This window comes from Pseudobacter ginsenosidimutans, assembly GCF_007970185.1.
GTDB classification, from domain to species: domain Bacteria; phylum Bacteroidota; class Bacteroidia; order Chitinophagales; family Chitinophagaceae; genus Pseudobacter; species Pseudobacter ginsenosidimutans.
Genome location: NZ_CP042431.1, coordinates 4,210,020 through 4,440,705 on the forward strand (window position 1 = coordinate 4,210,020; position 230,686 = coordinate 4,440,705).

Annotated in this window: 165 protein-coding genes and 1 tRNA gene (2 of these 166 only partly in view); 98 read left to right on the forward strand and 68 right to left on the reverse strand. The window is 46.7% G+C overall.

The window, feature by feature from the left end:
- The 14 genes from FSB84_RS16765 to FSB84_RS16830 all read right to left on the reverse strand — a co-directional run.
- A protein-coding gene (locus FSB84_RS16765) for a RagB/SusD family nutrient uptake outer membrane protein (RefSeq protein WP_158643964.1) crosses the window boundary here: on the reverse strand, nucleotides 1–1,163 show its 5' portion. It extends 259 nt beyond the left edge of the window; 1,163 of the gene's 1,422 nt are visible here — the first part of the coding sequence; the start codon lies at nucleotides 1,161–1,163; the stop codon falls past the left edge of the window.
- Nucleotides 1,164–1,191: 28 nt separating this feature from the next.
- Nucleotides 1,192–4,485, reverse strand: a complete 3,294-nt coding sequence (locus FSB84_RS16770) for a SusC/RagA family TonB-linked outer membrane protein (RefSeq protein WP_158643965.1) — start codon at nucleotides 4,483–4,485, stop codon at nucleotides 1,192–1,194.
- A 311-nt stretch (nucleotides 4,486–4,796) separates the two neighbouring features.
- Nucleotides 4,797–5,942, reverse strand: a complete 1,146-nt coding sequence (locus FSB84_RS16775; protein WP_130539082.1) for a FecR family protein — start codon at nucleotides 5,940–5,942, stop codon at nucleotides 4,797–4,799.
- A gap of 62 nt (nucleotides 5,943–6,004) precedes the next feature.
- Complete coding sequence (locus FSB84_RS16780; protein WP_130539083.1) at nucleotides 6,005–6,586, reverse strand: RNA polymerase sigma factor; 582 nt, start codon at nucleotides 6,584–6,586, stop codon at nucleotides 6,005–6,007.
- A 208-nt stretch (nucleotides 6,587–6,794) separates the two neighbouring features.
- Nucleotides 6,795–7,925, reverse strand: a complete 1,131-nt coding sequence (locus FSB84_RS16785) for a prolyl oligopeptidase family serine peptidase (protein ID WP_130539084.1) — start codon at nucleotides 7,923–7,925, stop codon at nucleotides 6,795–6,797.
- A 10-nt stretch (nucleotides 7,926–7,935) separates the two neighbouring features.
- Nucleotides 7,936–8,535: a D-alanyl-D-alanine carboxypeptidase gene (locus tag FSB84_RS16790; RefSeq protein WP_147122233.1), complete on the reverse strand. Its 600-nt coding sequence runs from the start codon at nucleotides 8,533–8,535 to the stop codon at nucleotides 7,936–7,938.
- Nucleotides 8,469–9,230, reverse strand: coding sequence for a D-alanyl-D-alanine carboxypeptidase (locus FSB84_RS16795; protein WP_147122235.1), 762 nt, complete (start codon nucleotides 9,228–9,230; stop codon nucleotides 8,469–8,471). The genes FSB84_RS16790 and FSB84_RS16795 overlap by 67 nt, the downstream gene beginning before the upstream one ends.
- Before the next feature lie 13 nt (nucleotides 9,231–9,243).
- Nucleotides 9,244–11,325, reverse strand: a complete 2,082-nt coding sequence (locus FSB84_RS16800) for a S9 family peptidase (RefSeq protein WP_130539086.1) — start codon at nucleotides 11,323–11,325, stop codon at nucleotides 9,244–9,246.
- 84 nt (nucleotides 11,326–11,409) lie between these two features.
- Nucleotides 11,410–12,375 (reverse strand): aminotransferase class I/II-fold pyridoxal phosphate-dependent enzyme, encoded by a 966-nt coding sequence (locus FSB84_RS16805; RefSeq protein ID WP_225979799.1) that lies wholly within the window; start codon nucleotides 12,373–12,375, stop codon nucleotides 11,410–11,412.
- 2 nt (nucleotides 12,376–12,377) lie between these two features.
- Nucleotides 12,378–12,851 (reverse strand): hypothetical protein, encoded by a 474-nt coding sequence (locus FSB84_RS16810; RefSeq protein WP_130539088.1) that lies wholly within the window; start codon nucleotides 12,849–12,851, stop codon nucleotides 12,378–12,380.
- A gap of 21 nt (nucleotides 12,852–12,872) precedes the next feature.
- Nucleotides 12,873–14,306, reverse strand: a complete 1,434-nt coding sequence (locus FSB84_RS16815) for a RagB/SusD family nutrient uptake outer membrane protein (protein WP_130539089.1) — start codon at nucleotides 14,304–14,306, stop codon at nucleotides 12,873–12,875.
- A gap of 3 nt (nucleotides 14,307–14,309) precedes the next feature.
- On the reverse strand, nucleotides 14,310–17,831 hold the full coding sequence (locus tag FSB84_RS16820; protein WP_130539090.1) for a SusC/RagA family TonB-linked outer membrane protein: 3,522 nt from the start codon (nucleotides 17,829–17,831) through the stop codon (nucleotides 14,310–14,312).
- Nucleotides 17,832–17,987: 156 nt separating this feature from the next.
- A complete protein-coding gene (locus tag FSB84_RS16825) occupies nucleotides 17,988–19,238 on the reverse strand; it encodes a FecR family protein (RefSeq protein WP_147122237.1) in 1,251 nt (416 codons plus the stop codon).
- Nucleotides 19,239–19,243: 5 nt separating this feature from the next.
- Nucleotides 19,244–19,837: an RNA polymerase sigma factor gene (locus tag FSB84_RS16830; RefSeq protein WP_158643966.1), complete on the reverse strand. Its 594-nt coding sequence runs from the start codon at nucleotides 19,835–19,837 to the stop codon at nucleotides 19,244–19,246.
- Between the two features lie 224 nt (nucleotides 19,838–20,061).
- On the opposite strand from FSB84_RS16830, the gene FSB84_RS16835 reads away from it, so the two are divergent.
- From FSB84_RS16835 to FSB84_RS16860, 6 genes are all read left to right on the forward strand, one after another.
- A complete protein-coding gene (locus FSB84_RS16835) occupies nucleotides 20,062–21,660 on the forward strand; it encodes an FAD-dependent oxidoreductase (protein ID WP_130539093.1) in 1,599 nt (532 codons plus the stop codon).
- Nucleotides 21,661–21,849: 189 nt separating this feature from the next.
- Nucleotides 21,850–25,836, forward strand: a complete 3,987-nt coding sequence (locus FSB84_RS16840; protein WP_158643967.1) for a hybrid sensor histidine kinase/response regulator transcription factor — start codon at nucleotides 21,850–21,852, stop codon at nucleotides 25,834–25,836.
- A 108-nt stretch (nucleotides 25,837–25,944) separates the two neighbouring features.
- Nucleotides 25,945–26,469: a hypothetical protein gene (locus FSB84_RS16845; RefSeq protein ID WP_130539095.1), complete on the forward strand. Its 525-nt coding sequence runs from the start codon at nucleotides 25,945–25,947 to the stop codon at nucleotides 26,467–26,469.
- 8 nt (nucleotides 26,470–26,477) lie between these two features.
- On the forward strand, nucleotides 26,478–27,458 hold the full coding sequence (locus FSB84_RS16850) for a c-type cytochrome (RefSeq protein WP_130539096.1): 981 nt from the start codon (nucleotides 26,478–26,480) through the stop codon (nucleotides 27,456–27,458).
- 205 nt (nucleotides 27,459–27,663) lie between these two features.
- Nucleotides 27,664–28,257: a hypothetical protein gene (locus FSB84_RS16855; RefSeq protein WP_147122239.1), complete on the forward strand. Its 594-nt coding sequence runs from the start codon at nucleotides 27,664–27,666 to the stop codon at nucleotides 28,255–28,257.
- Nucleotides 28,258–28,328: 71 nt separating this feature from the next.
- Nucleotides 28,329–29,108: a hypothetical protein gene (locus FSB84_RS16860; RefSeq protein WP_147122241.1), complete on the forward strand. Its 780-nt coding sequence runs from the start codon at nucleotides 28,329–28,331 to the stop codon at nucleotides 29,106–29,108.
- Nucleotides 29,109–29,125: 17 nt separating this feature from the next.
- Here FSB84_RS16860 and FSB84_RS16865 read toward each other — a convergent pair whose 3' ends face one another.
- Entirely contained in the window at nucleotides 29,126–29,440 is a 315-nt protein-coding gene (locus tag FSB84_RS16865; RefSeq protein ID WP_130539098.1) for an RNA recognition motif domain-containing protein, read from the reverse strand.
- A gap of 208 nt (nucleotides 29,441–29,648) precedes the next feature.
- On the reverse strand, nucleotides 29,649–29,843 hold the full coding sequence (locus FSB84_RS16870) for a hypothetical protein (protein WP_225979800.1): 195 nt from the start codon (nucleotides 29,841–29,843) through the stop codon (nucleotides 29,649–29,651).
- Nucleotides 29,844–30,285: 442 nt separating this feature from the next.
- Between FSB84_RS16870 and FSB84_RS16875 the strand changes: the two genes are divergently transcribed.
- The 6 genes from FSB84_RS16875 to FSB84_RS16900 are packed head-to-tail and all read left to right on the forward strand — an operon-like array spanning nucleotide 30,286 to nucleotide 35,434.
- Entirely contained in the window at nucleotides 30,286–31,779 is a 1,494-nt protein-coding gene (locus FSB84_RS16875; protein ID WP_130539100.1) for a hypothetical protein, read from the forward strand.
- A 5-nt stretch (nucleotides 31,780–31,784) separates the two neighbouring features.
- Entirely contained in the window at nucleotides 31,785–32,102 is a 318-nt protein-coding gene (locus FSB84_RS16880; RefSeq protein ID WP_130539101.1) for a hypothetical protein, read from the forward strand.
- Nucleotides 32,103–32,113: 11 nt separating this feature from the next.
- Nucleotides 32,114–33,043, forward strand: a complete 930-nt coding sequence (locus tag FSB84_RS16885) for a hypothetical protein (RefSeq protein ID WP_130539102.1) — start codon at nucleotides 32,114–32,116, stop codon at nucleotides 33,041–33,043.
- 22 nt (nucleotides 33,044–33,065) lie between these two features.
- Nucleotides 33,066–33,590, forward strand: coding sequence for a hypothetical protein (locus FSB84_RS16890; protein ID WP_130539103.1), 525 nt, complete (start codon nucleotides 33,066–33,068; stop codon nucleotides 33,588–33,590).
- A gap of 12 nt (nucleotides 33,591–33,602) precedes the next feature.
- The gene (locus tag FSB84_RS16895; RefSeq protein ID WP_130539104.1) at nucleotides 33,603–34,874 is read left to right on the forward strand and encodes a hypothetical protein; all 1,272 of its coding nucleotides are present in this window, start codon (nucleotides 33,603–33,605) and stop codon (nucleotides 34,872–34,874) included.
- Nucleotides 34,871–35,434, forward strand: a complete 564-nt coding sequence (locus FSB84_RS16900) for a hypothetical protein (protein ID WP_130539105.1) — start codon at nucleotides 34,871–34,873, stop codon at nucleotides 35,432–35,434. Before FSB84_RS16895 ends, FSB84_RS16900 begins: the two co-directional genes overlap by 4 nt.
- 68 nt (nucleotides 35,435–35,502) lie before the next feature.
- On the opposite strand, the gene FSB84_RS16905 is transcribed toward FSB84_RS16900, so the two are convergent.
- The 4 genes from FSB84_RS16905 to FSB84_RS16920 form a co-directional block, all read right to left on the reverse strand.
- Nucleotides 35,503–36,978 (reverse strand): efflux transporter outer membrane subunit, encoded by a 1,476-nt coding sequence (locus tag FSB84_RS16905; protein ID WP_130539106.1) that lies wholly within the window; start codon nucleotides 36,976–36,978, stop codon nucleotides 35,503–35,505.
- Between the two features lie 11 nt (nucleotides 36,979–36,989).
- Nucleotides 36,990–40,121, reverse strand: a complete 3,132-nt coding sequence (locus tag FSB84_RS16910; protein WP_130539107.1) for an efflux RND transporter permease subunit — start codon at nucleotides 40,119–40,121, stop codon at nucleotides 36,990–36,992.
- A 24-nt stretch (nucleotides 40,122–40,145) separates the two neighbouring features.
- Nucleotides 40,146–41,264 (reverse strand): efflux RND transporter periplasmic adaptor subunit, encoded by a 1,119-nt coding sequence (locus tag FSB84_RS16915; protein ID WP_130539108.1) that lies wholly within the window; start codon nucleotides 41,262–41,264, stop codon nucleotides 40,146–40,148.
- 130 nt (nucleotides 41,265–41,394) lie between these two features.
- Nucleotides 41,395–41,763, reverse strand: a complete 369-nt coding sequence (locus FSB84_RS16920) for a hypothetical protein (protein WP_130539109.1) — start codon at nucleotides 41,761–41,763, stop codon at nucleotides 41,395–41,397.
- 176 nt (nucleotides 41,764–41,939) lie between these two features.
- Here FSB84_RS16920 and FSB84_RS16925 point away from each other — a divergent pair, with 176 nt between their 5' ends.
- The 3 genes from FSB84_RS16925 to FSB84_RS16935 are packed head-to-tail and all read left to right on the forward strand — an operon-like array spanning nucleotide 41,940 to nucleotide 44,338.
- Nucleotides 41,940–42,917 carry a TlpA disulfide reductase family protein gene (locus FSB84_RS16925; protein WP_130539110.1) on the forward strand — a complete coding sequence of 326 codons (978 nt, stop codon included), beginning with the start codon at nucleotides 41,940–41,942 and terminating at the stop codon, nucleotides 42,915–42,917.
- 11 nt (nucleotides 42,918–42,928) lie between these two features.
- Nucleotides 42,929–43,906 (forward strand): TlpA disulfide reductase family protein, encoded by a 978-nt coding sequence (locus FSB84_RS16930; RefSeq protein WP_130539111.1) that lies wholly within the window; start codon nucleotides 42,929–42,931, stop codon nucleotides 43,904–43,906.
- 27 nt (nucleotides 43,907–43,933) lie between these two features.
- Nucleotides 43,934–44,338 carry a hypothetical protein gene (locus FSB84_RS16935; RefSeq protein ID WP_130539112.1) on the forward strand — a complete coding sequence of 135 codons (405 nt, stop codon included), beginning with the start codon at nucleotides 43,934–43,936 and terminating at the stop codon, nucleotides 44,336–44,338.
- 32 nt (nucleotides 44,339–44,370) lie between these two features.
- Here FSB84_RS16935 and rocD read toward each other — a convergent pair whose 3' ends face one another.
- The 5 genes from rocD to FSB84_RS16960 all read right to left on the reverse strand — a co-directional run bounded on the left by rocD (nucleotide 44,371) and on the right by FSB84_RS16960 (nucleotide 49,138).
- Nucleotides 44,371–45,606 carry an ornithine--oxo-acid transaminase gene (gene rocD, locus FSB84_RS16940; RefSeq protein WP_130539113.1) on the reverse strand — a complete coding sequence of 412 codons (1,236 nt, stop codon included), beginning with the start codon at nucleotides 45,604–45,606 and terminating at the stop codon, nucleotides 44,371–44,373.
- A 247-nt stretch (nucleotides 45,607–45,853) separates the two neighbouring features.
- Complete coding sequence (gene ispE / locus FSB84_RS16945) at nucleotides 45,854–46,663, reverse strand: 4-(cytidine 5'-diphospho)-2-C-methyl-D-erythritol kinase (RefSeq protein ID WP_130539114.1); 810 nt, start codon at nucleotides 46,661–46,663, stop codon at nucleotides 45,854–45,856.
- 15 nt (nucleotides 46,664–46,678) lie between these two features.
- The gene (locus FSB84_RS16950) at nucleotides 46,679–47,290 is read right to left on the reverse strand and encodes a bifunctional nuclease family protein (protein ID WP_130539115.1); all 612 of its coding nucleotides are present in this window, start codon (nucleotides 47,288–47,290) and stop codon (nucleotides 46,679–46,681) included.
- A gap of 93 nt (nucleotides 47,291–47,383) precedes the next feature.
- On the reverse strand, nucleotides 47,384–48,349 hold the full coding sequence (locus FSB84_RS16955) for an electron transfer flavoprotein subunit alpha/FixB family protein (RefSeq protein ID WP_130539116.1): 966 nt from the start codon (nucleotides 48,347–48,349) through the stop codon (nucleotides 47,384–47,386).
- A 45-nt stretch (nucleotides 48,350–48,394) separates the two neighbouring features.
- Nucleotides 48,395–49,138, reverse strand: a complete 744-nt coding sequence (locus FSB84_RS16960; RefSeq protein ID WP_130539117.1) for an electron transfer flavoprotein subunit beta/FixA family protein — start codon at nucleotides 49,136–49,138, stop codon at nucleotides 48,395–48,397.
- A gap of 127 nt (nucleotides 49,139–49,265) precedes the next feature.
- Between FSB84_RS16960 and FSB84_RS16965 the strand changes: the two genes are divergently transcribed.
- A complete protein-coding gene (locus tag FSB84_RS16965; protein WP_130539118.1) occupies nucleotides 49,266–49,580 on the forward strand; it encodes a hypothetical protein in 315 nt (104 codons plus the stop codon).
- Between the two features lie 200 nt (nucleotides 49,581–49,780).
- Nucleotides 49,781–51,112, forward strand: coding sequence for a tRNA lysidine(34) synthetase TilS (tilS, locus tag FSB84_RS16970; protein WP_130539119.1), 1,332 nt, complete (start codon nucleotides 49,781–49,783; stop codon nucleotides 51,110–51,112).
- Here tilS and FSB84_RS16975 read toward each other — a convergent pair.
- The gene (locus FSB84_RS16975) at nucleotides 51,098–51,739 is read right to left on the reverse strand and encodes a rhomboid family intramembrane serine protease (protein WP_130539120.1); all 642 of its coding nucleotides are present in this window, start codon (nucleotides 51,737–51,739) and stop codon (nucleotides 51,098–51,100) included. The genes tilS and FSB84_RS16975 overlap by 15 nt on opposite strands.
- Before the next feature lie 84 nt (nucleotides 51,740–51,823).
- Nucleotides 51,824–52,297, reverse strand: a complete 474-nt coding sequence (locus FSB84_RS16980) for a 23S rRNA (pseudouridine(1915)-N(3))-methyltransferase RlmH (protein ID WP_130539121.1) — start codon at nucleotides 52,295–52,297, stop codon at nucleotides 51,824–51,826.
- 24 nt (nucleotides 52,298–52,321) lie between these two features.
- On the opposite strand from FSB84_RS16980, the gene FSB84_RS16985 reads away from it, so the two are divergent.
- From FSB84_RS16985 to FSB84_RS17210, 46 genes are all read left to right on the forward strand, one after another.
- On the forward strand, nucleotides 52,322–52,558 hold the full coding sequence (locus FSB84_RS16985) for a hypothetical protein (RefSeq protein WP_130539122.1): 237 nt from the start codon (nucleotides 52,322–52,324) through the stop codon (nucleotides 52,556–52,558).
- Nucleotides 52,559–52,587: 29 nt separating this feature from the next.
- Nucleotides 52,588–52,661, forward strand: a tRNA-Arg gene (locus FSB84_RS16990).
- Nucleotides 52,662–52,888: 227 nt separating this feature from the next.
- Nucleotides 52,889–53,485 (forward strand): RNA polymerase sigma factor, encoded by a 597-nt coding sequence (locus FSB84_RS16995; RefSeq protein ID WP_130539123.1) that lies wholly within the window; start codon nucleotides 52,889–52,891, stop codon nucleotides 53,483–53,485.
- Nucleotides 53,486–53,537: 52 nt separating this feature from the next.
- On the forward strand, nucleotides 53,538–54,716 hold the full coding sequence (locus FSB84_RS17000) for a FecR family protein (protein ID WP_158643968.1): 1,179 nt from the start codon (nucleotides 53,538–53,540) through the stop codon (nucleotides 54,714–54,716).
- Nucleotides 54,717–55,028: 312 nt separating this feature from the next.
- Complete coding sequence (locus FSB84_RS17005) at nucleotides 55,029–58,679, forward strand: SusC/RagA family TonB-linked outer membrane protein (protein WP_158643969.1); 3,651 nt, start codon at nucleotides 55,029–55,031, stop codon at nucleotides 58,677–58,679.
- Between the two features lie 46 nt (nucleotides 58,680–58,725).
- A complete protein-coding gene (locus FSB84_RS17010) occupies nucleotides 58,726–60,207 on the forward strand; it encodes a RagB/SusD family nutrient uptake outer membrane protein (RefSeq protein WP_225980103.1) in 1,482 nt (493 codons plus the stop codon).
- Between the two features lie 6 nt (nucleotides 60,208–60,213).
- Complete coding sequence (locus FSB84_RS17015) at nucleotides 60,214–61,203, forward strand: hypothetical protein (RefSeq protein WP_130539127.1); 990 nt, start codon at nucleotides 60,214–60,216, stop codon at nucleotides 61,201–61,203.
- Nucleotides 61,204–61,261: 58 nt separating this feature from the next.
- A complete protein-coding gene (locus tag FSB84_RS17020) occupies nucleotides 61,262–62,182 on the forward strand; it encodes an ABC transporter ATP-binding protein (RefSeq protein WP_130539128.1) in 921 nt (306 codons plus the stop codon).
- An 11-nt stretch (nucleotides 62,183–62,193) separates the two neighbouring features.
- Nucleotides 62,194–64,497, forward strand: coding sequence for a Gldg family protein (locus FSB84_RS17025; RefSeq protein WP_130539129.1), 2,304 nt, complete (start codon nucleotides 62,194–62,196; stop codon nucleotides 64,495–64,497).
- A gap of 21 nt (nucleotides 64,498–64,518) precedes the next feature.
- On the forward strand, nucleotides 64,519–67,017 hold the full coding sequence (locus FSB84_RS17030; protein WP_130539130.1) for a Gldg family protein: 2,499 nt from the start codon (nucleotides 64,519–64,521) through the stop codon (nucleotides 67,015–67,017).
- Between the two features lie 28 nt (nucleotides 67,018–67,045).
- Entirely contained in the window at nucleotides 67,046–68,338 is a 1,293-nt protein-coding gene (locus FSB84_RS17035; protein WP_130539131.1) for a MutS-related protein, read from the forward strand.
- A 27-nt stretch (nucleotides 68,339–68,365) separates the two neighbouring features.
- On the forward strand, nucleotides 68,366–69,694 hold the full coding sequence (locus FSB84_RS17040; RefSeq protein ID WP_130539132.1) for a MutS-related protein: 1,329 nt from the start codon (nucleotides 68,366–68,368) through the stop codon (nucleotides 69,692–69,694).
- Between the two features lie 54 nt (nucleotides 69,695–69,748).
- The gene (locus tag FSB84_RS17045; protein ID WP_130539133.1) at nucleotides 69,749–70,345 is read left to right on the forward strand and encodes an RNA polymerase sigma factor; all 597 of its coding nucleotides are present in this window, start codon (nucleotides 69,749–69,751) and stop codon (nucleotides 70,343–70,345) included.
- A 58-nt stretch (nucleotides 70,346–70,403) separates the two neighbouring features.
- On the forward strand, nucleotides 70,404–71,633 hold the full coding sequence (locus FSB84_RS17050) for a FecR family protein (RefSeq protein ID WP_130539134.1): 1,230 nt from the start codon (nucleotides 70,404–70,406) through the stop codon (nucleotides 71,631–71,633).
- 215 nt (nucleotides 71,634–71,848) lie between these two features.
- Nucleotides 71,849–75,214, forward strand: coding sequence for a SusC/RagA family TonB-linked outer membrane protein (locus FSB84_RS17055; protein ID WP_130539135.1), 3,366 nt, complete (start codon nucleotides 71,849–71,851; stop codon nucleotides 75,212–75,214).
- A 10-nt stretch (nucleotides 75,215–75,224) separates the two neighbouring features.
- A complete protein-coding gene (locus FSB84_RS17060; RefSeq protein ID WP_158643971.1) occupies nucleotides 75,225–76,721 on the forward strand; it encodes a RagB/SusD family nutrient uptake outer membrane protein in 1,497 nt (498 codons plus the stop codon).
- Between the two features lie 21 nt (nucleotides 76,722–76,742).
- On the forward strand, nucleotides 76,743–77,531 hold the full coding sequence (locus FSB84_RS17065) for a DUF4397 domain-containing protein (RefSeq protein WP_130539137.1): 789 nt from the start codon (nucleotides 76,743–76,745) through the stop codon (nucleotides 77,529–77,531).
- Nucleotides 77,532–77,563: 32 nt separating this feature from the next.
- Nucleotides 77,564–78,490, forward strand: a complete 927-nt coding sequence (locus FSB84_RS17070; RefSeq protein ID WP_207234174.1) for an ABC transporter ATP-binding protein — start codon at nucleotides 77,564–77,566, stop codon at nucleotides 78,488–78,490.
- Between the two features lie 72 nt (nucleotides 78,491–78,562).
- Complete coding sequence (locus FSB84_RS17075) at nucleotides 78,563–80,887, forward strand: ABC transporter permease subunit (protein WP_130539138.1); 2,325 nt, start codon at nucleotides 78,563–78,565, stop codon at nucleotides 80,885–80,887.
- A 10-nt stretch (nucleotides 80,888–80,897) separates the two neighbouring features.
- On the forward strand, nucleotides 80,898–82,217 hold the full coding sequence (locus FSB84_RS17080; RefSeq protein ID WP_130539139.1) for a MutS-related protein: 1,320 nt from the start codon (nucleotides 80,898–80,900) through the stop codon (nucleotides 82,215–82,217).
- Nucleotides 82,217–83,533, forward strand: a complete 1,317-nt coding sequence (locus FSB84_RS17085) for a MutS-related protein (RefSeq protein WP_130539140.1) — start codon at nucleotides 82,217–82,219, stop codon at nucleotides 83,531–83,533. Before FSB84_RS17080 ends, FSB84_RS17085 begins: the two co-directional genes overlap by 1 nt.
- A gap of 285 nt (nucleotides 83,534–83,818) precedes the next feature.
- Entirely contained in the window at nucleotides 83,819–84,415 is a 597-nt protein-coding gene (locus tag FSB84_RS17090) for an RNA polymerase sigma factor (RefSeq protein ID WP_130539141.1), read from the forward strand.
- A 74-nt stretch (nucleotides 84,416–84,489) separates the two neighbouring features.
- Nucleotides 84,490–85,707: a FecR family protein gene (locus FSB84_RS17095; protein ID WP_130539142.1), complete on the forward strand. Its 1,218-nt coding sequence runs from the start codon at nucleotides 84,490–84,492 to the stop codon at nucleotides 85,705–85,707.
- 408 nt (nucleotides 85,708–86,115) lie between these two features.
- Complete coding sequence (locus FSB84_RS17100; protein ID WP_158643972.1) at nucleotides 86,116–89,568, forward strand: SusC/RagA family TonB-linked outer membrane protein; 3,453 nt, start codon at nucleotides 86,116–86,118, stop codon at nucleotides 89,566–89,568.
- 17 nt (nucleotides 89,569–89,585) lie between these two features.
- Nucleotides 89,586–90,998, forward strand: coding sequence for a RagB/SusD family nutrient uptake outer membrane protein (locus FSB84_RS17105; protein ID WP_130539144.1), 1,413 nt, complete (start codon nucleotides 89,586–89,588; stop codon nucleotides 90,996–90,998).
- A 30-nt stretch (nucleotides 90,999–91,028) separates the two neighbouring features.
- Entirely contained in the window at nucleotides 91,029–92,588 is a 1,560-nt protein-coding gene (locus tag FSB84_RS17110) for a TlpA family protein disulfide reductase (RefSeq protein ID WP_130539145.1), read from the forward strand.
- A 125-nt stretch (nucleotides 92,589–92,713) separates the two neighbouring features.
- On the forward strand, nucleotides 92,714–93,268 hold the full coding sequence (locus tag FSB84_RS17115; RefSeq protein ID WP_158643973.1) for an RNA polymerase sigma factor: 555 nt from the start codon (nucleotides 92,714–92,716) through the stop codon (nucleotides 93,266–93,268).
- A gap of 73 nt (nucleotides 93,269–93,341) precedes the next feature.
- Nucleotides 93,342–94,451, forward strand: a complete 1,110-nt coding sequence (locus FSB84_RS17120) for a FecR family protein (protein WP_165434878.1) — start codon at nucleotides 93,342–93,344, stop codon at nucleotides 94,449–94,451.
- A gap of 121 nt (nucleotides 94,452–94,572) precedes the next feature.
- Nucleotides 94,573–97,998, forward strand: a complete 3,426-nt coding sequence (locus tag FSB84_RS17125; RefSeq protein ID WP_130539148.1) for a SusC/RagA family TonB-linked outer membrane protein — start codon at nucleotides 94,573–94,575, stop codon at nucleotides 97,996–97,998.
- 11 nt (nucleotides 97,999–98,009) lie between these two features.
- The gene (locus tag FSB84_RS17130) at nucleotides 98,010–99,377 is read left to right on the forward strand and encodes a RagB/SusD family nutrient uptake outer membrane protein (protein WP_130539149.1); all 1,368 of its coding nucleotides are present in this window, start codon (nucleotides 98,010–98,012) and stop codon (nucleotides 99,375–99,377) included.
- A 2-nt stretch (nucleotides 99,378–99,379) separates the two neighbouring features.
- On the forward strand, nucleotides 99,380–100,606 hold the full coding sequence (locus tag FSB84_RS17135; RefSeq protein ID WP_130539150.1) for a TlpA family protein disulfide reductase: 1,227 nt from the start codon (nucleotides 99,380–99,382) through the stop codon (nucleotides 100,604–100,606).
- A gap of 118 nt (nucleotides 100,607–100,724) precedes the next feature.
- Entirely contained in the window at nucleotides 100,725–101,342 is a 618-nt protein-coding gene (locus FSB84_RS17140) for an RNA polymerase sigma factor (RefSeq protein ID WP_130539151.1), read from the forward strand.
- Nucleotides 101,343–101,405: 63 nt separating this feature from the next.
- Entirely contained in the window at nucleotides 101,406–102,587 is a 1,182-nt protein-coding gene (locus FSB84_RS17145) for a FecR family protein (protein WP_130539152.1), read from the forward strand.
- Nucleotides 102,588–102,736: 149 nt separating this feature from the next.
- The gene (locus tag FSB84_RS17150; protein ID WP_130539153.1) at nucleotides 102,737–106,132 is read left to right on the forward strand and encodes a SusC/RagA family TonB-linked outer membrane protein; all 3,396 of its coding nucleotides are present in this window, start codon (nucleotides 102,737–102,739) and stop codon (nucleotides 106,130–106,132) included.
- 10 nt (nucleotides 106,133–106,142) lie between these two features.
- Nucleotides 106,143–107,615, forward strand: coding sequence for a RagB/SusD family nutrient uptake outer membrane protein (locus FSB84_RS17155; protein ID WP_130539154.1), 1,473 nt, complete (start codon nucleotides 106,143–106,145; stop codon nucleotides 107,613–107,615).
- A 41-nt stretch (nucleotides 107,616–107,656) separates the two neighbouring features.
- A complete protein-coding gene (locus FSB84_RS17160) occupies nucleotides 107,657–108,430 on the forward strand; it encodes a hypothetical protein (RefSeq protein ID WP_130539155.1) in 774 nt (257 codons plus the stop codon).
- Nucleotides 108,431–108,486: 56 nt separating this feature from the next.
- Entirely contained in the window at nucleotides 108,487–109,413 is a 927-nt protein-coding gene (locus FSB84_RS17165) for an ABC transporter ATP-binding protein (protein WP_130539156.1), read from the forward strand.
- 11 nt (nucleotides 109,414–109,424) lie between these two features.
- Nucleotides 109,425–111,743, forward strand: a complete 2,319-nt coding sequence (locus FSB84_RS17170) for an ABC transporter permease subunit (protein WP_130539157.1) — start codon at nucleotides 109,425–109,427, stop codon at nucleotides 111,741–111,743.
- 6 nt (nucleotides 111,744–111,749) lie between these two features.
- Nucleotides 111,750–113,048, forward strand: coding sequence for a MutS-related protein (locus tag FSB84_RS17175; protein WP_130539158.1), 1,299 nt, complete (start codon nucleotides 111,750–111,752; stop codon nucleotides 113,046–113,048).
- Between the two features lie 20 nt (nucleotides 113,049–113,068).
- On the forward strand, nucleotides 113,069–114,385 hold the full coding sequence (locus FSB84_RS17180; protein ID WP_130539159.1) for a MutS-related protein: 1,317 nt from the start codon (nucleotides 113,069–113,071) through the stop codon (nucleotides 114,383–114,385).
- A 325-nt stretch (nucleotides 114,386–114,710) separates the two neighbouring features.
- The gene (locus FSB84_RS17185) at nucleotides 114,711–117,368 is read left to right on the forward strand and encodes a T9SS type A sorting domain-containing protein (RefSeq protein ID WP_130539160.1); all 2,658 of its coding nucleotides are present in this window, start codon (nucleotides 114,711–114,713) and stop codon (nucleotides 117,366–117,368) included.
- Nucleotides 117,369–117,594: 226 nt separating this feature from the next.
- The gene (locus FSB84_RS17190; protein ID WP_130539161.1) at nucleotides 117,595–128,916 is read left to right on the forward strand and encodes a right-handed parallel beta-helix repeat-containing protein; all 11,322 of its coding nucleotides are present in this window, start codon (nucleotides 117,595–117,597) and stop codon (nucleotides 128,914–128,916) included.
- 57 nt (nucleotides 128,917–128,973) lie between these two features.
- Nucleotides 128,974–130,110, forward strand: coding sequence for a T9SS type A sorting domain-containing protein (locus FSB84_RS17195; RefSeq protein ID WP_130539162.1), 1,137 nt, complete (start codon nucleotides 128,974–128,976; stop codon nucleotides 130,108–130,110).
- A 464-nt stretch (nucleotides 130,111–130,574) separates the two neighbouring features.
- Nucleotides 130,575–133,700, forward strand: coding sequence for a SusC/RagA family TonB-linked outer membrane protein (locus FSB84_RS17200; protein ID WP_130539163.1), 3,126 nt, complete (start codon nucleotides 130,575–130,577; stop codon nucleotides 133,698–133,700).
- Nucleotides 133,701–133,723: 23 nt separating this feature from the next.
- Nucleotides 133,724–135,439 carry a RagB/SusD family nutrient uptake outer membrane protein gene (locus FSB84_RS17205; RefSeq protein ID WP_158643974.1) on the forward strand — a complete coding sequence of 572 codons (1,716 nt, stop codon included), beginning with the start codon at nucleotides 133,724–133,726 and terminating at the stop codon, nucleotides 135,437–135,439.
- 28 nt (nucleotides 135,440–135,467) lie between these two features.
- The gene (locus FSB84_RS17210) at nucleotides 135,468–136,268 is read left to right on the forward strand and encodes a glycoside hydrolase family 16 protein (protein ID WP_242626694.1); all 801 of its coding nucleotides are present in this window, start codon (nucleotides 135,468–135,470) and stop codon (nucleotides 136,266–136,268) included.
- Nucleotides 136,269–136,327: 59 nt separating this feature from the next.
- On the opposite strand, the gene FSB84_RS17215 is transcribed toward FSB84_RS17210, so the two are convergent.
- From FSB84_RS17215 to FSB84_RS17285, 16 genes are all read right to left on the reverse strand, one after another.
- Entirely contained in the window at nucleotides 136,328–136,888 is a 561-nt protein-coding gene (locus FSB84_RS17215; protein WP_130539165.1) for a YdeI/OmpD-associated family protein, read from the reverse strand.
- Nucleotides 136,889–136,908: 20 nt separating this feature from the next.
- Nucleotides 136,909–137,364, reverse strand: coding sequence for a DUF1569 domain-containing protein (locus tag FSB84_RS17220; RefSeq protein WP_130539166.1), 456 nt, complete (start codon nucleotides 137,362–137,364; stop codon nucleotides 136,909–136,911).
- 119 nt (nucleotides 137,365–137,483) lie between these two features.
- Complete coding sequence (locus FSB84_RS17225) at nucleotides 137,484–138,344, reverse strand: hypothetical protein (protein WP_130539167.1); 861 nt, start codon at nucleotides 138,342–138,344, stop codon at nucleotides 137,484–137,486.
- Between the two features lie 36 nt (nucleotides 138,345–138,380).
- Entirely contained in the window at nucleotides 138,381–139,778 is a 1,398-nt protein-coding gene (locus tag FSB84_RS17230) for a MutS-related protein (RefSeq protein WP_225979802.1), read from the reverse strand.
- Nucleotides 139,735–140,364 carry a MutS-related protein gene (locus FSB84_RS31095; RefSeq protein WP_225979803.1) on the reverse strand — a complete coding sequence of 210 codons (630 nt, stop codon included), beginning with the start codon at nucleotides 140,362–140,364 and terminating at the stop codon, nucleotides 139,735–139,737. The genes FSB84_RS17230 and FSB84_RS31095 overlap by 44 nt, the downstream gene beginning before the upstream one ends.
- Nucleotides 140,337–141,029, reverse strand: a complete 693-nt coding sequence (locus tag FSB84_RS31100) for a MutS family DNA mismatch repair protein (protein ID WP_225979804.1) — start codon at nucleotides 141,027–141,029, stop codon at nucleotides 140,337–140,339. The genes FSB84_RS31095 and FSB84_RS31100 overlap by 28 nt, the downstream gene beginning before the upstream one ends.
- 18 nt (nucleotides 141,030–141,047) lie before the next feature.
- A complete protein-coding gene (locus tag FSB84_RS17240) occupies nucleotides 141,048–143,384 on the reverse strand; it encodes an ABC transporter permease subunit (protein ID WP_130539169.1) in 2,337 nt (778 codons plus the stop codon).
- Between the two features lie 29 nt (nucleotides 143,385–143,413).
- Nucleotides 143,414–145,762 carry a Gldg family protein gene (locus tag FSB84_RS17245; protein WP_130539170.1) on the reverse strand — a complete coding sequence of 783 codons (2,349 nt, stop codon included), beginning with the start codon at nucleotides 145,760–145,762 and terminating at the stop codon, nucleotides 143,414–143,416.
- Between the two features lie 103 nt (nucleotides 145,763–145,865).
- A complete protein-coding gene (locus FSB84_RS17250) occupies nucleotides 145,866–146,786 on the reverse strand; it encodes an ABC transporter ATP-binding protein (protein WP_130539171.1) in 921 nt (306 codons plus the stop codon).
- On the reverse strand, nucleotides 146,716–147,423 hold the full coding sequence (locus FSB84_RS17255) for an RNA polymerase sigma factor (RefSeq protein WP_130539172.1): 708 nt from the start codon (nucleotides 147,421–147,423) through the stop codon (nucleotides 146,716–146,718). Before FSB84_RS17255 ends, FSB84_RS17250 begins: the two co-directional genes overlap by 71 nt.
- A gap of 17 nt (nucleotides 147,424–147,440) precedes the next feature.
- Complete coding sequence (locus FSB84_RS17260) at nucleotides 147,441–148,232, reverse strand: DUF4397 domain-containing protein (protein WP_130539173.1); 792 nt, start codon at nucleotides 148,230–148,232, stop codon at nucleotides 147,441–147,443.
- Between the two features lie 10 nt (nucleotides 148,233–148,242).
- Nucleotides 148,243–149,730 (reverse strand): RagB/SusD family nutrient uptake outer membrane protein, encoded by a 1,488-nt coding sequence (locus tag FSB84_RS17265; RefSeq protein WP_130539174.1) that lies wholly within the window; start codon nucleotides 149,728–149,730, stop codon nucleotides 148,243–148,245.
- A 4-nt stretch (nucleotides 149,731–149,734) separates the two neighbouring features.
- Nucleotides 149,735–152,107 (reverse strand): SusC/RagA family TonB-linked outer membrane protein, encoded by a 2,373-nt coding sequence (locus FSB84_RS17270; protein ID WP_158643976.1) that lies wholly within the window; start codon nucleotides 152,105–152,107, stop codon nucleotides 149,735–149,737.
- Nucleotides 152,104–152,988 carry an STN domain-containing protein gene (locus FSB84_RS17275; protein WP_317132513.1) on the reverse strand — a complete coding sequence of 295 codons (885 nt, stop codon included), beginning with the start codon at nucleotides 152,986–152,988 and terminating at the stop codon, nucleotides 152,104–152,106. The genes FSB84_RS17270 and FSB84_RS17275 overlap by 4 nt, the downstream gene beginning before the upstream one ends.
- Before the next feature lie 181 nt (nucleotides 152,989–153,169).
- Nucleotides 153,170–154,408: a FecR domain-containing protein gene (locus tag FSB84_RS17280; protein ID WP_130539176.1), complete on the reverse strand. Its 1,239-nt coding sequence runs from the start codon at nucleotides 154,406–154,408 to the stop codon at nucleotides 153,170–153,172.
- Between the two features lie 101 nt (nucleotides 154,409–154,509).
- On the reverse strand, nucleotides 154,510–155,115 hold the full coding sequence (locus FSB84_RS17285; RefSeq protein ID WP_130539177.1) for an RNA polymerase sigma factor: 606 nt from the start codon (nucleotides 155,113–155,115) through the stop codon (nucleotides 154,510–154,512).
- A gap of 168 nt (nucleotides 155,116–155,283) precedes the next feature.
- Between FSB84_RS17285 and FSB84_RS17290 the strand changes: the two genes are divergently transcribed.
- The 3 genes from FSB84_RS17290 to FSB84_RS17300 are packed head-to-tail and all read left to right on the forward strand — an operon-like array spanning nucleotide 155,284 to nucleotide 157,231.
- Nucleotides 155,284–155,805: a hypothetical protein gene (locus tag FSB84_RS17290; RefSeq protein ID WP_130539178.1), complete on the forward strand. Its 522-nt coding sequence runs from the start codon at nucleotides 155,284–155,286 to the stop codon at nucleotides 155,803–155,805.
- Between the two features lie 4 nt (nucleotides 155,806–155,809).
- Nucleotides 155,810–156,697, forward strand: coding sequence for a SprT-like domain-containing protein (locus tag FSB84_RS17295; RefSeq protein WP_130539179.1), 888 nt, complete (start codon nucleotides 155,810–155,812; stop codon nucleotides 156,695–156,697).
- A 12-nt stretch (nucleotides 156,698–156,709) separates the two neighbouring features.
- A complete protein-coding gene (locus FSB84_RS17300) occupies nucleotides 156,710–157,231 on the forward strand; it encodes a hypothetical protein (protein ID WP_130539180.1) in 522 nt (173 codons plus the stop codon).
- A 92-nt stretch (nucleotides 157,232–157,323) separates the two neighbouring features.
- On the opposite strand, the gene rluF is transcribed toward FSB84_RS17300, so the two are convergent.
- From rluF to FSB84_RS17315, 3 genes are all read right to left on the reverse strand, one after another.
- Nucleotides 157,324–158,370, reverse strand: coding sequence for a 23S rRNA pseudouridine(2604) synthase RluF (gene rluF / locus FSB84_RS17305; RefSeq protein WP_147122247.1), 1,047 nt, complete (start codon nucleotides 158,368–158,370; stop codon nucleotides 157,324–157,326).
- Nucleotides 158,371–158,400: 30 nt separating this feature from the next.
- Complete coding sequence (locus FSB84_RS17310) at nucleotides 158,401–159,744, reverse strand: DEAD/DEAH box helicase (protein ID WP_225979805.1); 1,344 nt, start codon at nucleotides 159,742–159,744, stop codon at nucleotides 158,401–158,403.
- 484 nt (nucleotides 159,745–160,228) lie between these two features.
- Complete coding sequence (locus FSB84_RS17315; protein WP_130539182.1) at nucleotides 160,229–160,801, reverse strand: hypothetical protein; 573 nt, start codon at nucleotides 160,799–160,801, stop codon at nucleotides 160,229–160,231.
- 221 nt (nucleotides 160,802–161,022) lie between these two features.
- On the opposite strand from FSB84_RS17315, the gene FSB84_RS17320 reads away from it, so the two are divergent.
- From FSB84_RS17320 to FSB84_RS17335, 4 genes are all read left to right on the forward strand, one after another.
- Nucleotides 161,023–161,457, forward strand: coding sequence for a DUF2147 domain-containing protein (locus tag FSB84_RS17320; RefSeq protein WP_130539183.1), 435 nt, complete (start codon nucleotides 161,023–161,025; stop codon nucleotides 161,455–161,457).
- 8 nt (nucleotides 161,458–161,465) lie between these two features.
- Complete coding sequence (locus FSB84_RS17325) at nucleotides 161,466–162,269, forward strand: AraC family transcriptional regulator (protein ID WP_130539184.1); 804 nt, start codon at nucleotides 161,466–161,468, stop codon at nucleotides 162,267–162,269.
- A 59-nt stretch (nucleotides 162,270–162,328) separates the two neighbouring features.
- Nucleotides 162,329–163,207: an NAD(P)H-binding protein gene (locus FSB84_RS17330; protein ID WP_130539185.1), complete on the forward strand. Its 879-nt coding sequence runs from the start codon at nucleotides 162,329–162,331 to the stop codon at nucleotides 163,205–163,207.
- Nucleotides 163,208–163,379: 172 nt separating this feature from the next.
- Complete coding sequence (locus FSB84_RS17335) at nucleotides 163,380–163,682, forward strand: hypothetical protein (protein ID WP_130539186.1); 303 nt, start codon at nucleotides 163,380–163,382, stop codon at nucleotides 163,680–163,682.
- A 17-nt stretch (nucleotides 163,683–163,699) separates the two neighbouring features.
- On the opposite strand, the gene FSB84_RS17340 is transcribed toward FSB84_RS17335, so the two are convergent.
- From FSB84_RS17340 to FSB84_RS17350, 3 genes are all read right to left on the reverse strand, one after another.
- On the reverse strand, nucleotides 163,700–166,927 hold the full coding sequence (locus FSB84_RS17340) for a TonB-dependent receptor plug domain-containing protein (RefSeq protein ID WP_130539187.1): 3,228 nt from the start codon (nucleotides 166,925–166,927) through the stop codon (nucleotides 163,700–163,702).
- 273 nt (nucleotides 166,928–167,200) lie between these two features.
- Entirely contained in the window at nucleotides 167,201–168,340 is a 1,140-nt protein-coding gene (locus tag FSB84_RS17345) for a FecR family protein (RefSeq protein ID WP_158643977.1), read from the reverse strand.
- The gene (locus tag FSB84_RS17350; protein WP_130539189.1) at nucleotides 168,324–169,037 is read right to left on the reverse strand and encodes an RNA polymerase sigma factor; all 714 of its coding nucleotides are present in this window, start codon (nucleotides 169,035–169,037) and stop codon (nucleotides 168,324–168,326) included. Before FSB84_RS17350 ends, FSB84_RS17345 begins: the two co-directional genes overlap by 17 nt.
- A 410-nt stretch (nucleotides 169,038–169,447) precedes the next feature.
- On the opposite strand from FSB84_RS17350, the gene xth reads away from it, so the two are divergent.
- Entirely contained in the window at nucleotides 169,448–170,233 is a 786-nt protein-coding gene (xth, locus tag FSB84_RS17355; RefSeq protein WP_130539190.1) for an exodeoxyribonuclease III, read from the forward strand.
- On the opposite strand, the gene FSB84_RS17360 is transcribed toward xth, so the two are convergent.
- Nucleotides 170,211–170,678: an SRPBCC domain-containing protein gene (locus tag FSB84_RS17360; protein WP_130539191.1), complete on the reverse strand. Its 468-nt coding sequence runs from the start codon at nucleotides 170,676–170,678 to the stop codon at nucleotides 170,211–170,213. The genes xth and FSB84_RS17360 overlap by 23 nt on opposite strands.
- A 101-nt stretch (nucleotides 170,679–170,779) precedes the next feature.
- Between FSB84_RS17360 and FSB84_RS17365 the strand changes: the two genes are divergently transcribed.
- Nucleotides 170,780–171,628 (forward strand): NAD(P)-dependent oxidoreductase, encoded by an 849-nt coding sequence (locus FSB84_RS17365; RefSeq protein WP_130539192.1) that lies wholly within the window; start codon nucleotides 170,780–170,782, stop codon nucleotides 171,626–171,628.
- Nucleotides 171,629–171,689: 61 nt separating this feature from the next.
- On the opposite strand, the gene FSB84_RS17370 is transcribed toward FSB84_RS17365, so the two are convergent.
- Both FSB84_RS17370 and FSB84_RS17375 read right to left on the reverse strand, forming a co-directional pair.
- A complete protein-coding gene (locus FSB84_RS17370) occupies nucleotides 171,690–172,205 on the reverse strand; it encodes a DsbA family protein (protein ID WP_130539193.1) in 516 nt (171 codons plus the stop codon).
- A gap of 5 nt (nucleotides 172,206–172,210) precedes the next feature.
- Nucleotides 172,211–172,681 (reverse strand): redoxin domain-containing protein, encoded by a 471-nt coding sequence (locus FSB84_RS17375; protein WP_130539194.1) that lies wholly within the window; start codon nucleotides 172,679–172,681, stop codon nucleotides 172,211–172,213.
- 234 nt (nucleotides 172,682–172,915) lie between these two features.
- On the opposite strand from FSB84_RS17375, the gene FSB84_RS17380 reads away from it, so the two are divergent.
- Nucleotides 172,916–173,647, forward strand: coding sequence for a hypothetical protein (locus FSB84_RS17380; RefSeq protein WP_130539195.1), 732 nt, complete (start codon nucleotides 172,916–172,918; stop codon nucleotides 173,645–173,647).
- A gap of 59 nt (nucleotides 173,648–173,706) precedes the next feature.
- Here FSB84_RS17380 and FSB84_RS17385 read toward each other — a convergent pair whose 3' ends face one another.
- Nucleotides 173,707–174,336, reverse strand: coding sequence for a DUF4142 domain-containing protein (locus FSB84_RS17385; RefSeq protein WP_130539196.1), 630 nt, complete (start codon nucleotides 174,334–174,336; stop codon nucleotides 173,707–173,709).
- A 476-nt stretch (nucleotides 174,337–174,812) separates the two neighbouring features.
- On the opposite strand from FSB84_RS17385, the gene FSB84_RS17390 reads away from it, so the two are divergent.
- Together FSB84_RS17390 and FSB84_RS17395 are read left to right on the forward strand one after the other, a co-directional pair.
- Nucleotides 174,813–175,508: a BclA C-terminal domain-containing protein gene (locus tag FSB84_RS17390; protein WP_130539197.1), complete on the forward strand. Its 696-nt coding sequence runs from the start codon at nucleotides 174,813–174,815 to the stop codon at nucleotides 175,506–175,508.
- 41 nt (nucleotides 175,509–175,549) lie between these two features.
- Nucleotides 175,550–176,512 (forward strand): T9SS type A sorting domain-containing protein, encoded by a 963-nt coding sequence (locus FSB84_RS17395; RefSeq protein ID WP_158643978.1) that lies wholly within the window; start codon nucleotides 175,550–175,552, stop codon nucleotides 176,510–176,512.
- A gap of 83 nt (nucleotides 176,513–176,595) precedes the next feature.
- Here the strand turns inward: FSB84_RS17395 and FSB84_RS17400 are convergent, their stop codons facing one another.
- The 3 genes from FSB84_RS17400 to FSB84_RS17410 all read right to left on the reverse strand — a co-directional run bounded on the left by FSB84_RS17400 (nucleotide 176,596) and on the right by FSB84_RS17410 (nucleotide 181,701).
- On the reverse strand, nucleotides 176,596–179,808 hold the full coding sequence (locus FSB84_RS17400) for a choice-of-anchor tandem repeat GloVer-containing protein (RefSeq protein WP_130539199.1): 3,213 nt from the start codon (nucleotides 179,806–179,808) through the stop codon (nucleotides 176,596–176,598).
- An 88-nt stretch (nucleotides 179,809–179,896) separates the two neighbouring features.
- A complete protein-coding gene (locus FSB84_RS17405; RefSeq protein ID WP_130539200.1) occupies nucleotides 179,897–180,655 on the reverse strand; it encodes a LytR/AlgR family response regulator transcription factor in 759 nt (252 codons plus the stop codon).
- Between the two features lie 5 nt (nucleotides 180,656–180,660).
- Nucleotides 180,661–181,701 (reverse strand): LacI family DNA-binding transcriptional regulator, encoded by a 1,041-nt coding sequence (locus FSB84_RS17410; protein ID WP_130539201.1) that lies wholly within the window; start codon nucleotides 181,699–181,701, stop codon nucleotides 180,661–180,663.
- Between the two features lie 265 nt (nucleotides 181,702–181,966).
- On the opposite strand from FSB84_RS17410, the gene FSB84_RS17415 reads away from it, so the two are divergent.
- From FSB84_RS17415 to FSB84_RS17455, 9 genes are all read left to right on the forward strand, one after another.
- A complete protein-coding gene (locus tag FSB84_RS17415; protein WP_130539202.1) occupies nucleotides 181,967–185,161 on the forward strand; it encodes a SusC/RagA family TonB-linked outer membrane protein in 3,195 nt (1,064 codons plus the stop codon).
- A 22-nt stretch (nucleotides 185,162–185,183) separates the two neighbouring features.
- Entirely contained in the window at nucleotides 185,184–187,001 is a 1,818-nt protein-coding gene (locus FSB84_RS17420) for a RagB/SusD family nutrient uptake outer membrane protein (protein WP_130539203.1), read from the forward strand.
- Between the two features lie 22 nt (nucleotides 187,002–187,023).
- The gene (locus FSB84_RS17425) at nucleotides 187,024–188,391 is read left to right on the forward strand and encodes a pectate lyase family protein (RefSeq protein WP_207234175.1); all 1,368 of its coding nucleotides are present in this window, start codon (nucleotides 187,024–187,026) and stop codon (nucleotides 188,389–188,391) included.
- Between the two features lie 5 nt (nucleotides 188,392–188,396).
- Complete coding sequence (locus FSB84_RS17430) at nucleotides 188,397–189,146, forward strand: rhamnogalacturonan acetylesterase (RefSeq protein ID WP_225979806.1); 750 nt, start codon at nucleotides 188,397–188,399, stop codon at nucleotides 189,144–189,146.
- Nucleotide 189,147: 1 nt separating this feature from the next.
- Nucleotides 189,148–190,110 carry a pectinesterase family protein gene (locus FSB84_RS17435; protein WP_130539204.1) on the forward strand — a complete coding sequence of 321 codons (963 nt, stop codon included), beginning with the start codon at nucleotides 189,148–189,150 and terminating at the stop codon, nucleotides 190,108–190,110.
- Nucleotides 190,095–191,765: a glycoside hydrolase family 43 protein gene (locus tag FSB84_RS17440; RefSeq protein WP_165434879.1), complete on the forward strand. Its 1,671-nt coding sequence runs from the start codon at nucleotides 190,095–190,097 to the stop codon at nucleotides 191,763–191,765. The genes FSB84_RS17435 and FSB84_RS17440 overlap by 16 nt, the downstream gene beginning before the upstream one ends.
- A 7-nt stretch (nucleotides 191,766–191,772) precedes the next feature.
- Nucleotides 191,773–194,346: a glycoside hydrolase family 88 protein gene (locus FSB84_RS31105; protein ID WP_225979807.1), complete on the forward strand. Its 2,574-nt coding sequence runs from the start codon at nucleotides 191,773–191,775 to the stop codon at nucleotides 194,344–194,346.
- Between the two features lie 65 nt (nucleotides 194,347–194,411).
- Entirely contained in the window at nucleotides 194,412–195,251 is an 840-nt protein-coding gene (locus FSB84_RS17450; protein ID WP_158643979.1) for a mannitol dehydrogenase family protein, read from the forward strand.
- A gap of 11 nt (nucleotides 195,252–195,262) precedes the next feature.
- Nucleotides 195,263–196,912, forward strand: a complete 1,650-nt coding sequence (locus FSB84_RS17455; protein WP_130539206.1) for a UxaA family hydrolase — start codon at nucleotides 195,263–195,265, stop codon at nucleotides 196,910–196,912.
- A gap of 68 nt (nucleotides 196,913–196,980) precedes the next feature.
- On the opposite strand, the gene FSB84_RS17460 is transcribed toward FSB84_RS17455, so the two are convergent.
- Together FSB84_RS17460 and FSB84_RS30670 are read right to left on the reverse strand one after the other, a co-directional pair.
- Nucleotides 196,981–197,688, reverse strand: a complete 708-nt coding sequence (locus FSB84_RS17460) for a hypothetical protein (RefSeq protein WP_147122249.1) — start codon at nucleotides 197,686–197,688, stop codon at nucleotides 196,981–196,983.
- On the reverse strand, nucleotides 197,685–197,840 hold the full coding sequence (locus tag FSB84_RS30670) for a hypothetical protein (protein WP_158643980.1): 156 nt from the start codon (nucleotides 197,838–197,840) through the stop codon (nucleotides 197,685–197,687). The genes FSB84_RS17460 and FSB84_RS30670 overlap by 4 nt, the downstream gene beginning before the upstream one ends.
- A 230-nt stretch (nucleotides 197,841–198,070) precedes the next feature.
- Between FSB84_RS30670 and FSB84_RS17465 the strand changes: the two genes are divergently transcribed.
- A complete protein-coding gene (locus FSB84_RS17465) occupies nucleotides 198,071–198,394 on the forward strand; it encodes a DUF6686 family protein (RefSeq protein WP_130539208.1) in 324 nt (107 codons plus the stop codon).
- Between the two features lie 81 nt (nucleotides 198,395–198,475).
- Complete coding sequence (locus tag FSB84_RS17470) at nucleotides 198,476–199,513, forward strand: DUF2891 domain-containing protein (RefSeq protein ID WP_207234176.1); 1,038 nt, start codon at nucleotides 198,476–198,478, stop codon at nucleotides 199,511–199,513.
- Nucleotides 199,514–199,597: 84 nt separating this feature from the next.
- On the opposite strand, the gene FSB84_RS17475 is transcribed toward FSB84_RS17470, so the two are convergent.
- The 5 genes from FSB84_RS17475 to FSB84_RS17495 all read right to left on the reverse strand — a co-directional run bounded on the left by FSB84_RS17475 (nucleotide 199,598) and on the right by FSB84_RS17495 (nucleotide 207,665).
- Nucleotides 199,598–200,209, reverse strand: coding sequence for a hypothetical protein (locus FSB84_RS17475; RefSeq protein WP_130539210.1), 612 nt, complete (start codon nucleotides 200,207–200,209; stop codon nucleotides 199,598–199,600).
- A 152-nt stretch (nucleotides 200,210–200,361) separates the two neighbouring features.
- Entirely contained in the window at nucleotides 200,362–201,789 is a 1,428-nt protein-coding gene (locus FSB84_RS17480; protein WP_130539211.1) for a SusD/RagB family nutrient-binding outer membrane lipoprotein, read from the reverse strand.
- An 11-nt stretch (nucleotides 201,790–201,800) separates the two neighbouring features.
- Nucleotides 201,801–205,052: a SusC/RagA family TonB-linked outer membrane protein gene (locus tag FSB84_RS17485; RefSeq protein WP_130539212.1), complete on the reverse strand. Its 3,252-nt coding sequence runs from the start codon at nucleotides 205,050–205,052 to the stop codon at nucleotides 201,801–201,803.
- Between the two features lie 412 nt (nucleotides 205,053–205,464).
- The gene (locus tag FSB84_RS17490; RefSeq protein WP_130539213.1) at nucleotides 205,465–205,872 is read right to left on the reverse strand and encodes a Dabb family protein; all 408 of its coding nucleotides are present in this window, start codon (nucleotides 205,870–205,872) and stop codon (nucleotides 205,465–205,467) included.
- Between the two features lie 77 nt (nucleotides 205,873–205,949).
- The gene (locus tag FSB84_RS17495; protein WP_130539214.1) at nucleotides 205,950–207,665 is read right to left on the reverse strand and encodes a DEAD/DEAH box helicase; all 1,716 of its coding nucleotides are present in this window, start codon (nucleotides 207,663–207,665) and stop codon (nucleotides 205,950–205,952) included.
- Nucleotides 207,666–207,939: 274 nt separating this feature from the next.
- Between FSB84_RS17495 and aspT the strand changes: the two genes are divergently transcribed.
- Nucleotides 207,940–209,637, forward strand: coding sequence for an aspartate-alanine antiporter (gene aspT / locus FSB84_RS17500; RefSeq protein WP_130539215.1), 1,698 nt, complete (start codon nucleotides 207,940–207,942; stop codon nucleotides 209,635–209,637).
- A gap of 67 nt (nucleotides 209,638–209,704) precedes the next feature.
- On the opposite strand, the gene FSB84_RS31110 is transcribed toward aspT, so the two are convergent.
- Together FSB84_RS31110 and FSB84_RS31115 are read right to left on the reverse strand one after the other, a co-directional pair.
- Nucleotides 209,705–211,210: a TonB-dependent siderophore receptor gene (locus FSB84_RS31110; protein WP_317132514.1), complete on the reverse strand. Its 1,506-nt coding sequence runs from the start codon at nucleotides 211,208–211,210 to the stop codon at nucleotides 209,705–209,707.
- 20 nt (nucleotides 211,211–211,230) lie between these two features.
- The gene (locus tag FSB84_RS31115) at nucleotides 211,231–212,157 is read right to left on the reverse strand and encodes a carboxypeptidase-like regulatory domain-containing protein (protein WP_225979808.1); all 927 of its coding nucleotides are present in this window, start codon (nucleotides 212,155–212,157) and stop codon (nucleotides 211,231–211,233) included.
- A 238-nt stretch (nucleotides 212,158–212,395) separates the two neighbouring features.
- Here FSB84_RS31115 and FSB84_RS17510 point away from each other — a divergent pair, with 238 nt between their 5' ends.
- From FSB84_RS17510 to FSB84_RS17530, 5 genes are all read left to right on the forward strand, one after another.
- Complete coding sequence (locus FSB84_RS17510) at nucleotides 212,396–212,998, forward strand: RNA polymerase sigma factor (RefSeq protein WP_130539217.1); 603 nt, start codon at nucleotides 212,396–212,398, stop codon at nucleotides 212,996–212,998.
- A gap of 18 nt (nucleotides 212,999–213,016) precedes the next feature.
- Nucleotides 213,017–214,180, forward strand: a complete 1,164-nt coding sequence (locus FSB84_RS17515; protein WP_130539218.1) for a FecR domain-containing protein — start codon at nucleotides 213,017–213,019, stop codon at nucleotides 214,178–214,180.
- A gap of 122 nt (nucleotides 214,181–214,302) precedes the next feature.
- Nucleotides 214,303–217,827, forward strand: a complete 3,525-nt coding sequence (locus FSB84_RS17520) for a SusC/RagA family TonB-linked outer membrane protein (protein WP_158643981.1) — start codon at nucleotides 214,303–214,305, stop codon at nucleotides 217,825–217,827.
- A 16-nt stretch (nucleotides 217,828–217,843) separates the two neighbouring features.
- On the forward strand, nucleotides 217,844–219,223 hold the full coding sequence (locus FSB84_RS17525) for a RagB/SusD family nutrient uptake outer membrane protein (RefSeq protein WP_130539220.1): 1,380 nt from the start codon (nucleotides 217,844–217,846) through the stop codon (nucleotides 219,221–219,223).
- Between the two features lie 6 nt (nucleotides 219,224–219,229).
- On the forward strand, nucleotides 219,230–220,726 hold the full coding sequence (locus tag FSB84_RS17530) for a TlpA family protein disulfide reductase (RefSeq protein ID WP_130539221.1): 1,497 nt from the start codon (nucleotides 219,230–219,232) through the stop codon (nucleotides 220,724–220,726).
- A gap of 67 nt (nucleotides 220,727–220,793) precedes the next feature.
- Here the strand turns inward: FSB84_RS17530 and FSB84_RS17535 are convergent, their stop codons facing one another.
- A complete protein-coding gene (locus FSB84_RS17535; RefSeq protein WP_130539222.1) occupies nucleotides 220,794–221,630 on the reverse strand; it encodes a baeRF3 domain-containing protein in 837 nt (278 codons plus the stop codon).
- An 81-nt stretch (nucleotides 221,631–221,711) separates the two neighbouring features.
- Here FSB84_RS17535 and FSB84_RS17540 point away from each other — a divergent pair, with 81 nt between their 5' ends.
- Entirely contained in the window at nucleotides 221,712–222,734 is a 1,023-nt protein-coding gene (locus FSB84_RS17540; protein ID WP_130539223.1) for a LacI family DNA-binding transcriptional regulator, read from the forward strand.
- 6 nt (nucleotides 222,735–222,740) lie between these two features.
- Entirely contained in the window at nucleotides 222,741–223,805 is a 1,065-nt protein-coding gene (locus FSB84_RS17545; RefSeq protein ID WP_130539224.1) for an aldose epimerase family protein, read from the forward strand.
- Nucleotides 223,806–223,851: 46 nt separating this feature from the next.
- On the opposite strand, the gene FSB84_RS17550 is transcribed toward FSB84_RS17545, so the two are convergent.
- Nucleotides 223,852–224,754 (reverse strand): LysR family transcriptional regulator, encoded by a 903-nt coding sequence (locus FSB84_RS17550; protein ID WP_130539225.1) that lies wholly within the window; start codon nucleotides 224,752–224,754, stop codon nucleotides 223,852–223,854.
- 68 nt (nucleotides 224,755–224,822) lie between these two features.
- On the opposite strand from FSB84_RS17550, the gene FSB84_RS17555 reads away from it, so the two are divergent.
- Nucleotides 224,823–225,728 carry a DUF1338 domain-containing protein gene (locus FSB84_RS17555; protein ID WP_130539226.1) on the forward strand — a complete coding sequence of 302 codons (906 nt, stop codon included), beginning with the start codon at nucleotides 224,823–224,825 and terminating at the stop codon, nucleotides 225,726–225,728.
- A gap of 156 nt (nucleotides 225,729–225,884) precedes the next feature.
- On the opposite strand, the gene FSB84_RS17560 is transcribed toward FSB84_RS17555, so the two are convergent.
- A complete protein-coding gene (locus FSB84_RS17560; protein ID WP_130539227.1) occupies nucleotides 225,885–226,736 on the reverse strand; it encodes an MBL fold metallo-hydrolase in 852 nt (283 codons plus the stop codon).
- 117 nt (nucleotides 226,737–226,853) lie between these two features.
- Here FSB84_RS17560 and FSB84_RS17565 point away from each other — a divergent pair, with 117 nt between their 5' ends.
- The 3 genes from FSB84_RS17565 to FSB84_RS17575 all read left to right on the forward strand — a co-directional run.
- Nucleotides 226,854–229,616 (forward strand): outer membrane beta-barrel protein, encoded by a 2,763-nt coding sequence (locus FSB84_RS17565; protein ID WP_130539228.1) that lies wholly within the window; start codon nucleotides 226,854–226,856, stop codon nucleotides 229,614–229,616.
- 15 nt (nucleotides 229,617–229,631) lie between these two features.
- Complete coding sequence (locus FSB84_RS17570; RefSeq protein ID WP_130539229.1) at nucleotides 229,632–230,405, forward strand: GLPGLI family protein; 774 nt, start codon at nucleotides 229,632–229,634, stop codon at nucleotides 230,403–230,405.
- Nucleotides 230,406–230,502: 97 nt separating this feature from the next.
- Nucleotides 230,503–230,686: the 5' end (the start) of an SDR family NAD(P)-dependent oxidoreductase gene (locus FSB84_RS17575; RefSeq protein WP_192909875.1), read on the forward strand. Its footprint extends 566 nt past the window's final position; the window shows 184 of its 750 coding nt (coding positions 1–184); its start codon is at nucleotides 230,503–230,505; the stop codon falls past the right edge of the window.

Here is a 230,686-nt window from a genome sequence, read left to right on the forward strand (position 1 = left end):
CTCTGCACGATGGTGGTGAGGTCCTGCTGTGCAAGGGTAGTTTTGGCCGGATCTGATTTGCCCAGTTCTGCCCTTGCTTCCGCTCTGATCAGGTAAGCGTCCGACAGGCGAAGCACTTTGATATGATCGTCATTGGTGGATGCTCCTCTCGGATATTTTTTTACAAAGTAGGCGGGATTCTCGAAGGTGGCATTGCGAACCCCCACGATGATCAGTGAACGGCGCACATCGGTGCCGGTGTATTGATCATAGAGGTCTTGCGTGGCAAGGCCTTCACCATACCTGGATTGCTCATAGATATATCCGAGGGAGTTGGTGCCGGCATTATCCGTTGGGAGATTCACCACTTCGAACAAAGATTCGGAACTGTAATCGGTGGCCCAGCTGGCTACATAACTGGCGCGGGGCAGGAGGGTGAAGGGACCATTGATCGCTTCGGTGGCATATTGCTCTGCCAGTTCCCAGTTGCCCATGTAGAGATAGGCTTTGGCAAGCAATGTTTGCGCAGCGGCAGGCACCATATAACCATTCTTCTTCGACACATTCATCAGTGTAAGGGCTTTCTTCAGGTCTTCAGTGATACGCTCGTACACTTCTTTTACGGTTGCCCTTGCAGGTGAGATGATGCCTGTTTGCGGTTCGGTAACGATGGGAACACCCATGTGCGATGCATCGCTGGTGAAATTATAGGGTTGCGCCCAGAAGCGCACCAGGTCAAAATAGGCGAGGGCCCTTACAGCGTACAGTTCACCAATCACCTGCTGGATGGGAGCAGTGGGATCGAGTTTTTCTCCTTCTGCGATGGCGAGATTGGCATTGCCGATCACGCGGTACATGGAGTTCCAGCAGGCAGTGGTATAGCCGTCGGTACTGACGATGGCAAAATTGTCGTGGTCCAGGAACCGGCCTCCGTTGGAGCGGCTGATGAACACGTTATCGCCCAGCAGATCGGGTACGAGTGTGAAAGTTCTCGAGTAATAGTTATTGTCCTTGAAATGCAGGTAGGCACCATTGGCTGCTGTAGTAAGCGTGGCGAGGTCCTTGATGGTCCCTGTGAGTGGTAATGATTGCGGGTTCTTCAGCTCAAGGAACTCTTTGTTGCATGCCGTGGTACAACAGGCTGCTACCATGAGTGCGGTTATATATAAGCGTGATATTTTCATCTTGAATGATTTAAACATGCTGCAATGATCAGAAAGTAAGGTTGAGTCCGGCGAGGAATTGCCTTGCGATTGGCAGGTTCTGGTTGAGGATACCACCGATATAGGTTTCAGGGTCATGTCTCAGTCTGTCGTCTTTCACCATGGTCAGCAGGTTATTACCTCTCAGGTATACCTGCAGTTTCTGGAAAACAGTATTCTTTACCGGTACGTCGTAGGTAATGGATACATCACGCAGACGGATATACGAACCGTCGTACATGAACCTGGAAGAATTCTGCCCGGAAAGACCTGTCTGGGTTCCGCGGTATACCATTTTGGGGGAACTGGCTTTGTCGCCTGGTTTCTGCCAGCGGTTATCGTAATCCACTCTTGCTATTACGCCGTAATCGGTAATGCCTGAAGAAGCATCGTTGGAAGTGAATGCTCCCCAGCTGTCATACAATTTGTTGCCATAGTTGAAATAGAACATGAAGGAGAGGCTGAAGTTGCGGTATTCGAATGTGTTTGTTAAACCTCCGAAGAAATGCGGCGTGGCGCTGCCCTGGTTGAAAGCTTTTGCTTCGGTGAATTTGGTAGTGGTAGCTTTTTTAGTGCCATCCACCCACCACAATCCTTCGCCGGTCTGTACATCCACACCAGCCCATCCGGGCAAATAGTATTCGTAATAATCGCCACCGATCTCGCGGTTGAAGACACCGCTGATGATCTGGTTGGAGCCGCTCAGGGTCAGCATCTTGTTCTTGTTGGTGGAGATATTGAAACTGGTTTTCCAGCTGAGTCCATTCTTGTTGGCGGCGCGGATATTCTCGGAGCTCAATGAAACTTCGATGCCGGAGTTTTCAAAGGAGCCGACATTCCGGTTCTGGGTGGCGGCGGTGCCGGCGGCATTGGTAGCGGAAATGGGGGCGTCCATCAGCAGGTCGGATGTAACGCGGCGATAGTAATCGAAAGAGCCGGTGAGCCTGTTGTCCAGGATGCCGAACTCGAATCCGATATCGAATGGATTGTTCTTTTCCCAGGTCAGGTTGGCATTCTCGATCTGCGAGATCGAGTAGGCGGGACTGTTATTATACGAACCGGAGGTTGTATACACGCCCAGTACGCCGTAGAGGTCTGATGCCTGGTTGCCGCTGGTGCCGTAGCTGGCGCGGAGCTTCAGCATATCGATGAAACCAAGATCGCGGATGATATCTTCCTGATCGAGGTTCCAGGCAAGACCGATAGAACCGAATTTCGCGTAGCGGACATTCCTGCCGAAGCGGGAAGAACCATCGATCCGTCCGGTCAGGTTCAGGTAATATTTTCTCTGGTAATTGATACTGGTATTGAGGAAATAAGAAACCAGCGAAGAAGCTGCCTGGCTGCTCCATGCCACAAATGGCGTGGCGGCGCTGGCGAGCGTATACAGGTCGGACTGTGCAAAGCCGTCTGCCTGTGTACTGATGTATTTGCTGGTGAACTTCTGCGCTTCCTGACCCAGGGTGGCGTTGAGGCTGAAATCACCAAGTTGTTTACTGTAGCGGAGAAGGTTGGTGATATTCCAGCTGATCAGGAGGCTGGTATATTCAGCGGCCCTTCCTTTTACACTGGCCGCATCCACCCAGAGAGGGCTCCAGAACCGGTAGTCATCGGTAAAGCTCATATCGATAGCCATCTTGCTTTCTGCAGAGAGGCCCGGCAATATTTTGAACTCTGCACCGATATCACCGAGAAAAGCATAGATGCGGGTATCGTACCTGTTTTCTTTACGCACGATCTCGGGGTTGTAGGTGATGGCGGTATAGGAGCCGTCTGTATTGTAAGGTGCAACCCAGGGTACCAGCCTGTTGAGTGAGCGGATGGGATTGGCTCCCAGACCGGCATTGCCGATGGTACTCAGTTTCTGAAAGTTTGGCGCCATACCAACGTTGATGGACAGCCGGTTACTGGCTTTATGCTTCAAACGGAGACGCACATTCGCTCTTTCAAATCCCTGGTCGCGCACCGTGGCGTCCTGCTTGTAATAACCAGCAGAGGTAAAGAAGGTGGTTTTATCGTTGCCGCCTGAGGCTGAGATATCATATTGACTGAATTTGCCCCGGCGGAGGATCACATCGGCCCAATCTGTATTGATATTAGGTTTCAAGCCCTGATCAACCAGGTATTGGTAAGCTGCCTGGTTGGTAGTGATGCCGGCGAGTGTGGTATTGTTATTGAGAACGCCTTCGATCAGCAGCTCGGTCATTTCGCGGGTGTTGAGAGGTTTGTTCCTGTCTGACATCGCGATCTGGCTAAAGCCTGTTTGCACACCCAGCTGCACTTTCGTTTTTCCTGCTGCACCGCTCTTGGTAGTGATCAGGATCACACCATTGGCGCCGCGGGAACCATAAATAGAAGTGGCGGAAGCATCTTTCAATACAGTAATGGACTCGATATCATTCGGATTGATACCAGCCAGCGTGTTGGAAGAGAAAGCGAGTACGGTGGTAGGCCCATCAACAAATGGAACACCGTCTACCACATAGAGCGGAGAGCTGGAGGCGCTGTAGGAACCGATACCACGGATCCGTACGTTGCCACTGGCGCCCGGTTGCCCGGTACCGGTAGTGGATTGAAGACCGGCCACATTGCCCTGGAGGCTTTCCTGGAATGAGGCCCTGGGCTTTCCTTCCAGGTCTTTCCCAGAAACTACGGAAGCGGAGCCTGTGTATGAAGCTCTCGACTGTTTTCCGTAGGCCACTACAATCTCCACTTCTTTGAGATCGGAAACTTTTTCGTTGAGGCGGTAATGATGTGCTGCATTGATATTGGCGGCCGTGAGAGCAATCTCGCGGGTTTCATATCCCACGAAACTGATCACCAGTACATCACCCGGCTCTGCATTGATGGTGAATTTACCTTCAGCATCAGTGGTGGTGCTGGGCGAACCTTTCTTCAGGGCAACGGTGGCGCCGGCCAGCGGCTTATCGTCGGGGCCGGTAACAGTGCCTGTGATCTTGTTGAAGGCATCACTGCCTGTGATCAGCAGCCTGTCTTTCAAAGGTATCACCGGTTTGTCTGCCAAAACAATAGTGGAATTTTTGATCACATAGTTCAGTGGCTGATTACGGAAAATCACATCCAGCACTGATTTCAGTGGGGTGTTGGCCACCTGGAGATTTACCGGCAGGGCGCGTTCCAGTTGATCATCCGTATACGTGAACGTAAAATTGGTTTGCCTTTCTATTTCCCGGAAAGCGGCTTTGAGGGGAGCCGATTTGAGATTCAGGGAAACGTTTTGCGAAAGACCATTAGCAGAAACCTGCATGAGAGCGGTAAGCCAGAAGAGCACAGCTAGTTTCATAATCCGCAACATTTTAAGCACTGACGGGCTTTGAACAGGAAAGCAGCCCCATAATAGGTTCTTATCTGCCGCGGCTGGCCGCGCAGAAAGACAGGTTAATTCCATAACTTTGTTTTGGTTGGGTTAACAAAAGAGCGTCTTACAGCAGATTACTTTTTTGGGTAAACTCAATCGTCAACCGGAAGTGCCGCAAACACGACCGGTTTTTTTATTGGTGAACCCTGTTGTTATCAGGTATACATAGCAAAAAGTTTTACAGACTTAAGCAATTAGTTGTTTGGTGTTCTGTTCTTGTGCCGTTTCGTTGCGTGCTATTTGGTAATGGTCACTTTTTTGCCTTCTATGATGAACTTCACTTTTCCTGTGAGCTCAAACACTTCCAGGAGTTCTTTGATGGGAACGTCCCTTGATATTTTCGAATTGAATTTATTTTCTGGTTTGGCCAGCATGATGATATCTGCATCGTACCAGCGCGAAATATGCCGCATGATCTTTTCTATGTCCTGTCCCTTGAAGTAGAAATATCCATTCTTCCATGCCAGCTCGGCTTCCATATCCACCTGCTCTGCAATTTTGATATTCCCGGCTCTGTCCACTTCCGACTGTTGTCCTTCTTTCAAGATCACTTTCTGATTTCCTGCCGCTACACTTACGCTGCCGCTGATCAGGGTGGTTCTGATGCCTTCTTCATCCTTGTAGGCATTCACGTTGAAACTGGTGCCGAGCACCTGTATCGTGGAATTGCCTGTTGTTACGATGAATGGCTGTTTACTGTTTTTCACTATTTCAAAATAGGCTTCACCATTGATCTCCACATTCCTTTCCTTGCCATCGAATGCGGTTGGGAAGCGGATCGAGCTCATGGCGTTCAGCCATACGCGCGAACTGTCCGGCAATGTGATCTGGTACTGACCTCCACGCGGTGTGGCGATGGTATTGAAACCTGCTGCCTTCCCTTTGGCGCTTTCATAGGCTAGTTGTCCATTCGCTGTTTTGCGGATCCTGGTGAGCCCCTGTTCAGCGAGATAACCATTGGACGCACTGTCAAGGATAATGGTACTTCCATCTGCGAGTGTCAGCATCGCTTTGTTGCCGCCCGGTTGAATGATCACTGGCTGCTGAACGGTTTCGGTTCCTGATTCGGCTTGTCTGCTGGTAAAGAACCATGCTCCTGCGCCGGCCACCAGGATCACTGCCGCCACCCAGCCCCATCTTCTCAAAAAATGGACACGGTGTACGGGAGCAGCTTTGGGAAATAATTTTCTCCTGATCTGTGCATCGATATTGTCAGGCATCTCTTCCGATGGCTCATAACCCTGCCAGGCCTCCGCAATGATGGCTTCTAGGTCTTCATTATCTGTGCCGGACCTTAACAGTCTGAACAATTCTTTTTCTTCTTCTGGTGCAATCGTGCTGTTGAAATATTTTCTTAACAGATCGCCTGTTTGCTGATGCATAGGATTGTATTATACAAATAGACAAGTGGTAGAAATAAAAGTATGACAAGCCCCCAAAAAAATTATTGCTGCAAAGCCATTTGCCAGCAAATGATCACCAGACCGGAGCCGAGCCCGCTTCTGATAAAGGTCATGGAGCGTGAAAGATGTGTTTTGACGGTGCTAAGGCTGATGTTCAGTTGCCGGGCGATCTCTTCCTGTTTCAGTCCTTCTTCCTTGCTGAGGCGATAAACCACCCGCTGCTGTTCCGGCAGCTGATCCACCAGATGCCTCAGCTTCCGGCGAAGTTCATTGTACAGCACGGGATCGCTCTCTTCACTGTTGCCTGCCTCTTTGGAAAGCTGGTTCACAATCTCATCTTCAAATGCGATCCGCTTCAGCAGGTTGATGCTGCGATTGTATACCATGCTGTGGAAATAGTGGGAGAAGGATTGAACATGGGAGAACCTGGCGCGGTCTTCCCAGATCTTGAGGAATACGTCCTGAACAATGTCGGCAGTCATTTCGGGCGATTTGGTCAATCGCAGAATAAAACCATAGAGCTTATGACGGTACTGGTTGTACAGTGTTTCAAAGGCGCCTGCGTCACCTTGCTGAATACGTTCCAGCAAGTCTTTCTCATTATATGGTATAATTTCTGCCAACTACTCGTAATTCCTGTTGTTATGGGGTTATGAATGGAAATTATATCCTGCAGTTTCGGTAGGATGAGGCCTATGGGTATCCAAACAAATGTATCGAATATTATAAAATAGCAAACTTTTCAGTTGGAAATGTGAAGAGGCGACCCAGGGGCCGCCTCTTATGCTGTAGTGTTGATGATATTTTTATTTATACGATGTGTTCACTTTTCTATTTCTTCTCTTCCGGTTTTACTGCAACAGGGAAATAGCTTGCCCTGATCAGCGCATCCAGATCTTTGAAAGGAGCAGCCGGTTTGAGAATGGGTTGCAGGAACTGGTAGATCTTCAGTCGGATCTCCTTGCTGGCGTAATTATCGATCCTGTCAAAATGATGGCCACCGGGGAAGCTGTCGTAGATCTTGTATTCGAATTTCTTGTTCTCGGCCTTGAGTGATTTGATCAGGTGCTCCACTTCCAGGATATTCACATCCTCATCGTTGGTATTGGCATGGATGAGCAGTGGTGTTTTGAGTTTCTCTGCATTCCAGGCCGGTGAACGTTTCCGGTACTCGGCAATATTCTGGTACACTTCCTTACCGAGATGATAATCGGCAGAGAATAGTTTACGGTACTCTTCATTCATATATCCCATCCGCGCTACCAGGTCGCTCACAGGCACGCCTGCATAACCGACTGCATAGCTTTCAGGGAAGCGGAAAAGATTGAGAAGCGTGAGCATCCCGCCATGGCTCCATCCGATAATGCCTACACGGCTCTTGTCGATAAAATCATAGTTCTGCACCATGTAGTCCCGGCTTGCTTTTGTATCGTCCACTTCGCGTCCGCCATAATCGATCTGGCGCTGGAATGTTTTGCCGTAACCTGTACTGCCACGGTATTCGGGAGCAGTCACTACATAGCCTTGTGCTATCAGCTCCTTCACGATATGCGCATTGCCACTGCCGAAATTGCCATGAACACCCCCATGTGGCAAAACGATCAGCGGATATTTCTTTTTGTGATCGATATTCTTCGGGATGAACACGTAGGCCTGGATGGTGACGGGGTTCTTCACACCCTTGCCGGTAGGATTCTTTACTACAGTGGGGGGAAGACTGCTGATCCTTACTTTGTCTACATACGCTATCTCTTCCATCTTTTTATACCAGTTGAGATCATCCACTGCTTTGGCGAGCTGCTCATTATCGAATTGCAGATTTTCAATTTCTGTTTTCAATTCTTTTACTTTGGATTCCAGTGAAGCGGAACTGCCGGATTCCTGTGCCTGCAATGCAGCTGGAAACAAAAGGGGGCTGGCCAGAACAGTTGCCAGCACAATTCCGGGAATGCTTTTTTTCATTATACAACAATTAATAGTGATCAATGATTTTGGACAGTGTGTTTTTGACGGCGCTCTTAACTGCACCCGCAGGAGCCTGGTGATTGTTCACTAGAAAAGAGAAGGTGAGCATTCTTCCTTTTTTCGTGATCAGGTAACCACTGAGTGTTGCCTGGCCGTTGAGGGTGCCGGTCTTGGCAAAAATATTTTCCGGATAATCTGAATAATAGTCTTTGAGCGTTCCGCCTTCTCCACCATTTACGAGAATGCTGGACACTCGTTTCCATCCGAATTCCTTTTTCATCTTATTGAGCAGCGCTACAAATGCATGTGGCGATATGAGATTGTTCCTGCTCAGTCCGCTGCCATCCACCCAACGGGGATGATCGGGAAGATCTTTGTGGTCCTTTTTCATCAGGGAATCGATGGTGGTCCTGTCTGCCAGTTTCCCGGTGATCTCACGGCCTGCCATCAGCAATAATTGCTCGGCAAAGAAATTATCACTGTGCAGCATCATGAATTGTAAAACAGAATCGGTATGCTGTGTGTAGAATGGTTTGAAATCTATACCAGGCGCCGATTTCCGGATAGCAGGACTGCTGATGCCCAGTTTCGATAAAGTATCTGCCAACAGTTTGTATACGAATTCAGGTCTTCTTTCTGCGTGAACGGGCGCATAAGATTATTCAGCGTGGAGCTGCTGGCGGTGAAACCATTTCCATCTTCCTCCCTTCTTACATTCACCCCCTTACCGTTGAGTTCATTCACGGTAAGATAAGTTTGGAAATAAGCCGGTATGGCGCGTAAACCACCAGCATCTTTAGTGAAGCGAACCACGTTGCCGTAGATGGGCATGGCGGATCTTTCGGGCATATAGAATTCCTGGAAATTGTTCCAGGCCCAACCGAATCCACGGGGTGTGAACTGTGTTGATGGAATAACCAGAACAACTGGTTTGCGGTTTGTTTTCAGCAGGTCCCATACTTTTTGTGTTTCGAATGCGGGGTGCAGGAAACTGGGATCGCCATTGGGTTGCAGGAAAATGGTGTCTCGGCTTTCATGAATGAACCAGCCCGGAAGGCTGTCCGGCAGGTATTTCATCGAAGCGTAACTGGTAAACAGTTTCATATTGCTGGCCGGGATGAATTGTTTGTCTGCATTTTGCTGCACGATCATTTTGCCGGATGCTTCATCATATATGCAGATGCCGGTGAAGGCATTGGCGAGGGCTGTGTCTCGTTCCGGATGTATGGTATTGCCGATACGTTGTTGCGTACTGCAGGCTGATACCCATATAACGGAGATGATCAGGGGTAAATACTTCATGTAACAGGGCTGTTTATTTTTTCATCAACTGTTGTTGCAGGAACCGGATGGAAGCGGTCTTCACTTTCACCAGGTTGGAGAAGAGCAGCCAGTGATGGGTATCGTCCGGGATCACCAGGTATTCGGTGGGAACGCCTTTGGTCTTAAGCCTGTTCACGAGGTCGAGGCTCTGGGAGAAGGCTACGTTCTGATCATCATCGGCGTGGATGATGAGTGCAGGGGAGCGCCAGCCATTCACCCATTTGGAGGGCGAGGATTCCCAGGCGATGCGTGCGGCTTCATTGAAGTCGGGCGCATACTCTTCTTCGTTTAGTTTCTTTTTCCTGTTGTGTACTCCGTGGATGTCTACACCGGCTTTGAAAATATCGGAATTGCGACCCAGCGCCATAGCGGTGAGATAGCCTCCATAGGAGCCGCCGTAGATACCGATGGCTTTCGGATCAACGCCTGGTTGTTTGGCCAGCCATTTGCCTGCTGCCAGTACATCGATGTATTCGGAAGCTCCATTCATGCCGGCATTGTCGGGATGCTGGAACTCGTACCCATAGCCTGTTCCCATGCGATAGTTCACGGAGAGCACTACGAAACCGAGACTGGCCAGGTACTGGTTGGTCTGGTAATCGTAGAAATAATAATCCATATTATGCCAGCCCAGATACATCTGCCTGCGGGGACCGCCATGTACATAGATGATGGCGGGTGATTTGGACGATGCATTTTGCGGTGCGAACATTTGCGCATATACGGTTATACCATCGGGTGATTTGAAACTTACCTGTTTGGGGGTGATCAGTTTATTGTAATCGAAATTCCCCAGTAATTCTTTGCCCTGCAGTGCTGGTTTCGCATTGGGCTCCAGTTTCAGGACGGTGGGCAGGAGCGGGCGTTGTGCTGTATTGCTGAAATATGCGATCGATTGATCGTTGGAAGTGAAGCTGGGAGAGGTTTCTATGCCATCGCCGCTGGTGGCCCAGCGGATCTCGCCTCCGCTTACAGGAACGATGCCGATATGCCTGCGGTCGTTATCACCTGGCGTATTGCCCGTATTGGCGCAGAAGGCGATTTTGCTTCCGTCGCTGCTGTAACTGATATCTTCCACCACATATTTCCCTTTGGTGAGTTGCTGAACGGATTTCGTTTGTGGGTGTATGGTATACAGGTGCGGCCATCCATCCTGGTAAGAAAGGAAAACGATACGGTCCTGCACAGGCCAGTTGAGATTGAAAGCTCCCTGCCATGAGGGAACAGAACCTCTTAATGTGGCAGGTGTTTTCCAGATCTCTTTCGCGTTCTCATCATCGAGCCCTGTTACCATTACAGACCAGGTGCTGTGTTTCTTTTTCAGCAATGAATCCAGTGCGCCGCCGCTGGCAGGCTGACGGATGAATGCGAGCTGTTTTCCATCAGGGCTCCATCTGGCATAATCATCTCGTGAGAAAGAAGGGGAGATCCATTGTATGCGTGATTGCCCTTCGTTATAAACACCAATGAATGAGTAAGCGCCGCGGCGTGTGGTAAAAGCAAGCGCTTTCCCATCGGGGTTCCATTGCATGCCTCTAACGGAGCCGGATACCTGAAATAATGGTTTGGCTGCCTGGCTGCCGTCTGCTGGTACGATCCAGGGCTGACTCTTATTGATGAATACGATCTTTTTTGAACCGGGATGGAACTGGGGAAAATCGCCGTCGCCCAGGTTCTTCAGTTCTCCGCTGCCCAGGTTCACGCTGTATAGCTGGATCTTTTGCGGACTGATATAACTGGCTGCATTGGTGGGGCGTGCTGCGGAATTGGCGCCATGATCGCCGCCACGAACAAATACGGCCCATTCGCCATCAGGACTGATGCTCACGCTGGTGAGCTCCAGGCCATCATCTTCATTGAACTGTGTGAGTTGCCGTGCAGGCTGATCAGGGCCGTCAATCATGAAGAGATTACGTTTGCCCTGCTGGTTGGCAGTGAACAACAGTGTGGATTGCTTTGAAGCGGCTGTGAGGCCGGAGAGATAAGGTGTGGCCATGAGATCGCTCAATGCATAGGATTGTGCAAAGAGTGAATGGCCAAAACAGAAAAACAGGACTGGGAGAAAATATCGCATAGCGTTAGGATTGTGCTTGATGAATAGCCAGCAGGAGTGTATCGAGATCCTGTTGGGTGTGCAGGCTGCTGATCACTACTCTGTTCAACTCAGGATCTGTGGGCAGCGGATAATGGAAAGATGATATGACGATCTTTTTTCCAAAAGCTTTTCAAAAAGCCCGGCTTCCGGAAAATAATACACCGGAAAGCCGGGGATATACTGACAAACTGCTTTACAACGTTGTTGGAAGTACTGCATATTCAGCAGCAGTTTCACTCTTTGTTCCTGGCAAATGGGCGCGGCCAGTAACAAAGCCTGCATAGCCGCAGGGGAAGGAGGTGATGCACCAAGATAAATGGGAGACTGCTTCAAACGAGCGATGGTAGCTGCATCTGACAATACCACGCCAGCATCTGTACCCAGCCCTTTTGCCAGGGATGCCACCACGGTGATGCTGAAACCAGGATGATCGGGTATCCATTGCTGTTCGGTCAATACTCCGATGCCATGGGAGTCGTCCAGCAGGAAATGGATCTTTTTTTCCGGTAATATGTTTTTGAATTCACTGAAATCATAGAGCTCAGGCAAAAGATTGTTGAGCGTATTGCTGATCACGAGGAATTTGTTCTGTTCACTTTTATTGATTTCCGACACTGTTTGGATTGCCCAATCTTTGAAGCTTCCTCCAATACCCGGGTTTTCATGCAGCCACAATGCAGGATGTGTAGCGGGTGCGTACAAGGTAGTTGCAGTACCTGCCAGATCTTTCACCGCCATCTGTGCTGCCAGGTAACCACTGGAAGTGACCAATGCTGATTCGCTTCCGAACCGGTTGGCCAGCGCCGTTTCCACTTCCGGATATACAGCGAATTGTACATTGTTGTTGCGGGATGTTCCGTTGTTGAGGCCATACTGTTGCATACCCTGCATAAAGAACTCCAGCATGCGCGGATGCTGTTGCAGACCGAGATAGGCAGTTCCGCCGAAGAAGAGCCAACGCTGGCCGCCGGCCTGTATTTCACGGCCGGCGGCAGTATGTAGTTGGCTGAAGTTGATGTTTTTTTCCATGGTTAAGGTGCAAAGGAGATTCCGATGGTTTTGTACAGATCGGCTGTCTTCACTTTATCGGTTCCTGTCAACTCCAACACCAGCAGCGGTGTGCCGGTGAGTGTGTTCAGGGCTTCCACTTCCACATAACCGAAACTGCTTCCCTTGCTCACTGTAAATGTAGTGCCATTTGGCAAACGGTAATCGGTTCCTTCCACAGCAGTGGTTTCGCCGCTTACCACGCGGAATGATAGTGCCACATCTTCAGTGGGTTGTGCGCCGAAGAAATTCACCCTGTATTTCACCACACCGCTTGACGGCTTTTGTTTGGTGGGCAGGATGGGATAGTTCTTGCCGGCGGCTTTGCTTACAGACACGGCATTTTCAAATTCGATGGTGGACGCAGTGTATTGATAGCGCTCATCATAGTTCTTGAAACAGGAGCTGAGTGATAGTATCATCACCAGCATTGTAATGATATGAGTGATCTTTTTCATGTAATTATTTTTGTCTGGTGATCATTTGTACCCTTCATTCTGTTCGAGGTTGCTGTTGGCATTCACTTCACGGATAGGGATGCGGGGGAGCATGCGATAATCTGTGAAAAGGATATCGCCTGTTTCCTTGATGATATCCATGCCATTCCTTTTCAGGTCGAAGAAGCGGTGTCCTTCAAAAGCCAGTTCCAGTCTTCGTTGCAGCAGGATCTCATCCAGCAGGGCCTGGCCGCTGAGGCTCACTGTGGTGAGGCCGGCACGTTGACGGATGGTATTGAGATCAGTCAGCGCTTGTGCTTCACCGGCAGGCGTACCGGTTTTGTAAGCAGCTTCTGCGCGGTTGAGATACACTTCGGATACCCTGATCACCGGTATATTGTCCAGGTTGACCACTTTATTCTTAGAGATATACTTGGTGCATTCCAGTTTGGCTGTGTTGGCGCCCAGCCCAAACATGTACAGCCCCTTACGAACATCGCTGGCTGGCATCAGATCGTAGAAGGATTGTTTTGCCACTATTACACCGTGAATGCTGGCTGTAACATCGGTAAGGAAGGCGCGGGTGGTGAACATGCCCCTGAGGGAATTGTCGCTCCCCAGGTTTTCGCTCACATTGAATTTTATTTCAAAGATGGATTCAGGATTTACTTCGGCTCTCCATCCTGTCATGTAATTGGCATTGGTCATGAACTTACTGCCACTGAGGGTAAGTGATTCCGTGGCTTTGTCCACCGCTTTCTGATAATCACCGTTGTACAGTGCAACGCGCGTGTAGAGCGCTACCACAGCGGCTTTGGTGGCTTTGTGAATGCTGCTCTGTGCATTGTTGCGGTTGAAACAGGCATAGGAGCTGTCGAGGTCATCATAGATCCTTTTGTATACATCGGGGATACTTGCGCGCGCTTCGAAACTGATCTCATCGATATCATTCACTCCACTGGTAACGATGGGCACGCCGCCTTTATTGGCAGGAGCGTAGATGGCCGTGGGATCGTATGCCTGTGTACGCGCGAGATCATGATAGAAAAGTGCACGGAGGAAATACACCTGTGCAGCGATTCCATCCCTGTACAGCTGACTGGCAGGCAGTGTTTTCAATGCATCCAGCACCAGGTTGGATTGGTTGATGGCATAGTAGCAGGATTGCCAGTTGGTGAAATGAGAGCCCGGAGCATTGCTGCATTCATTGGCCATTTGAGAGGAATTGCCGGAATGATACACGTTATCGGCGAGTGCTTCAGCAATGGCGTAATAGTTGCGGCCATACTGGTTGGAGCTTTGCAATCGCGCGTAAATGCCGGTGGTAGCGGCATTCACCCCCTGCTCTGTATTGAGGGCGATACCGGAATCGATCGATTGTTTGGGATTCAGCTCCAGCATTTTCTTGCAGGAGAACAATGTGCTTCCGATGAAGCAGGCCGCCAGGATCTTATATAATGATGTTGTGGAAACCATGTGTTAGAATTTTGCGGTGATACCAAATTGAAATGACCTGGTTTGCGGGATCAGACCTGTATACGTGGTGTAATTCTCTCCATCGAGGAAGAATTCAGGATCATAGCCACTCCATTTGGTCCAGGTATGAACGTTCAGGCATTGGGCAAATACTGAGATCTCCTGCATACCCAGTTTTTCTACCGGCTTACGGGGAAGCCTGTACGAAAAATTGATGGTCTTCAAACGGATATAGCTTGCATCTTCGAGCCAGCGCGTGGAGGCCAGGTCGCCACGGGCGGAATTCACTTCTGCTGCATTGTTGATGGTGCGGGGTACGGAAGTGATCTGTCCGGGTGTGGTCCAGCGGTTATCATAGTACCAGAGGATCCCGTTGATATTCATATCGCCTTTGCGTGCCATATTGCGGCTCTGGTTATTGTACAGCTCTCTTCCGAAATCATACTGGAAGAAGATGCCGAGTTCAAATCCTTTGTAGCTGAAAGTATTGTTCCATCCGCCATAGTAATCGGAGAGCTGGTTGCCTCTTCCAAATGGCGTATAGGCATTGGCGGTAGTAGCCGGAGGATTGTAGGAGAGATTGCCTGCATTGTCGTAGAACAGGGGCCTTCCGGTAGCTGAGTTCACGCCTGCATACTGCGGATAGAAATTGGTCTTGAGTGAATAGCCCACACGAACACTGGGATCGCCAGGCAGCTCCTGGAGCGTGTCGTAGAGTTTGGTCACTTTGTTATTCAGGAAAGAGATATTGAAATTGGATACCCAGTTGAAATCGGCAGACTTCACCAGGTGTACCCCGATCTCCAGTTCCAGTCCTTTGTTCACCACTTCACCTACGTTGTTGTAGATCTCTTCATAGCCTGCGATCCAGGGAACGGGTTGACTGAGGAGCAGGTCCTTGCTGGTGCGTTTGTACACTTCCACTGAACCGAAGATCCTGCGTTGGAGGAAAGAGAAATCGAGACCAAGGTTGATGGTTGCGTTGCGCTCCCAGCGCAGGTTGGCATTGCCGAGTGAGTTGGGTTGGATACCTGGCTCATTGTTGTAGGTGATGCCGCCACCGAAGAGGGAACGGGAAACGAAATTGCCGATCTGGTCGTTACCGGTTTCGCCATAACCTGTGCGCAGTTTCAACTGATCGATCCAGTTATATTTATTCAGGAAATCTTCCTGTGCCATATCCCAGCCGATTGAAATGGCGGGGAACCATCCGAACATATTGTTGGCGCCAAAGCGGCTGCTGCCATCGTAACGGATGATGGCGCTGGCCATATAGCGTTGCGATCCGAACCAGTTGGCCTGGAAGAAGGTACCCATGCGTTTAACACCCGTCCAGCTTCCGGACGCACCAGTGATCAGGGCTGCGGATTGCATCTGCCTGAATTCGAAATTTGGGAAGCCTTCACCAGTTACAGAATTGCTTTCACTTTCGAAGGAACGGTATTCACCGCCGATGATCAGGTTCACATCATGTTTATCATTAAATGTTCGCTGGTAGTTGAGCGTATGTGTATTGGCGAAAGATTTTGGTGTCTGCTGGTAAGTATTGAGTACGCCTCTTTTCACATAACCTTCTTGTGTGCGGGGATCAACATAGCGTCTTCCCTGGATATTCCGGTAATCGAGGCCCACTGTGGTTTTGTAGGTTAGGCCTTTGATGATCTTGTATTGCAGCTGCAGGTTGGCCAGCAGACCGGCAGTCTTGTCTTCCTGGTCGTTCAGCAGGGAAGTATGCACAGGGTTCTGTGTGAAGATTCCCGGGAAGCCATTGTAATCATAGTTCAGTGTGCCATCTTCTTTGTAGATGGGAATGAAGGGGAGCATCATCGGGCCGGCGTATGCAGGGGATGAGAAGAGTGTGCTGGAGCCTGCACCACCTGAAGGGCCATTCTGTTTGATGCTGGTAAGATTGATATTACCGCTGAAGCTAAGTTTATTGCTGATCTGGCTGTTGAGGAAAAGATTCACGGTACCGCGTTTGAATCTGGATGCCACGATACTTCCCGTTGTGTTCTCGTAAGAACCTGAAATACGGTAAGTGGTTTTACCGCTGCCGCCGGCTGCTGAGAAATCCGCTTTGTTGGATTTGCCGGTCTGGTAAACAGCGCGGTGCCAGTCGTAGGTAGGTAGTGCAGCCATTTCCTCATCGGTCATGGTGGTGGGCAGTTTGGATTGCGTGAGCACCTGTGTTTTGGCCCATGCATAATCGCGTGTGGGGTTCGCATTCATCATGGCTTCGATGCGACCACCGAGATATTGTTGCGTGTTCATGAGCGGCATCAGGTTGATGGGCTTCACAAAACCCGTTTGCAGCGTGAGGTTGAACCTGGTGGCGCCGGCTGTTCCTTTCTTGGTAGTGATCAGCACAACACCATTGCCGGCCTGTGCACCATATACGGAAGCAGCGGCAGCATCTTTCAGTACTTCGATGCTCTCGATATCTTTCGGATTGATCACTGCCAGCGGATTGGTGCTGACGGTGGTGGTGGAATTATCTGAGTTGATGGGAATACCATCAACTATGTAAAGCGGATTGGTGCCTGCCGTGATGGACCCCTGTCCGCGGATCTCAACTTTGATTGCTCCGCCTGGAACACCGCTCTGGCTTTGGATCTGCACGCCCGGCATCCTGCCCTGGATAGCGGCATCGAGTGTTTGCACGGGCATCTTCTCAATATCTTTTGAACGCACGCGTGATATGGAACCTGTAACAGCGCGGCGTTGTTGTGTGGCGTAGCCGGTCACCACCACTTCATTCAGGTCAAGCACCTGCGCATTCAGTGTGATGTTGAGCGTTAGTTGATTACCAGCGCCAATGGATAGTTGACGCGCCTGTTTCTTATCGGTAGTTTGTGCCGTATGTCCATTATTCGTTTTTTTGATCGTGATCTCCATCGATTCATAACCCACGATGGAAACCTGCAAGACCGCATCTTCCGGAATATTATTCATGGTGAAAGAACCATTGGGCGCCGTGGTGGTTCCGGTGGAACTGCCCTTGATGGTGATGCTCACATCGGCCAGGGGATCGCCGGCTGCATTGCGGATGGTACCCGAAATGTCCACGGGAGGAAGAACAGGATCAGGCACAGGTTTGGGGATGATGATCTTTTCAGACAATACGATTGTTTTGTCGCTGATCATGAACAGGAGTGGTTGGTCTTTCAGCACCATGTCCATGAATTTGTCCAGTGGCATGGATAATGCTGAAACCGTTACCGGGTGTGTGTTTGCCAGGAGTCCCTGGTTGTAGAACACAACATATCCGGTCTGTTCTTCGATGCTGGCAAAGATCTTCTTCATGGGAAGGTCCTTGCCTTTGAGGGTGATGGTCTGCGAGGAGGTGCTGGCAGACACGCTCAAACAGGCAGCCAGAATGAATAATGTGGTCAATCTCATAATTCGCAGCAGTTGCGCTGTAAGCCCGTAGGACATTGCCTGTGGTTGCACACGGGAAATACCCGGCGTGGCTGATGTTGCCAGTCCCGGAATGAAGGCCGGGGCCGGCGCAGCAGTTTTTTGCATAAATTGCAGTGTTTGGTGAAAGAATAGGTTCGACTCTATTTTGTTTTACTGAACAACCGCCGGGAGTGGTGCAAACACTTCCGGCTTTGTTTTTATATCCACAGGAAAGGCGATTGATCAATAGTAAGGAAAAGGCTTTTGTATTATTTCAAGCCACTAAGGTTGAATGATGAGCTTCCGGTTGTCTAGTTTTACCTTTACTTTCGACATCTCCAGCGCTTTCAGCATATTTTCGAACTGCATGTTCCTGCTCATCTTTCCGCCGAATTTTATATTGGGTACGATGTTTTTTTCATAGAGCACTTCTACATCATACCAGCGGCTGAGCTGTCGCATCACTTCATCCAGCCCGGCGCCTTCGAAATCGAACACTCCGTTCTTCCAGGCCATCACTTTGGGAATATCTGCATTGTTCACGCGGATCTTTTCCGTTCCCATTTCCGCTTGTTGGCCCGGTTCCAGCACGATAGATTTGAAATTGCCGGAAGCCACGCGCACGCTGCCTTCCAGGAGTGTGGCGCGGATGGCTGATTCATCTTCGTAAGTATTCAGATTGAAACTGGTTCCCAGCACTTCCACGCTGTTGCCATTACGCATACTCACGATGAATGGACTACTGGCCTGATTCGCCACTTCGAAATATACTTCGCCACTGATTTCCACTTTTCTTGTTTTTCCCTGGAAGCGGGTGGGGTAGCGGATACTGCTGGCGGCATTCAGCCATACACGGGTGCCGTCTGAAAGGGTAAGATGAAATTGTCTTCCTCTTGGCGTAGACATCCGGTTCCAGGCAATTGCTTTCGCTTCTTTCCCATCATACACGAGCGCTCCATTCTGCAATACCACTTTTGCTCCCTGCTGATCTGCGATAAGACCATTGCCGGCACTGTCGAGCGAAACCTGTGAGTTATCGTCCAGTGTAAGGATAGCGCCATTCATGCCCGGCCGGATAGAGGCGGGTGGAATAACTTCCATGGCTATGGTTGATGAAGGCGCTTTGTCTGCGGGACGGAACCAGAACCAGGCGGCTGTTGAAATGCAAGCCAGAAGGGCTGCGGCAGCCGCTGTTCTGATAAAAAGGCGGCGATATTTAGTATTGTTCTTTACCGGAGGATTTGAAGCAATGCGGTCAGTGGCCAGTATCTGTTCAGACATCGCTTCCCAATCGGGCTGCCCCGATGCCTGCCCTGGCATGGAAAGCTGCTGCATCATGGATCCCAGGGTACTGCGAACCAGATCCGCAGATGTTTCATCGTTGAACAGGGTTTGCAACTCCTGGTCTTCGGCAGCAGTCAATTGTTGTTTCCTGAATTGTTGCAGCAGGTATTTGATCCTTTCCTGGTCCATGAAAATAGGATTGTGGAATATAGGATGCGCGAAAAATGGAATGGTACTTCCATTTTTCAAAAAAATTATTGGAGTAGCACCGATGCGCCGATGATAACAGGAATAGGATAACCCGATTGTTCCAGATGAAGGCGGATCTGTTTCAGGGCCTTGGTGAGATTATTCTTGACAGTCTGAGGGGAAAGCTCCAGTTTCTCCGCGATCTCTTTCACAGACAATTGTTGTTCGCGGCTGAGACAAAAGATCTGCCTTTGTGTTTGCGGCAATTGTGTTACTGCTTCACCGATCAGCCCCTGAACTTCCTGCAAACTTAAATGTGCGATGGGATGTTCGTCTGATTCGTTCTGTTCCGGTAATTGCTGCAGGTAATTTCTTGCGAGGATCTTTTTGCGCAGGATCATATAACATTCATTGGCTGCGATGCGGAAGATATAGGCGCGGGGATGTTCCACTTCGCGAAGCTTGTCGCGCTTCAGCCAGATATTCAGGAAAGTCTGCTGGATCATTTCCTCTGCCTGGGAGGATGATCCCAGCAGTTCTGACACAAAGGGGTACAGCAATTTACTGTACGCTAAAAAAAGGAGCGTAAAAGCTTGTTCTTCTCCGGATGCGATCCTTTGTAACAGCTCTTTGTCGTTATGGGGCAGGGCTTCGGTCAAATGCCGTTCAGTTTGGACAGAGTACTGGTTGCAAACTATCGAAAAAAGTTCAGAAATCGGGCAACATCACAGGAGAATTGAATTGGGTAGTTTCTGCAACAGCCGCAAGATAATACCGGCGGCTTTCCGATACAGATGTCAGGAGCAGGTAATATGTTACCGGATGGTATGCACTTTGTGCGCGTACAACTGATCTCCTGATTTCAAACAATAACAAGATTATCATGAGTAGGAATATATCTCCTGACGGTACCAGTGGTAATTTCAGTTCGGGCGAAAATTTGTCTTACTGGCTCGATACAGTGCCGCCGCTCGAAACAAGTACATTGAGTCAGGACATGGAAACGGATGTGCTGGTGATTGGCGGTGGTATTGCGGGCATCACTACGGCTTATCTGCTCGCCAAAGCCGGGCGCATCGTTATGCTGGTGGAAGATGGGCTGATCGGATCCGGCGAAACAGGACGTACCACTGCTCATCTTACCTGTGCATTGGATGATCATTATCAGCATATCGAAAAGGCATTCGGTGAAGAAGGCAGCAAGCTGGCAGCACAAAGCCACCAGTCTGCTATTGATCGCATCGAAGAAATTGTAAGGGCCGAGCATATCGCCTGCAATTTCGAAAGACTGAATGGTTATCTTTTTCTATTTCCCGGAGAGAAAAAACAATACCTGGTTGATGAACTGGAAGCCGTGAAGCGTTCAGGCATCATGGCGCAATGGCTGGATGAAATACCGGGCATGCCTGCCGCGGCCGGGCCTTGTATCGCTTATCCCATGCAGGCGCAATTTCATATCATGCGTTACCTTCACGAACTGGCGCATGTGGTATTGAACCTCGGCGGGAAGATCTTCACCAAAACAAGAGCATCCGAAATTGATAAGAACGGAGCAAAATGCAATGAATTCACTGTAAGGGCACAGCATATTGTAGTGGCCACCAACTCGCCGGTGAATGATCTTGTGACGATGCATACCAAACAATTCCCATACAGAACATATGTGGTGGCTGCGAAGATCCCCAAAGGCTCACTTCCGCATTCACTCTGGTGGGATACGGGCGATCAGGATTCCAAATGGATCACGGCGCCTTACCATTATGTACGTACGCAATCATTCAGCAATGAACATGATCTGCTGATCGTAGGTGGGGAAGATCATAAAACAGGACGTGCCGATGAAGAAAATATTCCTGAAGAAAGCCGGTACCAGGCTTTGGTCAACTGGATGAAAGTGTATTTCCCGCAGGCGGGGGAAGTAGTATACAATTGGTCAGGACAGGTGATGGAACCTATCGATTACATGGGATTCATAGGCCGTAATCCTGGCAATGAAAATATTTACATCATCACCGGCGATTCCGGCAATGGTATCACGAATGGTACGCTGGGTGGTATGATCATTTCCGATCTGATACAGGGCACCGAAAATCCCTGGGCAGGGCTCTATTCCCCCAAGCGCAAGCCCCTGAAGGAATTCGGGACTTATCTTTCCGAAGTGATGAACATGGCCGCGCAGTATGGAGATTATTTCACCGATGCGGATATCAAAAGTTTGGATGAACTGGAACCCGGCAATGGCGCCATATTAGGAAAGGGCATGAAAAGACTGGCCGTGTATAAAAATGAAAATGGGCAGGTACAGGCTTGTAGCGCCGTTTGTCCGCATCTTGGTTGTGTGGTGCAATGGAATGCAGATGAGAAGTCTTTCGATTGCCCCTGTCATGGTTCAAGATTTACGAAAGAAGGAGAGGTGATCAATGGCCCGGCCATAAGCCCGTTGAAGAAGGTGGAGATCAATGCTGGTCATAACTATCAATAATGTGTACGTGTAAAGTGAAGGGGGCTTGCAGAAATGCAGGCCCTCTTTTTTTGTTGAATGGAGTATATGCGATAGACAAATGTCAAATCAAAAGTTTTGACAGGATTATTCTTACATTCTGTTTTCTTTACTACATTCGACGGAAGCCAATATTTTTATTGTTCACTAATCTTTCTAAACTCCCGGAATTTGAGGACTAATGCTGTTTGTCTGCCTGCTTTTATTATAAGAGCAAGTTTGTTCCTGATCCCCTGTTTGCTTGTTATTTCCCAGATCAGTTCAGGGCAGCAGCGCCTCTTCACCAATCAGCAGCATTTTGGCGTGGAAGATGGACTTCCTCAAAGTTATATTTCAGGCATTATCCAGGATGCGGATGGTTTTATCTGGCTAAGCACGATGGATGGATTAAGCCGCTATGACGGCAGAAAGTTCAGGACATTCCGTTATGACCCGCAAGACAGCACAAGCCTGGCTGCCAATACGCTCAATGGCCTGGGCAAGCTGGTCAATAATGTCGTTACCCTCTATTACGGTCCTGGAAAGGATGATGAGTTTGACCTTAGAACGTTCAGGGCTACCCGAAACAATATTCGCAGCCGCCTGGCTGAAATACCCGGCATCCGGTGGCAATCATACCGGTTTGGATTCAATACCAATAATTGGTTTTTCACAGTCAACAATCACAAGGGGATTGGCTGGGTGAATGGAATTACAGGTAAAGCCCACTATGCAAATACATCCAATGGAAAACTGTACAATGATACGATCTGCGCCATTACTGAATCTCCGGAAGGCAGGATATATGTGATCAGTGAATCTGGCGTGCAGGTAAGTGATATCAGCCAGAATAAATTCGAATGGTTTGGTTTTAGAACGAATGTAAAGCCACCATCTCCAACAGTTGATATGGGAATGCTTTTTGGAGAGAAATTTTCCATTGCAACCTTTCCAGGCAACAAAGTGGCCACACTGGAAAAAAATGTATTGAACGTACTCGATATAAACAAAAGAAGCAGCAACATAATACTGTTGCCTCCTCCCAAAACCAATTCGATAAGGGGTGAGAATGGTTTGCAGGTAGACTCCCGGGGCCGCATCTATTTTGAGTATTATGGACGAATATACAGGCTAACGGATAAGGGTACACTAGAACTGCTCTGGGAGCTTAGCGGCGCGCCGAGCCGTATCAGTGCATTTTATATTGACAGATCGGATGTATTATGGGTTAGCCTGAACGCACAGGGCCTTTTGAAAATTGACCTAAAGGCAGCTCATTTTGAATCATACAAGAATAATGGAAATTTTATAGAAGCCGTAGTGGCCATGCTGGGTAATACCAAAGCTCAATTGCCGGAAGAATGGAAAATCCCGGATGCTGCTTATTATTTCCGGCAGGCATATGATGATAATGGAATATTGTATTCCTGTAATAACTGGTATGAACGGACCGGCGTTTTTCGGTTTACAAAACAGGGATTTCAGCGTCTTTCGCATTTTCCTGACCTGAAAATATTTACCGCGGTGGTTGCTATGCCCGGAAATGAGATCCGGGCATTTGATCAGGTGGAGGCAGTATGGTATGCCTGGAGCAATCATTCTACTGTTCCACAAAAACTGGAGTCCGATCTTGAAAATTTCAGGAATGTAGAACTGGCAGATGCACGGTACATAGGCGGTTATATCTGGATGACCACTACCACGCATGGTTTGTTTCAGTCTGACGGAAAAAAGCTGATAGCAAAATATGCGGGACAACTGGGAAAAAATACAGTCCCGAATGCATTAACTGAAATTTGTGCTGATCCTGCCGACAAAAATAAATTCTGGGTTGGCTCCCGGGGTGGAGGCCTTATGATGTGGGATGCGCAAAAAGGATTACAGCGTATTTACACAGAAAAAGATGGTCTTCCCAATAATACTATCTATTGTATCCTTCCTGATAAGACCGGTAAGATCTGGTGCAGTACCAACAAAGGCATATTCAGACTTGATCCCAAAACCAGTCATGTTGTAGCTTTTGAGAAAACCGATGGATTGCAGGGAAATGAATTCAACAGGGCGCATAAATTTGTTTTGCCCGATGGAAGGCTGATGTTTGGTGGACTGGACGGATACACGATCATCGATCCTGCAAATTTTGAGATCACCAGCCAAACCGGCCTGGTACCCGTACTCCTGACTGACCTGCAAATCAACAATGAACCGCAGGGTATCAACTTGCCCGGGAGTATTGTTAAGCAATCAATCAGTACCTTATCGTCCATTGATCTGCCATATGATAAGAACTATCTGCGTTTCGAGTTTGCAGCGCTGGTGTACAACCAACCGCAAAAGATCAGGTACCGTTATCAGTTGGAAGGTGCCGATAAGAACTGGATTGAAACGGGATATTCCAATGTAGCCAGTTACTCTGCACTGCCGCCGGGTAATTACAACCTGCTGTTGAATGCAACAGACAACAATGGCTTATGGAGCAAAGCAGTTACTTCAATAAAAATAAACATCGAGCCACCTTTTTGGCGAACCTGGTGGGCCTGGTTGTTATACATTCTGGTAACGCTGGCTTTGATCAGATGGTATTTTGTATTTAGAGAAAGAAGATTGCAGGTAGAGCAAAACCTGGTATTTGAAAAAAGAGAGGCCCTGCGTTTAAGAGAGATCGATGAACTGAAAGACCGCTTCTTCAGTAATATCACACATGAGTTCAGAACGCCACTAACGCTGATCATTACACCGCTTGAAAAATTGACACAGGACCATTCTCTGCCGGCTCCGGTTATCAGCACACTTAAAACGGCTCAAAGAAATTCAAAACAATTATTAAGGCTGGTAAACGAATTCCTCGATTTTGCCAAACTCAACCACGGACAGCTCAAATTAAGAACAGCAGCGGGTGAGTTGAATGTTTTTACTGCCAGTTGCGTGAACGCTTTCGATATGGCTGCGAAGGAAAAAAATATTACGCTCAGTTTTACCTCAGCCAATATAACCGGCCTCTACCTTTTTGACGAAGAGAAATGGGGAAAAATTGTATCCAACCTCTTGAGCAATGCACTGAAGTTTACGCCTGCAAATGGAGCCATTTCTGTAATACTGTCCACTACTGCGGAGGAACAGGTGCAGCTGGAAGTATGCGATAATGGTCCGGGTATACCTGCGGAACTGCAGTCGAAAATATTCACCAGGTTTTTCCAGGCTGACGATTCTGCACTGCGTAAGTACGGCGGTACAGGCATCGGTTTGTCGCTGGTAAAGGAACTGACCACATTGATGGAAGGGAGCATTGAACTGGATAGTAAGCCCGGTGAGTATACGCGTTTTGTAGTGAAAGTCCCAATGAAAAAAGTGGAATATTCTCAAACAATACCAATTGTCCGGGGCAAAGAATTGCCAAAACAAAAGGAACAAACCACAATGGAAGATGCTCCATTGTTACTGGTGGTAGAGGATAATGATGAATTACGTTCTTTCCTGGTTGAAACTCTTCGCAATCATTACCGGATACTGGAGGCTTCAGATGGCCTTAAAGGCTGGGATATCATTTTACAGGAACTGCCTGATCTGGTGATCAGTGATGTGATGATGCCCGGACAGGATGGATTTGATCTTTGTAAAATTTGTAAGTCGGATAACCGTACATCGCATATCGGTTTTATCTTACTCACTTCTAAATCCGCGCATGATGCCAGGCTGCAGGGGTTGGGCTCGGGGGCTGATGATTATATTACAAAACCCTTCAGCCTGACGGAGCTGGAACTTCGCACAGCTAACCTGGTGCAGTTGCAGCAAAAACAGCGGGAACGATGGCAGTCGCAATTCTCAGATCTCGCTCCTGCGGACCCCTTGCCGGTAGTTAGCGATCCTTTCCTGGAACAACTCTATAAAGAAATGGACGCCAAACTGGATGATCCCGAACTTGGTATCGACTATTTGTGTAAAGTGATGGCCATGAGCAGGAGCACCCTCAATCGTAAACTAAGGGCCTTACTCGATATTTCCACCAATGATCTGATCCGCCAATACAGATTGCAGAAAGCCACTGACCTGATAGCAGCAGGTTCGGATATAGCTTCTGCTGCTTACAAAACCGGCTTCAGCAGTCCTTCCTATTTCAGCCTTTGCTTCAGGGAAAAATACGGGTTGCCGCCATCAGACTGGATCTCAAAGCAAAAATGACCCAATACTAAAAGTGAATGCCCCGATTCTTATACAGCTCCGGCAGGGTATAAGGGTAATTTTATGGCCGTAAAACAATTTTATTGCTAACTCCTAAACAGCAACAAAATGAAACTGCGCATAAAACTGATCATCTCCTCCTTATTCCTTTTTATTGGTGTTTCCAACCTGTCTCAGGCACAAAGAATCAATGCCAATAACCTTGAACAACCTTCCGACGCCACTGCCAGAGAATTGATAACTGTAAATGGCAGCGACAATAACCGTACTGAAAACACAGCTGTAAAGGCTCTCTTCTCAACATTGTTTCCCAATGCAACATCGCCGCAGTGGAGTCAGAATGCTTCAAACAGTTTTGTATCATTTCTGAATAATGGCCGCAGGGCCAGCGCCTGCTTTTCCGCAAAAGGAAAACTGAATTATGCCATTACAACCTGTGAACTGGATCAGTTACCCAAAGAATTGCGAAAGATGATCAATAAGAGGTATAAAACATATAGTCTTTTCAACGCCACTCAGATAATGGCCTATGGAGAAACTGCCTGGCAGGCAATTCTGGAAAACGAGACCGGATTTATCACCCTTAAGTATACTCCCGACGGGATAGAAGAAATACAGCAAGTAAAAAAATAATACGACAGATGAGAAAGATCCTTAAAGTAATGGCGGTTTTACTGGTGGTAGTGATCACCGGCCTCGCACTGGTTGCCTTTTATGTAAAGAAAGCTTTGCCTGATGTAGGGGATGCTCCGGATATTCAGGTGGAAAGAACTAAAGACAGGATAGAGAAAGGTAAATACCTGGCTAATCATGTGGTGGCTTGTATGGATTGCCATAGCCAGCGCGACTGGACCGTATATGGTGCACCGATCAAAGAAGGAACATTCGGGGCCGGTGGAGAGAGATTTGGGAAAGAAATGCAGTTCCCTGGTACCTTGTATTCTCCCAATATAACTCCGTATGCACTTAACAGTTGGACCGACGGAGAGATCTTCAGGGCAATCACTACCGGACAAAGCAAACACGGAAAAGCCCTGTTCCCCTTGATGGGATACCTGAATTATGGAAAAATGGACAAGGAAGATGTTTACAGCATCATTGCCTACCTGCGAACAATTCCGGCTATCACCAATGATGTGCCGGAAAGAGAACTGGATTTCCCTGTAAATTTCATTGTAAATACCATTCCTGCTAAAGCATCATTAACGCCGAGGCCGGCAAAGACCGATGAAGTGGCTTACGGCAAATATCTCGCAACCATCGCCAATTGTGCAGATTGCCATAGCCAGTTTGATAACAAGGGCAATATGATCGAAGGGACTGAATTCGGAGGTGGACGAACATTCAATTTCCCGGGAGGTTTGATTGTAACAACACCCAATATTACTGCCGATGCTGAAACCGGCATCGGGAACTGGACCAGTGATCTCTTCGTACAAAAATTCAAACTTTACTCTGATTCTACCTATCAGCAGCAAAAGCTGGGGGAAAATGATTTCAATACGCCAATGCCCTGGTTCATGTATACGGGGATGGATAGCACAGATCTCACTGCTATTTTCAAATATTTAGGATCGGTTAAAAAGATAAAGAATAAAGTAACAAGGTTTGTAAAGCAGTAACCGTTGCCGTTAGGTTTGTGAAGTAAGTAATGGGTGAATACATCCGGAGTCCGCTCTCAGCGCGGGCTTTTCTGTTTGTAGACCTGCTGTTTTCCCCTTTCCATAGGGACCTTCCATACAAAAAATCCCCTTTTTAAGGTATTGGGACAGGCTTTGAAATAAGTCAATATTACACCGGTAAATAACCCGTAATAAATTGAAAAAAATGAAAGTGCTAAAATCACTCTTTATATTATTTCTGTTTCTTGTTTGCAGCAACAGCAACCAGGCGCAGGGACTGAAAAAAGTAACGGAAAAGACCACACGAGCCGCAAATGATGCAGTGGATAAAGCTACCGGTAAGGCAATGGACAATAACGATAGCAAACCCGTTACAGCAAGAAAAGCAGAAAAAAGAACTGCAGACAAACTGGAAGCTTCCTTGGTGGATGGGGGGCTTCTTCCCCAATATGGAGAACCCTGTGTTTCATCAGAGGAGCTTCAAAACAGGCCAGGCAGGTATTTTACAGCCGATCAATATCCATGGCCGGCGTCGAGGGCAGAGTATTTTAAAAAACTGACAACCGCTGCGGAAAAAAACACAGCCAAACAAACACTGGCACAAATAGAAAAACTGGAACAGGAAAGTCGCTCCAACCAGGCGCCCACCGGAGGCAGCTGGGAATCCACTTATTCTTCTGAAGGCTATCAATATCTGGATGAAAAAGATTGGCCGACTATCGGCTGCAGATCGGGTTTTACAATTACATCTGCGTCAAAAAGAAAGTGGAGCGCAATGGAGAGTACAGCACGGTGTTAAGGGTGTTCGTTAACAGCCTTCGGCTTAATACGCTGTCTAAATTCCTGAGTAATATTTCTTATAGAGGAAACATGTCAGACAGTAAATACTCCTGTAAAGACTGGAAAAACTACAAGGCGGGTGTGGTATCGCCCAAAATAAGTTTGTTTAATTATTTGGAGTGCAACGATGCGATCCTGATCAATACCATCAATTCGGGCAAAGGATATTGGCAGGATGTACCGGAAAATAAGATCAGGAAAAATACATACGATAATGTGTACCGGTATTGGTTTATCAAAAAATCCGATATCCCTGTTCTATTGCCTGTAAGCCGGAAAGAATACCTGGAGAGTCTGTTGGAATTCTACGAAAGAGAAGAACTGTATTTGCCGAAGAGCACCAATTATGAAGAGAAGTCGAATGAGGGAAGACAAAAGTATTTTGGTGATCTGCCTGCTGTGCTGGCCAATAAGAAAGCGTTGGTAAATGATGTACTTAGAAACAAATCCAGTGAATGGCTTTCTGAGCAGGCAGTGGTGAACTTCCAGGAAGATAGCTATCAGAACCAGAAGCAAAAATTGCCGGAGTATAGCTCTGATTTCACTTTCCGTACATTTTATGATAGCAGTGAAAAAGGCGCAAGAGCATTATATCAATACAATCCCGCTTATTTTGCTGCAACGAAGCAAAATATGGCTGATCCTGAATTAATAACAATTGCATTCCGGTATGTTCCGATGCCTGCGCATTTAAAGTTGATTGACAATTTCACAAACAACTTTGATGCAGATGGGTGGAAGAGGATATTAATGCCGGTAGGGGAAGGCCAGGGTACTAAAAAACAAAAAAGCCCCGGAAGGGGCTTTTAAAATCGATCTCAATGAATTTAGTATCTATTCTGATTATAACTATTTCCATTATTGAATTTGTCCCGGTCATTACCACGGGAAGATCTGCCTTCCTTTGGCTTGGCAATTGATACACTAATCGTTCTGTTTTCAACAGAAGCTCCATCGAGCTCTGCAATCGCTTTTTTAGAAGCGGCTTCATCAGTCATTTCAACAAATCCAAAACCTCTTGACCTGCCAGTTTCTCTGTCTGTTATAACCCTGGCTGATGTTACTTCTCCATAAGGAGTAAAAAAATCTTTCAGGTCTTCATCCTGCACGTCGAAGCTTAGATTTGAAACAAAAATGTTCATTTGTAAAATTAAATTGATTAAAAATTTCGAGGAAGGCAAGAAGTAAGAAACTAACTATAATGCGGGAAAATAGGCAATGTAATTAATGGATACTAATGCGAGGCTCAAATTAACTTATGAAAGGTAACTCTTTATTATCAGTATTGCAAATAAATAAAAAACTGCCTTCCTGGTTATATTACCTGGAAGGCAGCAACGTTCAGTTTATTCATTTGATCAGGTCACTAACCTGGATGGCTTCCAGGTAATGGCTAATTGCATTGGTGTCAGGCAATACCCGGTATTCTTCAATACTTTGGTTGGCCTTGTTACAATAAGCCTCTACATAATAACAATCCAGCTGAAAGAGGAAAACAATACTGTCAGGATAATTTCTCTGGGCTAAAACGACTGCATTACTCATTACGATGGATTTTTTATCCGCCTCATTTAACAGAATAAATTCAGAAAGCTTCATAACGTTAAATTTTAAAAGTTAACTAACAAGGCTTGCTTAAACTTGAATAAAACTGAACACCTGAAAAATCCTGGAATCGGGAATACTGATCCCGTATCTATAATAAATAAAACATAATACGTCAATTGTAAGGAGGCTGATTTGACGTCTGAAAACCGAGGCGAATCAAATATAGGTAATTCGATAGAGAATTACTGATCCATTCTTATATGGAGGCTTTTAATCCCCATTTCAAAAACCGTCAAAACACGGTATTACAGCTCATATCGATATCATATCTTCAATTTCAGCAACGCTTCCCGGTCCACTATATCCCTTTACTTCCTTCCCGATGGAATCTTCAACAACTCTGAATCCTGACAATCGATTCACGAACCAAAACGACCTTATGCGCCGGTTAGTAATTATTTTTTTCGCGATACTGCCACTGCTCTCCTATGCCCAGGAGAAGGAAAAACCCCAGGAGTTACCGCTTACCCGCTCCGAATTGAACCGAGCTCTCAATGCTGTTTTCAATAAGCTGGTGGCAGGAAATCCAAGCCCGGGTGAAATAGCCAATTATGCTACACTCGATCCCGTCAATGCAAGCTTCAATATAAAAGGCAGTTTCCCAATCAGGAAAAAAGAAAAACAAGGATTGAATCAGACAGATGTTGACTTTGTGGCAAGCAGGGGAGGTGCACGAATCTCTTATCTGAGCTTCTCGGTTTCGGGTGCGCTCCTGGATAAGAAATATGGCGCTTTGTTTTCTGATTCAAAACTCAATGCAGGGATCTCTGTGGCTGCCCAGTATAATTTCGGACGAAAGTTTAGCTCCTTCAGCTACTTCGAGGCAGAAATAGAAGAGATCGCCCAGAAACGTAATGCCCTGAGAAGAAAATACACCAACGATCTTGCCGCCATCCTTGATAAAACGAACTATGAAGCGTTTCAGAGAAAGTTGTACTTGTTGGACCTGCAACAGCTTTCTACGAGGGATAAACTGTCCAAGAAGAACCAGCAGCATGATCTTGTGCAAAAAACGGTTGATTCATTGGGTGATGCCATTTCCACCCGTACCGGTCTGGCAGATACCCTGCGATTACTGGAAAAGGAGGTGAATGATCTTGTTATGGAAGTAAGAACAAACCAGCAGACCATCGATTCAATCGCCAGGCTAACTCCCGCCGTGATCAGTGGTCAGGCTGGACTGCGGCGAAGTGATCTGAGAAAGAAATATATGAGTGATTATGATTCCGTTCTTTCCGGAATTACTTTTCAGAAATTCTCCACCACCTGGTACACTATTGCAGCTGAATACGGCCGTAAATCTTACAACAGCTATGACAGTACATTGCCATTTGCTGTACAAATCCAGGAGGGACACAAGGATGATGCATATAAGACCGGCTTTGCCATCAATCACCTGATCCAAAACAAACTGAGGAACCGCACCTGGTTTTTCAATGGCGGCGCTTCATGGATATACGCAAGCAATCTTGGCCGTTTAACTGCTACCACCCTCGAGCAGCGAAAACAGTACACAAACGATGGAAAGGATACTGCCAGAAGTATCAGTACAAAGTACTCCGTATATACAGAGCCTGTTGAGAGCTTCGGAGGATTGAATCTTTCAGCACATGGTTATTATATTTTCGGGAAAACGCCATCAGGCGTCCATGTATTCCCATCCTTTGATCTTCAGAAATCCAAAAAAGTATTCGATTGCACTTTTGGATATATTATCGCATTCAAGAATACAGTGAAAGACCAGCCTGTAGTAAATACCGAACTCTATATCCGGTTTAACGATATAGGAAATGATGCCGGTAAGGACAGTAAATTCTATAACCGGAATGAAATAGGTCTTTCATTCACTTTACCCTTTAACATCTTAAATTAATTCAGATGTCAACTTCACAAAAAAAACCTGCTAAGAAAAAGCCGCTTACTCAACTTCAAAAAGTGAAAAAAGCACTGAATGCCGCAGCCAAAATTCTTAACAGTAAGATACTTCAGCCTGATTTATCCAGCTCCAATAGCTTAAAGGAATTTAAGAGTGAAGCTGCAGCCGCAGCTTTTAAGATCGTGCTTTACCAGGTTTGGTGCGAAAGTGAAAGAAAAGTGGTTACTTCTCCTTCTGCTGACAAAAATGAACAACAAAGATTAAGCGATAAACATGACCAGAGACATGGGCATACCAGTAAAGTACTGAGCACTACTTAACACCAGTTTTTATGCGACAATCGATTTTGTTATCATGCTTCTTCATCTTTTTGCAATCAGCGGTGAATGCTCAGGCCGGACCATGCTCTTTCACCTGCAAGCGGCTGACTTTGGCAGCGTATAAGCCGGGTATGGTGTTCTATTTTCCTGCTGATAAAGCCCCGAGCCTGAATGCAGTATTTGGTCCGAGATTCATCGGTGCTTCCTCCTATAATGATCTGGCTGGTAAGAAATATGTAATAAGGGACATGGATAACTTCAGAGACCTTTTGTACTATGATCGAATGCCGCCGGATAATGGCAAACCTTCAAACGACAGGATTCAAAACAGGTACAGCTTTACTATGATGAATGTGGTGGACAAAAATGATACATTCTCCTATGAGATTTCAGTTGACCCTGCTGCTTTTCTTCCCTCCGCCCCATACCCGTCATTGAACAATGATGCCTTCATTGCCGGCGCCATAGCATATGATGAATTTGAGGCGTCAAAGAAATGGTTATTGCAGCTTCCTGATTTGTATTCCCTCTTTGCCATTGGAGGAAAAAAATATGAAAAAGTAAAAATAAAGAATGTGATTCCCGGACATCCGGAGAATCCAATAGGAATTGTTTACAGCTCTGCGTCCGCTACGGACACTGTATATGTCAACCTTTGCGGTACCAATGTTGCCGGTGCTTATATAGAAGCCTTCCATTTCAACAAGTACTTTACCTGCGAAAATAAACAGGGCAAAATCCCCATTGAAAAATGGGAGTTGATCCGGGCCGGGAAACCAGATCTGGACATGAATGCCGAAGAGGCCTTGCTCACATTGGGCAAGCCCAAAAAAGTAGAGGAAACAACCATGAGAGACGCAGTCAAAACAGTGTATACTTTCGATAGGTATGTGCTTGCTTTTGAAAACGGTAAGATGGTCAGGGTTGAATCCACCAAATAAGATCAGTCATTATTCTTTTTTTATGATGGTATTGCTTCAGCTTCCATTATTCAGCAATGAAGATTCTGTAAGGAATGCTTTCGGTATCATAACCGAAAAGCATGCACCGGCTGCTGTTGTGAAATTTAGTAATGACTGGATACTGTTTCCGAGCCGGGTCATCTTTCTCGCTTACAAGGATAACCGTGGCACATTCAATGAACTGAGTTTGTCCAATGGGTATAGATTACTTCGGTTAGATGATCGGGAAATCGGACCATTACCAGCCAAATCAAACAGTTCATTTGCAAACCCGGGACTGGAAAGCCTGATGAAGGGTTCTGGAACCTACTTTGCAGTGTTTACCTCCCGGTTGAATGAAATACAGGGTATGGTAAATGTGGTCAGCAGAAGGGGCATTATCAACAGAGTGCTTCCCGGCTCAAATATGATCTGTGTATGTACAGGTGTCAACAAACATCTGCGCGATGTGGAAGATGGAACTGATCTGACAGGAAAAGCCTGCACAGTTTGTGGATTCCCTTATGTATGTACAGTTAGTCTTTAAATCATTTTTCAAATGTTTTCGAATATCGGCTCATTACTGGATCGTTTGCAGGGATTGCTCAGTAAGGCATTTCTCCTCTGCGGGCTTGTGCCGTTCATTCTTCTGTTTTTCATCAACTGGGGGATGGTATATTATTTATTCCCTGAAAAATATAATGAATGGCATGGCATCCTGATGCCATCCGATGATTCTCCTCTTGACTTTTGGATTAAACTGGTGCTGGTGATCTTTGTTGGCAGTTTGATCATCTGGAATGTCAATCCCTGGTTAAGGCAATTCTGGGAAGGAAAGTTTCTGCCTGAATGGCTGGAACGGATATTTTGCAGAGAACTTTCCAAAAAATTTCTTGAATTGCAAAATGAGCGGAGTAAACAGGAGTTGGAGCTTAATGCATACAGGGGCTTCAGTAAAAAATTTGAGGAGGAACTTGCTGAGGCACGTAAATCCGGGAGCGCTCAACCTGCTTCTGGTATCACTTCTGAACTGGTTGAAGCATACAAAAAGATCAAGGATGAAAATAGATCGTTCAGCACTATCGCATATGATGAGGTGAAAACGGTATTCGATTTGCTGGTGACGGAATTGAAACAAAACGCTGCGGATAAGAATACCGGGCTGGATAAAATACATGTTGGTTTCATAAACATAGTAAGGGAGATTGTTTCACGCAGTGAATCAAACTATGATAAATTGTTAACTGAAATAAGACAGCGGTTTGCCGGAAGTATGGGGAGGATAAGACCTACAACGATGGCTAATTTCGCGGAAGCGCATCGTGATTATGGCCTTAACAGGTATGGTATCGATATAGAAAGATTCTGGTTGCATTTGTTGAGGGTAATCCGTGAGGATGAACATTTTTATCCGATGCTGGAAGAAGCGAAAAATCAACTCGACTTCAGTATTGCCATCACATCTGTATTTTCCATTACAACTCTGGTCTGGATCTTTGTTAGTTTTTTTGGAGGCGACAGTGCCATCATCTTTGCTATGATCAGCATATTGGGGCCTCTCATAATTATTATTTCTTACCAGATCTCAGTGCAGAGTTACAGGGGATTTTCTGCAGTAGTGCAGGCTGCTATCGATCTTAACCGATTTAAATTGTTTGCAGCATTTCATCTTAAGGAACCGGAAAACTCAACTGAGGAATTTAAGCTTTGGCAGGAATTGTCCAAACTCAAACCTTCACTTGATTTTAATGAGAAAGATACTGTTGATGAGGAACCTCCTCCCAGGCAAGGGGGCTGGGATCGTTTTAAAAAATGGATTGGTCTAAAATGAAAACACTAATCATCATAATATGGCTTGTAATTGTTGCCCTGGGTATTGTATTTGGGTTTGACTATAGTGAACTCCCAAAAACAACCACTACCTGGACGGCGGCAAAGCAGCTTGAGCAATACCACCAGATCAATGAAGAGGATCTGCTGGATACAGTGATTGAACCCCATCTTATTCCTTATGAACGGAATCTCCTTACCGGCAGGCACCTGATCAAACGAAAGAATGCGGGTGATCCCGTTACGCCTGCTGATGTTTCAGCGTTACCGGTTGCTGACAATTGCCGGAAAGATTCGATGACAGTTTATTTTCCACTTTCCGCAAATGAAACATACTATCTGAAAGCGATCCGCGATGGCTCATGGATCAAGGTTTGTGGCAACATTCAATCAGACAAGACAAAAGTTCCCATCTGTACCAACTCATTGTATGTGCTGGCTGTGCATCAAAAAGTGGATACTACAGTCACTGCCTTCCTGATGCTGAGAGTTGCTGCTATTGATGGGGCTGCTCTCAGTCAGGTGGTACATTTGGAAGACAGGACGCTCTTCATGTACTGATAATCGAAAAGTCCCGGTTACCTGTGCAACCGGGACTGAAGAAGATAGGCTCTTATTAATTCTCAGGATCATGTATTTGTCCATCCTCCACCCAACGAAGCATACAGTTTGATCAGGGAAGTAAAAATCTCATTTTTCTGAATTACACTTTGCAATTCTGCTTCCAGCATATTCTTCTGTGCTGTGATCACTTCCAGGTAATTCGCATATCCTGTTAAATACAGTTCCCTGGCGGTTTGCACAGCCTCCTTCAATTCCTGCACTTCCTGCGATTTCATATTGAAAGCATTCTGCGCCTGCTGCACCGCGCTGATATTGGTGCTTACTTCATTGAAGGCTTCCACCAGTTTCTGCTGATACGTGAACACCATTTCCTTATTGGCGGCATTGGCCATGATGAAATCGGTTTGGATCTGCCTGCGATTCAAGAGGGGAGCAGTAAGTGAGCCTGCCGCACTCCAGGCCACTGATCCGCCATTGAACAACAGGGATGGCGTGAATGCATTCAGCGCGATATAAGGATTGATCACCAGCGATGGAAAGAATGCTGCCCTGGCCGCTTTCACATTGAGTGCTGCGGATTGCAGCTGGAATTCCGACTGCATGATGTCTGGCCTGTTCAGCAAAAGATCAGCAGGAACGCCTGCCTGCAATGCAGGAATGCCGGAGGGCAATACAGATGCCCTTGGGATATTCCTGGTGTAGATGCCTGCCACGGAATTCAGCTGATTCTGTGTTTGCACTCTTTGTTGGAGCAATTGTTGCTCGATGGCGCGGGTATTGAGCAGCTGTGCTTCAAATTGCTGAACAGCCAGCTCTGTTGCGCGGCCCCCGGCCTTCTGCGCTTTCACTATCTCTACGGCCTCTTCCTGTAACGTAATATTCCTGCGGACGATACTGATCTCATTGTCCAGGCTTATCAGTTCAAAATAGCCCTGCGCCATTACGGATACTATACCGGTCACCAGTACGCGCCGTGCTTGTTCCTGCGCCAGCAGGTCGGATTGTGCGGCTTTGCGGAGTGAGCTCAGTTTGCCCCAGAGATCGATCTCCCAGCTGCTTTGCAGGCCGATGAAATAGTCGGTGGTTGGGCTCACCGGGATCTTTTGATCTTTATCGATATTGGGAGAAAGATTGGTGTCGAAATTGCCAACGCCATTGAGGGTATAATCGCCGTAACGATCTGCACTGGCAGCGATGCGTGCATCCACGGAAGGAAGCAATGCCCTGCGCCTGTTTGCGAGCTGCGCATGCGCCACCGTGATACGCTGGTAGGCGATATTGAGATCTGCATTGTTGCGCAAAGCAGAGTCGATGAGTGCGATCAGTAGCTGATCAGGGAACAGTTCCCTGAAAACCAGGCGGCCTGTGTCCTGTTGGCTGGCGATGCCGGAAAACTGCTCTGGTAGTTGTTTCACTACCGGAACCGGATCCGGCTGCGCCACCTTGCACCCGCTCTGCAAAAGAGCGAGCGAAACCACCGTGCCCATACACAAATATGAAAGTGCACGGTGGGATACGATATGATTGGATGATCTTGTCATTAGATTTTTTTTTATGCAGCTGCTATAGTTTTCTTTTTCTTTTTTCTTTTTGATCGCTGGAAAAGCACAAACAATCCCGGCACCAGGAAGATGCCGGCAATCGTGCCCACCAGCATACCACCTGCGGACGCGATACCGATGGAGTGGTTACCCATCGCACCAGCGCCCTTTGCGATACAAAGCGGTATCAGGCCTGCAATGAATGCGAAGCTGGTCATCAGGATCGGGCGAAGCCTGCTTACGGCGCCTTCGCGCGCGGCTTCCAGAACGCTCATGCCATGTTTTCTTTTCTGTATGGCTACTTCCACAATGAGGATCGCATTCTTGCCCAGCAATCCGATCAGCATGATCAGCGCCACCTGCGCGTAGATATTGTTCTCCAGTCCTGTTATCAGCAGGAAGAAAAAGGCTCCTGCAATACCGGCCGGCAGGCTCAATATAACGGCGAGGGGTAACAGAAAACTTTCATATTGGGCTGCCAGCACCAGGTATACGAAAAGCAAACAGATCAGGAAGATCCAGATGGCTTCATTACCTGAAAGGATCTGTTCTCTTGTCATACCGCTCCATTCGAAACTGTAGCCTTTCGGCAGCAGGGTGTCTGCCACCTGCTGAATGCTGGTGATGGCTTCGCCGCTGGTAAAGCCTGGAGCGGCATCGCCATTGATCATGGCAGCCGTGTACATGTTGAAGCGGGAAATCTGTTCAGGTCCGTACACTTTTTCCATCCTGATGAAATTGGAATAGGGTACCATTTCCCCTTTGTTGTTTTTTACATAGAGACTGAGCACATCTTCCGGGTTGGCGCGGTACTGCGGCAGTGCCTGCAACATCACTTTGTACATCTGATCGAAGCGGATGAAGTTGGTGGCATAGTAACTGCCGAGCAGGGTTTGCAGGGTGCTCATCGCATTGTCTATGGTAACCCCTTGCTTGGCGGCCATTTCCTGGTCCACATGAATGAGGAACTGCGGGAAATTGGGATCGAAGCTGGTAGTGGCATTCCCGATCACGGGATGGTCTGTGAGTGCATTGAGGAATTTTTCGCTCACCGCGGCCATCTGGGCCAGGTCTGTATTTCGGTTCTTGTTCAGTAAGCGAAGCTCGAAGCCTCCTGCATTACCAAAGCCGGGAACAGTAGGTGGCTCAAAGTATTCGATGCTGGCATCGGAGATATGTGCTGTTTTGTCCCTGAAGCGTGCAATGAGCTCTGGGATACTTTCTTTTCGTTTGTCCCATTCCGATAGATTGATCATGGCCATGCCGTAGGACGCGCCGGAGATATCGCTCATCAGGCTGTAGCCAGCCAGGGTACTGATATTCTCGATGGTCTTCTCGGGCTGCAATGCGCGCTGAACGGCATGTAAAACCTCTTCCGTCCGTTCAACGGTGGAACCGGGAGGTGTGGTCACATTTACATATACCATGCACTGGTCTTCAGCCGGAATGAAACCCGAGGGCAGGAGTTTGGCACTGCCCCAGATAGCCACGAAGAAAACAGCCAGCATCGCGAGTGTGATGGCGCGACGGCCTGCAATGCGGTTGACTGTTCTGCCGAATTTCCTTTCAGCGCCATCGTAGCCTTTATTGAATACTGCATAGAATCGCTGCAGCAGGTTTTTCTTTTTGGAGGGCGATGGATGTTTGAGCAAAAGTGCACAGAGTGCAGGCGTAAGCGTTAGAGCGTTCACACCTGAGATCACGATGGCGATGGCGAGCGTGAGTGAGAACTGACGATAGAAAACGCCTACAGGCCCGGAAAGGAATGCCACCGGCACAAATACGGCGGACATCACCAGTGTGATGGCCACTACGGCGCTTCCGATCTCTTTCATGGCGGCCAGCGTGGCGTCCATGGCTCCGAGATGTTGTTCACTCATCTTCACATGCACGGCTTCCACCACCACAATGGCATTGTCCACTACAATACCGATGGCCAGCACCAAAGCAAATAATGTAAGGATATTGATAGAGAAACCAAACATCTGCATGAAGGCCAGTGTACCGATCAATGCCACCGGCACTGCCAATGCCGGGATCAGCGTACTCCTGAAATCCTGCAGGAAGACGAACACCACGATAAACACAAGTATGAAAGCTTCCAGTAAAGTGGTCAATACTTTACTGATACTGGCATCCAGGAAGCGGCTTACATCGTAGGCATAGTTGTACACCATGCCAGGCGGGAAGCTGGTCTCTTTCAGCTCTTCCATTTTTGATTTGATCTCTGCGATAACGTCGCGGGCATTGGAGCCCGGACGCTGCTTGATCATGATACTGGCAGATGGACTGCCATCTGTGAAGCTCACCATATCGTAGCTCACGGTACCGAATTCCACATCTGCAATATCGCGCAGCCGGAGGATGGAGCCATCATCATCGGCACGAAGGATCACATCTTTGTATTGCTCAGGCGTATTGAATTTTCCGGTGTATTTGAGTACGTATTGTTTTGCCTGTTTGTCTTTTCCCGAGTTCTCACCGGTAACACCCGGCGCTGCTTCGATGTTCTGGTTGCGCAATGCGGCGATGATCTCTTCGGTGGATATATTGTAGGCGAGGAGCTTGTCCGGCTTCAGCCATACGCGCATGGAATAATCTCGCGCACCCATGATGTCCACGAAACCCACGCCATTGATACGTTTCAGCTCCTGCAGGATATTGATGTCTGTGAAATTGTAAATGAATTCTTCGTCCACATTCCTGTCTTCACTCATGATATTGAGATAGAGCAGCATGGAGTTCACTTCTTTTTCCGTGGTCACACCCGCCTTGATCACTTCTTCGGGAAGTTCGTCCAGTACAGTGGTTACGCGGTTCTGCACGTTCACAGCAGCCTGGTCGGGGTCTGTGCCTACTTCGAAGAAGACCTGTATGAGGGTAACGCCGTTGTTGCTGCTGACGCTGTTCATATAGGTCATGCCGGGCACGCCGTTGATGGCGCGTTCCAGCGGAATGGCAACGGCTTTCGTACACACATCGGCGTTGGCGCCATTATAATTGGCGGTCACCACCACGGAGGGAGGAACGATATCGGGATACTGGGTCACGGGCAAAGTGAACAATGCGAGCACACCCAGGAGAACAAAGACCAAAGAGATGACCAGCGATAACACTGGTCGCCTGATAAATTTTTCTAACATGCGCCGGATAATTTGTTTTAGCGATTAATGAACGGTCAGCAGGCTGTCTGCTGAAATGAAACGGGGAGCTACTTTCACTCCTTCACGGATGTTCTGGATGCCTTCGTAGATGATGCGGTCTCCCGGTTCCAGACCTTCTTTCACCAGAACGAAATCATCGATCCGTGTATCCGGCGTGAACTGTTTCATTTTTACTGTATTGTTGTTTTCCAGAACGAATACATAGTTCTTGTCCTGTATTTCAAATACGCTTCTCTGTGGGATCATGATGGCGCGTGGCACCATACTCGTGAGCAGCACTTTGCCGCTGGCTCCATGCTTGAGCAGTTTGTCGGGGTTCCGGAATTGTGCGCGGAAGGCAATGGAGCCTGTCTGCTTTTCTATTTCTCCATCCATCGTTTCTATTTTTCCTGTTTGCGGGAACATGGTTCCGTCTGCCAGTTGCAGTTGCACCGGCTTACCCATGCGGTTGCGCGCTGCACCTGCTTTCACGTAATGCAGGTATTCGCTTTCGGATACATTGAAGTAAGCGTGCATGAGATGAACATCGGATACGGTGGTGAGCAGGGTGCCTTCACTCATAAGACTGCCGATCTTGTGTGGAATGCGGTCTATCACGCCGCTGAAGGGTGCGCGGATATTGGCGTAGGAGAGGTGAAGGGCGGCTTTCTCCCTTCCTGCTTCAGCTTCCTGCACTTTGGCACGGGCTGCAGCAAGACGGGCATTTGCCAGTTCAAGCTCTGACTGGGAAAGGATCTTTTTATCTACCAGTCTTTTTACCCGGTCGGTTTCTACTTCAGCGCTTTTCAGATCTGCTTCGGCGCTGGTGAGTGCTGCATTGGCTTCGGCCAGCTGCAATTTGAATTCGGCATCGTTCAACCGGAAAAGTAATTGTCCCTTCTGAACAAATTGTCCTTCATCCACGGCGACCCCTTCCAGGAAGCCACTCACTTTGGCGCGCAGTTCCACATTCTGAGACGCGGCGATGCTGCTTACATAGCTCTTGTGCAGCATCGTGTCCCGTGATTGCAGCTCAAAGACGGGTACTTCCACCAGGCGTTTTTCTTTTTCTGTACTTCCTTTTGCTGTACATCCGGCCAGATAGAGCACGGACAGAAATCCGAATAAATGAATCGACTTCATAAAATAATAATTGGGCGCTTATTGGAGGCCGTTGGTGGCCTTCAATAATTCCTTAGGCATTAATGTATATAATGATGAGAAGCCTGTCAGGTAATGGCAGGCGAAGAATATTGAGCTGTGCTAAATTGGATCAGAATGGCGTTAGCCGGAACAGGAAAAGGTAGTAGAAGGGTAATGTATGCGCCTGTTGCTGGAACACGTAGCTATTGCTGACGTGAATGTCTTTGACGGAAGCGTCTTCAGCGCGGGAAACGGAACTGATGATGAAATAAGTAGGAGAGGCGGTGAACCTGGAACGGTAGCGTCCGGGACGCTGGGCATTGATCTCGGTCAGAACAAGATCTGTTTCTTCAAAATAATCCTGTGCATCCTGCTCTTCTTCCAGCAATGCCAACACATGCTTGCCGGGAGCCGGATAGCGCCGGGTATTGCCTTCAGTGGTGAGTACGATCCCAAACACCAAAGTGCAAAACAATAATATGAATGATCTGAAGCTCACAGGTTCGTGCTAAAGTGCCACAAAAATAATCGAAGGATTATAAAACAAGATTAAGATCGGATTAAAGGCGGATAAGAAAGGTTTTAATTAACAGTTCCCAAAGCTACTGGCAATGGTGAAAAAATAAATGTAACAGCTGTATTCACTCGATTGGCAGGGCAGTATGTCTTGTTGATATGAAAAGAATTTCCTTTTTCCTTTTTTTTCTCCTGCCCCTGCTGGGGAATGCACAAACAAAGTTTGTGATCGATGGCAGTCTGGATGCGCCGGACAATACCATGCTGCATCTGATCTATCACGGACCGGAGAACTGGCAGGTGGATTCAGTTAAACTCCTGCACGGGAAATTCCATTTTTCCGGCGAGTACACAGAGCCTGTAAAAGCGAACCTCACCATGCGTATGGGAAACGATGATTACCGCTCTGTTTCTTTTTACCTGGAAAATGTTCCGTTGAAGATAAGTGCGGGAAAGGATCTCAGGGCGGCAACGGTAAAAGGCGGAACTGTCAACCGGGAATGGGCTGCATGGGAAAAAATGAATGGCGTGGATAATGATAATCCTGACAGCGTGCTGATCGCTTCATATGTTTCAAAATATCCTGCTTCTGTGGTGAGCCTGGATCTCGTTATAGAAAAAGTGAATACAGAAAAGTACTATTCTCTTTTTGAACAATTGGCTCCTGAGTTGAAAACCCTTCCCAGGGCGCAGGAATATGACCGGTTCGTAAATGGTCATCGTGCTTTGAAAGTTGGACAAATGGCTCCCGATTTTACCGTGGTAGATCCGGATGGCAAGTCCTGGACGCTCTCCGATTACAGGGGTAAATATGTATACCTCGATTTCTGGGCCAGTTGGTGCAAACCCTGTCGTGCTGCACATCCCTGGTTATCCAAAATAAACGAACGTTTCAAGGATAAGGGATTTGTGCTGCTTGGCATTTCCCTGGATTATAAGAAGGAAGCCTGGCTGAAAGCCATTGCGGAAGATCATGTTCAGTGGAAGCAGGGGAGTGAGTTGAAAGGATTCAATGGTGAAATTGCGAAGCTGTACCAGATCGGTATCCTGCCTAATGGTATCCTGATTGATCCCGATGGAAGGATAATGGAAAAAGGGAATATTGAAAAAACATTGGAAGAACGCCTCGGCAACTGATAACATAAAGTATGAAAATTAACATCCTGCTGCTTTCACTTTTCCTGCCACTGCTGGCTGCGGCACAGAAAAAATTTACGATCGAAGGCAGTATTGGGCTGCCCGACAGTACTACCATTTCCCTGATCACACAGGGTGATAAACCGGTGTTGATTCAAAAAACGAAAGTGAAGAATGGTAGATTTTATCTCTCCGGCAACTACCAGGAAGTGATAATGGCTAATCTCCTGGTATTTTTCGAGGGAGGGATGATGACGAGGACTATCTATCTTGAGGATGGAGTGATACATGTTAAAGCCGGTAAGAAACTGTCGGAGGCCATCGTTACGGCAGGGCCTTTGAACAAGGAATGGGATGCATGGCAGCAGCAGCACGGACAGGATTTGAAAAAGATGAATATCGCAGAAGTGACCAGTTATGTTCAACAACACCCTGCTTCTCCAGTGAGTCTGGACTTGCTAATATATTATTGGGGAAGTCGCCATTCATTGTATCCGTTACTTAAGGATCTTGATGTTTCTATCCGGCAACTGGAGCGTGCAAAAAAATACAGCCAGTATGTTGAAAGCGAACTGGCGCTAAGCCCCGGGGGCATGGCTCCTGATTTCACCGTGCAGGATCCCGGTGGTAATAGCTGGAAACTGTCTGATTTTCGCGGAAAGTATGTACTGATTGATTTTTGGGCCAGCTGGTGTAAGCCCTGCCGGGCTGCCATACCCGAATTAACGAAAGTCTATAATAAATACAGGGATAAAGGTTTTACTATCCTGGGTGTATCGATCGACAAAAAAGCAAGCGACTGGATCAATGCAGTAGAAACTGATAAAGTACCCTGGAAGCAGGGCAGTGACCTGCAGGGCGAGCAGGGTGAAGTAGCCAGGTTATACAGGGTTTCCTACGTGCCCCTTCTCTACCTGTTGGATCCCGAGGGGAGAATTATCGGAGGAAACGATTTTGAAAAAGTATTGGCCGACCGTCTCGGTAACTGATCAATAAAATCAATTATTTTTGCCGCCATGAAATACTCGCAATGGATCGGCATTCTGGCAGCTATCACACTGGTGATCGCCTGCTTTATTCCCTGGACCTATCACCCTGATGTACAAAAGAACTTCACCGGTTTCTTTTCCGAGAACAATCTTTACGGAAGGCCGGGAAAATTCTTTGTGACCTTTGCCATCATTGCATCCATCTTCTTTTTGATCCCACGTGTTTGGGCCAAGCGCTGGAACCTGCTTTTTACGGCCATCATAGTGGCATTTGCCATCAGGTGTTTCCTGGTGTATACAGGTTGTTATCATGGCATTTGTCCTGAGAAAAAAGCTGGTATCTGGCTGGTGGCCATTTCTTCAATCGTGATGCTGTTGATGGCTGTGTTCCCTGACACCAAATTGCCTGAGCAAAAAAAGAACGGCCAGTAGCCGTTCAGTAATTTGTTTGTTATTCCATTTAATTAGTCAAGCACTTTAAGGCTTTTGCCGATCAGCTGCACGCACTCTTCGATCTCATCCGCAGTGATCACTAACGGTGGGGCCAACCTGATCTTGTCGCCATGCGTCGGTTTGGCCAGTATGCCATTCTCTTTCATCGCCAGGCAAAGGTCCCAGGCTGCGTCGGCATTTTTATGACTGATCACGATAGCGTTCAGCAATCCTTTGCCGCGGATCAGTTTGATATGGGGAGACTGCAGATCGCGTAATTTCTGACGAAGCAGTTCGCCCATTTTTTCTGCATTCTCCGACATCTTTTCATTTTTCAGGACAGTCAGCGCCGCAATGGCCACTTTACAGGCCAGCGGATTGCCTCCGTATGTGGAACCATGTTCTCCCGGTTTGATGGTGAGCATGATCTCGTCGTCAGCCAGCACGCCTGATACGGGCATGATGCCACCACTCAATGCTTTTCCGAGGATCAGGATATCGGGCCTTACATTTTCATGATCGCAGGCCAGCATTTTCCCTGTTCTGCCAAGGCCTGTCTGGATCTCATCAGCAATGAACAGTACATTGGCGTCTGCGCAGAATTGTTTTGCTTTGGCGAGATAACCTTCATCGGGTACTACCACACCTGCTTCGCCCTGGATTGGTTCTACCAGGAAACCGGCAACGTTTTTATCTTTCAATGCTTCGCTCAGCGCATCCAGGTTATTGAATGGAATGCTCACGAATCCCTGCATGAACGGACCGAAGCCTTTTCTTGCAGAAGGGTCGGAACTGAAGGAGATCACAGTGCTGGTACGGCCGTGGAAATTGTTGGAACAAACAATGATCACTGCCTTGTTCTCTTCGATCCCCTTCACTTCATATCCCCAGCGGCGGCAGAGCTTGATGGCCGTTTCCACCGCTTCCACGCCGGTATTCATTGGCAGTACTTTATTGTATCCGAAATACTCTGTAATGAATTGCGCATACTCACCCAGGAGGGAGCTGTGAAAGGCGCGGCTGGTGAGTGTGAGTTTCTGTGCCTGCTCTATCACGGCAGCAACGATATCGGGATGGCAATGTCCCTGGTTGACGGCAGAGTAACCGCTTAGAAAATCAAAATAGCGTTTACCATCTACGTCCCATACATGCACACCTTGTCCGCGTTCCAATACTACGGGAAGGGGATGGTAATTATGCGCGCCGAATTTGTCTTCCAAACTCAGGTAATGCTGCTCTCTGGCAGAGGATGAAACTGTTGCTTGCATACAAATCGATTTTACGGGCGTATCCTTTGAAAAGAATACTGATAGAAAAGATGAATTGATCAGACAGGGGAGATCGCCCGGTGCGAAGTGGCACCGGTACACCAGCAACTAACCTCGATGGTTGAGGAAATCGAGATTGAAATGAAGGAATGCTGATATGTGAGCTTTAGTTCTGATATGAACTGATTTGCTCAAAGGTACAAAAAAATGCGGGAAGGGGGAAATCAGCGGTTGAGAAGGGGGCTTGCTAAGGCAGGAGGAATACCCTGTATGCTGATGGCCACTCGATCTCCGGCAATTGATTCTTCGGGAAGATGCCATAGAAAGCAGAACCGCTGCCAGACATGGAAGCATATATTGCACCTGCTTCATAGAGCCTGTCTTTGATCTCTTGTAATGCAGGATGATGGCGGGTTACAGGCATTTCGAAATCATTGATCAGCTGATCTTTCCAGGTTTGCACCGGATGTTGCACGATAGTTTCCAGCGCTGTGCTATTACCGGTAGGACTGATCTGTGAAAAGGCCCAGGCGGTATTTACATGAACTCCCGGATGTATCAGGAGGAATGAATAATTGCTAAGGTCAAATGTAAGAGGTGTAAGTATTTCTCCACGACCAGTAGCCAGACAGGGCTGGTTATGAATGAAAAACGGACAGTCGCTGCCGAGTTGCAGCGCGTATTGAAGTAACTGTTCTTTGCTGAGTTGCAGGTTGAATTTGCTGTTGAGCAGGCTGAGCATGAAAGCGCCATCGGCGGAGCCGCCTCCCAGTCCTGCACCCATGGGGATATTCTTATGGAGGCAGATGGTTACGGGAGAGAGGTCAGGGAAATCTGTTTTCAGCAGTTCCCATGCTTTTACACAGAGATTTTTTTCCGGGGGACCGCCAACGGGAATGCCGGTTACGGAAAGTTGAAGAGCAGGAGCTTTCACGATCTCGAGCACGTCTTTCACGGGCAATGGATAGAACACCGTTGCCAGATCGTGGTATCCATCATTCCTTTTGCCAAGGATATGGAGGCCGAGGTTGATCTTACAATTGGGAAAACTGATCATTTCCTGTATCGGATATTATCTGCCTTTTTTCCGGCTGTTGATCTCATCACGGATGGCGATGGCCCGGATATAATCTTCCTGTTCCAGTACTTCGTTCAGGAGGGTGTGCAGCTCATCGATGCTCATGGCTTTGAGATCATCATGACCACTGCTGCTGCTACCGGAACTGGCTTCGGCGGCTACGGCTTCTCTTGGTGTCTTCTTCTTGCCGGAAGGATCTTCCATGAGGATGCCTGCGCTTTCCAGGATGTTCTCGTAGGTGTAGATGGGGCAACCGAAGCGAACGGCCAGGGCCAGTGCATCGGAGGTGCGGGAATCGATTTCCACAGTATCGTGTTCGCTCACACAAATAAGTTTGGAGTAGAAGATACCTTCCTGCAGGTCGCAGATAACGATCTCCTGCAGATCAATAGTGAAAGCATTCATGAAATTCTTCATGAGATCATGCGTGAGCGGACGGCTTGGATGCATTTTTTCCAGCGCCACAGCAATGGCCTGGGCCTCAAAGCCCCCGATCACAATGGGTAAACGGCGGAGGCCATTCACCTCACCCAGCACTACTGCGTAAGAATGCGTCTGGGTTATACTATGTGATAGTGCAACTATTTCCAACTCTATTTTCTTCATACGGAGACACGAAACTAAGGCTTTTTGTCCAAAAAAATAAGCGGTTGCATAACAACCGCTTAACTTGATTATGATATTGTTGCGGAAATGGTTTTAGGCCATTCCTTTCACCTTTTTGGCGGCTTCAATGATCTTGGGCATCACTTCAAAAGCGTCGCCTACGATACCGTAATCGGCGGCTTTGAAGAAGGGCGCTTCGGGATCTTTATTGATCACCACAATCACTTTGCTGCGGTTCACACCTGCCAGGTGCTGGATGGCTCCGGAGATGCCTACGGCAATGTAAAGGTTGGGTGCAATGGCAAGGCCAGTCTGTCCAACATGCTCATGATGCGGACGCCAGTGTGCATCAGCCACGGGGCGGCTGCAGGCAGTGGCTGCTCCCAGCACATGGGCCAGGTCTGTGATGAAGCCCCAGTTCTCGGGCCCTTTCAGACCGCGGCCACCACTCACTACGATCTCAGCTTCGCTGAGCGGGATCTCGCCGGTTACTTTATTCACGGCAGTTACTTTTACTTTGGGCGCTTCCACGTTCACATTGAGGGCGGCTACTTCAGCACTGCCTTCAGCGGTTTCCACTTTGTATGAGTTGGGATTGAGTGCAATGATCTTTACTGGTGTAGTGATGGCGATATTGGCAAATGCCTTGCCGGAGAACACGTTCTTCTTCACTACAAATCCATTGCTGGTATCGGGCAGGGCTACTGCGCCGGAAACCAGTCCTGCCTTGAGTTGTGCGCTGAGGCGCGGTGCGATGGCCTTTCCATCCACATTATTACTGAAGATCACCACGTCCGCACCGGTGGCTTTCACACCCTCGGCGATGGCATGAGTGAATATTTGTGCATCAAAATGGTCCAGTGCCGGATTGTTCACATGGTGGATCTTCTTAACGCCATATTTTCCCAGCGCTGCGAGATCTTCCGTAACGGAGCCCAGCACAATGCCTTCGGCTGTGGTTCCCAGTTGGGCTGCCACCTTAGCGCCATAGCTCATGGCTTCCAGGGAAGCTTTCTTGATATGGCCTTCGGCCTGGTCTATGAAGATTAAAACTGACATATCGTTGTGTTGAATTGAAGTAAAAGAATGATGTTGCTGAAAGGCTTAGATCACTTTGGCTTCTTCGTGAAGCAGTCTTACCAGTTCCTCCGGATTGTCTGCAGGGACCAGTTTCACACCTGCTTTGGCAGGAGGAAGCTCAAAGCTCACGATGGAAGTAAGTGCATCTACAGCAGCAGGCTCTACCACTTTGAGAGGCTTGGTGCGCGCACCCATGATGCCTTTCATATTGGGAATTCGTTGTTCTGCCATCCCTTTCTGGCAACTAACTACTACGGGTAACTGCACTTCGCAAATTTCTTCTCCGCCTTCAATTTCGCGGGTAATGGTAGCCGTTGTGCCATTCAGTTCGAATTTGGTAGCGAGGGATACATAGGGAAGCCCCAGGAGTTCGGCTACCATACCGCCGATGGATGAACCATTGTAGTCGATGGTTTCACGGCCGGTGAACACGAGATCATAGCCGCCGGATTTTGCCACTTCGGCAATCTGGCTGGCGATATAGAAACTGTCATGGCTGTCTGCATTCACACGGATCGCTTCATCTCCGCCCAGCGCAAGCGCTTTACGGATGATAGGTTCAGCATCAGCGCCTCCCACATTCACGAGGTGCAGCACAGTGGAGGGGTCTTTTTCTTTCAGTTCGATAGCACGAACCAGTGCATACCACTCATCGTATGGATTGATGATCCATTGAACGCCATCCTGTGCAAATTTCGTATTGTTATCAGTGAAGGCTATTTTTGCCGTTGTGTCCGGCGTTTTGCTGATACATACTAAGATCTTCATTAGCGAAGTATTTAAGATTGTATTAAGTTTACCAGAGATGGTTGTTTATGCAACCAATGCTAGGACAAATATAAGTGGCGCAAAGATAGTTTTGAAAGGATTAGTAAAAATTAATTGTGGGAAAAAGATGGAAAGGATCGATAAACTGAGGCAGATGCTGGCTTCCAGCCCGGAAGACAGCTTTTTGAACCATGCGCTGGCGATGGAAATGCTGGCATTGGGACAGGATGCCGAAGCCCGACGTGTGTGGGAGACATTATTGCAGAGGGACCCGGGGTATATTGGCAGCTATTATCAACTGGCGAAACTGATGGAAAGATTGGGGGAGAGGACGCTTGCCCTGGAATGGTATGAAAGGGGATTGGCGGCGGCACAGAAAGCGAGCGACAGGCACGCGATGAATGAGTTGAGAATGGCGTATGATGAGTTGCTGGATGAGTAGAGGATTTGTATTATTTTGGACCTGCTGCGGCCATCTGATGTTTGTTGAATGAGTGTGGTGTTTGAACTGATTATAGAGTTCGAATCTTGTCCTGGGCACGTCATCCGTAATGATTAGGTCACGAGTTCAACTCTCGTCCCCGGTAGGAGAAACAAATTTTCCCTTCATTTTATTCTAACTTAATTGGTTGATTACTCTTCATGGATCTTTTAGCATCATTTAAACAATTCATTCAGAAAGAGCAGCTCTTCCTGCCTGGCAACAAACTATTGCTGGCGGTAAGTGGGGGCCTTGACTCTGTAGTGTTGACCGATTGTTGCATAGCAGCATGCTATGATATAGTTCTCGCTCATTGCAATTTTCAACTGCGCGGCGCAGAGAGCGATCGTGATGAACAATTCGTTCGCAAGCTCGCTTCGAAATACAATAAAACAGTACTGGTCCGGAAATTCGATACAGAAGCTTACGCAAAAGAAAAAAAGATTTCAGTACAGGTTGCAGCGCGCGAACTTCGTTACAACTGGTTCTTCTCTTTGCTTGACGCTCATGAAGCAGATCTTGTTTTCACTGCCCATCACCGCGATGATAATATCGAAACGCTTTTGATGAATTTCTTCAAAGGCACAGGCATTGCCGGTTTGAGGGGCATCTTACCAAAACAAAATAAACTGGTCCGTCCATTATTGTTTGCTTCACGGGCTGATCTGCAGGCTTATGCTGAAGCAAGGGATTTGCAGTGGGTGGAAGACAGTTCCAATGCCTCCGATAAATATGCGCGCAATTATCTGCGCCATCAATTGGTACCGGTTTTGCAGGAGCTCTATCCGCAGGTATCTGAAAATCTTGCTGCCAATATTCAAAGATTCCGTGATATAGAAAGCCTGTATCACCAGGCCATCAGCATGCATACAAAGAAGTTACTGGAAGTAAAAGGCAATGAAGTGCATATCCCGGTATTGAAACTGGCGAAGGCCGATCCTCTGAACACCATCGTGTACGAGATCATCAAAGATTATCGGTTCTCACCTGCACAGACAAACGAAGTAGTTGGTCTGTTGACAAGTGAAACCGGAAAATATGTGCAATCATCTTCTCACCGCATTCTCCGGAACCGGAAATGGCTGATCATTGCGCCACTGGCAGCAGAAGATGCGCAGCATCTGCTCATTGAAAGCACGGGGACTATCAATTTCAAAGAAGGAAAGATCCGCCTGGAAGAAAGCGCTGCTGCGGATTTTACCCTGAGTGCCGATCCAAAGATCGCTGCACTCGATGCAAAGCATATCCGTTTTCCATTTATCCTTCGTCCCTGGAAAAAAGGCGACTATTTCTATCCCCTGGGCATGCAGAAGAAGAAGAAAGTAGCCCGCTTCCTCATAGATCAAAAGCTCAGCGCCACTGCCAAAGAAAAAGTCTGGGTGCTGGAGATGAACAAAAAGATCATCTGGGTAGTGGGCATGCGGATAGATGATCGTTTCAAGGTCACAAACTCAACAAAGAGCATCCTGAAGATCACATTAGAAACTGCCTAACCAGGATTGGATCTGCGCAATGAACATCTGAAATACCGGGTAGTCTGAGAACGCATAGGCCATCACGATAAAGAATGCAATGCCATACAATCCTCCATAGATATGCGCTGAGTGGTTCACGTTATCCCCTCCTCTCTTGTCCATATATGACGAGATAATTAGATAAAGCGCTCCGAAAATAAATCCTTTGATATCGATGGGAATGAAGAAGAAGCGCAGGTTCATGAGCGGTACATAAAGTATGGCTGCAAAGATCACTGCCGATACCGCTCCTGATGCGCCCAGGCTGCGATAGCTGCTATCGTCCTTATGTTTGGCATAGGTGGGTAGCAGACAGAAGAAAAGAGATGATATATAAAGAAGGAGATAGAATATTTTACCCATTTGTCCAAATACAGCCAGGAAAGCCTGCTCCAGTTGTGTGCCGAAAAGATACAATGCCCACATGTTGAAGATGAGGTGGGCCCAGTCTGCGTGGATCAGTCCGCAACTGAAGAAGCGGTACCATTGCTTATCATAGGTTACAGATGGGGGATAGAAGATAAGGTCGTCGTACACTTTTCCATTGGTGAATGCGGTGAACGACACGATACAGGTAATGATGATTATTATTAGCGTAATGCTCATTGAATGACTGTTAAGAAACAAATCTACTTAAAATGTAGAATATTCATACCCGTGTGGAATACAAGAGGATTTTGGTGGATATAATTATTTATGATGATATTTTTCATTCCTTGTGATGGTGCATGCGCGATAGATCTGTTCTGCCAGTATCAGTCTTACCAGTTGATGGGGGAATACGAGTTGACTTAAGCTCCATTGATAGTTCGAACGTTTCATAACCGCTTCATCGATCCCATAAGCTCCGCCGATTAAAAAGACAAGATTCTTCACCCGATCAGCCGCCCTGGTCTCAATGAACTGAGCCAGTTTTTCAGAACTGAATTGTTTGCCGCGTTCGTCGAGTGCAACCAGGTAATCATCTTTCTGGAGCATGTTGAGGATGATCTCGCCTTCTTTTTTCTTGAGGTCTGATTCGCTGAGTGTGGCGGCATTCCTGGGGCCGGGAATGATATTCCATTGAACGGGGTAATAGTTGGAGATACGATTGGTGAAGTCTTCAATGCCCTGCAGTACATAAGGCTCATGTTTTTTTCCGATGGTCCAGAACTGGAATTTCATGGAGTAAAAATAATTAGAAAAAAATTGAACCGGGCTGCAGCATTCTCCTTTTACATTATTGGCTATGATTATTTTTTTAGCGATCTGGCTATAAAGTTTCAATATTGCCATGCAGGAGAAGCCAAAGCCTTTACCCTTGCTGGGCCTGCATTTTCAGCGATGGTTCAGCTGGCTTTAAGCATGGCGCTCAATATTTTATCAAAAAAACCGGGAAATCTGTTTGTTGAAATAAAGAATATCCCTATTTTTGCACCCCGCTGATGACAAAAAGAAGTCAGTGAGAATCAAAAGGCTCCGTAGCTCAACTGAATAGAGCATCTGACTACGGATCAGAAGGTTTCAGGTTTGAATCCTGACGGAGTCACAAAAAAGGAAAAGGTCAATTGATCTTTTCCTTTTTTATTGTGATGAATTTCAACCACGCCCCCTCATACCATGAGAAATCCGCTACAAATTTCCCCGGGGTTCTCCACTGATTTCTAATGAAGTCATTAAACCCGTCTGGTTGGAGAGGTAATTAGTACAATTAATGTCATTAGTTTAGAACTTATATAGTAGTTTGCGATAAATAACCCCGGTAATTGAAGATACTTGTCGCCTAACCAAATACATAATGAACAGGAATTGCTTCTTCGTATTGCCGAAGGGGACGAAAAAGCATTCAGGGTATTGTTCGATCAATATTGGGAACCATTGTATGCAGCCACGCTTACCCTTGTAAAAGCCAAAGAACCGGCCAGGGATCTGTTGCAGGAGGTATTTCTGAAAATATGGAATCTTCGTACACAGTTACCGGAAAAAGAGAATGTAAGGAATTTCATTTACATCGTTGCGCGAAATCATATCTACAACGAGCTGCGTAAAAAAAGCCATGAAGAGGCCTTCACAGAAAGTATCATCCGGCATTTTGCTGAAAAATCTGACAGCGCGCTCGAACAGCTTATTCACAAAGAAGCAAGGCAGGTGCTGAATGAAGCTGTAAGTCAGTTACCAGAGCAACAGCGCCTGGTTTACCAGCTTGCCCGGGAGCAGGGTTTGAGCCAGCAGGAAATAGCTTCGAGGCTTCAAATATCCTTGTCAACCGTTAAAACCCATATGTCCCGCGCGCTTACTGCTATCCGGGATTATATACTCCAGCAGGCTCATGTTGCCATATTGCTTCAAATCCTGGTTGGAGAACTTTTCTAAATTTTTTTTATCGCTTGTCATACCTGCACGAATAAAATGTGTCTTTATAGCGATGGATGCAATAACTCGTTTTAAGATCCTCTGGCAAGGCTATCTTACAGACACCTTGAATGCCAGTGAGGCTGAAGAACTTCTTACGCTTATCAGGAAGGATGAGTTCTTTCATAAGGATCATATTGCCGGGTTACTGGCTGCTCCGCCGGAACTTGGTATCGAGAGTAAGGAAGGGGATGAAATATTCGAAGAGCTGCTCTCCAGGATCCATGAACCCGCACAGGTTACCCGCCGCATTCCTTACTTCCGCAGATGGAGCTGGGCGGCTGCTGCAGTTATTGTAATCGGAACAGCAATAGCTATTGCTGTTTCTAATAACCACCGGTCAGAAACTTCCAACACCACAGTTACAACAAATTCTCCGGCAGGTATTCCTCCAGGTAAGGAAGGCGCTGTGCTTACGCTGGCTGATGGCAGGCAGGTGGTATTGGACAGTTTGGGAAATGGAGTGGTAGCCACACAAAATGGTACACAGGTGGTGTTGAATGATGGCAGGTTGACTTATGACCCTACTGAAAATACTACCGGAGCAATCGTTTACAATACAATGTCAACTCCCAAAGGCAGACAATTCTCTGTGCGGCTTCCGGATGGTACAAAAGTTTGGTTGAATGCAGCCAGTTCCATCAGGTATCCTACAGTGTTCACCGGGAAGGAAAGAAAGGTGGAAGTGACAGGAGAAGTTTATTTTGAAGTGGTTAAAAATTCAAAAATGCCGTTCCGTGTAACGGTGAGCAATATAGCTGAAGTGGAAGTGTTGGGTACGCATTTCAATGTAAATGCTTATACAAATGAAAACCTGATCAACACTACTTTGCTGGAAGGAAGTATAAAATTAAACGGTACAATCATAAAACCTGGCCAGCAGGCGAGGATTGCCATTGGGCAAACAACAGCATCGCAACATGTAAGTGTGATCAATGACGCCAATACAGAACAGGTGATGGCATGGAAAAATGGATTTATCAATTTTGAGGGCGCCACCTTTGATGCCATCATGCGACAACTGGAACGATGGTACGATATACAGGTCGTTTATGACAATAATAAAATTCCAACTACGCGATTAGCCGGTAAAATGACCAGAGGTGTACCACTCGATGGATTATTGAAAAATTTAGAAGCATTGGGTGTGCATTTCAGATTAGATGGCAGAAAATTAATCATCCTTCAGTAAGCGGCCATTTAATAACATAAGGCTGGATACAACCATTAAACCTCCCATACTGATCAGTCCAGGTAAACTGGCCATTTGCTGTACCGGTGCATACTGGTACCTGCATCGGCTTTATGCCTTAAAAAACAAACCGGAAGTGCTAGAGACACTCCCGGTGATGTTTGGGTTGATCAAAAAGACTGGTATCGATTTTTTCTAACCAAACACTGTAAAATTATGCCAAAAACTGCTATTGGCTGGGAGTTTTTTCTGGTTGTGTCTTCAGGCCGGACAGATACATACTTCCGTCGGTCAGCTCAAATGATGCGCTTTATGAGAATGCTGTCATTTCTTCTTTTCGTTGCCTGTTTGTCGGCTTCTGCCACAGGAACAGGCCAATCCGTTACGCTTGCGGGAGACAAGATCCCTATTAAAACTGTGTTTACTGCTATTGAAAAACAAACGGGCTATGTTGTAGCCTATCGTCCGGATTTGTTCTCCGCAAATATTACCGTTTCTGTTTCAGCCAACAGGTTGCCGCTTCCTGAATTCTTAGAGTTGGTCTTTAAAGGTCAGCCTGTTCAATACGATATCCAGGATAAAACTATTTTCCTTTCCCGTAAGTCCGTTGTGGAAGATGCCCTTCAAGGTAAGAGCAATGAAATGGACAACAACCGGGCGATTCTGCGTATACAGGTAACTGATGAGGAAAATCATCCGCTTGTTGGAGCTACAGTAACCAACAAAAGAACGAAACATGCGGAAGAAACGAAAAAAGATGGCTGGAGTACCATTTCCGCCAGTTCCGGAGAGGTGATTGAAATCACTTACGTAGGATACACACCGTATCTGTTCACTGTAAAGGATACCATCAAAACATTACATGTCCGTTTGAAAGTTCACAGTGAACTGGATGAAGCTGTAGTTTACAACGGGTATCAAAAAATACAGCAAAAATTCCTTACAGGATCAGTAACCTCTCTAAAGATGGACTCTATCCTGCAACCAGGCTTGTCTACCGTTGATAAAATGCTGGAAGGCAGGGTGCCCGGTATGATGTATATGCAAAATTCCGGGCAGGCAGGCGCGGCCCCTAAACTTCGCATAAGAGGCACCAATACTTATCTCGGATCCAGGGAGCCTTTATGGGTAGTGGATGGAATCGTACGCACCAATCCTTTTCCGCTCGATCCGCAAAGATTGAATGATCCGGATTTTGTGAATTTGTTAGGCAATGCCATTTCTGGTATTAATCCTTTCGACATTGAGCAGATTGATGTTTTAAAAGATGCTACTGCCGCTGCCTTATATGGGGTTCGTGCAGCAAATGGTGTAATAGTTATTACTACAAAAAGAGGCAAGCCTGGTCCGCCAAGCCTCAATTACAATGTGACTACTACATTTACTCGAAGACCCAGATATTCTGATAATGCCATCAACATGATGAACTCCAGGGAACGTGTTGATGTATCGCGTGAAATGATCAAAAGGCAATTGCAACTGCGGGGTGGTGGTATGGAAGCATATGAATCTGCAATACTGGCCTATTACAACAACGAAATGGACTTTGATACCTTTAAACAACAAGTTGGTAAAGCAGAAATAGTGAACACAGACTGGCTGGGGAATGTGATGCAAGATGTACTGGCAAGCAGCCATACACTGAGTGTTTCCGGTGGAACCAGAACTGCGTCTTACCGGGCTTCCTTAGGGTATCGTTCAGAACCTGGCGTTATAAAGAAAGAAAAGAATGACCTGTACACCGGTTCGCTCAATCTGCAGATGAATTACCGGAAGTTCATGGTGGATTTCAACGTTCAGATCAATAAAGAGAGAAAGAACTATACACCTGCTGAAATTGGCGTATTGAACTATGCTTATGGCACCAGCAGAACTATACCGCTTCGGAATGAGGATGGTTCATTGTATTATTATTCTACCATCAATTCCGATCCTGGTTCAACAAAATTTCTCGCAGCAAATAAAATGAACATTCTAAATGAAATGAATAATACCGGTGATGTTGTTCAAAATAATGAATACAATGCCAGTATTAATCTCAATTATGAAATTATAAAAGGGTTACAGTTTAGTTCCAGGCTGGCCTATACTGCCGGAAATTCTTCGAGGGAAACATGGTTCGGTGAAAATACCGATTGGGCACTTCAATTACGCTCGAACGCTTATAATTCAGTGACAAAGTTATTTAATCCCAGTACAGATCCTATGCCTTTTGGTGGGGAATTGCGATCACAGTCTGTGAATAGAAATAATTACCTGGTCAATGCCCGTATTCATTATTCAAATTTTGTAGACAAAAGGAATTTCCATCAGATATCGGTTGATCTGGCAGCAGATATTACTTCCAATAAGACCAATTCTTTTTTGTCTATGGCAAGAGGATATTATCCCAACCGGGGGAGAAGCTTTGCAACCATACCTATTACAAGCTACTCTCAATATGCAAACTGGGTTTCCACAACAGGCCGTCCGGTTATAACAGAGGAATTGGGGAAAGCTATTCGTCCTTTTCTAACCTCTACTTACATTTTTAAGAATAAATGGGTGTTTTCAGGAACTGTAAGCCAGGAGTTTTCCAATTCTTTTGGCTCCAGAAGCAATGAAAAATTCCTGCCTACATGGGCGCTGTCAGGAAGGTGGAATATGCATGAAGATCTGCTCCGCAATCGCGCATGGATAGACGATGCTTCGCTGTTGATCTCTTTAGGTACAAGAGGCAATATGCTGCCAGGGCAAACCGTACACACCATCATGACCAAGGGGCCCTTAAATACTTATTACAATGAGTTTTCATCCAATATATCCTATTTCCCCAATCCTAATTTAAACTGGGAAAAAGTACAGGACTACAGTACCACCTTACAGTTCTCGCTCTTGAGAGGAAGGATAAGGGGCTCAGTCGGTTACTTTTTAAGCCGTACTACCAATGCCTTCATGGCAATGAAAGTGTCCGCTGTAAACGGTGCAGTCAACAACACTTATGTAGTGAACGCAGGCACGCTCGAAAATCAGGGCCTTGAACTCAGCCTGAATTTTAAAGTGATCGACAACCTGGGCGCTAAGGGTAAAAAAGGATTCATGTGGCGACTGGATCCTCAGTTAGGTCAGGTCTTCAACAGGTTACTCGGCCAATCGGTAAACAGCAGAAACGTTTTGGTAGATGAAGCAACTCTGACGTTCAATGATTATTTGAATGGAGCTGTTCCGGTCAATGGAAAATCTGTCAATACTTTTTATTCTTACAAATTCAAGGGGCTTAATCCTCAGTTCGGCTATCCTGAATTTTATGGAGCAGAGGCTGAGAACAGGATAGCGCTGAGAAATTTGTATGCCACTTCTACTAAAAATGAAATGTATAGTATGGTAATGGAAGAGTCGGGGAGAAGAGAGCCTGTTCTGCAGGGAGGAATCAGCAACTCATTCATCTATGGTAACTGGAGTTTAGTGGTAAATTTTTCCTATAGTGTTGGCAATAAAGTAAGGTTATTGAAAATTGCTTCAGGCAATTATGGAACCTACCGCCCCACGTCGCAGCAAAATCTCAGGAGAGAGTTTGTAAACAGGTGGCGCTATCCGGGTGATGAACAGTTTACCAATATCCCGGCTATCCAGGGGGCAGGCAGGCTTCCTATTGACCAGTATGCCTGGTGGCAAATGACTGACTCGAAATTATCCACTCCGTTTGCTGAGAATTATTATCAGATGTATGATTTTTCTGATCTCCGTGTAGTAAGCGGTGATTACCTGAAACTGCAATATGTGTCGTTAAGTTACAGGTTTCCTGAAAAATTCATTAAAAGATGGAACTGTAAGGGAGCCATAGCTTCGTTGGGGGGAAACAATCTTTTCACGATAGCCAATAAGGCCTTGCGTGGTCAGGACCCTGCACAGTCGGGAGGTTCACCAAACATAAATTTATCTATCCGGCCTGTGTATTCCTTTAATGTTAATATAAGTTTCTAAATAATATACTATGCAATCAGCTATCAGAATAACAGTAATAGTTGGGATGTGTTTGCTAAGTGCAAACCTGGTTTCCTGTAAAAAGTATTTGGAGGCTTATTCCCAGAACATGAGTTTTATAGAAACTGCCACTGATCTGAATGAGCTGCTCATCGGGGATGTATATGCTGATCAGAACAACAAAGAATTACTCATCAGTTTGTTTCATATTAGCGATGATGATTTTGATATAAGTGTTCCAACCAAAAACTGGTCCATTGGTGCCGGTTATGAACATGGTTTTCTTCATTGGCAAGCTAATCCCAGATTGTACGGTTTCGAGATGGATTTTCATAAGTCAGACGTTTTTTACAATACAGCATACGCAAAAATTGCGCGGATCAATACCATCATATTTGAAGCAGAAAGGTTGCGCACCAAAGGTGAACCGGGTGAGGTGTTGAACAGGATAACAGGAGAAGCGCACTTTTTAAGAGCATTGTATTACTTCAACCTGGTTAATTTATATGGTAAACCTTATCGTCCTTCCACAGCAAATGCAGACTTTGGCGTTCCTCTGAAAATATCGCCTGAGATAACCAGTCAATTTGTTGCCAGAAGTTCAGTGAAGGATGTTTATGAACAAATAGTAAAGGATCTTGAAAAGGCAGATGGTTATCTTTCTCCCAACCTGACTTTTTCCATGTTGCGTGTTTCCAATGTGGCTGTAGCGGCACTTTTGAGCAGGGTCCATTTATATATGGAAAACTATCAAAAGAGTATAAACTATGCCAATCGTGTAATTGAACCCGGTCAATTTACACTTACTGATCTGAATACAATTCCTGCTAACAGCATTTTCCTGGATAGAAATTCCAGGGAAGTTATTTTTACGATGGGCGGAAATTATTTGGGATTAAGAATGCGTTCGAATGAGGAAGCCCCAACTGATTTATACTTCTTCGTTTCTGATAATTTGTACAATGGGTATGACATAAATGATCTTCGCCGCAAGTTCTTTTTTACTATAAACGGCAAGGGTGTTATACGTGCCGCTAAAAGAGGAAAAGGTGGTAGTCCTACTATTGATGATATTTCTGATAAATATTCATTGAGGCTATCTGAAATGTATTTAAATAAAGCAGAAGCATTGGTCGCATTGGGACAAAACCAGGAAGCAAAATCTGTTATTCAGGAATTCCACAAATACAGGTTCAAACCAGCAGACATTCCTCAATGGCAGTATGCAGATGCGGCATTGATCCAGAAAGTAAGGGAAGACAGGAGGCAGGAATTATGCTATGAGGGGATACGATGGTTCGATCTGAGAAGGTATGGAGTGAACTCAAAATATCCTTATGGAAAAGCTTTCAGGCACAGATCCATTATGTTCACGGGTACTACTTACATCGAGAACGGTTATTATGAACTGGGTACTTATGCACAAGATGAAGCTGCCTATACGTTACCAATAGCCGATGATGAAATTGAATTTAGCCAGGGAAGAATTACCAATGAAGTCAGGCCCGAACGTCCACTAAAACAATAACCAGTTATGCAGATCAAATATTATTGTATGTTATCGATATTCCAATTACCGTTCTATTTTAAATACAGGTTGGTATTCCTTGCAGCATTCATGATGCAGTTTTTTACTGCTTGTAAAAAGGAAGCGACGCTTGAAGAGAGTAATGAAGATGTGAATTATTTTGTCAGGACTGATAATCCTTCTGATCCTGTTGATCATGCTTTATTTCAATTTTATGAACAGACGGGCATTGCGGGATTTTATAACGACACCATTCATAGAAAGTTGATAAGCCGGCCGGGAGAGAAAGTCGAAAGATACGACTATACCAGGCTTGCCCTGACATACGCTTTACAGGGAGAGACGGCAACTGGGTTTACCTATTTGTACAACAAATCTTATATCACGGAATTGTTGCCATTTATGCAGGACCAGGTTGTACCCGCACTGCCATCTAATGAAATAATACCCAGCTTGTTTTTTGTTGATTCATTTTACACTTTCAGTACGCCTTTAGATAAAAAAATGGAGCATGGCTGGACGGCCATTTATGGCCTGAATACAGTAGGGGTAGTTGTAAAAGATGTTTCCATGATGAATGCTTCCGAAAAGGAAGTTTACCGGGCTTCGATATTGGCAGGGATTGCAGAAAAATGGCTTCTTCTTACACACGCATCAGTGTTGCAAACTGAGTTTTATCAAATCACCAGGAATTTGCTCAAGACTGTTAACACATCGGCTAATTACGTATTTATACCGTATGAAATATTGGTGCCGGTAAACAGGATCCCACAACCCGAAGCGATGGGCCTGTTATATCATCCATTGGCACTCTATTCAAATATTCCCAAGGAATTCATGCCAACCGAGTCGATTGATATACGAGCATTCATGACAGCCGCTTTTTTGTATAGTGAAGAGGATTTCCTGGAAAAATATGATGCTTACCCGGCAGTGATCCAAAAATACAAAGTGGTAAGAGAGCTGCTACTGAAAGCCGGTTTTAAATTGCAATAACAACATCACTCCTCAATAAATAATAGAGCTTCCTATTTAGTCAATTCTAAAATATTTTATGAGTATCCATTTAAAAGTGGAGCACCTATCACATAGGTATGCTACCGCATGGGCTATCCATGACATAAACTTCGAGATCAACACTACGGGCATCGTAGGATTATTGGGGTCAAATGGCGCCGGTAAGTCAACCACCATGAATATCATCTGTGGCGTATTGAAACAAACGGAAGGAGATGTTTTTATCAATGGCATGAATCTAAAGGAGGATCCATTACAGGTAAAACGGCAGATAGGTTTCTTACCACAAACCGCTCCTTTGCACCTGGAGTCTACTGTGGAGGAATATCTTACCTATGCTGCCCATTTACGCTTTATTGATAAAATGAAAGTAAAGCAGGCAGTTGCAGAAGCCATGGATAAAACAGGCGTTGCTCATTTCAGCTCCAGGCTTATCAGGAATCTGTCCGGAGGATACAGGCAGCGTGTTGGTATTGCACAGGCCATCATTCACAAGCCCAGCATCGTTGTATTGGATGAACCTACAAATGGTTTGGATCCCAATCAGATTATCGAGGCACGCAGGTTGATCCAGCGGATTGGCCAGGAACACATAGTGCTATTAAGCTCTCATGTGCTCACCGAAATAAATCTGTTGTGCAGGGATGTGATCATGATTGAAAACGGCAGGATCGTGTTCACGGATTCAATGGATGCATTCAATAATTATGTACAACCAACGAGCCTGCTGGCAGTGATGGAAAATCCACCTGCAAGTGCTGAATTGCAGGCCATCGATGGCGTTTCCAAAGTAGAATTCCTCACTGCAAAGAAATGCAGGATCTATTTTTCCAATAAATCAAATATTGCAGAAACCATCATTGCTGCCAGTATTGCCAGGGGATGGAGACTTCAGGAAATCAACCTGGAGCGCTCTCTGCTGGATGATGTATTTAAAGAATTATCTGTGCAGCCTTAAACGAAACAGCTATGAAAATAATTAATAAGATCGCGCTGGCAGAATTGAGGAATTTATTTTATTCGCCCGTATCCTGGTTTGTGATCCTGGCCTTTTATGTCATCAATGCCATCTTCTTTTTCGAGTGGTTCGACAGAATGGCATCAGGCCAGGATGCGGGAATGATGGCAGTGGATAACTACGTGGGTAAGGTGACGGGCATATTGAAGAGCATGAACTTTGAAGTAACCAAGGGTTTCTTTAAGTATGTGCATCTCTTTATGGCATTATTGACAATGGGTGTTATTAACCGGGAGATGAATGCAGGCTCTATTAAATTGCTTTATTCTTCCCCCATCCGTAACAGGGAAATAGTACTGGGAAAATATTGGGGAATAGTATTGTTCAATTTGATCTTTTTACTGGGAACTGCTTTGTTGTTGATTACAGGTATTGTAATTGTAAAAGAAAGTTATCCGCCTGAATTCCTGACCATTCTGTTATCATTGTTTTTACTCGCCAACTTTTATGCAGCCATTGGTTTGTTCTTTAGTTCCGTAACCAATTACCAGATCGTTGCTGCAGTTTTCACTTTCCTGGTATTCTACCTGTTGGATACGATATTGAATTACGGGCAGCAATATGATTTTTTTCGCACTGTGAGTGAATTGCTCAGTTTTAGATACAAACGCGGCGAAATTACTTCCGGCCTGATCTCAAGCAGGAATCTGCTCTATTTTATTTTGATGATTGCCATGTTCCTGCTGTTTGCTATGATCCGCTTGCGCAGTGTTCGTGTGGCGATCCCCAGACGAATAACAGCCCTTCATTATTTGCTTGTTTTTTCCGGGATTCTACTAATGGTCTATCTAAGCTCGAAGCCGGGGTGGATTTTGTATAAAGACCTTACAAAAAAACAATCGAATACTTTACATCCTTCCGCCCAGGAAGTGTTGAAGAAATTTGACGGGTCACCAATTAAGGTCACATTGTATATCAATTTATTCCAGAAGTTTGAAAAATTTGGATTCCCGGAACAAAGGTTTGTTTACACGTCCGGCCTCTGGGCTGAATATCTAAGGTTCTATCCTAACGTTCAGTTCGATTATGTTTGTTACTACGCCATTAAAGAGGGGGACAGCGCCCTTTACAAACAATACCCGGGAAAAAACATAGATGAGATTGCTGCTTTAAGAGCTGAAGTGTATGGCGTGCGTAAGTCTTTATTCAAACCGGGTTCTTCGCTGGATAATTTTCATGACCTGGAGAAGGAGAATTTCAACGCGATCATGAAGGTGAGCTACAAAGATAAGCAAACCTATGTCAGATCAATTGTCGGTGGTGGCGCCTGGCCTCACCCGGTAAATATGGCCGGACAATTAACGCGGCTGATCAGGGATAGCAATGTGGCGGTATCTTTTATGACAGGCCATTTGGAGCGGAGCCCATTCAGATTCACCCAGAGAGATTTTGGCGTATACACTTCCAAAACATTTGAAACAAGTTCCCTGGTTGACAGGGGAGTAGATGTTGATACCATTTCAGTGATGGAAGCAGATATTCCCGATGATGTACAACTGTTGGTAGTAGCTGATCCCAAAGTTCCATACGATCCCATTGAACTGGAAAGGATCGACCGGTATATTCAACGTGGTGGCAATGCTATTTTCTTCGTGGAGCCCGGTAAGCAATTTATTTTAGATCCGGTGCTGAAGAAACTAGGCGTAGTTGCTGAAGATGGAATGCTGATGGAAAATTCTCAGGACAGGCATATGGTTCGGGGCAGATTAACCAACAAAGCACTGACGATGTCTCAAGAGATGGAGCGGTTTCTATTACTCCCTGCTTTGGGAAATGGGCTCGTGCACAATGTAGCAACAACGCTGTCTTACCAGGCAGTAGATGGATTTGAAGTGGAGCCAATCATTAAAATAGCCGGCAACAAGAAGTTGTGGTTAAAGAAGGGCGTATATGTTGCAGACTCTATTGCTCCCGTGTTCAGTAAGGAGCAGGGCGACTTACAACTTAATGAGTATACAATTGCTGTAGCAATGAAGCGGAAGGTTGGAGACAAGGAGCAACGAATCATAGTAGCTGGAGATGCGGACTTTATGTCTAACAATGCAATCGATCCTAAAAAACTAAATCATCACTTTTATAGTTGGGGATTGAATAATCGATATCCCATATACTCATTTTATCCATTCAATGATGACCGGTACTTAAAGGTCAACAGGGATCAGTTGGAGAATATGATGATCGTTTATGTGTATGTGATCCCTGCCATTGTGTTTTTTCTGGCAGTTGCCTTCCTCATTCGCAGACGAAAAAAGTAATTCCTTCAAAATAGTGTAATAATGAAAATAATTCTGAGAATTGCTCAAGCAGAACTTCGTTATCTTTTCCAGTCGCCCATTGCCTGGGTGATCATGATCTGTTATTTGGTGCTGGGCAGCATGAAGTTCTTAGCTCCTTTGGTTGGTTTTTCACGCGAGCAGGCAGTTGAAATGCTGAATAACCCCAATTGGGCCGGATTCAGGAGGTCGCTCACTGTAGGTGTGTTTGGTAATGCTTTGGAAGTGATGAGCGCTCATCTGTATCTATTCATTCCCCTGTTGACGATGGGGGTAATTGGAAGAGAGATATCCAGCGGATCGATAGCCTTATTGAGATCTTCTCCCATCCGCACGCGTGAAGTGGTAATGGGTAAGTTTTTGGGACTTTCCTGGTTCAATATGATATTGACCGCCGCACTGGCTATACTGTTGATCACCGGATATTTTTGCATAGAACATGCTGAATTCAAATTGATCTTATCCATACTTCTCGGCTTCTTTTTGCTTACCAGTGCCTATATAGCCATCGGACTATTCGTATCCTGCCTCACCGAATACCAGATACTGGCAGGCATTGGAACTTTTATGTTGTTTATCATATTGGAAAAGGCAGGTTCAACATTCCAGCAGTATGACTTCATTCGTGATATAACCTGGTTCTTATCCATTGATGGAAGGATCAATTTCCTCAAGGCCGGACTGATCACTACGCGGGACATTAGTTATTTCTTACTCATCATCATTTTATTCCTCGGGCTGAGTATGATCAAATTACAGTCGCTGGCAGCATCGGTTAAAAAAAATACCGTTATGTTGAGATACCTGGTGCTCACATCGGTGATACTCCTGCTTGGTTATTTTTCATCCCGTCCGGGTGCAGTGGGGTATCTTGACGTTACACGCGATCAACGTAATACAATAGATTCCACCACACAAGCTGCGATCAAAGAGTTGGACGGATCAGCAATTAAAGTAACGCTATTCACCAACGTATTGCAACCGACGGTTGAATTTGCCATGCCTTCGAAAAGAAATGAATATATCTGGAAATTCTGGGAAAAATACCTGCGATTTTATCCAAACATCAACTTCCATTACAGGTTCTATTACAATAACACTGCCCAGGATTCTGCCTTGCTGAGTATGTTCTATGGTAACAGAACCAGGCTGCAGTTATCGAAAGCGATGGCAAAAATGCATAAGCTGAATTACGATAAGGTTGAAACTCCCCGGCAAATCGATAGCTCCGTAAACCTGGCGGATGAATCCTATAGAGTGGTGATGCAACTGGAATACAAAGGAAAAAAAGTTTTTTTAAGAACGTATCCGTCAAGCGATCCCTGGCCATTCGAGTATAATGTGTCGGGCGCAATAAAGGAACTGGTTAGTGCCCGTTCGCCACTGGTGAGTTTCAGCTCGGGACATTATGAAAGAAGTCCCTTCCTGTTTACCAGCAGAGAGCATGGTGGTAATACTACTGAGAGGTCGGAAAGGCATTCACTGATCAATCTGGGAGTTCATACAAACACTATTTCCCTGGCAAACAACATCAATACAGACTCTACCAATGTGCTCGTTATTGCGGACCCCAGAACTTCATTGAGCGGTCAGGAGAAAGAAAATATAATGAATTACCTGGAGAATGGGGGCAACGCCATTATCTACGGCGAACCATCAAAGCAACCCTTCATTAATGAGATCATCAATCCATTAGGAGTTCACATGGAAGAAGGAGTAATGGTGCTGCCCCGTCAGCATGTGGAGACTGAAGTGTTTACCGCAGGCATGACAAAAGCAGGTAACCGGATGGCTAAAGAGCCGGTGATGCAGCTTCACCAACAACTGGGCAAGAGAACGGCCATGGCCAATTTTGGAGGAACGGGTATTCTGAGTTTTATGGAAAAAAACGGATTTACAGTAGAGCCCATCATCAGCATTCCCGGTAATAAATTTCGTGGTGAACAGGTGAAGCAAGCCAGGACAGACACTACAACAACCAGCCTGGTAGTGGATGTGGAAGAATTTAAAAAAGACAGTTATGGCGATGAAAAATCCACTCCCTGGAAGCCGGGCGCAAAGAAGAAGCGGGAACTAAAGAAAGCTGGCAAACCGAAAGCTGTTGGATATGATGATATCTGGATGGAGCGGGGAGTATTTGTGCGCGATTCTGCTGCTCCCATCTACTCTCCGGAAGAAGGAGATTATAAAAAGGAAGAGTATATTCTGGCTGTTAAGCTCCACCGAAAGATCAACAATAAGGAACAGCGCATCGTGATAGCAGCGGATGCTGATTTTATGTCGGTGGGTGCTGGCAATGGAGGCTCTATTGCATTAGGCTTATATAGTTGGTTATTGAACAACGAATATCCTGTATATACTAAATATAAACTACCAAAGGATACCCGCCTGACGATCGGTAAAAAAGGCGGGAATGTTCTTTATAACGTATTCGTGTATGTGCTTCCATCCATTCTGCTGCTGGTGGGCACCATTATTTTAATCAGAAGGTTCAGAAAATAATATTTACCCATTAGTACAAATTGCTACGATGTTATTACAAACAGATGATCAAACCATTGAAGACCTGCGGTTGTTTTCCAGGCGGGAGCATAACGGCATTTATGATATCTATAAACATACTTCTACGCGCGGTGGTGAGGAAGTGTTGGAAAAGATGTTCAGAAGCCCATTGTCTGATCTCGAAGCTATCAACAAACGTTCCGGGATCATAGCTGCTTTCACCAGGCTGCAAACAAAATTTCCTTTTGCCCCTTCCTTACTGGATAGTGTTGAAAAATACATAAGCAATTCCGGAGAAAATAAGGACGGACAAAAGCCTGCACTGGGAGAGAAGGAAATCAATAGTGGTGTAACGGCTTTGATCGAACTGCTCCATGCCATGCGAAGTTTTGTAGAAACGGGCGATATATTAAAAGTGACCGGATTGGAAGATGCATGTAAAGAAATGATTTCCCTGCTGAATGATCCTGCGCTTCAACCCGTTTTCAATGAAAAGCCAAAGGCTAAGCTGGCTTATGCGGCCGTTACTGCCTTTGATGTTTTGATGCGTGTTCGTGAACGGGAGAAAGTGCTGACCGTATTGCAGTTCATTTATTTACTGGATGTTTATATATCAGTAGCGCATGTGGCTTCTCAACGCAATTTTGTTTTTCCGGTGGCCCATCCCAAAGGAAGCAACCTGTTGAAAATAGAAAGCGTGTACCATCCGGAATTAAAAAAGCCGGTGGCCAATAGTTTAACCATGAATGCCGATAAATCGGTGGTTTTTCTTACAGGGGCTAATATGGCCGGTAAATCCACCTTCCTGCGATCCTTCAGTACAGCAGTATATATAGCGCATATGGGTTTTCCTGTTGCTGCAAGCGCCATGGAGTTTTCGGTTATGGATGGTATTTATACTACTATCAATCTCCCGGATAATTTAGGTATAGGAGCCAGTCACTTCTATGCGGAAGTATTGAGAGTTAAGAAAATGGCTACGCAACTGGGCGCCGGTAAATCACTCTTCGTATTGTTCGATGAACTGTTCAGAGGTACCAACGTTAAAGATGCGCATGAAGGAACGGTAGCCATAACACATGCCTTTGCTGGAAAAAGGAACAGTATGTTTATCATTTCTTCTCATATTGTGGAAGCGGGAGAGGAATTGAAACAGAAATCCAATATTGGATTTCATTATCTCCCCACACGAATGAACGGCACAGTCCCTGAATATACGTACACATTGGAACGCGGTATTACCGATGACCGGCATGGCATGATCATCATTCGCAATGAAGGAATATTAGACACCCTGGCAACAGGCAAAAAAAACGGATAGTATTCCAATCAATACAAAAAAACAATCATGAGCTTTACTATCGATAAACAATCGCTGGACGAACTGAATTTAATGGGTAAGTTCCGTCCGGGCTCTGTTTACTTTTTATTCAACCGGGTGAAAACCCGGGGTGGCGGGGAGTTGCTGGATGAAATGTTCAGGCAGCCACTGACATTGGAGCATATCATCAATGAGCGTACTGCCATCTTTCAGTTCTTCCAGGATGCTAACCTGTCATTCTCCTTCGATATACAACAGGTTACTTTGATGCACCAGTATGTGAATGCTTCTAATGAGCAGGGGCAGCTTGCCGGCTTTGCAAATATCCTGGTAAAGAAAGCCTTGTCCGGTTTAACCCGTGATGAGCGGTATAAGTTGCTGATCCAGGGGCTGCAGGCCACAATAGTGACACTGAAGCGTTGCTATGGACTTGCGGTTGAATTGTGTATGCTCGAAGGACCGTACCAACACCGGGCAAATGAGATAAAGCAGATACTCAGCTCACCTCAATTAACCAAATTAATTGAAACGGACATTTATACATCCATATCCGTTAGAACGATTGCTGAATATGATTACCTGTTAAAGCGTAAATTAAACAACGACATTAAGAGTGTATTGGATTTTATATCGGAAGTGGATGTGAATATAGCGGTAAGTAGCGTGGCAAGGGAAAGAGGTTTCACCTATGCCAGGGCGCTTCCAAAACAAATGAATAGTTTTAATGCCACCAACTTAAGGCATCCGTGTATTGACAATGCCGTCGGTAATAACATTGAAATGCAAAAACAGAGCAATGTTATCTTTCTCACGGGGGCAAATATGGCTGGTAAGTCTACCTGGATGAAGTCTATCGGTATCAGCATGTACCTGGCGCATATCGGTTTTCCCATTGCTGCTTCATCCATGGAATTTTCTGTAAGGGAAGGTATTTATTCCAGTATCAATGTAGCGGATAATATAGGTTTGGGCTACAGTCACTTTTATGCAGAAGTGGTACGGGTAAAGAATGCAGCCGATGCTACGGCTACCGGCAAACACCTGCTGTTAATGTTCGATGAATTATTCAAAGGAACAAATGTAAAAGATGCCTATGATGGAACGCTGGCAGTTACAGAAGCATTTTCAGAATACGTCAATTGCTTGTTCATAGTATCTACCCATATTATTGAAGTAGGCGAGGCGCTCAAAAAAAGAAGCAATATTCAATTCACCTATATGCCTACCATAATGGAGGGCAGTGTTCCCAAATATACCTACCTGTTGGAAAAGGGTATTACGGAAGACAGGCAGGGAATGCTCATTATCCGGAATGAAGGTATTATTGAGCTGATCGGAGATTCAAAAAATATTTGATCATATTTTCCCCTTATTATTTATGTTTGAGGAAGTTTATATAAGCTTCCTCTTTTGCATGCAGATAACCCATATAAGGAATCCGGACTGTACACCCTGATCAGTGAAGGGAATGAAGAGGCATTCAATGAATTCTATCTTTCAGTACTACCCGAGTTCTCCTCCTACCTGATGAGCCTGCTGAAATCCAAAGAAGCTGTGAACGATGTTTTACAGGAAGCATTGATCAGGTTTTGGTTGAGCAGGGATAAGCTTCCAGGGATCGATAACCCAAAAGCATGGCTCTCGCGCATCATCTCAAATGAATGTTACCGCTATTTACGAAAGCAAAGCGATTACCAGAAATCCACTAAGACCCTCGATCAGCCACAGGAATTGGAGGGGGAGCTGCTGTATCAGACAGATATGGATCTGGCTTTCCGAGAAACACAAGGGCTGATCCGGGGCATCGTACAGGATCTTTCACCCCGACAGAAATCCATTTACCAGTTGAGCAGGGAATCCGGATTGACCATTCCTCAAATTGCTGATAAACTGGGAGTGTCATCAAATTATGTGCGCAAGACCCTCGTACTCTCACTTAAGCTTATTCAAAAAAGATTAAAAGAAGCAGGAGTTTCCCTGCCCATGGTGCTTTTACTGCTGCCTTAAAATTTTTTTGGGCCGATGGGTCCTAAATTGAATTCTCAGGGTCGTACTATAGATAATCATGAAAAAGGAACGTCTCGCATATTTGTTGATGCAGTACAGTAACGATCTGGCCGATGCGGCAGAGCGTGAAGAACTGTTCGGTTATCTGGCCGCAGATGAAAGCAAAGAATCTTTCACTGACCTGGTGGCTGACTTTCTGTTACAACATGAACAAAAGAATGAAGATCTCACTCCATTCCAGCACCTGGCCTTTGCGGCAGCGGCTGTTGACAGAGATATTTTTAAAGAAATACCGTCTGACAAGCCAGTTCAAAAAATATTCTTCCTGCGCAGAGCCTGGCTCAGGTATGCAGCTGCACTGATTGTACTCGCAGGCATTGCGGTAATGGCCATCGTGATGTTCAGGAATTCCGGATCTTCCAAACAGGAGATCGTTGCAACGCCTGAGAATATCTTACCGGGTTCAGATAAAGCCATTCTTACATTGGCGGATGGAAGGTCCATTGCGCTGGATACCGTGAAAGCCGGGCTCATGGCGATGCAGGGCCAGGCGCAGATCGAGAAAAAGGAAGATGGTCAGATCGTTTACAATGGAACGAATGCCGGTAAGGAAATAATGATGAATACCCTGAGTACGCCGAGAGGTGGACAATACAGGCTGCTCCTGCCCGACGGAACAGAAGTTTGGCTGAATGCAGCCAGCTCCATCCGTTATCCCGCCAGCTTTGCAGGAAATGAAAGAAGAGTGACCATTACAGGTGAAGCTTATTTTGATGTGGCAAAGAATAAGTCAAAACCATTCTTTGTAGACATCGATGGCAAAGCATCCTTAGAAGTACTGGGCACCAGTTTCAATATCAACGCCTATTCCGATGAACCCGTGATCAATACCGCTTTGCTGGAGGGAGCTGTTAGAGTGACGGCATTGACCAGCCTGCAAAAAAGATCACAGTCAGATAAAGCCGAACCATCAAATATAGTACTACGGCCGGGGCAGCAGGCAAGCATCGATAAGTCCGGAATAATGAAAGTAGACCTGGCAGAACGGAGTATTGTAATGGCCTGGCGCGAAGGCGTGTTCAGGTACAATTACACTGATTTCGATGTAGTGCTCCGCCAGTTGAGCCGCTGGTACGATATCGATGTACAATATGAAAAAGGAATTCCTGATCAGAAATTCACAGGCGAGATACGCCGGGACTACACACTTTCACAGGCATTGAGCATTCTTGAAGGCATGGACGTTCATTTCCGGCTGGAAGGCAAAAAGCTCATTGTGCTTCCCTGACCTTATTCTTCTGTAAATACAGCAATTAAACCAATCCATTTACACATTCGTTCACCGGCAGGTTTCGGTAGCCGGTGTATTTAGTCCCTGACCGCTGGTCTGAGGGAGAAATTATGTTGTCACCAAAACGATTCATGTAACCCCAGGCTGCTGCCTGCTTTCCGTTACCGGCATTACCGGTGCAACAAAGTGAAGGCATTCAAAAAAGGAGAATTATGAGACAAAGCAAAACTGCAAACACTTCCCCCGGCTTAGCTAATACGCTGGTCAGGCAATCTGCTCCCCGGTTGATCTGCCTGCTGCTGATCATTGCTGCAACGCTTTTGCCTGCTACCGGTACAGCGCAAACGATCACGCTGAATTCAAAGCGAATTTCCCTGAAACAGATTTTTGCCGAGATCAAAAAACAAACAGGATATGCTGTTATCTACAATGCCAAAGTGATCAATGATAATGTGATGATATCGGTCAGCGCCAAAGACCAGCCCTTCGAATCATTCATCAAGACCGTGTTGCAGGATCAGCCCATTGCCTACAAAATAGTGGGTACTACCATCGTGTTGCGGAAAGAAGAAAAACCTGCATCAACTACCGGTAATGGACAAATGAATGAAGAAGCTGTCAGTCAGGCTACTGGCATCATCCTGGATGAAGCTACCAAAAACGGTATCGCGGGTGTGAGTGTTGTGAACAAACGAACCGGTAAAGGCACACAGTCTGATGTTTTGGGCAAATTTACTTTGAAAGACACGGAGCAGGGCGACGTGATCACCTGTACAATGATCGGCTATCAACCCATTACCACAACGGTTGACAAATATACCATGGTGGTCATGAAGATCGCAGTGGATGAGCTGGACAAAATGGTGATACAGGCATACGGAAAAACCAGCAGGAGGCTGGCAACCGGAGATATCACCAGGATCAGCGGGGAAGAGATCGGTAAACAATCGATCATGAATCCGCTGCTGGCGCTGCAGGGCAGGGTGCCCGGAGTGATCGTTACTCCTTCGAGCGGCAATCCCAGCAGTCCGGTGAAAGTAGTGATGATGGGAAGGAATTCACTGAACAGGGACTTTTCTCCCGAACCATTGTACATCATCGATGGCGTACCTCAAACCATTCTCGATCTCAGCAATAATCTCAGGTATATGTCGAATGAAGGAGCATCTACCGGATATATCCAGGCCGGGGTCTCCAATACGATGGGACAAAGTCCCTTGTACGGTATCGATCCTAAAGAGATAGAAAGTATTGAAGTATTGAAAGATGCCGATGCAACGTCTATCTACGGATCGCGCGGCGCCAATGGCGTGATACTGATCACCACCAAAAGAGCGAAACCGGGCAAAACCAGTTTCGGCATTTCTTTTACACAGGGAATCTCCAATGCCTTGCGCAGGGCCAGGGTCCTGAGTACGGAGGAATACATCAAATACAGAAAGGAGGCATTCAAGAACGATGGAATACTGCCCACGGTCAATACTGCACCGGACCTGATGCTATGGGATACTACCAGGAATACCAACTGGCAGAAGGAATTGTTCCAGACAGCAAAGAACACCGGTATCAGTGCAACACTATCGGGAGGGGATGTCCGCAATTCATTCCGCCTGAGTGTGAACTATAATGATAACAGGGCCATCACAGTAGGTAAAGGAAAAAATGAAGCGGCCATGATATTACTCAATGCCGGGCATTCCAGTACTGACCAGAAATTACGTGTGTCTGTTGGTGTTAGTTACAGGTTCACCAATATAGATGCTGTGGCGCTGGGAGGCGATGAACTGATCGCTCCCAATGCTCCTGCTGTTTTTGACAGCCTGGGGAATTTGAATTACCTGGGCTGGAATCCTGATGCAAGAACAAGATTATTCCCTTTCGGCTCTGTGAACCAGCCGAATATTGCCAAAACCAATATCCTGTCCGCCAATACACAGATCAGTTACAAATTGCTGAAAGGATTGAGTATTGAAATCACCGGCGGATATACCAGCTCCCGCAATACCAACAACAGGTTTCAAACTATCGGCTCTAATGATCCGCGGCTGGTGAGCACGGGAACAGCCATATTTGCCAGTACCAATACCAGCACATGGATCGTGGAGCCAGGTATCAGGTATTCCGGATTTTTGAGTAAGGGAAGTTTTGAAGTGATGGTGGGAGGCAGTCTGCAAAATGCGCTCACTACTGCCAATACCATCACAGGCCGGGGCTATACCAATGACAACCTGATCGGCACCATTGCCAATGCAGCTACTATCCAGGTGAACGATGGCTATGGCCAGTACAAGTATACCGCCATGTTCGGCCGGATCGCATACAATTGGGAGAATAAATACATCATTAACCTGAATGGGAGAAGGGACGGCTCTTCAAGATTTGCACCGGGCAAGCAATTCGGGAATTTCGGATCTGTAGGCGTCAGCTGGAATTTGTCGGAAGAAGAATGGATGAAAAGAATGCTCCCATCATGGATATCGTTCATCAAGATCAGGGGTAGTTTTGGCATCACGGGTGGAGATGGAATTGGCGATTATCAATACCTGGCCCGCTGGTCTGCCGCTTCCATGCTTCCTTACAACACGGTGAGGCCATTCACCCTCAGTCAGCCTGTGAACCAGGTATACCATTGGCAGAGCAATAAACAATTGGCCGGTGCATTGGAATTTGCTCTATGGGATAACAGGATCAATGTTTCGGCTACTCTTCAACGTGGTATTGCCAGGGATCAGCTGACCCAATTTCCCACTCCTCTATATTCAGGATTCCGGAATGTAACGGCCAATCATCCGGCTAAGATCGGGAACCTTACCAGGGGACTGGCTGTAGATGCCGTATTGATCAGACGCAAGGATTTCGAATGGCAGGCTGGCTTCAATATCGGTAATTTCTCCAATAAGCTGCTGGCCTATCCCGGCCTGGAATTGTCGCCCTACGCATCCATTTACCAGATCGGACAATCACTGAATACACAATATCTGCTCCATTACCTGGGCGTCGACCCGCTCTCAGGTGAATTCAGTTTCGAAGATCATAACAAGGATGGAAAGATCTCTGATGATGGACAGCAACCCAGGGGCCTTGGCCTTGACGATCGCTATGTAGCCATCAATATGGATCCCAAATACGACGGAGGTTTCAGAACTGCATTGTCCTACAAGGGAGCACAACTCTCCATGAACTTCAGTTTCAGAAGGGCCTGGATGATGGCATCCTTCCTCACCAACAGGCCCGGCGCCATGAGGAATATCTTCATACCATCCGAAGGCATCACCAATTACTGGCAAAAGCCCGGTGATATTGCAAAATATCCCAGGCTCACTACTGTACAAACTTATTCCATCTCCAATTCCGACGGAGGTTATATGGATATTTCCTACCTGCAAATGAATAATATCTCATTGAGCTATTCACTGAAGGAAAAGCTTGTTCATAAGGCAGGAATGAAAACCTGTATGCTGTCGCTTACCCTTTCCAATATTTTCACCATCACACAGTATCCGGGAATAGACCCTGTTGTGGGATTGGGGCTGCCATCTCAAAAACAGATCAATGGAACTATCTCCTTCACTTTCTAAAAACCCTGCTATGCTGCTGAATCAAAAATGTTTCTATACAGGATTTCTCATTACAGCAATCCTATTGCTGTTCGCTTCCTGCAAAAAATGGATCCAGATTCCTCCTCCCAAAAACACCATAGTTACAGAACAGGTGTTCCAGGACGAGGCCCAGGCTGAAGGAGCCATGTCGGGATTGTATACCATGATGATCAATGGCGAAGCTGCCGGTGCGCAACCGGGAATAGCCTCCAACAATTACAGCGCAGGTTATCTCACGGTGGCCACCGGGCAGTCTTCCGATGAATTATTCCCGTACAGGGGCTCCACCATCCTGAAGGACTACCTGCTGGCAACCAATAAGCTCACGGGCTTACAGGACGAAGCCATTACACCACTCTGGAATTCCGCCTATAAAACAATCTATAATGCCAATGGCATCATCGAGGGAATTGCCGCTACCGTATCAGGGACCTTGTCTGAAAAAAGCCGCCGTGAATTCACAGCCGAAGCAAAATTCGTGCGCGCGCTCTCTTATTTCTATCTCACCAATCTTTTTGGCGATCTGCCATTGGCCCTGACTATCGATTTCCACCAAACCGTAAAAGTGAAAAAGTCGACACAGGCACAGGTATACGAGCAGATCATCAAAGACCTGAAAGATGCGATAGCGGATATGCCTTCCAGTTATGAAAGGGGAAAAGGTGAAAGGATCAGGCCCAATAAATGGGCGGCCACTGCATTGCTGGCAAGGGTTTATCTCTATCAGAAAGATTATCCCGCTGCTGCTGCCACCGCCACTGAAGTGATCAATGAACAGGTGCTTTACAAACTGGAACCCGATCTCAATAAAGTATTCCGGGCCAATAGCACGGAAGCGATCTGGCAACTGAAACAAGCCACCACCACCAATATCAGGGATGCCACTCCTGAGGGTTATTTACTTCTTCCCACAACTGCGCATAAGAGTGCAGCAATCTATTGTCTGACAGACCAGCTCCTGCAGGCATTCGAAGCCGGAGACAAGCGAAGGGAGGATTGGGTGGATAGTACCGATAATACCCTGAGTGGTTCAGGGCAGCCTCCGGCGTTTACTTTCTATCCTGCCAAGTATAAGATCGGTGGCGCCAATTTCAATACAGGCATGCCTGCCGAATATTATATGGTGATACGCCTGGCAGAAATGTATCTGATCAGAGCGGAAGCCACAGCCAACGGAGCTTTGGGCGGCCCCGCCGATGGTGTGAATGATCTGAATGAGATCAGGAGAAGGGCAGGGCTGGATGAACTCCCTTCCACTATTACGCAGGATGAACTGATTATCGCTATTGAAAAAGAAAGGCAGGTTGAGCTGTTCTGCGAGTGGGCGCATCGCTGGATGGACCTGAAAAGAACAGGCAGGGCGCACGATGTGATTTCCGTTATCCCCATGAAACAACCCTGGGCAGGCGATCACCAGTTCCTTTACCCCATTCCCAGAAATGATCGCCGCGATAATCCCCTGCTGAGTCAAAACGAAGGTTACTAATCCCTGATCAAACCATATTGTATGAAGCATAACATAAAGGCATATACGCAAATTATCCGGTTGCACAACAGACTTTTTGCAATGGCTGTATTGCTGGTCTTTTCTTTCGCATCCTGTAATAAGGAAGTGACTACAGCCGGAACAGCTTCCCTTTCCATCATCAATGCCATTCCCGGCAGCAATGACCTGCTTCCGAATTTCAGACAGGAGGGCGCTATCCTGTACAAGCAGGCCGCAATACTGAGGTACAAGATCTTTTTCATGACCGATAACCGGATCAGGTATTACAGTGGACAGCAACGTCTCCGCATATACCAGATGCCGGATACTACCAGTAAAGACCAGCCGCTGTTCGATCTCCACCTCGATCTTCCGGTAGGATCCATACATACCTTATTCCTGACCGGATCGCCGGATGCGCCGGACACGGTGATGATCAGGAACGAGCAGATCCCCTTCTTTCCGCAGAGCGACAGCGCCATGGCCATCAGGTTCGTCAACCTGAGTAAAGGCAGCGCTCCTGTAAGTATCAATATCAAAGGGCTGGCCGATGGATCGGAAGTGCAAAGCCTGAACTACAAGGCCATCACCGGTTTTGCAAACTACCCGGTGCGTCTTCAGTTACAGGACTATGTTTTTGAATTCCGCGATGCTGCAACAGGAACATTGCTGGCCAGCTATACTACATTGGGATTAAAGCAAACAGCGCCCAACCCCTGGATATATAAAAGCTTTACGATTGCCTTTACAGGAATACCCGGAACAACAGGTGCAACTTCGCCGGATGTATTCCTTGTGCCACATTATTAGTGCGTGAACAAAACAATCTTATTTCAAATATCATGACCAGTATTTTAAAGACCGTACAGCTGTCGCACAAGTACAGCAGTTCCTGGGCTATCAGGGATATCAACCTTGAATTGAACCAGGCCGGAGTGATTGGCCTGCTGGGATCGAACGGAGCCGGCAAATCCACCACTATGAACATTATTTGTGGTGTGCTTAATCAGACTGAAGGTTCAGTATTTATCAATGGCATTGACCTTCGGGAAGATCCTGAGCTTGCCAAACAAAACATTGGCTTTCTTCCGCAGAATCCGCCGCTTTATACAGACCTCACCGTGGATGAATTCCTGACCTATACTGCGGAGCTGCGGAAAATGGAAAAACATACTATCAGGGAGGCGGTGAATGAGGCAAAGGAAAAAGTTGGGATCACTCATTTCAGTACCAGGCTGATCAAAAATCTATCGGGAGGCTATCGCCAAAGGGTAGGCATTGCGCAGGCGATCATCCATAAACCAAAACTGGTAGTGATGGATGAGCCCACCAACGGCCTGGATCCCAATCAGCTCATCGAAGCGAGAAAACTGATCAAAGAGATAGCGCAGGAGAGAACCGTGTTGCTGAGTTCCCATATACTTTCTGAGATCCACCTGCTCTGCAGGGAGGTGATCATGATCGAAGGTGGAAGGATCATTTTTTCCGATTCGATGGATGCATTCAACAATTATGTACAACCGCACAGCTTGCTGGTGAGGTTCGAGAATCCACCATCCGTGGCCGATATTCAAGCAGTGCATGGAGTAAACAAAGTGGAATTCCTTACCGGTAAACAGGCCCGCGTATTTTTTGAAGGCGATGAAGAGATCGCCGAAAGGATCATTGATGCCGGGGGCAAACAGGATTGGCGCATACGCGAGATCAGCCTGGAGAAAGGCATGCTGGATGATATCTTCAAACAACTATCCTCAAAATCACTTCAATAAGGCCCGGACTTTCTAAAAATATAAAGATGGAACTACGTTCCTTCTGGCCAAAAAAACTGTAAAATATTTCAGATGAAAATGATCGTGAAAGTGGCGAAGAATGAACTTCGCAATCTATTCTATTCCCCTGTAGCCTGGTTTCTTGCTGTGATCTTTATGATCGTATGCGGGGTATTCTATTCAGGAGTGCTGTATAAGCTGGCACTGATGCAGGATGTGGCAGTTCGAAATGTGCCCAAATGGAAGGACTTCGGTATGTCGCTTACTAAAATGATATTCCTCGGTAGCGATGGTATATTCATTAACATATTGAACAATCTTTACCTCTTCATTCCATTGCTCACCATGGGATTGATCAGTCGTGAGATCAACAATGGAACGGTGAAGCTGCTGTATTCATCTCCGGTTACTGTCCGCCAGATCGTATTTGGAAAATACCTGGCCGTAATGACCTATAACCTGATGTTGCTTTCTGTAGTAGGCATGTTCATGATAACCGGGATCTTCGGTATCAGGTCTGTTGATGCCGGGCTGTTGTTTTCGTCAATGCTTGGTTTTTATCTGATTGTTTGTACCTATTCTGCTATCGGGATGTTCATGAGTAGTTTGAGTCATTATCAGATCGTTTCTGCTATTGCCACTTTCCTGCTTTTATTCGTACTCGGCCGTGTCGGAAATTTGTGGCAGAAATATGACCTTGTCAGAGATCTTACCTATTTTCTCTCCATCAATGGAAGGGTCATAAAAATGTTGAGGGGATTGATCACAACCAATGATGTAATGTATTTTATATTGATATCATGGATGTTCATTTCTTTCACTATGCTCAGGTTGAAAAGCAGCAGGGAGTCAACACCCTGGTTGAAAAAAGGAGCCAGGTATATAGCTGTTTTTGCGGTGGTATTGGTGGTTGGTTTTGCATGTTCGCGGCCAGGTTATATCGGATACTGGGATACTACGGCCATACAAAGTAATACCATCGGTAAGCCTACACAGGAGATATTGAAGTCGATGGAAGGTGAGCCGCTTGAAGTTACGCTCTACTCCAATCTGCTGGGAGATGGAATTGACAGAGCAAGGCCGGAGCACCGGAATGATTACACATGGGGCCTCTGGGAAAAATACATCCGGTTCAAGCCAGACATCAAATTCAATTACGTGCTGTATTATGATGTGATGGATAATGATAGCACGTATTATAAAAACGTTCCGGGAAAAACTCTCCCTGAAATAGCGTCAGAAATGGCCAGGGTGCAGGAAACGAATCTTGCCTGGTACCTGGAGCCCAAAGAGATCAGGAAAAAGATCGATCTGCATGCTGAAAGCATGCGTGTGGTGATGCTTCTGAAATACAAAGGGCGGTCTATGTATCTCCGCACTTTCAATGATAACAATTTCTGGCCTTCCGAAGATCAGGTGGCGGCAGTGTTGAAAAGGCTTGCGGATGGCAATGGCCCGAAAGTATATCACACAACCGGAAACCTGCAGCGCGATATCCATAAAACAGGCGAACGCGAGTATCAACAATTCACCATCACGAAATTAAGCAGGAATTCACTGATCAATCATGGTTATGATATGGATACGGTGAATCCTGCTTTGCGTGATATTCCTGCAGATGCAACCACACTGGTGATAGGTGATCCGAAATCAGCACTGAATGAAGTGGCCGCAGGCAGGATCAGCGACTATATCAGCAGAGGAGGCAACCTGCTGGTGAACGGGGAACCGGGAAAACAACAGGTGGTCAATCCGCTCATTGCTTCAATAGGCGCAGAACTGATGCCCGGTACCATCGTGGAAGTGACCAAAAATGAAATGCCGCAAATGGTGAATGCATACTGGACCTACGACTACATGCATTTGGTGAAGGCATACAAACTGGACCGTCTCTGGAAAATGACCCAGGGTGGCGATACAGCCAGATCACTCTTTCCTGGTGTAAGTCCGGTAAGGGCCACAGGCAGCGGGTTTGCAACAAAGCACCTCCATGTTACGGCCGGCAGAAATGCATGGGTGAAGGCCGGAATACTGGTGACAGATTCAGCAGCTCCGGTATTCTCAGCACAGGAAGGGGATTATAAACAAGACTCATTCGATGTAGCACTTGCATTCAGCAGAAAAAATGGAAACAAAGAACAAAGGATCATTGTAGCAGGGGATGCAGATTATATGAGTACAGTAAGAAGGGGCACGCATAATATTTCCAAACTCTATTACTCCTGGCTGGATAATGAGCGATACCCTGTGGCAATCATTCCGGATGCTCCGAAAGATGTGCTGTTGAACACCAGCCTCAAATCTGCAGAATTCCAGCGTATCCTGTTCGTGTGGATATTACCGGCGATTGTGCTGGCTTTGGGCACCATTATCCTTATCAGGCGTAAACGACAATAACAAGAAGAACATGTATCTGTTAACCGATGAACAAACGATCGAAGATCTGCGCATCTTCGGCAAGCGAGACAGCCCGGGATTGTTCGATCTCTACAATCACTCACATACCCGTGGTGCAGAAACGGTATTGAAAGAGATGTTCACCAGGCCATTGAGTGATCAGCAGGAGATCAACCGGAGAAGTAATATCATCAAGAGTTTTGCGGGTATGAGTGTGCGCTTTCCATTTGAAGGCGCGCTATTCGATATGGCGGAGAAATACCTGATAGCCGCCGATGAACAAAAGAAACAAGGTAACCAGCAGGCCGTGCTCAGTGAAAAAGAAGTGGCCAATGGTGTTACGGCGTTGATCAGCCTGATGCATCAGATCAAATGCTTTGTAGAGTCCCCGGAGATCGTAGCCATGGAATCCTGGACAAGTGAAAGGGAGGCTATAGCCTTCCTTCTCCTTGATCCTGTTTTTGATCCGGTGATGCGGGAGCAACAGAAAGCAAAGCTATCTTATGCCGCCATTACGGCTTACGACCTGTTGTTGCGCCACCGGGAACGAAGTAAGATCGAACAGTTGCTGACACAGATCTATCAGCTGGATGTTTATCTCTCTGTTGCCAAAGTAGCGCGTGAAAGAAATTTCGTATTTCCCAAAGCGTTAGAGAAGGGGAAAAGCATACTGCGGATCAGGGGTGTTTATCATCCTGAACTGGCGAAACCTGTCAGTAATGATTTTGCCATGAGCCCTGAACGGAATATAATATTTCTTACCGGTGCAAATATGGCCGGTAAATCCACTTTTTTACGATCTGTGAGCACAGCCATATATGTGGCGCATATTGGGTTTCCGGTGGCTGCAGCCGAAATGGAGTTCTCTGTGCTGGATGGTGTTTTCACCACCATCAACCTGCCGGATAACCTGGGCATCGGCGCCAGCCATTTCTACGCAGAAGTTTTGAGGGTGAAGAAAGTGGCGGCAGAACTGCAGGCCAATAAATCGCTGTTCATCATTTTCGATGAGATGTTCCGTGGCACCAATGTGAAAGATGCGCATGAAGCTACTGTGGAGATCACGATTGCTTTTGCGGCAAAGAAGAATAGTATGTTCATCATCTCTTCGCATATTGTAGAAGCGGGAGAGCGTTTGCGGCAATCACCTTCAATTGGATTTCAGTATCTCCCAACCCGGATGAATGACAATGTTCCCGAATATACCTATGCGCTGGAAGATGGCATCACTGCAGACCGGCACGGGATGATCATCATCCGGAATGAAGGTATTCTGGAAACGCTGAAAAACGGCCGTAAACGGGCACAGGCTGATAAAATACAACAATAATGAATTTCAATACAGATAAGCAAACGGTGGATGAACTGAACCTGCTGGGAAAATTCAGACAGGGATCGGTATACCATCTGTTCAATGAGGTAAAAACGCGGGGTGGTGAACAATTGCTTGACCAGATGTTCCGTAATCCATTGACGGATGCTGAAAGCATCAATCAACGCAGTAGCGTATTCCATTTTTTTCAGCAATCGAACCTGAGCTTTTCCTTCGATGTGCAGCAACTGAATATCATGCGGGAATACCTTGATGCAGGAACAGGAAAGAATGCTTTTGCCATTATGTGTAATATGTTCCTGCATAAAATGCTCAGCAAGCTTACCCGCGATGGACGTTACAGAAAATCTGTGCAGGGTCTGCAGGCTACTATCGTTACGTTGAACCGCTGCCATGGCATGTTGGAGCTGCTGCAAAAACTACAAAGTCCCCTGAATGAGCGGATCAGCCAATTGCTGACCCTGCTTTCCGATAAGCAGCTGGAGAAGCTTCGCACTACAAATATCTATGCAGAGATTCCCGTTACTACCCTCGCTCACTATGATCACCTGCTGAAGAGCCGCTTCCATACAGAGATGGAAGAATTGCTGCAGTTCATCTTCGAACTGGATCTTTATATCGCTGTGAGCAATGTTGCCCGAAAGAATGGTTTTACCTATGCGAAAGCATTGTTGCCGGAGAAAAATATTTTGAAGGCATCGGGTCTGTGCCATCCCTGTATAGATAAGGCAGTAGGCAATGATATCATGATGAGTGAAAGGCTCAATGTGATTTTTCTCACGGGAGCCAATATGGCCGGTAAAAGTACGCTCATGAAGTCAATTGGTATCGGCATCTACCTTGCTCATATGGGATTCCCGGTTGCTGCGGCAACCTTTGAGTTTTCTGTGCGCGAAGGAATGTATTCATCCATTAACGTATCCGATAATATCGGGCTTGGTTATAGTCATTTCTATGCTGAAGTGGTAAGAGTGAAACAGTCCGCAGATGCAGCTGCCAGCGGAAAGCGGTTGTTGCTGATGTTCGATGAGCTGTTCAAGGGAACGAATGTAAAAGATGCCTATGACGGAACACTGGCCGTAACCGAAGCATTTTCTGAATACCGGGATTGTCTTTTCATCGTATCAACCCATATCATAGAAGTTGGGGAGGCTTTGAAGGGTACTGAGAATATCCGGTTCAGTTATATGCCCACGGTCATGGACGGAGCCAGACCAAAGTACACTTACATACTGGAAGAAGGTATTACGGAAGACAGGCAGGGGATGCTGATCATCCGGAATGAAGGGATATTGGAGATGCTGAAAAGCTGAAAGGGCAGGCTGTATAAGTCGGTGTAATGTTTTAGCAATAGCGAAGAAAATTTTCTTTTTCGATAGAGGTCAAGCCGGAGTTTAAAAAAAAACTTATTTTTGGTTATAGAATTAGAAACAACGTAACAAATATGCTGAAAGCTGCCACAGGCAGCTTTTTTTGTGGTTGATTGCCATAATTTAGTCTCAAGTTTGTCTTAGCTATACCTGCCATATGCAGCACTTTTACTGAAATTTATTTAGTTCTGCAACAAATTGTTTTCATAAGATATTGGAATAAATAAAATGAAAAAGGAAAAGGAATTGCTTCTCCTGGAAGATATCTCCGTAGGGAACCAGGCCGCGTTTGCCCAATTGGTCAGACAATACACGCGTATAGTATATCCTTACTTGTTGTATTGGTTAAAGAATGCGCAGATGGCGGAAGAACTGACTCAGGATGTATTTATGCGGTTATGGGAAAAGCGGGACAAGTTGACACATGTAAAGAACTTTGGGGGATACCTTTATATAACCACTCGAAATATCGCTATGGCTGTGCTTGAAAAGAGATTAGTACAGGAAGAAGCCACCAATCCGGATACATTGAATAGTTTGCTGTCCCATACTTTACCAGATTCTCCGCAGCTGTTAGAGATGAAAGAGCTTTCGAAGTTGTTGGACCAGGCCATTGGCGCATTGCCTCCGAGACGGAAGGAGGTCTTTTTACTTAGCCGGATGGAGGGGATGACCTATGAAGCCATTGCTGTAAAGCTTCAAATCAGCCGAAGTGCTGTCCGGCAGCATATTGTAGAGGCTCTGGTATTTCTTCGCCATTATTTGAAAGAGAACGCCGGCATCATTGTATCGCTTATCCCGTTTTTTGCACAAGAATTGCTCTGATACAGCAAAAAATATTTTTTTAGTGCAAGACCTGTCCTGTTTTAGAAAATAACCTGTCTATACTAAGATAACGAATGAAAGATCAACGTCTGACATACTATATTGATAAATACACCACTGGTACCTTATCCGCAGAGGAACTACGTTCTTTTGCAGCTTTACTGAAAGATCCTGAACTGAGGGAGGCATTTGAGGAGTACATGGAAGAAAGTTGGGTTGAAATTGAAAAGAGTGATATGGATTTTCCAGGAGTGACTCAGCGAGTGGAAGAAGCCCTGGCGAAACGCATTGCAGCCTATGATACGATATCTGCTCCTCCCGTTCGCAGAATATCTTTCATGCGGCGGTGGGGATGGGCCGCCGCCTCAATTCTGCTTTTGTTGGCGATCGGTGCACTTCTTTGGTTGCGTTCAGGTGGAAGAACAACGGAAGTGGTGCATACCCCTGTAATTGAAGATGTGCAAGCACCTCAGACTTCAAAGGCAATGATCACGCTGGCTGACGGTAGTATTATCAACGTTGATAGCTTAAGGACCCTGTCGCTGCGTAATATTGCTGTCACCAAAATGCCGGATGGCAAGATTGTTTATACAGGCAACACACAGGAAGTAGCTTACAATACGCTTTCCAATCCTAAAGGATCTAAGGTTGTTGATTTAACCCTGACGGATGGTTCCCGGATATGGCTCAATGCAGGATCATCCGTAACCTACCCCATAGCGTTCACCGGTTCTGAAAGAAATCTTAATATCAATGGTGAAGCATACCTGGAGATAGCACATGACCAGGACAGACCTTTCTATGTCACTAAAGGCGACATGCGTGTGAAGGTATTGGGAACGCGTTTTAATGTGAATGCATATGATGACGAAAATGGAATGACGGTAACATTGCTGGAAGGCAGGGTGAAAGTGAGAAAAGGGAATGAGGAAGAATTATTAAAACCCGGACAGCAAGCGCAAATTGCCTATGCAATTCCCGGTGATCAGAAGGCGAGACCTGGAATTAAGACAGAACCAGGAATAAGGATTGTAAAAGATGCCGATCTGGAAAGAGTAATGGCCTGGAAGAACGGACTATTCAATTTTGAAGGGGCTGATCTGGAAACGGTGATGAGGCAACTGGAAAAATGGTATGCCATCACGGTCATATATGAAAAAGATGTTCCTGCACTGAGGCTCGGTGGTGAAATGAAACGTGATGAAAGCTTGTTGGACGTATTGGAAATATTGAAACGAATTGGTGTGAATTATAGGATAGAAGAAGGTCGAAAACTGATTGTTTTGCCATAGTATAAAATAAACTTAGTATCCGGAAAAGTCTTTTTGCGACAACCAATACATAAATTGAATATACCGGACATCTAAAAAAAACCGGAAGTGCTCTAACACTCCCGGTGAAAAGTTTGGATTGTCCCAAATCGGTCTGTCAACCCATTTTTAAACAACCAAAACTGTTCACAAGTTATGCAAAAAACTGCTAATTGTGGTCTGTTCGCGTATGCCCTGTATTCATCACAGGTTCTGACTTGCGACCTGTCTTATTTCTCCCGGTTCCACACTACGAAGGGTTCGCTCAGGCTGTCGCATCAAATGATGAAAATTATGAGACTGCTCACGTTCTTTCTTTTCATTGCATCGCTCGCTGTTTCTGCCCGGCCTGCTGCACAAACGGTTACTTTTTCCGGCAGCGATGTAAAATTGAATCAGATTTTTGCTGCAATTAAAAAGCAAACGGGTTATGTAGTGTTATATAACTGGAAGCACATTGATAAATCCCGTCTTGTTTCCCTGTCAGTTTCCAGGATGCCGTTGAACGATTTCTTAAAACGCGTGTTGAAGGACCAGTCTCTTGGCTACGAGATTAACAAAGGCGGCACGATTGTACTTTTTCCCATTCCATCGCTATTCAAGTCTTTGACTGCAGTCAAAACCGCCATTACTCCCGAAAACCTTAATCTGCTGTCTGTTCGAATTCATGTTATCGACTCCGCTGGTAATCCTCTCTCAGGCGTAACAGTTTCTCTTAAAAAATCACGGGTATTGGGTGTCACAGACGCCGGAGGCATATTCATAGCAAATGTTGATGTAGGGAATGTGCTTGTTTTCTCATCAGTCGGATTCCAAACTATAGAACGTATCGTTTCTGATAGTTCATCACTCATTATTTCTCTTAAACCTTCTGTAACTATTTTGGAAGATGTTGAAGTGAGTGTGAAGACCGGGTACCAGGTGCTTCCGAAAGAGCGTGCCACAGGGAGCTTTGTAATTATTGACAGTTCACTGCTGAACAGGGCTGTGAGTTCAAATCTTTTGGACAGATTAGATGGCATTGCAAGTGGAGTGTATTTTAATAAGAAGGCTGCACTATCTGGTTCTATTACCAGTCGGTCCGGTGCTGGAATTCGAATAAGGGGAGAAAGCAGCGTGGCGGAGTTGACCCAGGTGAGCAGAGAACCTCTTATTGTAGTTGACAATTTTCCATTTGATGGCAACCTGGATCAAATTAATCCAAACGATGTTCAGTCTGTTTCAATATTGCGCGATGCAGCAGCTACTTCCATTTGGGGTGTTCAGGCGGGTAATGGTGTAATTGTAATCACAACCAAAAAAGGGAAAAGGAATCAGCCGCTTCGATTGGAATTAAATGCCAATACTACTTTCTTCAATAAACCAGACCTTTTTTATGATCAAAACTGGCTTCCCTCAACACATTATATTGAAGTAGAACGGAGGTTGTTTGAAGCTGGTCATTTTAATGCAGATCTTACTAACGTCACGCAATATCCTCCATTATCACCGGTTGTGGAATTGCTGGCTCAGGTTCGTGATCATGGACTACCCGTGCAGCAGGCCGAAGCGGAAATAGCAGCACTGGCTAATCAGGACCTGCGTAATGACTATCTGAAATATGTTTACCGCAAAGCACTTAACCAGCAATATTCCATAGGGATCAAAGGCGGTTCGGGCACAGCCACCTATGCCGTCTCTGCTGGATACGATCACAACCTATCGGATAAAATTGGAAATGATTACAGCCGTTTTACCCTGAATTCAAACAATACATATTCTCCTTCAGAGAAGCTGGAGTTTTCTGTAGGGATCAATTACAGTACAAATAAAACCACCACCAACAATTACCAAAATGGTTTTGGTTTTATGCCGCTGGGTGGAAATTATGCCCGCCTTTTTCCTTATGCCCGCCTGGCAGATAATGAAGGGAACGCTCTGCCCATCGTAAAAGATTACCGGACCGGTTATATAGCTGATGCAGTGTCCCGGGGATTTTTGAACTGGCAATATTTCCCCTTGAAAGAAACTGAACTGGCAGATAAGAGTTCCACAAAGAACGGGTTATTGCTAAGGGCTGGCATTAAGTACAAATTGTTTACTTTTTTAAACGTCGAAATTCAATATCAAAATGAACGGCAGCAGGTGCGTGACTGGGATTATAAAAGCGAAGAGACTTACTACGCCCGCAATTTGATTAATCAGTTCTCCATATTGAATGCGAACGGATCTGTTACTTATCAGATTCCCAAAAGGGGGGTACTTCAAATTGCCAATGGCGACTGGCGATCCGATAATGCAAGAGTACAATTGAACTTTGACAGGACGTTTGGTGCTGACCATACAGTAACGGCTATTGCTGGAGGTGAATTACGGGAAACACGCACAGAAGGATATTACCGGTATTCTTATGGCTATGATGATGAGCTGGGAGTATCGGCCAATAATCTGAATTATTCTGATCCACTGCCTATCAATCCTGCAGGTATAGCGAATATCCCCGCTCCGCCGGGCGAGATTTATGGAAACGTGAATCGATTTATTTCAGTTTATGCGAATGCATTGTATGCATACCGCGGACTGTACTCGTTTTCCATTAGCGGAAGAAGGGATGGTGCTAATATTTTTGGAGCCAATACCGCCAACCGGTTCACTCCACTTTGGTCCGCAGGCGCTGCCTGGAATATCAGCAAGGAGCATTTCTACGATCAGGATTGGCTACCCGTTCTTAAATTGCGATCTTCGTTTGGTTATAGTGGGAATGTTTACCAGGGCTCGGTGTATACAACAGGTGTGTACGGCACCAGTTCTCTTACCGGAGCCAGGCGCATAAATAACCTGACAGCGCCTAATCCTAATCTGAAATGGGAAACGATATACATGACCAATGTAGCCCTCGATTTTTCATTAGGCAAACAAGCATGGATAAGTGGAAGCATTGAATGGTATAAAAAGAAGGGATCCGATTTGATCGAAAGGCAAACGCTTACACCATCGGCAGGTTTTGCGCAATTCTCAACAAACGGCGCTTCTACTCAAACCTCGGGATTGGATATCACATTGAATGGCCGCTTGTCTGTTGGCCGGCTACAGTGGCGTCCCGTTTTGTTACTGAGTACTGTGAAGGACAAGCTTACACGTTTTTCGATTTCGCAAACTGCAGGCAGCATAAGGTCGGAAACAGAAAGGCCTGGCCTTGTTGGGAAACCGCTGTATAGCACATTTTCCTATAAATGGGCAGGACTGGATCCTGTAAATGGAGACCCGTTAGGCGTATTAAATGGTAAACCCAGCAACGACTATACTGCAATCCTCAACAATTTCAATCCTGACAGTCTGGTCTTTCACGGGTCCTCGCAGCCGCCTGTTTTCGGAGCCTTCCGCAATGATTTCACTTATGCGAACTGGTCCTTATCAATAAATATAGTGTATAAACTGGGCCATTATTTCCGCAGACCATCCACTTCCCTTAATTACCAGGATATCCTTTCCGGACATACGCATACGGATTATATACATCGTTGGCAAAAGCCTGGTGATGAAAATAGCACACAGGTGCCTTCACTGGTGTACCCCTCAAATTATGACCGAAACACCTTTTACCGCTTTTCAGAAGTTTTGGTAGAAAGAGCTGATCTGATTCGACTACAAGACATCCGGGTAGGCTATATGTTCAGTGCTGCATTTTGCCGCAAGCTTCATTTGCAAAATGCACAGCTATACACCTATCTGTCCAATCCAGGCCTGATCTGGACGGCCAATAAACTGGGCATTGATCCGGATATCAACTCTATGGCAGCTCCGGCCGACCATAATTTGCCGAATCCTTTTTCTGTTGCGATTGGTTTTAAACTGACCTTATAATCTAAACTATTATTTTCATGAATACACATAAACATCGTTGTATTGTTTGGATTCTCACCACCTGTTGTTCCTTGTTGTTGTTTATCTCCTGCAAAAAAACGGACGGCTGGCTTGACATAAAAAGAAATAAGTCGGATGTATTACCCACTTCCTTGCCGGATTTACAGGCTATAATGGATAATGATATTTATATGAACACCAACTATCCTTCCCTTGGGTTGGTTAGTACCGATAACCTGTATATTCCCGATGACCGGCTGGGGGCTGTATCAACAGCAGGAAGAAATGCTTATTTATGGGCTAAAGACATTTATGGAGTGGGCTCTGTTCCCGAGTACACAAATCCGTACCAGAAAATCGCAAACGCAAATATTGTGTTGGAGAGATTGAATCTGATTACTCTAACCCCAGCTAATCAGCAGCAGTGGGAGAACATAAAGGGGCAGGCCTTATTTATCCGTTCTTTCTGTTATTATTATCTGGCCCAGTTGTTTTGCAAAGCCTACGATTCAGTAACAGCTTCTGCTGACCTGGGAATACCACTGAGAACAATATCGGATCCGTCTGTTGTTTTGGGACGTTCTACGGTTGCGGAGACTTATCAGCGGATGATAGACGATGCAACATCAGCAGCACAACTGTTGCCGGCAATTCCTCAATATAGTACCCGCGCTTCGAAAGCAGCGGCCAATGCACTATTGGCTAAACTGTATCTTAATATGAGCGCCTACGGAAAGGCGTTACAGCATGCCGAATTTTGTTTGGCGGCTAAAAATGATCTGTTGGATTATAATGGCAATCTAATCGAGCCTGGCAGCACATACCGGTTCCCAGCTTACAAGAACTCCGGTGGAAATCCTGAAATTATCTTTTATGCTCAGGGATATGTTGTGTCCGAAGTCAACGCAGGTGCAGGTGCTGGTTTCGCTGATCCACAACTCTATTTAATGTATGATGATGATGACCGGCGGAAGACCATTTTTTTTCACCAACATGCCAATGGCTTAATGGAGCCAGTGGGGAGATATAGTGGTACAAACCGTCTTTTTGCCGGAATATCCACAAACGAAATATATTTCATCAGGATGGAATGTAATGCTCGTTTAGGAAACCCTACGGCTGCACTCGCCGATCTTAATAAATTATTGCGACTGCGGTTTGTCACAAATACTTTTACAGACATAACTGAACCGGATGCTGACAATCTGCTTCAGCTTGTATTAAATGAACGTCGTAAGGAATTGGCTTTTCATGCGCTGTTACGATGGGAAGATTTACGTAGACTCAATAAGGATACACGTTTCGCATTGTCGCTTCAGCGGAATTCGAATGGTATTACTTATCTCCTTCCTCCAAATGATAACAGGTATTTGTTTCCCATTCCCAACGATGAAATCAGGTTGAGCGGCATTCAACAAAATGAACGCTAATCGCGTGCTAATTTTTTATTCGGTCAGTTTATGGATACTCTTAAGATTCTTTTGATCTGTCTGTTATGTAGCCAAACACTGGTAGATAATGGACTAAAGGCTCAGGTACGAAAAAGAAACGATCATGAAAACTATTTGCTTAACATCACTGTAGTATGCAGGAATATGCCCGCGATTGATTCATTGTTTATTTACTTTTCTGAATTATCATATGATACAAAATTGAATAAAGAAAATTGTAAGGAGCTGCAATTTGTGGGTAACGGAACTTTTGTATATAAAGGAAGTGAACCTTTTCCGCGTGGTCAATTTGTAATCCGGGCAAAAGCGCCTGCCGGTACAACCTGGGCCGGGAGAGGCAGGCAAATTGAGCTTACGCGAAGCTGCTATTGGGAGGCAGGCGATAGCGTTACCTTGTCGTTGGCGAAGAAACACCCTGGAAACCTGACTGGCAAACCAGAGCAGGATTACGTTATCACTTTCACGGGAACAGGATCCAAAAGATACACGACCGAATATAATATTTCCCAATCTTATCATACGGCAATCTCAAGGAGTATGTCTGAAGCAACAAATTTATCAGATAGCATTGTTTTGAATATAGAGATTGCTGCTATCGAAGCCGCATTGACTTGTCTTGAATCAGCGCGTGATCTGCTGACTGATTTTTATTATCAATTATTCAAAGCGGACTATATCGCAAAGCAGTATGGCATATTCAGTCAGTTAAAGCGCCAGTATATAGACGGATTGTCACGGGGTAATGTCCCTGATAAAGATTTGCTTGACAAAGCTCTTAACAACCGTCTGGATTCAGTAGCCGATGATATTACAGATGCAGTGAAAGCGAAATCCCGCAGCTATATTAATTACCTGTATGAAAAATTCTTCTTCAGAATTTCCTTGTGTGATTCAATCAAAGCCAGCAAAGATTATGTTGCCCTGATAGCCGGTAGGTATAATGGCCCGTTAAGGGACAGGCTATTACTAAATTTGATTCTTAAAGACAAAGGGAAACAGGATATTAATGAAATATACGATAAGGCCAGTGTCATCATTACCGATCCGGATTGTTTAAGAGTTTTGCGAAGTGTAGCGCCCAGACTTCGAGGAAGGCAGGTATTGAATTTCGAACTGCCGGATATTACCGGCAAGTCAATTAATCTGGCAAGCCTGAAAGGCAAGGTTATCTTCATTGATTTATGGTTCAGCAACTGTGGCGCATGCGCAGCCTATTATCAGAATGTCTTAAAACAGGTAGAGAACAAACTGGGAAATGGACAGGACATTTCATTCGTATCTATATCAGTAGATACTAATAAAGATACCTGGAGTAGGAGCGTGGTCTCTGGTAAATACACTTCAAGTATGGCTATTAACCTGTACACGGGTGGAAAAGGCGTTAACCATGAATGGTTGAGATATTACAGTTTAGGTGTTTTCCCCACATTTGTGATCATTGATAAATCGGGTTGTTTTTATCATATTTATGAAGATAGTTCCATGGACGAGATCAAGAGTGCTGATGCGCTATTAAAGACCTTAAATAATGTTAGAAATAATTCCAATCCAGCCCATCGTGAACAATAAGTCCGCGCCTCCTTTAATAAAAATGTGTTTCTCCATTATATCGGGATACCATTCAGTAAAAATAAATTGATATTTTTGGTCCCATCAACCCAACTGGAAACATATCAGCTACCGATAAAGAACTGTTGCGAAAAATCTCCGGAGGAGACGAGCATGCGTTCAAAGCATTGTACCAACGTTACGACGCACAGCTCTATCCATTCCTGCGCAAACTGGCCCGCTCTGAACGCGATGCCCGGGAGATCATCCAGGAAACTTTCATCAAAATATGGCTTTCGAGAAACAGGCTGCATGAAATAGAGCAGCCAAGAGCCTATATCTTCAGAGCAGCCGCCAATACCTCCCATAACTGGCTTAAGCGAAATCTTGTTGCTCATAAAGCGGAACAGGAACATTTGCTCAGTGTAGCCGGTGATACCGATAATATAGAATTGCAACTAGGCGCCAGAGAGCTGCAACTGCTCCTGCACCGTATCATTGCTGAAATGCCTGAACAAAGAAGGCGTATCTACCTGATGCACCGGCAACAGGGAATGAAAGTAAGCGAGATCGCTGCGGAACTGCAAATTTCTGCCAGCACAGTTAAGAATACCTTGTCCATCGCTGTCAAAAATATCAGGGAAAAGCTCGGCGAAGCGGGGTATATTCTTTCCCTGCTGATCTTTTTTATAAAAAAATAATAAGCGAATAGACCTTTCGCTTTAGCCGATTGTCTGGATTAGTATCATGACCCATGATCACTTACAATATCTTTTGGAGCAATGGCTGAATGCCAGGAGTACTGCATCGGAAGAGCAGGAACTCAGGATCGCATTGGCTGAATCTGAAAATGATCCCGGTATGCGGGAGATCTTGTATAAGTTGATGGACCGATCCGGTGAGCAGGAAAATTCCGCCGGATGGGAGCGGTCGGCTGAAGAGATCATGAAGGTAGACAGACTACCTGTTCGCCATATTTCCTGGTTGAAGTACGCTGCTGCTGTTATCCTGATGATTGGCATCGGAACTTTTTTCTGGTTCAGCAACCGGAACACTTCTTCCCCCATTGTTGCAGAACAACCTGCTGCCAGGGAGATCGAGATATTGCCCGGCCATAACGGCGCTATTCTTACGCTTGGCGATGGTTCAAGGCTGGCCCTCGACAGCATGGGCAATGGAATAATAGAAAAGCAGAAAGGTGTACTGCTGAAAAACGGTCAGTTGATTTATAGCTCAACCGGAAATGCAGTGGAGAATACTACAACCACACCGAGGGGCAGACAGTTCAATCTCATATTGGCTGATGGTACCAAAGTATGGCTGAATGCAGCCAGTTCAATTACATATCCCGCTGCATTCAATGGAAACCACCGTCGCGTAAAGATCACCGGTGAAGTGTATTTTGAAGTGGCAGCAGATAAAAAAAAGCCCTTCTATGTTGATGTCAGCGATAAAGCGGCTGTTGAAGTGCTGGGAACAAATTTCAATGTGAAGGCTTATGAAGATGAGAACGGAATAAGAACAACCCTGCTGGATGGAGCTGTTCGTGTGAATGCCGGCAATAGTTCAGCAATACTAAAGCCAGGACAACAGGCGCTGATAAGATTGCATGATAACATACAGCTGGTAAACGATGCAGATATGTTACAGGTAATGGCCTGGAAGAACGGCCTGTTCAATTTCGATGGATATGATGTGCAATCGGTAATGCGTGAAATTGGACGCTGGTATGATCTTGACATCCAATACGAATCCAAACCTGAACCAAGAATATTCCGCGGAAAGATACAACGAAACCTTAGCCTCCATCAATTGATGCTTGCATTGGAAAGTCAGAATATCCATTTTAGAATCGAAGGCAGGAAGCTGATCATAACCAAATAGCTAAAACTCATCCGGCCTGCGTTGCTTAGCCTGAATTAAAGGATCAAAATCAACATGTTTGTCCTGCTGCCGTATGGCATCGGGCAGGGCATGGAGTAACTCTAACCAAAACTGATTTCAAGTGAAATTATTCCTGATTGTATTAACTGCTGCGCTTTGTACGCTCAAAGGCATTTCCCAGACAGTCACCGTCTCAGCAAAAAACCTTTCTCCGGCAAAGATCATTGCCATTGTAGAACAGCAGGCTAAATATGTTTTCTTCTATGATGAAGAACTGTTGAGGAACGCACCGCTGATCTCAATAACGGCCAAACAAATGCCGGTTAAGGATTTTTTGTCGCTCGCTTTCAAAAACCAGCCCTTTACCTGGGTAATACAAAATGAAACTGTGTTATTGAGCAAAAGGAGCGCAGCGCCTGTTCCGGCTGATACTGTCAGAGGGAGACTTCTGAACAGGGAGTTTCCTGTAACAGGCGCCACCGTCAAAGTTTTGGGGACCGATATGTCTGTGTTCAGCGATGAAAAAGGGGAATTCATCATCCCCGGCGTGAAAAGAAATGCGCGGCTATTGATCACCAGCGTTCAATATCAAACCAAAGAAGTGCCGGTCAATAACCAGGAATTCCTGTTGGTTGAACTGGATATCAAAACGGCTGAGCTGGAAAAAGTAGAAGTAACCGTATCCACGGGCTACCAGTACATTTCGAAAGAAAGAGCTACAGGTTCATTTGCGCATCTCGATAACGACCTTGTGAACAGGCGTGTTGGAAGTGATATCACGGGCAGGCTAGAGGCGATGGTGCCGGGTCTCATCATCAGGCCTGGCAGTGTTCTTACGGGCCGGCAAACCAATATCAGTATCAGGGGGCAAAGCACACTCTTTGCGAGAATGGACCCGCTGATCATTGTGGATGATTTTCCATTTACCGGTGATGTTAATACCATTAATCCAAATGATATAGAAAGTATCACTGTTCTGAAAGATGCAGCTGCTGCATCCATCTGGGGCGCTCAATCGGGCAACGGTGTAATAGTGCTCACCACCAAAAAAGGAAAGTACAACAACAAGGTGGAAGTCTCCTTCAATATGAATGCTGCTGTGTCCGAGCGGCCCGATCAGTTCTATCATCCGAAGATGTCCGTATCGGATTATATAGATGTGGAGCAGAATGCTTTTGCCCGGGGATTCTACACCAGCATCGAGAACAGCGCCAACAAAACGGCCTTAACACCGGTGGTGGAATTATTGATTGCCCGTCGTGACGGGAAGCTTTCTCCGGAAGAAGTGAAAGAAAAGATCGATGCGTTGAGAAATAATGATATCCGTAATGATATCAATCGATATCTGTACCGCAACCAGGTTGCGCAGCAATATTTCATGGATATCAGGGGAGGCGGGAACGCGCATAAATATTATGTTTCCGCGGGCTATGACGCATTGAGAGCATCCAGTACAGGTAATTCATCGGGCAGGATCACTTTGAACGTGAATAATACTTTTCAGCTGCTGAAGAATAAACTGGAATTCAATACAGCTTTGTACTACTCTGAAATGCCGGAGCAACAAAACGCCATCGGCCTTACAACGATGAATCTTAGTTCTGCCGAACCTGTATATCCCTATGCTGCCATGAAGGATAGCGATGGTAAACCGGCTGTACTCAATCATTATTACCGACCTGCTTTCGTACAATCAGCCATGGCCAATGGTCTCCTCGACTGGACCTACAGACCCCTGGAAGAAATGAATGCCCGTGATCTTACCCTTCGTACAATGGAATACCGCGTGAATGCAGGATTGAAGTATAAGGTATTTCCATGGCTCAATGTGCAGGCATTATATCAACTGGCAAGAGGTATCAGCAACCGTAAAAACAGGCAGCCTTTGGAAAGCTGGACGGTTAGAGACATGATCAACCGGTTCACGGTGGTTACGCCAACCGGACTGGTAAGGAATATACCACTGGGCGATATCCTGGATGAAACCAACGGGCAGTCTACTACACATTTCGCGCGGGCTCAGATAAATATCGACAAGCTGTTCAGTGCCGACCACAGGATCACAGGTGTTGCAGGAGCTGAAGTGAGGGATGCGAACAGTGAAGGGGCTTCAACAAGAACGTATGGTTATGATGATGAACTCGGACTTGGACAGGTGGTGGATTACGTTTCGTTTTTTACTTCTTATGTAAATCCCGCTTCCCGCAATAATAAGATCCAGGCCATCAATTCCTTTACTGGTACTACAGACCGGTTCATTTCTTACTATGTGAATACAGCCTATACCTACAAAGACAAATATGTGTTCTCTGCAAGTGCAAGATCAGACAAATCGAATCTCTTTGGTGTGAGAACAAACCAGAAGACCGTTCCCCTTTATTCCCTGGGCGTTGGCTGGGATATCCATAAAGAGGATTTTTACAGCTTGTCTGCACTGCCTTACCTGAAATTGAGAGCTACCTATGGATATAATGGAAATATAGACAGAACATTATCTGCGTATACTACAGCACGTTATATAAACAGTACTGGTGTTCTGATCCCTTATGCAATGATCACTAATCCGCCGCAGCCTTCGCTGAGATGGGAGAAGAACCGTGTGATCAATTTTGGGGTAGATTTCCGGTTGAAAAACGACCGCATTAGTGGCAGCATCGAATACTATCTCAAAAAGGGGATTGACCTGATCGGCAATAGTCCACTCGCTCCCCAGACCGGCATTAGCTTATACAAGGGAAATTCAGCCAATATCAAAGGGAAAGGATGGGATATAGTGATCAATACAAAGAATATAGAGGGTGACTTCAGTTGGCAAACGCAGTTCATGTTCTCTTATTCCTCAGATAAAGTAGCAAAATACCTGGCAGGTGGAACGGTGAATGCTTCCAGTTACCTGACGGCAGATATTTCGCTCATACCGGTAGAAGGGAAGCCCATTTATGGTGTATACAGTTACCGCTGGGCTGGTCTTGATCCTGAAACCGGAGATCCTATGGGCATGCTGGATGGCAAGGCCAGTAAGGAATACAGCGCACTTACAAGTGTGCCATCGATTGACAGTCTTGTTTTTCATGGATCAGCCAGGCCCACCATTTTCGGGGCTCTGCGAAATACCATCTCTTACAAACGCTTTAGTGTATCCGCTAATATCAGCTACAAAATGGGGTATTATTTTCGCCGGCCTTCTGTAAGTCTCAATAGCGTGCTACGAGGGGGATACGGTCATGCCGATTATGCACTACGCTGGCAAAAACCGGGTGATGAGTTGAAAACTATTGTTCCATCCATGCCCGGGGCCGTCAATACAAGAAGGGAGGAATTCTATCTGAGATCTGAAGCACTGGTGGAAAAAGGAGATCATATCCGTCTTCAGGATATCCGTGTCAGTTATGAGCTGCCAAAACTTAAGCAAGCGGAAATATATATCTATGCCAGCAACCTGGGCATTCTATGGAAGAGCTATAAAGGAAGCCAGGACCCTGAATATATGGAGGTAGTACTTCCTCCCATGAAAACAATTGCTATCGGATTCAGAACCAGTTTATAATTCTATACTATATGCGATATACATTTTTCCTCATCATACTTTGCCTTACCGGGGCTGGATGCCAGAAAGGATTTTTAGACAAGAAACCCAATAAGGCCCTGGTAATACCGAATACACTTCAGGACTTTCGTGCGCTGATGGAAGATATGTCAGGTAATTTTTCGCGGGGCCCTGCTCTTACCACCGTAGCGGGTGATGAGTATTATACTACCGATGGAAATATACAGGGATTACAGGTACAGGAGCAAAATGCTTATCTCTGGCTGGAAGATGTGTATGGAGGGGAAACTGTAGCAGACTGGGATTATCCCTATAACACCGTGTTCGTCACAAACGTGGCGCTTGAAGGATTGGAGAAGATCAAAGGGAAAGAGTCGCCGGAAGAGTGGGGAGCCGTTGCAGGGACCGCATTGTACCACCGTTCCTTTGCCTTTTTCAATCTTGCCCAGGAGTTCGCATTACCCTACAGGAAGGAAAATGCTGCTACTACTCCTGGCATTCCCATCAGGACCAGCCCGGATATAACGGTATTGTCTAAGCGGGGGAATCTGGTTGATACCTATAAGCAGATCACAGATGATCTTATCTATGCGCAGCAATTGCTTCCGCTGGCATCATCCCTGAGATACCGTCCATCAAAAGGAGCTGCCCTGGCCCTCCTGGCGCGCGTGTATCTTACAATGAACGATTATGAGAATGCAGAAAAATATGCAGATGATGCATTGCAGCTTTCCGATACACTGGTTGATTTCAATTCCGTGAATGTGGATGATCTGCTGCCGTTTCCCGGAACACCTATCTTGATGAATCCGGAAGTACTATGCTTCAACGGACTGCTCAACTCGCTTTACATGTATGCACCCTACGCGCAGGTTGACAGTAACCTGTATGCATCCTACCACGACGATGACCTGAGAAAAAGATGTTATTTCAATGCGCCCGGATCGCCGGGCCAGTACAAATTGTTCAAGGGTACTTATGCTGGTAGCTATGGCGAGTTCAATGGTCCTGCCAATGATGAACTTTACCTGATAAGGGCAGAATGCCGCGCACGCAGGGAGCAGAAAGAAGAGGCTCTTAAAGATCTGAACAAACTGCTTGTCAAAAGATGGAAGCAGGGCACATATGTTCCTGTGGAAACCAATACAGCAAAGGAGGCCCTGGCAATCATACTGGCCGAACGAAAAAAGGAACTGGTGGCAAGGGGACTGAGATGGTCCGATCTGAGAAGACTCAATAACGAACCGGAGTTCCAGGTAACACTGAAGCGGGTGATCGGTCAAAAGGAATATTTACTGCCGCCGGGAAGCAATCGTTATGCATTTCCTATTCCAGACAACGAGATCAGGGAAAGCGGTATTGAACAAAATAAAAGATAATAATGAAATTAACAGCGATAGTATTCGTGTTGCTTTTTGGAATTACCGGCAATGCACAAACTAAGTTACAGATCGGCGACCGGCTTGAAAAATTCAAAGGTAAACTGGTGATCCTCGATTTCTGGGCTACCTGGTGCAAGCCCTGCATTGCCATGATGCCGGTGATGGACTCGCTTCAACAGCAATTTGCTGATCGTGTTCAGATCATTCCGGTAACATATCAACCCGGGTCAGAAGTGAAACGATTTTTTGAAAGCTATCAAAGAAGCGGACATAAGATCCCTGCCCTGCAGGGGATTACCGGCGATACCACCCTGCGGAAACTGTTCAACTACAATTCGATCCCGCATTATGTCTGGATCGATGAACTGGGCACCGTGCAGGCATTCACAGAATTCAAGGCGCTCACCAAAGAAAACATTTCCCGGGCATTATCGGGGAACTGGACATCGGTGCCACAAAAAAGATTCGTTCCACCCGTTGCTTACAGTTATTACCGCCCACTGCTGATCAACGGCAATGGTGGCGATGGCGCAAACATGCTGTACCATTCGGTTTTCTCAGGATTTACTGAAGGACTGGGTTTCGGTTTTTCTGTTTTGCGCGACAGCTCACTGCATTTCAGGATCACCCTCAGGAACCAGCCGCGTATCTGGTTTTACAGAGTGGCATATTCAGAAAATGGAAAAACATTCAGGGATTTCAATACACTGCTTGAAGTGAAAGATACCGCAAGGATCAACTCAATTAAAACCGGGGAGGACTATGAAAACTGGTTAAAAAATGGGAATGGGTTTTGTTATGAGCTGGCTGTTGGTTTGGACAGGGAAAAAGAGGCTTTCAAAATGATGCAGAAAGATCTTGAATTCCTCTTTCCTGAATATTCCGGCGCCATAGAAAAGCGAAAAATGATTTGCCTGGTTCTGAAAAGAATGAACAACAGCAGCACGTTTGTCAGCAAGGGTGGGAAATCCAGCACAGAGCTCGGGCCTTATGAATGGTCCGTGCGTAATGCTTCTATCGGCAATATCATCCGGCGGCTGAATTTTATGCAAGCGTTCCCGTTTATGGTGGTGGATCTTACTGGCTACACAGGAAAGATAGACCTCAATCTGTCTGCAGGTTATTCAAGCATAGAACAATTGAATGCAGCACTGATCAAATACGGATTGAAATTTGAGCAGCAGCCTGTGGAGCAGGAAATACTGGTGATCAAAGACAGGTTATAGTCTGAATCCTTCTATATACATGCCATGAAAAAAGTCCCGGTATCAACTACCGGGATTTCCTTTCTCAGGGATATCTATCGCAAAATCTGTATATTGCCTGCTCGCATTCCTGAGCTTCATGCCGCAGCAGCATCCTGATATCATCCCTTCAAACCGAATCCCCGATGAAGACAAGCTGATCAGGCAGGCTTCAGAGGGCGACCAACAGGCTTTTAGCAGGTTATACACTTATTATTATCCCCGACTATTTACTTCTCTCTTTTTCATAGCGCGTTCTACGGAAGACGCGCAGGAGGTGATCCATGAAGCATTTTTGAAGATCTGGCAATCCAGGGAAACCCTGAGTATGGTAAGATCCTTTGAGGATTATGTGTATGTGCTGGCTAAAAATCTGCTCTTCAATCTGCTCAAAAGAAAGAAAACCGGACAGAGAATTGTTCAGGCGCTTTCGGATCAAACCATCTCCAATGCAGGCGCTTCGCCAGATCAGGCATTATTATTCAAACAATATTATCAAACTGCGCAGAAGGCGATCAGTTTATTGACTGAGCAGAAACGGCGTATTTTCCTATTGAAGACCCAGGAGCGGCTTACGCTGGAAGAGATCAGTGTAACGCTTGGTATCAGTGTTTCGGCAGTTAAGAAGCACTTATATGCTGCCACGGATTTTGTAAAGGAATACATCAGATTGCATGCGGGGGATATGTTGTTACTACTCTCAATATACTTTTTTTAAAAAAATATGCAATCGGGGTGTCTGTTTTCATTCCCCGGTTGTCAGTAATATGGTTGGCCCGTTATGGAAAAGGAAAAGATCATATCGCTCATAGAAGGATACTCTGCCGGTACGCTGTCAGAAGAGGAGGAGATTGTATTCCTGCAATGGTATAGTGAAGCAGACTCCGTCACTTTCCATTCGATGTTGGCTGAATGCCGCTCCCTGCACGGTTTTCATGCAGGATACCCGGCAATGCCTGCCGAATTGCAGGAGAAGTTGCAGCAGGCTGTTCAGCAACTGGAAGAGGAAAAGAATCCGGAAGGCCGCATAGTGCCATTGATGCGCCGTTTCAGGTGGGGATGGGTAGCAGCAGTGCTTATACTGGTTGGAGCAACAGGATATTTGCTATACCGGCAACAAAGGCCCGCTCCACAAATTACCAGTACGGAATTAAAGAATGATGTTTTGCCTGGTATTACGAGCGCTGTACTAACGCTCTCGGATGGCCGCAGAATTGTACTCGATAGTTCATCCGCCGGAGAGCTGGCGCTGGAAGGTAAAACCAATGTGATGAATAAGAATGGCGCAGTTACCTATTCGGGCAACACCACTCCAGTGCTGATCTATAATACGCTCTCCACGGCCGTTGGACAGCAATCAGCGCCACTGACCTTGTCTGATGGTACAAAGGTTTGGCTGAATGCCCTTTCTTCCATTCGCTTTCCGGTATCATTTCCGGGAGACAGCAGGATGGTGGATATCACTGGTGAAGCATATTTTGAAGTGGCCCGGGATGAAAGGAAACCTTTTCTTGTGAGGACATCCGGGCAAACTATCCAGGTGCTCGGAACCAGTTTCAACGTGAATGCTTATCCAGATGAATTCACTCAGAATACTACATTACTGGATGGCGCCGTGAAGGTGAAAGCAGACCAGAGAAAAGGAGAAGAAATAGTGTTGCTGCCCGGTCAGCAGGCCCGTATGCAGGGAACCGGAATTACAGTGGAGAAAGGAGTGGATATCGAACAGGTAATAGCCTGGAAAAACGGGCAGTTCAATTTCAATCATACCAATCTCTCTTCAGTGCTAAGGCAATTGTCCAGATGGTACGATATCGACGTGAAGTTTGAAGGGGAAGTGCCCGACCGGTCCTTCCGCGGCAAGATCACAAAAGACCTGAACCTGTCGCAGGTGCTGGTAATATTACAGGAAGTGGGCGTGAAATTCAGGATAGAAGGAAGAACATTGGTTGTTACAGAATAAACTGCTGACCAATGCCCTCAGGGGCTGAAAATACAAGGTTTTCCAAATGAAAACCGGAAGTGTTGGACCACTTCCGGAAAGAGTTTGGGTAACCTGAACATCAACATATCGCCAGATACGTCATTCAATCACCCAAACCATGCAAAAGTATGCATTTTAAGGATCTGATTGCAAGGTCAGCCCTATGGGGGCGCCGTTGCTTCACCAAAACGCTGCTAGTGATGCAATTCACTTCCGTCTTATTGTTGTGCGTATGCCTGCAGGCTGCTGCCGGCGCTTACTCCCAGACCGTCAGCTTTTCAGGAAAGGACATCCCGATCGAAAAAGTTTTTAATGCCGTTGAAAAGCAAACGGGCTACGTATTCTTTTTTGATGAAGATCTGCTGAAGATCGCCAGGCCTGTCACCATCGATGCAGTTGATCTGCCATTGGAAAAGTTCCTGCAAAAACTGATGAAAGACCAGCCTTTCCGTTTCCTGTTCCAGAAAAGGACCATCGTTATTTCCAGGAAGCAATCATCACTTCCGCCTTCTTTCGCTGATACTACACCGGTAGTAAAGATGATGACTGTTGAAGGCGTCGTGTTCGGAGAGAACAATCAGCCGCTCTCCGAAGCTTCCGTTACGGTGAAGTCCACCGGGAAAAGTGTGATCACCAATGTGAGAGGTCAGTTCAATATACCTGCCATTCCCGTGAATACTGTGCTGGTGTTCAGTTTCATCGGATATTCTCCAAGGGAGATGCTGATAAAGGAAGATATGGGAACCATTGTGATCCGGTTGCCGCTTGCTATCAGTATGCTTGATGAAGAAGTAGTGAAAGGATATGGAAAAACAAGTACCCGGTTTGCAACAGGGAATATCATCAAGGTTTCCGGTGAAGAGATCAGTAAACAACCGGTAATGAATCCGCTGCTTGCATTGCAGGGCAGGGTGCCCGGTATGACCATCACGCCTACACAGGGCTATGCAAGTTCTCCTGTAAAAATCGAGATCAGGGGAAGGAATACGCTCAACCCGAATATCGTTTCTGATCCATTGTATGTTATAGATGGGGTGCCGCTGATTGTGCTCAATATGACCAATACCACTTCCAATGCCAGTTATGAACGCGGTTCTCCAGGATTTGTGCAGGCCGGGATCAGTGCCGTTACAGGAGGACAGAGCCCGTTATTCAGCATTAATCCACGCGATATAGAAAGTATTACTGTATTGAAAGATGCGGATGCCACTTCCATCTACGGATCAAGAGGCGCCAATGGAGTGATCCTGATCACTACCAAAAAAGGAAAACCCGGCAAAACGAAACTTGATCTTTACGTCAGGCAGGATATTAGTACGGTTGCCAGACGCTGGAAAATGCTGGACACCCATCAGTACCTGAACATGCGCAGGGAAGCATTGAAGAACGATGGCATTGGTCTTTCAATAGCCACTGCACCGGATATTCTCGGCTTCGATAATGATCGTTACACCAACTGGCAGGATGAGCTTTGGGGAATGGCGCAGCAAACATCGGCAGGTGTTTCACTGGCCGGAGGAGATGACCGTACTAGTTTCAGAGTGGCCGGTAATTTCGACACCGGCAAAGAGATCACCACGCTCAATGGTTCCAACAAACGTTTCAATGTAACCATGAGCCTCAATCACAAGAGCCAGGATCAGAAACTGAATATTGCGTTCAATGCCAATTACGCATATACTTCCGTCAATTCCATCCCTATGCCTGGATTAACTACATTGCCGCCCAATGCGCCGGCTGTTTACGATGAAGACAACCGACTTAATTATAAAGACTGGAATGCAGCAGGGCTCGGTCAAATGTTCCCTTTCGGATCCGTACTGAATCCTTCCGAATCCGGCTCCAATTTTCTTACCAGCGGCATTGCGTTGAATTACTCGGTGATGAAAGGTCTTGTACTTGGCTTCCGTGCAGGCTACAATATCATGCACAACAATAACAAATCGGTTATTTCCATCGCATCGCAAAACCCTGTATTCATGCCGATGGGGACACTGATCCTGGGAGCCACAAGGCTCAATAACTGGAATATAGATCCCGAGCTTACCTACACAAGATTTATCGGTAACGGAAAACTGGAAGTGTTGCTGGGTGGTACACTGCAGAATTCAGCTACCAATGCGCAAACCACCAGTGGATTCGGGTATACAAATGACGGACTGCTGTCGTCCATTTCTTTTGCTCCCTTTACCAGCAACCAGGATGATTTTTCGCAGGAAAGATACCTGGATGTACATGGAAGTGTAAGGTATATCTGGGAGAACAAATACATTTTGAATTTAACCGGCAACAGATCGGGATCCTCCACATTTGGTCCCGGCAGACAATACGGAACTTTCGGTTCGGGTGGACTTGCCTGGATCGCAACGGAAGAGTCATGGGTGAAGCAATTCATGCCCGCCTGGATCAGTACACTGAAGCTGGCTGCCAATTACGGCATCACCGGTGGACGTGGCGCCGGTGCGTACGATCATATGACCCGCTGGACGGTGCCTTACAGTTCTTCCGTATTACCCAACTATAATAATGTAACACCGCTGGCTCCTTTACAGGCAGTGAACCAGGTGTATCAATGGTCCACTAACAAAAAAATGGGTGCAGATATCGATATCTGGTTCATGAAAGACAGGATCAATCTTGCCGTAAGTTATTTCAGGAACAGCAGTGATAACCAGATAACGGGCATGCCTACCCCGGCTTATACCGGCTTTACCTCTGTAACCGCCAATTCACCCGCCAATGTTCGAAATACAGGATGGGAATTCAATCTGAGAGGGAATATAATCCAGGGAAAGGATTTCAGGCTCTCTGCCAACTTCAACCTGGGTTTTGCCAGGAACAAACTGGTTTCCTATCCTGACTTCGAGTTCTCTCCCTTTTACACCATTTTCAAAGTGGGAGAATCCCTCAATGCAGTGTACCTGCTGAATTACCTGGGCATCAACCCGCTTGACGGGCAGCGCAGTTATGCCGACTTCAATCATGATGGTATGATCTCCATCGACAACAGCAGGCCACCTGGTTCGGGTGCTGATGACCGTTATATCCCTGTTGACCTTAATGCGGATTTCAATGGCGGGGCAGGTTTACAGTTAAGTTATAAGCGGTTGGATCTTAGTCTCAGCTTCAACTATACAAAGGGCCCTGGAGTGGTTGCGTTCACAGGATGGGGAGGAGTGATGGGGAATATCCCGGTTGAGGTCTATGAAGGCCGCTGGCAAAAGCCGGGAGACATTGCGGCATATCCCAGGTTAACCTCCCTCACTTCCAATAGTGATATCAATTTCAGCAGGTCTACCGGGGCTTATACAGATGCTTCCTATATCCGGCTTAACAATGTAAACATCAATTACAGTGTCCCGGAAAAGCTCACCCGGAAGGCAGGCATTCATAGCTGTTCTGTATTTCTGACCATGCAGAATCTTCTCACCATCACCAGTTACAAGGGGCTGGATCCAGGCTCCCTTTTCAGTGCGCTGCCAATGCCCCTGACTATTGCATCTGGTATTTCTCTCAACTTTTAAACCGTCATGTATGTTCAGGTCAATAAAAAAGATAGCGGTTGTTTTGATCGGGCTTTTCTCCTGCCTGATCAGTTCTTCCTGTAAAAAATTACTGGAGGTGGAAGCTCCCATCAATAGCATCACTACAAAGGATGTTTTCAGTACAGACGATCAGGCCGAAATGGCGATGGCCGCCATGTACTCCCTGATGGTGAATTCCGATAGTTATTTCAGCAATGGTGGCGTGTCCATTGCAGGAGGCTTATCGGCTGATGAGCTTTACGCTTATTATGGCGCTGCACAAAGTCCTTTATACCAACTCAACACCAATAGCCTGCTGGCAGACAATGCTCCAACAAAAGAGATTTGGGTTTCTGCCTACAATATCATTTACCTGGCCAATTCCATCATCGAAGGCATCGGTGAATCAACAGCCACCACGTTGAGTGTACGGGCAAGAAAGCAATTGACGGGTGAGGCGAAATTCATCCGCGCACTTTCATTCTTCTACCTTACTAATTTGTTTGGCGATGTTCCGCTGGCGCTGACGGTAGACTTCAATAAAACCCAGCGGATGGCAAGAACACCGCAACAGCAGGTGTACAACCAGATCATCGATGACCTGAATGCGGCACAGTCGGCACTCGCAGATGATTATTCCGCTTCAGGCGTTTTACAGGAAAGGATCCGTCCCAATAAATGGGCTGCCATTGCTTTGCTGGCCCGCGTTCATCTTTACCTGAAAGATTATCCGCAGGCGCTGACAGAAGCAAAGTCCGTGATCGATCAACAGGGATTGTTTGATCTTGAAGACAACCCCGATAATGTATTTGCTCCCACCAGCAGGGAGGCCATCTGGCAGCTGAAACAAGCAACCGATCATCCAACTACGAGAAATGCCACGAAAGAAGGTAATGCCTTCATCCCATCTCCCTGGGGCACGGGTCCGGCATTCTTTTGTATTACAGAACAATTGCTGAATGCTTTTGAACCCAATGATAAACGCCGTGTACAATGGATTGCCCAAACAGATAATTCCTCTGTAGCTGGAATGCCCCCGGGCATCACCCGGTTCCCTCATAAATACAAACTGGGCTTACACAATTCTGTTCCGGGAATGGATCCTTCTGAATATTATACCGGGCTCCGCCTTGCGGAAATGTACCTGATCCATGCAGAAGCGCAGGCCAATGGAGCAGGTGGAGGACCAGCCGCTGCCATTGATGATCTCAATATTATCCGGCACAGGGCAGATATAGAACTGCTTCCTGCAGGATTAACGGAAACTCAGGTAAAAGCTGCTGTTGAAAAAGAAAGACAAACGGAATTATTTGCAGAATGGGGCCATCGCTGGCTTGACCTCAAACGTACCGGTAAGGCAGCATCAATGCTTTCCCAGATCCCATTGAAACAGCCCTGGAAGGGAGATGATCAGTTGTTGTATCCAATCCCGCCATCAGAATTGAAGGTGAATTCCGCGCTCAAGCAAAATAAGGGCTATTGATGAATGAGGCTCACATCCTGTGCTTCAAAAAAATATCAGTTATGAAAAAAGGAAAATTATTCGCATATATATCAGGGTTATCTGTTCTGCTGATCCTTGCTTCCTGCTCAAAAGACAAACCTGTTACCGGCGCAGCCTCTCTCACGCTGGTAAACGGAATGGTGGGAAGCACTCCTTACCTGGTAACCAATTTCAGTGGCGGACAACCCCTGCAAAGTTATACAGCAGCCATGAAGATCAGTTATGCTACGTACTCTGTATTCAATCAATCCGGCTCCTATAGCGGTTTACAGCCTCTGGCTGTTTACCGCTACCCGGATACTACTTTGCATAGCAGTCCGGTTATCAATGTTAATCTTGATCTGAAGCCCAATACGATGAATACGCTTTTCCTGGCGGGCACCATCACAGCACCAGAATCAGTTTTCACAACGGATCTGCCGCTCTCTCATCCGGTGGAAGACAGCACCATGGGTATTCGTTTTGTGAACCTGTTGAAAGGCAGTGGTCCTGTAAGCATCAATCTCCAGGGAATGCAAAATGGTTCCGAACAGGCTTCACTTGCATACAGGGAAGTAACACCATTCACAAAATATAAAGCTACTGCAGGTATCAGCAGCTATGTGTTCGAGTTCAGGGATGTTGCTTCCGGCAGCGTTTTGGAAACGTACACGCTTGCCGGTATCAACGCTCCTGGCACAAGTGGCGAGCCTAACAGGAGACGATTCCGCAACCTCACCATTGTACTGATGGGCGCTACAGATGTTCCCGCATCACAAACTGTTGCCCTGTATGAATCTTACAGTCCAAATTAAAACCAGCCGGAGGTAGAGGTCCGGCGTTTCACCTATCTAAATAATCAAGCAATTTTATGAGCAGTATATTGAAAATTGAGCGGCTGTCGCACAAATACAGCAGCTCCTGGGCGATCCGTGACATAAACATAGAGATCAGCCAGACCGGAGTTATCGGATTGTTGGGCTCAAACGGAGCGGGCAAGTCCACAACCATGAACATTCTCTGTGGTGTGCTGAACCAAACGGAAGGGAATGTATACATCAATGGCAGCGATACCAGGCAGGACCCCGAAAACGCCAAAGCCAATATTGGTTTTCTTCCCCAGCAACCACCCGTGTATACGGACCTTACTGTGGACGAATACCTCACCTACGCAGCGGAATTACGGTCAGTAGAAAAATCAAAACTAAGAGCGGCTGTGAATGAAGCGAAGGAACGAACCGGTATTACCCATTTCAGCAGAAGGCTGATCGGTAATCTCTCCGGCGGATACAAGCAAAGAGTAGGTATTGCCCAGGCCATCGTACACAGGCCCAAACTGGTGGTGATGGATGAACCCACCAATGGCCTGGACCCTAATCAACTGATTGAAGCAAGAAAGCTGATCAGGGAAATTGCAGTTGATCACACTGTTCTGCTGTCTTCTCATATCCTATCGGAAATACAGTTGCTCTGCAGGGAGATCATTATGATCGAAGCAGGAAGGATCATTTTTTCTGATTCGATGGATGCATTCAACAATTATGCACAACCGAATACATTGCTGGTGCGTTTTGAAAATCCTCCATCTGTAACGGACCTGCAGCAGGTAACGGGCATCCCCAGGGTGGAATACCTTAGTAATGGACAGGCGCGGATCTATTTTGATGGCGATAAAACCGTCACGGAAAAAATAGTAACGGCCAGTGTGCAGTTAGGTTGGAAGTTACAGGAAATACACCTGGAGAAAGGCCTGCTGGATGATATCTTCAAACAACTCTCTAATCAATCCCCCAATTAATCTGTAACTGTATGAAAAAAACGCTTACCATAGCGAAGACCGAACTTCGCAATCTCTTCTATTCTCCGGTGGCATGGTTCCTGACCATCGCATTCATGGTACAATGTGCTATCTTCTTTACAAAGCCACTGCAAATGATCTCAAAGTACCAGGACCTGGCGCAACGGAATAATCCACTGTTCAAGGATTTCGGGCAATCGCTCACAAAGTTGTTATTCCTGGATAAGGATGGGATCTTCTCCAATGTACTGGAAAATCTATTCCTCTTTGTTCCCTTGCTGACGATGGGGTTGATCAGTAGGGAAGTGAATACCGGAACGGTGAAGCTCCTTTATTCTTCACCTGTAAAGCTGCGTCAGATCGTATTCGGGAAATACATTGCCATCATGCTCTATAACCTGCTGCTGCTGTGCGTGCTGGGCATTTTCATGATTGCAGGAAGTGCAAGCATCGTTTCTGCGGATATTGGCATTCTGCTCTCTTCTGCACTTGGGTTCTATTTACTGATGTGCGCTTATACCGCCATCGGCATGTTCATGTCGAGCCTCACCAATTACCAGATAGTTTCGGCGGTTGCCAGTTTTACCGTTGTATTTGTGCTGAGTCATATCGGTGGTTTGTGGCAGCGGTATGATTTCATCCGGGACCTGACTTATTTCCTTTCAATTACCGGCAGAACTACAAAGATGCTCAGAGGACTGGTGACCACCAGTGACCTGGTATATTTTATCGTGATTGTTGGCATGTTCCTGTCGTTTACACTGCTCAAATTGAAAGGCGCCAGGGAATCTAAGCCCTGGATTGTGAAGGCAGGCAGGTATATAACTGTATTGGTGGTGGCGTTGCTGATCGGATATATTACTTCAAGGCCAGGTTTGATAGGTTACCTGGATACTACCGCCACCAAAGAAAATACTATCCATCCGAAACTGCAGCAGATACTGAAAGACATGGGAAACGAACCGGTGGAAGTGACCTTGTATGCCAATCTCCTGGGAGACGGAATTGACCTGGGTTTACCCGAAGCAAGGAATACCTATTTGTGGACGCTCTGGGAAAAATATATCCGCTTCAAACCAAATATCAAACTGAAGTATGAGTACTATTACGACACTGCAAAAGGTGATAGCACCATGTTCAGGAATTTTCCGGGAAAGAATATCGATGAGATCGCGAAGGAAATGGCAGGCTTTTACGATATCAGTGTAAGCAGGTTCAAAAAGCCCGGGTCTTTCAAAGATATTCCCGGCATGGAAGATGAAATGAGGAGGCTGGTGATGGTGGTAAGGTACAAGGGGCGTTCGGCCTTTCTCAGAACCTTTCCGGATACTCAGTTCTGGCCTGATCAAAGCAATATTGCTGCTGTGTTCACGCAATTGACAACAAATGAGCAGAGCAAAGTTTACTATACTACCGGCAACCTGGAGAGAAGTATCTATAAAGTTGGTGAGCGCGAATATCAATATCATACCATCAGCAAGATCAACCGTGAAGCCTTGATCAACCTGGGCTTCGCAGTGGATTCTCTTTCGCTGGAAACAAAAGATATTCCGGCAGATGCCAGCATGCTTGTGCTGGCAGATCCCAAAGTGATGCTTTCCGGTACCGTTAAGGATAAGATCAGGAAGTACGTGGATGCTGGTGGTAATATGATGTTGTTTGCCGAGCCTGGCAAACAGCAGGTGCTGAACCCGGTCCTGCTGCAGATGGGAGTAAAGGTTATGGATGGAACGCTGGTAGAGGTAACCGATTATGAAATGCCTCACCATACCATGCCTTTCTATACAAAATCTGCAGCCGGGTTGGCGGATGAACAAATGTTCCTGTACCTGCGGAAAAACTGGGATACTGTAAGAATGCTTATGCCCGGCGTTGCTGGCATTACAAGTAGCGATTCCGGTTCATTCACCGTACAACCGGTGCTGATAAATGCAGGAAGGAATACCTGGGTGAAAATGGGTAACCTGGTCACCGATTCTGCAGCACCAGTGTTCAATGTGCAGGAAGGTGATTACAGGATGGATGAATTCACCACTGCCGTATCGCTCACCAGGAAAGTGAACAACAGGGAGCAGCGCATCTTTATTGCCGGAGATGCCGACTTCATGAGTAATCTCCGCGGCGGTGGAAATCAACTGGTGCGGGCGGTTTACAGTTGGCTTGATTCCAACAGGTATCCCGTGTATGCTCCTGCCGAACCTTATAAAGACACTTTACTGACCATATCTCCCGACACTGCAGAAGTAACAAAGATCATTTTCGTGTATGTATTGCCGGGAATGGTATTGCTGACAGGGATTGTATTGCTCGTACGTCGTAAACGCCAATAAAAAATCATGAACCTAATTACAGATGAACAAACGATCGGGGATATCCGGATCTTCGGAAAACGTGAAGAGGGAGGTATTTACGACCTGTACAACCAAACGCATACCCGTGGAGGGCAGGTAGTGCTGGAACAAATGTTCCGCTCACCGCTTTCAGATAAGAAAATGATCAATGAAAGAAGCAGCATCATCAGCTGTTTCGCGCAAAAGAATATACTATTCCCTTTCGAAGCTGCGCTCTTCGACATGGCGGAGAAATACCTTGTAACTGATGATCAGGGAAAGCAGGCAGGGACACAGTCTGTATTGAGTGAGAAGGACGTGGCCAATGGTGTAATGGCAGTGATCGAATTGATGCAGCTGATCAGGTCTTTTGTGGAAAGAACAGAAGTGCTTGCCAATGAAGCCTGGCAGCCCGAAAGGATCGGTATCCTGGAACTCCTTACAGACGGGGCTTTTGAGCCTGTGTACCGGGAAAAGGCAAAAGCCAGGATTGCTTATGGCGCTGTCACTGCCTATGACCAGTTATTCAGGGTACGGGAAAAGGCTAAGATCGAAAGATTACTTGCGCTCATCTATAACCTTGACGTATACCTGTCAGTGGCCGGGGTAGCAAGGGAGAGGAAATTTGTTTTTGCGAAGGCTATGGAGAAAGGCGGAGCAATATTAAAAGTGAAAGATGTGTATCATCCGGGATTGACCAATCCCGTGGCAAATGATATATCCCTGCATCCGGAAAAGAATCTGATCTTCCTCACCGGCGCAAATATGGCAGGGAAATCAACCTTTCTCCGTTCGTTGAGCACTGCTTTGTATGTTGCGCATATGGGATTCCCGGTAGCAGCCGGGGCAATGGAGTTTTCGGTTATGGATGGCATTTACACCACAGTTAATCTTCCGGATAATCTGGGAATTGGGGCCAGTCATTTCTATGCCGAAGTTTTGAGGGTGAAAAAGGTAGCTGCCGAATTGGCCATGGGCAAATCGCTATTCATTGTTTTTGATGAGTTGTTCCGTGGTACCAATGTAAAGGATGCGCATGAAGCAACGGTGGCAGTGAGTTTGGCTTTTGCCCGAAAGAAGAACAGCCTGTTCATCATTTCTTCCCATATCGTGGAAGCAGGAGAGCAATTATCGATGCATCCTTCCGTCGGTTTTCAATATCTGCCCACAAGAATGGAGGGGATTACTCCGGAGTACACCTATAAACTGGAAGCCGGAATTACTGCTGACCGTCATGGTATGATCATCATCCGTAATGAAGGTATCCTGGACACCTTGAAAAACGGTCATAAACGAACCGTGTGAAACCGATAAAAAATACAATCATGAATTTCAGTATCGATAAACAAACCCTGGAAGAATTGAACCTGCTGGGAAAGTTCCGCCAAGGATCTGTTTACCATCTTTTCAATAAAGTCAAAACGAGGGGAGGGGAGCGCCTCCTGGATGAAATGTTCAGGCATCCGTTGACGATTGCGGACCAGATCAATGAGCGCAGTAATGTGTTCCGCTTTTTCCAGGAAGCGGATCTGCCATTTCCTTTCGATGAGCAACAGCTGGCGCTAATGCATGAATATATCGATAGCAGTTCCGGGAGCTCTGCCGGAATGGTGTTGATGAAAACTGCGTTCAAAAAGGTGTTATCCGGTCTTACCCGTGACGAGAGATACAGGAAATCAGTTCAGGGCTTACAGGCGAGCATCGTAACGCTCAACAGGTGTGATGCTTTCCTCGGATCTGTCAGGGGACCTCTTGGAGCATTCGATCAGCGCATGGCGAAGATCAGGAAGATCCTGAACGATAAGCACCTGGTTAATCTCCGGAATCTGGATATTTATGGGGCACTTCCGGTCAGAACACTTGCTTTCTATGAGCATCTGCTTCAGAACAGGATGCGCAATGAAATAGAGGAATTGATGCAATTTATATATGAAATTGACCTGAACATTTCCGTTAGTTCTGTGGCAAAACAGAGAGGATTTATGTATGCAGTGGCCTTTCCTCCGGAGTCAAATATCCTGTCTGCCGGCGAGCTCAGGCATCCCTGCATCGATGGGGCGGTAGGGAATATCGTCAAGATGGATGGCCAACAGAATGTGGTTTTCTTAACCGGTGCTAATATGGCTGGTAAATCAACATTGATGAAGTCGGTTGGGATAGCGCTGTATATGGCGCATATGGGATTCCCTGTGGCCGCTGCTGTTATGGAATTCTCTGTAAGGGACGGACTTTATTCCTCCATCAATGTGGCAGATAATATCGGTTTGGGTTATAGTCATTTCTATGCCGAGGTGGTAAGAGTGAAGCAGGCCGCAGATGCGGCTGCCAGCGGAAAGCGACTGTTGCTGATGTTCGATGAACTGTTCAAGGGAACGAATGTTAAAGACGCTTATGATGGAACACTGGCCGTAACGGAAGCATTTTCTGAATACCGGGAATGCCTGTTCATTGTATCCACGCATATCATTGAAGTAGGGGAGGCGCTGAAGCAGATGGGAAACATACAGTTCGTATTCATGCCTACGATCATGGAAGGCGTACAGCCCCGCTATACTTACAAACTGGAACAGGGAATTACAGAAGACAGGCAGGGGATGCTGATCATACGGAACGAAGGGATACTGGAGATGCTGGAAAGTTGAGAACGTCAGTATATCCTGATCGGTTTTGATCTGGATCCTGTTGCAATAATTGCCCCGGCCAGCCGGGGCATTTTTTTTTCGTAAAAACGAAACCTGCGATGTAGTGTATTTAGTAAAATTACTCTTAGTGTTGCGTTACAGTTAATTAAGGTGATGGATATGCGAAAAATGTGCAGATATTGATTATTTTACTTTTGCAACTCCTCCTCTCCGTACTCTTTCAGGTTTTACTTCCCATCTGTTTACTATCGCCATAAAAACGAAAGAACTATTGCAGTTAACCGTAATAGTGGTTACGCTGTATTCCTGAATTAATAACCTTAATATGAAAAAAACATTACTCACCTCATTGGCATTGCTGATGCTGGTATTTGCGCAGGCGCAATTTACTGTCGACCCCGGCGTCTGGAAGCTCGTTACCATTCACGGCCGAACCTTCAAGATCTTTGTTCCCGATGATTTTGCCACAGGCAGTAATTATTTTTTCCATGTGGCTTTCTATGGAAACGGGGAATTGAACGGAACGCAGCTGGATTCGCATGTTCCCGGTGTATGGTTCAACAGCCAGAACAACTGGGATGGTTCTGTTCACATGAACGATAGTACTGTAGCAAAATTCATCGTTTTCGGAGTTCCGAATTATGGCATACTTCCACAACTGTATGCAGATGCGATCGATTCTGTATTCAAAGTGATCGGCAACAAAGTGGATACCTCCAACCGGAATTATTTTTCCGCCAGCGGATTTTCCGGAGGACCGGGAAGGATGTGGAGCTGGCTGGGCCAGAGCAATTCTCCATACAGGATGGTCTTCCGCAATACCATTTCTATGTCGCCAACCTGGCTGGGTTCAGATATTACAGCGAGAAGTTCTACAGGGAGGCACTGGGTATGGTATTCCAGCAAAGACAATAACAGCGGAACACCAGGACCAGCAGCCGTTGCCCTCTACCAGGATATCGGAAGCAATGAAAAATTGATCACCAATCAATGGATGCAGGATTCCTGTCATTGCCGGAGGATCTGGGACAGCTGTATGAGCATCAAAGGTCTTGGTACACCACACGGCGGCAATGCCCAAAGCAATCGCTGGCGCTGGTTGGTAGATCCCGCTGATGGGATCTCAGGAGGCCCTTCTCCCGATTTCGGATTTGCTGTGGCGCAGCTTCGTCAGAAAACATTCAATGGTAAGAATTATCTGTACTACCTACCGGATACGGCTAACCGTACAACACTCAAACATTATTTTATTTTCAATACAGTGGATTCTTCAGGGAAGGATTCCGCTTATGCAGTACAGAGAGGATTGGCAAAGAAATATAAAGATGGATGGAATGGGAAGATCCCGTTGTGCACAGGCGATACTGCAGTGTTCTCCATGTTCACGCAGTTGAATGATCCTGCTGCGAAAGTGGTGCTGGAATATGGCGTTCAACTGGCGCTTGACAGTCTTCCGAATCATATCTTCGATACTGTTTCATCACGAAGGAGCAGGAATATCTTAACTGCCATCGGCCTGGGCGCCAATATGCAGCTAAGCTATCTCATGAATAAATTTGTTGGTGGACAGGGGACTGCTTTCTTCAGGGATAATTTCGGCGCATATGTTTCTGTGGACCATTCTTTGAACGGCAATCAGAACAGCAATGGATGGGCTTCTATTAAAACACCATTGAAGAGCTGGTGGTGGACGAGTAATCTGAGCGGTTATCCTTTTTACGCATCCAATAGCAGGATCAGTAAAGATTCAGCGGATAATCGAAATCCGGGTGCACTCTCCAGGATCACCGAGATCGCTGTGAGTTATTCTCCCATTACCTGGGACAGCGCTTACAGTACGGCGCGCAATTCTCCTTCCAACAATATCTTCCGCTGGATCATCGATACCAGTGAATGCAACGTGAACCCGCCTGTACAATCTCAGTGGCCATTTGTGATCGGCCAATTGCGGCAGAAAACATACAGTGGCAAGAATTTCCTGTATTACATTCCCGACACTGCACAGCGCGCCTCACTTAAACACTATTTCATCATGAATGTGATCGATGCGGCAAACAAGGATTCCGCCTGGGCAGTGGAAAGAGGGCTCGCTAAAAAATACCTTAACGGATGGAATGGAAAACAACCGCTCTGCAATGGAGATACTGCCGTGTTCACGATGATCATGCAATTGCAGAATCCTGCGGGGAAAGCAGATATGGAGCTTGGGTTCAAATTGGCTTTGGATAGTCTGCCTGATCATATTTTTGATACAACTTATTCCCGCCGTTCACGCAATGTCCTTACGGGAATCGGTCTGGGCGCCAACACGCAGCTCACTTATCTGATGAACCGTTTCATATTCGGACAGGGAAGCGCCTTATGGAGAAAAAGTTTCGGCGTTTATATTTCAGTGGACCAGTCTGATAATGGAAATCTCAACACGGCGGGATGGGCAGATATAGAAAGACCACTGAAGAGCTGGTGGTGGACAAGCAGCACCAGTGGTTATCCCTACATGCCCTACATAGCCCGGGTTGGAAAGGATTCCGCTGATAATTATAATCCAGGACCATTGACGAAGCTGACTGAAATTCCGGTAAGCTATTCTCCCGTTACCTGGGATAGCGCCTATAGCACTGCCGGCAGTTCATCTTCCAATAATGTATTCATCTGGATCGCTGATACCACGGATTGCAACGGATTAATGAACCTGCAGGCTGCGTCTCTTGAAACGCTGTCTGCAAAATTGGAACAAAGAATTGGGATCAATCCGAATCCTGTTCATCATACATTGAATATAAATTATTCCGCTGATGCGCCGGGTATAACAGTGATCAATATCCTAAGTGTTGATGGAACAGTGTTGCAAAAAAGGTCGATGACCAGCAGAATAGGTATGAATAGATATGAGGTAAATGTGCAGTCATTTTCGAAGGGACAATACATTATTCAGTTAAGGAATGGCAATACAACTATTACAAGGAAGTTCATAAAGTTGTAGGAGCAACCCTTTTGGAGAAGCATTTAATGGAATCCCGGTTACTTTCAGTGACCGGGTTTTTTGAATAGCTGCTGCAGGGGACCGTATTTTTACAAAAGGTCAGTAGAACTAGTTCTACAAAACAATCGAATTCCATCTATACTAACGAAAACATATATCCTCTAATTTTATACGTTCGTGCGACTGTGCTCCTGACAGTCTTCAAAAACACTAATCACAGGTTCATATGAAAGCCACAACCACCATGGGCGGGCGGGTCAAAGACCGGCCTGAGAAACCATTATGCCTATCTTTTAGATCAAAACAAACAGTTCTTTCAATCTTCTTTCTCTTATTCGCTTTTCTGGCAAGAGCTACCGACTTCATCGTTACCAATACGAATGATAGCGGGCCGGGATCCCTCCGGCAGGCCGTGCTGGATGTAAATGCAGCAGGCACCGGACCACACACGATCAAATTTGTGGTGTATGGTCAGATCACATTGCTAAGCTCACTACCAGCCATCACCCAAACAGTGAGCATCGATGGGGAGAATAAGATCACCATCAATTCGAACGGCACCAATGCCGTGATCATCCCCTTCGATATCAGGACCGACAATGTAGCGGTTCGGAATTTCAAACTTACCAATAGTGGTGAGATTAACTTTTTCATTCGCGCCAATACAAATGGTGTACTGATCGATAACATCCGCGCCAGCAGCACCACAGGCAACTTTCTCAATGCCATGGTGAATGTGGAAGGAAGTTCAACCGGCCTCACCATTCGCAATCTCTGGTGCTCCGATACCGAGCCCGCAGGTAGTGGCTATAACGGCAGGGCCATCTATTTTGCCGGTGGCATGCATACCGGATTGGTAATGGATAATATTCACCTTTCGTCTCAAAACAATACAAGAGGTGGAGAAGCAGTTGTATTCAGGGATGCATCCGTGAATGGCTGGACCTTTACCAATAGTACCATCAGCGGATTCCTGAATGGCATTGTGCTGGACAATACCGGCGGCGTAACAGAAACTGCCAATAATATTGAACTGAATAATATTACCATCGACTCCATGTATAGTGGAGTAGGACTGGGCTTTTATTCAGATTTTGTAAGCACTGATATCAGGATCAGGAATACTTCGATAGACCTCAATGTGCTGGCAACAACTGATGAAGGTGATTATGCCATCCGCTTCGACAATACTGCAACAGGTATTACCCTGGAGAATGTGACCATTAAGGATGTAGATATTTACAGCGTCTGGTTTAATGGTGCTGCACAAAATATCACCATAGATCAGTGTAATATCAGCCATCCAACGCCGGGGGTTGGTTATGGTGGCCAATTCGTACGTTTCGAAAGCACTGCCAATACCGTTACCATTAAAAATAGTGTGCTGGATGCGAAAAAACTTAATGCTGCACAGGAAGCAGGCACCGGAATTACATTTGTTGGCGCTACTACCAATACAACACTGGATAATATCACCATGAATGAATTTGATTCAGATGGGATTAATGCATCCGGAGCCAATACCAATTTTCAGGTTACCAATTGCCGATTTACCAATAATGGTGATGGCATCGAGTTTTATAACAATGCAGCACGTACTAATGTAGATATCGTTAACTCCACCTTCACTGGTAATACCAGGGCCAGCATAGTGATCAATGCCGCCAATGCTGTATCAGACATTGATGTCACCGGAAACACAATCACCAAAGGTGGAGGTCATGGTGTGTGGTTGTATGGTGGTGCCAGTGTATCCGATATACAGGTAACGGGTAATGTGATCCGTGACAATGGAGCCGCAGGTATCAACAATGAGGCGCCCAACAAAGTGATTATTTCCGACAACTCCATATATAATAATGGTACAGCCGGCATTTCATTGCCAGGCGGTAACTGTTCTTACACCAATGCAGCAGGCCGTACACCTGTTTTGATTTCTTCCACCAGCCTGGGTGGCGGACAGTATCAGTTGCAACTGACCATTCCCAACATCACGGCAGGAGCGCAATATACCGTTGATATCTATGCGAATGATCCGGGAACATCAAAAACAAGCGGACAATACTTTGTTACTTCTATCGCCGGATTGTCTTCCGGTACTTCAACACAAACCATCACTTACAATGCAGGTCCCGGTGCTACGGGCGTTGGTTTCTGGACCGCCACCTTGCGGATCCCGGCCAACAACTGCGGCACTTCTGAATTCAGCAACAGTATTCCGCTGGGCACAAAAGCACCTGCCTGTATCAACAATGGCATACTTGCCTGGTACAGGGCCGATATGGGTGTGAATGGAACGTTGTGGGGAGATATCAGCGGAAACGGTAACAATATGACGGTCCAGGGAGATCCTGATGATACTACCGGCCTGGTGAACTTCAATAAAGCATTTTATTATGATGGCAACGATGCGCACCTGGTTCCTGCAGGAGCCACCGTTACCACTGCCTATACCATGATGGGACTGGGCAAGCTGGAAGGCACGCAGAACGGCCGTGTGTTCAGCAGCTACACAGGCAACAAACTGATCGGCTGGTGGTCAAACGGAGACAATGGACTGCATATCGAAAGCTGGCAAAGGAATACAAGCGTCATCACCAACAATACAAGATTATATTCCCTGAAGCGCGCCAATACCGGTAGTGGCCCCTATGAATTCAAAGGCAATGGCGCACTGCTCAACTCAGGAACAGCTTCCAATGCAACGGTATGGAGCCTGGAAGTAGGTGGTTCAGTCTTCAATGATTTCAGTAAAGTATTTGTTCCGGAAGTGTTTATTTACAACCGTGATCTTTCCCCGGCCGAAATTCAAAAGCTGGAGTCGTATATGGCGCTGAAATACGGCATCACACTGAACGGTGGCCTTACTGATTATATAGCTTCGGATGGTACTTCACTGATGTGGACGGCATCCGCCAATACTGGATACCAGTTCCGCATCACGGGCATCGGTAAGGATGATTGCACAATGCTGCACCAGAAGCAATCGCTGAGTGCGGATACAGGCATCATTACCATTGCGCTTGGTAATGCTGTGATGTTATCCAATGCAGCCAACACCAATGCGGTGACAACTGATAAGACTTTCTTCTTTTTTGCAGATAACAATGGAAGCACCAAACTTGCTACAGCTGTTACCGGTACCAATGTGAACCAACGGATGGCGCGCGTTTGGAAAGTAGAGAAATCTGCAACCTGGGCTAACCAGGATATCACGCTGAAAGTAAAAGGAACGGGTGCCAACAATTACCTGCTCATCAGCTCCGATGCAGCATTTGGCACTATCAGCCAGGAACTGCCTTTTGATGCAAATGGACAGGTGACGCTCAATTCTTCCTTATTGGCGAACGGATCTTATTTCACTATTGCCAGCACCATCAAAGGACCGGGTAATGTGAATGCAGGTATTGCATTGTGGTTGCGTGCAGATGATGGTGCAGCGAATGGCGCTACCTGGAATGATGCCAGTGGAAATGGTAACGGCGCCGCACAGACTGTATCAGGAAATCAGGCTGCTGTTCTGCCTTCAGTTATCAACTTCAACCCAGCGTTGAAATTCGATGGCAGCACCGATAACCTGCTGAGCCCATCTCTCTTCACCGGAACAGGTGTTAACAATGCTCAGATCTATGCTGTAACCATTACAGATGCAATACAAACCCAGGCCCTCTTTTGTGAGGTGGTGAGTACAGGACAACCGATCCTGGCGCACGTTCCCTGGAGTGATGGTATCCTGTACTTCGATGCTCCTTATGGTTACAGGGTACAAAACGCCTGGGGTGGAAATATTGGTTCACCTTATCTCTGGAGTTTCCTCCGTTCTCCTTCCGGTATGAGCGGTAACAGGAACAGGATCCCGGTAGCCAGTTATACCGGTCCTCTTAATAGTATCGCCGGGAACAACAGTCCGTTCTATGTAGGCTCTTATCCCGCAGGTGGATTCTTCAATGGAAAAGTTGCTGAACTGATCGTTTACAATAATTCCGCTGCTACCAGCAATACACAACGCCAGCAGATAGAATCTTACCTCGCATTGAAATACGGATTGACATTATCTCCTGCCACTCCTGTTGACTACCTTGCCAGCGATGGGTCCAAATTCTGGGACGCCACACTGAACAACGGGTACAATATTAATATCACAGGTATCGGAAGAGACAATGGCAGTGTGCTGCTGCAGAAGCAATCGGTGAGTGCTGATGATAAATTCCTCACCATTGCATTGGGCAATACCGTTGCTGTGAGCAATGCTGCCAATACCGGCGCTATTGCATCTGACCTGTCGTTCTTCGTAACAGGCAGCAACAATGGTGCAAAACAATATACTGTAAATGTGACCGGCATCACAGGTGTGAACGTGGCCATGGCCCGCACCTGGAAAGTGCAGAAAACAAACTGGACCGATCAGGACATTACCTTCCTGACAGATTCTGCGGTTACTGCGCCCCGTTATCTCCTCATCAGTACAGATGCCAGCTTTGGTGCAGGTGATATTGCACTGCCCATTACCGGCAGGAGCATTACCCTTAACAGCAGTCAGCTGCCCAATAACGCTTACTTCACTTTTGCCAATGAGCTGAAAGGACCGGGTGGTGTTGTGAATGGCATCGGCGCCTGGTACCGTGGTGACTATGGATTGTCTGGAGTGAAATGGGATGATTACAGCGGACGTGGCATCAACCTGCCTGCTCCCGGAGTTCCCAACAGGCCAGGTGTTTCTATCAATGGTATGAACTTCAACCCTACAGCTACTTTTACACCCGGGCAATATTTCGGACTTGGAAATACAATTGATCCTTCCATTTCTGTATTGGGAAATGGCAATATGAACAATATCGCCATCTTCGGTGTGTCATCCATTCCGGTTGCCAATAATGGCGCACTGTTCAACCAGATGACCACCAATGGTTACGCTGTTATTGCATCTCCGCATAATGCTGGCAATGCACAATGGGATGCGCCTTATGGTTACAGGCAAACGGCACCATGGGGTGGCAGTCTCAACAAAGCCAATGTATGGAGCTTTGTGAAGAGCCTCGATCATATGAGTTTCTACCGCGATCGTAATACGCTGGCATCCGACAATACACACAGGGATTACGGTGTCAACAACGGTGGCAACTATTCTACCAATATCGGTGTGTACCATGGTGTGGATTATTTCACAGGAAATATTCCTGAACTGATCATCTATAAGGATATCACCAATGCCGGCATGCCGGTGGCTGACAGGATTCGTATCGAATCATATCTTGCCCTTAAATATGGTATTACACTGAACCTTACTGGTGTTACCGGTTATACTGCTTCTGATGCGTCGGTGTATTGGAATGCTGCTACGAATGGTGTTTACAGCAAACATATCACTGGTATCGGACGTGATGATCTTTCCGAGCTCAACCAGAAACAATCAGTGAGTGTGGATACAGGGCTGGTAACTATTGCACTCGGTAATGCCGTAGCAACAAGCAATGCTGCCAATACTGCAAGTATCACCAACGATAAATCTTTCTTCCTCATCAGCGATAATGGTGGATCCGGCAAATTCCTGACAGCGATAACAGGTCAGTCAGGACTCACCAACCGCATGACAAGGATCTTTAAAGTGGACAAGACTGCCAATTGGAATGAACAGGACATCACCCTGAAGCTCAGTGGCGGAAATGCCAATACTTATCTTATCGTTAGTACAGATGAAGTGTTTGACGGAACTGATACAAGATATGCGCTGAATGCAGACAGTACCGTTACGCTCAATACCAGCAACCTGGCTGATGGCGTTTACTTCACGTTTGCAAAAGACATAAAGGGCCCCAATGGTGTAAATGCCGGCCTCAACTTCTGGCTGCGTGCCGATGATGGCCAAACATCCGGCGGCTCCTGGAAAGACTATTCAGGCTATGGCCACGAAGCCGTTCAGCCTGTTACCAACTCACGGCCTGCAACAGACGCTAAAGCCATCAACTTCAACTATGGCTTGAAATTCGATGGAACGGATGACTTCCTGGATATCAATACTACCCGCGTGGATCCTGATAACTCTACCATCTTTGCGGTAGGATCCGGAGCCGGGTTTGCAACAGGCCGTGAGCTGGTGGGAAGCGGCGCTGTAAACTCAGCCTATGGTATGGAGCTCAGGCTGGTGGCGCCAGGGATACTTCAATACCTTGAAAACAATGCTAGCGTTGTTGCAGTAGCAGGCGTGCTTCCGACAGTAGAGAACAGACCTTATCTTTGGAGCGCTACACAAAGCAATGCAGCCAATGGCGTAAGGCTGTTCCAGAACAACAGGCTGGATGTTCAGGGGACCATAGGGTTAAGTCCTCAGCTAACAGCCAACCTGGTATCCATCGGATCAAGGACCATCGCTGCCAGAGGCGTTTTCTGGTGGGGTAATATTTCCGAAGTGATCGTGTACAACCGTGTTGTAACCGATGCTGAGCGTCAGTCTGTGGAATCATACCTCGCCCTTAAATATGGTATCACCCTGCACCAGACACCAGGTATCAGCTACCTGGCCAGCAACGGAACAGCCTACTGGAACCATACCACCAATGGTATTTATAATAAGCGTATCACTGGTATCGGAAGAGACGACAGCACCGCGCTGAACACGAAGCAATCCCTCTCTGTAGACACAGGGTTTGTAACGCTGGCGCTGGGTTCCTCCATTGCCATTACCAATGAAAGCAATACCAGTACCATCACCAACGACAGATCTTTCTTCGTATTTGGTGATAATGGATTGAGTGCAGCTAATTTCACGGTCACCGTTAGTGGAAGTGCCAATGTTACCCGTCGCATGGCAAGGGTTTGGAAAGTGCAGAAAACAAACTGGACTGATCAGAGCATCACCCTGAAAGTGAAACCACTGGGTGTTGACAATTATCTCCTGATCAGCACTGACGAAACTTTTGCCAATATCGATGAGGAAGTGCCGGTAGCAGCAGATGGAACAGTAACACTTTCTTCTTCACAGCTGGCAGATGGCATCTTCTTCACCTTCGGCGCTCCATTGAAATCACCGGGCGGTGTGTCTGGTCATGCTCTCTGGCTGCGTGCAGATGTAGGAACATCCAGCACAGTGAACAATACTTTGGTGAGCGACTGGAGCGACCTGAGCGCTTACAGCAATACCCTTACTCAAACAAACACGGCTGTTCAGCCTACATGGCTCAATAATACAGCAACCAATATCAACTTCAACCCGGTGATGAGGTTTGGCGGAGCCGGCTACATTATGACCGGTGCATCTATCCTGAAAACAGGAACCTATAACGGCGCTGCTGCTTTTGCAGTGAACAGCCAGCAGACAGCTCTCAATGCCATTATCCTCAATGAAAATGCAGCGAGCAGCAGTTTCTTCAACCTTCATGCAACATGGGGAGATAATGTGGTGTACTGGGATCCTCCGTACCCTGCCGCCCGCCTTACCTACAATGCTGGTAATGTAAACGGGCAGGTAAATATCTGGACCGGCACCAGCGATATCAGTCTGGCTACCGGCAAGCAGGCTATATTCAGGAACGGTACAAGTGTGGCAACCGGAAACGTGAATGCAACCTACACCGGTAACAACAGCCCGCTCAACATCGCACAGAACTATAATGGCCGCCTGCCGGAACTGATCGTTTACAATACTGCGCTGACACCGAATGAGATGGCGAGAGTGAACACCTACCTGGCGATTAAATATGGTCTCACGCTCAACAGTGGCAATTCCAGTTATCTCGCCACTGATGGCACTATCGTTTGGGATGCAGCAGCCAATGCAACGCATAAGAACAATATCGCCGGTATCGGTCGTGATGATGAAGAGATACTGGGACAGAAACAAGCCCGCAGCATCAATGCAGGCTTACAGGTAGCCATTGGACTTGGCAGTATCGATTCTACCAATACCGCCAATACCAATACATTCACGAATGATAAGTCGTACATGGTTTGGGGCGATGATAATGGAGCCGTGAGTTTCCGCACAGCCATTACCGGTACAACACTCGCCAACTATCGTATGGCAAGGGTTTGGAAGGTACAGGAAACCGGAACTATCGGTGATGTACAAGTGGCAGTTCCTGCCAATGCGCTCGCGAACCCCGGTGCTTCTTATATCGTGATAAGTAATGATGATGTTTTTGATGGAACGGATGTGCTGGTAAAACTGGAACCTGTTACCATCGAGAACAAGGTTCATTATGCAGCAACAGTTGATCTTACCAACGGACAGTATTTCACATTCGCCAATGATCTGAAACTTCCCGGAGGTGTGCCAGGAAACACGCTGTGGCTGCGTGCTGATTACGGCACTTCATCTGTTGTGGATGGTACCACCATCAGCGACTGGAATGATTTTGGCGCAGACATCAATAATGCAGTACAGGCTACAGCCGCCAACCAGCCCGGATTTGCAAACAATGCTACTTCCAATATCAACTTCAATCCGGTTGTGAAGTTCAACGGAACCAGCCAGCGTATGATCCTGGATGGAACCAAATTGCCGGTGGGCACTTCAGCCAGGACTGTGATCGCTGCAACTGCGAACGCAGCAACTGCCGGCAGGGGACTTATCGGTTGGGGAGATCAGGCTGCGACAGGTAATGGTACCCGTTATGCCATGGAAATTGGCGGAAATATACGGGCTCTCGAAATTTCCAATAGCCGTTACGGTAATGCGGCCACCAATACACTTCTCCCAGGTATTACCATGTTCACCAATGCGGCCGGCACCACCAATGCCGCCACGCAGATAAGATTGAATGGTGCAGGTATCACCAATTCATTGATCGCTGTAGGCAACCAGACGATCAATACCGCTTCGCTGCCAACAGCGTATATCGGCGATAACGTAATATTTGGTGGAGGCCTCTTTTATAGCGGATCTCTGGGCGATATCGTAGTATACGACAAAACGCTTACACCAACAGAGCAACAACGTGTGGAAACATATATGAGCATCAAATATGGTGTTTCGCTCAGTCAGACTATTCCCACGGATTACCTGGCAACAGATGCTTCCGTGATCTGGAATGCCACTACCAATTCCGTTTACAAGAACAGTATCACCGGCATCGGCCGTGATGACCTGGAAGGATTGAGTCAAAAGCAAAGCCGCAACAGCGACAGCACCCGCCTGCGTATTGCGATTGCCCTTGGCGCATTTGCTGAAAACAATACGATCAATGCCAACAGCTTCACAGCGGATAAGTCTTACCTCATCTGGGGTGATGACAATGGTGCTGTTTCGTTCAAGACCACCATCACAGGTATGCCGAACGTCAACTACCGTATGACCCGCATCTGGAAAGTACAGGAAACGGGCACGGTAGGTGAAGTGGAAGTAGCTATGCCTTTCGATGCATTGCCTAACCCACGTGAATCTTACCTGGTGGTGAGCAATGATGATGTGTTCGATAATACCGATACCTATATTCCATTGTATGATATCATCATCAATGGAAAGAAACACTGGGCTGCCAAAGCAGATCTGAACAATAATCAGTATTTCACGATCGCTGCATTTATCAAGTCGCCCGGTGGAGTAGGTGCTACCAATCTCTGGATGCGCGCCGACCGTGGTATTGAAAACAATACGGATGGAACACCAGTGGATATCTGGATCGACTACGGCAATGAAGTGAACAATGCCAGTCAGTCAAATACAGGCTTCCAACCGGTGTATAACAATAATGTATCAGCGAATATCAACTATAACCCAGTGATCACCTTCAATGGAAGCAACCAGCAGTTGGACCTGGATGTAACCAAACTGCCGACGGGCACAACTGCCAGGACGGTGATCGGTGTAGGTATGCCGTCAGTTGCTCCCACCACTACCCGCTACATTGTTAGCTGGGGTGCAGCCGGGCAAAGCCTGGGTACAGGTCTTGCCGCAGCCGGAGCGCAGGCGGGATATTATGTTGGGTATAACAATGATCTCATCACTGCCAATAATTTCTGGATGCCCAATGTTACCAATGAAATGTTCGGTACCTGGGCTGGTGCAGGCGGTCAGGCTAATCTGTACAGCAAAATGCTGCCAGTGGCCACACCTGCCAATAAAGTCTGGAATACTGGAACTACAGGCGCCCGGATCGGTAACAGCATTTGGGGATCGGAATACTGGAGCGGTCCGATTACAGAAGTGATCATGTTCGACAGGGTGCTCACCGATATCGAACGTCAACGCGTATCAACCTACCTGGCTATCAGGAATGGATATACGATGAATCAATCCACGCCTTACCGGGATTACCTCAATACCAACAGTACGGTGATCTGGAATGGCGCGGCCAATACATCCCATAACAATAATATCGCAGCCATTGGCCGCGATGATGTAGAAGGATTGAGCCAGAAACAGGCGAAGAGCATCCAGCCGGGTGCCATCGTAGCCATCGGCCTTGGTAATATCGCTACAGACAACCTGGCCAATGCCAGCAACTTCTCCAGCGATACCTCTTATATGGTATGGGGTAGCAATGCAACAGCGCTCACTGTAACTGCAACAGATCTGCCTGCTCTGTTCAGTCAGCGCCTCACGCAGGAATGGAAACTGAGTCTCTTCAATTTCAATAACCAGATGCAGCCTGTTGCCATGGAGTTCGATCTCACCGGCATCACGCACAATGGAAAGGATGTGACTGACTTCACCCTGTTGATTGATACGGATGGTGATGGTGACTTCACTACCGGAACCATTACGCAGATCCCCGCAGTTACCTATGCAGGTAATAAAGCAAGCTTCACCAATATTACCACGCTCAGCCACAATGCAGTGTTCACGCTGGCTGTAGGGCCGCAGTCGCTCAGGCTCAATGCCAAAGCCATCTTGCAGGGCGCCTGGAATGGCAGCTCTATGAGAACAAGCCTGAAAACGGCAGCAGTACTGCCTGATACCGATCCTTACGGATTGAGCACTACGCCTTCTGTTGTACCAAATGCTTCGGTTGCACAGGTAGTGGATTGGGTGAAGGTGGAACTGAGAGATGCCGTAAACCCTGCCACAGTAGTGGAAGAAAGGGCCGGTTTCCTGCTCAGTAATGGCGATATCGTGGATAGCAGTTATACAACGCCGTTATCCTTCTTCAATGCGCCGTCTGCCAACTATTATGTGGCTATCCGGCATCGCAACCACCTGGGTGTGATGTCTGCCAGCCCGGTCGATTTCAGCACCGGTACCGGTACGATCGACTTCACTCAAACGTCCACTGCCACTTACGGCACCCATGCGCGTAAAGATCTGGGCGGTGGTGTGATGGCGCTCTGGGCAGGCAACGTAAATGCGGACCAGTCCATCAGGCATTCATCTGCACCATCGGATGTAACACCGGTTGCCAATGCTGTGCTCAACCATGCAGGCAACACGGCCAGGTCGCCTGCTTATACCGGGTTTGTGAGTGTGTACAGTCTGTTTGATGTGAACCTCGACGGCAATATTTTCTACACTGCCACGCCTTCAGATCATGCGATCATCATTGGCAATGTGAAAACACATCCGGGCAACACATTCGGTATTACATCTTATATCATCAGGGAACAATTACCATGATAAACAAACCGGGCGGAACTGAAACGCCGCCCGGTAATTCTTTAAATCTGAATATGTATGAAAAGAATTATAAAGAACATATCGATACTGGCGGTGCTGATGCTGACATTCCAGCAGCAGCAGGCACAGATGCTGGATGTGTCTGTTGTAAACGCAGGAGCCAACAAGATCCAGTTCATAGGCACTGCTACTGCGCCGGGTTTTGATACTGATCCCGGTAATGCATGGGGCCCGATGAATATCACCTGGCGTATTCCAAAGTCGGCCACCGTTCCTGCACCAACAGTAACGCCTCCGGCTATCACACCGGAAGTGACCGCTGAGGCCACCGCTTTTACCGGCGCTGAACCACGCGACCTCGTCAACGCAGGATTGGACCTGACCATGTTCGATCTCACTTTTTTCGGAATGCCCGATGATGGTTATTGGTATTTCCAGGTGACCGGTACCATGGAAAATGTACAAAACATCAGTACCGGAGGAACGGTGCTCCTGTATGAGTTTTCGTTGCCTGCCGGTTGGGTCTGTCCCTCCTGTGTAGAGATCCTTCTCACCGACCTGGGCCTCCCAATCGGAACTGCTTCCTTTATCGACAACGGCGGCCTCGGAAGAAATGTACTGAACCTGGTGACCAATATGGCTCCGCTTCCCGTCAGGTTCATCAGTTTTGAAGCAGCCCGTTCCGGCGATGATGTGAAGCTTGCCTGGAAAGTGGCCGAAGAAGTAAACGTGAGCGGCTATCATGTAGAACGTAGTGCGGATGGCCGCATCTGGAACACCATAAGTTTTGTTCCTTTCAATCCCGCACCAACAGCTGAAAAACTATATACCCTGATCGACCGCGACCCGCTGGGCACGATCAATTATTATCGTATCCGTCAGCAGGACCTGGATGGAAGAGTGAAATATTCCGATGTCCGGTTTGTCCGCTTCAACAGTGAGAACATGGAAGTGAGATTGTACCCTGTTCCTGTAACAAGTGTGCTGAAGCTGAACATACAGAGCCCTGCCAATATTGCCGCCGTTATCCGCGTTACCAATATGCTGGGCAATACTGTACATCAATCCAGAACACAGCTTGTGAAGGGTGGACAAACGGAAGATTTGAATCTCGTTCTTTTACCTGCCGGCACTTACTATATCGAAATAAGAGGAGGTGAGTACAGATGGAGTGGTAAGTTCATCAAGAAATAGTTGAAAGCAAAGAAGAGAAGTAAGGCGCCGCAGTTAACTGTGGCGCCTTTTGCGTATGGATACAACATGATCGCAATCTTCCAGCTCCTGGTGCACTCACACAATTTATATCTCTCGTTTTCAGTGAGCTGTATCGGAACCTTTCTTTTGTCTGTTGCAAGAGTCAGGTTTTCACTGTTGCCAAACGAGGCAAAACTGTTAGGACAACCTTTGTTTTGTCCGGATTTTTAAATCGGTTGCATTCATTCCTGCTGAACAGAAACTTTTTCTTTCTTCAACACCGAAGTGGTGGGCGAGGGATGGAAAGAATCAAATGAAGTATCATTGAAGTGGTGCAATTTCCAGCTTTTGTAAGTTGTGGCGTAGTGATGACGTAGTGCCTGGTAGTAGGTATCAGAGCAAATTTGAATAGCTTTATATCTGTAACGAAACTTAATTCTTTAGCTGCCAACAATTGTTTGCTTATGAGACGTAATATTACATTGCTATTATGCACCGTTCTGCTAATCTTTTTTCTCCCCCTTTGCGGTTTTTCCCAAACATTGCAGGTATCTGGTAAGGTAATCAACAAGTTAACCGGCGAGCCATTACAGGGCGCCAGCATTGCTGTAAAAGGTGGTGCTGTATCTGCCATTTCCGGCTCGGACGGTTCCTTTTCGATTGTTGTACCGGGAAGCGGAAGCACACTGGTAGTATCTTATGCCGGTATGGTTTCGCTGGAAAGAGTGATCACCGCCAGTGGAGCCCAGGAGTTTGCCCTGCAATCCACTGATGGAAAATTAGATGAAGTGGTAATTGTAGGTTATGGCACTCAGAAGAGAACTTCTCTTACTTCTTCTGTTGCCAGTATCAGGGGCAACGACATGAAAAGTCAACCCGTAGGGGATCTCACCAATGCGCTGGGAGGTCGTGCCGCAGGCGTGATCTTTACGCAGGGTAGTGGCCAGGCAGGTAACGATGCCTCCCGCATTCTCATCAGAGGTATTGGAACCAATGGTAATACCGCCCCGTTACTGATAGTAGATGGGGTTCCCAGGAATTTCAGTCAGTTGAACCCGGCTGACGTTGAAACCATTTCCGTATTGAAAGATGCTGCTGCTGTAGCTCCGTATGGATTGGGAGGCGCCAATGGCGTAATTCTGGTTACTACCAGACAAGGTAAGGTAGGGAAACCGGTACTCGCCTATGAAGGCTATGTGGGATTCCAGAACCCAACTGTGAAAACAAAGTTTGTTGACGCTTATCATTATGGGCTGTTGAAAAATGTTGCGGCAAAAAATGCCGGATCCACTGTAATGCCTTTCAGCGATGAGATCCTTCAGAAATACCGCGATGGTTCAGAACCCGATAAATATCCAAATATCGACCCCATCGGCGATCTGATTCCCAAAAATACATTGATCACCAACCATAGCCTCACGCTTAACGGAGGTTCAGAGGCTGTCAGGTATGCAATGGGTTTTGGTTATTTGAATCAGGAAGGTATGTTGCCTGGTATTAAATTCCAGCGCTTCAATGTTTCCGGAAATATGCAGGTACAGGCTACTAAATCTACACTTGTAAGCCTCTCCCTGAATGGCCGTGTTGAAAAAAGAGATCTTACAGGCGCAGGTTATAATAACCAAAGCATGTTCGAAAATCTTATCAATACAAATACAAACAGCACTCCTTTGATCTATAGTAATGGATTGCATCCTTATATCTACGCTTCATTTTATGATAATCCCTCTTATCAGCGGCTTATCGGCAATACACTGCTCAGTCAGGTTTCCATCGAACAGAAATTACCACTGAAAGGGTTAAGCGTAAAATTTGTAGGGTCTTATGATTTCAACCCTTATGATCCTTACAATTCTGATAACAGCGGAATTGTGAGTACCAGGAAAAGCTGGTATCAGGGATATTCATTCTACACGATCCCCGATACCTCTGTAACTCCATTGGTCTACAAAGAAGAACTTCCGGCTTCCCGTCCATCATTCAGCCAGGAGTACAGACAAACGCAGGCTTTTACCTACCAGGGTTATATCAATTATGCCGGAAATTTTGGTAAAAGCGCCGTTACAGGCCTGGTAGTTCTCGAAGCAAGAAGAACGATGTCTGAAAGATTCAGTGCAGGAAGAGAGAACTATAATCTTCCCATACCTGAACTGTTTGCCGGTGGAGCTGGTGAAAGGGATATTTTCAATGACGGCAATTCCATGGGTACAAAACAACGTTCCCTCGTTTACAGGGTTACTTATGGATTCGACAGCAAATATTTACTGGAAGCCTCAGGCCGATATGATGGCCATTATTCATTTGCTCCCGGAAAAAGGTTTGGATTTTTCCCTGCCTTTTCAGTAGGCTGGCGTATTTCCGAAGAAAAATTCATGCAGGGTGTCACCTGGCTGAATGAATTGAAATTAAGAGGATCCTGGGGACAATCGGCTAATCTTCCCGGTAATCCTTATGTGCCTTATCAATACCAGACCGGATTTAATTTGTATAGTACTTCAGCCATCCTGAACGGTACTCAAACGCAGGGTTTATTTGAAAGGGCTGAAGCAAACCCAAATATCACCTGGGAAAAAGCTTCAAAAACTGATATCGGACTGGAAGCGAGATTATGGAATGGACTGCTGAATATTGAAGCCGATTATTTTCATGAGAAAAGGTCTAATATGCTGATCCGGCCCAACGTTCTGGTGCCTATTGAGTATGGCATTGAACTGGCGCAGGAAAATGCAGGCATCATGGAGAACCGCGGTTTTGAACTGACACTTTCAAGCAGCTATAATATCAATAAGGATTGGCGCGTAGGCATCAGTGGTAATTTTACCTATGTCAGAAATAAGATGGTTGAAATTTTTGAAGACCCTGCTATTTTTGGTAACCCTAACCGGAGGCAGACCGGAAGGCCTTCGGGTACAAATTTCGGACTTAAGGCGCTTGGCTTCTTTACGGCAGATGATTTTCAAAGTCCCGGCGTATTGAAAGAGGGTATTGCAAAACAAACTTACACCGGGGCATTGGCTCCCGGAGATATCCGCTATGCGGATCTTAGTGGTCCGAACGGAAAACCTGATGGTAATATCGATGTTCATGATCAGATTGCCATGGGCCATCCAACTGGTTATCCCGGTATCATCTATGGCTTTTCTCCCAATGTCAGGTATAAGAACTTTGAACTGTCACTTCTATTCCAGGGTGTAGGACAAAGGGATATTCAACTTTTCGGCAGCGCAGTCTGGGCTTTCGATAATAACAAGAATGCGCCAGTTACAGTTCTTGATTACTGGACACCGGAAAACCCCAATGCTTCTTATCCAAGGATGACAACTATTCCCAGTGCCAATAACACACAGACTTCCACCTTCTGGCAAAGAAGTCTTGCTTACATGAGATTGAGAACAGGTACTCTCACTTACACCTTGCCTGCAAGTCTTACCAGCAGGTGGGGAATGAGTATGGTTTCTGTTTACTTGTCTGGCCAGAATATTTTCACCTGGACCTCATTCGAGAATTTCGATCCCGAGATCAGCAACGAGAGAGGATGGTATTTCCCCACGCAGAAAGCCATCACTGCAGGTTTGAGAGTACAATTTTAAGTTAACACTAAACTATGATCAAAATGAAACTTACAATATATAGCGGCAGACTTTTGATGGTGGGCCTTGTTTGCGCTGCCTTATTCTCTGCCTGCAAAAAAGACGATTTCCTGGAAGTGCCCAATACCGGAGCAGTAGATGGAGCAACTGCCTTTGCTACCGAATCATCAGCAGATGTGGTGTTGAACGATGTTTACAGCAATCTGCCAGATCTGAATAATTTTATTTTCGAACCATTCGATTCCTGGACGGATGATCTGATGACCGGATTCAACTGGAACATCAGTTCGCAGACAGCCAGAACAAAAACTACTATCAACCCTTCTTCAAACCTTTTCTATGATTGGTCCGCGGCTACCATGTGGCTCGAGTGGGGCACTTTGTACAGAAGAGTAAGGAAGTGTAATGTGTTTATTCAGGGAGTAGAGGAATCCGCAACGCTTCCCCAGGCGTATAAAGACAAAAAAATATCCGAAGCAAGAGTGCTGCGTGCATTTTTCTACCACCAGTTATGGATGTTATATGGCGGCGTACCTCTTATTACAAAGCCCGACAGGCGTGATCAGGATGGTGATGCCATTTTCCATGCCCGGGCATCCTTTGATGAAACTTTTCAGTTCCTTCAAAAAGAACTGGCGGAGGCTGCCGCATTACTATCTCCCAATATTTGGAGTGAACAGAAAGGGAAGGTCACAAAAGGTACTGCACTCACTATTAAAGGATGGGTGGAATTATTTTATGCCAGTAAACGAAACAATCCGACTAACGATAAAACCAGATGGGCAACCGCAGCAGCCACCAATAAGGAAGTAATGCAAATGGGGTATGTTTTATATTCCAAATATGATGAACTTTTCTTTACTACAGGAACCACTAATAAGGAAGGTATCATGTTCCGCGAATACCTGTCAGTAAAGCAGGGGAGCAATATTATCGGTTACCAGGGACCGAATTATGTGGGTTCAAGATGGTTAAGCTGGGGTGGTTCCACTCCTACGCAGGAACTGGTGGATGACTACGCTATGGCAAATGGAATGGCTATCGATGATCCCGGATCAGGTTACGATGAGGATAATCCATACGTCAACAGAGAGCCACGATTCAGACAATCGATATTGTACAATGGTAGCACCTTCAATGGCGAAACCTTCTTAAGTGCTGTAGGCTCCGGTAACAATTCCATTGATCTGGCAGATGCTTCAGATAATACCAACACAGGTTATTGCACCAAAAAACGCATGGATACATCTGTGAATATTTTCCAGGGAGGCACCAGTGCTCAGAACTATTATTTCTTCCGTTATGCAGAAGTTTTACTCAATTATGCTGAGGCGCAGAATGAAGCTGTTGGGCCAGATCCATCCGTATATGCAGCGTTGGATGAAGTCAGAGTAAGGGCTGGTATCCCCACATTCACCGATGTATACCCTGGCGTTAATCAGGAAAAAATGCGCCAGTTGATCCGTAGGGAAAGAAGAATAGAGCTGGCGTTTGAGGGTAAACGTTATTTCGACCTGATCCGCTGGGAAATTGCAGAGGTGAATCTCAATCATGTGATGCATGGTATGAAAATAACAGGCAGCCCAGGCGCTTATACATATGAGAAGATCAATGCTGTTCCTCCCGGAGCGCCTCAGTGGACTTTCGATAAGACCAAAAACTACCTGTTGCCAATACCATTGAGCGCTATTGGCCGGAACCCTGCTTTGCAAGGACATCAAAACCCAGGATACCAGTAAAAGATTTCTTACCGCTAAAAATGAGAAAGTGAAAAAGATCACCATACTTCTTACGCTCGTTGCAGTTACTTTCTGTCTTTGCATGAAAGCGCAGAAAGACGAAAACGGCAAATATGCAAAACTGGTCTGGAGCGATGAATTCAATTATACAGGATTGCCGGATGATTCAAAATGGGGTTATGATGTTGGTGGAAATGGCTGGGGAAATAATGAAAAACAGTTTTATACTGACAAGAGGCTGGAGAACGCTTCCGTAAAGAACGGCGTTTTGAGTATCACTGCCATCAAAGAGGATCATAACGGATCGAAGTATACTTCAGCAAGGCTGGTGAGTAAGAACAAAGGTGACTGGAAATATGGGCGGTTCGAGATAAAAGCGAAATTACCCAAAGGGCTCGGTGTATGGCCCGCCATCTGGATGCTGCCAACCGATTGGAAATATGGGGGCTGGCCTGAAAGCGGAGAGATCGATATCATGGAACATGTAGGTTACCTGCCGGATTCTGTATTCGGGACCGTGCACACAGAAGCCTACAACCATGTGATCGGAACTCAGAAAGGTACAAAGACTTCCAGGAAAGACCTCTCTGAAGCCTTCCATGTGTATACCCTCGAGTGGAGTGAAAATGAGATCAGGATCTTTGTTGACAAAGAACATTATTTCACTTTTCAAAATGAGAAGAAAACGTATAAGGAATGGCCATTCGATCAACCTTTCCATTTGTTGCTGAATATGGCGATAGGCGGCAACTGGGGTGGTAAGATGGGGATCGATGACAGCATCTTCCCACAGACGATGGAAGTGGACTGGGTTAGAGTATATCAATGATCAATACAGGTAAGACAAATAAAGCAAATGGGGTTGACCGAAAGTCAGCCCCATTTGCTTTATTTGTATTTGTCGTTCAAACCAACACCCTGCATGATCATCGGAATGATCTTTTCCATTCTTTTTTGCTGGGTAGTCTCCTGCTTTGCTTCATTCAGGTATACAATGTACTCTTTCTGTTTGCCGGGCGTGAGACTGCCAAAGGCGGCATTCAGATTTTTATCTTTCTTCAGCACCGCTGCGAGTATCTGAGGAGGAGGGAGTGGTTGAAATTTCTCTGGTTTTATTTTCAGTCCTTTCTTTTCTATCTCAATAGCTTCAAGAATATATTCCAGTATTTTCTTTTCATCGATCTCTTTTGCCGATGTGAACCTCCACTGACGGAGGGATTTCGTTTTCCCTTCCGATGCAGTTACCAATACTTTGTATTTGTCTTTCAGGAAAACGCCATTGTAAAACCAAATAGTGAAAAAGTTCTTGAATCCGCCATAGCTCACAACGTTCCTGCCATCGCAGGTAAATACGTCAGCTCCCCATTTGATGGTCTTTTGCAGTGGAGCCTTACGAATGATGGCGGCGATCTGCTTCAGTTCTTTTTTCCATTGTTCTGCATCCTGCATGATAAACTGTTTAGGTGTTATCAAACTCCAAACTGACTTAAATGATGGTCGAGGTGCTTATAGAACATATTATTCCATTCTGTGGCTGTCATTTTTCCGAAAGAGATGTTCTCTTTTCCATCGAAGTATTGCTGTCCAAGTTCCTGCGCTTTCCTGATATTCTCTATCAGTTTTGTTTTTTCTTTTTGGAAGTCCCTCCCTCCATTGATAATGAATTCGGGCGCAGTTCTTCCATTTTTTTTATAGGGTGTTTCGCTGACTACGGCCTTCTTTACAAAGGTCCTGAGAATGAATTTTGTGAAGCCGCCCGGCTTTTTGAAATTTTCGGGATGGAATGTGTAGGCGTAGGGCACATTGCAGTGGGCCAGCATTTGGTCCACGCTCATTTTACCCCATTGACGCTGACTGTCCGGAGTCAGCTGATTGATCCTTTGAATGATCTCTTCACTTACTGCATGCTGGAAAATATTCTTCATTGTTGCTGATTGGCGTTAAAGTAAGAGTGTACCCGGAATACATGTAAATGAAATGTATGAAGAATCGGATTTTTCTCCAAAATAAAAGGCTGGATTTTAGGGTGGGGGCGGGCTTTTGCCTATTCGTCTTCTGCTGCGCGGTTGATGTCGAACTGGCCAAATTCATCCCTGACATACCCGTCATTGGTGCTGTTCAGCAGAAAACGATCCCTGAATACTTGTTTCTTCTCAAACTGAAAATCCTTATAGGAATGTAGTTTTCCATTGTACATGATCTTGTCAGGGAACTCATAGATATGCGCATCATGGATGGCGGATTTGAATTTATTGTTAATGATCAGCATATCGAGTGAATAATATTTTGACTGTTTTGCTGCGGTATCATTACCTCCGAATGTAACGCTGATACCATTGGAGGTTTCTATCTGGATGGTGCGGTCTTTGAGTTGCCATTCGTAAGAGCACTGGTTGAACTCAGCGCTGATGAAAAAGGAATAAACAGGAGGGCCGTATTTTTTTTTGAATGCTTCGATCAGTTGTTTCCTTTCTTTAGCATCCTGGAATTCAGCTTCGGCATAATAAGCAACGGGTAATTTGTTCTTGTCAGTTAAGGTAGAGAGTTTTTGGAAATAGATATTCTGGAACCTGGCCGGTTTATCCATGAGCGGACTTCTGAACAAATAGCCAAAGTCTTGTTGCGGAACGGTCAGTTTCATGGCATCGGTCATGGTGTTGCTGATCCTGTAGCGGAGCATACTATCAGTGAGCTGTCCATCCCGGGCGCTGTCATACCTGACTCCGTCTTCCACTTCGATATGGGTAGAATACAGAGCAGGCACGCTTTCTGTAAAATTGATCGATTCCAGGTCGAGTGCCGTGTTTTTCTCAACAACAGGGGAGGGATGGTCCGCGGAGTTACAGGACTGCAACAGAGGGCTCATGAGAAGAAAGCTGCAAAAGCAAATGGTCAGCATTTTCATAATGGGTATTTGCGCAGCAATTTACTATATCTGAATTTATCCCTGCACTTCTCCCTCCAGCATTTGCAGTATCCCTTCATTGCCGATGATCATCATGCCCTGCCTGTCTTCTGTGATTCCATCCTGCAGCCTGTAGGTATATTTCGGTTTCGACCCCTGCATTATCGTAGGCATGTATACGAATTGGATATTGTCCTGTTTTCTGAGCGCTTCCCCCACTTCAATGATATGGGTGGATACGATGAAGATACATTTCCGGTAGGATGCAAATGCTTCCGTAACGGCCAGTGTTCCATCGTATGCATCCTTCACATTGGTGCCTTTGAAGAGCTCATCAAACATCAGCAGTAATGATTTTCCACTTGCTGCCGCTTCTGCAGCCTGTTTCACCCTTACCACTTCTGCATAGAAATGACTGTATCCAAGACCGATATTGTCTGCTACATTGATAGAAGAATATATTCCCTCCCTCACCGAGAATTCCAAATGTGATGCCGCCACGGGGAAGCCCATATGCGCGAGGTACATTGCAATGCCCACGGACTTCATCAGCGTTGATTTTCCTGCCATATTGGCCCCGGTAAGGAATATGATATTGCTGTTTCTGTGCAGCAGCAGGTTATTACCCACGCCTCCTTCGATACAGGGATGGGAGAGTGCCCGGGCAGAGAAGATATTATCTTCTTCCGGAAATGCCTTCGCATAACAAAATCCCCTTTTGTGAGCCACTTCACTAACGGCGATGTTCACATCCACTTCATAGATGAACAGCAGAACCTGCTCCATTTCTTCTTTCAATACATGCTTCAGCAAGTGATTATAAAATGCAATGGTGGTAGCAGGCAGGGCTTTGTAAATATCCATTGCCCGGAGCCGTTCCATTCTCTTGTGGTTCAGAATGCGGGCGATGCTTTCGATCTTTTCTGTCCAGGGTCCGGGCATTGCCTGTAGCCTGCTGATGAAGGAATAGCATTTGTGCAGGTTCACGATGGTGGCCTGCAGGCCCTGTATATTTTTCTTATACTGCCCATCTCTTGTGAGGATGGAAAGCAGGCGCCTCGTGAGGGTGGTAGCAAGTACGAGCGCTGCCTGTTTTGCTTCTCCGGCGTCCAGGTATTCCCGCATTAGATTCACCTGTTCCGCATCGAAGGGGAAGTCCTGGCGGACCTGCTGGAAATATTGGAAGATGCTGCTTCGCTGGTTGATGGATGCTGCGTTTGTCAATGGTTCCCTGAACATAACGTCCAGCAATTGTTCGCCGCCCCTTGTTTTCACCTGGTTGAACAAGTGGTGGACCGTGCCTTTCCGGAATTTGCCGGAGAGATTCAGTTCTTCAAGCGTTTGCCTGTCTGTGATGAAATGCATATCGTTGATGAGTAGTTGTAAATGATTATTGTTTCCTGCCGTTCTGTAAAATGTCAAGGATGCCTTCATTCCGTATGATGATCATGCCATGACGGTCATCAGTGATGCCCTGCTCCAGTTTGTAAGTGTATTCAGGGGTATGTCCATTCATCCTGGTAGGCAGGTAGCTGTACCCGATCTGCTTTTTCCCCTGCAGCTGTTCACCGGCTTCCACGATATGGGATGAAACGATGAACAGGCTTTTTCGTTTGCCGGCAAATCCTTTCATTACAGCAACAGTGGCTTCATGAGCGTCTTTCACATTGGTGCCTCTGAATAATTCATCGAAGAGGATGAAATAAGATCTGCCGCTGCTTAATTCGGAAGCTATTTTTTTCACCCGCAGCACTTCTGCATAGAAGTGGCTGGCGCCGATTCCGAGATTGTCAGGGAGATTGATGGTGGTGTAAATACCAGCCATAACCGAGAATTCCATCGAACGTGCTGCTACCGGAAATCCCATATGGGCCAGATACAGGGCTGTGCTGACTGCGCGGAGGAAAGTTGATTTGCCAGCCATATTGGCGCCGGTAAGGAACAGTACATTCTCGTTGGCATCCATCGAAATATCATTGCCTACTGCCTCTTTCAGCGATGGATGGTATATGCCTTCCACGCGAAGAACAGGATCCCCTTGGGGAGCGCCTTCGGAAAAACAAATTGCCGCCCGCTTGCTGTTTTGGCGACCGACAGGTAGATGTCGAGCATGTACAGGTAGTGCAGCAAGCTTTCCAGTTTCTTTCTTTCATTCATCCTGAACAGTGCATCGAAAGCGGTGGTGGCGGCATAGGATAGTTTTCCCTTCGGTTCTTCCTGCCATACTGGATGGAAAGAAGGAGCCATCAGCAGTGCTGCAATATCCTTGCGTTCGTCCGACCAGGAGCTTATTTCCTTAATCTCCTTTCTTTCGATAAAATCCTTTGTGAGATGGAAAAGCTGGATGATGGCGCTTACTCCCTGCTGGATCTCCTTTTCTCCCATCAGCGAAGCGCCGGAGGAATGCTGCTGCTTTTCGCCCGGGCCGGATAAATATTTTTCCGCCATATCGAAGATAGAAGCATTGTAGGGGAACAGGGTATTCAGGTCTGCAAAATGACCGATAATACTGCTGCGTTTATTGATCGCTGTTGCATCGGATAAGGGGTGCCGGAACATTTGCTCAAGCAGGGATTCGCCTCCGCGTGTATGCACATGATTGTAGATATCGAATATGCCAGTGCCATTCCGTTTGCTGAAAATACCGAGATCGGTGATGGTTTGTTCATCTGTCCTTAGCAACATAATGTAATGATTGGTTTCTTATTTTCTTTTTCTCCTTATCAGCAAAATTGTGGCGGTCAGCAACAGCAATACCGGAAGGATCCATACGTAAATGGTGCTGATCGCACTGGCGCCGGCTTCGCTGGTATTGAGCCAGATATCTTTGGGTTCTGTTCTCGTCATATGAATGGGATGCCGGTTATAGTCCATCCAGCTATAGATGGGAAGCACCATAAAATAATTGGCACCCAGCCGGCCATTACTGGCGAAGTCTGCATCTCCGGAAATAATGATCCTTTGTTCCTTATTCCTGATTTGTCGGGTGAGCATTGCCGTTGTAATGAAAGAAATTTCCTTCCTGTCTCCTGCAAGGTTGTCAAAGGCAGGCAGGGTGGAATCGATAACGAGCTGACCGGCTTTGAGCCAGCTGCGGTTGTGGTCCGTTTGCGTCAATGCCTGTTTGTGGAATGCATTGCTGTCTTTATCAAAAGAAAGAGCGGCTACACCGGGCATCAGCAGCCGCAGGGTGTCTTTCCGGTTTTCCAGTGATTGTTTTATCCACCACAGGTCCGGGGAAAGCTTACTGCCTGCTGCTGTGATATAGGGTCTTACCTTATCAGGTGTTTCATCGAAAGTAGGCTCCACCAGCTGGCCGGTCATAAGTTGAACGCCGAGCTGTTGCAGTACGGGATTCAAAATATCCTGCTTGCCGGGTTTGCCGATTGCCAGAAAATTGCCACCTGCATCGATCCAGGAGGTGATCTTGTTTTGTACCACTTTACTGAGTGGCGTTTTCGGATCCGCCAACACAAGCGCTGTTGTATGTGCAGGGAGATCCTGCGATTCGAGATCAATGGTGTCCGCATCGAAGCCGAGGTTGACGAGGGCGCCACGACTTCCTTTCAATGCTGTATGAACAGCATATTCCCTTTCCCCGGTTTTATAAATGCTCCTTTCCAGATGCCCGTTCACAAAATAGATCTTCGGCGCTTCAGGCTCCAGCAATCGTTTGAATACGGCGGATACATTATTGAGGTCCGGCCAGAAAAACGGGTCTTCAAAGGTGCGCAGGAATTCTGTACGGCCTTTGTATGTAAGCCGCATTACAAGCCTGTATGATTCAGGCTGCAGGTTGATGATCTTACGCATTTCTTCGGGCGACCTGTACTTTGAAAAATCGGCATCGATCAGATCGGCGCTTTCCGCAGCGATCTCCGCCAATGTTTTACCTGGATTCTGCCGGTAGATAAGACTGTCATTGGTTGCAGCATCTACATCGTAATAGTATTCGTATTTGAATCTGATATCAGGTTTGAAACGAAGGTAAGGTTCCCAGAAACCTGCCAGATAAATGGCATTCCTGTTTTCAGGCAAACCCTGATCCCGGCCGGGCCCCAGCAGGTTGGTGTACAGGGTCACTTCCAGTGTGCTGTCGCCTGTTGCCCTGATGAGTTCCTGCATTTCAGCAGGAATGGTATTGGCCTGAGCAGCGGTGGTATCCCAGTAAACCGTCAGTGTTGGCCTCGAACTCACATAACCAACGGTGAGGCATAGGGTCAGTACGGCGAGGTACCTGCCTGCACGGACATACCAGGGCCTTGCTTCACGGCCGGCCTTCAGCCTGATCATTGTGAAGGAAATGAACAGGGATGCAACAAGGATAAAATAGAAAAGATCCCTTGTGGTGATCAGGCCGCCCATCATCCTGCTGGTACGGTTCTGCAGAGAAAGGAACCAGGTGAGGTCCCTGATGATATCATATTTCTGCCAAAGCCCGCCGATGCGGCCAAGAATAAAAAGTATGATGAATGTACTGAATGCCGAAACGATCTGGTAAGTGGTGAGAGCAGACAGGAAGAGGCCGATTGCTGCATAAGCGCCTGTCATCAGATAGAATCCCAGCATGGCTGATAACAGTCGTCCAATATCCGCATGTTCGATATTGAAGATGCCGGACACTACAAAGATGCCCAGCAGCAATACCAGCACGAGGCTGTATAACATGATGCCCAGGTATTTCCCCAGCACGATCTGCTGCAGTTTTACAGGGGATGAGTACAGGAGTTTGATGGTGCCATTGTTGAATTCCCGACTGATAAGGCCCATTGTCAGCAAGGGGATGAACAGATACAAATTCTGTATCACATTTATGAAAATACCTGATCTCAGAAAAAGAAAGAAGGTGAGTGAGCCTGTGGCGCCTTTGTAACCTGGACTGTTTTTCAACATCAGTTCCTGCCAGTTGGCTATTTCGTATAAGGATCCGGTATAGTATACTGCGCATTGCACCAAAAAAACGAGCATGATGAACCAGGCGATGGGAGAGTAGAACAAATAGCGCCATTCATTCTTTGCTATTTTGAGGATCAGTTTCATCTGTAGTTGTTTACTGTTTTAAGAAGGCGTTATTTTCTTTTTCTTCTGATCAATACGATGGCGCCGGTTATCATCAGCAATCCGGGCAGTAACCATACATAGATCAGCTTTTCCCATATTGCTTTGCGCGGGCTCAGTACAACACGATTATCCTTTGCATAGGGGAGAGGAGTGAATACGGGGTTCTCTTTGTAGTTGAGCCAGGTATAGGGAGCCAGCGCAATATCATCCATGCCACTGCTATTGCTGCTCATGTCTGCATCTCCCAGCACAACGATTCGCTGTTCCTTCGTTCCCCATTTTCTCGTTAGCTGTACACCGAATGCAAAAGAATGTTCCTGTCTGTCGCCCTCCGATGCATTGAATGCGGGCATGGTTGAATCATTGATCAGTTTTCCTGCCTTCAGCCAGGCTTTGCCGGGAGCAGTCATGAGTATTGGCTTAATCAAGAAGCCGCTGTCTTCCCGGTATCCGATACCGGTTACACCCGGAACCCGGAACATGGCAGTGTCCTTGATAGCATTGTGCCCTTCCAGGTATTTGATATATTGGTACCAGGGATCGTCAGACATATTGTAGAATGTGGAATTGTAATAGAAACTTATCTTATCGGGTGTTTCGTTCGGGTCTTTCTGTACCAGCTGGCCATTCATCAGTTGTACGCCTGTTTGCTGCAACAGGGGATTCAGTACATATTGTTTGCCGGGCTCTCCGTAAATGATCATATTGCCTCCGCCGTTGATATAGTTCCTGATCTTCGCGGATACATGGGCATTAAGTTCGGTTTTTGGATCAGCTATTACCAGCATGCTCAGATCTGAAGGGATTTCCTCTGTCTGCAGGTTGATAGTGTCTGCATCGAAACCAAGATTGACCAGGGACCTTGGAAAACCTTTGGCAATGGTGTAGCGCTGGAATTCCCTTTCACCTCTTTTGTAAATATTCCGTTCGAGCTGACCGCTGGCAAAAAGTACTTGCGGCATTTTTTCGCCGGCCAGTTTTTTCAATACAGCATTCACGTTGATCTCTTCAGGCCAGAAAAAGGCAATGGGGAACACACGCAGGAAAGCGCTGCGTTCTTTGTATTTCAGCTGCATCACCAGTTGGAAATTTTCAGGCCGCAGATCAATGATCTTCCGGATCTCCTCAGGGCCTATGAACATGGCAGAATCCAGGCGGTACCCTTTGGAGATGATGCCGGCGATCTGTTGAAGGTTTTTGCCCGGGAATTTTTTGTACAAGGCGCTGTCGTCCCGGGCCGGCTCATAATCGTAATAGTAAACGTATTTGAAATCGATATCTGTTTTGAAGCGCTGATATTGTTCCCAGAAGCCGGACAAATATCTGTTTCGTGCTGCGGGCAGGCCAGGGAAGATGTTATTGCCATCGAGCAGGTTTACATAAAGTGTTACTTCAAGCGGCCCGTTGTTCAACCGGTCCAGCAAGGCCCGGGTTTTCGGATGGATGGTATTGGATTGCCTGTTTGTTACATCGCGGTAAATGATGAACCGTGGTTGCGAACTAATATAACCGACCAGTAAACACAGCACAGTGATGGTGAGATACCTGGAAAAATGGACATACCAGGGTTTGGTTTCCCGGGCAGCTTTCAGCCGGAGGAAGGTGAATCCCACGAACATGAAAATGATCAGGAGATAATAAATGATGTCTTTACTGGATACCAGCCCTGCTATCAGTTTCTGAACACGGTTCTGTAAGGAAAGGAACCAGGTGAGGTCCCGGATAAGATCGTATTGCTGCCAGAGACTACCGATATTCATCAGCACAAAAAAAGTTGTGAAGCTGGCAACGGCGGAAATGATCTGGTAATTGGTGATGGCAGACATAAAGAATCCGATGGCGCCGTATGCGCATAACAGCAGATAAATGCCCGCCATAGCACTCAGTACAGGACCGGTGTCCATCGATTTGATATCTGTAAGACCCGCCAATAGAAAAATTCCTGTGATGGCCACCAGCGCCAGATTGTAGATCATTACCGCCAGGTATTTGCCCAATACGATCTGTGATGTTTTCAGTGGTGAGGAGTAGAGTAATTTGATTGTGCCGTTGTTGAATTCCCTGCTGATGATATTCATCGTCAGCAAGGGGATGAAGAGGTAGAGATTAGGGAGCAGCTGGGCAAAGAATCCCATGTTGAGATCGGAAAAGATCCAGGCCGTCATGGATTCTGTTCCCTTCACTGCAAAAAAAGGATCGTTGCGCATTTCCATATTGGCCCATTTGGCAAAAGGGTACATGGCGCTGGTATAAAAGAAAGCAGACAGCGCCATGAATACAATGGTAAGGAACCATGCAACCGGAGAATAGAAAAGGTTCCGGATCTCGTTCCTGGTGATCGTGAATATTACCTTCATTGTTTACTGATTATATTGGTTGCGGGAACCGGGCTGCAAAAGCAAATAACGGGTCATGCCGCCGGTAATGCCTGCAACAAATAATGATAGTAGAATTGAATGATTATGCGGAGCGGTTGGTGAGCTGCTTGAATACATCGTCCAGCAAACCCTTGTCCGGACTGATCTCTTTCATTTTCCAGCTGCCGCTGATGCTTGCAGCAATGAGCTTGTCCGATATCTCGTCATAACTCCCTTCAAAGAAGATCCGTAGCTGGTTGCTGGTCAGGAATTCTGTTTGGGTAACGCCACTTACCTGCATGATATCGGCAGCATGGGGAGGCGTTTCCAATCTCATCAGCAATGATTTCGTTTGTGCGTAACTGTTAAAGGCATCCATACTGTCTGAAAATACAACCCTTCCGGATTCGATCATGATGATCTCCTGGCAAAGCAGGTTGATCTCAGACAGGATATGGGAAGATAGCAATACGGTATGGTCTTGTCCGATCTCCCTGATCAGTTTCCTGGCTTCAATCAACTGGTTGGGATCAAGGCCATTGGTGGGCTCGTCCATCACTACCAGCCTGGGTTTGTGAATGATGGCCTGTGCAATGCCAACTCTTTGTTTGTAGCCGCCGGAAAGGTTCCTGATGAGCCGTGAGCTGATATGGGCCAGTCCGCATCGTTCTTTCACTTCATTCACGGCTGACCTGATCTGTGTTTTTTGAATGGACCTCAGTTCCGCGCAATAGGTGAGGTATTCATCGATGGTAAGGTCTGAATACAACGGTGGGAACTGTGGAAGGAAGCCGATCTCTTTTTTTGCTTCCTCAGGTTGCTTTCTTGTATCGATATCATTGATGAATACATTGCCTTCCGTTTGGTTGAGTGCTCCACAGATGATGTTCATGGTGGTGGACTTACCTGCACCGTTGGAACCCAGAAGACCAATGATCCCTGTACGTTCGATCTCAATATTGATATCGCGGATGGCCCATGTACTGCTGTACCTGTGCGATAGGTTTTCTGTTCGTAAAATCATTTGAACTCTTTAGCTTATATAGATCCTTTACGCGGGTTGCTGTATTACCGTTATGAAAGAATAAAATGTTAATGCCAGAAAAAATAAGGAACAATGAAACGATTGCAAGATGTTCTTTCATGAACTGATGTGCACGGAGCAAATGGACCTTTACGGTGTTGGGGGAAATATTGAGATAACTGGCAATTTCATTTCGTTGTAATCCTTTTTCCAGTCTTAACCTGTACACTTCCCTTTGCCTTACGGGCAATTTTTCACTGGCTTTGTTCAAACAGGCGGCCATCTCTTTTCTTGTGAGCTGTTCCTCCACTTCATTATGGGAAGATCGGCTGTCAGCGAGCAAATGCTTTACCAGCCTGTGTTTAACGGCTTCTCTTTTCAGGTGTTTATATGCTGCATTCGACACAACTTTGTATAGCCATGCGGCTGGATACTTCACTTCAACGCATCCACGCTGCTGCCAGAGCTTGAGAAAGGATTCCTGTACGATGTCTTCAGACGCGGGCTGATCGCCGGTAATATGGAAAGCTATCTTTTCCAGTCTCACGGAATAATTCCTCACAATGGAATTGAAGCCGGATTCGTCTGAAGCTATGGCGGTTGTATAACTGTTATGTTCATTCGCTCTATTGTCCATCACGAAATTATTGCCACTTAATAATTGTTGATCAGCAGCACAGTTTGTGCAGTGGCGCCTGAACCGCCTGGAAGTCCCAGTAATGCAAGTGTGCAGTTCCGGTATCGCCACTTATTGGATTCCAACGTACCGCTGCCGTTTATGTTGATGCCGTCTGCCAGGAAGCTGGCCAGAAGCTCACCTGTGGCAGCGTCACGGAATTCGAATGTGTAGCTGCTGATCTCATGGGTTGCCGGATAGTCTTTAAAGGAAGTAATGCCTTTATAGGGAATTGATCTTATTTCGGATCCAGGCGGTCCTCCATGAATGTTGATGCTGATGGGCTGACTGCCTGGCGACAAATTCACGAACCGTATACCTGTAACGCTGTCGCTTACAGGATGATTTCTGGGATAGTCCCTGGTGAAAAGGGTATCCGGCGCAGCAGTAGTACCGGTCATGAATAAGGTATTGATGGAGCCTACGGGCAGATCCAGTGTCAGATCATAGAGTGGTTCACTTTTCGGAAGGGTGTCAGGAACTTTATAGAGCATCAACTGCTGGTTGCCTGCATAGGCACTGAGCTGGTAATTGTTCACGGAATATGGACCGCTGCCATAATTATTGTAGACGATCAAGTTTGCATTGATATAGTAACCCGGAAGAGTAGCCGAATTATTGAAATTAGTTACCAGTGAATCGGCTCCCACCACGGCGTTGATCAAAGTAAGCGATGCCGTTCCTTCCGGCCTGAGCCTGGTTTTGGTGCATGAGGCGGCAAGAAATAGTGTTATTGCCATAAAAGCGTATATAGATGCTGGTTGTTTCATACCTGTTTTTTTAATAGCCAGTATTTTGCGTGAGTTTGTTGTTGAGTTTGATCTCCTCAAACGGAATGGGATAAAGCAACTGGTGATCGCCGGCCCATGGCTGTTTGTAGGAGATGGCGGAGAGAATGTTGTGCGCCTTTCCTGTACGTTTCAGGTTGAACCAGCGATGCCCCCATTCGCAGAAGAATTCTGTTTGCCATTCATGGGCGATGGCGGCTTCCAGCGCAGCAGGCGTGATATCATCCGGAAGGTCCGGCAGACCGGCCCTGTGGCGGATCATATTCAGGTCAGCAATTGCATTGGCTGTTCCGCCTGCTGCGCCGTTGGCCGCCGCTTCAGCGCGGATCAGGTATTGCTCTGCCAGGCGAAGCACCATCGAATATTCTATGGGTGGATCATAGCTCATATTGTAATTGCCGATCTTGTACTTGTGAGAAAAATGGGCCAGGAGCGTGATATTTTCCAGCTCAATACTGTCTACCCATTGCTTCCTTCTTTCGTCACCGGGCTCAAAGGCAGATACGAGCTGGGGCGACAGATAATACGCCATCAGACCTTTCAGCGGATCGGTTGAAGTGGCCCAGTTGGGCAACAGCATTCCTCCTTCCGGCGTTGGATTCTGATTGTCGTTGCTGATGACCTGGTTCATTTGCCAGATGGCCTCCCTGCTTTCGATCAGGAAAACATTGTTCAGGTCGGATTCCAGTCCGAACAACGCTGTGTTATCGATCAGTAGCGTGGCATTGGCCGCTGCCTTCCCATAATCCTTTGTATAGAGATAAGCTCTTGCCAGCAAGGCTGTAGCAGCCCATTTGTTCACGCGTACGCGTTTGCCTTTTCCTGCGTCGAAATTCTCCGGCAGATCTTTTTGTGCATCCAGCAGGTCCTGGATGATCTGTTCATACACTGCTTCTTTCGGACTGCGTGCAATGCTGATCACGGCATTGTAGTTGGTGGTAAGCACCAGCGGAACGGCATCATAGTAGTTGGTGAGATAGAAATAACAAAATGCACGGATGCATTTGGCTTCAGCGGTAAGCGATTTCCGGACATTTTCTTGCAGCTGGGTTGACCTGGATTCGGCGATGCCCTGTATCACGGCATTGGCTGAATAGATGACCGCATAGGCGGAAGTCCAGATATGATCGGTAGGAGCGCTGCCTGTACCGTTGGCGAGCGTGATGCGGATCTTGTTTTCATAGAGTACGCTGGCAGGATCAAGAGGGTAGGTCAGCAATAGTTCATCAGCGGAGAGAGCGCCGTATAGGGTAGCATTCCCCCTGCTGAAATAATTGGTGCTCATCATGGTCTTGTATAGCCCGTTGACAGCGGCTTCAGCAAGATCATCGGTGCTGAATGCCACATTTGTGACTATACGGTCCGTAGGATCAGAAATGGACACTAGTTTATTGCAGGAAAAGAGTATCAGTATTGCAGGCAGCAACAGTAATCGTATATTCCTGCCCGGTAGTATCTTGTATGAATGGGAAGATTTCATGGCATTAAAAATTATAATTGAACCTGATGGTATAAAGATTGGAAGGCGGCATCCCGAAGAGGCTCATGGTTTCAGGGTCCCCTCCATTGTAGCGGGTGATGGTGAAAATATTCTGACCGGATAAGCTTACAGACAGGTTCTTCAATCCGATAGTTCTGCCCCAGGATTCCGGAAGGGGATATGTGAGTGAAATATTGTTGAGGCGGATATAAGAGGCATCGGTATATGCTGCATCGGAAACGGCCATCAGGCCGAAATATGGATTGGAAATGACAGTACTGAAGGCCGGATAGCTTGCGATATCGCCCGGCTGCTGCCAGTGCCCGTCCAGGATGTCCGGCGGCATATTCTGATTGAAGATGCCGGGGGAACTCACGCTGGTATAAAGGCTGTACCCTTTTTGTTTTTTATAAACGAAAAAAAGACTGAAGCTGAGTTTTTTGAAATTCCCCTGCAGGCCGAAACCTCCGTTGATGCCGGGTTGCAGATCGTACACGATTGCGCGGTCATCACTGCCGGGAGGAGGCGCCACCAGGCCATTCCAGGTGATCTTGCCATCTTTGTTATAGTCTTCGAATGCCGGTGCTCCAGTGAGCGGGTCCACGCCTTTGTAATGGAGGAGCGATGCCATATTGATCGATTTGCCAATTGCATACTGACCTGCATAGGGTGTTTGATCGATGCCGGGAAAAGAAAGCAGCCGATTCCTGTTGCGACTGAAATTGAAAAGGGCGGTCAGCGAAAAATCCTGTGTGCTCACCAGCTTCACATCGATGGAGCCTTCCCACCCGCGATTCTCCAGCAGCATAGGGATATTCGTGATGATCGCATTGATATCGGACCCATTTACGTATGCTGGTGTAGGATAGGCCGTCAGTTGATTCGATACACGGTTTTGATAATAAGTGAGGCTCAGGTTAACCCTGTCTTTGAACAAACCCATCACAAGGTTGCTGTTGAATTTTCTATTGTTCTCCCATTTGTATTTCTGGTTGGGCCTTATGGATGGAATCAGCACCATCTGACCATTGTAACCTCCGCCTGAAGCCATATTCTGAATGGTCCAGAGCTCCAGGTACTGATATTCATCGATGCCATCGCTTCCGTCCATCCCATAGCTGGCGCTGAATTTGAGAAAATTGATGGCTTTTGGAAGAACGGGCTTCAGCCAGTTCTCTTCAGACGCGATCCAGGCGAAGGCAGCAGATCCGAAACTGCCGTATTTGTTGGCCGGACCGAATTTGGAAGAACCCTGGCGCGTTCCGTTCAGGTTGATGATATAGCGATTGTCGTAATTGTAATTGACATGACCAATGAAGCTGGCATTCCTGAGCTGCTTGAAGGCATCTGACACTATTACGCCTCCTGCATTTTTGATAGAGCCCAGGAGGATATCGTTCGTGTAGCCATAACCGTATTGAGATGTAACATTGGTTTCTGTGAACTGGCTGGTGCCTACCAGGGATAATTCCAGGTTGCCTCTTCCCAGTCTTGTCTGGTATGTGGCCTGTGGGTTCACCAGCACACTGGTATTGGTGGTGGTAGAAAAGCTGGCTTCTCCTGTAACGTTGCTTATATATGGACTTCTTGCTGCGATGGTGAGAAAGTCTTTTGTATTGTTATGGGAAAAATTATAGCCCGTCAGCAGGCTCAGGGTGAAACCTTTGAATGGTTTGTAATCAAGCATCAGGCTGTTGGTGAGTGCGGTGGTCTTTTGAGGGTTGGCAGGCTTCAGGTCCCGGCCGAACGGATAAATGTTCAAGAGGCCGTCCGCATTCCATTCGGACCAGTTGGGGTTCCCGTCTTTATCGAACATTGGGGGAGCATTAGGGGCAACCAGTGTTACGGGGGAACGCGATAATACATCCACGTACATGTAGGCCAGCTTGGAAGAAAAGTTGATGGAGAATTTCCGGTCTTTTGTGGTATGACCTATCTGTGCTGCCAGTGTGTACCGTTGTGTAGCGCCGGAAATATTGCTGGTATTGGTTTCGCGGTTATAATTCGCATTTACGCGGAATATCGTCTGATCTGTTCCGCCGGATAATCCGATGGATACACTCAGGCTTTTGGCCCTGCCTCCCAGCGTTTCTTTTTGCCAGTCTGTGTAGCGGGTGGTATCCCAAAGCAACAGATCAGGCGCTGTGAGAATCGTGGGCGTTTCGCCGGAATTCTTGAATGCTTCCCTTCGCATTTGCAGGTACTGCTGTGTATTCATGAGTTTGGCAAAACGCGTGGTTTTGCCGATGGTGAAGAAGGGAGGCGTTACATCGAATTCAAATCTCGCAGGACCGGGTTTCCCTTTTTTGGTGGTGATCAATATAACGCCGTTGGCTCCACGCGCTCCGTAAACGGCTGTTGCGTCCGCATCCTTCAATATTTCAATACTTTCGATATCTCTGGGATTGATACTGAACAGGGGCTCAGGCCATTAGTTGTATTGCCGCTCGGGTAAGTATAATTGATGCCCTGGATAAAGCCGGTGGAAGTGCGGTTGAATTCATCTCCCATCGATAGAACGGTCAGAGGTACTCCGTCGATTACATACAGTGGATCGGAAGGTACTTTTGAATTGAGTGAGTTCAGTCCCCTGATCTCCATTCTCACAGGGGCGCTGGCAAAACCATTGGTGGGTGTTACCACCAGGCCCGGTACCCGGCCCTGCAAGGCCATGAGCGGGTTCATGACGGGTTGTTTGGCAATCTCTTCGGATGATATTTTGGTAATGCTTCCTGTGGCCAGCCGCTGGCTGGTTTTGCTGTAAGCCTGTTTCACCACTACATCCAGCTGATTACTGGCTTCCTTCAATATGATTTTCATGCTAGACTGCGCCTCAACCGGCAGCTGTATTGCATTGTAACCGATAATACTCACCTGCAATACATCGTCTGGTCGTATATGCTTCAATGTGAAAAAGCCTTTCGCATTGGTGATAGTGCCGTTCTTCGTTCTTTTCACCACAACGCTCACGCCGTCCAGCGGCTGGTTGGAACTGTTGGTGATGGTGCCGGACAGTTCTGTGTCGGTTTGGAGTGGCACAGAGGACTTTTCTTTTTTCGACTGGTAAAGGGTAATGGTTTTGTCTGATATATGATATGAAAGCGAACTTCCTTTCAGACAGATGCTCATCACTTCTTCGATGGTAGCATCTTTGACATCGATGGAAAAAGCAGGTATCTCCTGCAACCATTCATCCTTGTAAAAAAAATTGTAGCCGGTCTGTTTCCTGATCTCCCTGAATAATTTAGCGGGCGTTATCTCTTTTTCGAGATCGTTATTTTCTGGGCTGCCAGGTCACCACCTGTGATCAATAATCCAATAGTAAAAATGAAAGCGGCTAATCGGGGCAATGAGCCACTTTTGCAATCAGAGAATCGCATAGCGTTAGTTTGTGTTGAGAAACTTTAACAATAAAACGAGAACAGGACTTGGTGAATGGTTATGGTAGTACTATGAGTTTACCGGGTTTATTACCGGCTGGTATGCTTTCGATCCTGAAATGGATTCCGCTCAGTTCAATGCTTTTAAGAACAGTGCCCAGGTCTGTATTACGGTTCAGTATACCCGAAAAATGTCCTTCCGGCCTTTTCCCTTCATACAGGACCTCCATATTGTACCACCTGGCCACCTGGTTCATCACCCCTGTGATGGGCTGACTGTTGAAATGGAAAGAACCATTTTTCCAGGCGATGGCTTCTTCAGTATCTGCTTCTTCTATCAGGCGGATATGGTTGTTATTGTTGCTGAACTGCGCCTGTTGTCCGGGTTTGAGTATGCGGCTGTTGTTACCTTTGCTGACCCGCACGGATCCGTTCAGTAAAGTTGTTTTCACCTGGGCTTCTTCAGGATAGGCATTGATATTGAGATCTGTTCCAAGCACTTCTATGGTAGCATCGTTCACGTTTATTTTGAATGGCTTCGATTTATTGGATGCCACTTCAAAATAAACCTCTCCGGTGGTGGTTACGTTCCGTTCATTGCCGTCGAACACGGAAGGAAAAGAGACAGAAGAGGCGGCATTGAGCCATACCCTTGTTCCATCAGGCAGCAGGATCTTGTATTCACCACCATTGGGGGTACTGATGGTGTTCATTTCCGGTAACCGGGTGACGGCAATCGATGTGTCCGGGCGGTAATTCAAACTGCTACTGTTCAGTCCGGCGATCCTTCCCCCGAATTCTTTTGATAGCAGGGATTGCGATGTGCTGTCGAGTACCACCTGTCTGCCGTCATTGAGTGTCAGCACGGCTTTATTGTTTCCGGCAAATACCTGTGCTTTCGAAACGGCCGCAATATCCTTTTCCTGTTTTCTTTCTTTCGAAAAGAAAACATAACCCAGGCCGGCAATGGTAACCAGCAATAATACGGCGGCAATTGCCTTCCATCGTTTCAGGTGAATGAGCAATGCAGCAGGTTTTTGCAGGTTTGCGGTGAGATCATTTTCATGGCCTGATACTTTCCCTTTTCCTGTGATCTGCCAGTACATATGCTCCCAATCTACAGAAGGCAATTCCGTACCGGGTTCAATTGATTCGAAATGTTGATGGGCATTTTCTTCCAGCAGCAATTTCCAGGAATGATCCTGTATGTATGCAAAGAACTCTTCCATCTCCTGCCTGGTGCAGGAGCGGTTGGTATATTGCTTGTACAGGTATCTGAATCTTTCCTGGTTTGTCATGATGCATCATTGTGGCAACCGTTAATGGAGGCCTCATGGATATATAGACTGTGCAATGGAAAGAAGGTACTGAAAAAAACTGATCTTTTTTTCCGCGGGTATTATTGGAATAGCAGGGAATAGGTCTGGATCCAGAATAAGATGGCCAGTAATTCCGAGTGTTCTGAGAGGAATGACTTGATCTGCCGGAGCACTTCCGTGATGATATTCTTTACGGTTTGAACGGAAATTCCCAGTTGACCGGCAATTTCCTGGTGGGAGAGACCTTCATCGCGGCTCAGCTGAAAAACTTTTCTTTTTTTGGGTGAAAGCTGTGATACCGCTTTTTCGATCAGTTGTTTGCTTTCTGCCGCCTGTAAGAGTTGTTCTGTTTCATTGCTGCCTTCCGAGATATTGGCCCAGACCTCTTTGATGAGGTTCTTGTCTTTTACAATCTTACTGAGCAGGTCCAGCGTCCGGTTGCGGACCATAGTATAGATATAGTTCCTGGGAGATTCAACGGCTGTAAGTTTTTCCCTGTTCTCCCAGATCCTGGTGAAAACATCCTGCACCACTTCTTCCGAATCGGCGGCTGAATGGCAAAGCTGCCAGGCAAACAGGAAAAGCCGCTCACGGTATTGCTCAAAGAGCAGCCGGAAAGCAGCTTCATCATTTTCTGCGATCCGCAGAAACAGTTCCTTATCATTGTTCAGGATCCCGGATGACATGTAGCGTGATAAAGCGTGTAAATTATTGTAAACGCAATATTAATCAAAATACATTCAACAGGAATGGGATTCTGTGAGGACGCCAGTTTTGTTGGAGGAAGTTTCATTTTTTCTTTTCAATAATATTTCGCTAAATTGATTTTCGATTATTAACCCTTATTCTTTAAAATGAAACGTAGACTATTCCTTAATGATTTTCTTCTTGCCGGAGTTGGCATCGTTACATCCTCCTCTTTTCTTTCCGGTTGTTTCAAATCAGACAGCGTGAGCAGCCCTCCCCGGCCGGATTCCAAACCAAACAGTGCTGAAATTTTCCTGATCGTTGAAGACATCAGTTATATCCAGGATGCGGCTATGCAGGAGAAATTCGGTTGTGCACGGGTGATGTCCTGCTCCATCAAAAAGATCGTGAAACGGACTACAGATCCGGGAGCCCTGAGACGATCGTCTGCTGTCAGAAAAAGACAGGAAGGACAATTGTACAAGGTGAATCATCACGTGGACAAACCAGGCAATGCCCGGTATACGATCACAGATGTAAGCGGGTTCAACAAAAAGATCAGCATCCCGGTTGATGTAAACGGACAGGCTTTGCTCAGTTCCCGGGTACGGCTCTTAAAGGACCAGCAGGACGTTAACAGGTGGTTACAGGCTGGCCGTGTACGATCTATTTCCTTATCAAAAAACTAATCCTATGGCAAGTCTTCATGAACAAGGTTACAATTTTTATACTTACAGGTCCGGCAATGTTACACTCACCATCAGACCAGAGGACTGCATCATGTGCGAAATGTGTATTCCTGTCTGTCCTTCAGAAGCATTTGAGATCACTGATGCCTATGTTGGGGATGGACAATATGAAGTGCTGGTGTCCAGCAACTTTAAATATAAAGCAGCAAATTGCAGTATGTCCGGCGATTGCGCCACTGTTTGCCCAACGGGTGCATTGGAAATGGGATTGATCCCACCGGATGAAGGAGGAGATGATGACGATGATGATGATGACGATGATGATCCGTTTGAAGAGATAACGAGCGAGCTTACTACGCCATGTTTTCAGAATATTTTCGTGCAGTTGAACAATGCTTCATCCATGCAGACCACAGTAGGCTGGATCCTGCATGAGGTGTTCAATCTGTGGGACACGGCTGATATTGTTTTTAAGGAAAGTACCAGTTTGCCGTCAAATACGGATGGAGTAACGCACGCATACGCCAGCGGCGATTATTTCACTGCAGAGATCACACTGAATACTACCGTTCTCCAGAATGCTTCGAAGGAATATATTGCTGCCACCATCTATCATGAGATCATACATGCTTACCTAAACTGGTCTGGTCTGAAAGGAGAGCTGGTGCAGCATAATGAAATGGCGGAAACCTACCTCAGCCATATGAAAGATTCACTCATGCATTACTATCCTACGCTTTCGGCGGCAGATGCCGAAGCATTATGCTGGGGAGGCTTGCATCAAACCAATGCATGGACCGCCCTTCAGGCAAACGACCCTGCCAAATACAATAGCATTTTAAGCACATTGCAAAGTCACCGAACAGGTGCAAGCGGAACATCATGTCCTTAAATTTGTATGATCATGCCGATAAAAAAAATAGAAATGGTTATCGTTTGTTTTTTGCTTTTTTCAGTTGCAATGGCGCAATCTGATCAGCAATCGGCAAAGAAGACACTTACCAGACAATTGGTGAGATCCATGACTGAGGCATGCAATCAGTTGTCCGATAGCTGCCGTTCGGCAATAGTAGTGCTGAAATTCCATCTTTCCCAACAAGGCACAAAAGTGGACTCTGTGAGTATCGCCAGCAACAATAATGCATTACTTCCTGTTATCGACCGGAAAAGGCTCACTGCTGTTGATATCAACTGGCAGCTGTTACTGAAAAGCCCTGTTGAACTGGATATATTTACGATGGTGCAGCCGGTAGTGCTGACAGGATTTGCGGAAGAGTGTGGCCCTGCTGTTATTGCGTTGAAAGATTTGACGCCGGTGTGGGAATTGTTGGGTTCAGAGAGCAGAAGCATCAATAAGTCTCATTTCCTGCTGGAAATGGCTGAGATCAAATATTCTAAACCGGTTCGAAAAAGAACTTTCCTGTAAACTGTAATTAAAGAAAGCGCCCTTTTGGATCGATCCAAAAGGGCGCTTGATATTTTACCTGCTCCTGAAGTTTTTTCTGCCTGTACTCTTTTTCACTTTTCCTGAACCTTGTGACCTGTCACCTGAACCGCGTTTTTCTTTGAAACCGGGTTTGTCTTTCGAGAATGGTTTGTCTTTGAAGCCTGGTTTATCTTTGGATTCTGTCTGTTTTTTATAACCGGCCCTGTCTTTGAATTTGGGCTTGTCCTTGAATTCAGATTTTTCTTTCGATCCGTGTTTCTCTTTAAATCCAGGATTATCTTTTTATACGCAGGTTTGTTCCTGTCGGTTTTTGGATGGTGGGGAGTACCTGATCTGTTGCTGGTAGTTTTTCCCTGCTCATGTCTGCCAGACTGTTTCTTTTTTTCCTTTTTCTCAGCAGTTCCTGTTGAGTGGGATACAGCTTCCTTCAGCATATTCACTTCAGCATCGCTCAGGTTCCGCCATTTACCCAGTGGCAGGTTGCCCAGGCTGATATTCATGATCCTTACACGCTGCAGCCCTGTTACCGAATAACCCAGGTACTCACACATGCGCCTGATCTGGCGGTTAAGCCCCTGCGTTAGTATGATCCGGAATGTCTGCCTGTTGATCATGATCACCTTGCATGGCAGGGTGGTAGTACCCATGATCGGCAGGCCATTGGACATTCTTTGTGCAAAATGCGGGTCTGCCGCTTTGTTCAGACGAACGATATATTCTTTCTCGTGACTGTTCCCTGCACGCAGGATCTTATTGATGATATCTCCATCATTGGTAAGGAAGATCAATCCTTCTGAATCCTTATCCAGCCTTCCGATGGGGAAGATGCGTTTGGGATAGCCTACAAATGAAATGATGTTCCCTTTTACATTTTCTTCCGTAGTGGAAGTAATGCCGGCGGGTTTGTTCAATGCGAGGTAAACGCGTTTTCCCTTGTTATCCGGAGTGATCAGGCTGCCATCTACTTCCACTACATCGCCCGGACTGAACCGGTTGCCCAGTACAGCTACCTGGTCATTGAGCATCACCCGCCCTTCCCTGATCAGGTTATCCGCTTCACGACGGGAACAGTAGCCCGTATCGCTGATGAATTTGTTTAAACTGATTGAGTTGTCCAAGTATAGCCGTTTATGAATTTGAAGGATGGATTATTTGGCGATATCTATTTTCACTTTCTTATTCTTGATCTTTTCTGATTGCACCAGGTTCAAAGTATGACTGGCCCTGGATTTACGGATGGCTACAAAGGAGAAGAAATCTTTTACTTCGATCAATCCCACATCTTCTTTTTTCAGTTGTCCTTTATTGGTGAGGAATCCAACGATGTCCACTTTGTTCACTTTATCTTTTTTGCCAGCAGCGATGAATAGGGTTGCCCATACCGGTTTATCCGGTATTTCCACTTTTTCGGGCAGCTCTATCACTGTTGGCGCGGGTGAAATGAATGCAGGGACCCTTTCATGTGGCGCCAGTATCAGGATGGCTGTTCCGCTGGCGTCCATACGGGCTGTACGACCATTGCGGTGCGTGAAAGTTTCTTTGGTGTCCGGAAGCTGGTAGTGAATGATGTAACGGATATTGGGGATATCCAGCCCTCGTGCTGCAAGATCTGTTGTTACGAGAACATTGGAGCTTCCGTTGCGGAATTTGCAGAGGGCGCTGTCGCGATCCCGTTGTTCCATGGCGCCGTGATAGAATACGTTCACAATTCCATTTTCTTTCAGCATAGCACTTACCTGCTCCACAAATTCGCGCTGGTTGCAGAATATGATAGTAGAGCGGTTCCCGAGTGCGCAGATGAGTTTGAACAGGGTTGCTGATTTGTCTTTATCATCGCTCCAAACCATTTTCACTTCCAATGCGGCCGACTTTTCGCCGGTTAGGAAATTGATCTTTACCGCATCATCCTGCAATCCCACGAAGCCCGGAACTTCCACGGCATCAGTTGCGGAAGTGAGTATCCTTTTTTTCAAAGCGGGAATGGATTGGATGATGAAAGACATTTCCTCTTCAAACCCCTGTTCCAGTGCCTTGTCGAATTCATCCAGTACGAGGGTTTCAATATGAGTTGTATCGATATTGTTGCGGCGGATATGATCGGCAAGCCTGCCGGGTGTTCCAACTATCAGGGCAGGGGCCTGCTTCAGGTTGTTCTCCTCGGTTTCTCTCAGGTGCCCTCCGTAGCAGCAGGTGATCTTGAATCCTGTTCCCATTTTCTTGAAAACCTGCTCGATCTGCAGTGCCAGTTCGCGGGATGGCGCAATGATCAGGGCCTGGGTGTATTGCTTGCTGCGGTCCAGTTTTTCTGCGATGGGAAGCAGGAAGGAAAGGGTTTTGCCGGAGCCGGTGTCAGAGAGCAAAACGATATCATGGGGCGTTTTGTTTGCCTCCAGGGATGCCAGCTGCATCTCGTTCAATTCATTGATCCGTAAATTATTCAGCGTGGTTTCGATAGAAAACGAAGCGTTGTTCATGGCGCGAAAGTACGCCAAATTCCGGGGAGGCATTTTGAAACTGGCTGAGAAAGAATGAATGCAGGCGGGAAAGTGGTGGGTTGGTTAGTGAGTTATGGGTGAAAACAGGCTTATTATACGCTTGGCTGGCCTGAGTTTATAGTGAAAGATTGGTAGTAAGAGCGTACTACCGTGCAGGTAAAAGCGTATGATCCTGGTGGGAGACAGGTAGTAATAGCGTACCAGAGTGCAGGTAAAAGCGTATCCTATGGTGGAAACAGGGCTGAAAACTGCCTCAGCCCCGTTGAATTGGTTGTCAGACCCGGGCAGCCTGTAATTTCCTGTTTCTGTTGTGTACAAGCCATAACAGTGCAGCCACCACGAAAAGGTAACTTTCGATCATCAGCCACTGGCTTCAGAATGCACCCAATGCGCCATCATGATGCCGGTGATGATCCAGCTCAACCCCGCCATAATTTCCGAAAATCCTGGTCTGCGCCAGGATTTTCGGAAATTATCCCGTTTATTTCTTTGGTTCCTGCGTCTTTTCGAAATCCAGCGAAGACCCGTCATCAAAATGGATATGCCAGGATTTGATCTTTCCATTTTCTTTCCTGAATTCGACCCCATCATAACTTGTTTTTACTTTCGGGTACAATTCATCTTTTCCATATGTTTTTGTTTTGCCATTACCTGTACTGTTACAACTGGAATAATTCCTGTAGTTGCCGCTGTTGGGATAGAATCTGAAAGTTTTGTTGGCTACGTCAATTTCCACTGATCCCTCTTTGTAGCCCAGTACCTGGCTTCTGCATCCATAGCTGGTATTGGTGTAATAGAAATATTCACGTGCCCGTCCATCGCTGAACAACATATAACCATTGGCCAGTTCGAAAGCGGCACCCTGATAGCTTCCATCGTATCCCCAGAAATTGCCGATGGATGTGGAACCGGCGAGCCAGTAACCTACGAGATCGTCAGGAACAGCAGTGCGGGGATGATTGCCGTAATTGCCATCCTCCTTGTCTTTCGAGCAGGAGCATGCGATGAAACAAATTCCCATTATCAATAACAGGAATGAAAAACTTCTCTTCATAAACTCAATTTTGTTTCAAAAGTAAGACCGGGCAGGACGGAGCGAATGCGATAAGTGTACAGAAGAACGGCTTCCGGCATCCATTGGTGGATTCCCGGCGTTGAACCGTAAATGCTTGCCGGCATTGCCGGTAGCTGCTGGTTGTGGATTAGATAACCGGGCATTTTAATTGCAGACCGATTACACGTATTTCAGTAAATTACTACCTAAATGATCCGTGTATGAAACAGTTCATATTGCTTGCCTTAATCACTGCATTCACTTCCCTGGCCGCCCGGAGCCAGCAGGCTGACGAAGCGCTGGGGCAATGGCTCAGTGAGGAAAAGGATGGAAAAATAGAAATCTATAAAACAGGAAATAAGTATTTCGGGAAACTCGTATGGGCTTCCAGAATGTATATGGAGGATGGGAAAACACCCAGGAAGGACGAAAAGAATCCCAATCCGGATCTCAGAACAAGAAATCTGAAAGATCTTGTGATCCTCACCAACTTTATTTACGATGATGGTGTTTATTCTGAAGGAAAAATATACGATCCCAAGAGCGGGAAAACCTATAGTTGTAAAATGACCATGAATGGAGATAAGCTCAGTATCCGCGGATATGTAGGGATTTCCATGTTCGGCAGAACAACGGTCTGGACCCGCTCGAAATAAAGAGAAGCATGAATTATTATCAGATACCACCGCCTCCTGCACTCGAACCCTATGTCCGGTATTTCTGGGTATTTGATTCCAATGATGAAGATGGTTCCGTCAAGACCTACAAGATAGTGGCCGATGGGGCGCCCGGACTTGTATTCCAGTTTTCCCGCACTTTCTACGATGTGAATGACGACCGCTTTCCCTTTTTCTTTCTTTACGGGCAATCCACCCGGAATGATTACAATACAAGCGTCGGCAACTTCAGGAATATTGGGGTGGTATTGCAGCCGGACGCCGTGAAATCCGTTTTCGGCGTAGATTCCATCGATATCACCAATAAATATGTAGACGCTGACCTGCTGCAACGGGAACGGGTATCTGAACTATTGCTGAACAGTACTGATACAGATCACTGCATTGAATTGCTGGCTGAGTATCTGCTGGGCAGGATCAGGACCAATCCATACAAAAGCAGCGGGGCTGCGGCCTATGCATCCGGTAAGCTCCTGATGAACCCCAGTACGAATATGCTGAAGCTGTTACAGGAAGAATTGAATTTGTCTGAAAGGTCGCTGGAACGCCTGTTCCGGACCAATATCGGTATGTCGCCCAAACTCTTTGCGCGTGTTTGCCGCTTCCAGGCATCACTTACCACCCTGCGCAATAATACCTACAATAAATTATCTGACATTTCTTACGGATATGGGTATTCGGACCAGAGTCATTTTATCCGTGAGTTCCGCGAGTTCGCGGGTGTTACTCCCAATGCATGGTTGAAGAAAGCCACAGAGGTAGTGGAAAATTACCCTGAATGGAAAATCTGAGGGGTGTCGGTTTTATTCTATTTTACTTCTTTAACGGCTGGTAGTTTTGCTGTAAAAAAATGATAGCCATTACAGGAGCAAACGGACAGCTGGGGAGGGCCACTATTGACTATCTGCTCGATAAGATATCTCCATCACAGCTTGTGGCCGTTGTACGGAATCCCTCATCAGTGCAAGGTTTATGGAACAACCAGGTGCAGGTCCGCCAGGCCGCTTATGAAGAGCCGGGTAAGCTGGAAGCTGCTTTCAATGGTGTGCATACATTGTTACAGATATCCACCACCAGCACCGGCGATGCCGGGGTCCGGCAGGAGTTGAATGTAGTGGAAGCGGCAAAGCGAGCAGGTGTACAGCATATCTGCTATACCAGTAGTTTGCAGGCCGATGCAACAGCAGATTTTACCTGCTCGCGACAGGCTGCTGCTACTGAAGCTGCCATCAGAGCGTCTGGAATGCAATACACGTTCCTGAGGAATGGCCTGTACATGGAACTGATCCTGCAACTGGCCGGAGAAGTGTTTGAAGGAGGAGATATATGTTATCCGGCCAAATATGCGCGTGTGAGTTTTGTATCGAGGAATGATATTGCCGAAGCTCTGTCGAAACTGGTTACCGGGGGAAGCGACAAGAATCGTATCTATGAGATCACCGGTTCAAGGGCCTGGTCGTTCTATGATGTTTGCGAAATGCTTCGACAGGAGAAGCGCCTTTGTTGCCGGTACATCAGTATCTCCGAAGAAGAGTACAGAGCTGTGCTGCAATCCCTGCCCATCGATGCTGACCTGGCAGAATTGCTTTGCAGTATGGCCTCTGGTATCAGCGCAGGTGAATTCTCCCATACAGGTGATGATCTCGAAAAAATATTAGGGCGCCCGCCCATGCAGTTGCGATCTTTCATCAAAGGGCTGCAATATGAGTTCCATCCTGCTATAGGGTAAATATGAAACGGCAGAGTGATTTCTGCCGTTTTTTTGTACTGGCAAAGTGTCTTTTAAACGATTTCCTGTGTCTTTATAAAACAATCCATCTCCAATCCGGCAACTCCAGGAAATCTGATGTACCCATTAGTCTTGCTGATATCGTAATTATTATAATCTAAAAAAAAACACCATGAGAACTTTATCCGTGGCTATTTTTCTAATGATGGCCTGTCTTTTCACGCATAACAAAATTGAAGCAGGCGATATTGCGATTGAGCAGAAGCAGCAAGCTTTGGTGAATTATACCTGGTATTATGACTGGGATTATACGATCCCTGTTGGTTCTGTTAGATCGGTGGCAGATGAGTTGGCCAGGTTGCGCGCATTACATCCCACTAAAAGTTTCAGCGCAAGTGCCGGAGGCGGATTGCTTGAATATGAATGGGGATATTTCAATCCTTTGGTCACTGCAGTCATCTATAGTAATTTGTAAAGGCATTTGCATACTAGTCAGGGTGTAATTTGGATGCCGAAAATAATTGATCGCAACGATGGCATAGCGTTGGGACCCGCAACTAATGGATCTGCAAATTTATATTTGCTGATGGCATAAGCATTTTGAATTTCACAGTACACAGTTGCCGATGTGAGAATCATCTTTGGTATTTTGTGGACCGGTATCCGGTAACTAAGTTTCAAAGTACTAAGATTTATATAAGACGCTTTCCCATACATAATACTACTTTGTTTAGCTGTATTGAGCATTTTTACTGCTGAAGAACCACTTCCGAAAAACTTCACCAGCCAGGGTTCCATCAATTCGAGTGAGTGATTGGAGAACCCGCTCGGGGGAAATCGGCCGGGCATGTTGTTGTCAAATGAATAAAAAGAAGGATTAAGTAATTGTTGAGACCTTGCTTCTATTACAAGATCGACGCTGAAGTCATTTAGCTTGAAATTATTGATCAGGCTTGCAAACCATTTTGGTTGACTGATGCTGATTACTGCGGCGTCATCAGGAAGACTGATATTACCGTCTCCATTCACATCAACATAAATATATTCGTTTGTCCCAGGGTTCATGCCACTAACAGCGTAACCCAAAATACCAGATATGGCCTGGCCTTCGCTCGCTGTTTCTCCGAAGTAGGATTTTTTGATATCGGTAAAATACAACAACCTGTTACTTGGAATGGTAATCAGGAATCTCGCATTCCAATACTTTCTGCTGCTCTCCATAATCTCGGCCTGCAACTCCAACTCAATCCCGTTATTCCTAACCGATGCTGAATGATCAGTAGAAAGAGCTGAGTCGTTTCCCAAGGGCTTACTGGTATGCAACCGATATGAAGTGATATTATGAAAATATGTGCCTGCAACAGACAGCCAATCCAATACATTCACCTGCACACCTAACTGTGACATCAATGTAGTTTGCTTACTGATATTGGTGGCTCTGTCCGGCGACTCTATTCTGCCGCTACTATCCCTTCTGTTGACATAACCATAATTCTGCGCCCCATCTGCTGCCACTTTACCAATGGAGAAACGAAGATTGCCTCCCCTGATCATCCTTGGCTTTTCTTTCCCCTTCTGCGCGAAAAACAAGTCATAGCCCATCGACCAGCTGAACAAAGGTTTTCCGTAGCCATTTATCCTGCTTTTGTCCAGTCTGCCGGAAAGTGAAAAAGCGTGGCTATTGTTCAGGTTAATATGACTACGGTTATACAATCCTGTTATTTGCTGCCGCCCGCTTCCTTTGCCTGTGCTTCCCTGCTGATTGGTGAAATAATTTCTCATTGAGGTATCACTGGGGAATCGGGGCGATTGGAATTCCGACCAATGAACAGACTTAGATTGCAGGGTTATTCCTGTCCGGTTGTTGAACAGAAAATGGCCTGGAGCGTATCTCTTATGAAAATGTAATTGCGGTTCAATGATAGCAGAATTGTATTCCGTAATGGACTTTTCGAAATAGGCGGAATCGATCAGGTTAGGTTGCGCGGCGATAGGATACTGGTTCCTTTCATTGAGGATCGTTTGATGGGTGCCTGCGGTCAGTTGGAAATTCAGATTGGGCGATACAATATATTCCAGGGAACTGCTCAGTTGCGCAGAAGATGCTTTGGCGATGTATGTGTTCTTGAAAGCGCCATACGGGTTGATGAAAGGCAGGTTGTTCTCTTCAAAAACAAGTTGCTTACCACTGAAGGGATAAGGCGCATTCGGGGCCAGCCTGATAAGGGCCATGGGATTGTTGAAGGGAAGCTCATCACGACTGGTGGCTGCATTGAAACTTATATTCAGTGTAAGTCTTTTATTAGGTGTGAAGATACCCGTTAGATATTGTGTGATCCTTGTCAAAGGGAATTTCACCGGAAGAACGCTTTGCTGTTCATAATAGCCGATCCCTGCCGAAACCCTTTGAATGGAGTCGCCACCGGAAACGGAGATATACAGGTTTTGCGATTGACCGGTATTGCCCAGTATTTCTTCGCTCCAGTTTATATTCCTGTAGGGGTCCCAGAGTTTAAGCTCCGGCGCTTTGAAACTGTCTGTAAGCGGACCGCCATTGGCCAGGTAAGTTTCACGCAGCCACCTGTATTGTTCGATGTTCAGCATGTTGGGGTTCTTCGAGGTTCTGTGCCGGCCCATTGCATATTTGAAAGTCACCTGCGGATCTTCAGCACCATTGGCGATCCGGGTATTGATCAGTATGGCTCCGTTGGCGGCCCTCGGCCCATAAGCAGCGATGGCAGCGGCATCCCGCAGTACAATGATCTCTGCAATATCTTCGATATTGAACAGGCTGAGCATGTTTGGACCATTGCCTTCATGGATCAGTGTGGGGTCACCTGCTGCTGAAGTGTTGCGCCCGATTGGTAATACACCGGCAGGCAAGGGAATGCCATTGAGCAGCACAAGCGGATCATTCTTGCTCAGGTTGCTTTTGCCTGGTTCATTGCTCATGCGAACGTCTCCATGGAAACGTATATCCGGTGTACTGTTGGGGAACCCGCTTGAGTTGGAAACCTGCAGTCCTGGCATTAATCCCTTTATGCCCTGTAATACATTGTAAGTCCTCGGAAGCTGTGTGCCCTTGACCGCTCGCCAGTCGCCCGGCTTATTATTGTAAGTGGACCGGGCAGATGCTTTGTTGCTGATACTGTTCATCACTGTGTATTCGCGGGTCAAAACAATGGTGCGGTGTTCTGATGAAGCGGGCGTGAAGAATTTCGGACTGTATCCTACACAGCTAACCATGAACTTTGTTGATTTCCCTACTGACCTGAGTGAGAACAATCCATCGTTCCTCGTAATGATCACTGTTTTGGTTGTAAGGTTTTGAACAGAGGCACCTGGAAGTGGCTCTCCTGATTCCGTCACAACTCTTCCTTCTAAGATAATTGTTCCCGGCTTGCGTCTGATCCTGCTGAACTGCATATAGATTGGCGGCATAAATTCCACTTCCAGACTGAATCTTCCGCAAACTTTCCTGATGGCGTAACCGATACTGATTTTATCGGTTTCAAAATAAAGTGTGTCGTCAGGAACCCTTGGGTAAATGGGATCGAAATTCGTTTGGGCGCGGATCCGATCCATCAATTCTTCAAAGCGGATCTGCTTTTTTACATTGATCATTTGAGAGGTATCCGGCCATGTATTAGTCTGGGCAAACGCTCCCGTATATACGAAAAGAAGCATTAACAGGGATGAACCCTGTGTCAATAAATTCATGTCAGTTAAGTTGATGAATTAAATCTGATTTTTCAATGTTCGACCTGGTTTCTGGAAAGAAGCCACTGGCCTGCCAGCTGCAAAGGCAACTGACAGGATCATAGTGATAAGCGACTAAGGTTTAATAATGGCACAATAATGTGCTTTGAAAAGTCACCTTTCAAGGATAAAGTCAGCTTAATTACATCATTAGAACCGAGTAGGGGACACAGATAGGTTATCTGTCATACCGCCTTAACCTGTACAGTTCGGGGATGTTTTAGAGGATAGGTTTTATGGTTGCTGGGAATATCTTATATGATAACCGTCTTCCTTTTTGACGAAATCAAATGCACCCGGTCCTTTCAGCAGGTTCAGCACGGAGTCTGCGGGCATCTTCCGGCTGATCCTCCCAATGGTAAGGGACTCGTTTGTGATATTGTCGTCGTAGATGATCTTAATATCGTACCACCGCTCGATCTTCCTGAACAGGTCTGTTAACAGTATCTTGGTTTTCCGGTTGGAGAAATAATCACCACGCCAGGCGCTGGCGTTCCCAAGATCGGGCAGACCAACCCGACGAATAAAATGCTTGACAGGATCGATAACCACCTGTTGACTGTCTTTTAACATCATTTGGGTTTTTCCGGAAGAGATTCGCAATCCGCCTGAATAAAGGGTGGTAGTAATCAGCGGATCATTTTCATAACCACTGATCAGGAATGATGTGCCTAATACTTCATGCACGGTATTGCGTACACGAACCTGGAATGCCAGATCGGGATTAGACCGTACATCAAAGAACCCTTCACCTTTCAATTCGACATTCCTGTTCCGAATGTCATACATTGGAGAGAAAGTTAATTCCGACTTATTGTTGAGGGTGACCAGGCTACTATCGCTCAATGATATCCTGTAGGTTTTTCCTGCAGGAGTAATCACCCTATATGTACCGGTATCTGCATTTATGTTCTTTCTTTTCCGGAAACATATCTGTCCGCTGTCTAAACAAATACTGAAGTTCCCATGGTCGAAGGAAGAGAATGACTTCCGGACATCCAGTTCCATTGCGCTTTGATCCGGAAGTATCAGAATGATGGCTTTTTCACTGATGGCTGTCGGCGTTTGCTTGTACCAGTTATGCAAAAGATACCATCCAATGAAAGAGCAGAACAATATGATCGCTGCAGCAGTACTCCATTTCTTCCAATGAAAAGGATATACTTTTCTATAGCGCTTCCGGAATTCCTTCCAGGGTAATACTTCTATTTCAGAGAACCGTTTCACCCTGTCTGAAGCCAGGGACTCCAGGCGTCGCTGGATATGGTCCTGCATTCTCCAGTTATCCCATTCCTGCTCTTCCTCAGGTGTAAGAGGAATATCAGACAGGATCTTAATGGAGATCTCCTGTAAGTTTTCAAGATTGTTTGCCATGTTCATTTACCCTGCTTGTTGTGGCTATACTTATAAAAGGGAAAACTGGCAGCTTTGTGACAGATTTTGAAGAGTTTTTTTGGGGTTCCGGAGGCAAAGTGGCAAACATGATCATTGTGTAATAGAGGAACAGATCTTTCAATAGTTTCTTTGAAGGATGTTCATTAATTCTTTCACCCACCATTTTCTTACCTCTCTCGAAGTGCTTGCGGACGGTTGCTTCTTTGAGGCCCGTCAATGCGGCTATCTCCTTATGTCTTAGTTTTTCATAAATGCTGAGCTTCACCACACGCTTATATTTCGGAGGAAGATTCTCCACTATTTTGCGGAGTTCATTCTTTAACTGGTTATATTCCTCTGCTGTGAAAAATCTGCGGCCGGAATAGTCCTTTTGGGGATGATGTGAATGATGCTCGTTGTTAAAACTTTCGATCTTCACATCCGGCGCTGCCTGGGCTTTCCTGATGGCAATCTTAAGCCAGTACCTGCTTGCATCAGCAACGGTTGGGAACTGTTTCCCTTTTGAACACATAATATAAATAGTATCGAAAGTTTCGGCGGCAATCTGGTTGGCCATTCCCAGATCACAGTAGCCCAGCAGCTCTAATACAACTATTCTGAATTTACGATCATAAAGCTCCGCCATCAGCTTGTTTGAGGGGTCAAACCAGCGGTCATACATTGAGTCTAATAACATTTTTTAAAGTTGTAGGTTTTGTAAAATCCACTACAACCAAGCAGGTAAAGATCAGGTGCAAAGAGATGATGATATTATGTGTAGTAGGAGGCATACCGGGTGATTGATGCAGGTACTACTACAGGGGGAAAAGACAGGAACCCGGTGTGATCGGTTTGGTTGTTGAAACGCATAAATTATTATAACTAGTTTAAGTAAATTACATCTAAATAAAACCCCCGAATGCAAAAAATATCCCCTGTTTTGAAGAACATTTTATGAACGTCTTTTGCACATCCGATTTTTTTGCTGTCACACTTCAATTTATGATAATATAAAATATTGATCCATGCAGCCTTGATGCGCATGAAATTTGTTGTAGAGTTTTTACTTCATTAATCCGCTTCGTAAATATTCCGTAATTTTTACTTATGAAGATCGCTACCTACAATGTGAATGGCGTTAATGGCCGGCTTCCGGTGTTGCTACGCTGGTTGAAAGAATCTGCTCCGGATATCGCCTGCCTACAGGAATTGAAAGCCCCGCAGGAAAAATTTCCGCTGCAGGCCATCGAAGACCTGGGATACCAGGCCATCTGGCACGGACAAAAAAGCTGGAATGGTGTAGCCATCCTCAGCAAAGTGGGCGAGCCCGTTGAAGTAAGAAGAGCATTGCCCGGAGATCCGGAAGACCTGCATAGCCGTTATATCGAAGCGAACATAAATGACCTTCGCATCGGATGCCTCTATCTTCCCAATGGAAATCCGGCTCCCGGCCCTAAATTCGATTACAAGCTGGCCTGGTTCAAACGGCTCACAGCGCATGCAAAGAAATTACTCGCAGAAGATATTCCTGTGATACTGGCAGGTGATTACAATGTGATCCCTACTGAAATGGATGTGTATAAACCCGAAAGCTGGACAAAAGATGCGCTCTTCTTTCCTGAATCGAGAGAAGCATACGCCAAACTGGTGAAGCAAGGCTGGACGGATGCCCTGCGCAAAATGCATCCGGAAGAAAAGATCTATACTTTCTGGGATTATTTCAGGAATGCCTGGGGACGCAACGCAGGTTTGCGCATCGACCACTTTCTCCTAAGCAATCATTTCGATAAAAAGTTGCTCGCTGCAGATGTAGACAGGCAGGTGCGCGGATGGGAGAAAACCAGCGATCATGCACCTGTATGGATCGAGATCAAACATGCTGTAAAGAAGTGAAGCCGATGAAATAATCGAGGATATGGTCCCAGCCTTTTTCGGAATTCATTGCTGATAGATATTCCTCCCAGCCTTCACCGTGCCGGTTGAAATGAAGATGTTTCAATTCCAGTTCCGTTCCGGCATCTGAGTCCCTGAAATGAACATGCACATCACTGGCCTGATCAGGATCGGGCACCGGGATTCTTTTGGGACTGATCTGCCATTTGAATGCGATGAAGCTGTTGATCTCGAATGTTGTGATTCTTCCCCAGTCGCAACGGAATCCATATGGTCCTGTTTCCGTACAAAGACCATCCTGTTTGGGATCTATACGGATCTCCACCAGTTTTTGCTGTGACCAGGTATACTCTTTTGGCCACCAGTTGTTCACCCGGTTCACGAACAGGTCAAATGCCAGTTTCCTGGGCATCGCCACCTGTATTTTTTTGATGATCGTTTCCATGCAGGAAGGTTTATTACCGGATCACTTCATAAATCATACCATCGGCCGCTACTGACCGGCAAACTGAAAAGTTCATTACATTTGGTACAAACTATTCAATCATGATTGCATTCATAGGGATGGGACTATTGGGTTCCAACTTCACAAAAGCATTGCTGAAGAAAGGAGAATCGGTTCAGGTATGGAACAGAACGGCAGAAAAAGCAAAGGCGCTGGAAGCATCCGGTGCAAAAGCATTCGGTTCAATAGTGGATGCAGTCCGCGGTGCGCAACGCGTGCATGTAACTTTATCAGACGATGGTGTAGTGGATGAAGTTTTGCTGCAGGCTGCCCCCGGATTTTCACCAGGCACCGTTATCATCGATCATACCACCACATCTGTAGAAGGTGCTGTTAGACGCACGCAGGAATGGGCTGCTAAAAATATTACGTATGTGCATGTGCCTGTATTCATGGGGCCTGCCAATGCACTCGAAGGATCTGGCGTGATGCTGATCTCCGGCGATCAGGCCATTGCTCAGAAAATATTGCCCTGGCTGGAAACCATGACGGGCAAAGTGATCAATCTTGGCGACCGAATCGGAAAGGCCGCAGGTGTGAAGTTGCTCGGAAATATGTTCCTGATCACACTTACAGGTGGTTTCTCAGACATGCTGGCCACCGCCAAAGCCATGGACCTGCCCGCTTCCGTGATCACCGATCTTTTCAATGAATGGAATCCTGGTGCAGCAGCTCCCGCACGACTCAAAAGGATCCTCGCTGCAGATTATGATAATCCCAGCTGGGAATTGCAGATGGCGCGCAAAGATGCACGCCTGATGATGGAAGAAGCCGCCAGGGGAGGTAAAACACTCACCGTGATCCCGGCTGTGGCAAGGGAAATGGACAAATGGATCGAGAATGGTTACAGGAATAAAGACTGGTCTGTGATCGCGAAAGATAACCTGTGATAATTTATTTCGCATAGATGGCCCCGTCAGTCTGTGCTGACGGGGCTATTTTTTATTGGCCTCACTTTAGCAGTTCTGCCAGTGATTCATAAGTTTCATCATAACTATCCACTTTTTTCCCATTGAGGAAGAAAGTAGGTGTTCCGTTCACGCCGCTGCGCAATCCGCTTTCGAAATCATCTTCCACCCTTTGGTATAATTCCTTATCACGGATATCATGTGCAAACTGTTTTTCATTCAGTTTCAGTTTGGCGGCAAATCCCAGGATACTATCGGGATCGAGTGTTCGCTGATGCTCAAAGATGATATCATGCATCTCCCAGAATTTGTCCTGCCTTCCCGCCGCTTCAGCAGCCATGGCCGCCATCATGGCCATGGGATGTGATTCCTGGAGGGGGAAATTGCGGAACACGAATTGAAGTCTTCCTTTGAACTCTTTCAGTAATTTTTTGATGAAGGGATGGGCGATACCGCAATGCGGACATTGGTAGTCGCCATATTCAACCAGTACCAGCTCCGCATGTGCGTCTCCGGTACGATGGTCGTTTTCCGAAACGGGGACCCTGAGTGTAGCCATAGCGTTTATTTTTTTTGATTGTCCATTGCTTCCAGTGCATCCAGTATGCCATCGGCTCCCGGGTTGATGCCGTCCGGCGAGAGATGGCTCCACTGAATGATGCCGCTCTCGTCTATTACGAACAGGGCCCGCCGGCTTTCACCGGTTTCTTCATTATAGGCCCCGTACAGGCGGCTGACTGCTCCCTTGGGCTCAAAATCCGCCAGCAGCGGGAAATGGATCTTCCTGTTCTCCCCAAAGGCGAGATGGCTCCATTTACTGTCTACCGAAATACCCAATACTTCTGCATTGTATTTGTGGAACAGGCGAAGGGTTTCGTTGTAAAGACTCATCTGATCGCTGCAAACAGGGCTCCAGTCTGCAGGATAGAATGCAAGGATCAGTTTCTTTCCTTTGAAATCACTCAGCTTCAATTGCTGATCAGGCGTAGTGTACAGTTCAAACGCCGGAGCGGGCGTATTCTTCTGGAGGATCATAAAAATGAAAAGTATTAAATCGATGAATGAATGCGGTCGATTTCTCCGGATGAGGGATGAAGGGGATGGTCATACAATTTAACGAAAGTTCCTGAACGGTGGACAGGCTCTCGAAAAACTTCAGGTGGTTCGGGAGAGAAAACCCGGCAGTTTGACGATCATTCCAGCCGCATCACTACGTATCGACATTTGCATGAGATACGCTTGCTTTAGTTTAGGTGGCAAAAATCAAAAATGATGCAAGCAATCATTCAAACACTGGAAGCAAGAAAGAAAGATCTGAAGCAATCCGCCCTGGTTAAAATGGTAGGCGATGAAACACTCACCATGGAATCAAGGCTTGCCTTCACGCCGGCCATGTTGTTCTTTGTGATGGGCTTTAAGGACATCCTCAATGAAATGAAGGATGAAGGCAGTACCAATCCTATGCAGCAAAGCGTGAATGTACATTGCGAAGAAGATTCCTTTCACTGGCAATGGTACCTGAAAGACCTGGAACGTATCAGCTTTGGAAAAGAATTCCTGGCCATTGCACCCGCCGATTTGTTCACCCTGGTTTGGTCAGAGCCCTGGGAAGCCACACGTGAAGTGGTGTACAAGAGTATCCACCTGGCGAAGCATTTCAATACACCTTTTTATAAGCTGATCCTGATTGAAGCGCTGGAAGCAACCTTCGATTGTTTCAATGAGCCTATGTTCAGCCTGGTGCATGCTATGGGACGACAGGAAGAACTGGAGTATTTCGGCCAGTTACATGCGCATGCTGAAGCTGACCATGCCATGGAGAAAACCAGTGAAGAACAGGAGAGCGCTTCCTACAACAATTACCAGCCATCGGAAGAAGAAAGGAAGAATGCCGTTATGATCATCGATGCCGTATTCAAAGCCTTCAATGATGCATTCAATACCTGGTACCAGGTGGGTGTTAGCAAAACAGTGAAACAACTGCTGACTGCCAATGCATAAATATGATCAGCGCCTGTGTTATCTGCAGGCGCTGATTTTATTATTGTTGAATAGTTACATTATTTCAGTGATTTGCTGATGGCTCTTGCTGAATCCAGGTGTACCCGCAACACAGGCAGTGTACGTGATGCAAAACCTTTGATGGTACTGTCTGAAGAACTGGCTGCAGCCTTTTCAAATGCTTTGATATCTTTCTCGTGATCATTCACCATCATTGTCATATAAGCCTTATCGAATTCCTTTCCCTCTTTCTTGCTGATCTCGTCGATATGTTGCTGATGCTTTTCCAGTGATGAAGGCAGCTGGAAACTTTTTGCGGCTGCAATATTCTGTAAATCTGTATTGACCTTTGAATGATCGGAAACCATCATGGCGCCGAAAGCCTGTACACGTGGATTGGTTGCTTTTTGCTGCGCCAGCTGACCCAGCGTTACTTCCATCATGCCACCTGAAGCAGCTTCTGTAGCAAAGGCACTGCTGTTCTTGTCGAGCGGTGTATTGTCTATCACAGGGCCTGTAGTGGAAGCATCAGGTTGATGACCTGAAGAGGCAATAGTATCGTTATTACTGTTCTGCACAGGAGCAGTAGCTATATTGTTGGTGCTGTCTGTGCTTTCCGAAGCTGTTCTGTTGCTGTTATTGCAACTGATAATGAAGGCGGCTGCCATCAGGATGAGTAATTGTTTCATAAGCTTCATGGCTTTTACAGGATATAATGTCATAATTCCTGTGCCAGCAACCGCAGCGCTGTTCCTTGTTTAGAATTATACACAGAGTAACAGGCTGCGCAATTCCTTTCTCAATTATGCAGTCTGTGAATCCGGAATAAAAAATGCAATACTCAACTATTGCTGTGATGTTTGTGTGAAGGTTTTGAAGTTGTTGTCGAAACATTCTTGCACAAAATCAATCTTTACAACCTGTGTCTCTAAAACCCTGACCTGATGCGGGTATCAAAGGATTTTCATTTTTATATTGCGCTTGTTATTAAGACAAACTCTGTATATTAGCGCGTCATTTCCAATTGAATGACAAATGTTCAATTCCCCTCCAACTGGCTCCGGGTTTCTGTAAGTAGCAATGTTCAGGTTATACGTATGCCTTGACAGTAATGGTCTTTACACTACCATACTGTATTGTATTTTTTAACCATTTGATATTTGCTATGAAAAAACAACTATGCATCCTCGTGACATTGTTTATGGCAACAATTGTCAACCTGAATGCCCAGGTGGGTATCGGAACTACATCACCTGCGGCCAGTTCTATTTTAGATGTTACTTCAACTACAAAAGGGGTATTGGTTCCGAGAATGACAGCTACAGAAAGGGGAAATATCGTCGGACCTGCTGAAGGTTTGATGGTGTATCAGACAAACGCGCCTATTGGCTTATGGATGTACATTAATAGTACATGGACCAGACTGGCATCAATTGCTGATCTGTTGACTTTCGGTCAATCATCAGCGTTTGCAGCCAATACTACAGGAGCGAATCTTGGGATTACACTCGTTAGTTATGCAACTATTGCTTTACCAAGCGATCAGAACCTGGGTGCATTGGTTACAAAGAATGCCGGGAATACTGAATTCACAGTAACGCAGGCTGGTCGTTACAGGATTGCCTACAGAATCAATATTACAGCGGGATTGCTGGCCAACAGCCGTGTCAGGATAGCCGGAGCTATTAATCCTGTACTCACAATCAATCCAGGCTTAGTGAGTACCTCTTCTTTTGCTGCTGAGGCGATTGTAACTCTCGCGGCGGGAAGCACAATATCCCTGGAAATTGGGGGGGTAGCTACTGCAATCATCCTGTCGAGCGGTCAGGGCGCTGCACTCACCATTCAAAGGGTTGAATGATTTCCGCCACGCAGTTATTTCATTCACCTAAAATTCAGAAAATGCGATACCTATTACTTAGCATATGCAGCGCGTTGCTTTGGCTGCAGGGCAGTTCCCAGTTGAGTGTAGGGTCTACAGATCCGCTGTATATCCAAAGTGGTACAACCTTCTTTGTAGACAGCCTGGTTCTGATACCCAGCACAAATACTACTGTCAGCAACACCAATCTCACCAAAAGCTACAGTTCCATTTCAGGACCTGGTGGCGCACTCAGCATTACGCGGGTGTACAATTTCTCTACAGCGCTTCCTACTTATAATGGAGAGGCTGGCATCATATATGATGATGCCGAGCTGGCAGGAAACCCGGAAGCATCGCTACGCATCGCTTACCGGACTGGCCCTACCTGGACTACCACTACTTCCGGTAATGTGGATCCGGTTGCGAATTTCGTTTCCTACACAGCCACTGGTCAGATCTATGATCAGATCACTGCAACCCAGGCCGGAGCTGTGTTACCTGTTACCTTCACTAATTTCGTTGCTACACTGCAGAACAATTATGTTCATCTCAACTGGGCCATGGGCGATATTACCGGCCTGCTGAACTTTGATGTGCAGTATAGCGACAATGGCCGTAACTGGAGCACTGCAGGCTCCGTATCCGCTCCTGCGAATACGCGCGACTTCAGCTTCCAGCACAGCGATCTGAACTTCACCAACAGGTTCTATCGCATACAGGCCAACGAAGTGAATGGCATCCGCACTTACTCTAAACTGGCGGCGGTTCGCAAAGGCGAAACAGCATCCAGTGTAAGCATTATACGCAAGGGAAGCGGAACTGTGCTGTTCTTCAACGGCTCTGTTCCTGGCGTGATCCAGGTGTATGATGTGAGTGGACGCCTGTTGATGAGCCGCAATGTGCAACAGCAGCAGGTTGAGATCCAGGGCATCTCCTCCGGCGCTTACATCATCCACTATGTGATCGATGGTAAGAAAATGTCGAAGATGATCCAGCTCTAATTCGCTTTTTTACTTTGGTACAAATATGAATCCCCGGCATTGCGCCGGGGATTTCTTTTGTGAAGGGTCAGCGGTTCTTATCTTCATTGTTTGATAAACCTGGTCAGTTCCCTTGCTATGGCGCTCTGCAATACCAGTTGATAAGCTCCTGCGGGTAATCCTGTTACCGGAACAGTAATTTGCTGTTCGCCTTTTTGAACAGTTAACGACTGCTGCATCAACGTTCTTCCCTGCATATCGATAATGAACATACGCAGTTGTTCCATTTTGGGTGAACTGATCTGCATCACCAGCTGAGAACCTGTTACAGGGTTTGGCATTACTTTCACCTGCAGGTTGCCGGGGATGGAGCGGTTCAGTTCGATGATGGAAGAATATTCTGCCGTTGCATCAGGCTCTTTGATCTGTAAACGGTACCATGCTTTTCCTGAAACAGGATGCTCGTCTTTGAATTTGAATGGCGTATTGCAATCTGCCTGGCTTGCCCACACGATACCAATGGAACTGTAATGGACGCCATCTGTACTTCTTTCCACTGAAAAATCAACATCATTGGTGCAACTGGCTTTCCACTGCAGGAGATTATGATCAGGCTGTACAGTGCCTCTGAAATATTCCATTTTGATAGGCAGGGCCGTATAGGCTTTGCTGGCGAAATAAAAAGAAGAGAAACTGTTAACCTGGAAGCTATACACATAATCCAGTCCCCAGAAATCAGCAGTGCTGCTCAATGGCAAAGCTGTGGCCTTCACTGCTTTGCTGCAGGGATCATCATTCTTGAAAAGGGTAAGGTCTGTATGGTTGTTGATGCCTGAACCTTCTGTGGCTTTCAGTACATCGAGCTCTGTTTTTTTCACGTAGATGCGCACACTAACCGGGGTTGCCGGAGTAAACTGGGTAGTGATGGTAACATTCCGGTTAAGGTAAAATCTTCCTGCTTCATCTTTCCGGGTTTCACCATCATGCGTGTACAGGCTGATCCTTACATTACCCAGCACATTACCATTGGCATTGATCTCGGCAACTGCTTTGCCTTCTTCATCGGTGAAGGGGATCCATTCAGTAGCATTTGCTGCATTGATGGTGGCGGGAGCAATGCCTTTGCAGGAGCCTGGTATTCCCGGCGCCACGAGGGCAGGCAGCACCAGCATTTCGTTGCCTTCGGGCAGTCTTCCGTTCTCACCGGTGAAATCATTCAGGTTCTTGAATTGCCCGTTCAACAAATCATATTCGAACATATTGCCGCCTTGATCCAGCAGTGGGCCACCCATCCTGGTAAGTCCGTACAATTTATTGTTGAAGACTGTTACACTATTCAGGCCCTGTGCATTGGCCGGAGGAATGAAAGGATGAAGATTGGCGAATGCAAAAGTATTGGGGTCATAAGTAAAGAGCGAGCCTACTGCATTGTTGGGGCCGTCAACAGCGGTCATGCCATAGAATTTGTTGTTATGCAGCGTAAGAGCATTACGTGTTCCATGACCGGATCCTATGCTGAAATGGTAGCGCACGATCATACCATTGTTGGCAGGATAATATTCAAACAGCGTACCCTCTCCATTATTGCCTCCTTTATTGGTTGTGCCGATCAGTTTGTTATTGTACACCATGAGCGGGGCGCCAGGTTCTGTACCAAATCCATCTCCCATTTGAACTTTCACTGTGTAAGTGCTGGTGGAAAGATCGTATTCGTATAAAACGCCACCATTGAAACTTCCTCCGTAACTGGTGGTGCCATATAATTTACCATTGTACACTGTGGGGTAGGAAAGGGGAATTGTACCCGTAACAGCAGTGAATGTATGTAAGATCTTGAACTGGTGATTGGCAGGATTGAACTCGAACAATATCCCGCCCGCTTCCTGCCTGACGGTGCCATAGAATTTGTTGTTGTATAAGATCAATCCGTTCTCATAACTTGGATGACTATTCGCAGCAGGCAAATGATACCTGTCTTTAAATGTTCCTGTTGCCATGTCATAGGAGAAGATCACACCTCTGTTGTTATACCCTCCCTTTGTAGTAATGCCGTACAATTCGCCCTGGTAGTATACCAGTTTGCCTGCGGGGTCATAGATACCACCACCATAATCGAACTTTCTCAATACGGCATTTTGATTTGGGTCATAATAAAAGATAGTGCCTTCATTGTAGTGGCCGCCATTGATGGTTTGTCCATATAATCTGCCTGCATATTCCATCAGGAAGCCATTGGGATCATCGCCCATATTATTACCGAAGTAAAACTTTGCATAGAAGGCATTATTTGCCGGATTGAATTCGAACAACATGCCTTTGCCGTTGGCGCCGCCTCCGGTAGTACCGATGATCCTGTTGTTGAACACTGTCAGCCCATAAAGTGAAGTGCCACTGATGGCTGTAAAATCGCCCCGGATGATTGCCTGGTTGGCGGCAGGATCATATTCGATCAGCTTACCTTCAGTGCCGGTAAATTCTTCGGTGTAGATACCTGTATAGATCTTATTGTTGTACACCACCATTGACCTGTTCCCTTTTGCCTCGAAAAGATCCACAAAGGAAAGCTTGGTGGTAGCTATATTGGTATTGGGATTGTATTCCACCAGGTTATCGCCGGTCAGGTAGAACCTGTTATTGTGTAACAGCATCTGCTGGTCATAACTGACACCGGGAATCACGTTGAAGGATAGTCGCTTGGAAATGGTGCCGGCAGCAATATCATAAGCATAGATATGTCCATAACCGTTATTGCCTCCTTCGCTGGAAATACCAAATAATCTTCCATTGTAATAGGTAAGGTCAGACATGGTGTAGCCGCCATCGGTTTCAGGAAAGATGTATTTCGATGTAAGACTTCCGGTGGCGGGGTCGAATTCTATCAGTTGTGCAGGACCTTTCCAGAAGCTGGTTTCTTTTGCCAGTACTCCATAGAGTTTGTTGCCTGCCAGGGTAAGCCTTCCTGTTATGCCACCGCCCTGAAGTGGGGCCAGGCTGGCAACGTTCCTGGTGGTATTGGCAACGGGATCATATTCAATGATCATCCCTCTGTCCAGCATTCCACCAAATTTCATCACCCTGTAGAATTTTCCATTGTACTCCGTGAAGCCTGTGTACGGGGATTTTCCCGGGTTCTTCACTTCGAACAAATGTTGGGTGGATAAACCTGTTCCATTGGAACGGGTGGAGAATATCAGTCCCTGGTCATCATTGCCACCGCGGGGAGTGGTACCCCAGAACTGGTAAATCCCCTGCGCATGGATGGCAGTGGATACAGCAATGATCTGCAGTAAAAAGAGGAAAGCGTATAACTTTTTCATAGCACCTGTTTAATTGCCTGCAAAATAGCAGGCTCCAACAGGGCTCAGTACCCGGTTTTAATGAATGGGTGATTTGATTTAACGGATACTATAAAGCGCGTCCGGACAGCAGTTGAAGCAGTTCTTCCTTTTTACGGGGAGAGATGGAAATGCTGGTGTCGTCGTTCATCACTACATAACCACCATCGGTTTTCAGGTAGCGTTTCACTTCTTTAAGATTAATGAGATGTGAGTTGTGCACCCGGAAGAATCCATGGTCCGCCAGTATCGATTCATATTCTTTCAGGTTCTTGCTCACCATGATCTTCCTGTTCTCTTTCAGGTAAAAAACGGTGTAAGCACCGTTGGCCTCCAGGTGCAGTACCGATGCGATAGGGATGAATTCAAGTCCTTCGGAAGTAGAAAGGCTGATGGTGTAATCCTGTTGTTGTTTCACCAGGTTTTGCAGCAGGTGCTGCAATTGTTGCTGTGGTTGTTTATTGTTGATCTGGCGGATGGCTTTCTGCACAGCGCTTTGAAGTTCCTGCACATCGATGGGTTTGAGCAGGTAGTCCACTGCACTGATGCGCAAAGCCCTGATGGCATATTGATCGTAGGCGGTGGTGAAGATCACCTGCGCGGAAGCTGAAGGACTTAGTTTCTGCAATATGTCGAATCCCGTTCCGGGATGCATTTCGATATCGAGAAAAAGTATCTGAGGTTGCAGCTGGTGAATGCTTTTTACTGCTTCATCAACAGTAGCGGCAGTTCCGGTAACGGTCAGTTCAGGACATAGTTCTTCCAGCAGGTTTTGCAACAACTCCCGGCTGCGGACCTCATCGTCGGCAATGAATGCGGTATACTTCAAGGCTTTTATTTTTTCTTTTTGGGTGCAGAGGAATCTCCGATCATCAACTGCGGAGTGAGTACGCGTTTCTCGAATTGCTTTATCGGCCTTTTACTTTCGATCAGTTGTAAAAGCAGTTCTGTGGCTGCCTGCCCGATCTCGTAGGCCGGCTGGCGCACCACGGTAAGCGATGGGTTCAGCAATTCTGCAATATCGGTATTGGAAAAACCAACAACGGCGATATCATCCGGTACGCGAAGGCCGCGGCGCTTCAGTGTTTTGAGCAGACCGGTTGTGAGTTTGTCGCTGGTAGTGAAGATCGCATCAGGTTTTTGCTTCAGGGTGAAGAGCCGGTTCACGGCATCTTCGATCTCCGAGAACACCATGCCGCCGTAAAAACAATGTTTGATATATGTATCGCTGGGGGTAATTCCGTTTGTGAGCAATGCTTCTTTGTAGCCGGCCAGCCTTTCGCTGGTGATATTGAGGAACTCTGAATTGGCGATGGCTGCAATGCGGCGGTAGCCATTCTTCACCAGGTGTTCCGTGGCTTCATAGGCGCCCTTGAAATTGTCTACGATCACGCTGTGCGTTTTGATCTCTTCCGTGATACGGTCGAAGAATACGATGGGAAGACCGCGCTCGTGCAGCGCCTTCAAATGGCTGATATCATTTGTTTCGGTAGACACGGAGATCAGCAATCCATCTACAGACCGGGAAGATAAGTAACGGAGATCGATCACTTCCCGTTCGTAGGATTCGTGGCTCTGTGAGATGATCACATTGTAGCCTTTGCTGTAGGAAATGGATTCGATGCCATTGATGATCTGTGAAAAGAAATTATTGGCCACTTCGCAGACCACCACGCCGATGGAGCGGCTGCGTTTTTCTTTCAGGCTTAATGCGATGGGATTCGGCTGGTAATTCAGCTTCTCCGCACAATCGAGCACCAGCTGTTTGGTTTCCTGGCTGATCTCATAACTATCCCGCAACGCTCTCGATACGGTTGACGTGGATAATCCCAGGGCCCGGGCAATATCTTTGATGGTTACTGCTTCAAATTTCATAAGCGGTCAATTGCGTTGGAACGCAGTTTACAGGAGTTAAATATACACTTTTTCGGCCGCCGTAAGATAGCAAGTTACTGCATGGCTGAGATCCGCAACTGACTGGCATCGTTGCCGGGAACGATTGCGTAAATAAAAAGAGGAAGGCAATGTTCAGGTATAAAAATATCTGACTAGCATTGAGAAGAGAAATAACTGTATCCGCGACACTTATGCAGTTAATGATTGACTGTTTTTTACGTTTGCTCAATATAAAAAAAGCCATATGAAGCACCTTTCTCTGCTGTTGCTCCTGGTTGCAGGGTTACAGACCATTTCATTGGCGCAGACCAACCAGATCAAAGGCCGGGTCACAGACGACAGTACCGGCGCTGCGCTATCCGATGTTTCTGTAACACTCCCGGGAAAAACCGGCGGCACCAAAACAAACGACAGGGGCGAGTTCACGCTGAACATCCCTGCCAACTCACCCGGGAAATTAACCCTGACCATCAGTCTTCTCGGTTATTCATCACAGACAGTTACTGCTGAACCAGGAAAAAACATCAGCATCTCTTTGAGCCGGACTGCCACCGCGCTTGAGGATGTGGTGGTGATCGGTTACGGAACTGTTCGCAGGCGCAATCTTACAGGTTCAGTTTCTTCCGTCAACTCCAAACAATTGCGCGATGTTCCCCTTTCCTCCGCTGCGGAAGCGCTCACCGGCCGACTTGCAGGCGTTCAGGTAACCACTACGGAAGGAGCGCCCGGAGCCGATGTGCTGATCCGTATCCGCGGAGGCGGCTCCATCACGCAGGATAATGCGCCTATCTATATCGTAGACGGTATCCAGGTGGAGAATGCCCTTTCATTCATCTCCCCGCAGGACATCGCGAGTGTGGACGTATTGAAAGATGCGGCCACCACTGCCATCTACGGCGCACGCGGCGCCAACGGCGTGGTGATCATCACCACCAAATCCGGCAAAGCCGGCAAAACACAGGTGAGCTATAACGGCTCATTCGGATGGAGGGAGATCGCAAAAAAAATGGACGTACTCAATCCATATGATTTCGTAATGTGGCAATGGGAGAGGAATAAGCTCATCCCCGATACCAGCTTCAGCCGTAATTACGGCTCTACCTGGGATACGATGAACGTATACAAGAACTCACCATTCATCAACTGGCAGGAAGAAGTGTTTGGAAGAAAGGCCGGCTACCAGAACCATAACGTCTCCGTGAGCGGAGGCAGCCAGGCCACCACCTTCAACCTCAGTCTTACCAGTAATAAAGAAGATGGTATCCAGCTGGAAACAGGATTCGACAGAAAGATTGCCAATTTCAAACTCGATCATAAGGCCAGCGATAAATTCAAGATCGGCTTCACCGCACGTTATCTCGATCAGCAGATCCAGGGCGCAGGCACCACCAATACCGGAACCCGCACCACCAACCGTCTTCGTCACAGTATCCAGTACAGACCCTACGAATCTGCCAATGCACCTTCCGTGGATGAATTCGATGATGAGCTCTACAGGAATTCCGGCAATATGGTGAACCCTGTATTGCTGACGCAGGCTGAATACCGCAGACAGTACACCAGGGCTGTGAACCTGAGCGGTTATGTTTCCTACAGTATCCTGAAGAATCTCGTTTTCAGGTCTACCATCGGTTTCGATAACAATAACCAGCGTACAGACCTGTTCTATGGAAAGATCACCAATACGGCGCGAAACAATTCATCCTTACCCGTGGCCAGCATTGCACAACAGAACTCAACTACCTTCAATATCTCCAACACACTGCAGTATTCCCTGCCAAAGTTCGGCGATCATTCACTGGATGTAATGGTAGCCCAGGAGATCTATGAAACGAAGGCGAAGACCAATACAACCGAAACAAGATATTTCCCCGCGGATATTTCACCAGACAAGGCGCTGGCCAATATGGGACTGGGTTCACCGCCTCCCGGCTTCCAGCAGCCCAGGCCAACCAGTAACGAAACGCCGCCCAGCCGCATCTTCTCCGTATTCGGAAGAGTGAACTACGACTGGAACAATAAACTGATCGCGCAATTCACATTGCGTGCAGACAGGTCCAGCAAATTCAAATACGATAATGGCCTCCTCATCTTCCCTTCAGGTTCCGTGGCCTATCGCCTGATCGAAGAGAAATGGCTCAGTGATATTGCCTGGCTTTCCGATGCCAAGATCCGCGCCGGATATGGTGTGGCTGGTAACAATCGTATCGGAGACCTGCTTTATATGCAACTCTATGGTGTAACCGGTGAATATGCGCTTGGTCATACCGTACTTCCCGGTTTTGCACCTCCGGCTTTGGCCAATACAGAACTGAAATGGGAGAAGACAGTATCCCGCAGTGTGGGCCTCGATCTCGGCTTCCTCAGCAACAGGCTGCAATTCACCGTGGATTACTACCATAATAAAGGCAATGACCTGCTGCTTTCTGTTGCCATCCCTCCAACTCTCGGTTATACATCACAGTTGCAGAACGTTGGTTCCACTTCCAACAGGGGATGGGAATTCCAGCTGAACGGTACACCTGTTCAGCGCAAAGATTTCTCATGGACTTCCAATTTCAATATCGCTTTCAACAAGAACAGGGTGGAAAGCCTCGGTGGCCTCAAACAACAGACCCGCAGTGCAGGCTGGCAGGGATCTGATGGCGCCGACGATTATCTTGTGAAAGTAGGAGAGCCCGTTGGCCTGATGTACGGATTTGTGAGCGATGGCATATTCCAGGTTTCGGATTTCGATTACAATGCTGGCACCGGGGCATATACGCTCAAGGCAGGTGTCGCCAACCCCAATGCCATCACCGGCCTGGTAAGGCCCGGTACCATGCGGATCAAAGATATCAACGGCGATGGCCGGATCACAAACGATTCAGACCGCGTGGTGCTCGGTAATGCAAACCCCAAATTCACCGGTGGATGGAACAACCAGTTCCAATATAAAAATTTCGATCTGAGTGTGTTCGTGAATTTCGTATATGGCAACGATGTATACAATGCGAATAAGATCGAATGGACAGACGCCAGCTTTCCGCATCTCAACATGTTGTCTGTGATGAAAGACAGATGGAGGAATATCGATGACAATGGCAACCTGGTTACAGATCCTGCGGAGCTGACCAAGCTCAACCCAAATCCAAAGATGTGGACGCCCAACAATGGCCAGCGCTACTTCCTCACCAGTTATGCTATCGAGGATGGTTCCTTCCTGAGGCTGAACAATATCACGCTCGGTTATACCCTGCCAAAAAAGATCAGCACCAAAGCAAGGATCTCCAATCTCAGGGTATACGGCACCGTTAATAACCTGCATACCTGGACAAACTACAGTGGATATGATCCTGAAGTAACAGCCAGGAGAACAGACCCACTGACGCCAGGGGTTGATTTTGCAGCCTATCCCCGCGCTGTTACCTGGGTGTTTGGCCTGAACGTTACATTTTAATAATTATCAAAAAGCTTTCTATATGAAAACCCGATTTTCTCATCTTCCCTTACTGTACCTGCTGCTGGTAATAACAGCGTTTGCAGGTGGCTGTAAGAAATATATGGAAGTGAAGCCGGTGTCGCAATACGATCTTAACCAGGCATTCTCAGATGTATCCAATGCCACCACAGCTTTGATCGGCGTGTACGATGAGCTGATGGGAGACAATGGCTACGGCATCCGCATCAACCTGTATTATCCATACGACTCCGATGATTTCATGACAACCGGCACGCTTGATAATGGCCGCCGCGGCATTGGAAGATACCAGTTGCTGTTTTCCAACAGTGAGATCCGCAACCCCTTCCTGCAAATGTATCGTGGTGTTGAAAAAGCAAATCTCTGCATCGAGCAGATCCCGTTGATGCCACAATATGAGAGCGGCACCGATATTGAAAAAAGGGACCTGAGAAGATTGTATGGAGAAGCGCTGGCACTGCGTGCTCAATACTATTACGAATTGATCCGCAACTGGGGAGATGTTCCTGCGCCAATGATCCCCGCATATCAGCAAAAGGAATTGTTCGTGCCCCGTTCCAACAGGGATTCAACATACGACAAGATCATTGCCGACCTGGAAACAGCCATCGGATTCCTGCCCTGGCGCACGGAAGTGGCGCCCAGAAATGAGCGTATCTCCAAAGGCGCAGCCAAAGCGCTCCGCGCAAAGATCGCACTCTTCCGTGGCGGCTACTCCCTTCGCAACGAAACCAAACAAATGGAACGCAGGCCCGATTACCTGAAGTACTATGAGATTGCCCGGGATGAATGTGCCGATATCATGGCCAGAAGAGATCAGCACGATCTCAATCCCGATTTCACCAATATCTGGAAAACACTCAGTGCATTCAGCCCCGACCCAAAAGGTGAGATCATTTTTGAAGCAGGTGCAGGAGGCGGTAATAGCAATTCCGACAGCCGCATGGCCAACTATGATGGTGTGCGTACGGATGCTGCTTCCCGTTATGGTCCGGGAGGTGGAGGTATCGCAGCGCTTCCGGTTTATTTCTATGCTTTCGATTCCATCGATACAAGAATTGAGTCCACATTCGGACTGTACCAGGTTCCTGCCAACAATATCAAAAGGCCGCAGGCCCTCACTTCCGTTACCAATGGCAAATACAGAAGGGATTGGCGCAATCCATTGCTGCCAGGTCAGGCGTTGAACGTGGGCTACAACTGGAGCTTTATCCGCTTTTCGGATGTGTTGCTGATGTATGCTGAAGCAGTGAACGAGATCAATGGCGCTCCCACACCAGAAGCCATCAGTGCTTTTGAAGAAGTGCGCAAGCGTGCTTACAGGGGCAATACAGATAAGATAGGTGTTACGCCCACTGATAAAGCAGGATTCTTTACAGCCATCGTACATGAGCGGAGACTGGAATTTGGCGGCGAAGGCATTCGCAAATATGACCTCATCCGCTGGAACCTGCTGAATGCAAAAATGAACCCGGTAACCGGCGAGATCCGCCAGGACCTCCGCGATCTCAGGGATGGTGCAGGCAAATATGCGAATGTGCCGGTAAACCTTTACTACAAAAATAACGGGGAAGAGTATGGTATCTATGGCTCATTGTACAAGCCAAATGAAGCCACGGCGCCTTCCGGCTATACCAGGGTGAACTGGAGGCAAGACCTGATCAGAACGGATAATATCCTTGATGTAAGCGTTGCCAAAGTGCATTATATCGATGGCATCGCCTATTTCTTCACACCCAACAAAAGCGAACTGTTCCCATTCGATCAGGCCACAGTGGATTCCTACCAGGGTAAGCTCACGCAGAACCCTGGATATTAGTAACATTCATGAACAACCGATAATGATGAAGTACCGTGTGAAACATACTTTCTTCCTGCTCCTGGGTTGCGCTGTTGTACTGGGCTGCAAGGCCCGGCAAGCGGCGGAACAAACTCTCTCTTCTGAAATCCCGGCCTTTCCCGGCGCGGAAGGTTTCGGGAAATTCACCACCGGGGGAAGGGGAGGGAAAGTGATACTGGTCACCAATCTCAATGATGCCGGCCCGGGATCCCTTCGCGAAGCCATCGACGCAAAATTCCCCCGCATCGTTGTGTTCACCATATCGGGCACCATCGCACTGGAATCGCCACTTAAGATCAGATATGGAAATATTACCATCGCCGGGCAATCAGCGCCCGGTGATGGTATTTGTATCCGTAACTATGTTTGCAGCATCACTGCCGATAATGTGATTGTCCGTTACCTGCGTTTCCGTTTGGGTGATGAACGAAAACAGGCCGATGATGCCTTCAATGGCACCGGCCATAAAGATATCATCGTGGACCATTGCTCCATGAGCTGGGCCGTGGATGAGAATGCATCTTTCTACAACAACGAGAATTTCACCATGCAATGGTGCATCATTGCCGAAAGCCTGCACCAGAGCGTGCATTTCAAGGGAGCACATGGATATGGCGGCATCTGGGGCGGCAAAGGCGCCAGCTTCCACCACAATCTGTTAGCACATAATACAAGCCGTAACCCCCGTTTCAACGGCGCCCGTTTCCTGAATACTGAAAATCCTGAAAAAGTGGACTTCAGGAATAATGTAATTGTGAACTGGTCCTTCAACAGCAGTTACGGCGGCGAAGGAGGTAATCACAATATGGTCAATAATTATTATGAGGCCGGTCCGGCTACACGCAAATCGGTCGCCAACCGCATACTCAATCCAGCTGATACCCCCAGCGGTAAATTCTATGTGACGGGTAATTTTGTAAAAGGATTTCCGGCTATTACAGCCAACAACTGGGCCGGTGGCGTGCAGGGGCCGCACTGGCGTGATGCCCGGACGGATCAACCCATTCCTTTTGTAAGCATCGGAGAGCAATCGCCCGAACGCGCCCGGGAACTGGTGCTGGCAAAAGCAGGAGCCAGTTACAAACGCGATGCTGTAGACACGCGCATCATCGATGGAATAAAAAATGGAAAAATGAATGATGGTCCTGAAAAGAATGGCATCATCAATTCGCAGACGGATGTAGGCGGATGGCCGGTATTGAAATCATTACCCGCTCCGGAAGATAAAGACCAGGATGGCATGCCGGATGAGTGGGAAAGAAAAAACGGACTGGACCCATCCAACGCCGCAGATGCTTCGGCTTTCAAACTCGATAAACAATACACCAATATTGAGGTATATCTCAATAGCCTGGTATACGATAAATAAATGTGATGATGAAAATATTGCTACCCTGTTGCCTGTTGCTGATGGCGTTCAGCCTGCAACAAAAGAAGAAACTCACCATTTTCCTGGCTGGTGATTCCACCATGTCTGTGAAAGAAACAAAAGTGTTCCCCGAAAACGGATGGGGAATGCCCTTTGTACATTTTTTCGATAGTACAGTTTCAGTAGACAATCGTGCAAAAAATGGAAGAAGCACCAAAACATTTATCTCTGAAGGTCACTGGCAGCGTTTGATCGATGACGTGAAAGCAGGCGATTTTGTTTTGATCCAGTTCGGCCATAACGATGAAGCCAAAGAAAAACTGGAAAGATATACTACACCCGATGAATACCGCGCCAATCTCACACGCTTCATCAGCGAGACCAGGTCCAGGGGCGCAACACCTGTAATCATCACGCCTGTATCCCGCCGCAGGTTCGATTCTGCCGGCAATGCCATTCCCACACACGAAGCCTATTCTCCGCTGGTGAAAGAAATTGCGGATGCGCAGAAAGTAAGTTTTATCGATCTCGATACCAAAAGTCGCGCCCTTTATCAGCAGTTCGGAAAAGAAAATTCAAAATGGCTTTTCCTCCAACTCGCTCCGGGCGAACATCCCAACTATCCCAATGGCAGGAATGATAATACACATTTCAATGAGCTCGGCGCCAGGCTGGTGGCACAACTGGTGCTGGCCGATCTGAAAACGCTGGAACCCGAACTGGCATCCAGGATCGTAGTGTCACAAATCAAATAACATGAAATTATTCTTAAGTACTATATTTCTGTTGCTGCTGCACACTGCATATGCACAACAAGACCAGACCGGAAAGAAATATGATTTTGTAGTGGCGAAAGATGGCTCCGGCAATTTCAAAACCATCCAGGAAGCTATCAATGCAGTGCCTGATATGCGCCGCAACGAGACGGTGATCTTCATTAAGAAGGGTATTTACAAAGAGAAACTGGTGCTGGCAGAAAGCAAGAGCCTGGTGCATTTTATCGGAGAGAGTAAAGACAGCACCATTCTCACCTACGATGATTTTGCCAGCAAGAAGAACGCATTCGGTGAAGAGATCGGTACTTCAGGTTCTTCCAGTTTTTACATCTACGGAAAAGACTTTACAGCAGAGAATATCACGTTTGAAAATTCTTCCGGACCGGTAGGGCAGGCAGTAGCGGTACTGGTGGCGGGCGACAGGGCGAAATTCAAAAATTGCCGCTTCCTCGGTTTTCAGGATACGCTCTACACCTATGGTTACGAGAGCCGCCAGTATTATGAGAATTGTTATATCGAAGGTACAGTGGATTTTATTTTCGGTGCGTCTACCGCGGTGTTCAGCAATTGCACTATCTTCTGTAAGAAAGGCGGCTATGTTACTGCAGCATCCACACCCGGGAACAAGAAATTCGGTTATGTGTTCTTTCAATGCAGTATCACCGGCGATGCTCCGGCAAATTCCTATTATCTCGGGAGACCCTGGCGGCCATTTGCCAAAACAGCTTTCATCGATTGCCAGCTGGGCGCAATGATCCGCCCGGAAGGATGGCATAACTGGAGCAAGCCAGATGCAGAGCGCACCACTGTTTATGCAGAATACAACAACAATGGCCCCGGCGCCAGCAACAGCAAGCGGGTAGCCTGGAGCCACCAGCTTACGAAAGACGAAGCAGCATTGTACACCCTGGAAAATATTTTAGGCGATTGGAAAATAAAATAAGACATACAATACTACAGCAGGGGTTGGCGCTGGTAATACTGGCCTGTCCATTTGCACTGCCTGCTCAACAGAAGCCGGCTTCCACCGTATCACAGGTTTGGGTAGCCGATAATGGTGATGGTACTTATAAAAACCCTGTACTGCATGCAGATTATTCTGATCCCGATGCCGTAAGGGTGGGGGAGGATTTCTACATGACGGCCAGTAGCTTCAATGCCGCGCCGGGGCTGCCGATCCTGCATTCCCGGGACCTGGTGAACTGGAAGCTGATCGCTTATGCATTGCCGAAGCAAATCCCCCTTGATGTATTCAGCAAGCCACAGCATGGCAATGGCGTATGGGCGCCATCCATCCGCTTCCATAAAGGAGAGTTTTACATTTATTATCCCGATCCTGATTTTGGGATCTATCTTATCAAAGCCAAACATCCCGCCGGCCCATGGACTGAACCTGTGCTGGTGGAAGCCGGCAAGGGATTGATCGATCCCTGTCCGTTGTGGGATGATAACGGTGATGTATACCTGGTTCATGCTTATGCAGGAAGCCGCGCCGGTATCAAAAGCATCATCGTGGTGAAGAGGATGAATGCAGCAGGCACCAAAGTGCTGGATGCAGGCAGGCTGGTTTATGACGGACATGAAACCGATCCCACCATCGAAGGCCCCAAGTTCTACAAACACAATGGCTACTATTATATTTTTGCCCCGGCAGGCGGCGTGTCTACCGGCTGGCAACTGGTGCTTCGTTCCAAAAATATTTATGGCCCCTATGAAAGAAAAGTGGTGATGGACCAGGGCAGTTCTCCCATCAATGGCCCGCACCAGGGCGCCTGGGTGAATACACCAACAGGACAGGACTGGTTCCTTCATTTCCAGGACAAAGATGCTTATGGCCGTATCGTGCACCTGCAACCGATGCGTTGGGTGAACAACTGGCCTGTGATCGGCATCGATAAAGATGGAGATGGAAAAGGAGAACCGGTAATGAAGCATAAGAAACCTTCAGGAAAATCAACTTATGGAATTATTACGCCGCCCGACTCCGATGAATTTAATGATGCTGTATTGGGATTGCAGTGGCAATGGCAGGCAAACCCTGTTGCTGCCTGGAGTTTTGCTGATGCACTAAAAGGCGGTCTGCGCCTGTATTCTGTGCAGCAACCCGATGATACAAAAAATCTATGGGACTTACCCAATCTCCTTTTACAGAAATTCCCTGCGGAAGAATTCACTGCAACTACTAAAATAAGTTTCCATCCTTCACCCAAAAACCTGCAGGAAAAAACAGGACTGGTGGTACTGGGGCTGGATTATGCAGCGTTGGAATTACAGGCCCGTGAAGATGGTCAGTACCTCGTGTATTCCGTTTGTGATAATGCAGATAAGAAAGCGTTGCCGAAAAATACAGATCTCACCCGGATCAGCACAAAAGATATTTATCTCCGTGTGATGGTGACCAAAGGCGGCATCTGCCAATTCAGTTACAGCACAGACGGAAATCAATTCATATCGATAGAAAGCGTATTCACTGCCAAACCCGGCAAATGGGTGGGAGCCAAACTGGGATTGTTCTGCTCCCGGACCACCACCACTAACGATGCGGGACATGCGCTGATCGATTGGTTCCGCATTCATAAAAACAATGATCTCAAATAAAGGAGTAATGAAAAAAAGAATTGTCTCTATATGGATAATGCTGATAACCGGCGCCGGCGTCTCGCAGGCGCAACAACTGCCGGTGATCAGGGAAACATCCTTTAGAAAAGATACTGTTCTGATCACGGCCTTCGGCGCCAAATCAGATGGTTCAACGCTCTGTACCAATGCCATCAACAATGCCATCGATGCTATTGCTGCAAAGGGGGGTGGAGTGGTGGTGATCCCGGCCGGTCTCTGGATCTCCGGCCCGGTTACACTGAAAAGCAATGTGAACCTGCATTTGCAGTACAATGCATTGTTGCAGTTCACTACAGATTTCAGCCAGTATCTGCTGGTGGAAGGCAACTGGGAAGGGCTGCCGCAGATGCGGAATCAAAGCCCTGTCTCAGCCACAGGCCAGGAAAATATTGCACTGACCGGCAATGGTATCATCGATGGTGGCGGCGATGCCTGGAGAATGGTGAAGCGAGAAAAGCTCACCGAGAGCCAATGGAAATCCCTCGTGGCTTCCGGCGGTATGCTCAGTGAAGACAAGCGCACCTGGTATCCCAGTATTCAGTCTTACAAAGGTTCACTCTTGAAGAATCCCGGCGCCATCGAGCCAGGTAAGGATGCAGCTTTCTACAATAATGTAAAGGATTTCCTGCGTCCGAATTTACTGGTGCTCACCAACTGCAAACGCATATTGCTGGAAGGACTGATCATTCAGAACTCGCCAGCCTGGTGCCTGCATCCCCTGATGAGTGAAGATATTGTTGTACGCAATATTACCGTGAGAAATCCATGGTATGCGCAGAACGGAGATGGCATAGATGTGGAAAGTTGTAAAAATGTACTGATCGAGAATTCTGTATTTGATGTGGGCGACGATGCCCTTTGCATGAAAAGCGGAAGGGATGAAGCAGGAAGAAAAAGAGGGATACCTACACAGGATATGATCATCAGGAATTGTGTGGTCTACCATGCGCACGGTGGATTTGTGGTAGGCAGTGAGATGAGTGGCGGTGTAAAGAATATTCATGTAAGCAACTGCACTTTCATAGGAACGGATATTGGCCTTCGCTTCAAATCAGCGCGTGGTCGCGGTGGATTGGTAGAGAATATCTTCATAGATCAGATCGCCATGCGTGATATTGTTGGTGAAGCAATTCTCTTCGATATGTATTATATGGCAAAGGACCCTGTTCCCCTTTCTGGTGAAAAAAGAGAAACACCCAGGGCCGAGCTGTTACCAGTAAACGAAGGAACGCCTGAGTTCCGCAATATCAGTATCAGCAATGTGGTGGTGAACGGTGCGCCCAAAGCCATCTTCCTGCGCGGACTTCCTGAAATGCCGGTGAAGAACATAACACTGAAGAATATGCGTTTTGTAACGGAAACTTACCTCGAAGCGGTGGATACCATTGGTATCCGTCTGGAAAATATCCAGTGGCAGTCTTCCCGTATTGCCGCCAGCACATGGGGTGAGAAGCTGAGCCAGACTGCTATGCGTATCTGGCCTGATTCCTTTTCGCTCGAAGGGGATAAGACTGCCAAATGGCGATACGACCTGGGCGTGATCCTGAAAGGCATGGAAGCAGTGTGGAAACAGAACAAACAACAGGAGTACTTCAACTATATCAAAAAGATGATGGACTTCTATGTTGACCAGAACGGTAAGATCAAAGGCTATAAAAAAGATGAGTTCAATATCGATCATGTAAATAATGGAAAGAATATCCTTTTCCTGTATGAGGAAACGGGAAATGAGAAATACAGGAAAGCTGCAGATCTGCTGAGGGACCAGCTTCGTCATCACCCCCGCACCAAATCCGGCGGCTTCTGGCACAAGGAGATCTACCCCTGGCAGATGTGGCTGGATGGGCTTTATATGGGACAACCTTTCTATGCTCAATATGCTAAACTTTTCAATGAACCAGAAGCATTCAATGATATTACCCGCCAGTTTGTGCTGATGGAACAGTATGCACGCGATAAGAAGACCGGCCTGCTCTATCATGGCTGGGATGAATCACGTGAACAGCGCTGGGCAAACAAGAAAACAGGACAATCGCCCAATTTCTGGGGCCGCGCTCTCGGCTGGTACGGCATGGCGATGGTAGATGCGCTGGATTATTTTCCAGCCAACCATCCAGGCAGAGACTCCGTCATCGGTATTTTGAACCGTTATGCCAAAGCAGTTGTTAATTACCAGGACGCCGGCTCAGGAACCTGGTGGGATGTGGTTGACAAGAAGAATGCTCCCGGCAATTACCACGAATCATCAGCCAGCAGCATGATCGTTTACACGCTGGCCAAAGGTATCAGGATGAAGTACTTGCCTGCTTCCTACAACAAAGCAGTACAGAAAGGTTTCGATGGCATTATCAGTGAATTCATAGAAAAGGATACAAACGGAGGAATCAATCTGAAAGGAACCGTAGCGGTATCCGGACTGGGCGGCAATCCTTACCGTGATGGCAGTTACGAATATTATATCAGGGAACCGGTAATCACCAATGATCCCAAGGGAATGGGAGCATTCATAAAATGTGCGGCGGAAATGGAATTGATGCGGCAGACAGGAGGGAGACCATGACAGCTAAAAGGACCATACCATTTTTGCTGACCAGAAGGAATCTCAAAAAGATAAAAACAAGAACAGTGGCAGTCCCGGCTGCTGCGATATTCGAATTACCGGAAAGAGTATTGCAGTTTGGTACAGGTGCGCTCCTGCGCGGACTGCCTGCCTGGTGCATCGATAAAGCCAACAGGCGGGGAATCTTTAACGGACGCATCGTTGCTGTTACTTCAGGAGATGAAACAGACCCGTTGACAGCACAGGATGGTCTGTACACTATTTGTGAAAGAGCTGCTGCCAAAACAGGAACTACTGCCAGTTTCGTAATCAATGCAGCAATTAGTCGCGTGTTGAATGAAAGCCTGCACTGGGACCTGATCCTGCGTTGCGCTGCCAATCCTGAAATGCAGATCGTGGTGGCGCAGACCAACGCGGCAGACCTTGTGCTGAAAAAAGACAATGTACACTGGCAACCACCAAAATCCTTCCCCGGGAAACTGCTGGCATTTCTGTATCACCGGTTCAAGCACTTCAATGGTGCAGCCGGAAGCGGTATGGTGATCATCCATTCTACCGGTCCGGAACAGCCGAAAGGGCTTGATGCCATTGTGCTGGAACTGGCGCATCAGAACGGATTGGAAACAGCTTTTCTCGATTGGCTGGAAGCTTCCAATCATTTCTGTAACTCAGTGGCGGACCGCATGGTGCTGAATTCCATCAGTCCGCAACAACAGAAGGAACTGGAGAAGATGACCGGATATAAAGATGAATTGCTGGTGATAACAGAATCTTACCGGAACTGGTGCATCGAAACCAATAACAAGAGCGTTCAGAAAATATTATCATTCAGTCAGGCCGATCCGGGAGTGGTGCTGTCCCCCCAGCTCTCATCATTCGGAAAAATGAAACCAATCAGGGGATAAATGGAATAACCATGAAGCAGAAAGTATTGAAAGTGCATCCGCAGGATAATGTGCTGGTGGCCCTGCAGGACCTCAGCAAGGGTGAAAAAATATTGTATAACGGCGTTGAGTATACGTTGTTGGATGATGTGGCCGCCAAACATAAATTCGTTACTGCGGATCTTGAAAAAGGCGCAGCTGTAATCATGTACGGCGTACTGGTGGGTAAGACCACTGAAGCGCTTCCTGCAGGCTCGCGCATTACAACGTCAAATCTCAAACATGCTTCAGCAGCCTATGCGTTGTCTGAAACCAGGAAAGAAGTGCATTCGAAAACGGAAAACGATACATCCTGGAAAGACAGGACTTTCATGGGCTATCACCGGAGCGATGGCTGCGTGGGCACCGGCAATTACTGGCTGGTAGTGCCTTTGGTTTTTTGCGAAAACAGGAATGTGGAAGTATTGAAAGATGCCTTGCTGGAAGAACTGGGTTATGCTCATCCGCCAAAATACCGCGCACTCACCAAACAGTTGGTGGCTGCCATGGAGAGCGGTGTGGATGTGGAAACCATCAGCCTGAACGAATCTGCACAGGCAACTGCAAAGAGTCCTGTTTTCAAAAATGTGGACGGCATCAAATTCCTTTCGCATACTGGTGGCTGTGGTGGTATCAGGCAGGATGCACAAACTTTATGCGGACTGCTGGCCGGTTATATCACTCATCCCAATGTGGCGGGCGCTACCGTGCTCAGCCTCGGTTGTCAGAATGCACAGGTGGCCATGTTGAAGGAAGAGATCGAAAAGAGATCACCTTCATTCGATAAGCCACTTTATATTTTCGAGCAGCAGACAGTGGGCAGGGAAACAGACCTGATCGAGTTTGCGATGAAACGCACATTTGAAGGACTGATCATCGCCAATCAGCAAACCCGGAAACCGGCGCCCATCAGCAAACTGGTGATCGGACTGGAATGCGGCGGTTCGGATGGTTTCTCCGGCATCTCCGCCAATCCTGCGATCGGTCATACTTCCGATCTGCTGGTCAGCGCCGGCGGTTCCGTGATCCTCTCCGAGTTTCCCGAGCTCTGTGGTGTGGAGCAGGAGATCAGTGACCGCTGTTCCGATGTGCGCGATGCAGAGCGATTTATCTGCCTGATGCGTGCATATGCTGCCAGCGCAGTAGCAGTGGGATCTGGTTTCGATATGAATCCATCACCCGGAAATATAAAGGATGGTCTGATCACCGATGCCATGAAATCCGCAGGCGCAGCCAAGAAAGGCGGCACATCCGGGGTGGCTGCTGTGCTGGATTATCCTGAAGTGGTGCGCAGGGCGGGGCTCAATCTGCTTTGCACACCCGGCAATGATGTGGAGAGCACTACTGCCGAAGTGGGCGCCGGCGCTACTGTTGTACTGTTCACTACAGGACTTGGTACGCCTACCGGAAACCCTATTGCACCGGTAGTGAAGATCTCAAGCAATACAGCTTTGTACAACAGGATGCCGGATATCATCGATATCAATGCCGGCACCATCATTGAAGGCAATGAAACCATCGAGCAATGTGGTGAGCGCATACTCGAGTACGTGATAGCAGTGGCCAGTGGAGAAAAATTGGTGAATGCCGTGAGACTGAGCCAGGATGATTTCATTCCCTGGAAAAGAGGGATCAGTTTATGATAAAAAGTAGAATAATAGAAAAAGCCTGCTATTGCTGTAGCAGGCTTTTAAGTATGTGAATCGCTCATCTATTTTATAACACGGAGCGTGATCCTGTTTTCTTCCGTCACATCGTCTCCGTTTCTGTCGAGCCACTCAGATGTTCTCATCAGGTCGGCAGTTAGTTCACGGATAGTAACTTCTCCTGTATTGTCTTGATCACTGGGATCTGAATATCCGAACTTGCTCTCGCCAGTTCCAATCCAGTTCCATTTCATTACTTTACTTTCCAACAGTTGTTTTTGAAAGAATATTCTTGCATAGTAAGTACCACTGCTGCTGATGCGAACTGTCATGGAATCAACTTCCTCACCGAAATTCTTACTGTAATCTTCTTCCCTGGCAATATACCAGTGGCGGGAAAATAATTTAGTCTTCTCAGATGTGCTGATGGCAGCTGTCCTGAGGCCTGTAATTGGAACACTGATGTCCAGTTCGGTGTAGTGAAGCCTGCCTTCCAGTTTGTTATCAGTGATCTTGATGCCGCCCAGGGAACCCAGGGAGCTCAGCAGGATCGAGTCTGCAGCAACTGCTTTGTATTTGCCTTCCACCAGCAGATAGCCGTCGATAGACACAATATAAATACTGTCTGAATAGAACTCAACAAATGCTTCGCCTGAAGCGAGAGGGCGGATATCATTTGTTTTAATGATGCCATTGGTCTTTACAATGCCTGCAAATGCTTTGTTGACTGTCACAGGAGGAGTAACCACATTCCTGGGCCTGAGTGAATTCACCAGTTCAGGGTCCAGTTCCCATTTGGCGGCCAGGTTAGCCTGCAGCTTTTCTGCTTCTGTGGGAGGGGAGTGGTGTTGTGATTGTTATCGTCCTTGGAACAGGAGAAGATAAAGGCGCAGGAGGCCAGAAGGAGTACGTGAATCTTTTTCATTTGGTTTTGGGATTTTTCGTGTTGTACGTAAATCGGCCCGCAAGATAGCCAATTCTGCGTCTACTGGTAAGGGATAGGTGTATAATATCCTGATTTTTTGATAATTATGCGGGTATCATGACAAGAAAGATGCTCCCTCAAAAACTACATTTCCCATTTGCGAAACCCGTTTTTCCGTGAAGAGCAAACCTGTCTGCGCGTTTGTTGGCATCTTTAAAAAAAAGAACAGCATGTGCAATTTCAGGATGTGGTATAAAACCGATGATGAAGTGTATGTATTGCAATGTGTACAATGTAATACATATCAGGTCAGGATGCGTAATGCAGCATTCATGTTCGATACTTTTACATTTACATTGTTCTGCGAAGTGGTGGCAGATCTTTATATTAAATCCACTGAAATGAAACCTGGTGAGCCAATCAAAGTGCCTACTTTCAATCAGGGTATGGACCTGATACTGGAAAGGCCCGCTCTGCGTGAATTGTACTATCTCCTGGATGGAGCGGATACAGAGATGAAAGCTGCACAAATGACCAGTCTCTTTTATTATTGATTTGCTGCGGTCAATCCTTATTTTTACCGGATGAAAATCCATACGCTCATCCTGTCAGTTGCCGTACTTTTACAAGTATCTATGCAAGCGCAAACGGGCAACAGGAATTTATTCAGTAAGGAAGTGGCTGCAAAACTGGCTTCGTTGCCTTTACATTGCATCAACAATGAATGGCCCAATAAGACCAGTCATACTTCCGACTCCGCTACTGATCATGTATTGCTTCCCCATCAACTGCATCCTGTTTTCTATGGGTGTTTCGACTGGCATTCCTCCGTGCATGGCCACTGGATGCTGGTGAAACTGCTGAAGACATTTCCGGATATGCCGGACCGTGATAAGATCATCGCCGTTCTCAACAATAGTTTCCAGCTGGAAAAGATGAAAGAGGAAGCTGCCTATTTTTCAAAATACAAAGTGGCTTCTTCCTGGGAACGTACTTACGGATGGGCATGGCTGTTGAAACTGGATGAGGAGCTTTACACCTGGAATGATCCGCTTGGCAAGCAATGGTATTCAAGCCTGCAACCACTCACACAAACCATCAAAGAGCTCTGGACAAAATATCTTCCCAAACAAACCTATCCCAATCGTACTGGTGTGCATCCCAATACTGCATTCGGACTGGTGTTTGCGCTGGACTGGGCCAATGCGCTCAATCAACCTGAGTTTGCAGCGCTGATCAAACAACGCAGCAAGGATTATTATCTCGGCAATAAACATACGCCCGCTTATATGGAACCTGATGGCACAGATTTTCTGTCGCCCAGCCTTGAGATCGCAGACCTGATGCGCAGGGTATTGCCAAAAGAAGAATTCCTGAAATGGTTCAACAGTTTCTACACCAAAGAAGGGATCGATAATATCACCAAAATGCCGCAGGTGAGCGACCGAACAGACTACCAGATAGTACACCTTGACGGGCTCAGCCTGAGCCGCGCCTGGTGTATGAAGGGCATCGCCAAATCCTTACCCGCCACTCATCCTTACAGGAAACTGTTCAATGCAAAGGCTGAAGAATTCCTGCATCATACATTGCCGCATGTTACTTCCGGCAATTATGGAGGAGACCACTGGCTGGCATCTTTTGCGGTATATGCCATTTTTGAAGACAGATAGAAAAGTGTAATCCGATAAAAATAGAAAGAAGCGGTCCGGTGATCCCGGGCCGCTTCTTTCGTTGATGGTTGTACGATAAGATCTTTATTCTCTTCTGCCGAGCCAGATGCCCAATCCCATGTCGAAGGGAACGATCAGGCGGCCATGATTTTCTTTTACCTTGCCGCCATCCGGCAGCGGCCCGGTGGATGATGCCCAGCGGTAGCCAAGTCCTGCACTCAGGTTCATATTCAGCCGCCCTGGCATATTGCGCTGAATACCCCATAAGCCGGCAACATGGTAAACAGGCCTGCGTGAGCTTTCTTCAAAATAACTGCTGCTCATTCGCATTTTGGATAGGACCGTTCCGCCGGAAAGCGCAAAGAAATTGGCGCTGTTCTTTTCTGTCCGCCTGTTGCGTTGTACCCTTTTCCCGAAATTATAATAGAACCGGTATTGGAGGGCGAGGGCCGGATCGAAATAGAAGCTGGACTCAGTTCCCGTTTCAGAGCTAACTGAGAAAGAGGCGGCCAGATTCATGAATGCACTTGCATACAATGTTTGGTATTGCGAGGTCTTCACTTCGTAGCTGAAGCCGGGTGTAAGGAATGTAACGGCCGCCACATTCTCAGTGGAAGCTTCCTGTGCAGTGGTGGCCAGCGGGAACTGGCTCATCACCAGTACGGCGATCAGGGTTAAGGGGAATAAGGGTTTCATGGTACCAAATATAATATCTCTGACCCTGAACTGTACAGTTTTACTCCGGACTGCAGCTTTATTATCCTGAAGCGTCATATTCCGATATAGGATATTAACGTAAAAGGCTGCCCCGGAAGAGGCAGCCTTTTTACCAAAACCGGTGTTCCGGTCTACTGTTTATCCCAGAACAATTTTACATCCACTTTATCGCCACCGATGGCGCCGGATGCATCGGTGTAATTTTTATTATTGAGTGTCTGTTCATTGGTTGGATAGGTATAACGGGTAGGGTAACCTGATTTTGGACTGGTGGGCGGAGCCAGCACCGGGAAATCCAGTCTTCTCACTTCAGTCCAGGTTTCATAACCCCTGTTGTACAATGCGATCCATTTCTGAGTGCCGATCTTTTGCTTCCAGGTGCCGGTAGCTGTTGCATAAGCCACATCTGTTCTGGCGAGATAGGTGTCGGCCTCAGCATCTGTTCCGCCCCAGTATTTGATGGAAGCACGGATGGCATTGTTGTAATGCTCGGCAGCTGTGCCTGCAACAACATAGCCCCTCTCTTTGGCTTCAGCACGATAGAATTCAGTTTCCACATAGTCCAGCAATAAAGACGGCGCGTCGATAGCGATCAGCTTTGCGCTGGCCCTTGCATAGGAAGAATAAGTATTGGTGGAACCGTTCACGCCGCCAACATACACGTTGTTGTCATTGGGAGCGAAATATTGCTTCAGTCGCGGATCGCTGAGCGCATTGAGTTTGTCTACCAGGGTTGCGCTGGCGATGAAGTCCTGGCGTTTGCTCTGTACCAGGTCTGCCCAGATCGGGTTGTTATTGGGCGTTGCACTCTGGTATTTGAAAACAGCATTGTCTGTAGCGCTGCTGAAAGCGCTGGCATCTGCTGCTTCCACTGCGGCCTGTGATTTGGGAGTATCGCTGTCTGCGATCAGCATGGCCATTCTCAGTTTCAGCGTGTGCGCAAATTTCAGCCATTGTGCTGTGGAGCCGCCATAGACCAGGTCCTGGTTGGCTTCGAATCCTTTTTCAGCGGGATTGAGCGCAGCGATCTCCGCATCCAGCCTGGTGAGCAGGTTCTCGTAGATGGTCTTTGCGTCATCGTATACCGGGAAGAGATTGTTGATGTCTAGCGCTTTCGTATAGGGTACATTTCCGAAAGTGCCAACGAGAATAGACCAGGTATATACTTCCATGATACCTGCAATGGCCACCTGGTTGGTCTTTACCGGAGCTGTTACACCCACGGAAGCGGGGATCAGTCTTTTACATTCCTTAAGGTCCGCCAGTACATCCTTGTACATGGTCTGCCACCAGCGCTGTGGAATATTGCGGGTGAAGAAATCGTAATTGGGCTCGTCTGTGTACGTGGTGGTGGTCCAGTGTTGTACAACCAGCCTGTACACATTTGTGTTCACATTGGAACTGGTGAGCACATCGCTGAGGTTGCGCACTGCATTGGAGAACAGGGTGGGAGCGGGCACTTCGTCGGCCGCTTTCGTTTGTTCATTATAGTCATAGATGCTCTTGGTGCAGGCTGTCAGCGATAAAGCGGATATAGTAATGATGAATAACTTTTTCATTGCTGTCAGATTTAGAATTTCAGTTTAAGATTCAGGCCCAGGGATCTTGTAGTGGGATATGCGCCACTCTGGATGCCCTGTGCGTTACCGGCTGTCAGGTTCTCTTCAGGATCTGCATAAGGCAGGTTCTTGTGGATGATCCACAGGTTCCTTCCGATCAGGCTCACATCGATCCCTTTGAAAATTTTGGTGCGGCTGATGAGTTCGGCAGGCAATGAATAAGTGATATTGAGCTCTCTCAGTTTCACGTAAGAAGCGTCGTACACGAAGTTGGCTGCAGGATTGTAGGTGTAGCCATAGTAACCTGATTTCAGGTTCTCCACGCGTTTCGTATTCTCTTTTCCATCTGCTGTAACACCGGGAACGATAAGGCCGCCGCCATCTGCAATGGAATTGCGTTTGGGATTGCCGAGATCGTTGTTGCCCGCAGTTTCAGCCAGTACGCCGGTAGCCAGGCCATAGTACATGTCGAGCGAGAACACGTCTCCGCCTTTACGTACGTCGATCAGGAAACCGAGTGAGAAATTCTTATACTTGAAAGTGTTGTACACACCGCCGATCCAGTCCGGGTTTACATTACCGATCACATTGTTGGTAGTGGTGGTCTGCACGTAATAGCCATTGCTGCCCACGAGTTTTTGTCCGTTCTCATGACGGACCCAGGTCTTGCCCTGAATAGTGCCGTAAGGCTGGCCCACTGTTGCGTTGACGCTTACGCCGCCCTGGAAGGCGCCTATCTGCAGGTTCTGAGCGCCTTCGTAGAGGCTTTCTACAATATTTCGGTTACGCGTCCAGTTTATATTGATATTCCAGCTGAAGTCTTTTGTTTTCACCGGTGAGCCGTAAACACTGAGCTCAACACCTTTATTGAGGATCTGTCCGGCATTCACGAATTTGGCGAGATAGCCCGTAGCGGAAGAAGTGGCCACAGAGCTGATCTGATCGATACTTCTTGCGTGGTAGTAAGTAATATCCAGTCCCAGCCTGTTGCGGAAGAAGCCGAGTTCAAGGCCGATCTCCTTACTCCTTGTTCTTTCAGGTCGCAGGTTTTCGTTGCTTTTGTTATCCGGCAGCGAGAACATCACGGCATTGGCGAAGTTGGCGTTGCGATCGTACACATCTTTGAGTACGGCAAAAGGCGCGCTGTTGCCTACCTCTGCGTAGTTGAGGCGCAGCTTTCCAATGCTCAGCCATGGCGCATTGATGAATTTGGAAAAGAGAAAACTGGAAGAAACGGAACCATAGTTGAAGCTGTTGTTGTTCTCCGGTAAGGTGGAGGAACGGTCCCTTCTGAATGCCCCGTCCAGTGTAAGGAAGTCCTGATAAGTAAAAGTGGCATTGGCGAAGTATCCGTCCACTGCAATACGCTGGGCCACTTCATAAGGGTAGGGCACAGGGTTGAGCGAGTTGGCCAGGAAATAGCCTTTGTCGTTCACCAGTCCGCCATTGGTGATGGCATAGCTGGAATTCATATTGTTCCTCCTGATATTGGTACCTGCAACGGCACGCAGGTTCAGATCGGTAGTGATGTCTTTGTTGAAGTTGGCCATCAGGTCGTAGTTGTATTCCCTGAAGGTTCTTTCAAAGCGACTGTAGGAAGAAACGGATACAGAGCCTTTGGCGATGCGTTCTTCTTCCAGTTCGTCATAGGAATCGAGGGAGAACCTGCCGAGGAGGTTAAGCCAGCTGGTAACGTCGTAGCTGATATTGGCAGTACCGTAGTAACGGTAACGTGTATCCGTTTGATAGTTCTCGTAACGGATGAAATAAGGGTTGTCTGTGTAGATGGGATAGAGGCCGTCTGTCTTGGTGGGATCGGCCCAGTTCCAGGTGATATTGCGACCTGTTCTGAAGTAGGCGTCTTTCAGTTCCTTCACATCAACGTTGGTCTGCCACCACTGGCGGAAGCTCTGGTTGATATTGTATTTGCTGTAACCTGTTCCGTAGCGGCCCTTGCCATCGATCTTGCTCACGTTGAGGTTGGCATTGAGACTTACTTTGTCGGATACTTTGTAGTTGGCGCCGAAGTTCACCATGTTCTTGAGGAGCCGGCTGTTGGGGAGAACTCCTTTCTCTTCGTTGCGGGTATAACCGAGTTTGAAGAGCACTTTGTCGCCACCACCATCAACATAAACACTATTATTGGTGGATACGGCTGTTTCGAAGAAAGTCACCGGATCATTTTCTCCGGCTACCCATGGACGTTGTTGCTTGTAGTAAGGTGAAGTGGAATCGAAGGAAGTCCAGTTATAGATCTTCAGGTTGGGGTCGAAGCGTGCGCCATAAGAGGCATCTTCTGTAGTGGGCACGATCAGCGCTTTGGTGCCTGTGCCGAATGGATCCCTCCACCAGAAGCGAACGTCAGGGGAGCCATCGGCAGTTTTGCTGTAATTGCCCTGCTGATAGCCTGCGCCGTATTCTTTCTGATACTTGGCGTAGGTGCTCTTGTCTATCTTGCCAACTGTAACGCTGCTGTTGACTACAACGCCCAGTCCTTTTTTTGCTTTTTTGGTAGTGATCAGCACCACGCCATTGGCTGCCCTGGAGCCATAGAGTGCGGTTGAAGCTGCACCTTTGAGTACGGTAACAGATTCAATATCATCCGGATTAATGTCGGCAGCAGCATTGCCGTAATCATAACCACCACGGCCATTGGCCATATCATCTGAAGTGGTGCGTCCTTTGTTGGATCCGTTGTTGTTGGAGTTGTCTACGGGTACTCCATCGATCACAAACAGTGCCTGGTTATTGTTGAGCAGTGATTTGGCGCCGCGCACCACAACGTTGGTGCTGGCTCCCATGGCGTTGCCCTGGCGGATCTCGAGGCCGGATACACGGCCGGAGAGCGACTGAGCGAAGTTGTTGCTGCGGCTCTGGCTGATCTCCGTTCCGGCAACCTGTTGCGCTGCATAGGGGAGCGTATTCTTGCTTCTTCGGATACCCATGGCAGTTACAATCACCTCCTGCATGGATGCGTCCTGTCTTTTGAGGGAAATATTCAGCAGGTCTTCCGCCCCTACCTTCACTTCCTTCTTTTCATACCCGATAACATTGATTACTAAAACATCACCGGCGGCAGCCGTGATGGTGAAATTACCCTGTTCATCGGCGGTGGTTCCCTTTCCGGAACTCTTGAGCTGAACAGATGCATTGGCGAGGGGAGCGTTACTCTCATCTGTAACTTTACCCCTGATCGTCCGGTTCTGTGCATAGGCCAGCGATGCGCATAGCGTCATGCACAAGAACATCAGTAGATTTCTCATGACCTTATTTTGGTTTGGTAAAAAATGCATCACCCATTGCTTAGGGCAATGCGGTTAAAAAAGTGTACACTTTTTTTTAAGTGGTTAACAATAAAGTTGTCGATTGGGAATTTGCGGGGGACCCGTTTGCCGGAGGAGGGTGTAGCAAATAACGGGGATATATGCAGCCATAATAACTGCGTGTTTCAGTTTTTCTCATGTGACTTCAGTGTTTGATGCAGGTACCAAGTTAGGTACTTATTCAATGCTGTGTTACAATTTTCTTAAAAAAAATTATGGTAAACAGTAATCAACTCTATTCAAATATTTTTTGAATAATGATTTACCGGATATGAGTAATGCTGTTGCAACAATAAGGGCGCTCTTTGAAGAGCGCCCTGAAATATAGATGGGGATTGCGTTGTGTGAGAGTTTAAACTTCAGTTGCGTCGTAAACGATCACTTTGCTCCAGAGATGTCCATAATTTTTGATGAAGGCCTGATGAACAGGATGCACCTGGTAAGCTGCCTGTGCTGCGAGATCTTTGAAGAAGATCAGCTCGGATACATCCCAGCTATTGTCTACCACATCACGTTTTTCTGTGGAGGCAACAACACCTACATGAAGCTCGCCAACTGTATCGATGGCCTTCAGTGTTTTCACTCCTTCGATCAGTTTTTTTCTGTCGGTTTCATTGCCTGCATTTTTCAGCCAGAAGAAAACATGGTGCACTACAGGATATTTTTTTCCTGCTACCGGGAATGGGCCGGCAGCAGTAACGGTGCCTGCACAGAGTGCGGCTGTAGCAGTGAGAAAGGTTCTGCGGTTGGTTTCGTTCATACAATTCAGGTTGAGGTATCAAAATACAAAAAAAGCTCCGGTGACGGAGCTTTTTTGATGCAAAGAATATTCAGTGATTACCAGCGTTCAGCTTCATCTTCTGAATTGCCGAAGCGGTTCTTCAGTTTGAAGGAAGCAGGCGCCTGGTTCAATTCTGTATTGGCTGCAGGCTTGCTGCTGTATTCGTACTTTGGTTTGGACTGATTGGCCTGTTGCTGCTGTGGCTGTTGTTTGGGGCGATCAGCAGATTTCTGCTGGGACGGCTGTGGCCTGCTGCCCTGTTGCTGAACAGCCGGCTTTTGCATATTCCCTTTCTGTTGCGTGCCGTTGTTGTTCTGAACAACTGCTTTTTGCTGCTGCTGTACAGCAGGCTGCGCTTTCTGAACTACCATTTTCTGTTGTGCATTGCCGGTAGTTGTCTGCATTGCAACCGGTCTTTGCGGACGGGGTTGCTGACCCTGGTTCGTCTGCTGCTTTACCTGCGGCTGCTGCTGGCGGCCATTACTGGTATTGCGTGATTCACCCTGTGATTGCCTTTCCTTGTTCCGGTTTCTATTATTCCTGCTTTGCTGATTATGCTGCTGCAAAGGTTTGGAATTAGCCTGTGTTTTGGCGATGGCCGGAGCCTGCGCTACCACTGGTTCTTTTACGATCGGGCTGCCTGGCTTGAAAGGATGTTCTGCAATAACAGGAACATTCTTTTTGATCAGCTTCTGGATATCGCGGAGGAACTCTCTTTCTTCCTGGTCACAGAATGAAATGGCGAGACCACTTGCGCCTGCACGTCCGGTCCTTCCGATCCTGTGAACATATGTTTCAGGGATATTGGGAAGATCGTAGTTGATAACATGACTGAGCTCTTCCACATCGATACCGCGTGCTGCGATATCGGTGGCCACCAGTACGCGGATCTCTCTTTCCTTCAGTAACTGAAGCGCACGCTGACGTGCTGCCTGTGATTTGTTGCCGTGAATGGCTTCCGCCCTGATGCCTGCATTGGAAAGCGCTTTCGCGATCTTGTTGGCTCCATGCTTGGTACGGCTGAACACAATGGAAGATGTGATGGCCGGATCTTTCAGGATATGCACCAGCAAGGGATTCTTGTTCTTTTTGTCTACATAGTACAGTGTTTGTTCCACTGTTTCTGCTGTAGATGCAACTGGTGTCACCTGCACGTATACCGGTTCTTTCAGAATGGTATCGGAGAGCTTCCTGATCTCAGGCGCCATGGTGGCGGAGAAGAAAAGTGTTTGTCTTTGTGCAGGGATCTTCGCTATCACTTTTTTCACGTCGTGAATAAAGCCCATATCAAGCATGCGGTCTGCTTCGTCCAGGACCAGGATCCTGATCTGGCTGATGCTGATGATGTTCTGCTGCATCAGGTCTAACAATCTGCCCGGAGTGGCCACGAGGATATCGCAACCTTTACGAAGGTCGTTCACCTGCGATTGCTGGGAAACGCCGCCAAAGATCACTACCTGCCTGATATTGGTATACTTTCCATACGCATCGAAGCTTTCCTGGATCTGTAAAGCCAGTTCACGGGTAGGAGTGAGTACGAGTGCGCGGATACCTTTTACAGGTGCTTTCGCTTTTTCTTCAGCCAGTAACTGGATGATGGGAATTGCGAAGGCCGCGGTTTTGCCTGTGCCTGTACGTGCGCAGCCAAGAATATCTTTCTGCTGCAGTATAACGGGGATCGACTGTTCCTGAATGGGAGTAGGGTTACTGTACCCTTGTTCTGCCAACGCCTTCAATATGGGCGCTGCAATTGGTAATTGCTCGAATAACAATTGAATTCTGATTTAAAATGAATAAAGATTGGTAAGCTGCCAGCCTGTTGCGGCACATTACCCGGCTTACAATCTCATACCTCAAATAATGAATGAAATGAAGTCAAAATAGGAGGGAGGAAGTAATAAGTGAGGCAAAGGTACCAAAAATAATTGTTAACGGTATTGTATAAAACTGTAATTTGTTGATTGAATGTCCCGGGCAGCCCTGCCGGACTGATTCTCAACCTCCTCGAACATCCCTGACCGTAAGCTTTCAATTAAATCACCATCCATGGAATGGCTTAAAGAAACGCTTAGGCATTATCCCGAGATTGCCGCTTTTTTTGTACTCGCAGCCGGTTTTTTCATCGGTAAACTGAAAGTTGGAAAATTCACCCTGGGCACTGTTACCTCGGTGCTGCTGGTTGGCATACTTGTGGGGCAATGGGATATCAGCATACCGGCTGAAAGCAAATCCATCTTTTTTCTACTTTTCCTTTTTTCCATGGGCTACAGTATCGGCCCGCAATTCTTCCAGGGATTGAAGAAAGATGGACTGAGCCAGGCATTGTTCTCCGCCACTATTTGCATCACCAGTCTTGCTCTCGGCTATGTGTTGGCGTTACTGTTCGGATTTACACCCGGCACAGGAGCAGGGCTCTTGTCCGGTGCCAATACCTGCAGCGCCATCATCGGTGTGGCGGGCGATTCCATCAGCAAACTAAATATCACGGAAGGACTGAAAAAAGACTGGACAGACCAGATCGCGGTGGCCTATGCCGTTACTTATATTTTCGGAACGGCAGGCACAGCCTGGTTCCTCTCGGTGATCGGCCCCATTCTCCTCGGAGGTAATGTGGCAGAGAAAGCCAAAGAACTGGAAGCTGAAATGGGCTCCACCGGAGAAGATGGAGAGAATATAACTACTGCCTATGATCAGGTGGCTTTCCGCGCATACAAACTGACCACTGAGCTTTTCAAGGAGGGCCTGAGTGTGAAAGCCATGGAAGATTTTATGGTGAACCGGCAGAAGCCGCTGTATGTACAGCGTATCCGCCGGAAGGGAGAAGTGGTGGAAGTTATGTCAGATACCAAACTGCAATTGAATGATGTGATTGCGGTAAGTGGACAAAGATCGCAGATCGTAGGCGCAGAAGAGTTTCTAGGGGAAGAGATCATGGACTCCGGTTTGCTGAGCTTCCCGATAGAAGTGGCCACCGTGATCGCTGTAAAGAAATCAATTTTAGGTCATAGTCTTGGTGCTTTGCGGAGGAGAGATTCTGTACATGGAGTGGGCGTTCGCAAGCTCACGAGGGCGGGAATTGAAATTCCTGTAACACACAGGACCACTATCGAGAAAGGTGATGCGCTGGAGCTGGTGGGCGTTAAGGAAGATCTGAACAATGCGGTGAAGAAGATCGGTTACAAAGAGAAATCAGGAATTGAAACGGATATCGTTTATGTGGGCATTGGAATTGTGATCGGTTCACTGGTAGGAGCATTGTCTGTGAAGGCAGGCGATATCCCGCTCAGCATCAGTACCAGCGGCGGTTCGCTGATAGCCGGACTTTTCTTCGGCTGGCTGCGAACCAGGCGGCCGGTATTCGGTAATATCCCTGCGCCGAGTGTATGGTTGTTGCAGAAACTCGGTCTGCATATGTTCATAGCTATTGTTGGCATCAGCAGCAGCAGCGGATTTGTAAAAGGATTACAACAGGAAGGCGTGAATCTTTTCATCGCCGGTGTGATCCTCAGCATCCTGCCGATGGTGCTGGCATTGTACCTGGCGAGATATGTTTTCAAATTCCATCCTGCCATTGCGCTGGGCGCCTGCGCGGGCGCGCATGATGAATCTGCGGCGCTGCTGGCGGTGCAGGATGCAGTGAAGAGCAAGATCCCTGCATTGGGTTATACCGTTACCTATGCTGTGGCAAATATATTACTGACCATTTCAGGCGCTGTGATAGTGATGTTATTATATCATTCGTAATTGTTTTAATGAAAAAAAGACGCCCTGCTTTTTTAGGCAGGGCGATTTCTTTTGTATTTGAATAGTATCAAAATCTGTAAGCAAGGGTTGCCAGGAATTGCCTCGGTGCAATCGGATTAACGCTGTAGTTTTCGTGAACAATATAATTCAGTTCATTGAAGAGGTTGGTCACTTTGGCAAGCAATGAAAAGTTCTTCCAGCTGTATCCTGCCGTGAGATCCAGGGTTGTATATCCTTTAATAGGGATACGTCTGTCGATACCCGCTTTCCTGTTGGCGAATGTATTGTTCCATCCTGCTACACGATCCCCGATATAAACCGCAGTAGCACCCAGCCTCAGTCCTTTCAGGGATTTTGCGGAGAAAGTATAGAATAGGGAAGCATTGGCGGTATGTGCAGGACTGTTCACCAGACGCTGGCCCTCAACAAAGTTACTGCCGGCAGAATCGGTTTTCGTGTAACGCATATTGTTATAACTGTAACCGGCTATGATATTCATGCCCTGAACGGGATGTGCAGCAATATCAACTTCCACACCGTCACTGGTTGTTTCTCCGGTTAAATCTTTTATGAGACTATTATTGTTGGGGTCGCCATTTTTCAGATATGGCGCCATCTGGGCCAGGTTATGATTGATGATCCTGTAGGCTGTTACGTTAATGGAAAGTTTGTTGTTAAGCAGATCATTTTTGATGCCCAATTCAAACTGGTCAACAATGGAGGGCTTTACAGGGTTGCCATCAAGATCTGATCCACTGTTGATGGTAAACGAATTGGAATAGCTGGCAAAGATGGCAGTGGTGGGAATGGGTTTATATACGAGGCCAACCCTGGGAGAGAAGGCTTTATCTGTTCTCGATACTCCTGTAAATGCAGTATCATTTTTGTTGATCATATTGTAGCGCATGGTATCAATGCCTTTGGCATCCTGATAGCTCCAGCGGATCCCGGCAAGCAAATTCCATTTCTCTCCTAATTGGATCAGGTCCTGAACATAAGCGCCAAAGCGGACAACGGGGGCTTTCGTCTTCGCTGTGTCCCAGGTATTAGGCATATCCGTGCGCCGCGTGTATTTGGAGGGGTTGAACAGGTTGATCACGTCATATGAAGTGCCGCCTGCAATCTGAAATGCCTTGCCAATGGTAGTTATCTGATCTGCGTCTATCCCTGCCAGTAAGGTATGATCAAGGTTGCCGGTCTTGAATTTACCGTTCACGAATGCCTGGGCCAGGTAATAATCCTCTTCAGTATAGGTTCTGCCGAGCGGGCGTTTCCAATCGCCGTATTTGTCTTCGGCTCCTGACCACTGAATACGCTCGGTGGAGAAATAATCGCGGTTATAGTTTTGATAAGACAGGGTTCCATTGATGGTCCAGTTATCATTCAACTGATGCTTGATGGTGGCGGTTCCAGTGGTCTGCTGTGATTTTGCGTACTGCCAGGGAGTGCCGAAGAATTGATTACGACCGGCCGGGGCCAGATTGCTGTCGCCGATAGAGCCTATCCCGAAATCGGGCGTGAATTTGTGATAGAGATAATCTCCTTCCAGGATCAGTTCTGTTCTTTCAGACAGCTTAAAGAGAAAGGATGGATTTACATAATAACGGGTTGAGTGTACATCATCGCGGAAGCTGTTAGCTTTTCATAAGTGGTATTGATACGGTAAGCTACTGATTTGCTGAGCGGGCCAAATACATCTATGGAGGGTTTGTACAGATCATAGGAGCCGGTGCGCATGCTTACCTCGCCGCCGAAATTGAATTTCGGTTTCTTGGTGACCATGTTAAGGATACCGCCGGGGGCAACATTTCCATAGAGGATGGCGGCTGATCCTTTCAGTATTTCCACTCTGTCCAGACCGCTGATCTCGGGCATTGTACCGGTGTTCAGCCGGGCTCCGTTCTTGAACATATTATTCGCCCCAAAGCTGTATCCTCTTCCATAAAAGGTTTCCTGGGTACTGCCACGGGCAGTGCCGAGATAAATACCATTCACATTCTTGATCACATCGCTGAGGCGCATTGCCTGCTGCTCTTTCAGTGTTTGCTGACCGATCACCGTGATGGCCTGCGGCAGGTCGAGGGGAGCAATGGGCAGTTTACCAATGGTAACGGGCCGGCCATTCAGGTTCCTGCGTCCTTCCACGATAACACTTTCCAGTTGTTTCGCGTTTTCTTTCAGGTGGATATGAAGGGCAAGGGTTTCTTTCTCCTGTACTGTGATGTTCTTCTCGAGCGTTTCGAGTCCAGCAAGTGAGATCTCAAGTATATAAGTTCCGGAGTTTATGCGGGTGAACTGGAAATTGCCGTCTTCATCTGTCACGGTGAATTTGCTGGTGCCTTTCAGTACTACGCTCACATATGCGGCAGGGCTTCCGTCTGCAGTTCTGATCGTTCCTTTTACAATGGCATTACCATCTTCTGTAACAGGGGTTGCCGTTTGAACGGCAGCCAGTTGTCGTGCAGTCAGTGATGTGCTGCCTGCAGTGAGCAATACAAGCGCAACCAATATCTTTTTCATGCTGGTTATTTGCGCGCAAAATTGGTGCAGAACGGAATGGAAACCGGCCCTGAAAAGGAAATCCGGTTTACCATTTCCGGAAAAAGTATAAAAAAGACGAATATGTATCCGGGCCGCAAAGTGCGGATATTATAGAACCATCATTTCTTCCTTCCCGATATCCCCGTTCCTGAAAAGAAGTCAAGTATCCTTAAATTTGTAGCTTTTTTGAGTTACAGGGTTCCAGCAGCAATCAAATTTGGAAAATAATACTTCATATAATGATCAGGATCTGATTCGATTCTTTCGTGAAGAGGATGAACAGGCGATCCGGCAGGTTTACATGACACATTATAAACCTCTTGTTTTTTTCTGTAATGAGATCGTAAAAGACAAATTACAGGCAGAGGATATTACGCAGGAGGTTTTTGTGAAAGTTTGGAAAAACCGACAGAAATTCCAATCCATTGCTGAATTGAGAGCTTATTTGTATGTGTCGGCAAAAAACGCTGCACTCAATATACTTGACCATATTGAAGTCAGGGACAAATACAAGAAAGAAATGGCAAGGCTGGAGAACGATGAGCCGGCCTATATTGAAAGCAGGATGCTTTTTTCTGAACTGATGGTGTCAGTTTATGAAGAGATCGGCAAATTGCCACCTATGTATGCCGAAGTGCTGAAATTACTTTACCTCGAAGAAGTTCCGCCTGCTCAGGTGGCATCTCAGTTACAGCTTACTCCTGAAAATCTGCGTATACGGAAGTTCAGGGCGATTGGTATGCTTAAGTCCGCATTAATTAAAAAAGGATTTTCAACCACTACTCTGATTTTCTACTATTTTCTTGTAACGAAAGGATAGTTCACCTGTTCTATTGATGTGAACAATTCCATTTTCAGCTCAACAGATGCCCGGACCTTCACCATCCTGAAAAAGATCGTGAATGGAGAAATATTGTTGCCGGAAGAGCAGGCATATCTTAATGAATGGCAGCAATCGTCCCCGGAAAGGGAATTGCTGATCAATGAACTGGGGGATACGGACCATATTATCTCAGCGCTCTCCCAATTACATGAATTCGGTGAAAATGCAGAAGGCAGGTATGATCAATTTTTAAGTGAGATCAAACCTGCGATACCTGTACGCCGTGTCCATTTTCTGCAGGCAGCCTGGATTCGCTGGGCGGCTGTTCTTTTGATCAGTTTCGGAGCGGCCACTTATATCTATTTTAATACCTCCGGGTATAAAAAATCGGAACTGGCATCCGGGCAGTCATCTCCTGTTTTTGAAGATGAATTTCCGGGAGCAGACAGAGCTATCCTTACATTGTCCGATGGGCGGAAAGTAAATTTGGATTCCAGTACAGGAAATACAATTGCTGAAGGAGAATTGTCTATTGGCCACAACAATGGAGAACTGGAATATGCCGCTTCAGAGAAGATGGTGTTCAATACAGTAACAACTCCCAAAGGAGGACAGTATAAATTGAGCCTGGCAGATGGTACAAAAGTATGGTTGAATGCTGCCAGCTCCATAACATTTCCCACTTCATTCAATACTTCCAGCCGCCAGATAGAATTGTCTGGAGAGGCCTATCTGGAAATAGCAAAAGATAAAGCAAAACCTTTCATCATCAGATCAGGAAATAATCAGGTGGAAGTTCTTGGCACCAGTCTTAACATAAATAATTACAAAGATGAACCTGCTTTTAAGACAACATTAATTGAAGGGGCAATCAAAGTAAATAATGTGATCATAAAACCTGGTGAGGCTTTTGAGAACGGAAGAACAGTAAAGGCTGATATAGCAAAGGATATTGCGTGGAAGAATGGGTTCTTCAATTTTGATAATACCAGTCTTGCAGGGATGTTAAGGCAATTATCCCGCTGGTATGATATTGAAATTGTTTATGAAGGAAAAATTCCTGATTTGACATTGGAAGGGCGTGTTCCAAGGGATCTTAAGCTCTCTGAAGTGTTACTGTTATTAAATAATCTTGAAGTGAAATATGAAAAGAAAGGAAAGATCTTGTTTATAAAATAAGGCAATCAAAAAAAAGAAACCGGGCCCAGATTGGACTCCTGACCCGGCGTAAGTTTTCTGTCACTGATTAAGTAACCTAAAACCAAGGTAAAGGTATGTTTTTAACCCAACTACTGCGCATTATGCGAATGACTGCTATTCTTTTATTGGCTGTGGGATTGCATGTGTCCGGAAAGACTGTTTCACAAACCATTACATTTTCAGGAAAGGACGCTACACTACGCGAAGTGTTTACCGCTGTTAGAAGCCAGACAAGCTTCGGAATTATTTACAATAAGTCCTGGCTTGGTAACACCCGGTCATTGACAATTAACGCTGTAAATATGCCGCTCAGGCAATTTCTCGAAGAGGTTTTTGCAACGCAACCTCTTGAATTCTCTATCATAGGTAAAATGGTGATTGTTAAAAAAAAGCCACCCAAAACAGATTCCATAATCCATCAGTTATTTTCTCATCCTCCTGTTAACATTCGTGGCCGCATAACAAATGAAAAAGGAGAACCTGTAATGGCGAGCGTACAGGTAAAGGGTTCGAATAAAGGGACAACCACAGATAGTAACGGTGAATTCGAATTATCTGATGTGGACGATCAGGCAACTCTGATCATTACGGGCGTCAGTATTGAATCGTTTGAAACAAAGGTGTATGGTAAATCAGAACTGAATTTAGTAGGTAAAACAAAAATTACTGAATCGGAAACAGTTACTGTAGTAAGCACCGGTTACCAAAAGATCCCCATTGAACGTGCAACTGGCTCTTTTGCGCAAGTGAACAACGAATTGTTGAACAGAAGTGTCAGCACCAATATCCTCGGCCGTCTCAAAGGAGTTGCCAACGGCGTGTTCTTCCCCAACTCAGGTTTGCCCTTTACCCAGCATCAGGCGGCGATGGCCAGCACTAATCCGCTGAATAGAAATCTTGGTATACGCGTACGTGGAGAGAGCTCCATGGCAGAAAACCTTCAGCTGAGCAAGGACCCGCTCATTGTGCTGGACAATTTCCCTTACGAAGGCGATTTGGGTAATATAAATCCTAATAACATCGAGAGTATTACTATCCTCAAAGATGCATCTGCCAGTGCTATCTGGGGCGCGAGAGCGGGGAATGGAGTGATTGTAATTACCTCCAAAAAAGGTGCGCTGGACCAGCCCATGAAAGTAAGTGCTACAGCTAATCTTACACTTGGTAACAGGCCTGATCTTTCGTATAACAGAAGCTTTCTGCCAGCCAGCAGTTTTATAGAGGCGGAAGAATATTTATTTAGCAAAGGGTACTATGATGCCAGCCTGAATAATTCGTTTTCCTGGCCGGCTATTACCCCATCGGTTGAGATCATGGCTTTGAGGAGATCGGGAGCTATTACTGAAGAGGATGCGGCTGCACAATTGAATGCTTTAAAACAGCAGGATAATCGGGATGACTTTAAACAGTACCTCTACAGGCGATCGGTTGCTCAGCAGTATAGCGTGGAAATGAGGGGTGGCAGCCGCAATCTGGCTTATGCTTTTTCAGGTGGATTTGATAAGAATACTTCAAACTTACAGGGCCTGGGACTAAACAGGCTTGCATTGACCTCATTCATGAGTTATGTGCCGGTGAAAGGACTGGAGTTCAATGTGGGCATGAATTATGGCGTCAACCGTACTGAAAATAACAATATCCCCGATATCAGCTATGTCTCCACCTATCCTTACGCGAGACTGGTGAACGATCAGGGGAAACCAGTTCCGGTAGTAAAGGATTATCGTACACAATTTGTGGAAAATGCGGCTGCCCTTGGATTCCTGAACTGGCAATACGTTCCTTTGGATGAACTGAATTTTATGGACCGTTACAGCAGGAATGAAAATATTCTGTTGAAGGCCGGTATAAAATATTCTTTCACTTCTTTCCTTAGCGCCGATATCCAATTCCAAAGCGAACAACAGAAGATCAACAATAACAATTACCGTAGCCAGGAATCATATGAAGCCAGGAACCTGGTGAACCGTTTTGCTATCCGGAATGCAACAACCGGCACATTTACCTACCAGGTGCCCAGAGGTGGTTTGCTAGATCTGTCGCAGGCCGACTGGAGCGCCAATAACCTGCGGGCTCAATTGAATTTCGACCGGAAATTTCACAAAGACCATGCGGTAACTGCCATTGCCGGTATTGAACTGCGTGAGTTGAAAACATCCGGCCACAATGTAAAATTGTATGGGTATGATGAAGAGCGGGGCACTTCCGCTACCAATATAAATTACTCCATGAGTTTGCCTGTAAATCCTTCGGGAGCTGCATATATAGAGGCTCCGGAAGCTAATATATATGGTATGCTTAATCGTTTTATTTCATTTTATGGTAATGCAGCATGGTCTTACAAAAGCCGGTATGTGCTTACTTTAAGCGGAAGGCGTGATGGCTCTAATATATTCGGTGCGGCCACCAATAATAAATTCTCTCCGCTATGGTCAGCCGGCATGAGCTGGGAATTAAGCCGTGAACCATTTTACCAATCCCCGTTGCTGCCTTACCTGCGTCTTCGGACCAGTTATGGATATAGCGGCAATGTTTATCAAAGGGCCGCATATACCACCGGTACTTTTCTGGTCAGCCCGCTTACCGGAGCTACTTCGATCTTCGATCTTACGGCCCCAAACCCTCAGCTCACCTGGGAAAAGATCCGCACCTTCAATATGGGGATGGACTTTTCATTCAAAGGCGACCATTTTGGTGGTTCTATCGAATGGTTCAGAAAAGATGGACTTGATCTCATCCAGGCTCAACCGATTGCTCCTACCATAGGGTTCAGGGAATTCTTTGGGAACTCGGCCAGTACGAGGACCTATGGAATCGATATTCAATTAAAGGGGAAGATACATCTCGGAGCATTAACCTGGCAGCCAACACTCATTGTAAATACCATCAGGGATAAGGTTGTTGAATATGATCGTACCAAATTGAACATCCAGGGCACTTCTCCTGCTGCTATCGGAATTCCCGGAAAGCCGTTATATAGCATCTTCAGTTACCAATGGGCAGGATTGGACCCGCAAACGGGCGACCCCCAGGGTTATTTGAATGGTAAAGTAAGCAAGGATTATACGGCTATCGCCAATAACAATCACCCCGACAGTCTTGTATTTAACGGCACTTCACGTCCGCAATTGTTCGGCGCTTTTCGAAATGATTTTCACTGGAAAAGTTTTTCGCTTTCATTCAATATCGTATATAAGCTGGGTTATTATTTCAGGGCTTCCACCGGATCACTCAACTATGCAGATATTGTAAGCAGTGGTCCGGGCCGCCACAGCGATTTTGATAAACGCTGGCAACAACCGGGTGATGAGCTGCAAACACAGGTGCCATCACTGGTATATCCTTCAAATGCACAAAGAAATAATTTTTACAGGTACTCGGAAGTGTTGGTGAATAAAGCTGATCACATCCGCCTGGAAGACCTGCGTATCAGTTATACCCTCCCTAACAAAAACCGGAAAAGAAAACTGTTTGAGAGTGCGCAGCTTTATTTATACGGAAGCAATTTAGGTATTATCTGGCGGGCGAATAAACTCGGTGTGGATCCTGATATTACTGAAACCCTGGGCTCATCGATATTGCCAGCACCATTTACCCTGAGCGCGGGCTTCCGGGTTAGTTTGTAAATCTAAAATAATTCAAATGATAAGGTTATTATTAGTTGGAATGATAGTATTCCCCTGCGGGTGTAAAAAGATTGATAACTGGCTGGATGAAAAAAATAATAAATCGAATGTGATGCCAGCCACAGTTTCAGATTACCAGGCTATTCTGGATAATACCACTTCCCTCAATTCGAACTATCCGGTATTTGGCCAGGTTGCTTCCGATAATTTTTATACACCTGATCAAAATATCGGTTCTCTTAATCAGGATGAACGCAATTTGTATCTTTTCTCGCTCACTGCCTACCAGAGTGGTACACATGGCGCTTTTTCAAGCTCATATATCAAAATAGCTGCAGTAAATGTGGTCCTGGAAGGGCTGGCCAAAGGTGCGTTCCCGGCAACTTCAGATGTGAATAACATGAAAGGTCAGGCGCTTTTTCACCGCAGCTTCATGTTTTTTCTCCTGTCGCAATTGTATTGCAGAGCTTATGTTTCAACTACGGCAAAGGAAGATCCCGGCATTCAGCTCCGGCTTCTTTCTGATCCCAACATTGTTACCATGCGATCAACAGTACAGGAAACTTATGATCAGGTGATAAAGGACCTGAAGACGGCTGCTGAATTAATGCCCGCCACGCAGCTGTATTGCACCAGGCCCTCGCGTGTAGCTGCCAATGCACTGCTGGCAAAAGTTTATTTGCATGTGCAGGACTACGATAGTGCTGCTTTGTATGCCAGCCGCGCATTGCAGGAAAATGACAGTCTCCTCGATTACAACAGTACGCTGGTACAGCCTGGAAGTAGTTATCGTTTTCCTGCCTATTCAAATATCGGTTACAATCCCGAGGTGATCTTTTATGCCGCCGGCCAAACGTATAATTCCATCTGGCCCGCATTCAATGTCTCGTATGTTGATAGCCTCTTATACAGGTCATATGATGAGTCTGATCTTCGCAAAAAGTTACTATACATAGAAGACAACGAGGGAAGGGCACGCTTTACCGGCGCCTATACAGGAACTTATACTCAGTTTGCAGGAATTGCCACCAATGAAGTGTATCTGATAAGCGCGGAATGCAAAGCAAGGAGGGGAGATGTAACAGGCGCTCTTGATGATCTGAATACATTACTTGTAAAAAGATGGGATAAGTCGGCAGTTTTTACACCGCTCACTGCCGGTACTGAAGATGAAGCATTGAAATTGGTATTGCAGGAGCGCAGAAAAGAACTGCCTTTTACGGGACAGTTGAGATGGGAAGATCTGCGTCGCTTAAATAAAGATCCGCGCTTTATGACTACTGTTACGCGTATCTATAATGGCAATACATATACACTGCCACCCAATGATAAACGGTATGTATTACGTATTCCTGAACTTGAAATCAATATTAATGGAATTCCTCAAAATGACTGATCGATCATGAAGAAATATATCCTTGTTTTATTTTTTGCATTGCCATTAAGCTGTGCAGTTATTGCACAGCAGCATTTTCAGGTTAGTGTAGCATTCAATGAGAAATTGGGTATTGACTCCTTATACCTGTTTAGTTCTGATACTTATTACGGAGCCCCTGTTATGCATGTGGCCGGCAGGAGTGAAGACAGTGTTTTCCATTTTTCCATACCTTCCAATGCGCCGCGTGGTAAATTTTATATTTCGCAAAGAACACCACCAGAACATAGATTGTTTGGAACTGTATATACATATTTGTCGTTCATTCCTGAATATCCTTTTGAGATTGGTGATGCCATGAAAATGGTAGTTACGCGGAAGCATCCGGAAATGCAAATAACCGAATCCTTCTCTTTTGATTATGATCTTCATATCAGCGGCAATGGCGCTGAAAAAAGCATTGCCTGGCAAGCAATAGCTGCTGCTTTCCTGAAACCGACCCCTGGCATCCTGTTTATCGACAGCGCCGGATATTTTATCAATCCCTTTCAGGAGAAATTAAAGGGTGCTTTAGTTACACTTGAAGAACAGCGTGCTGTTTTGCCGGCCTATTACTATGAGTTATTTAAAGCGCAGATCATTTGCAAGCTGTTGCCCGGCGCTTTCTTCTACCGGATTCAGAATTTTTGGAATAGCGAAGTAAAAAAGCTGAATGATGGGGCGCGTGGCAGGTTCATTCAATCTTATTTATCCTATATGGATTCATTGCATGGCAGGCTTGGCCCTGTTCCTGATACCATAGCCGCTTCGCTGGACAGCTATGTTCAGTTTTTGTACAAAGAGGCCAGGTTTAAAACTTTCCTGCAATCAGGCGAAGAAGATATGGAAGGAGTAATTCAATGGATCGTTGATAATTACCACGGAGATCTGAAAGAGAAGCTGCTGATCATGGCATTGCGCCTCGATTCATCTTTAGGAGATTTTTCAAGATTTGAAGCGGAGTTAAATAATATTTCCGGTGAAGAGAACAAAGTTGAATTGAACAGGCTGTATGCAAAGTTGGAAGGTCGCCCGGCATATAATTTTCAATTGACAGATACCAGCGGTAAGCTGGTGCAATTAGGAGATCTGAAAGGGAAAGTGGTATTCATTGATTTTTGGTTCACTGGTTGTGGCGCTTGCGCAGGCGTTTATGAAAAGGTGCTCAAAGAAGCGGAAGCTGAATTGGGGAATGAGCAGGATATTGTATTTGTGAGCGTATGCGTTGACAGGGCCCGTGCAAGCTGGATGAAAAGTGTGTATAAAGATGAATACACATCTCCGCATGTTATAAACCTTTACACGAATGGTGAAGGAACTCAAAACAACTTAATCAGGTATTATGGTATCCAGGCTTTCCCCCAATTCCTGATCATTGACAGGGAAGGGAAGGTGTTCCGGTTTTTGAGGGATTTTACCGCGAAAGAACTTACCAATGCGGCTTCCCTGGTGCGGGTATTGAAGAACCTGGCAGCGATTAAATGACCGGAATCAATCGCCCTGCAATTCAAAGGCAGGGCGATTGTAATTGGCGCAATGAATATTTTCCGTTTTAGTACCTCACCTTCAATGCAATCGGTCCCAACTGCCCCAACTCAGCCTGACTGGTAAAATACACTCTTCCATTTTTCGAGATCACTTCCCAGACGATATCATTCACGATATCATCGGTTACTCCCGGCGTTCTTGCATCACCGGCGGCGCGCCAGATCTCCTGCAGATCGGTTACTACTTTGCCTGCATTCACGGCCTGCATCATTTCATCGATGGCGGCTGCGCGTTTGCTGTACTGGTTCTGTTTCACCAGCTCCCAGGCTTCAGCTGCGAGTTGCTGGAGCTGATCTTGGTGATGATTGGTAGAGAAATGACCGGTGTAGATAGATGGTTTATCCGCCACCTGTTTCAGCAGGTCGAAATTTTCGCGGGTGGTGGCTACTATCACAGGCAGATTTGTCCCGGCGCAAACTTTGTTCACTGCCTTATCGATGATATTGAAATATTCACGGATATAGGTGTCGATCTGTTGTGGATCGCTGCCTTTGAGCCGGTCCGTGCTGTAATAAGGATTGGCGGGGAAGGGGAAGCCATGCTCTTTCACTTCATGTTCAAACCTGTGGTTCAGTGCTTCGTAGCGGTGTGCGCGGGCCTGTTCCAGGTAGAGGATCAGGTAATCGGCGGAGCGATTGAATGCCTTGATGATATCGCGCAGCACAAACTTATCGTCGATGTCTGCACGATTTTCCGTGGGTGGCCAGATGGTACGGATGTAGGTGTTTACATTTTTCGATGCGAAATGTACAGTCCGTCTGAGTTGTAGGCGTGATCGATCTTTTTTTCCATTTGTTGCAGGCCGTTCAGCGCTTTCAACGGAGGCAGTCGGATTTGCCAAGGAATAAACCTGGTTGTCAATTGCAGATTCCGGCTTGCAAAAATTCAAATAAACCCTATTTTTGTGCAAACGTTTGCATACTTGTCACACAAAGTAACCATAGCTGATATTGCCCGGAAACTATCCATAGCGCCGGCCACCGTGAGTCGCGCATTGAACGGACATCCAGCCATCAGTGAGAAAACGCGGAAGCTGGTGGAGAAAACAGCCCGCAAGCTCCAGTACAAGCGGAACAATATCGCGTCTTCTCTCCGCTCCGGAAAGAGCAACCTCATTGGTGTGATCATTCCCAGTGCAGAGATCAATTTCTTCGGTTCGGTTGTGCATGGCATTGAGAAACTGGCGAATGAGAAAGGTTACAATGTACTCATCTACCAGAGCAACGAATCAAATGAGCAGGAGAGAAAAGGTCTGGAAACATTTCTGCATGCACGTGTAGACGGTATCCTGGTTTCCATTGCAAAGGATACCACAGAATATGATCATTTCCTGGATATCCGGGAACAGGGCATTCCCATCGTGTTCTTCGACCGGGCCAAAGAGGAGCTGGACATTCCCGCTGTGGTGGTGGACGATTTCAAGGGTGGTTATGCTGCCACAGAAGAGCTGTTGAAACAGGGTTACAAAAGGATTGCACATATTTCCGGTCCTGCGCATATGGATGTATTCAAAAAAAGGCTGCAGGGTTACCAGGCTGCATTGAAGGCACACAAAATACACTTCGACCTCCAACTGGTGGTGGAAGGATATGTGAGCATCGGATCTGGCCAGCAGGCAACGGAGCAGCTTATGCGCTTACCGGAACCACCGGATGCCATTTTTGCCGTGGAAGATTTTACCGCCCTCGGCGTTCTCAAACAACTGAAGGCGATGGGAAAAAAAGTGCCGCAGGATATAGGCGTAGTGGGCTTTGCGAATGAAATGTTCGGAGAGCATATCACTCCCTCACTCACCACTTTCGATCAGCAGACCGTGACGATGGGCAAAGAAGCAACAGACCTGCTGCTGCAGCTGCTTGACAGCAGCTCCAAAACAATTGCTCAGCAAAAGATCATGTTAGAACCCATTCCCGTGATCCGGGAATCCAGTCAGCGAAAAAAGTAAAGCCATATGAAATTAATTCTCACATTAATTGCGCTCAGTATGATGATCAGTTGTTCACAGCAACCAGCCGTAAAGAAAACCATCACGCTCAGGAACAAAAACCAGTTTGAAGCAGTATTCATTCCGGAAGGAGCGAGACTGATCAGTTTTACGATGCCCGACAAAGATGGAAAACCCACGGGCATCGTGATTGGATTCGACAGCGCTGCACAATATGCAGCCAGTACAGAACCTTATTTCGGCGCTACCATCGGCCGTTACGGCAACCGCATCAAAGGCGGCCGTTTTGCCATAAATGGACAAGACTATCAAATCACCATCAACAATGGCCCCAATGCACTGCATGGTGGTAAGAATGGTTTTCAAAGCAAACTCTGGAAAGCAGAACAACCGGATGAACATACCGTAGTGTTCACTTACGTTTCCCCTGATGGCGACGAAGGATTTCCCGGAAACCTGAACACTAAAGTAACCTACACTCTCACGGATAAGAACGAGCTGAAAATGGAATATGAGGCCACTACGGATAAAGCCACTGTTGTGAACCTCACCAACCATGCATTCTGGAACCTGAACGGCGAAGGAAGTGGCACCATCGATAGTCATCTGGTGCAGATCCACGCAGATGCCTATACGCCGGTTGACAGTACGTTGATCCCGCTTGGCAAGTCCGAGCCGGTAGCAGGAACGCCATTCGATTTCAATAAACCCACCACCATCGGGCAACGCATCAATGAGCCGCATGTGCAATTACTGATCGGAAAGGGATATGATCACAACTATGTATTGAACGGAACAGGTATGCGCGAAGTGGCCAATGCTCTGGGAGATAAAACCGGTATTTATATGCAGGTGTTCACAGAAGAGCCGGGACTTCAATTCTACTCCGGTAATTTCATGCAATCGAAAAATCAGCTGAGAAGCGGGCCTGATCAGTTCCGTACTGCTTTCTGTTTTGAAACGCAGCATTTCCCTGATTCACCTAATCAGCCAGGGTTTCCAAGCACGCTGCTGGTGCCGGGCAAAACTTATCACACAACAAGTATCTATACCTTCTCGGTAAAAAAATAATGGATCAGGTCTGATGATCCGGGCTGGCTTCCTGCTGGGGCCAGCCCTATTTTTTTCTTTCCTCCATCAACTGCAGCAGGAATTTCAGTGCAGGATTACTGTTTTCTTTTTTCCATACTGCATACAATTCTGTTTGCTGAGGGATATTCTTCAGTTCGATGAAACGCACGCCAGGTACATTTCCGCTGGCCAGTGAAGTTGGAAGAATGGACAGGCCCATTTCATTTTCCACCAGTTTGAAAATAGCAGGTGCATGAATCGCTTTGTGAGAGATCTTCGGAACGAACCCGTAATCGGCGCACAGGTGCAGGATCTGTTGATAATACAGCTGGCTCTGATCATTGGGGAAGAGGATAAAACTTTCATCTTTCAATTGCCCGATATTCCGGAACCTGCGGGCAGTCATGGCATGATTTGCGGGAAGCACCAGCGAAAAAGTTTCGCGCAGCACACTCCTGATCATCATGTTCTCCGTTACCTGGTTGGAACGCATGAAACCCATATCGATCTCATCCTGTTGCAGGGCCGCGAGCTGTTCTTTATTAGTAAGTTCTTCCAGCTGGAATTTAATTCCCGGGCATTCCCTGTTGAACCGCTTCAGCAATCCGGGTAAAATGGATTGCACGGCAGACGCCACAAAGCCGATCCCGATCTGTCCGCTGCTTCCTTTCTTCAACAGTTCCAGGTTATTGACGGTACTGTTCAGTTTGTTGAACAACTGTGTTACTTCAGTATACAGGAGGCTGCCGGCATCGGTGAGACTTACTTTTTTATTGGTGCGCTCAAAGAGTTCTGTTTTGAGGATGTCTTCCAGCTGACTGATCTGCTGGCTCAGGGCGGAAGGGGAGATGAAAAGCTTTTCCGCCGCCTTCCGGAAATGCAGTTCCTCCGCCAATACCTTGAAATAAGAGAGATGACGGAATTCTATCTGGTTAATGATACTTAACATTCGTTTACCAATATGAATTATTACTAACTATAAAAGTAACGAAATTTGTATCCTGAAATACCTTTTATATGAACTTCAATGCACAAACCCCTTTGGACCGCTTCATGAGCATCTTGTTTGAGCGGTACATGAACAATGTTCCTGATGTGAAGAAGATCACGGAGGCATTGATCGCTAAGGGTATCATTGCTTCTCAGGATGAGATCGTGAATGATCACATCGCTTTCAGGACACTGGGCGTTCCCCATCTGGGCATGGCTTCGCTTGAAAAGATCTTTCTGGCCAACGGATATAAAAAGATGGATCCTTATTTCTTCAAAGAGAAGAAACTGGATGCTTACTGGTATGCTCCTCCCACACCTGCTTATCCCCGCATTTTCGTGAGCGAGCTGCGCGTACAGGATTTGTCTTCCGAAGCGCAGGCCATCATTCATAAATATACAGATGGCATCAGTGCCGATCCGGTGGATGGTCTCGATCTTCAGGATGGTGAAGCAGTTGGTGAATTCCTTCACAAGCCACTCTGGAATACGCCCACCAAAGCGGAGTACAGCAGGCTGCTGCAGGAAAGCGAATATGCCGCCTGGGTGATCTACAACAGGTATTATCTCAACCATTACACCATCAGCGTTCACGCGTTGCAGTCGCCTTACAATAAACTGGAGCAGTTCAATCAGCTTTTGGAATCCATCGGTGTTAAATTGAATACTTCCGGCGGCGTGATCAAGACCAGTGCAGACGGTTTGCTTTTGCAGAGCAGCACGGTAGCGCCGGTGAATGAAGTTGAATTTGCTGATGGAGAAACAATGGCGATCGCTGGCAGTTATGTGGAGTTTGCAGAGCGCAGGGTATTGCCGCAGTTTGCGCACCTGGATGCCGGTGATGTGGCAAGGGAACACCGTCGTGACGGATTTGAAGCGAACAATGCGGATAAGATTTTCGAGAGCACTTATACAGAGCAGATCAACAGGTAATTTTTTTGTTGCAGTTTCGATATAGTTTTACAGAAAGTAGGGCTGGCCGGATATGGCTGGCCCATTTTTTTGGGTGCTGTAGAAAATTTTAGCGTGTGCCCTGTCCCTTGCCTCCCGGCGAGCGACTGGGCACACTCAAAGTAAATATTGCAGAAATTAAAACAAGGTCAACTGGCTATTGTTTTTTGCTTGCTTCTTCGCATTCCATTTCACCTGCACCATTTCATTACCTGCCACTTCCTTCCCATCCACAAAAAACAATTCCGATTCTTCATACCTGCTCGCCACCACAATCTTTGTTCCGTCCGCATGCGCGCTGAACAATTCATGCACCAGCTCCGGCTTGTTATTGTTCTTTGAAAGATGCGATAGTATCAGGTGGCTCAGTTGCTTGCTCCTGTAATTTCTGAACAATTCCAGCGCTGCTGCATTGCTGAGGTGACCATGATCGCTGCTGATTCGCCTTTTGAGATGCCAGGGATAATCGCTGTTTGCCAGCATATCATCGCAATAGTTGCTTTCCAGGAAAACGGCATGGCATTGCGTAAAACAATTCACCACTTCTTTACAGGCATGCCCGATATCCGTGATGATACCGATGTTCACCTGTCCATCGCTCACCATAAAACTATGCGGATCGGATGCATCGTGATATTTTTTGAATGCTGTCACCTGTAAATTCCCGATGCTGATGGTGGCGCCTGCGGCAAAGGTATGCAACAGTGAGGGGAGCACGCTGATGCGGCTGGCCCGCATGGTAGCATCGGTAATATAAACAGGTAAGGAATGTTTTTTCGACAATACAGAAATACCTGTAATATGGTCCGAGTGTTCGTGGGTAACAAAGATGGCTTTCACCACAGACATCGCCAGTCCTAACCGCTTCATTCTTTTCTCCGTTTCCCTGCAACTGATGCCGGCATCTATCAGCACTGCTTCAGAACTGTTGCCGATATAATAGCAATTGCCATTGCTGCCGGAATTGAGGGATGTAATGTGTAAAGCCATACGCCGGTCAAAATTAAGGCGTTTGTTAATAATATCTTTAATCTTCTTAAACCATCCATGAAAGGTTTCGTAGATCGGGGAATGCATTTATATTTGGCCACCCTTAGCACAAACTGAATGCAAAAACGTATAGCCAAAACCTTGCAGCTCCTGGTTGTAATCTGTATGACCACACCTGCGCTTTCCCAGAATATTCTGAAAGGGAAAGTGATCGATTCTTCCGAGAACAAAAAATTACACAATTCCATTGTTGCGCTCATCGATCTCAGTGATACTACGCTGTACCGTTCCTGGCGGGCCGGCGCCGATGGCGGATTTTCCATTTCGAAAATACCTGCCGGTAAGTATACATTGCTTATCTCTTATCCCCGCATGGCGGATTTCCTGCAGGACCTCAATATCAGTGATACCAGCAACATCGATCTCGGTAATATCTCCATGATCACTGAAGCGAAGCTGATGCAGGAGGTAGTGGTCACTGCGGGACGGGCCATCCGCATGCGCGGCGATACCCTTGAATACACGGCCGACAGCTTTGCCGTTAAACCCGGCGCCAATGTGCAGGCGCTCCTCAAGAGATTGCCGGGCATAGAAGTGAGCAGAACCGGGGCCATCACGGCACAGGGGCAGGAAGTGAAAAAACTCCTGGTGGATGGAGACGAATTCTTTACAGACGATCCAAAATTTGCAGCACAATATCTCCGCGCCAATGCGGTTGATAAAGTGCAGGTATTCGATAAGAAAAGTGATATGGCAACGCTCACTGGTTTTGATGATGGTAAGAAAACAAAGACCATCAACATCAAAATGAAGAACAGCGCCAAGAACGGCTATTTCGGAAAAGTGTCCACCGGCGCCAATGGCGATGGGAACTACGAACATGAACTGATGGTGGGAGCGTTCAAGGGACCGCTGAAAGCAGGTGTGTTCGGCATCGCATCCAAAAGTATGAGCCGCGATTTCAGCTCGGAAGTGCTGAGCAGGGCAGGTGGAGAGTCGATGGATTATATCGAAGACGGAGTGGGGATGATGGTGGCCAACAAATCGCAATCAGAAAGTATCGGACAATACAACGGAAGCGGACTGCCATCCATTCTCAATGGCGGCGCGCATTTCTCCAATAAATGGGGTAATAATAACAAATACGAGCTCATGGGTAATTACCGCCTTCGCACGCATACCGGCGATGGCTGGGGTAATAGTACACGTTTCACCAAAAGCACAGACACACTGAGCTTCCTCGATAAAGACAGCCGTTCGGATAAAAGCGAAGGCTTCGGTCATAACCTGTCAGGACAAGTGTCAGTGAAGCTGGATACCTTCACCAGGATGATGGTGAAAATGGCCGGAAGCAAAGGAAGAAAGGAGATCGACAGGAACTCGGCTACTTCCTCGGCCAATTTCAGGAATATCGTAGTGAACAGCAGCGCCTCCGAAGAGAATGAGATCACAGATGACCAGTCGCTGAAATCTTCCGTGACTATTTTAAGAGATATGCCAAAGATTGCTGGTAAGCTCAATGTCACTTTCGAGCAGGAGTATTCCGATACACGTTCAAATAATCGTGCATTAACAGAAAATGCTTTCTTCGATGGAGTGACAGGTGAGCAGACCAGGGCGCAGTCGCTCGACAGGCTCCAGGCTTCCATTGAAAACTATGAAGGGTACGGTGGAAGGGCCAGTCTGACCAATCGCTTTAACGATAAATGGTTCACGCAGTTTGAGTATGGTCTGAAAGTCCGCATGTCTGAAAGCCGTTTCAATACGATGAATGGCAGCAATGGAAAGTATGACGACCGCGTGGACAGCCTCAGTAATAATTTCGATTTCACCTCGCTCACACAGATAGCGGGAGCGGGCATCAACTATAATACGAAGAAGTGGTTGATAGGTGTTGGCTCGAAGGTATTCCTCACAGGGCTGAAGCAGTTCAACCTGGACGCCGGTGAAACGAAGAAAAGAACCTTTACCAACCTGGCCCCCTACTTCAGGGCGTCTTATAATTTCAGTCTTACCACCAGCCTTAATATCAATTACTCAGGAGCCACTGTACAACCTTCCATGGAGCAGTTGCAGCCTTTGCGCAGAACTGCCAACCAGCTTGTGGTGCAGGAAGGTAATCCGGACCTGGTGCCGGGTTTCAACAATAACCTGTCGCTTTCATTTAATAAATACAATCTGAAGAAAGAGTTGATGCTGATGGTGAGTGTGTCCGGTTCACTCAACACCAACGTGATCACCAATGCCACTACTATCAGTGAGCAGGGCAGGGTGAGCAGGTATGTGAACGTGGATGGATTACCGGGAGTGAATGCGATGGTGAACCTGTCCAAAGGGTGGCGTTCCAAAGGCATCAATATCGGCGGAGGATTCAATTATTCAAACAATGGCAATTACAATATCCAGAATGGAGAGTTGTTCAGGATGTATAACAGCAATTTTGGGATCAATTCGAATATCCGGTACGACTTCAAGGAAATATTCAACCTGTCATTCAATTCCAATTTCGGTTTTTCGAGAGGCCGTTCCGAGTTGAAGGGCGCTGTGAATTCCAATAATTTCAATCACTCGCATAATTTTGCCGGCTCTGTTTCGCTTCCCTGGAAACTGGAAATCGGAACAGATCTGATGGGTTCTTTCAATCCCGGTAACGGATCCTTTGCCAGCAGTGTGAATGTGGTTACCTGGAATGCCAATATTCAGAAGAAATTCCTGCAGAGTGAAGGCCTGGTGCTGAAGGCTTCCGTGAACGATATCCTCAACAAGGCTACGGGGTATCAACGGAGCATCGATGGCGCCAACTGGAGTGAGAGCAATGGTTTTGTATTGCGTCGTTATTTTATGGTTTCACTTTCCTGGAATTTTCTTGGTAAACTCTAATCAATTATTCTCACGATGATGAAAAAGATCATACTACATATATTCGTTCTGCTCACCTGCTTCAGCGCAGCAGCACAGGACTTCCTCACCAAAGGCAGTATCGAGTTTGAAGTGAAGTTGAATACCAAAAGGATGTTCGAGGAGATGACCAAAGGAAAGGAAGACCGTATGATGATGATGGGAGGTGGCGAGGGCCCTGAGTTCTATGTGACCAAAAAACAATTGTTGTTCAATGGCGATAAAACATTGTACAGACGTTCGGGCTCAGATCCTTTCATGGGCGGCGAAGGAACTTCCGTTTTTACTGATATCTCCGCTGGTATAGCCACCTTCAAAGGTTCCTCCATCACTACTGATAAGGTCTTCGAGGATTCCATCAGGAGGCTTCGCTGGAAGATCGATGATGAAACGCGTGTGATCGCAGGATTCAAATGCCGTAAAGCCGTTGGTGTGATGATGGACAGTATCTATGTGGTGGCTTTCTATTGTCCGGAGATCGTTCCGCAGGGCGGTCCGGAGTTCTTTGCCGGTCTGCCCGGCATGATCCTGGGTCTGGCCATTCCCAGAATGTATACCACCTGGTTTGCTACCAAAGTTCAGCTGGAAGTGGACGAAAAACTGCTGGTGGCTCCTGTGCCTGCAAAAAAAGAAAAGGTCTACTCCATATCAGAGGCCAGGGAAGCTTACCGGAAGGAGATGGGCAGTTTCCTGCGCACGAATGTGCATAATGATGAAATCGATCTTACCATGAAAGGCCTGGGTGGTTCCGGCATCTTCCGCCGGCCATAATCTTTAATTGATGGAAATGTTGTAACTTTTGCGTCCCTGAATTCCTTCCCGCGATTTTAGCCCACCAACGCATTTTTCATCAATTAAATCAATGGATATGTCATTGCTCAGCAACAAATCAGCAATTGTGACCGGCGCTGCGTCCGGTATTGGAAGGGCTGTAGCCGAACTCTATGCGGCCAACGGCGCATCGGTGATCATAGCCGATCTGGACGAGAAGGGTGGACAGGAAACTGTGGATGCAATCGTGAAAGCCGGCGGCAAAGCGAAATTTGTGAAAG

Coding starts and splice junctions, on each gene's coding strand:
- FSB84_RS17020 (WP_130539128.1), top strand. CDS start 61,262: ATGAGTATCCATTTAAAAGTGGAGCACCTATCACATAGGTATGCTACC.
- FSB84_RS17155 (WP_130539154.1), top strand. CDS start 106,143: ATGTTCAGGTCAATAAAAAAGATAGCGGTTGTTTTGATCGGGCTTTTC.
- FSB84_RS17070 (WP_207234174.1), top strand. CDS start 77,564: ATGACCAGTATTTTAAAGACCGTACAGCTGTCGCACAAGTACAGCAGT.
- FSB84_RS31100 (WP_225979804.1), bottom strand. CDS start 141,029: ATGTTGCTAAGGACAGATGAACAAACCATCACCGATCTCGGTATTTTC.
- FSB84_RS17095 (WP_130539142.1), top strand. CDS start 84,490: ATGAAAGATCAACGTCTGACATACTATATTGATAAATACACCACTGGT.
- FSB84_RS17180 (WP_130539159.1), top strand. CDS start 113,069: ATGAATTTCAGTATCGATAAACAAACCCTGGAAGAATTGAACCTGCTG.
- FSB84_RS17475 (WP_130539210.1), bottom strand. CDS start 200,209: ATGAAACCCTTATTCCCCTTAACCCTGATCGCCGTACTGGTGATGAGC.
- FSB84_RS17050 (WP_130539134.1), top strand. CDS start 70,404: ATGAAAAAGGAACGTCTCGCATATTTGTTGATGCAGTACAGTAACGAT.
- FSB84_RS16900 (WP_130539105.1), top strand. CDS start 34,871: ATGAAAACACTAATCATCATAATATGGCTTGTAATTGTTGCCCTGGGT.
- FSB84_RS17000 (WP_158643968.1), top strand. CDS start 53,538: ATGGATGCAATAACTCGTTTTAAGATCCTCTGGCAAGGCTATCTTACA.
- FSB84_RS17195 (WP_130539162.1), top strand. CDS start 128,974: ATGAAAAGAATTATAAAGAACATATCGATACTGGCGGTGCTGATGCTG.
- FSB84_RS16820 (WP_130539090.1), bottom strand. CDS start 17,831: ATGCAAAAAACTGCTGCGCCGGCCCCGGCCTTCATTCCGGGACTGGCA.
- FSB84_RS17480 (WP_130539211.1), bottom strand. CDS start 201,789: ATGAAAAAGTTATTCATCATTACTATATCCGCTTTATCGCTGACAGCC.
- FSB84_RS16805 (WP_225979799.1), bottom strand. CDS start 12,375: ATGGAAAAAAACATCAACTTCAGCCAACTACATACTGCCGCCGGCCGT.
- FSB84_RS17025 (WP_130539129.1), top strand. CDS start 62,194: ATGAAAATAATTAATAAGATCGCGCTGGCAGAATTGAGGAATTTATTT.
- FSB84_RS17135 (WP_130539150.1), top strand. CDS start 99,380: ATGAAATTAACAGCGATAGTATTCGTGTTGCTTTTTGGAATTACCGGC.
- FSB84_RS17010 (WP_225980103.1), top strand. CDS start 58,726: ATGTGTTTGCTAAGTGCAAACCTGGTTTCCTGTAAAAAGTATTTGGAG.
- FSB84_RS16855 (WP_147122239.1), top strand. CDS start 27,664: ATGAAAGTGCTAAAATCACTCTTTATATTATTTCTGTTTCTTGTTTGC.
- FSB84_RS16870 (WP_225979800.1), bottom strand. CDS start 29,843: ATGAGTAATGCAGTCGTTTTAGCCCAGAGAAATTATCCTGACAGTATT.
- FSB84_RS16850 (WP_130539096.1), top strand. CDS start 26,478: ATGAGAAAGATCCTTAAAGTAATGGCGGTTTTACTGGTGGTAGTGATC.
- FSB84_RS16835 (WP_130539093.1), top strand. CDS start 20,062: ATGAGTAGGAATATATCTCCTGACGGTACCAGTGGTAATTTCAGTTCG.
- FSB84_RS17105 (WP_130539144.1), top strand. CDS start 89,586: ATGAATACACATAAACATCGTTGTATTGTTTGGATTCTCACCACCTGT.
- FSB84_RS16950 (WP_130539115.1), bottom strand. CDS start 47,290: ATGAAGAAAATAGAGTTGGAAATAGTTGCACTATCACATAGTATAACC.
- FSB84_RS17165 (WP_130539156.1), top strand. CDS start 108,487: ATGAGCAGTATATTGAAAATTGAGCGGCTGTCGCACAAATACAGCAGC.
- FSB84_RS17395 (WP_158643978.1), top strand. CDS start 175,550: ATGCGATACCTATTACTTAGCATATGCAGCGCGTTGCTTTGGCTGCAG.
- FSB84_RS30670 (WP_158643980.1), bottom strand. CDS start 197,840: ATGAAAAAGATTCACGTACTCCTTCTGGCCTCCTGCGCCTTTATCTTC.
- FSB84_RS16865 (WP_130539098.1), bottom strand. CDS start 29,440: ATGAACATTTTTGTTTCAAATCTAAGCTTCGACGTGCAGGATGAAGAC.
- FSB84_RS17570 (WP_130539229.1), top strand. CDS start 229,632: ATGATGAAAAAGATCATACTACATATATTCGTTCTGCTCACCTGCTTC.
- FSB84_RS16775 (WP_130539082.1), bottom strand. CDS start 5,942: ATGCATCAGCAAACAGGCGATCTGTTAAGAAAATATTTCAACAGCACG.
- FSB84_RS17170 (WP_130539157.1), top strand. CDS start 109,425: ATGAAAAAAACGCTTACCATAGCGAAGACCGAACTTCGCAATCTCTTC.
- FSB84_RS17300 (WP_130539180.1), top strand. CDS start 156,710: ATGCCGATAAAAAAAATAGAAATGGTTATCGTTTGTTTTTTGCTTTTT.
- FSB84_RS17425 (WP_207234175.1), top strand. CDS start 187,024: ATGATGAAGTACCGTGTGAAACATACTTTCTTCCTGCTCCTGGGTTGC.
- FSB84_RS17385 (WP_130539196.1), bottom strand. CDS start 174,336: ATGAAACAATTACTCATCCTGATGGCAGCCGCCTTCATTATCAGTTGC.
- FSB84_RS16980 (WP_130539121.1), bottom strand. CDS start 52,297: ATGAAATTCCAGTTCTGGACCATCGGAAAAAAACATGAGCCTTATGTA.
- FSB84_RS17380 (WP_130539195.1), top strand. CDS start 172,916: ATGATGCAAGCAATCATTCAAACACTGGAAGCAAGAAAGAAAGATCTG.
- FSB84_RS17035 (WP_130539131.1), top strand. CDS start 67,046: ATGTTATTACAAACAGATGATCAAACCATTGAAGACCTGCGGTTGTTT.
- FSB84_RS17400 (WP_130539199.1), bottom strand. CDS start 179,808: ATGAAAAAGTTATACGCTTTCCTCTTTTTACTGCAGATCATTGCTGTA.
- FSB84_RS17465 (WP_130539208.1), top strand. CDS start 198,071: ATGTGCAATTTCAGGATGTGGTATAAAACCGATGATGAAGTGTATGTA.
- FSB84_RS16885 (WP_130539102.1), top strand. CDS start 32,114: ATGCGACAATCGATTTTGTTATCATGCTTCTTCATCTTTTTGCAATCA.
- FSB84_RS16795 (WP_147122235.1), bottom strand. CDS start 9,230: ATGAAGTATTTACCCCTGATCATCTCCGTTATATGGGTATCAGCCTGC.
- FSB84_RS17285 (WP_130539177.1), bottom strand. CDS start 155,115: ATGTCATCCGGGATCCTGAACAATGATAAGGAACTGTTTCTGCGGATC.
- FSB84_RS16925 (WP_130539110.1), top strand. CDS start 41,940: ATGAAAAGAATTTCCTTTTTCCTTTTTTTTCTCCTGCCCCTGCTGGGG.
- tilS (WP_130539119.1), top strand. CDS start 49,781: ATGGATCTTTTAGCATCATTTAAACAATTCATTCAGAAAGAGCAGCTC.
- aspT (WP_130539215.1), top strand. CDS start 207,940: ATGGAATGGCTTAAAGAAACGCTTAGGCATTATCCCGAGATTGCCGCT.
- FSB84_RS17550 (WP_130539225.1), bottom strand. CDS start 224,754: ATGTTAAGTATCATTAACCAGATAGAATTCCGTCATCTCTCTTATTTC.
- FSB84_RS17080 (WP_130539139.1), top strand. CDS start 80,898: ATGTATCTGTTAACCGATGAACAAACGATCGAAGATCTGCGCATCTTC.
- FSB84_RS17335 (WP_130539186.1), top strand. CDS start 163,380: ATGAGAACTTTATCCGTGGCTATTTTTCTAATGATGGCCTGTCTTTTC.
- FSB84_RS17435 (WP_130539204.1), top strand. CDS start 189,148: ATGAAATTATTCTTAAGTACTATATTTCTGTTGCTGCTGCACACTGCA.
- FSB84_RS31115 (WP_225979808.1), bottom strand. CDS start 212,157: ATGAAAAAGATATTGGTTGCGCTTGTATTGCTCACTGCAGGCAGCACA.
- FSB84_RS17340 (WP_130539187.1), bottom strand. CDS start 166,927: ATGAATTTATTGACACAGGGTTCATCCCTGTTAATGCTTCTTTTCGTA.
- FSB84_RS17370 (WP_130539193.1), bottom strand. CDS start 172,205: ATGGCTACACTCAGGGTCCCCGTTTCGGAAAACGACCATCGTACCGGA.
- FSB84_RS17420 (WP_130539203.1), top strand. CDS start 185,184: ATGAAAACCCGATTTTCTCATCTTCCCTTACTGTACCTGCTGCTGGTA.
- FSB84_RS17430 (WP_225979806.1), top strand. CDS start 188,397: ATGATGAAAATATTGCTACCCTGTTGCCTGTTGCTGATGGCGTTCAGC.
- FSB84_RS17085 (WP_130539140.1), top strand. CDS start 82,217: ATGAATTTCAATACAGATAAGCAAACGGTGGATGAACTGAACCTGCTG.
- FSB84_RS17175 (WP_130539158.1), top strand. CDS start 111,750: ATGAACCTAATTACAGATGAACAAACGATCGGGGATATCCGGATCTTC.
- FSB84_RS17160 (WP_130539155.1), top strand. CDS start 107,657: ATGAAAAAAGGAAAATTATTCGCATATATATCAGGGTTATCTGTTCTG.
- FSB84_RS17530 (WP_130539221.1), top strand. CDS start 219,230: ATGAAGAAATATATCCTTGTTTTATTTTTTGCATTGCCATTAAGCTGT.
- FSB84_RS16915 (WP_130539108.1), bottom strand. CDS start 41,264: ATGAAGTCGATTCATTTATTCGGATTTCTGTCCGTGCTCTATCTGGCC.
- FSB84_RS16875 (WP_130539100.1), top strand. CDS start 30,286: ATGCGCCGGTTAGTAATTATTTTTTTCGCGATACTGCCACTGCTCTCC.
- FSB84_RS17040 (WP_130539132.1), top strand. CDS start 68,366: ATGAGCTTTACTATCGATAAACAATCGCTGGACGAACTGAATTTAATG.
- FSB84_RS17320 (WP_130539183.1), top strand. CDS start 161,023: ATGAAACAGTTCATATTGCTTGCCTTAATCACTGCATTCACTTCCCTG.
- FSB84_RS17190 (WP_130539161.1), top strand. CDS start 117,595: ATGAAAGCCACAACCACCATGGGCGGGCGGGTCAAAGACCGGCCTGAG.
- FSB84_RS17280 (WP_130539176.1), bottom strand. CDS start 154,408: ATGACAAACCAGGAAAGATTCAGATACCTGTACAAGCAATATACCAAC.
- FSB84_RS31105 (WP_225979807.1), top strand. CDS start 191,773: ATGAAAAAAAGAATTGTCTCTATATGGATAATGCTGATAACCGGCGCC.
- FSB84_RS17455 (WP_130539206.1), top strand. CDS start 195,263: ATGAAGCAGAAAGTATTGAAAGTGCATCCGCAGGATAATGTGCTGGTG.
- FSB84_RS17220 (WP_130539166.1), bottom strand. CDS start 137,364: ATGAAGAATATTTTCCAGCATGCAGTAAGTGAAGAGATCATTCAAAGG.
- FSB84_RS17225 (WP_130539167.1), bottom strand. CDS start 138,344: ATGAAAATGCTGACCATTTGCTTTTGCAGCTTTCTTCTCATGAGCCCT.
- FSB84_RS17295 (WP_130539179.1), top strand. CDS start 155,810: ATGGCAAGTCTTCATGAACAAGGTTACAATTTTTATACTTACAGGTCC.
- ispE (WP_130539114.1), bottom strand. CDS start 46,663: ATGATCAGTTTTCCCAATTGTAAGATCAACCTCGGCCTCCATATCCTT.
- xth (WP_130539190.1), top strand. CDS start 169,448: ATGAAGATCGCTACCTACAATGTGAATGGCGTTAATGGCCGGCTTCCG.
- FSB84_RS17545 (WP_130539224.1), top strand. CDS start 222,741: ATGAAATTAATTCTCACATTAATTGCGCTCAGTATGATGATCAGTTGT.
- FSB84_RS17205 (WP_158643974.1), top strand. CDS start 133,724: ATGAAACTTACAATATATAGCGGCAGACTTTTGATGGTGGGCCTTGTT.
- FSB84_RS17245 (WP_130539170.1), bottom strand. CDS start 145,762: ATGAAGGTAATATTCACGATCACCAGGAACGAGATCCGGAACCTTTTC.
- FSB84_RS17145 (WP_130539152.1), top strand. CDS start 101,406: ATGGAAAAGGAAAAGATCATATCGCTCATAGAAGGATACTCTGCCGGT.
- FSB84_RS16960 (WP_130539117.1), bottom strand. CDS start 49,138: ATGAAGATCTTAGTATGTATCAGCAAAACGCCGGACACAACGGCAAAA.
- FSB84_RS17390 (WP_130539197.1), top strand. CDS start 174,813: ATGAAAAAACAACTATGCATCCTCGTGACATTGTTTATGGCAACAATT.
- FSB84_RS16785 (WP_130539084.1), bottom strand. CDS start 7,925: ATGAAAAAAAGCATTCCCGGAATTGTGCTGGCAACTGTTCTGGCCAGC.
- FSB84_RS17130 (WP_130539149.1), top strand. CDS start 98,010: ATGCGATATACATTTTTCCTCATCATACTTTGCCTTACCGGGGCTGGA.
- FSB84_RS17565 (WP_130539228.1), top strand. CDS start 226,854: ATGCAAAAACGTATAGCCAAAACCTTGCAGCTCCTGGTTGTAATCTGT.
- FSB84_RS16810 (WP_130539088.1), bottom strand. CDS start 12,851: ATGAAAAAGATCACTCATATCATTACAATGCTGGTGATGATACTATCA.
- FSB84_RS17140 (WP_130539151.1), top strand. CDS start 100,725: ATGCCGCAGCAGCATCCTGATATCATCCCTTCAAACCGAATCCCCGAT.
- FSB84_RS16975 (WP_130539120.1), bottom strand. CDS start 51,739: ATGAGCATTACGCTAATAATAATCATCATTACCTGTATCGTGTCGTTC.
- rocD (WP_130539113.1), bottom strand. CDS start 45,606: ATGCAAGCAACAGTTTCATCCTCTGCCAGAGAGCAGCATTACCTGAGT.
- FSB84_RS16860 (WP_147122241.1), top strand. CDS start 28,329: ATGTCAGACAGTAAATACTCCTGTAAAGACTGGAAAAACTACAAGGCG.
- FSB84_RS17375 (WP_130539194.1), bottom strand. CDS start 172,681: ATGATCCTCCAGAAGAATACGCCCGCTCCGGCGTTTGAACTGTACACT.
- FSB84_RS17260 (WP_130539173.1), bottom strand. CDS start 148,232: ATGAAACAACCAGCATCTATATACGCTTTTATGGCAATAACACTATTT.
- FSB84_RS17330 (WP_130539185.1), top strand. CDS start 162,329: ATGATAGCCATTACAGGAGCAAACGGACAGCTGGGGAGGGCCACTATT.
- FSB84_RS17315 (WP_130539182.1), bottom strand. CDS start 160,801: ATGAAGAGAAGTTTTTCATTCCTGTTATTGATAATGGGAATTTGTTTC.
- FSB84_RS17150 (WP_130539153.1), top strand. CDS start 102,737: ATGCATTTTAAGGATCTGATTGCAAGGTCAGCCCTATGGGGGCGCCGT.
- FSB84_RS17560 (WP_130539227.1), bottom strand. CDS start 226,736: ATGGCTTTACACATTACATCCCTCAATTCCGGCAGCAATGGCAATTGC.
- FSB84_RS17185 (WP_130539160.1), top strand. CDS start 114,711: ATGAAAAAAACATTACTCACCTCATTGGCATTGCTGATGCTGGTATTT.
- FSB84_RS17290 (WP_130539178.1), top strand. CDS start 155,284: ATGAAACGTAGACTATTCCTTAATGATTTTCTTCTTGCCGGAGTTGGC.
- FSB84_RS17410 (WP_130539201.1), bottom strand. CDS start 181,701: ATGAAATTTGAAGCAGTAACCATCAAAGATATTGCCCGGGCCCTGGGA.
- FSB84_RS16895 (WP_130539104.1), top strand. CDS start 33,603: ATGTTTTCGAATATCGGCTCATTACTGGATCGTTTGCAGGGATTGCTC.
- FSB84_RS17255 (WP_130539172.1), bottom strand. CDS start 147,423: ATGGACAATAGAGCGAATGAACATAACAGTTATACAACCGCCATAGCT.
- FSB84_RS17555 (WP_130539226.1), top strand. CDS start 224,823: ATGAACTTCAATGCACAAACCCCTTTGGACCGCTTCATGAGCATCTTG.
- FSB84_RS17215 (WP_130539165.1), bottom strand. CDS start 136,888: ATGCAGGATGCAGAACAATGGAAAAAAGAACTGAAGCAGATCGCCGCC.
- FSB84_RS17325 (WP_130539184.1), top strand. CDS start 161,466: ATGAATTATTATCAGATACCACCGCCTCCTGCACTCGAACCCTATGTC.
- FSB84_RS16770 (WP_158643965.1), bottom strand. CDS start 4,485: ATGAAACTAGCTGTGCTCTTCTGGCTTACCGCTCTCATGCAGGTTTCT.
- FSB84_RS16815 (WP_130539089.1), bottom strand. CDS start 14,306: ATGGTTTCCACAACATCATTATATAAGATCCTGGCGGCCTGCTTCATC.
- FSB84_RS16910 (WP_130539107.1), bottom strand. CDS start 40,121: ATGTTAGAAAAATTTATCAGGCGACCAGTGTTATCGCTGGTCATCTCT.
- FSB84_RS17360 (WP_130539191.1), bottom strand. CDS start 170,678: ATGGAAACGATCATCAAAAAAATACAGGTGGCGATGCCCAGGAAACTG.
- FSB84_RS17060 (WP_158643971.1), top strand. CDS start 75,225: ATGCTGCTGAATCAAAAATGTTTCTATACAGGATTTCTCATTACAGCA.
- FSB84_RS16845 (WP_130539095.1), top strand. CDS start 25,945: ATGAAACTGCGCATAAAACTGATCATCTCCTCCTTATTCCTTTTTATT.
- FSB84_RS17015 (WP_130539127.1), top strand. CDS start 60,214: ATGCAGATCAAATATTATTGTATGTTATCGATATTCCAATTACCGTTC.
- FSB84_RS17485 (WP_130539212.1), bottom strand. CDS start 205,052: ATGAGAAATCTACTGATGTTCTTGTGCATGACGCTATGCGCATCGCTG.
- FSB84_RS16930 (WP_130539111.1), top strand. CDS start 42,929: ATGAAAATTAACATCCTGCTGCTTTCACTTTTCCTGCCACTGCTGGCT.
- FSB84_RS17345 (WP_158643977.1), bottom strand. CDS start 168,340: ATGGCAAACAATCTTGAAAACTTACAGGAGATCTCCATTAAGATCCTG.
- FSB84_RS17005 (WP_158643969.1), top strand. CDS start 55,029: ATGAGAATGCTGTCATTTCTTCTTTTCGTTGCCTGTTTGTCGGCTTCT.
- FSB84_RS16880 (WP_130539101.1), top strand. CDS start 31,785: ATGTCAACTTCACAAAAAAAACCTGCTAAGAAAAAGCCGCTTACTCAA.
- FSB84_RS17520 (WP_158643981.1), top strand. CDS start 214,303: ATGCGAATGACTGCTATTCTTTTATTGGCTGTGGGATTGCATGTGTCC.
- FSB84_RS17030 (WP_130539130.1), top strand. CDS start 64,519: ATGAAAATAATTCTGAGAATTGCTCAAGCAGAACTTCGTTATCTTTTC.
- FSB84_RS17240 (WP_130539169.1), bottom strand. CDS start 143,384: ATGAAACTGATCCTCAAAATAGCAAAGAATGAATGGCGCTATTTGTTC.
- FSB84_RS17055 (WP_130539135.1), top strand. CDS start 71,849: ATGAGACAAAGCAAAACTGCAAACACTTCCCCCGGCTTAGCTAATACG.
- FSB84_RS17230 (WP_225979802.1), bottom strand. CDS start 139,778: ATGAAGGCATCCTTGACATTTTACAGAACGGCAGGAAACAATAATCAT.
- FSB84_RS17525 (WP_130539220.1), top strand. CDS start 217,844: ATGATAAGGTTATTATTAGTTGGAATGATAGTATTCCCCTGCGGGTGT.
- FSB84_RS17415 (WP_130539202.1), top strand. CDS start 181,967: ATGAAGCACCTTTCTCTGCTGTTGCTCCTGGTTGCAGGGTTACAGACC.
- FSB84_RS17365 (WP_130539192.1), top strand. CDS start 170,780: ATGATTGCATTCATAGGGATGGGACTATTGGGTTCCAACTTCACAAAA.
- FSB84_RS16955 (WP_130539116.1), bottom strand. CDS start 48,349: ATGTCAGTTTTAATCTTCATAGACCAGGCCGAAGGCCATATCAAGAAA.
- FSB84_RS17065 (WP_130539137.1), top strand. CDS start 76,743: ATGAAGCATAACATAAAGGCATATACGCAAATTATCCGGTTGCACAAC.
- FSB84_RS16935 (WP_130539112.1), top strand. CDS start 43,934: ATGAAATACTCGCAATGGATCGGCATTCTGGCAGCTATCACACTGGTG.
- FSB84_RS17110 (WP_130539145.1), top strand. CDS start 91,029: ATGGATACTCTTAAGATTCTTTTGATCTGTCTGTTATGTAGCCAAACA.
- FSB84_RS17075 (WP_130539138.1), top strand. CDS start 78,563: ATGAAAATGATCGTGAAAGTGGCGAAGAATGAACTTCGCAATCTATTC.
- FSB84_RS17490 (WP_130539213.1), bottom strand. CDS start 205,872: ATGAACGAAACCAACCGCAGAACCTTTCTCACTGCTACAGCCGCACTC.
- FSB84_RS17265 (WP_130539174.1), bottom strand. CDS start 149,730: ATGAAATCTTCCCATTCATACAAGATACTACCGGGCAGGAATATACGA.
- FSB84_RS17350 (WP_130539189.1), bottom strand. CDS start 169,037: ATGTTATTAGACTCAATGTATGACCGCTGGTTTGACCCCTCAAACAAG.
- FSB84_RS17090 (WP_130539141.1), top strand. CDS start 83,819: ATGAAAAAGGAAAAGGAATTGCTTCTCCTGGAAGATATCTCCGTAGGG.
- FSB84_RS17470 (WP_207234176.1), top strand. CDS start 198,476: ATGCAAGCGCAAACGGGCAACAGGAATTTATTCAGTAAGGAAGTGGCT.
- FSB84_RS17250 (WP_130539171.1), bottom strand. CDS start 146,786: ATGATTTTACGAACAGAAAACCTATCGCACAGGTACAGCAGTACATGG.
- FSB84_RS17200 (WP_130539163.1), top strand. CDS start 130,575: ATGAGACGTAATATTACATTGCTATTATGCACCGTTCTGCTAATCTTT.
- FSB84_RS16800 (WP_130539086.1), bottom strand. CDS start 11,325: ATGCGATATTTTCTCCCAGTCCTGTTTTTCTGTTTTGGCCATTCACTC.
- FSB84_RS16965 (WP_130539118.1), top strand. CDS start 49,266: ATGGAAAGGATCGATAAACTGAGGCAGATGCTGGCTTCCAGCCCGGAA.
- FSB84_RS16890 (WP_130539103.1), top strand. CDS start 33,066: ATGATGGTATTGCTTCAGCTTCCATTATTCAGCAATGAAGATTCTGTA.
- FSB84_RS16905 (WP_130539106.1), bottom strand. CDS start 36,978: ATGACAAGATCATCCAATCATATCGTATCCCACCGTGCACTTTCATAT.